The 230,686-nt window shown below is 47.8% G+C and carries 190 protein-coding genes, 1 tRNA gene and 2 pseudogenes (2 of these 193 cut by a window edge); 109 read left to right on the top strand and 84 right to left on the bottom strand.

Going from position 1 to position 230,686, the window contains the following annotated elements:
• Together KJS94_RS11945 and KJS94_RS11940 are read right to left on the bottom strand one after the other, a co-directional pair.
• A protein-coding gene (locus KJS94_RS11945) for a foldase protein PrsA (protein WP_214448894.1) crosses the window boundary here: on the bottom strand, nt 1–304 show its beginning. The gene continues 1,634 nt to the left of window position 1, outside the view; the window shows 304 of its 1,938 coding nt (coding positions 1–304); the start codon lies at nt 302–304; its stop codon lies beyond the left edge, outside the window.
• A 3-nt stretch (nt 305–307) separates the two neighbouring features.
• A complete protein-coding gene (locus KJS94_RS11940; protein WP_214448893.1) occupies nt 308–1,747 on the bottom strand; it encodes a TlpA family protein disulfide reductase in 1,440 nt (479 codons plus the stop codon).
• 132 nt (nt 1,748–1,879) lie between these two features.
• Between KJS94_RS11940 and rlmD the strand changes: the two genes are divergently transcribed.
• The 5 genes from rlmD (at nt 1,880) to cysS (ending at nt 7,646) form a co-directional block, all read left to right on the top strand.
• The gene (gene rlmD / locus KJS94_RS11935; RefSeq protein ID WP_214448892.1) at nt 1,880–3,286 is read left to right on the top strand and encodes a 23S rRNA (uracil(1939)-C(5))-methyltransferase RlmD; all 1,407 of its coding nucleotides are present in this window, start codon (nt 1,880–1,882) and stop codon (nt 3,284–3,286) included.
• A 30-nt stretch (nt 3,287–3,316) separates the two neighbouring features.
• Nucleotides 3,317–3,913 carry a rhomboid family intramembrane serine protease gene (locus KJS94_RS11930; RefSeq protein ID WP_214448891.1) on the top strand — a complete coding sequence of 199 codons (597 nt, stop codon included), beginning with the start codon at nt 3,317–3,319 and terminating at the stop codon, nt 3,911–3,913.
• Nucleotides 3,914–3,936: 23 nt separating this feature from the next.
• Nucleotides 3,937–4,863 carry a rhomboid family intramembrane serine protease gene (locus KJS94_RS11925; protein ID WP_214448890.1) on the top strand — a complete coding sequence of 309 codons (927 nt, stop codon included), beginning with the start codon at nt 3,937–3,939 and terminating at the stop codon, nt 4,861–4,863.
• Between the two features lie 8 nt (nt 4,864–4,871).
• Entirely contained in the window at nt 4,872–6,008 is a 1,137-nt protein-coding gene (locus tag KJS94_RS11920; protein WP_214448889.1) for an endonuclease/exonuclease/phosphatase family protein, read from the top strand.
• Nucleotides 6,009–6,146: 138 nt separating this feature from the next.
• A complete protein-coding gene (gene cysS / locus KJS94_RS11915) occupies nt 6,147–7,646 on the top strand; it encodes a cysteine--tRNA ligase (protein WP_214448888.1) in 1,500 nt (499 codons plus the stop codon).
• 455 nt (nt 7,647–8,101) lie between these two features.
• Here the strand turns inward: cysS and KJS94_RS11910 are convergent, their stop codons facing one another.
• Nucleotides 8,102–9,133, bottom strand: coding sequence for a GntR family transcriptional regulator (locus KJS94_RS11910; protein ID WP_214448887.1), 1,032 nt, complete (start codon nt 9,131–9,133; stop codon nt 8,102–8,104).
• Between the two features lie 179 nt (nt 9,134–9,312).
• Between KJS94_RS11910 and KJS94_RS11905 the strand changes: the two genes are divergently transcribed.
• The 9 genes from KJS94_RS11905 (at nt 9,313) to KJS94_RS11865 (ending at nt 25,186) form a co-directional block, all read left to right on the top strand.
• Nucleotides 9,313–10,734, top strand: a complete 1,422-nt coding sequence (locus KJS94_RS11905; protein ID WP_214448886.1) for an alpha-L-fucosidase — start codon at nt 9,313–9,315, stop codon at nt 10,732–10,734.
• A 101-nt stretch (nt 10,735–10,835) separates the two neighbouring features.
• Entirely contained in the window at nt 10,836–11,897 is a 1,062-nt protein-coding gene (rhaT, locus tag KJS94_RS11900) for an L-rhamnose/proton symporter RhaT (protein WP_214448885.1), read from the top strand.
• Nucleotides 11,898–12,076: 179 nt separating this feature from the next.
• Nucleotides 12,077–12,913 (top strand): phytanoyl-CoA dioxygenase family protein, encoded by an 837-nt coding sequence (locus KJS94_RS11895; protein ID WP_214448884.1) that lies wholly within the window; start codon nt 12,077–12,079, stop codon nt 12,911–12,913.
• Complete coding sequence (locus KJS94_RS11890; protein WP_214448883.1) at nt 12,910–14,340, top strand: arabinose isomerase; 1,431 nt, start codon at nt 12,910–12,912, stop codon at nt 14,338–14,340. The genes KJS94_RS11895 and KJS94_RS11890 overlap by 4 nt, the downstream gene beginning before the upstream one ends.
• 357 nt (nt 14,341–14,697) lie before the next feature.
• A complete protein-coding gene (locus tag KJS94_RS11885; RefSeq protein ID WP_214448882.1) occupies nt 14,698–17,754 on the top strand; it encodes a SusC/RagA family TonB-linked outer membrane protein in 3,057 nt (1,018 codons plus the stop codon).
• Nucleotides 17,755–17,779: 25 nt separating this feature from the next.
• Nucleotides 17,780–19,339, top strand: a complete 1,560-nt coding sequence (locus KJS94_RS11880; protein ID WP_214448881.1) for a RagB/SusD family nutrient uptake outer membrane protein — start codon at nt 17,780–17,782, stop codon at nt 19,337–19,339.
• Between the two features lie 72 nt (nt 19,340–19,411).
• The gene (locus KJS94_RS11875) at nt 19,412–22,645 is read left to right on the top strand and encodes a glycosyl hydrolase (RefSeq protein WP_256449989.1); all 3,234 of its coding nucleotides are present in this window, start codon (nt 19,412–19,414) and stop codon (nt 22,643–22,645) included.
• Nucleotides 22,646–22,658: 13 nt separating this feature from the next.
• Nucleotides 22,659–23,483, top strand: coding sequence for a sugar phosphate isomerase/epimerase family protein (locus KJS94_RS11870; RefSeq protein ID WP_214448879.1), 825 nt, complete (start codon nt 22,659–22,661; stop codon nt 23,481–23,483).
• Nucleotides 23,480–25,186, top strand: coding sequence for a glycoside hydrolase family 71/99 protein (locus tag KJS94_RS11865; protein ID WP_214448878.1), 1,707 nt, complete (start codon nt 23,480–23,482; stop codon nt 25,184–25,186). Before KJS94_RS11870 ends, KJS94_RS11865 begins: the two co-directional genes overlap by 4 nt.
• Before the next feature lie 4 nt (nt 25,187–25,190).
• On the opposite strand, the gene KJS94_RS11860 is transcribed toward KJS94_RS11865, so the two are convergent.
• Nucleotides 25,191–28,211 carry a glycosyl hydrolase gene (locus KJS94_RS11860; RefSeq protein ID WP_214448877.1) on the bottom strand — a complete coding sequence of 1,007 codons (3,021 nt, stop codon included), beginning with the start codon at nt 28,209–28,211 and terminating at the stop codon, nt 25,191–25,193.
• A gap of 457 nt (nt 28,212–28,668) precedes the next feature.
• On the opposite strand from KJS94_RS11860, the gene KJS94_RS11855 reads away from it, so the two are divergent.
• The 8 genes from KJS94_RS11855 to KJS94_RS11820 all read left to right on the top strand — a co-directional run bounded on the left by KJS94_RS11855 (nt 28,669) and on the right by KJS94_RS11820 (nt 39,325).
• On the top strand, nt 28,669–28,839 hold the full coding sequence (locus tag KJS94_RS11855) for a hypothetical protein (protein WP_214448876.1): 171 nt from the start codon (nt 28,669–28,671) through the stop codon (nt 28,837–28,839).
• Entirely contained in the window at nt 28,829–30,943 is a 2,115-nt protein-coding gene (locus KJS94_RS11850) for a bifunctional aldolase/short-chain dehydrogenase (protein WP_214448875.1), read from the top strand. Before KJS94_RS11855 ends, KJS94_RS11850 begins: the two co-directional genes overlap by 11 nt.
• A gap of 21 nt (nt 30,944–30,964) precedes the next feature.
• Complete coding sequence (locus tag KJS94_RS11845; RefSeq protein WP_214448874.1) at nt 30,965–32,239, top strand: sugar isomerase; 1,275 nt, start codon at nt 30,965–30,967, stop codon at nt 32,237–32,239.
• An 18-nt stretch (nt 32,240–32,257) separates the two neighbouring features.
• Nucleotides 32,258–33,664 (top strand): FGGY-family carbohydrate kinase, encoded by a 1,407-nt coding sequence (locus KJS94_RS11840; protein ID WP_214448873.1) that lies wholly within the window; start codon nt 32,258–32,260, stop codon nt 33,662–33,664.
• Nucleotides 33,665–33,760: 96 nt separating this feature from the next.
• On the top strand, nt 33,761–36,520 hold the full coding sequence (locus KJS94_RS11835; RefSeq protein ID WP_214448872.1) for an alpha-L-rhamnosidase: 2,760 nt from the start codon (nt 33,761–33,763) through the stop codon (nt 36,518–36,520).
• An 89-nt stretch (nt 36,521–36,609) separates the two neighbouring features.
• The gene (locus tag KJS94_RS11830) at nt 36,610–37,353 is read left to right on the top strand and encodes a (Fe-S)-binding protein (protein WP_239804151.1); all 744 of its coding nucleotides are present in this window, start codon (nt 36,610–36,612) and stop codon (nt 37,351–37,353) included.
• Nucleotides 37,353–38,723, top strand: coding sequence for a lactate utilization protein B (locus tag KJS94_RS11825; RefSeq protein ID WP_214448871.1), 1,371 nt, complete (start codon nt 37,353–37,355; stop codon nt 38,721–38,723). Before KJS94_RS11830 ends, KJS94_RS11825 begins: the two co-directional genes overlap by 1 nt.
• Nucleotides 38,720–39,325 (top strand): LutC/YkgG family protein, encoded by a 606-nt coding sequence (locus KJS94_RS11820; RefSeq protein ID WP_214448870.1) that lies wholly within the window; start codon nt 38,720–38,722, stop codon nt 39,323–39,325. Before KJS94_RS11825 ends, KJS94_RS11820 begins: the two co-directional genes overlap by 4 nt.
• On the opposite strand, the gene KJS94_RS11815 is transcribed toward KJS94_RS11820, so the two are convergent.
• Nucleotides 39,282–40,073, bottom strand: coding sequence for a M90 family metallopeptidase (locus tag KJS94_RS11815; RefSeq protein WP_214448869.1), 792 nt, complete (start codon nt 40,071–40,073; stop codon nt 39,282–39,284). The genes KJS94_RS11820 and KJS94_RS11815 overlap by 44 nt on opposite strands.
• A gap of 245 nt (nt 40,074–40,318) precedes the next feature.
• On the opposite strand from KJS94_RS11815, the gene KJS94_RS11810 reads away from it, so the two are divergent.
• Nucleotides 40,319–43,762 carry a ThuA domain-containing protein gene (locus KJS94_RS11810; RefSeq protein WP_239804150.1) on the top strand — a complete coding sequence of 1,148 codons (3,444 nt, stop codon included), beginning with the start codon at nt 40,319–40,321 and terminating at the stop codon, nt 43,760–43,762.
• Between the two features lie 24 nt (nt 43,763–43,786).
• A complete protein-coding gene (locus tag KJS94_RS11805; protein WP_214448868.1) occupies nt 43,787–46,153 on the top strand; it encodes a TonB-dependent receptor in 2,367 nt (788 codons plus the stop codon).
• A gap of 59 nt (nt 46,154–46,212) precedes the next feature.
• Here KJS94_RS11805 and KJS94_RS11800 read toward each other — a convergent pair whose 3' ends face one another.
• Nucleotides 46,213–46,917 carry a 3-keto-disaccharide hydrolase gene (locus KJS94_RS11800; protein ID WP_214448867.1) on the bottom strand — a complete coding sequence of 235 codons (705 nt, stop codon included), beginning with the start codon at nt 46,915–46,917 and terminating at the stop codon, nt 46,213–46,215.
• Between the two features lie 176 nt (nt 46,918–47,093).
• Between KJS94_RS11800 and KJS94_RS11795 the strand changes: the two genes are divergently transcribed.
• From KJS94_RS11795 to KJS94_RS11775, 5 genes are all read left to right on the top strand, one after another.
• Nucleotides 47,094–48,044: a fasciclin domain-containing protein gene (locus KJS94_RS11795; protein WP_214448866.1), complete on the top strand. Its 951-nt coding sequence runs from the start codon at nt 47,094–47,096 to the stop codon at nt 48,042–48,044.
• Between the two features lie 62 nt (nt 48,045–48,106).
• Nucleotides 48,107–49,126, top strand: a complete 1,020-nt coding sequence (locus KJS94_RS11790) for a sensor histidine kinase (RefSeq protein WP_214448865.1) — start codon at nt 48,107–48,109, stop codon at nt 49,124–49,126.
• Between the two features lie 8 nt (nt 49,127–49,134).
• Nucleotides 49,135–49,896: a LytR/AlgR family response regulator transcription factor gene (locus KJS94_RS11785; RefSeq protein WP_214448864.1), complete on the top strand. Its 762-nt coding sequence runs from the start codon at nt 49,135–49,137 to the stop codon at nt 49,894–49,896.
• Between the two features lie 10 nt (nt 49,897–49,906).
• Complete coding sequence (locus tag KJS94_RS11780) at nt 49,907–50,611, top strand: hypothetical protein (protein WP_214448863.1); 705 nt, start codon at nt 49,907–49,909, stop codon at nt 50,609–50,611.
• Between the two features lie 52 nt (nt 50,612–50,663).
• Nucleotides 50,664–52,241, top strand: coding sequence for an amidohydrolase family protein (locus KJS94_RS11775; RefSeq protein ID WP_214448862.1), 1,578 nt, complete (start codon nt 50,664–50,666; stop codon nt 52,239–52,241).
• An 18-nt stretch (nt 52,242–52,259) separates the two neighbouring features.
• Here the strand turns inward: KJS94_RS11775 and KJS94_RS11770 are convergent, their stop codons facing one another.
• Together KJS94_RS11770 and mnmC2 are read right to left on the bottom strand one after the other, a co-directional pair.
• On the bottom strand, nt 52,260–53,648 hold the full coding sequence (locus tag KJS94_RS11770) for an alpha-L-fucosidase (protein WP_214448861.1): 1,389 nt from the start codon (nt 53,646–53,648) through the stop codon (nt 52,260–52,262).
• A 28-nt stretch (nt 53,649–53,676) separates the two neighbouring features.
• Nucleotides 53,677–54,369 (bottom strand): tRNA (5-methylaminomethyl-2-thiouridine)(34)-methyltransferase MnmC2, encoded by a 693-nt coding sequence (mnmC2, locus tag KJS94_RS11765; protein ID WP_214448860.1) that lies wholly within the window; start codon nt 54,367–54,369, stop codon nt 53,677–53,679.
• Between the two features lie 99 nt (nt 54,370–54,468).
• Between mnmC2 and KJS94_RS11760 the strand changes: the two genes are divergently transcribed.
• A complete protein-coding gene (locus tag KJS94_RS11760) occupies nt 54,469–55,065 on the top strand; it encodes a DNA-3-methyladenine glycosylase family protein (RefSeq protein ID WP_214448859.1) in 597 nt (198 codons plus the stop codon).
• Between the two features lie 626 nt (nt 55,066–55,691).
• Here the strand turns inward: KJS94_RS11760 and KJS94_RS11755 are convergent.
• On the bottom strand, nt 55,692–57,845 hold the full coding sequence (locus tag KJS94_RS11755; protein ID WP_214448858.1) for a S46 family peptidase: 2,154 nt from the start codon (nt 57,843–57,845) through the stop codon (nt 55,692–55,694).
• Between the two features lie 163 nt (nt 57,846–58,008).
• Here KJS94_RS11755 and KJS94_RS11750 point away from each other — a divergent pair, with 163 nt between their 5' ends.
• Nucleotides 58,009–58,326 carry a heavy metal-binding domain-containing protein gene (locus KJS94_RS11750; protein WP_214448857.1) on the top strand — a complete coding sequence of 106 codons (318 nt, stop codon included), beginning with the start codon at nt 58,009–58,011 and terminating at the stop codon, nt 58,324–58,326.
• Nucleotides 58,327–58,338: 12 nt separating this feature from the next.
• Here the strand turns inward: KJS94_RS11750 and KJS94_RS11745 are convergent, their stop codons facing one another.
• From KJS94_RS11745 to KJS94_RS11730, 4 genes are all read right to left on the bottom strand, one after another.
• Nucleotides 58,339–58,575, bottom strand: a complete 237-nt coding sequence (locus KJS94_RS11745; RefSeq protein ID WP_214448856.1) for a hypothetical protein — start codon at nt 58,573–58,575, stop codon at nt 58,339–58,341.
• A gap of 9 nt (nt 58,576–58,584) precedes the next feature.
• A complete protein-coding gene (locus tag KJS94_RS11740) occupies nt 58,585–60,999 on the bottom strand; it encodes a hypothetical protein (protein ID WP_214448855.1) in 2,415 nt (804 codons plus the stop codon).
• A 65-nt stretch (nt 61,000–61,064) separates the two neighbouring features.
• Nucleotides 61,065–62,060, bottom strand: a complete 996-nt coding sequence (obgE, locus tag KJS94_RS11735; protein ID WP_239804149.1) for a GTPase ObgE — start codon at nt 62,058–62,060, stop codon at nt 61,065–61,067.
• 72 nt (nt 62,061–62,132) lie between these two features.
• The gene (locus KJS94_RS11730) at nt 62,133–62,741 is read right to left on the bottom strand and encodes an acyltransferase (protein ID WP_214448853.1); all 609 of its coding nucleotides are present in this window, start codon (nt 62,739–62,741) and stop codon (nt 62,133–62,135) included.
• A gap of 215 nt (nt 62,742–62,956) precedes the next feature.
• On the opposite strand from KJS94_RS11730, the gene KJS94_RS11725 reads away from it, so the two are divergent.
• From KJS94_RS11725 to KJS94_RS11715, 3 genes are read left to right on the top strand one after another with little or no spacing between them, the layout of a single operon-like run.
• On the top strand, nt 62,957–64,285 hold the full coding sequence (locus KJS94_RS11725) for a TolC family protein (protein WP_239804148.1): 1,329 nt from the start codon (nt 62,957–62,959) through the stop codon (nt 64,283–64,285).
• A gap of 2 nt (nt 64,286–64,287) precedes the next feature.
• Nucleotides 64,288–65,247, top strand: coding sequence for an HlyD family secretion protein (locus KJS94_RS11720; protein ID WP_239804147.1), 960 nt, complete (start codon nt 64,288–64,290; stop codon nt 65,245–65,247).
• Nucleotides 65,248–65,252: 5 nt separating this feature from the next.
• A complete protein-coding gene (locus tag KJS94_RS11715; RefSeq protein ID WP_214448850.1) occupies nt 65,253–66,425 on the top strand; it encodes an ABC transporter permease in 1,173 nt (390 codons plus the stop codon).
• 1 nt (nt 66,426) lies between these two features.
• On the opposite strand, the gene paaI is transcribed toward KJS94_RS11715, so the two are convergent.
• The 10 genes from paaI to KJS94_RS11665 all read right to left on the bottom strand — a co-directional run bounded on the left by paaI (nt 66,427) and on the right by KJS94_RS11665 (nt 72,870).
• Nucleotides 66,427–66,867: a hydroxyphenylacetyl-CoA thioesterase PaaI gene (gene paaI / locus KJS94_RS11710; protein ID WP_214448849.1), complete on the bottom strand. Its 441-nt coding sequence runs from the start codon at nt 66,865–66,867 to the stop codon at nt 66,427–66,429.
• A 2-nt stretch (nt 66,868–66,869) separates the two neighbouring features.
• Nucleotides 66,870–67,643 carry an enoyl-CoA hydratase-related protein gene (locus tag KJS94_RS11705; RefSeq protein WP_214448848.1) on the bottom strand — a complete coding sequence of 258 codons (774 nt, stop codon included), beginning with the start codon at nt 67,641–67,643 and terminating at the stop codon, nt 66,870–66,872.
• A 124-nt stretch (nt 67,644–67,767) separates the two neighbouring features.
• Nucleotides 67,768–68,292, bottom strand: coding sequence for a 1,2-phenylacetyl-CoA epoxidase subunit PaaD (paaD, locus tag KJS94_RS11700; RefSeq protein WP_239804146.1), 525 nt, complete (start codon nt 68,290–68,292; stop codon nt 67,768–67,770).
• On the bottom strand, nt 68,286–69,092 hold the full coding sequence (gene paaC, locus KJS94_RS11695) for a 1,2-phenylacetyl-CoA epoxidase subunit PaaC (protein WP_214448847.1): 807 nt from the start codon (nt 69,090–69,092) through the stop codon (nt 68,286–68,288). Before paaC ends, paaD begins: the two co-directional genes overlap by 7 nt.
• A 78-nt stretch (nt 69,093–69,170) precedes the next feature.
• A complete protein-coding gene (gene paaB / locus KJS94_RS11690) occupies nt 69,171–69,536 on the bottom strand; it encodes a 1,2-phenylacetyl-CoA epoxidase subunit PaaB (protein WP_214448846.1) in 366 nt (121 codons plus the stop codon).
• 119 nt (nt 69,537–69,655) lie between these two features.
• Nucleotides 69,656–69,811, bottom strand: coding sequence for a hypothetical protein (locus tag KJS94_RS11685; protein WP_239804145.1), 156 nt, complete (start codon nt 69,809–69,811; stop codon nt 69,656–69,658).
• Nucleotides 69,795–70,052, bottom strand: a complete 258-nt coding sequence (locus tag KJS94_RS11680) for an ORF6N domain-containing protein (protein ID WP_239804144.1) — start codon at nt 70,050–70,052, stop codon at nt 69,795–69,797. The genes KJS94_RS11685 and KJS94_RS11680 overlap by 17 nt, the downstream gene beginning before the upstream one ends.
• A 39-nt stretch (nt 70,053–70,091) precedes the next feature.
• Nucleotides 70,092–71,036, bottom strand: a complete 945-nt coding sequence (gene paaA / locus KJS94_RS11675; protein ID WP_214448845.1) for a 1,2-phenylacetyl-CoA epoxidase subunit PaaA — start codon at nt 71,034–71,036, stop codon at nt 70,092–70,094.
• Between the two features lie 144 nt (nt 71,037–71,180).
• Nucleotides 71,181–72,263 carry a 1,2-phenylacetyl-CoA epoxidase subunit PaaE gene (gene paaE, locus KJS94_RS11670; RefSeq protein WP_214448844.1) on the bottom strand — a complete coding sequence of 361 codons (1,083 nt, stop codon included), beginning with the start codon at nt 72,261–72,263 and terminating at the stop codon, nt 71,181–71,183.
• Nucleotides 72,264–72,279: 16 nt separating this feature from the next.
• On the bottom strand, nt 72,280–72,870 hold the full coding sequence (locus tag KJS94_RS11665) for a TetR/AcrR family transcriptional regulator (protein ID WP_214448843.1): 591 nt from the start codon (nt 72,868–72,870) through the stop codon (nt 72,280–72,282).
• Nucleotides 72,871–73,009: 139 nt separating this feature from the next.
• Between KJS94_RS11665 and KJS94_RS11660 the strand changes: the two genes are divergently transcribed.
• Nucleotides 73,010–73,939 carry a PfkB family carbohydrate kinase gene (locus tag KJS94_RS11660; RefSeq protein WP_214448842.1) on the top strand — a complete coding sequence of 310 codons (930 nt, stop codon included), beginning with the start codon at nt 73,010–73,012 and terminating at the stop codon, nt 73,937–73,939.
• 50 nt (nt 73,940–73,989) lie between these two features.
• Here the strand turns inward: KJS94_RS11660 and KJS94_RS11655 are convergent, their stop codons facing one another.
• Complete coding sequence (locus tag KJS94_RS11655; protein WP_214448841.1) at nt 73,990–75,693, bottom strand: lamin tail domain-containing protein; 1,704 nt, start codon at nt 75,691–75,693, stop codon at nt 73,990–73,992.
• Between the two features lie 236 nt (nt 75,694–75,929).
• Between KJS94_RS11655 and KJS94_RS11650 the strand changes: the two genes are divergently transcribed.
• Together KJS94_RS11650 and KJS94_RS11645 are read left to right on the top strand one after the other, a co-directional pair.
• Entirely contained in the window at nt 75,930–76,919 is a 990-nt protein-coding gene (locus KJS94_RS11650; protein WP_214448840.1) for an aspartate-semialdehyde dehydrogenase, read from the top strand.
• Nucleotides 76,920–77,051: 132 nt separating this feature from the next.
• A complete protein-coding gene (locus tag KJS94_RS11645) occupies nt 77,052–77,969 on the top strand; it encodes a hypothetical protein (protein WP_214448839.1) in 918 nt (305 codons plus the stop codon).
• 25 nt (nt 77,970–77,994) lie between these two features.
• On the opposite strand, the gene KJS94_RS11640 is transcribed toward KJS94_RS11645, so the two are convergent.
• From KJS94_RS11640 to ligA, 3 genes are all read right to left on the bottom strand, one after another.
• Entirely contained in the window at nt 77,995–78,660 is a 666-nt protein-coding gene (locus KJS94_RS11640) for a DUF2461 domain-containing protein (RefSeq protein WP_214448838.1), read from the bottom strand.
• 76 nt (nt 78,661–78,736) lie between these two features.
• Nucleotides 78,737–79,300: an NUMOD4 domain-containing protein gene (locus KJS94_RS11635; RefSeq protein ID WP_214448837.1), complete on the bottom strand. Its 564-nt coding sequence runs from the start codon at nt 79,298–79,300 to the stop codon at nt 78,737–78,739.
• Between the two features lie 53 nt (nt 79,301–79,353).
• A complete protein-coding gene (gene ligA, locus KJS94_RS11630; protein ID WP_214448836.1) occupies nt 79,354–81,444 on the bottom strand; it encodes an NAD-dependent DNA ligase LigA in 2,091 nt (696 codons plus the stop codon).
• 138 nt (nt 81,445–81,582) lie between these two features.
• On the opposite strand from ligA, the gene KJS94_RS11625 reads away from it, so the two are divergent.
• The 4 genes and pseudogenes from KJS94_RS11625 to KJS94_RS11610 all read left to right on the top strand — a co-directional run.
• Entirely contained in the window at nt 81,583–84,483 is a 2,901-nt protein-coding gene (locus tag KJS94_RS11625) for an alpha-amylase family glycosyl hydrolase (protein WP_214448835.1), read from the top strand.
• A gap of 52 nt (nt 84,484–84,535) precedes the next feature.
• Nucleotides 84,536–85,240, top strand: coding sequence for an NUDIX hydrolase (locus KJS94_RS11620; RefSeq protein WP_214448834.1), 705 nt, complete (start codon nt 84,536–84,538; stop codon nt 85,238–85,240).
• 326 nt (nt 85,241–85,566) lie between these two features.
• Nucleotides 85,567–88,626 carry a SusC/RagA family TonB-linked outer membrane protein gene (locus KJS94_RS11615; RefSeq protein ID WP_214448833.1) on the top strand — a complete coding sequence of 1,020 codons (3,060 nt, stop codon included), beginning with the start codon at nt 85,567–85,569 and terminating at the stop codon, nt 88,624–88,626.
• 18 nt (nt 88,627–88,644) lie between these two features.
• Nucleotides 88,645–89,904: pseudogene (locus KJS94_RS11610) on the top strand (RagB/SusD family nutrient uptake outer membrane protein); the annotation flags it as partial.
• A 57-nt stretch (nt 89,905–89,961) separates the two neighbouring features.
• Here the strand turns inward: KJS94_RS11610 and KJS94_RS18250 are convergent.
• A pseudogene (locus tag KJS94_RS18250) lies at nt 89,962–90,021 on the bottom strand (hypothetical protein); the annotation flags it as partial.
• A 39-nt stretch (nt 90,022–90,060) separates the two neighbouring features.
• On the opposite strand from KJS94_RS18250, the gene KJS94_RS11605 reads away from it, so the two are divergent.
• The 3 genes from KJS94_RS11605 to KJS94_RS11595 are packed head-to-tail and all read left to right on the top strand — an operon-like array spanning nt 90,061 to nt 93,186.
• Nucleotides 90,061–90,570, top strand: a complete 510-nt coding sequence (locus KJS94_RS11605) for a DUF5004 domain-containing protein (protein WP_214448831.1) — start codon at nt 90,061–90,063, stop codon at nt 90,568–90,570.
• A gap of 10 nt (nt 90,571–90,580) precedes the next feature.
• Nucleotides 90,581–91,378 (top strand): hypothetical protein, encoded by a 798-nt coding sequence (locus KJS94_RS11600; protein WP_214448830.1) that lies wholly within the window; start codon nt 90,581–90,583, stop codon nt 91,376–91,378.
• Between the two features lie 11 nt (nt 91,379–91,389).
• Nucleotides 91,390–93,186, top strand: a complete 1,797-nt coding sequence (locus KJS94_RS11595) for a SusE domain-containing protein (protein WP_214448829.1) — start codon at nt 91,390–91,392, stop codon at nt 93,184–93,186.
• A 117-nt stretch (nt 93,187–93,303) separates the two neighbouring features.
• Here KJS94_RS11595 and KJS94_RS11590 read toward each other — a convergent pair whose 3' ends face one another.
• Entirely contained in the window at nt 93,304–93,903 is a 600-nt protein-coding gene (locus KJS94_RS11590; RefSeq protein WP_214448828.1) for a hydrolase, read from the bottom strand.
• A 266-nt stretch (nt 93,904–94,169) separates the two neighbouring features.
• On the opposite strand from KJS94_RS11590, the gene rplM reads away from it, so the two are divergent.
• From rplM to tsf, 4 genes are all read left to right on the top strand, one after another.
• Nucleotides 94,170–94,613, top strand: a complete 444-nt coding sequence (rplM, locus tag KJS94_RS11585) for a 50S ribosomal protein L13 (RefSeq protein WP_214448827.1) — start codon at nt 94,170–94,172, stop codon at nt 94,611–94,613.
• A gap of 42 nt (nt 94,614–94,655) precedes the next feature.
• Entirely contained in the window at nt 94,656–95,045 is a 390-nt protein-coding gene (gene rpsI / locus KJS94_RS11580; RefSeq protein ID WP_214448826.1) for a 30S ribosomal protein S9, read from the top strand.
• A gap of 102 nt (nt 95,046–95,147) precedes the next feature.
• Nucleotides 95,148–96,023 (top strand): 30S ribosomal protein S2, encoded by an 876-nt coding sequence (rpsB, locus tag KJS94_RS11575; protein ID WP_214448825.1) that lies wholly within the window; start codon nt 95,148–95,150, stop codon nt 96,021–96,023.
• Nucleotides 96,024–96,166: 143 nt separating this feature from the next.
• Nucleotides 96,167–97,006, top strand: coding sequence for a translation elongation factor Ts (gene tsf, locus KJS94_RS11570; RefSeq protein ID WP_214448824.1), 840 nt, complete (start codon nt 96,167–96,169; stop codon nt 97,004–97,006).
• Nucleotides 97,007–97,786: 780 nt separating this feature from the next.
• Here tsf and KJS94_RS11565 read toward each other — a convergent pair.
• Complete coding sequence (locus KJS94_RS11565; RefSeq protein WP_214448823.1) at nt 97,787–99,478, bottom strand: hypothetical protein; 1,692 nt, start codon at nt 99,476–99,478, stop codon at nt 97,787–97,789.
• The gene (locus tag KJS94_RS11560; RefSeq protein WP_214448822.1) at nt 99,471–100,274 is read right to left on the bottom strand and encodes an ABC transporter ATP-binding protein; all 804 of its coding nucleotides are present in this window, start codon (nt 100,272–100,274) and stop codon (nt 99,471–99,473) included. The genes KJS94_RS11565 and KJS94_RS11560 overlap by 8 nt, the downstream gene beginning before the upstream one ends.
• A 162-nt stretch (nt 100,275–100,436) precedes the next feature.
• Here KJS94_RS11560 and pyrH point away from each other — a divergent pair, with 162 nt between their 5' ends.
• Entirely contained in the window at nt 100,437–101,159 is a 723-nt protein-coding gene (gene pyrH, locus KJS94_RS11555) for a UMP kinase (RefSeq protein WP_214448821.1), read from the top strand.
• Nucleotides 101,160–101,427: 268 nt separating this feature from the next.
• Here pyrH and KJS94_RS11550 read toward each other — a convergent pair whose 3' ends face one another.
• Entirely contained in the window at nt 101,428–102,648 is a 1,221-nt protein-coding gene (locus KJS94_RS11550) for an IS256 family transposase (protein WP_239804143.1), read from the bottom strand.
• A 738-nt stretch (nt 102,649–103,386) separates the two neighbouring features.
• Between KJS94_RS11550 and KJS94_RS11545 the strand changes: the two genes are divergently transcribed.
• The 3 genes from KJS94_RS11545 to KJS94_RS11535 all read left to right on the top strand — a co-directional run bounded on the left by KJS94_RS11545 (nt 103,387) and on the right by KJS94_RS11535 (nt 106,634).
• Complete coding sequence (locus KJS94_RS11545) at nt 103,387–104,430, top strand: coiled-coil domain-containing protein (protein ID WP_214448612.1); 1,044 nt, start codon at nt 103,387–103,389, stop codon at nt 104,428–104,430.
• Nucleotides 104,431–104,617: 187 nt separating this feature from the next.
• On the top strand, nt 104,618–105,256 hold the full coding sequence (gene pdxH, locus KJS94_RS11540; protein ID WP_214448613.1) for a pyridoxamine 5'-phosphate oxidase: 639 nt from the start codon (nt 104,618–104,620) through the stop codon (nt 105,254–105,256).
• A gap of 79 nt (nt 105,257–105,335) precedes the next feature.
• On the top strand, nt 105,336–106,634 hold the full coding sequence (locus KJS94_RS11535; protein WP_214448614.1) for a hypothetical protein: 1,299 nt from the start codon (nt 105,336–105,338) through the stop codon (nt 106,632–106,634).
• A gap of 351 nt (nt 106,635–106,985) precedes the next feature.
• Here the strand turns inward: KJS94_RS11535 and KJS94_RS11530 are convergent, their stop codons facing one another.
• The 4 genes from KJS94_RS11530 to KJS94_RS11515 form a co-directional block, all read right to left on the bottom strand.
• Entirely contained in the window at nt 106,986–107,105 is a 120-nt protein-coding gene (locus KJS94_RS11530) for a 30S ribosomal protein THX (protein WP_214448615.1), read from the bottom strand.
• Between the two features lie 125 nt (nt 107,106–107,230).
• On the bottom strand, nt 107,231–107,500 hold the full coding sequence (locus KJS94_RS11525) for an HU family DNA-binding protein (RefSeq protein ID WP_039138735.1): 270 nt from the start codon (nt 107,498–107,500) through the stop codon (nt 107,231–107,233).
• Between the two features lie 292 nt (nt 107,501–107,792).
• Complete coding sequence (locus tag KJS94_RS11520; protein WP_214448616.1) at nt 107,793–108,098, bottom strand: DUF4286 family protein; 306 nt, start codon at nt 108,096–108,098, stop codon at nt 107,793–107,795.
• A gap of 6 nt (nt 108,099–108,104) precedes the next feature.
• Nucleotides 108,105–108,884 carry an exodeoxyribonuclease III gene (locus tag KJS94_RS11515; RefSeq protein WP_239804142.1) on the bottom strand — a complete coding sequence of 260 codons (780 nt, stop codon included), beginning with the start codon at nt 108,882–108,884 and terminating at the stop codon, nt 108,105–108,107.
• Between the two features lie 38 nt (nt 108,885–108,922).
• Between KJS94_RS11515 and KJS94_RS11510 the strand changes: the two genes are divergently transcribed.
• The 3 genes from KJS94_RS11510 to KJS94_RS11500 all read left to right on the top strand — a co-directional run bounded on the left by KJS94_RS11510 (nt 108,923) and on the right by KJS94_RS11500 (nt 111,145).
• Nucleotides 108,923–109,654: an LOG family protein gene (locus KJS94_RS11510; RefSeq protein ID WP_214448617.1), complete on the top strand. Its 732-nt coding sequence runs from the start codon at nt 108,923–108,925 to the stop codon at nt 109,652–109,654.
• A gap of 173 nt (nt 109,655–109,827) precedes the next feature.
• A complete protein-coding gene (locus tag KJS94_RS11505) occupies nt 109,828–110,217 on the top strand; it encodes a VOC family protein (protein ID WP_214448618.1) in 390 nt (129 codons plus the stop codon).
• 160 nt (nt 110,218–110,377) lie between these two features.
• Nucleotides 110,378–111,145, top strand: coding sequence for a CPBP family intramembrane glutamic endopeptidase (locus KJS94_RS11500; RefSeq protein WP_214448619.1), 768 nt, complete (start codon nt 110,378–110,380; stop codon nt 111,143–111,145).
• A gap of 24 nt (nt 111,146–111,169) precedes the next feature.
• On the opposite strand, the gene KJS94_RS11495 is transcribed toward KJS94_RS11500, so the two are convergent.
• The 6 genes from KJS94_RS11495 to KJS94_RS11470 form a co-directional block, all read right to left on the bottom strand.
• The gene (locus tag KJS94_RS11495) at nt 111,170–111,499 is read right to left on the bottom strand and encodes a DMT family transporter (RefSeq protein WP_214448620.1); all 330 of its coding nucleotides are present in this window, start codon (nt 111,497–111,499) and stop codon (nt 111,170–111,172) included.
• A gap of 97 nt (nt 111,500–111,596) precedes the next feature.
• On the bottom strand, nt 111,597–114,329 hold the full coding sequence (gene metH / locus KJS94_RS11490; RefSeq protein ID WP_214448621.1) for a methionine synthase: 2,733 nt from the start codon (nt 114,327–114,329) through the stop codon (nt 111,597–111,599).
• A gap of 59 nt (nt 114,330–114,388) precedes the next feature.
• Nucleotides 114,389–114,772 carry a GxxExxY protein gene (locus tag KJS94_RS11485; RefSeq protein WP_214448622.1) on the bottom strand — a complete coding sequence of 128 codons (384 nt, stop codon included), beginning with the start codon at nt 114,770–114,772 and terminating at the stop codon, nt 114,389–114,391.
• A 91-nt stretch (nt 114,773–114,863) separates the two neighbouring features.
• Nucleotides 114,864–115,883 carry a homocysteine S-methyltransferase family protein gene (locus KJS94_RS11480; RefSeq protein ID WP_214448623.1) on the bottom strand — a complete coding sequence of 340 codons (1,020 nt, stop codon included), beginning with the start codon at nt 115,881–115,883 and terminating at the stop codon, nt 114,864–114,866.
• A gap of 223 nt (nt 115,884–116,106) precedes the next feature.
• A complete protein-coding gene (gene recR / locus KJS94_RS11475) occupies nt 116,107–116,724 on the bottom strand; it encodes a recombination mediator RecR (protein ID WP_214448624.1) in 618 nt (205 codons plus the stop codon).
• An 18-nt stretch (nt 116,725–116,742) separates the two neighbouring features.
• Complete coding sequence (locus KJS94_RS11470; RefSeq protein WP_214448625.1) at nt 116,743–118,179, bottom strand: Ig-like domain-containing domain; 1,437 nt, start codon at nt 118,177–118,179, stop codon at nt 116,743–116,745.
• Nucleotides 118,180–118,331: 152 nt separating this feature from the next.
• On the opposite strand from KJS94_RS11470, the gene KJS94_RS11465 reads away from it, so the two are divergent.
• Nucleotides 118,332–118,799, top strand: coding sequence for an SRPBCC family protein (locus KJS94_RS11465; RefSeq protein WP_214448626.1), 468 nt, complete (start codon nt 118,332–118,334; stop codon nt 118,797–118,799).
• Between the two features lie 97 nt (nt 118,800–118,896).
• On the opposite strand, the gene KJS94_RS11460 is transcribed toward KJS94_RS11465, so the two are convergent.
• Together KJS94_RS11460 and KJS94_RS11455 are read right to left on the bottom strand one after the other, a co-directional pair.
• Complete coding sequence (locus KJS94_RS11460) at nt 118,897–119,547, bottom strand: tetratricopeptide repeat protein (RefSeq protein WP_214448627.1); 651 nt, start codon at nt 119,545–119,547, stop codon at nt 118,897–118,899.
• A 43-nt stretch (nt 119,548–119,590) separates the two neighbouring features.
• Nucleotides 119,591–120,058 (bottom strand): VOC family protein, encoded by a 468-nt coding sequence (locus KJS94_RS11455; RefSeq protein ID WP_214448628.1) that lies wholly within the window; start codon nt 120,056–120,058, stop codon nt 119,591–119,593.
• Nucleotides 120,059–120,177: 119 nt separating this feature from the next.
• Here KJS94_RS11455 and KJS94_RS11450 point away from each other — a divergent pair.
• A tRNA-Arg gene (locus tag KJS94_RS11450) sits at nt 120,178–120,249 on the top strand.
• Between the two features lie 889 nt (nt 120,250–121,138).
• On the opposite strand, the gene KJS94_RS11445 is transcribed toward KJS94_RS11450, so the two are convergent.
• Both KJS94_RS11445 and KJS94_RS11440 read right to left on the bottom strand, forming a co-directional pair.
• Nucleotides 121,139–121,882: a LytR/AlgR family response regulator transcription factor gene (locus KJS94_RS11445; protein WP_239804141.1), complete on the bottom strand. Its 744-nt coding sequence runs from the start codon at nt 121,880–121,882 to the stop codon at nt 121,139–121,141.
• Nucleotides 121,872–122,540 (bottom strand): sensor histidine kinase, encoded by a 669-nt coding sequence (locus KJS94_RS11440; protein WP_214448630.1) that lies wholly within the window; start codon nt 122,538–122,540, stop codon nt 121,872–121,874. The genes KJS94_RS11445 and KJS94_RS11440 overlap by 11 nt, the downstream gene beginning before the upstream one ends.
• A gap of 291 nt (nt 122,541–122,831) precedes the next feature.
• Here KJS94_RS11440 and KJS94_RS11435 point away from each other — a divergent pair, with 291 nt between their 5' ends.
• Together KJS94_RS11435 and KJS94_RS11430 are read left to right on the top strand one after the other, a co-directional pair.
• Nucleotides 122,832–123,083: a hypothetical protein gene (locus tag KJS94_RS11435; RefSeq protein ID WP_214448631.1), complete on the top strand. Its 252-nt coding sequence runs from the start codon at nt 122,832–122,834 to the stop codon at nt 123,081–123,083.
• A gap of 221 nt (nt 123,084–123,304) precedes the next feature.
• A complete protein-coding gene (locus KJS94_RS11430) occupies nt 123,305–124,603 on the top strand; it encodes a hypothetical protein (protein WP_214448632.1) in 1,299 nt (432 codons plus the stop codon).
• Between the two features lie 110 nt (nt 124,604–124,713).
• Here KJS94_RS11430 and KJS94_RS11425 read toward each other — a convergent pair whose 3' ends face one another.
• Both KJS94_RS11425 and KJS94_RS11420 read right to left on the bottom strand, forming a co-directional pair.
• Nucleotides 124,714–125,427 (bottom strand): hypothetical protein, encoded by a 714-nt coding sequence (locus KJS94_RS11425; protein WP_214448633.1) that lies wholly within the window; start codon nt 125,425–125,427, stop codon nt 124,714–124,716.
• Between the two features lie 1,264 nt (nt 125,428–126,691).
• On the bottom strand, nt 126,692–127,327 hold the full coding sequence (locus KJS94_RS11420; protein ID WP_214448634.1) for a PKD domain-containing protein: 636 nt from the start codon (nt 127,325–127,327) through the stop codon (nt 126,692–126,694).
• A gap of 944 nt (nt 127,328–128,271) precedes the next feature.
• Between KJS94_RS11420 and KJS94_RS11415 the strand changes: the two genes are divergently transcribed.
• The 10 genes from KJS94_RS11415 (at nt 128,272) to KJS94_RS11375 (ending at nt 137,896) form a co-directional block, all read left to right on the top strand.
• Nucleotides 128,272–129,135 carry an AraC family transcriptional regulator gene (locus KJS94_RS11415; RefSeq protein ID WP_214448635.1) on the top strand — a complete coding sequence of 288 codons (864 nt, stop codon included), beginning with the start codon at nt 128,272–128,274 and terminating at the stop codon, nt 129,133–129,135.
• A 90-nt stretch (nt 129,136–129,225) separates the two neighbouring features.
• Entirely contained in the window at nt 129,226–129,453 is a 228-nt protein-coding gene (locus KJS94_RS18860) for a hypothetical protein (protein ID WP_501993654.1), read from the top strand.
• Nucleotides 129,454–129,582: 129 nt separating this feature from the next.
• On the top strand, nt 129,583–130,491 hold the full coding sequence (locus tag KJS94_RS11410) for an NAD(P)/FAD-dependent oxidoreductase (RefSeq protein ID WP_214448808.1): 909 nt from the start codon (nt 129,583–129,585) through the stop codon (nt 130,489–130,491).
• 91 nt (nt 130,492–130,582) lie between these two features.
• Nucleotides 130,583–131,149 carry a GNAT family N-acetyltransferase gene (locus KJS94_RS11405; protein ID WP_214448636.1) on the top strand — a complete coding sequence of 189 codons (567 nt, stop codon included), beginning with the start codon at nt 130,583–130,585 and terminating at the stop codon, nt 131,147–131,149.
• 20 nt (nt 131,150–131,169) lie between these two features.
• Nucleotides 131,170–132,174 (top strand): alpha/beta hydrolase, encoded by a 1,005-nt coding sequence (locus KJS94_RS11400; RefSeq protein WP_214448637.1) that lies wholly within the window; start codon nt 131,170–131,172, stop codon nt 132,172–132,174.
• A gap of 12 nt (nt 132,175–132,186) precedes the next feature.
• On the top strand, nt 132,187–133,416 hold the full coding sequence (locus tag KJS94_RS11395; RefSeq protein ID WP_214448638.1) for an alpha/beta hydrolase-fold protein: 1,230 nt from the start codon (nt 132,187–132,189) through the stop codon (nt 133,414–133,416).
• A 519-nt stretch (nt 133,417–133,935) separates the two neighbouring features.
• Nucleotides 133,936–134,616: a porin family protein gene (locus KJS94_RS11390; protein WP_214448639.1), complete on the top strand. Its 681-nt coding sequence runs from the start codon at nt 133,936–133,938 to the stop codon at nt 134,614–134,616.
• Between the two features lie 68 nt (nt 134,617–134,684).
• Nucleotides 134,685–135,278 (top strand): short chain dehydrogenase, encoded by a 594-nt coding sequence (locus tag KJS94_RS11385; RefSeq protein ID WP_214448640.1) that lies wholly within the window; start codon nt 134,685–134,687, stop codon nt 135,276–135,278.
• 464 nt (nt 135,279–135,742) lie between these two features.
• A complete protein-coding gene (locus tag KJS94_RS11380) occupies nt 135,743–136,696 on the top strand; it encodes an NAD(P)-dependent alcohol dehydrogenase (protein ID WP_214448641.1) in 954 nt (317 codons plus the stop codon).
• A 378-nt stretch (nt 136,697–137,074) separates the two neighbouring features.
• The gene (locus KJS94_RS11375; protein WP_214448642.1) at nt 137,075–137,896 is read left to right on the top strand and encodes a CPBP family intramembrane glutamic endopeptidase; all 822 of its coding nucleotides are present in this window, start codon (nt 137,075–137,077) and stop codon (nt 137,894–137,896) included.
• 15 nt (nt 137,897–137,911) lie between these two features.
• On the opposite strand, the gene KJS94_RS11370 is transcribed toward KJS94_RS11375, so the two are convergent.
• Nucleotides 137,912–139,129 (bottom strand): dioxygenase family protein, encoded by a 1,218-nt coding sequence (locus tag KJS94_RS11370; RefSeq protein ID WP_214448643.1) that lies wholly within the window; start codon nt 139,127–139,129, stop codon nt 137,912–137,914.
• Nucleotides 139,130–139,541: 412 nt separating this feature from the next.
• On the opposite strand from KJS94_RS11370, the gene KJS94_RS11365 reads away from it, so the two are divergent.
• Both KJS94_RS11365 and KJS94_RS11360 read left to right on the top strand, forming a co-directional pair.
• On the top strand, nt 139,542–140,201 hold the full coding sequence (locus KJS94_RS11365) for a hypothetical protein (RefSeq protein ID WP_214448644.1): 660 nt from the start codon (nt 139,542–139,544) through the stop codon (nt 140,199–140,201).
• A 138-nt stretch (nt 140,202–140,339) separates the two neighbouring features.
• Nucleotides 140,340–140,849, top strand: a complete 510-nt coding sequence (locus tag KJS94_RS11360; protein ID WP_214448645.1) for a hypothetical protein — start codon at nt 140,340–140,342, stop codon at nt 140,847–140,849.
• Here the strand turns inward: KJS94_RS11360 and KJS94_RS11355 are convergent.
• The 3 genes from KJS94_RS11355 to KJS94_RS11345 form a co-directional block, all read right to left on the bottom strand.
• Nucleotides 140,831–141,262 (bottom strand): DUF6326 family protein, encoded by a 432-nt coding sequence (locus tag KJS94_RS11355; protein WP_214448646.1) that lies wholly within the window; start codon nt 141,260–141,262, stop codon nt 140,831–140,833. The two genes, KJS94_RS11360 and KJS94_RS11355, sit on opposite strands and share 19 nt — an antisense overlap.
• 12 nt (nt 141,263–141,274) lie before the next feature.
• Nucleotides 141,275–141,949 carry a DUF4386 domain-containing protein gene (locus KJS94_RS11350; RefSeq protein WP_214448647.1) on the bottom strand — a complete coding sequence of 225 codons (675 nt, stop codon included), beginning with the start codon at nt 141,947–141,949 and terminating at the stop codon, nt 141,275–141,277.
• Between the two features lie 136 nt (nt 141,950–142,085).
• Entirely contained in the window at nt 142,086–142,838 is a 753-nt protein-coding gene (locus KJS94_RS11345; protein ID WP_214448648.1) for an SDR family NAD(P)-dependent oxidoreductase, read from the bottom strand.
• Between the two features lie 291 nt (nt 142,839–143,129).
• On the opposite strand from KJS94_RS11345, the gene KJS94_RS11340 reads away from it, so the two are divergent.
• The 7 genes from KJS94_RS11340 (at nt 143,130) to KJS94_RS11310 (ending at nt 149,940) form a co-directional block, all read left to right on the top strand.
• On the top strand, nt 143,130–144,029 hold the full coding sequence (locus KJS94_RS11340) for a helix-turn-helix domain-containing protein (RefSeq protein WP_214448649.1): 900 nt from the start codon (nt 143,130–143,132) through the stop codon (nt 144,027–144,029).
• A gap of 93 nt (nt 144,030–144,122) precedes the next feature.
• Nucleotides 144,123–145,118, top strand: a complete 996-nt coding sequence (locus KJS94_RS11335) for an aldo/keto reductase (RefSeq protein WP_214448650.1) — start codon at nt 144,123–144,125, stop codon at nt 145,116–145,118.
• A gap of 158 nt (nt 145,119–145,276) precedes the next feature.
• A complete protein-coding gene (locus KJS94_RS11330) occupies nt 145,277–146,341 on the top strand; it encodes an alkane 1-monooxygenase (RefSeq protein ID WP_214448651.1) in 1,065 nt (354 codons plus the stop codon).
• 985 nt (nt 146,342–147,326) lie between these two features.
• Entirely contained in the window at nt 147,327–148,190 is an 864-nt protein-coding gene (locus KJS94_RS11325; protein ID WP_214448652.1) for a methylated-DNA--[protein]-cysteine S-methyltransferase, read from the top strand.
• A 167-nt stretch (nt 148,191–148,357) separates the two neighbouring features.
• Nucleotides 148,358–148,642, top strand: a complete 285-nt coding sequence (locus KJS94_RS11320; protein ID WP_214448653.1) for an Ada metal-binding domain-containing protein — start codon at nt 148,358–148,360, stop codon at nt 148,640–148,642.
• A gap of 119 nt (nt 148,643–148,761) precedes the next feature.
• A complete protein-coding gene (locus KJS94_RS11315; protein ID WP_214448654.1) occupies nt 148,762–149,364 on the top strand; it encodes an alpha-ketoglutarate-dependent dioxygenase AlkB family protein in 603 nt (200 codons plus the stop codon).
• Between the two features lie 258 nt (nt 149,365–149,622).
• Nucleotides 149,623–149,940, top strand: coding sequence for a nuclear transport factor 2 family protein (locus tag KJS94_RS11310; protein ID WP_214448655.1), 318 nt, complete (start codon nt 149,623–149,625; stop codon nt 149,938–149,940).
• A 52-nt stretch (nt 149,941–149,992) separates the two neighbouring features.
• Here the strand turns inward: KJS94_RS11310 and KJS94_RS11305 are convergent, their stop codons facing one another.
• From KJS94_RS11305 to KJS94_RS11285, 5 genes are read right to left on the bottom strand one after another with little or no spacing between them, the layout of a single operon-like run.
• Complete coding sequence (locus KJS94_RS11305; protein ID WP_214448656.1) at nt 149,993–151,054, bottom strand: family 16 glycosylhydrolase; 1,062 nt, start codon at nt 151,052–151,054, stop codon at nt 149,993–149,995.
• 10 nt (nt 151,055–151,064) lie between these two features.
• Complete coding sequence (locus tag KJS94_RS11300) at nt 151,065–151,967, bottom strand: PKD domain-containing protein (protein ID WP_214448657.1); 903 nt, start codon at nt 151,965–151,967, stop codon at nt 151,065–151,067.
• A 10-nt stretch (nt 151,968–151,977) separates the two neighbouring features.
• A complete protein-coding gene (locus tag KJS94_RS11295; protein ID WP_214448658.1) occupies nt 151,978–154,062 on the bottom strand; it encodes a hypothetical protein in 2,085 nt (694 codons plus the stop codon).
• 21 nt (nt 154,063–154,083) lie between these two features.
• A complete protein-coding gene (locus KJS94_RS11290) occupies nt 154,084–155,565 on the bottom strand; it encodes a RagB/SusD family nutrient uptake outer membrane protein (protein WP_214448659.1) in 1,482 nt (493 codons plus the stop codon).
• A gap of 19 nt (nt 155,566–155,584) precedes the next feature.
• On the bottom strand, nt 155,585–158,680 hold the full coding sequence (locus KJS94_RS11285) for a SusC/RagA family TonB-linked outer membrane protein (RefSeq protein ID WP_214448660.1): 3,096 nt from the start codon (nt 158,678–158,680) through the stop codon (nt 155,585–155,587).
• A gap of 181 nt (nt 158,681–158,861) precedes the next feature.
• Between KJS94_RS11285 and KJS94_RS11280 the strand changes: the two genes are divergently transcribed.
• Nucleotides 158,862–161,759: a helix-turn-helix and ligand-binding sensor domain-containing protein gene (locus tag KJS94_RS11280; RefSeq protein WP_214448661.1), complete on the top strand. Its 2,898-nt coding sequence runs from the start codon at nt 158,862–158,864 to the stop codon at nt 161,757–161,759.
• Nucleotides 161,760–161,775: 16 nt separating this feature from the next.
• On the opposite strand, the gene KJS94_RS11275 is transcribed toward KJS94_RS11280, so the two are convergent.
• Complete coding sequence (locus tag KJS94_RS11275; RefSeq protein ID WP_214448662.1) at nt 161,776–162,639, bottom strand: AraC family transcriptional regulator; 864 nt, start codon at nt 162,637–162,639, stop codon at nt 161,776–161,778.
• 145 nt (nt 162,640–162,784) lie between these two features.
• On the opposite strand from KJS94_RS11275, the gene KJS94_RS11270 reads away from it, so the two are divergent.
• From KJS94_RS11270 to KJS94_RS11255, 4 genes are all read left to right on the top strand, one after another.
• Nucleotides 162,785–164,131 carry an alpha-L-fucosidase gene (locus KJS94_RS11270; protein WP_214448663.1) on the top strand — a complete coding sequence of 449 codons (1,347 nt, stop codon included), beginning with the start codon at nt 162,785–162,787 and terminating at the stop codon, nt 164,129–164,131.
• Between the two features lie 74 nt (nt 164,132–164,205).
• Nucleotides 164,206–165,234, top strand: a complete 1,029-nt coding sequence (locus KJS94_RS11265; protein WP_214448664.1) for a glycosylasparaginase — start codon at nt 164,206–164,208, stop codon at nt 165,232–165,234.
• Nucleotides 165,235–165,273: 39 nt separating this feature from the next.
• Nucleotides 165,274–167,445 carry an alpha-galactosidase gene (locus tag KJS94_RS11260; RefSeq protein WP_214448665.1) on the top strand — a complete coding sequence of 724 codons (2,172 nt, stop codon included), beginning with the start codon at nt 165,274–165,276 and terminating at the stop codon, nt 167,443–167,445.
• 52 nt (nt 167,446–167,497) lie between these two features.
• Entirely contained in the window at nt 167,498–168,838 is a 1,341-nt protein-coding gene (locus tag KJS94_RS11255; RefSeq protein ID WP_214448666.1) for an alpha-L-fucosidase, read from the top strand.
• 101 nt (nt 168,839–168,939) lie between these two features.
• Here the strand turns inward: KJS94_RS11255 and KJS94_RS11250 are convergent, their stop codons facing one another.
• Complete coding sequence (locus tag KJS94_RS11250) at nt 168,940–170,208, bottom strand: APC family permease (RefSeq protein ID WP_214448667.1); 1,269 nt, start codon at nt 170,206–170,208, stop codon at nt 168,940–168,942.
• 93 nt (nt 170,209–170,301) lie between these two features.
• Here KJS94_RS11250 and KJS94_RS11245 point away from each other — a divergent pair, with 93 nt between their 5' ends.
• Nucleotides 170,302–170,904, top strand: coding sequence for a pseudouridine synthase (locus KJS94_RS11245; RefSeq protein ID WP_214448668.1), 603 nt, complete (start codon nt 170,302–170,304; stop codon nt 170,902–170,904).
• Nucleotides 170,905–171,150: 246 nt separating this feature from the next.
• Here KJS94_RS11245 and KJS94_RS11240 read toward each other — a convergent pair whose 3' ends face one another.
• A complete protein-coding gene (locus KJS94_RS11240) occupies nt 171,151–172,986 on the bottom strand; it encodes an ABC transporter ATP-binding protein (protein ID WP_214448669.1) in 1,836 nt (611 codons plus the stop codon).
• 307 nt (nt 172,987–173,293) lie between these two features.
• On the opposite strand from KJS94_RS11240, the gene KJS94_RS11235 reads away from it, so the two are divergent.
• The 3 genes from KJS94_RS11235 to KJS94_RS11225 all read left to right on the top strand — a co-directional run bounded on the left by KJS94_RS11235 (nt 173,294) and on the right by KJS94_RS11225 (nt 177,496).
• Nucleotides 173,294–174,001, top strand: coding sequence for a hypothetical protein (locus tag KJS94_RS11235; RefSeq protein WP_214448670.1), 708 nt, complete (start codon nt 173,294–173,296; stop codon nt 173,999–174,001).
• A 319-nt stretch (nt 174,002–174,320) separates the two neighbouring features.
• Nucleotides 174,321–174,848, top strand: coding sequence for a hypothetical protein (locus KJS94_RS11230; RefSeq protein ID WP_214448671.1), 528 nt, complete (start codon nt 174,321–174,323; stop codon nt 174,846–174,848).
• A 926-nt stretch (nt 174,849–175,774) separates the two neighbouring features.
• Nucleotides 175,775–177,496 carry a CocE/NonD family hydrolase gene (locus KJS94_RS11225; RefSeq protein WP_214448672.1) on the top strand — a complete coding sequence of 574 codons (1,722 nt, stop codon included), beginning with the start codon at nt 175,775–175,777 and terminating at the stop codon, nt 177,494–177,496.
• 548 nt (nt 177,497–178,044) lie between these two features.
• Here KJS94_RS11225 and KJS94_RS11220 read toward each other — a convergent pair.
• The 3 genes from KJS94_RS11220 to purU form a co-directional block, all read right to left on the bottom strand.
• Complete coding sequence (locus tag KJS94_RS11220; RefSeq protein ID WP_214448673.1) at nt 178,045–178,725, bottom strand: hemerythrin domain-containing protein; 681 nt, start codon at nt 178,723–178,725, stop codon at nt 178,045–178,047.
• A gap of 25 nt (nt 178,726–178,750) precedes the next feature.
• Nucleotides 178,751–179,518, bottom strand: a complete 768-nt coding sequence (locus tag KJS94_RS11215; RefSeq protein ID WP_214448674.1) for a hypothetical protein — start codon at nt 179,516–179,518, stop codon at nt 178,751–178,753.
• Nucleotides 179,519–179,767: 249 nt separating this feature from the next.
• Nucleotides 179,768–180,607, bottom strand: coding sequence for a formyltetrahydrofolate deformylase (purU, locus tag KJS94_RS11210; RefSeq protein WP_214448675.1), 840 nt, complete (start codon nt 180,605–180,607; stop codon nt 179,768–179,770).
• Nucleotides 180,608–180,700: 93 nt separating this feature from the next.
• Between purU and KJS94_RS11205 the strand changes: the two genes are divergently transcribed.
• The 10 genes from KJS94_RS11205 to KJS94_RS11160 all read left to right on the top strand — a co-directional run bounded on the left by KJS94_RS11205 (nt 180,701) and on the right by KJS94_RS11160 (nt 194,312).
• Nucleotides 180,701–181,534, top strand: a complete 834-nt coding sequence (locus KJS94_RS11205; RefSeq protein WP_214448676.1) for a CvfB family protein — start codon at nt 180,701–180,703, stop codon at nt 181,532–181,534.
• A gap of 123 nt (nt 181,535–181,657) precedes the next feature.
• Nucleotides 181,658–183,811, top strand: a complete 2,154-nt coding sequence (locus KJS94_RS11200; protein ID WP_214448677.1) for an outer membrane protein assembly factor BamB family protein — start codon at nt 181,658–181,660, stop codon at nt 183,809–183,811.
• A gap of 542 nt (nt 183,812–184,353) precedes the next feature.
• Nucleotides 184,354–184,833 (top strand): hypothetical protein, encoded by a 480-nt coding sequence (locus tag KJS94_RS11195; protein ID WP_214448678.1) that lies wholly within the window; start codon nt 184,354–184,356, stop codon nt 184,831–184,833.
• 258 nt (nt 184,834–185,091) lie between these two features.
• Nucleotides 185,092–185,688 carry a hypothetical protein gene (locus tag KJS94_RS11190; protein ID WP_214448679.1) on the top strand — a complete coding sequence of 199 codons (597 nt, stop codon included), beginning with the start codon at nt 185,092–185,094 and terminating at the stop codon, nt 185,686–185,688.
• Nucleotides 185,689–185,997: 309 nt separating this feature from the next.
• A complete protein-coding gene (locus KJS94_RS11185) occupies nt 185,998–186,426 on the top strand; it encodes a hypothetical protein (protein WP_214448680.1) in 429 nt (142 codons plus the stop codon).
• A 183-nt stretch (nt 186,427–186,609) separates the two neighbouring features.
• Nucleotides 186,610–187,209: a hypothetical protein gene (locus tag KJS94_RS11180; protein WP_214448681.1), complete on the top strand. Its 600-nt coding sequence runs from the start codon at nt 186,610–186,612 to the stop codon at nt 187,207–187,209.
• Nucleotides 187,210–188,348: 1,139 nt separating this feature from the next.
• Entirely contained in the window at nt 188,349–189,026 is a 678-nt protein-coding gene (locus tag KJS94_RS11175) for a hypothetical protein (protein ID WP_214448682.1), read from the top strand.
• Between the two features lie 326 nt (nt 189,027–189,352).
• Nucleotides 189,353–190,024, top strand: coding sequence for a DUF2625 domain-containing protein (locus KJS94_RS11170; protein ID WP_214448683.1), 672 nt, complete (start codon nt 189,353–189,355; stop codon nt 190,022–190,024).
• A 367-nt stretch (nt 190,025–190,391) separates the two neighbouring features.
• Entirely contained in the window at nt 190,392–192,833 is a 2,442-nt protein-coding gene (locus KJS94_RS11165; protein ID WP_214448684.1) for an outer membrane beta-barrel protein, read from the top strand.
• A 345-nt stretch (nt 192,834–193,178) separates the two neighbouring features.
• On the top strand, nt 193,179–194,312 hold the full coding sequence (locus tag KJS94_RS11160) for a hypothetical protein (RefSeq protein ID WP_214448685.1): 1,134 nt from the start codon (nt 193,179–193,181) through the stop codon (nt 194,310–194,312).
• Nucleotides 194,313–194,386: 74 nt separating this feature from the next.
• Here KJS94_RS11160 and KJS94_RS11155 read toward each other — a convergent pair whose 3' ends face one another.
• Genes KJS94_RS11155 through KJS94_RS11145 form a run of 3 tightly spaced genes read right to left on the bottom strand, consistent with a single transcriptional unit; the run spans nt 194,387 to nt 197,286 of the window.
• Entirely contained in the window at nt 194,387–195,139 is a 753-nt protein-coding gene (locus KJS94_RS11155; protein WP_214448686.1) for a LytR/AlgR family response regulator transcription factor, read from the bottom strand.
• Complete coding sequence (locus KJS94_RS11150; RefSeq protein ID WP_214448687.1) at nt 195,136–196,209, bottom strand: sensor histidine kinase; 1,074 nt, start codon at nt 196,207–196,209, stop codon at nt 195,136–195,138. Before KJS94_RS11150 ends, KJS94_RS11155 begins: the two co-directional genes overlap by 4 nt.
• Before the next feature lie 3 nt (nt 196,210–196,212).
• The gene (locus tag KJS94_RS11145) at nt 196,213–197,286 is read right to left on the bottom strand and encodes a histidine kinase (protein ID WP_214448688.1); all 1,074 of its coding nucleotides are present in this window, start codon (nt 197,284–197,286) and stop codon (nt 196,213–196,215) included.
• 221 nt (nt 197,287–197,507) lie between these two features.
• Between KJS94_RS11145 and KJS94_RS11140 the strand changes: the two genes are divergently transcribed.
• Both KJS94_RS11140 and KJS94_RS11135 read left to right on the top strand, forming a co-directional pair.
• Nucleotides 197,508–198,026, top strand: coding sequence for a nuclear transport factor 2 family protein (locus KJS94_RS11140; protein ID WP_214448689.1), 519 nt, complete (start codon nt 197,508–197,510; stop codon nt 198,024–198,026).
• Between the two features lie 78 nt (nt 198,027–198,104).
• Nucleotides 198,105–199,034, top strand: coding sequence for an SMI1/KNR4 family protein (locus tag KJS94_RS11135; RefSeq protein WP_214448690.1), 930 nt, complete (start codon nt 198,105–198,107; stop codon nt 199,032–199,034).
• 119 nt (nt 199,035–199,153) lie between these two features.
• On the opposite strand, the gene KJS94_RS11130 is transcribed toward KJS94_RS11135, so the two are convergent.
• The 9 genes from KJS94_RS11130 to KJS94_RS11090 all read right to left on the bottom strand — a co-directional run bounded on the left by KJS94_RS11130 (nt 199,154) and on the right by KJS94_RS11090 (nt 207,363).
• Complete coding sequence (locus KJS94_RS11130) at nt 199,154–199,882, bottom strand: energy transducer TonB (RefSeq protein ID WP_214448691.1); 729 nt, start codon at nt 199,880–199,882, stop codon at nt 199,154–199,156.
• Between the two features lie 638 nt (nt 199,883–200,520).
• On the bottom strand, nt 200,521–201,663 hold the full coding sequence (locus tag KJS94_RS11125) for an FAD-dependent monooxygenase (RefSeq protein WP_214448692.1): 1,143 nt from the start codon (nt 201,661–201,663) through the stop codon (nt 200,521–200,523).
• 96 nt (nt 201,664–201,759) lie between these two features.
• On the bottom strand, nt 201,760–202,323 hold the full coding sequence (locus KJS94_RS11120; protein WP_214448693.1) for a Crp/Fnr family transcriptional regulator: 564 nt from the start codon (nt 202,321–202,323) through the stop codon (nt 201,760–201,762).
• Nucleotides 202,324–203,198: 875 nt separating this feature from the next.
• The gene (locus tag KJS94_RS11115) at nt 203,199–204,119 is read right to left on the bottom strand and encodes an alpha/beta fold hydrolase (RefSeq protein WP_214448694.1); all 921 of its coding nucleotides are present in this window, start codon (nt 204,117–204,119) and stop codon (nt 203,199–203,201) included.
• 104 nt (nt 204,120–204,223) lie between these two features.
• The gene (locus KJS94_RS11110) at nt 204,224–205,072 is read right to left on the bottom strand and encodes a GNAT family N-acetyltransferase (protein WP_214448695.1); all 849 of its coding nucleotides are present in this window, start codon (nt 205,070–205,072) and stop codon (nt 204,224–204,226) included.
• A 23-nt stretch (nt 205,073–205,095) separates the two neighbouring features.
• Complete coding sequence (locus KJS94_RS11105; RefSeq protein WP_214448696.1) at nt 205,096–205,455, bottom strand: YrdB family protein; 360 nt, start codon at nt 205,453–205,455, stop codon at nt 205,096–205,098.
• 129 nt (nt 205,456–205,584) lie between these two features.
• Nucleotides 205,585–206,427 carry a hypothetical protein gene (locus tag KJS94_RS11100; protein ID WP_214448697.1) on the bottom strand — a complete coding sequence of 281 codons (843 nt, stop codon included), beginning with the start codon at nt 206,425–206,427 and terminating at the stop codon, nt 205,585–205,587.
• Nucleotides 206,428–206,684: 257 nt separating this feature from the next.
• Entirely contained in the window at nt 206,685–207,128 is a 444-nt protein-coding gene (locus KJS94_RS11095) for a GNAT family N-acetyltransferase (protein ID WP_239804139.1), read from the bottom strand.
• Between the two features lie 58 nt (nt 207,129–207,186).
• Nucleotides 207,187–207,363, bottom strand: a complete 177-nt coding sequence (locus KJS94_RS11090) for a hypothetical protein (RefSeq protein WP_214448699.1) — start codon at nt 207,361–207,363, stop codon at nt 207,187–207,189.
• Between the two features lie 182 nt (nt 207,364–207,545).
• Here KJS94_RS11090 and KJS94_RS11085 point away from each other — a divergent pair, with 182 nt between their 5' ends.
• A complete protein-coding gene (locus KJS94_RS11085; protein WP_214448700.1) occupies nt 207,546–209,798 on the top strand; it encodes a heavy metal translocating P-type ATPase in 2,253 nt (750 codons plus the stop codon).
• 133 nt (nt 209,799–209,931) lie between these two features.
• The gene (locus tag KJS94_RS11080; protein WP_214448701.1) at nt 209,932–210,495 is read left to right on the top strand and encodes a helix-turn-helix domain-containing protein; all 564 of its coding nucleotides are present in this window, start codon (nt 209,932–209,934) and stop codon (nt 210,493–210,495) included.
• On the opposite strand, the gene KJS94_RS11075 is transcribed toward KJS94_RS11080, so the two are convergent.
• The gene (locus KJS94_RS11075) at nt 210,492–211,286 is read right to left on the bottom strand and encodes an AraC family transcriptional regulator (RefSeq protein WP_214448702.1); all 795 of its coding nucleotides are present in this window, start codon (nt 211,284–211,286) and stop codon (nt 210,492–210,494) included. The two genes, KJS94_RS11080 and KJS94_RS11075, sit on opposite strands and share 4 nt — an antisense overlap.
• An 85-nt stretch (nt 211,287–211,371) precedes the next feature.
• On the opposite strand from KJS94_RS11075, the gene KJS94_RS11070 reads away from it, so the two are divergent.
• The 3 genes from KJS94_RS11070 (at nt 211,372) to KJS94_RS11060 (ending at nt 213,550) form a co-directional block, all read left to right on the top strand.
• Complete coding sequence (locus tag KJS94_RS11070) at nt 211,372–212,232, top strand: MBL fold metallo-hydrolase (protein WP_214448703.1); 861 nt, start codon at nt 211,372–211,374, stop codon at nt 212,230–212,232.
• 35 nt (nt 212,233–212,267) lie between these two features.
• Nucleotides 212,268–213,239 carry a zinc-dependent alcohol dehydrogenase family protein gene (locus tag KJS94_RS11065; protein ID WP_214448704.1) on the top strand — a complete coding sequence of 324 codons (972 nt, stop codon included), beginning with the start codon at nt 212,268–212,270 and terminating at the stop codon, nt 213,237–213,239.
• 86 nt (nt 213,240–213,325) lie between these two features.
• Nucleotides 213,326–213,550, top strand: a complete 225-nt coding sequence (locus tag KJS94_RS11060; RefSeq protein WP_214448705.1) for a heavy-metal-associated domain-containing protein — start codon at nt 213,326–213,328, stop codon at nt 213,548–213,550.
• Between the two features lie 65 nt (nt 213,551–213,615).
• Here KJS94_RS11060 and KJS94_RS11055 read toward each other — a convergent pair whose 3' ends face one another.
• The 8 genes from KJS94_RS11055 to KJS94_RS11020 all read right to left on the bottom strand — a co-directional run bounded on the left by KJS94_RS11055 (nt 213,616) and on the right by KJS94_RS11020 (nt 221,841).
• Nucleotides 213,616–213,801 (bottom strand): hypothetical protein, encoded by a 186-nt coding sequence (locus KJS94_RS11055; RefSeq protein WP_214448819.1) that lies wholly within the window; start codon nt 213,799–213,801, stop codon nt 213,616–213,618.
• 172 nt (nt 213,802–213,973) lie between these two features.
• Nucleotides 213,974–215,764 (bottom strand): AMP-dependent synthetase/ligase, encoded by a 1,791-nt coding sequence (locus KJS94_RS11050; RefSeq protein WP_214448706.1) that lies wholly within the window; start codon nt 215,762–215,764, stop codon nt 213,974–213,976.
• 166 nt (nt 215,765–215,930) lie between these two features.
• The gene (locus KJS94_RS11045) at nt 215,931–216,575 is read right to left on the bottom strand and encodes a YceI family protein (RefSeq protein ID WP_214448707.1); all 645 of its coding nucleotides are present in this window, start codon (nt 216,573–216,575) and stop codon (nt 215,931–215,933) included.
• Nucleotides 216,576–216,685: 110 nt separating this feature from the next.
• Nucleotides 216,686–217,696 carry a tetratricopeptide repeat protein gene (locus tag KJS94_RS11040; protein WP_214448708.1) on the bottom strand — a complete coding sequence of 337 codons (1,011 nt, stop codon included), beginning with the start codon at nt 217,694–217,696 and terminating at the stop codon, nt 216,686–216,688.
• Nucleotides 217,697–217,794: 98 nt separating this feature from the next.
• The gene (locus KJS94_RS11035; RefSeq protein WP_214448709.1) at nt 217,795–219,024 is read right to left on the bottom strand and encodes a DUF1015 domain-containing protein; all 1,230 of its coding nucleotides are present in this window, start codon (nt 219,022–219,024) and stop codon (nt 217,795–217,797) included.
• Between the two features lie 39 nt (nt 219,025–219,063).
• Nucleotides 219,064–220,131, bottom strand: coding sequence for a 3-phosphoserine/phosphohydroxythreonine transaminase (gene serC / locus KJS94_RS11030; RefSeq protein WP_214448710.1), 1,068 nt, complete (start codon nt 220,129–220,131; stop codon nt 219,064–219,066).
• Nucleotides 220,132–220,228: 97 nt separating this feature from the next.
• On the bottom strand, nt 220,229–221,194 hold the full coding sequence (locus KJS94_RS11025; protein WP_214448711.1) for a zinc dependent phospholipase C family protein: 966 nt from the start codon (nt 221,192–221,194) through the stop codon (nt 220,229–220,231).
• On the bottom strand, nt 221,191–221,841 hold the full coding sequence (locus tag KJS94_RS11020; protein ID WP_214448712.1) for a DUF502 domain-containing protein: 651 nt from the start codon (nt 221,839–221,841) through the stop codon (nt 221,191–221,193). Before KJS94_RS11020 ends, KJS94_RS11025 begins: the two co-directional genes overlap by 4 nt.
• 175 nt (nt 221,842–222,016) lie before the next feature.
• Between KJS94_RS11020 and KJS94_RS11015 the strand changes: the two genes are divergently transcribed.
• The 5 genes from KJS94_RS11015 to KJS94_RS10995 form a co-directional block, all read left to right on the top strand.
• Nucleotides 222,017–222,661 carry a TetR/AcrR family transcriptional regulator gene (locus KJS94_RS11015; protein ID WP_214448713.1) on the top strand — a complete coding sequence of 215 codons (645 nt, stop codon included), beginning with the start codon at nt 222,017–222,019 and terminating at the stop codon, nt 222,659–222,661.
• Nucleotides 222,645–224,051 (top strand): TolC family protein, encoded by a 1,407-nt coding sequence (locus tag KJS94_RS11010; protein WP_214448714.1) that lies wholly within the window; start codon nt 222,645–222,647, stop codon nt 224,049–224,051. Before KJS94_RS11015 ends, KJS94_RS11010 begins: the two co-directional genes overlap by 17 nt.
• 35 nt (nt 224,052–224,086) lie before the next feature.
• Nucleotides 224,087–225,244 (top strand): efflux RND transporter periplasmic adaptor subunit, encoded by a 1,158-nt coding sequence (locus KJS94_RS11005; RefSeq protein WP_214448715.1) that lies wholly within the window; start codon nt 224,087–224,089, stop codon nt 225,242–225,244.
• A 119-nt stretch (nt 225,245–225,363) separates the two neighbouring features.
• Nucleotides 225,364–228,984, top strand: a complete 3,621-nt coding sequence (locus tag KJS94_RS11000) for an efflux RND transporter permease subunit (protein WP_214448716.1) — start codon at nt 225,364–225,366, stop codon at nt 228,982–228,984.
• A gap of 131 nt (nt 228,985–229,115) precedes the next feature.
• Nucleotides 229,116–230,686 carry the 5' portion of a transglutaminase-like domain-containing protein gene (locus tag KJS94_RS10995; protein ID WP_214448717.1) on the top strand. The gene runs 310 nt beyond the window's last position, so 1,571 of the gene's 1,881 nt are visible here — the first part of the coding sequence; it begins with the start codon at nt 229,116–229,118; its stop codon lies off the right edge, out of view.

Genomic DNA, 230,686 nt, shown 5'->3' with positions numbered 1-230,686 from the left:
CGTCTATCAGGTAATTGCCACGGACCTGCTCCCTGAATGCTTCCAGTTCTGCTTTCTGGGAAGGCAGGGTGTCAAGTTTCATATCATAGGCCGACCTCACCTTCAGTTTGTACCTGGTATAAAGGTCGAGGTAATTGCGGATGGCCTCATTGGCAGGTGAACTGCTATCGTTATTATTCTTTTTGAATGCACGGAGGAACTCTTCCTTGCTGACCTTGTAAGGGCCATAGGTAAGGAGCGTTTGAGCATTAAGGTTAGTAATGCCCAGCAATACGATCAATAAGGCGAACAGTTTTTTCTCCATAGGTTATTTGGTACCGCTTTTTTGCTGCAGCTTCCGGGTGATCAATTCATCCAGTTGCTGGTAACTGAGTTTCTTGGCAACAATCCTTTTTTGTTCATCCAGCAGGTAGAGGACCGGTGTTTGGTACACATCATACAATTGGCGGTAACTGGGTTTACCTGCCTTGTAATCGGCCTCACGTTGCTGTTCTGTCTGGTAAACGTGTATCCAGTCCTTCAGATTGTTGTCCTTGATATACTTGATCCAGTTAGCCTTCCCGCCTTCCGTCATAACGCCATAAAGCTTAACGCCCTGTTTTTTCCATTTCTGCTGGTAAAGGGAATCCAGGTGGGGTACCATTTCCTTGCAATGGCTGCAGGTAGGGTCCCAGAAGCAGATCACCACCAGCGGGGCGTTCACTTCATACAGCGGTGAAGGCTTTTCGGTGCTGTCAACCATCACCAGGTCCCATGCCGGCTGCCCCAGCTGGTTGGCCATTAAGCTGTAGGCCCGGTCAGTGATGTACTTCATGCTTTTCTCATTGTACCAGTCCACCTCGGGGTGATTATTGATATACTGTTCAAACAGGTGGAGGAATACCGCATCCTGGCCCATGTAGGTGGGGTTGATGTATTGCTGTACAAAATGGTTGAGCAGGTATTTGTAAATGTCCTTGTTGGGCCTGGCTTCCAAAAGCATCCTGTCCACTTCCAACTTGATGGAATCCGGCACCGGTGGCACCAGTTCCCGGTAATAGCGGACCAGCCTGTTCTCAAAGAAGGGCGTCCGAAGTAAACGGTCGTCTGCCAGGCTGATACCATCCCAGTAATGGCCCTTGAAATAGTGATAGGCATAAGTGGAGTCATAAACTCCCCTCGGGTGCTTATTGGCCGGGGGGATCTCAGGCTCCTGCAAAGCATAGAAAAGGGTGGTGAGAAAACTGGAAGGGTTTTGCCTGATCCAGTCGGTGCGGTATTGGTAAATGACCTTGTTCAGTTCCCTGATCCTGGTTTCGATAGCAGCAGAATCGCCCTTGTTCGAAGCCCTGGCCAGGGATTCCTGTAATTGCTGGATGGCCTTTCCACGTTCCTGTACAAAACCGGTATAGGTCTGGAAGTCCTCATTATCCTTTGATCCCTTGAACCTGATCTCATTGAGTTTTGAACTGTCACCTGTCACGGAGAAATGCTGTTGTTTATCGACCAGCATTTCAAAGAGCAGCTCTTTTTTGGGGCTTACCAGGAAATAGATGCCGCCACCCAAAGGCTTCGCACCCTTGAATACCACCGTACCATTGGCATCTGCAACAGCAGAATCGGCCAATGCCTTCAGTTTGCCATAATGATAGCCCAGGTAGAGTTGCTGGCCTTTGTAGGCATTCAGGGAAATGCTGATCTGGTAGCCCTGCTGGCCGTAGCCATTCAGGCTCATGATAAGGAGAAGGATCAAGATTCGGTTCATCATCAAGCTATGGTTGGCTAATATCACGAATAAACGGCAATATTATTGCGGCATCCGCTGCCTTAACAAATTATTGCAAAGGTACATATGGCTTTCCCATTGGCTCATTCCATCCAAAACGGGTACTTTTGCGCCATGCGGAAGAAGAATATTACGCTGGAAAAAATCAAGGTGGAAGACTATGCTGCTGAGGGTAAGGCCCTGAGCAAGGTGGACGGAAAGGTGGTCTTTATTGAAGGAGCCATTCCCGGTGATGTGGTGGATGTCCGGCTGACCAAGAACAAAAAGGACTGGGCGGAAGGGAAGGTATTGAGGGTGCACCAGTTTTCGCCTGACAGGGTAAAGCCTTTTTGCGAGCATTTTGGCACCTGTGGCGGTTGTAAATGGCAAATGCTCCCCTACGAAAAGCAATTGTTCTATAAGGAACAGGAGGTGAAGCAACACCTCAGGCGGATCGGTAAGGTAGAACTTCCCGAGATCGAACCGATACTGGGCTGTACCGATACCCGTTATTACCGGAACAAACTGGAATTCACCTGCAGCAACCGCCGTTACCTGATGGCCGATGAGATCGCAGCCCATGATGAGATACCGCAGGAGAATGCCATCGGTTTCCATGTGCCCCGAATATTCGACAAGGTGATCGATATCAATACCTGTCACCTGATGCATGAGCCGGCCAATATCATTAAGAATACCGTGCGCGAGTATGCGCAGTCCAGGGGACTTTGCTTCTATGATATCAGGGAGCATGTTGGCTTCCTGCGTACCATGGTGATCAGGGTACTTACCACGGGCGAGGTGATGGTGAATGTAGTATTTGGCAGGGAAGACAAGGAGGAAAGGGAAGCCTTGCTGGATCACCTGTTACAGAAAGTACCATCCATCACCACCCTCTTGTACACCATCAATACCAAGCGGAACGACAGCCTTTTCGACCAGGAACCCATAGCTTATCACGGCAAGGGCTATGCGCTGGAGAAGCTGGAGGATTTTGTATTCAAGATCGGCCCCAAGTCCTTCTTCCAGACCAATACCCGGCAGGGGGAAAAGCTGTACCAGGTGACACGAGAATTTGCAGAACTTACCGGGAAGGAGACAGTTTACGACCTTTATTGCGGCACTGGCAGTATCGGCATTTTTGTGAGCAGGCAGGCAAGGAAGATCGTTGGGGTGGAAGTGGTTGCGGAAGCCATTGAGGATGCAAAGGAAAATGCTGCATTGAACGGTATTGAGCATGCCAGCTTTTTCGCAGGCGATGTGATCGATGTATGTGACGATGCATTCTTTGCCACCCATGGCCGCCCGGATGTGATCATCACCGATCCGCCCAGGGCCGGGATGCATGAGAAGCTGGTCAATAAGATCCTGGAAATGGAAGCCCCAACCGTAGTATATGTGAGCTGTAACCCGGCTACCCAGGCCCGCGACCTGAACCTTTTGGATGCCAAATACAAGGTGACCAGGGTCAGGCCGGTGGATATGTTCCCCCATACCCACCATATCGAGAATGTTGTACAGTTAAAATTGAGAAACAGCTAAACCATTTGGTCTGGCATTTATTGTAAGGATATGAGACAATTACCCCCGGTTGTAAAGAATATTTTGATCGCCAACATAGTGGTCTTCATTGCCCAGTTCCTGTTTGAAAAGCAGGGCCTGCCACTGGAGCTGTGGTTTGCCCTCTGGCCCGTTCAGTCAGGGAACTTCAAAGTCTGGCAGCTGGTCACCCATATGTTCATGCATGGCGGCATATTCCATATTTTTTTCAACATGTTCGCGTTGTACATGTTTGGTGCCATGCTGGAACAGTTGTGGGGTTCGAAACGATTCTTTAACTTTTACATGATCTGTGGGATAGTAGCCGGCCTCGCCCAGCTGTTCATAGACCCGGATTTTGACCTGGCCGTGGGTGCATCGGGAGCCATAATGGGGCTGCTGGCAGCATTTGCCTACCTTTTCCCCAACACCCCGCTTTATATCATGTTCATTCCGGTTCCCGTGAAAGCCAAGTATGCCATTCCCGGATTGATGGCGCTTGACCTTTTTGGCGGGATCTCCCGGACCCCCGGGGACAATATTGCCCACTGGGCACACCTGGGAGGGGCGGCAGCCGGGTTTATCCTGGTATTGATCTGGAACAAAACCAATCGAAATACGTTTTATTAATGCAGTAAAAGGACTGAGCCCTTATGAATGTGCAAGAAGAAAAGAGCAGGAACAGGATCACCCTGGGATCGGACGGTAATGCCCTGGTGAACCTGGTGGTGGTAAATGCGGTAGCGTTTGTGCTGCTCAAGTTCATTTATGTGATCTACCTGCTGAGCGACCTGAATATTGATGCCTATTATTCCCATGTCTTCAACTGGTCCATATTGCCGGCCAACCTGGAGAAGCTGGCTTACCGGCCATGGACCATCGTGACCTATATGTTCTCGCATGAGAGTGTGATGCATGTGATCGGGAACCTGTTATGGCTTTGGCTATTTGGTTATATTCTGCAGGACCTTACCGGCAACAGGAAACTGGTGCCCGTATATGTAATGGGAGGCCTGGTAGGCGGGGTTGTATTCATCCTGGCGCATTACATCCTGCCCAAGCTGCAGCCTGACATTCCCATTGCCAGCCTGGTGGGCGCCAATACCGCAGTAATGGCAGTGGCCATTGCCACCACAACAGTTGCCCCTGATTACCGCATCTTCCCTATGATCAACGGGGGGATACCCTTATGGATCCTGACAGCGGCCTATGTGATCATTGATTTCGCCAGTATTTCAGTGGGCAATGTCGGCAGTTACCTGGCCCACCTGGCCGGTGCTGGTATGGGCTTCCTCTTCATTTACCAATACAGGCGGGGCAGGGATATGGGTGCCTGGCTGAACGCCTTCTTCGATTGGGTAGAAAATCTCTTCAACCCGGATAAGCCTTCCGGTAAGATGAGGGCCCGTGAACAGCATTATTACAAAGTAGGCAAGGAAGGTCCTTTCAGGAAAATCCCCCATGTTACCCAGCAGCGTATCGACCAAATCCTCGATAAGATCAATACAGAAGGGTACCATATGCTTTCCGAGGAAGAAAAAGATATCCTGCGCAGGGCGGCTAACGAAGATGATTTGTAAATTCGGTTATGGCAAAGCTGATTAGAAGCCTGACCAAACGGACCTTTATTATCATCACCATCCTTTTCGTGGCATTGTTCCTGCTGGCAAGTGCTTCCTGGTACATCGACCCGAACGAGTACTGGTATATTGCGATCCTGGGTGTAGGCTTTGCCTTCCTGCTACTGGCCGTCCTGATCCTTCTTATTTTCTGGCTGGCCTTCCGCTCAAAATGGTTCTTCCTGCCTTTCCTGGCCTTACTGGCTTGCTGGTTCCCGATCAGGGCATTTTTCGCCACCAACCTGTTTAGCAGTTCTAATAGTAAGAAGGCAGAAGGCACCATCCGCGTGATGCAATGGAATGTGGCCCGCTTCGATGAAATGAGCAGCCGTCCACGTACCGGTGCTACCAAACGCAAGGCCATGCTGGAGTATATCGGCAAGCAGTCGCCCGATATCATCTGCATGCAGGAGTTCTTTAATTCCAGCGACAAGAAACTCTTTGATTCCAATATTGGCTACCTGCGCGACACCTTGAAATATCCTTATTCTTATTATGCCATGGACCACCGCCGGCGCGATGGAAAGTACGAGCATGGGGTGGCCATCTTTTCAAGGTATCCCATAGTGGATAGTTTCCGCCTTCGTTATGGCGGGCCCAGTAACCTGAAGGCCAATGAGAGCATGATCTATGCCGACATCAACATCAATGGGAAGGTGGTCAGGGTGTTCACGACACATTTGCAATCACTCCTGTTCACTACTGCAGAATACCGGATGCTGGAGGAGATCAAGCAGGGCGACGACAGCGCTATTGAAAAGTCGAAGAATATCTTCCGGAAATTCCAGACCGCTTATGAGCAAAGAAAGAAGCAGGCGGATATGATCAGGGAGCATCTTGACCAAAGCCCTTACCCCGAGATCATTTGCGGTGATTTCAATGATGTGCCCAACTCCTATGTGTACCACAAGGTGAGGGGCGACAGGAAGGATGCCTTTACCGCGCAGGGCTTTGGTATCGGCCGAACCTTCTCCTTTATTTCGCCTACCCTCAGGATCGATTATATCCTCACTGATAAGGATTTCAGGGTCAACCAATGCCTCAATCCCCATCCCCGGCTGTCGGATCACTTCCCGGTGATCGCCGACCTGGAATTGCCGGAATAACCTGTGGGGAATGGTGGGATTGCCCGTTCAGCCCCTCTTTCCGCCTTGCCGGCACAATCTTTTAGGCCTAAGGCCGTTATCCTATATTTTTGCAGGCATCTGGTTTAGCCGGATGATCGGACCATTTAATTAGCAGGTATGTCAAAATTGAAACTATACAACTCCTATAACCGACAGAAGGAAGAATTTGAGTCATTGGTACCGGGACATGTGGGCATGTATGTTTGCGGACCCACCGTAAGCGGCGAAAGCCATCTCGGGCATGCCCGTCCTTTCATCACTTTTGATGTAGTGTATCGTTACCTCATGCACCTTGGCTACAAGGTGAGGTATGTACGCAATATCACCGATGCGGGGCATTTTGAGGAAGAGGGTAGGGAAGCGGAGGATAAGATCTCTTCGAAGGCCAAGATCGAAAAGCTGGAACCCATGGAGCTGGTGCAGAAATACACCAACCTTTTCCATTGGGCCATGAAGCAGTTCAATAACCTGGAACCCAGTATTGAGCCTACTGCCACCGGGCATATTGTTGAGCAGATCGAAATGATCAAGACCATCATCAGTGAAGGCTATGCCTATGAGAAGAACGGTTCCGTTTATTTCGATGTCAAGAAGTTTGCGGATAACTATCCCTATGGCAAACTGAGTGGAAGGATCATGGATGAGTTGCTGGAAACCACAAGGGAACTCGAAGGCCAGGATGAGAAAAAGAACAAACAGGATTTTGCACTATGGAAGGCTGCCCCACCTGAGCATATCATGCGCTGGAACAGCCCATGGGGAGAAGGTTTCCCCGGCTGGCACATTGAATGTTCTGCCATGGCCACCAAGTACCTGGGCAAACAGTTCGATATCCATGGGGGCGGTATGGACCTTATGTTCCCGCACCATGAAAGCGAGATCGCGCAAAGTACTATTTGCAACCACCATGTACCGGCAAGGTACTGGGTGCATAACAATATGATCACCATCAACGGTAAGAAGATGGGTAAGAGCTATAACAATGTGATCAAGCTGACAGAACTGTTCAGCGGTTCGCATCCCCTGCTGGACCAGGCTTACCATCCGATGACCGTTCGATTCTTCATCCTCCAGACGCATTACCGCAGCACGCTTGATTTCGGTAATGAGGCCTTACAGGCTGCACAGAAAGGCATGAGGCGTTTGTGGGATGCCTATAAACTCCTCGGCAGCCTGGCCATTGGTGCCCCTTCGGCTGCTGATACCAACCTGGATGAGAAGGTGAATAAACTGGTGGATGAGTTCAACGAGTTCATGAATGATGACCTCAATACCGCAAAGGTCCTGGCGAATATGTTTGAACTGGTACCGGTGATCAACAGCATCAAGGATAAGCATATTGCTGCCAATGCCCTTTCTAATGGAACGGTTGACAAGATGCGGAAAGCCTTCAAGGCCTACCTCGAAGATATCTTTGGATTGCAGGATGAACAGGCTTCCGCCGGCGGAGACAATACCAAGCTGGACGGCGTATTGCAGTTACTGATCGATATTCGCAAGGAGGCAAAGAGCCGTAAGGATTTTGCTACCAGCGACAAGATCAGGAACCAGCTGCAGGAATTGGGTATCCTGCTGAAAGATGAGAAGGATGGAGGGGTGAGTGTGAGTTTTGCCTGATGAATGGTACCTTATTGGCAGGGGAAAGGATTGAGGAAACTGAGATGTCGATTATTCTTTCCTGACGCCTGTAAATCAACAGCGAAATGAGACAATACATGAATGTAGGTGTTTACTCATTTCGCTGTTTTATTTTTATGATTTTTGTAATGATGCCCGATTGATATCCATATGGGATGCAAAAGCGCTAATCAATTTTATGATGCTGACCCAAAGATCTGAAGCAGTCATTTTGTTTGGTATGATCCCAGGCGGATAATTGTGTATAATTAGTCACCAAGCTTTCGGCTTTACATATTCTTCCCACTTGTCATTACCTTGAAATTCACGATTGGGGGCGGTTTCAGTAAGAAGCAAATGGAATGGGGTAATATTACCTGGCTATGCCATTTTTTATCAAGTGAATACCATCCATTACAGTAACAATTTCCTGATCCTTTATAAGTGAAGATTGTTCAGAGTGACGGGCGTAGCATCAGCGTAAATGGAACTTCCACCTTTTTCAATTCGTTATTGAGTATCATTTTCGCAGTGGACACTCCCATCTCCACAAAATTGGTAGAGATGGTAGTTATCCCGTCCAGTATAAAGCGTTTTAAGGGGGTTTCATTATAGGAAATGATCCCTACATTTTTGCCTGGCTTCAGCCTGGTATTCTGGATCTTTTCCAATAGCACCACCAGGTCTTCTTCCATCAGGTTGATAAATACTTCCCCGTCTTTAATGGGCTCATCCTCGATCTTGTGTACTACTTTGTAGTTAAAGGCATATTCATGACAAAAGTTATAGAAGCCTTTTAGAATTTCCTCCGGGAAGTAAGTATAGGATGGGAAAATGATCTTGATGGTCTGGTATTTACCTAATTGTGGAAGTGCCTGGAATAATGCGTTGTAGATATCCTTTTCAAAGTTCTCATATACTGCGCCATATTCATTTTGGATACCGGGGATTATTTTGTCCAATAAGATAAGTTTCCCATCCTTAATGGCATTGATCTCTTCATAGGCTTTTTCACCGCCTTCCAAAAAGTGGGGTATGATGATATAATGGGTGTATTCGTCTTTTCGGTTGTGAAGAATTTTCTTGAATAACCCGAAATCATTATTGTAGATATAGAAATCTATTGCAGCCTTTTCCCCAAGCGTTGATACCAGGGAATCATAAATAATTTTCTTATGTGCGCTCAGTTTATTGAACAGTAAAAAGATCTTATAGGTTTGGAAGAAATCCGTTTTGGCAATGAAATAACCTTTACCAGGTACCGATCCGATGATCCCCAGGTTTTTTAAATGTCGATATGCCTTTTCTGCCGTATCCCTTGAAATATCCAATTCATAGCTGAGGTCATTAATAGAAGGAAGAACATAATCCTTGGTGATATTGCCCTGTTCAATTCCCTTCAGAATGGAATTGGTCAGCTGAAGGTATTTTGGGGTAACAGAGTCTTCATCAATGCGGATATGCCTATAGATATTATCAGATGCCATAACAGTATTATGGTTAAATTTAGGTATTTCAGGGTATTCCCTAAGTTAATATATTCCTGATTTTCAGGGTTTCTCTACAACCAATGGTCAGGATAGTACAGGATAGCTTATACGCGCTATACTATATATTTAGCGTAATGAAAGCATGTTTATTTCAGTATAAAAACTTTGGAACGATCATGAGGGTTACTTTCTTTTTGTTCGTTTCATTCTCAATGGTTCTAACTGCCCTTTCACAGCCGTATAAACCTGAGTGGAATTCCCTGGATAGCCGTAATATACCTGCATGGTTCAGCAATGCCAAGTTTGGGATATTCATTCATTGGGGTGTATATTCCGTACCGGCCTACCGGCCAATTGAAAAGGGGCTTTACGCCTCTTATGCCGAATGGTATTATGCCAAGGTCTATGCCAATGAAAAGAATGGTGGTAAGGAATTTCATGAGAAGAATTATGGGAAGGATTTTGAGTATCGCCAATTTGCCCCCTTGTTCCGGGCTGAGCTTTGGGATCCGCAACAATGGGCCAGACTGTTTAAATCATCAGGTGCCAAATATGTTGTTTTAACATCCAAGCATCATGATGGGTATTGTTTATGGCCAACCAAAAGCCCCTATAAGAAGAATTGGAACGCCATGGCGGTAGGCCCGAAAAGGGATATTGTAGGTGAATTAACAGAAGCAGTCAGGAAGGAAGGTATGAAGATGGGCTTATACTATTCCATTATTGAGTGGGAAAGTTCGAAGACCCATCGGTCAGAGACTGGATATTATGTGCCCTTAAACCTTGTGGAGAAGTACCAGATACCCAGGGAAGATTATGTTGATAAACATTTGATTCCACAATTGAAGGAGTTGGTGGTTAATTATACTCCCTCCCTCATTTTCTCTGATGGGGGCGAATGGGATGAGTCCGAGGAATACCTGAAAACAAAAGAGTTTCTCGCCTGGTTGTACAACGAATCACCGGTAAAAAATGAAGTGGTTGTGAATGACAGGTTTGCAAAGGGAATGCCCGGAAAGCATGGCGATTATTTTTCCAGTGAATACAAGGATGCCTCTATTGATTTTAACCATCCCTGGGAAGAAAGTCGGGGTATCGGGGCATCGTATGGCTTGAACAGGGCAGAGAACATTGAGCACTACAGTACTTCAAAACAGTTGATCACCGAACTGGTGGATATTGTCAGCAGGGGCGGAAACCTGCTGTTGAATGTTGGGCCAGCCGCAGATGGAACCCTGCCTGTAATTATGCAGGAAAGGCTACTGGAGATCGGAAATTGGTTGAAAGTAAATGGCGAGTCCATATATGATACCCGGAAAACCGATTTGTTTGGTTCAACGAATAATCCTGTTCCAGTATATTTTACGGGGAAAGGCAGTTCAGTTTATGCCATCTTTACGGAGTGGCCTGAGCAGGAATTAAAATTTTCCCTTAAGCCTGGTGTAAAGGTTAAGTCGCTTTCTTTTGTGGGGACTGCATCACCTGTGACTTGGAAGGTCCAGGGGAATGAACTGTTGATTAAGCTTCCGTCCCTCACCATCAACCATTTGCCTTGCAGGGATGCCTGGGCTTTGAGGATTGAAGTCTCTATAGAGTAGGCATTGCTGTTAGGTTCATCATCTTCAGGATGGAACAGGATAGCTTGTACCGTCAATAAGGTAAATTTACCAGTAACACGATTGTGCATTAATTCAAGTTTATGCAAGCCATACTAGGAGTATTGTTTCATTTTATCGGGGGTTTTGCGTCCGGAAGTTTTTACGTTCCTTTCAAGAAGGTGAGGAATTGGTCCTGGGAAAGTTATTGGATCGTTGGTGGTTTATTTTCCTGGTTGATCGTTCCTCCACTGGCTGCGGCCTTTACATTACCCGGATTTAGTTCCATCATCAGTTCAACACCATCGGATACCCTGGGTTGGACTTTCATGTTTGGGATTTTGTGGGGAATAGGAGGATTGACCTATGGACTGGGTGTCCGATACCTGGGTATGTCCCTTGGAAACTCCGTTGTACTGGGATTCTGTTCTGTATTTGGAGCCCTGGTTCCTTCCGTATATTATCATTTTTTCCCTGCACCCGGAAAAACCACATTTGGGGAACTGCTCACCACTACCTGGGGTCAGATCATTTTATTAGGGGTGCTGCTCTGCCTGCTCGGTATTTACCTGTGTGGAAAGGCAGGAATGATCAAGGAAAAGGAAATCACCGCAAATGGTGATGGACCAAAGTCCGACGAATTTAACCTTACCAAAGGACTTGTTGTTGCAACCGTTTCCGGTGTCCTCAGCGCTTGTTTCAATTTCGGTATTGAGGCCGGTAAACCCATGGCTGATGCCGCTGTTGCAGCAGGAAAGAATCCGCTTTTTCAGAACAATGTCACTTATGTGGTATTGCTATGGGGAGGGCTGACCACAAATTTGCTGTGGTGTCTTTTCCTGAATACCAAGAATAAAAGCTTTGGTGATTATGTAAATGGAAAGAGCCCATTAGGTAGGAACTATTTCTTTTCCGCATTGGCCGGTACGGTCTGGTTCCTGCAATTCTTTTTCTATGGAATGGGGGAAAGTAAACTGGGAAATGGCGCCAGTTCATGGATCCTCCATATGGCATTTATCATCCTGATCGCCAACCTTTGGGGGATCTGGTTGAAGGAATGGGAAGGGGTTAGTAAGAAAGCAAGATGGACAGTTATAGCCGGTATATCTTCTATTATCCTCTCAGTATTGGTGGTAGGATATGGCTCCTCTTTAAAGCCAGATTAACTGGGTAGAAAATCAATAACAGCATTTTGATAGTGGCGAATGGTCAATCCAATCAGTTGGGTTGACCTTTTTTCTATGGTACTTCAACCCTTACAACATCCTATACTGAGGCATTTCATAACCGATAGTACAGGACAGTTCACTGGGGTAATTGTAAGAAATTCATTCAAACGATTGCTATGAATACTTCATTGTCAAATGAACAAATACAATCCTACCGTAAAAACGGATTCCTGGTGGTAGAAGATTTTCTTAATCCGGAAGAGCTGGAGACCTGGAGGAATGCTGTAATGGAAGCGGTAGCCGAAAGGAACGGAATAAAGATCCCCGGAAAAAATATACAGACAGGAAAGGAGGATGGCATAAATGAAGATGCCGAATATTTTGGGAATGTATTTGACCAGTTGGTCAATCTATGGCAAACGAATGATAAGGTCAGGCAATTGATGCTCGATGAAAGGATCGGTAAGATGGCCGCCCAACTCGCCCAGGTTGATGGGATCAGGATCTGGCATGACCAGGCATTGATTAAAAAACCCTGGGCAAATCCAACTGCGTGGCATCTGGATACACCCTACTGGAGTTTTGATCACAGGGAAGCCCTTAGTATCTGGATAGCATTAGATGATGCTACATTGGAGAATGGTTGCCTGTTCTTTATTCCAGGGTCGCATACGCGAACAGATTTCAAGGATCCCGGCATCACAAAGAACATGAACGCGGTATTCCTTCAATACCCTGAATTTTTGAAGAGCCCTTCAGTGGCGGCCCCCATGAAAGCAGGGAGTTGTTCCTTCCATAATGGTTTGTGTATCCATGGCGCCCATGCCAATATGACTCCTGGTTATAGAAGGGCTATGACCTGTGCTTTCATGCCGGACAAGAGCAGGTTCAATGGCAAGCCAAATATCCTGAGTGATGAATACTTGTCCGGCTTACATATTGGCGACCTGCTGGATAATGATGCACAGAACCCCTTGATCTATCAAAAGAGTACAGTGAAATCATCCTTATGAAGCAAACAGCAATAAAAGTCGGTTTATTTGGTATTGGTCTCGACGCTTACTGGCCTCAGTTTGATGGTCTTGAAGAGCGTTTGAAAGGTTACATGTCTGTAGTAGAGAAAAGATTATTGTCATTTGGTGCCGATGTGGTGAATGTTGGGCTTGTTGATAATGTAGACAAGGCTTTTGAGGCGGGCAGTATTTTCAGGAAGCAGGATGTCGACCTGATTTTCCTCTATGTTACCACCTATGCATTATCGTCAACCGTATTGCCAGTTGTCAGGCGTGCCGGTGTTCCGGTAGTTGTGATGAATATCACCCCTGAGCGGGCCATAGATTATAAAAGCTTCAACAGTTTGGGTGACAGGCGAAAAATGACTGGGGAATGGTTGGCACATTGTTCCTCCTGCCCTGTTCCGGAAATTGCCAATGTGTTTTCAAGGAGCAGGATCCCATTTTTCCAGGTGACAGGCCTTTTGGCAGAAGATGATATGGTTTGGGCAGAAGTGAAAGAATGGATAGAAGCTGGTAGGGTGGCTGCGGTCATGCGCAATAACCGGATGGGCTTGATGGGTAATTATTATTGTGGGATGTTGGATATTTATACGAACCTGACTTTGCAGTGCGCTGTATTCGGCGGACATATGGAGATAGTGGAGGTTGATGAATTGAGCAGCATCAGGAAGGAAGTTACCCCAGATGAATTGGAGAAGGAGGTGAACAGGTTCCATGAGATTTTTGATGTTCAGCCAGATTGTTCCAAAGAGGAACTGTATAGGGCTGCAAGGACATCCGTGGCTTTGCATAAGCTGGTGGATAAGTATAAGCTGGGATCAATGGCCTATTATCATAAAGGGGAAGGAAATATTGATAATGAAGATACCATGAGCTCTGTGATCCTTGGTAACTCCATCCTTACAGGTAGTGGCGTTCCGGTTGCGGGAGAATACGAGGTAAAGAATGCCCAGGCCATGAAGATCATGGATTCCTTTGGTGTTGGGGGTTCATTTACCGAATACTATGCAGTTGATTACACCGATGATGTGGTACTGATGGGGCATGATGGTCCCGGTCATATTGCCATTGCCCAGGGCAAAACAAAAGTCCGGCCACTGCAGGTTTATCATGGAAAAGTAGGAAAGGGACTATCAGTAGAGATGTCTGTTCAACACGGTCCTGTTACCTTGCTTTCTGTTGTTGAGACGGCTGAAGGAAAGATCATATTCTTAGTAGCAGAAGGCGAATCTGTTCCTGGCCCCATTCTTGAAATCGGCAACACCAATAGTCGCTACAGGTTTTCAATTGGAGCAAGAAAGTTTATGGAGGAATGGAATGCCAGGGGGCCTGCACATCATTGTGCAATTGGAACAGGGCACATTTCAAGTAAGATCAGGAAATTGGGGAGTTTATTGGGGATCGATACCATACAGGTGTGTTAGTGTAGATCATCATTTCTCATGTGTGTTTATTTTGCTTAAATAGCCGCCTTTATGGCGGCTATTTTATTTTCTATGATGCAGCAATTGTGTTGACTCTTGATAGGATTCAATATGTAGTTAAATGAAGTAAGGTTCAATTGTAAATTGACCATGTTAGCAGGTTGCAATCAGGTAAGTGCAGGACAGTCATGAATGATTTCATATATAATTTGGTTATGAATGAAAGAATTTTCATTCTCTCTAATTGAATTATATAACCAAGACAAATTGCTCGTCATGAAAAAAAGACTATCAAATGGTCTGCAAACGAGGAAGGTAATATGGTTGTCCATATTGGCTTTAATCTTTTCTCTCGAAATGTTTGCACAAGACCTGATTCCAGTTAACGGGAAAGTAGTTTCGAAGGACAACATCCCGCTCTCTGGTGTTTCCGTTAATGTTAAGAATACCAAGACAGGTACTACAACAGATGCTGATGGGGCATTCAAGTTGATGGTAAAGAAAGGACAGACAATCGTTGTCTCTTATGTTGGCTATGAATCAAGGGAATACCTCGTGGATGGTAATACTGCTGATTTAGGAATTCAATTGTCGCCAAGGACGGGAACGATGTCGGATGTGGTAGTAGTAGGTTACGGAACCCAGAGCAGGAAATCTCTTTCTGGATCTGTAGCTAAAGTTGAGGCGGGTGAATTCAAGAATACGATCGTGAACACTGTTGACCAGGCTTTACAGGGCAGGGCTGCTGGTGTTCAATCCATTGAATCATCAGGGGAGCCTGGCGCCGATGCCGTTATACGTATACGTGGTAACAACTCCCTTAACGGGAATAATGAGCCGCTATATGTTATTGATGGATTTATCATTCCGCCTTATACCGAAGCTTCTTCAGGCGGCAGGAATGGGGCATTCCGTCAAAACCCCTTAATGACCATCAACCCGAATGATATCGCCAGTATCGAGGTGTTGAAGGATGCCTCTGCAACCGCCATCTATGGCTCAAGGGGAGCCAATGGTGTTGTGTTGATCACTACAAAATCAGGTAGGAGGGGCGATGCCAGGATCGAGTTTGTCAATAAAACATCATTTGGTTCCCTGGCGTCACCACCAACAATGATGAATGCCCGGCAATACGCTACAGTTCGGAATGAATATGCTGCAATTACAGGCAATCTGCCTGCCTATGATCTGGATACGCTTAATACTTCTACCAATTGGTTTGATGAGATTACGCGTAATTCTTTCCGTGAGGAAGTTGCCTTGAATGTATCAGGCGGTACAAATAAAAGTGCCTATTATGTTTCCGGTAGTTACCTCCAGGATGACGGTGTGCTGATCGCATCTGGTTTTAAAAGGGGTAACGTAAGGGTAAATTTAAATTCAGAAGTCAATAAATGGTATACGTTGAGGCTGCAGGCGGGTGTTACCAGGATGGTCAATGATAGGGCGATGACCACAACATTGGGCTTCCCCCAGGTTGCAGGTCCAGTACTAGATGCCTTGCGTGCGCTGCCAACCCTTCCCAAAAGTCAGTCGGGTACTTACAATGGTTCAGGAGGATTTCCTGGTGGGGCATTCCTTAACCCATACATTGACCTGACAGAAAAGGTGGATAAGACCAGGACCGATAATATCCTTTTTAATTTGGAGAATATTTTCACCATTACCAATGGCCTTCGTTTGACTATTGCGGGCGGATCCAGCTTTGATAATTCAAAACGCGATATCTTCTTCAATTCTAGAACCAATAATGGTATTTTCTCCAACGGTGAAGGAAGTGTGAATACAGCTTCAACAACCGGGTACAACCTTACTGGATATTTTACCTATGATAATTTATTCAGTGGCAAGCACCGTTTCAATGCAGTCCTTGGTGGTGAGTATACTGGTACTGTATTGGAGCTTGTTACCACTAGGGCTTCTGATTTTGGTATACAGACACTGGAGAACTACAATCTGGGGATCGGCAGGAGCCAGGGTGTCGGTACATATAGGGAAGACAGGACGATCATGTCTGGCTTTACAAGGATCAATTATGGATTTGATGACAGGTATAACCTGAATGTTTCCCTTAGGGCGGACGGGGCTTCTCCCTTTGCCGCTAACAAGAAATGGGGCTTTTTCCCTGCCGTTGGTGCATCCTGGAACGTTTCCAATGAATCCTTTATGCAGGGAGTGAATTTTGTAGATAATTTAAAGTTAAGAGCGTCATACGGTATTACCGGTAGCCAGGCCATATCCCCTTACCAATCGCTTTCCCGTTATAACACTGCATTTTTCCAGTATGGATCAGGCAATGGATATTCCACCATATTGCGACCAACCTCATTGGGAAATGCTGACCTTACCTGGGAAGAGACGAAGCAATTCAATATAGGTGTTGATTTCTCCGTAGTTAAGAACAGGATTTCTGCCAGCTTCGATTATTACCAAAAGCTCACGAATGGATTATTACAATCACGTTCAATTCCATCCCAGTCAGGTTTCAGGTCAGTACTGGGTAATGACGGGGAGATGTTGAACAAAGGAATTGAGTTGAGTTTGAAAGGAGTGATCATTGAGAAGAAGGACATGTACCTAGGTACCACATTTATCCTGTCAAGGAATTACAATGAGATCAAATCTTTCGGATTGAATAATGCTGACAGGTTCTTTACACTTGGAGGAAATGGCTTGGCGGGTGTATCGCATATCCTTCGTCCAGGTGAAAGAGTCGGGAATTTCTATGGTTATATGGTGGAAAGATTGGTTCAACCATCTGATTTTAACATCGGTGTTCCCAACTATCCTTTCCCTGGTGGAGCGGCATCACAAGTGCCCGGTTCATGGAAATATGTTGACCTGAATAAGGATGGTATCATTAATTCCGCAGACCGGACTGTCCTAGGTAACGGCGTTCCTGATTTTACATTCGGTTGGACAACAGATTTTACTTATAAGCGTTGGGGTATCAACATGTTCTTCAATGGAGCGGTCGGCTACGATATCTTGAATGTTACCGGTTTTTACCTTAATTCAGGATTCATTAATTACCAGGGCATCTATTTCAACCAGACAGAAGAATGGTACAACAAAAGGTGGACAACCAATAACCAGCATAATGATGTGCGCTATCCATCATTACATACAGCCACTAATGGATTACCCGTTGGTGATGTTACATCGGCCCTGGTTGAAAAGGGTGATTTCATCCGCCTGAAGTCCCTGACCATCAATTATACCTTCCCATCGGTAAAAGGATTCAAGGACCTGAGGTTGTTTGCAACCGGGACAAACTTGCTGACCATTACTAAGTATTCTGGTTTCGATCCTGAAGTGAGTTCGTATGGTCAATCGTTGGCCCAGCCGGGTATTGACTTTGGTGCTTACCCCAGGAATATCAGTGTGACTTTTGGTGTAAGCTGTGCATTTTAATTGTATCAATAATCAATTTCATGATATGAAAAAGATATTAAATGTTATTCTTTGTGGGTTGACAGTTTTTGCTATGTCATCCTGTAATAAAGAACTCGAGGAAACACCCTATTCTTTCATTTCCCCGGAGAATGTATTTAGCAATGAAGACGGGTTAAAGCGCGCTACATTGGGGGCCTATGCCAATTTCTCTGAGTACCCCTGGTACAATACCCTCATGACTTTCTATTATTCAGAATGCGGTTATAGGTATTCCTCATTTGGTCAGCGGGGAACAGGTTTTGCAGCAGGCTATAATAATTTCAATATTAACAATAATGACTTCTTGTTTGGAACACAGTGGTCTGAGTACTTCAAAGGTATAGCAAGGGCTAACCTGGTCATTGATAATGCTTCAAGGGCTGTAAGTGATCAGGCAGTAGCCAACAGGTATATTGCTGAGGCAAGGTTATTAAGGGCATTTGCCTATTTTACCCTTACCAGGTGGTATGGCGACCTTCCGATCCTGGACAAATCTGTTACTTCACTCGGCCAGGAAGATTTGATATTTGGTGAAAGAAAGCCAGTAGAAGAAGTATACAAGCTTATTGAATCCGACCTGAAATTTGCGGAATCAAACCTCCCCGACCAGTGGGATTCCCCATCAGATAAGGGACGCTTCAATGCAGGTGTGGCGAAGGCGCTATTGGGTAAAGTTTACCTGACCATGGCAGGTAAACCCCTTAGCAAGCCGGAGAACTTTGAGAAAGCGGTTGCCAAATTGAAGGAAGTTGTTGGTACAGCTAATGAGCAGAAGTACGGGTTTCAATTGTTGGATGATTTTACCAGTGTGTTTTCTCTTGCCAATGAAAGAAATCCTGAACTGCTGATCTCTTTTGGCCAGATTGCTGCCCCGGTTAATAACCTTGAGGCCAGTATCTTCCCGTTTTTCCTGGGACCCGATGGTTTCCCTGGCCCAGCCCAGACTGCTTTTGGCTTTACCCAATCATTTTATGACCTTTTCGAGGAGAAGGATGTAAGAAGGGATTTTACTGCAGTGTACAGGTATAAGCACTATGCTACCGGTGATAGTATTGTATATGATCCCACTATTCCGGGCTATTGGAACAAGACCCAGAACCGGATTGAATCAGTTCCCCGTTCAGGTATCGCTTTTGGAAAGTTTGGAAGGGAGCCCTACAACCAGCTGCCCTGGGCATATGGTGCTGATGTTATCCATATGAGGTTCTCCGATGCCTTGCTTTGCCTGGCTGAGGCATTGAATGAGACTGGTCAAAGTGGTGAAGCCTTACAACATCTGAACAGGGTTCGCACTCGTGCCGGTGCCACAATACTCAATATTACCGACCAGGTGCAATTGAGGGCCGCTATCAGGAAGGAAAGATTGTTGGAGTTGGCGGGTGAGTTCACCACTATTCCTGATATCAGGAGGTGGGGTACCCTTCAGGAAGAGATCGCTGCCATGTCACCCAACCAGATCGAGAATAAGGACCTTAGTCCCTATAGCCCTAAACTGGAATTGTATCCGATTCCCCAGCGGGAAATTGATGCCAACCCTAACATGAGGCAGAACCCTGGTTATTGATTTCTTCAGCAATTAAACAAAACGTGCCCGCAGCAATGCGGGCATATTTCTTTCCTGAATACTGTAATCGCGATGAATAATATCCTTTCGTTACATATTTTACTACTGTGTATTTGTTTATTCCCTGTCTGTAGCTGTTTAGGGCAGAAGTCCGTCAATACAGAAAGAATTTACCAGCAATTTAAAGCGGTACCGGAAGAGGCCAGGTTAAGTGTTTATTGGTATTGGTTGAATGATAATATTGATCCGGAGGAGGTCAGGAAAGATATTGAGTCAATGGCACAAGCAGGGATCGGTCGGGCTTTCATTGGAAATATCGGCCTTAGTGAGGATGAAGTGCGTTCTAACGGGAATGCCCCCCTGTTTAGTGAAAAATGGTGGAAAGTTGTCAGGTCTGCTTTCCATGCAGCCAGGAAGAACAATGTTGAATTGGGGCTATTCAATTCACCAGGCTGGAGTCAGTCGGGTGGTCCTTGGATCAGCCCCGGTGAAAGTATGCGTTATGTTGCCAATGTCAACAGGGTTGTTGAAGGAGGAGTAAGAAGGACTATCAACCTTAGCCATCCTTATGCTTATTTTGAAGATATAGCTTTACTGGCGATACCCTTAAAACGGAGTTCAACCCCTATACCAAACATTGCTTCATCAGGAAGGGACCGCAATAGCCAGTTCGGCGTTCTGTTGGATAATGATACCAGTAGTTTTTTCCAGTTCGCAGATAGTTTATCGGTATTGGATTTTAGTTGGGATGAAAGAACTACCATCAGGAGCCTGAGATTGGTACCCCATTATAGTAAGTTCAGATGTGAAGTAAGGGTAAAACTATTGCAGGGAAATGAATGGGCAACCATTCGCTCCTTCAAGGTAGACCACAACAATAAGATGTTGGCGGTAGGGTTCATTCCCAATGCCCCAGTTACGATTGAAATTCCTGAAGTAGCTGTTCATAAACTAAAAGTTGAGGTCTTAGCCATTTCCGGACAGCCCTCTTTTTCCGAATTGTATCTATCCGCGGAACCAGTCGTGGAACAGTATATGGAGAAACAACTTGCCCGTATGTTCCCGGAACCCCTTCCTTTATGGAACGAGTACCAATGGCCTAAACAAAATGAACAGGGTACTGAATTTTACATACCGGAAAATCGGGTCATCAACATCAGCCATTTACTGAAGGATGATGGAAGCTTGGAATGGGATGTTCCCCAAGGCAGCTGGAAGATCATTCGTTATGGGATGACCACTACTGGGGTGACCAATAGTCCTGCAACACCTGAGGGTCGGGGACTGGAATTGGATAAGATCAACAGCGCATATACAGTCCATCATTTTGATGCATTTGTGGGAAGGATACTGGATAGTATACCAGTTGAGGATAGGGTGGCATTGAAATGGGTGGTTGCGGATAGTTATGAAACGGGCTCACAGAACTGGACCAGTGGCATGGCTGAAGATTTCAGGCGTCTCTATGGATATGAACCCTTTCCATGGTTGCCGGTTTTATCCGGTCATATCATTGGGTCAGCAGACCAGTCCAATCGGTTCCTATGGGATCTCAGGCGATTGATTGCTGATAGGGTGGCTTACGAATATGTTGGTGGCCTGAGAAAGGTATGCCACCAGCACGGTTTGAAACTATGGCTGGAGAATTATGGCCATTGGGGCTTTCCTGCCGAATTCCTTCAGTATGGTGGGCAGGCTGATGAAGTTGGCGGCGAATTCTGGAATGAAGGTGACCTGGGCAGTATTGAGTGCAGGGCTGCGGCATCTGCAGCGCATATTTACGGGAAGACCAGGGTAGCAGCTGAATCCTTCACCTCGGCATTTCAACCATTCGCCCGTTATCCCGGCATGTTGAAGAAGCGGGCAGACTGGTCCTTTACAGAAGGGATCAACCATACTCTATTGCATGTATACATCACCCAACCAGACAGTATCCAAAAGCCTGGGATGAATGCATGGTTTGGAACGGAGTTCAGCCGTAACAACACCTGGTTCAGGGACGGAAAGGTGTTTTTCGATTACCTCCGGAGATGCAATTACCTTTTACAACAAGGCCTTCCGGTAATTGATGCTGCGTATTATATCGGCGAGGATGTGCCAAAAATGACAGGCATACGAGAGCCTTCCCTTCCACATGGACATCAATTTGATTACATCAATGCTGAAGTAATTCTCAATAGGTTGACAGTAAAGGATGGTCGAATAGTATTACCAGATGGAATGAGTTATAGTGTATTGGTGCTTCCGCCTTCCTCAAGCATGCGTCCTGAGGTACTTGAAAAATTAATTCAACTGGTAAAAGATGGGGCTACTATTGTAGGTACCCCTCCAATGCTTTCCCCGAGCCTTGAAGGCTATCCTGCTGCCGATGGACAATTGGATAAATTGAAGTTCTCACTATGGGGCGGTTCCAAGGTTAATGGAATGATGGTGAAGAAGGTAGGCAAGGGGGAGGTTCATTCCAACCTCAGTCTTGAACAGGTGTTTATGAGAAAAGGTCTCAGGCCTGACATCATCTACGATTCAACCCTTCCCATTCTTTATTATCACAGGCGGGTGGGTGATATGGAGATCTACTTCCTGGCCAACCAGGAGAACAAGCCGGTAGTGTTCAATCCGGTTTTCCGGGTTAGGAACAAGAGACCGGAATGGTGGGATGCGACAAGCGGGACAAAGCGCAGCCTGCCTGACTTCATGGAAGATATCAATGGAATAAAAGTTCCGCTTAAACTGGCCCCCTATCAAAGTTGCTTTATTGTATTTACCGACAGAAAGACAGAAAGCAAACTGGCATCGGTCAATTTCCCTTCTTTGGATGTAGAGATGAATCTGACCGGGCCGTGGAGCGTTAGGTTCTCTCCTTTTTTACCGGGTAAGGACCGCGAGCTTGAACTTCCTGGTTTGTCCAGCTGGCATGAACTAGGGGATTCCAGCCTGCATAATTTTTCCGGTTCAGCTGTCTATTCAAAACAGTTCACCTTACAAAAGCAGGCAGACAAAAGCTATACCCTGGATATCGGCAGTGCGGCTATTATGGCTACAATAGAGGTCAATGGAAAACCAGCAGGTGCACTTTGGACCTCACCATGGCAATTGGATATCACTGGAAAATTGCAAAACGGGAACAATGAGATCAGGGTGAAGGTGGTGAATACCTGGGTCAACAGTTTGATCGGTGATGCAAAACGACCTATTCCGCAGCGCAGGACTGCTGCTAACTACAACCCTTATTCGGCTGCTGATCCTTATCAGCCATCCGGTCTTTTGGGACCGGTCAGGATCTTGTCAACGTTAGGGAATAATTAATTAACCGGCTAAAATGAAATGCTTTTATTTATGCCCTTATTGGGGTTCTGAAAACCTTTCCCTGGAAGCCTTCCTGGAAAAAGTGAAGGCTTCAGGATTTGATGGTATTGAAACATGGTTACCGGTCAGCAGGCAGGAGCAGCAAAGGCTAAAGACCTTATTGCAGCAGTATGAGCTGTTGATTGTTTGTCATCAATACCAGGCTGCTGGCAACACCCTTCCACAATGGCTGGATTCCTTTCAATACCAACTTGAATGTTGTGCCGAAATGGAACCCTTATTGATCAATTCGCATACTGGAAAGGATTACCTGATGCTCCAGGAACAATTACAGTTTATTGACAGGGCAGCCGTTTTTTCCGAGGCCAATGATATAACAGTGGCTCATGAAACCCACCGGGGGAACCTGTGCTACAGTCCTTATAATTATGCTGACCTACTTCGGGCAAGGAATGGATTTCCCATCACGGCTGATTTTTCGCATTGGACATGTGTTACCGAGAGCATGCTGAAGATGCAACACCCAATATTGGAAACAGCCATCAGGAATGCCGTTCATATCCATGCAAGGGTCGGCCATGAAGAAGGTCCGCAGGTTCCTGATCCGCGTGTCCCGACCTGGCGCCCCTATCTTGAAAGGTTTGTGGAATGGTGGACAATGATCTATGATCATAGAAGAAGAAGCGGGTCTCCCTTCCTGACCATTACCACGGAATTTGGTCCTCCACCCTATATGTGGACCAGTATCGTTGATGGACAACCGCTGGCTTCCCAATGGGAGTTGAACCAGTTTATGAAGGACTATTTAAACCATCACTTTAAAACCAGGACTGTATGAAGTTGAAGAATTCATTATTGATGCTGGCTTGTTATTGGGGCTTTTCGGCGGCTGCGCAAAAGGCCATTAGTCCTTCAGCCCACACAGGGATGGATGGAGTGAGAAGAAAGTTATTGATGCCCGGCGAAGTAAAGGATTGGCAACCTGAAAAATTTGTTGGCATATTCTATTGGACATGGCATACAGCCCATGCCCATCATCCACCCTATGTTCCTTCAGTGCTGTTGAAAGACCACCCTGAAGCCATCTGGGATTATAAACATAAAGTTTGGCCCACAACCAACAGCCCTTTTTTCTGGGGTGAACCTTTGTTCGGGTTTTACCGGGATACGGATGAATGGGTGCTCCGTAAGCATGCTGAACTGCTAGCGGAAGCAGCCGTGGATGTTATCATCTTTGATTGTACCAACGGAAACTTCACCTGGAAGGAATCGTATACCCGACTTTGCGAAGTATATAGCCAGATGCGCAGCGAGGGAAATGTGACACCCCGGATTGCCTTCATGCTTCCTTTCGGGAATACTGTTGGCGGTAGGGAAATACTGCAGGAGTTGTTCACGGACTTGTACAGGCCGGGGAAATACCAGGACCTGTGGTTCAGGTGGAAGGGGAAACCGCTTATCATGGGAATGCCTGAATTTACCAACGGTAATAAAGACATGCTTGAGTTTTTCACCTTTCGACCGGGACAGCCTGTTTATAACAAGGGTCCTGAAAGGAAGGATCATTGGGGTTGGTTGGAGATCTTTCCGCAACATGGATTTCGAAAGGGCCCGGACAATAGGTTTGAGCAGGTAACCGTAGGAGTGGCGCAGAATTGGTCTGAAGAGAAGGGACTGACTGCCATGAATGCCGCGGGGGCTTTCGGCCGTAGCTATACCCATACAAAAGGACATGCCAAGGATTCCGGTGCCGTATTGTTTGGATTGAACTTCCAGGAACAATGGGACAGGGCTCTGGAACTAGATCCGGAGTTTGTGTTTATTACAGGATGGAATGAATGGATTGCCGGTCGTTTTGAGGAATGGCAGGGACAGACCAATGCCTTCCCGGATCAGTTCAACCAGGAGTTCAGCAGGGATATAGAACCAATGAAGGGAGGGCATGGCGATAACTATTATTACCAAATGGTGAATAATATCAGGAAGTTTAAAGGCATGAAGCAGGACCAGGCAAAAGCTGGTAAAAAAGAATATACTGCCTATAGCAATAACAACATGGTCCGTCATGCTGAGGGCTGGAAGGATAAAATTTACATAGATAGCACTGGCAGGAATGATATCATACGGTTACAGATAGCCGAAAAGAATGCTGTGATCAATTTTTCTGCTAGTACCCGACTACCACTAACCAGGCCAGATAGCAACTGGATGATGGTTTTTATCGATGCAGATAATGATTCCCGGACGGGTTGGAATGGCTATGACCTCCTGGTCGCAGATTACAGTCGTACAGGCAATGTCATGCTGCATCGTTTCAAGCAGCATGCATGGGAGCCTGTACAACTGATTCCTGCAAACATTCAATCGGGTAAGGTAACAGTAAGTGTTCCAAGGTCTTTTTTCCCTTCATCACCTGTTCTTGAATTTTCATTCAAATGGATGGACAATATGCAGGACCTATTGAACATCTGGGATTTCTATTTGCATGGTGACGCTGCGCCAATAGGAAGGTTCAACTACCATTACCGTGCAAACAGGTAAATTGTTAGTCAACTGTTTTTATGGTTACCGGTCCATATAATCCTGATGGGATAAGCGGATCGGTCTTTTTATAGTATTTCCAGACTGCGAACGTATAACGCCTGGACGGACGTGGCTTACTTACCAATATCCATTGCGGCCATTGTGCATCCTTTACGCCATCATCAGTCAACTGTTCATCGCCAATTAACCTGTTTGGCCAGGTGTTCACTACTTCGATCAATAACTCATTGCCGCTCTCTTTGATGTGGTTGGTAATATCCAGGGTGTAGGGTTTGGTCCACAAGATGCCCAGGTCCTTACCATTCAGGGTTACCCTGGCCAAATGCTGGAAATCACCAAGGTCGAGGATCAGCTTTTTCCCTTTACCTGCAGCTGGATCAGCCATATCAAAGGTTTTGGAATAGAAAGCTGTGCCGGAGTAATACTTAATACCGGGATCAGGATGGAGACTCCAATCAGTAAGGTCGGGGAAGGTAACCTTGCCAGGTCCACCCCATTTGGGATCGAAACTTACAGTCCAGTCACCCTGTAAGGTCTGGATGATGGAAGCGGACCTGAAATTTTGTCCCTTATTGCCTGCAGCCTGTTGCGTCTTGTTGAAGACGATAAAATAACTCTCGTAAGGTTCTAATGATAAGGGTATGGAAGTCCCCCCGTTGACACGGGTGAAGCTATTCAGCGGATGCGATTGGGCAGTTACAGGATGCCAGATTTCCGGCGTTCCTTCTGTTGCCGAGAAAAGCACATCAGTCTTAATGGACTGGTTGGTGGTGTTGGAAACAAAATACAGGTCCCATTCCGGTGCCTTACGATAGATATAACGCAAGGGAGCTCCTGTCGCAAAAGATTCCTTTTGTTGGAGTGAACGTAACAGTTCCGCTGTTGCGTTGTAGGAAGGATAAAGGCTTGAGTCTGCCGCTTTACCATAATCCCCACCCCAGAATAGTTTTCCTTTACCATAGGATGCGCTTGTCCGATTGGCTGAAACAGCATGTGGTCCCCATATCTTGTTGACGAGGTTCTTCAGGATTTTCTCCTGGCTTTTCCAGTCACTGAGGCCCGGTACTGTAGCAGGAGGTTTGCCCATCACAATCGCGCCGTCACGCACCAGTTCTTCCACTTTCTTCAACAGGGTAACCGACATATATCCGGCATCCGGAAGTACCAGTATACTGTAACTGTTGCCACCGGGGAATACGATCCTGCCGTCCTTTACAGTTGCACCGTAGAGTTGGCTGGGGGCACAACCATCGAAATTGAATCCTTTCCTGTCGGGCATTATGGCCGTTCCCTGCAAAGCGGAGAAGGGTGGTGTAAATACATGTGGCGCACCTTCCGGAGTGAGGTAAAGGATATCCGCCACCGGAATTCCTTGTTGCAGGAGGTATTGAGAACGGGCTATATATTCATGGTAGGGCCTGGAAAGATGCCACCAGGTCTGGTTCCTGTCCCAGTGCACACCATGGGGGCCAAAAGACATGGCCGGTTTAAGGCTGTCGTCCAGGTGTTGATGCTGGAAGGTATGGTAGAAGAACCTGTTGATACCAGCCGCAAATGCCCAGTCACCCTGGTTTTTGATTGATCCCGGATGATCTTTCCAGCCATCCAGGTAAGAGGTGAATGCCTCTGCCTGGACTGTTGCAATACCATTAACATGGCCGATGGAAGTCGCTTCAATCACACTAAAGGAGCTGTTGAATGGCCATTCCCTGTTCCAGAATTCACCCATGGGAATATCGCCAACCTTTCCCAGTTCCAGGTCAGCAGTTGGATTCATATCATAGAATTCTACGGAGAAATCGAGCTTATTCCTTTTGCCCCATCGCTTAAGATGCTGGGCATGATTTTCAATGACCAATTCCTGTGCTGTTAGCCTGAGGTCCCAGAGAAACCTTTCGCTGTTATCAAAATTATCTACCACCCACCCTGCATAAACAGGGAAATAGGGAAGGGGATCATATCCCCTTCTCTTTTGGAATTCCTGCCTGAAGCTTTCTGACCAGTTCTGCGCGCCCATCTCCCAACTATCCATATGGATACGCTTAAGGCCGCCGGCTTTGTTGGGATTGATCGGCCCGATGGCATTGATCAGTTTGCCGACAAAGTTTGCCATATGGTCATTCAGTGCTGTAGTATCGAACTTACTGCTTTCCAAACCTAATCCCGGATCCGGGGCAGGTCGGGTGATGGCCCCATTATTCCTGGAACCCAATCGCATGATGAGCCAATTTCCCGCTGGTGCAGTCCACTCCAGCGTACCATCGGGTTGCATGTTAGCAGTAATGTCTACTATCTTTCTTTTATCGACTACGGCTCCTGCCGGCCAATTGATATCACCGGATATTCTCGGAAGGTGGGCTTTTACCCCAACCATGGAAGTATAGGGAGACCGGTAGTACAATGCCAGACTATCGATCTCAGGAATTCTTTTCTCCACCTGGGGTAAAGGGAATGCCAATACTTTAACGTCTTTATAATATTCCTTCCATTGTTTCTTCACTTCAGTTGAAAGGTTTTCTTCACCAAAATAGGGTCGCTTGGGTTCGGGAACGGATAGCTTTTCCCTGATCTTTTTCCCCCCTGTCACTTTCTTCTCGCTTGAAACCAGGTGAAGCATGGATTCTTCTGCCTTAACCCATGGTCCGCCACTTCCGGTCCAGCCCGGACCCACACCAAGGGTAACATCTATGCCTAACCGCTCACATTCACGGATGGCATAAGTGAAATTTCCGATCCATGATTCGCTCATGAAATTGATCTTTCCCTTCGGGACACCAAGGTTTACTTCAAGGAAAATGACATGGTTGATGCCAAAAGCTTTCATTGACTCGAGGTCTTTGGTCATGCCCTCCCTGTTCATATTGCCATCAAGAAAATACCAGTACACACCTGGTTTGGCTTCTTCCGGCGGACTTGCAAATCCCTGCTTCAGGGTGTTAATAGATGGGGTATGGAATTGTGAAAATGAATCATGTGCAAAGAATATTGACATGAATAACAGGATGCCAAGAAAAGTCTTCATAAAATGATTTTGAGATCAGTCCAAAAGGTAGCCCCCAATTTTTCGATGGCTATCCTGCCCTATCCTGAAACAGGAAAGAAGCCGGTCTTTGTGACCTGAAGGTAATGGATATGACACTTCCCCAATTTGTATGGATTATATGGCTTCCAAGGAAACGGATTTCATTAGGATGTTATTGGGTAGATACGCTTTATATGAAGCTGGTAAGATGGATGACCGGTGCTATTATCTATATAGATAGGTACTTATAATAAGGAGTTGCTGAATCATTTTTGATTCAGCGGGATCCATATCCGGTATGAACTGCAGTAGTTGGCATAGGCGAATACAAACGACTTCAATAGTCAGGTAGCAAGATCATTGCCGAGATAAGGGTATCTGGTGGTTAACCAAATGTTTATGTGTCACCACCCAACAGTTCAGGACAGTTCCAGGCAGTTAGTAATATACTTTTATAATGAGTGGCAGAATTATTAAATTCAGTATTGAAGCGATTATCCAGGAGTATTTCATTAAGTGGCCATTGAAAGAAGTTGTACAGGTATTCCATGAAATCTTTTTCATTAACCGCTCCATCAAAGGATTGCAAATGATCGATATAAAACAAATCATGTTCTATGTTAGGTAAAACGGAACAATTCAATCATGTAAGTTATTTGTGGGATGAACAAAAGGCTGCAGGGATGGCTGGTGATGAGGTTGCCCTTCTTGTATATAGATCCAATCTATTGGGTGCTGACCTTCGTTTAACGAATTATGGTGGTGGTAATACTTCCTGTAAAGTAATGGCAAAAGATCCCCTGACTGGTAAGGAAACTGAAGTGATGTGGGTAAAGGGATCTGGTGGTGACCTCGGGACAATGAAAAGAAACGGATTGGCTGCCTTATATGTAGATCGCCTGCGCAACCTGGAACGGATATATAGGGGAATCGATCACGAAGATGAAATGGTTGAGTTGTTCAATCATTGCATTTTCGACCTTCAGTCCAAGGCGCCATCCATTGATACCCCCCTTCATGGTTTCCTTCCATTCAAACATATTGATCACCTGCATCCCGATGCCGCTATTGCTATTGCTGCCGCAAAGGATGGAAGGAAAATTACGGAGGAGTTGTTCGAAGGAAAGATTGGTTGGGTTGATTGGCAAAGGCCAGGGTTTGACCTTGGCCTGAAGTTGAGGGAGTGCCTGGAGGACAATCCGGGTATCAGGGGTATCATGCTAGGGTCCCATGGCTTGTTTACCTGGGGTGATACCGCCTATGAGTGTTACATCAATACGTTGGAGGTCATTGAAAAGTGTTCGGTTTATATAGCAAGCAGCAGTCAAACCGCAGTGTTCGGCGGAACCAGGATCGCACCTGTTCAAAAGGAAGCCCGATTGAAGCAGGCAGCGAACCTGGCTCCCCTATTGCGGGGATTATGTTCTTCCCGAACAAATATGGTAGGACATTTTACGGATGACCAGAGGGTGCTGGATTTTATCAATTCCAATGACCTGACGCGCCTTGCGCCCATGGGAACCAGTTGTCCAGACCATTTCCTCCGAACCAAGATATCGCCCCTTGTACTCGATCTAAACCCTTCTGAAGACCTGTCAGATAAGGAAAGTATCAAGTCCCGCCTGATCCCCCAGTTTGAACAATACAGGCAAATGTACAGGGACTATTATGCGCAATGCAAACATCCCAATAGTCCAGCTATCCGGGATGAGAACCCGGTAGTTATCCTTTATCCCGGAATCGGGATGTTCACTTTTGCCAAGGATAAGCAGACAGCCCGGGTGGCTTCCGAGTTCTACATTAATGCCATCAATGTGATGAGGGGTGCTGAAGCTATTTCTTCCTACACTTCCTTACCCAGGCAAGAGGCCTTCAATATTGAATACTGGCTTTTGGAAGAAGCCAAATTGCAGAGGATGCCCAAACCCAAGGCATTGAGTGGAAAGATTGCCCTGATCACCGGCAGTGCGGGTGGGATAGGAAAAGCCATTGCAAAGAAGCTGGCTGACGAAGGAGCCTGTGTCGTTATTAACGACAATGATCAAGAAAGGCTTAAAGGTGCCAATAATGAGTTTTTATCGCTATATGGAAAGGATGTATTTATAGCTGCCCATCTGGATGTGACAGATGTTTCAAGTATTGAGAGGACTATTGATGCCACTTGCCTTGCATTTGGCGGGTTAGATATCATTGTAAATTCTGCTGGTTTGTCCATCTCTAAACCATTGGAAGAACATACTATAAAGGATTGGGACCTCATGTATGATGTTTTGGTAAAGGGACAGTTCCTGGTAACCCAATACGGCGTAGAAGTTATGCGCAAGCAAAGCAGGGGAGGGGATATCCTGAATATTGTCAGTAAGAATGCCCTGGTCAGCGGACCCAATAATGCAGCTTATGGTTCTGCAAAAGCCGCTCAATTGCACCTGAGTCGTTTAAATGCCGCTGAGTTAGGTAAGGATAAGATCAGGGTCAATGTAGTCAATCCAGATGCCGTTATTTCGGATAGTAAGATATGGAGCGGCGCCTGGGCAGAAGGAAGGGCAAAGGCCTATGGAATAAGTGTAGAAGAATTGCCCGCCTATTATGCAAAAAGAACATTGCTGAATGAGATCATCAATCCGGATGATATCGCCAACGCCTGTTACGTTTTTGTCAGCGGGATGCTCAATAAGTCAACAGGAAATGTTTTGAATGTTGACGGAGGGGTAGCGATGGCTTTCGTAAGGTAAAAATGATACTTGCTATATACTATGAGGATAGAACAATCAACCATTCAAGACCATAATCACTCCTTACTGCAAGGGCATAAGGATCGGTTTGAATATGTAGCGGCCGATATAAATAAGCTGGAGGCCATTATTGGAAAGCTCATGGAATTCCAGGTAGCCATCCCAAGCTGGGCCTTAGGTACCGGTGGCACAAGGTTTGGACGATTCTCCGGTGGTGGTGAACCTGGCAGCCTTTCCGAGAAGATAGAGGATGTGGGATTATTACATGCCTTGAATCGCAGTAGCGGAGCTATTTCCCTGCATATTCCATGGGATATACCCGATGATATTCTTGCCATAAAATCCCTGGCTGCCGAACATGGATTGCGATTTGATGCCGTGAACTCCAACACTTTCCAGGATCAACCCGGCCAATCGCTTAGTTATAAGTTCGGCTCCCTGCAGCATGTAGATAAGGCTGTCAGGAAGCAGGCTATAGACCATAATATAGAAGTGATCAGGCATGGAGTGAACCTTGGTTCACAATCCCTGACTGTATGGCTGGCAGATGGATCTTGTTTCCCTGGCCAGTTGAATTTCCGTAAGGCATTCCAGAATACCCTGGAGAGCTTACAGGAAATATACCAGGCATTACCTTCCAATTGGAAAATGTTTGTTGAGTACAAGGCCTTTGAACCCAATTTTTATTCCACTACGGTTGGGGATTGGGGCCAGTCCTATCTCTTTGCCTCCAAATTGGGGGAAAAGGCCTACACACTGGTTGACCTGGGTCATCACCTGCCGAATGCCAATATTGAGCAGATCGTTTCCCTCCTGCTCATGGAAGGGAAGTTAGGTGGATTCCATTTCAACGATAGCAAGTATGGTGACGATGACCTCACAGTGGGAAGTATTAAACCATATCAATTGTTCTTAATTTTCAAGGAACTGGTTGAAGGAATGGATGCCCGTGGCATGAATCACGCTACTGACCTTGGCTGGATGATCGATGCCAGCCATAATGTGAAAGATCCGCTGGAAGACCTGTTGCAGTCTGTAGAGGCCATTCAGTTAGCTTATGCGCAGGCATTACTGCTGGATCAGGAGCAGCTGGCTGAGGCCCAGGGCTCCAATGATGTTGTTTGGGCACAAGAGTTATTGCAAGGGGCATTCAGGACGGATGTAAGAAGTTTAGTTGCTGAGGCCCGCCTCAGGGCTGGAGGGGCAATTGCACCTTTGAAACTATACCGTGACCTAAAAGTAAGGTCAACACTTATCCATGAGAGGGGAACAGGAAGAACTGCCACAGGATTATAAACATCTTCAACAAACGATATGCGCAGGTTGCCGGTAATAGCTGTATTTGATATCGGGAAGACCAATAAAAAGTTATTGCTTTTTGACGACCATTACAACCTGGTTGATGAATCTTCTGTGAAGTTCCCGGAAATAGCTGATGAAAATGATTTTCCCTGTGACAACCTGGACCAGATCAGGCAAATGGTCTTCCATTGGCTGAGGGGCCTTGTACGGCACAATGAATGGGAGCTGAAGGCCGTTAACTTCTCCACATATGGGGCTAGCCTGGTTTACATTGATAAGGACGGTATTCCATTAACCCCTTTGTATAATTACCTTAAACCTTTTCCGGCCTATCTTAGGAAGAAATTCTACGATCAGTATGGCGATGAATCATCGTTTTCGCTGGCCACTGCATCGCCCGTATTGGGAAGCCTGAATGCTGGATTACAGCTTTATCGACTGAAGCATGAGCAACCAGCATTGCTTGCCTCAACCATGTATGCCCTGCATCTTCCCCAATATTTCAGTTATCTGCTGACCCACCAGGCTTTTAGCGAAGTAACAAGTATCGGCTGTCATACCGGTATGTGGGATTTTACAGGGAATACTTATCATAGATGGTTAAGGGATGAGTCCCTTATGGAGAAATTAGCACCTATTGCTCCTTCAAGCCATACTATCCTTTCCTCATTTGCCGGTGAGTTTTTTGAAGTTGGAATTGGCCTTCATGATAGCTCTGCTGCCCTTATTCCTTACCTGGTAAGTTTCCGGGAACCCTTTGCGTTGGTCTCAACCGGCACCTGGTGTATTACCCTGAATCCCTATAATACTGCACCCCTCACTGATGACGAGTTGAAATCAGACTGCTTATCTTATATCAGTTACCAGGGAACACCCGTTAAGGCATCCCGATTGTTTAGCGGGAATGAACATGATGTCCAAGTTAAAAGGATTGCTGCCCATTTTATGCAGGACCCTGAGAAGTACCGATCATTGATCTATGACCACCGGGTCATGCATGCCCTGAGGGAGAAAGCTGACCTATTAAGGCCTGTCAGCTATCATGAGGGTGTGTTGAAGGAGTCCCTGTTCAAAAACAGGGAACTGGACAACTTTGATTCTGACGAGGAAGCCTATTACCAGTTGGTTCAGGATCTCGTACAAATACAGGTGGTGGCTACTAAACTGGTCACCGATGGAACTCCGGTGAGAAGGATTTTTGTGGATGGAGGGTTCAGCAAGAACCAGGTCTATATGAATATGCTTTCCAATGCTATGCCTGATATGGAATTGTATGCTGCTTCCATGCCACAGGCTACTGCATTGGGTGCAGCATTGGCCATTCATTCTTCCTGGAATACCCATCCCCTCCCTAATGATATGATCGAGTTAAAGTATTTCGCCCCGTCTGATAATCCTATCGATCAGTTCCATACATAACAACATTATTGTAGAAATTAAGAAAAGGTGCACCCATTGATGCAAGAATCTGAATTGACGATAAATGAACACTATCAAACGCAACAATAAATAATCATGGTAAAGGCTGCTGTTAAGAAGTACAGGATTTTGGCTCTATTGTTAATCGCGCTGCTATTGGTCAAGGCAGTTGGCATAGCCCAGCCACGGATCAATACTGCCTGGTGCGAAGGAAAGGTATCACCCGTTGGTGTAGCTGCTGACCGTCCTAAATTTAGTTGGGAAATATCCTCCCCGGTTTTCAATACAAGTCAAACGGCCTATGAGATAAGGGTCTCAAAAGATCCTTCCAGACTGGTGGCTGGCAAGAAGCTGGTCTGGAGTAGTGGAAAGGTAGAAAGCCAGCAATCCGTTCATGTTCCCTATGGAGGTCCTGCCCTTCAATCGGGAGAAACTTACTTCTGGCAGGTCAGGATCTGGGATAATCATGGTAAGCGTTCTTCCTGGAGCCCAGTTGCATCCTGGCAGATGGCCTTGCTCAGGAATGAAGATTGGAAGGCCAAATGGATAGAAGCCGGATTTGAAGAGGATACGGTGAACCGGCCGGTTCAGTATTTCCGGAAGGACTTTGCCATAAACAGGAAAATTATATCTGCTGTTCTCTTTATAACTGCCCACGGAATGTATGAGGCATTTGTCAATGGAAAGCGTGTTGGCAATGATTATTTTACTCCGGGTTGGACAAGCTATGCCCATCGGCTGCAGTACCAACAGTATGATGTCACTAAGTTTTTGCAGAATGGGGTGAACGCGATTGGCGCATCGGTGGCCAATGGATGGTATCGGGGCTATCTTGCCTGGGAGAACAATAAGAATGTGTTTGGTAACAAGCTGGGCTTACTGGCGCAAATCCAGGTGAACTATGCCGATGGAACCAGGGAATGGATCGCAACGGATGAAAGCTGGTCCTCTGGTACCGGAGCGATCAGGTATTCGGAGCTTTATCATGGGGAAACCATAGATGCCAACCAGGAACAGGCGGGATGGAACCAACCGGGTTTTCAAGGTCGCGACTGGGTAAAGGCAAGGTTAGGTAGTCATACACTTACTAATCTTGTCCCTACCTTCAATGAAGCGATACGACAACAAGAGGTTATCAAGCCCATCAAATTGATCCAAACCCCCAAAGGTGAAGTGGTCCTGGATTTCGGGCAAAACCTTGTAGGTTGGGTGCGGATAAAGGCAAATGGCCGTAAGGGTGATACGATCAAGGTCTACCATGCCGAGGTGCTTGACAGGAATGGTAATTTTTACACGACCAACCTGAGGCTTGCGAAGGCAAGAATGCAATATGTACTACAAGGCAAGGAAGAAGAGCTACTCCAACCGCATTTTACATTTTTTGGTTTCAGGTATATAAAACTCGAAGGTATTCGAGAGGCTATTGATACTTCAGATTTTGAAGCTATTGTATTGCATTCCGATATGGCCAAAACAGGAGAATTCCAATCAGGTCTGCCGCTTATTAACCAGCTTCAACACAATATCCAATGGGGGCAGAAGGGGAATTTCCTTGATGTGCCAACCGATTGCCCCCAAAGGGATGAACGTCTGGGCTGGACAGGGGATGCGCAGGTTTTCTTTCGGACAGCAGCCTTTAACAGGAATGTGTATTCGTTCTTTGCCAAGTGGATGGATGATCTGGCAGCAGACCAATTGAAAGATGGCAGTATTCCTTATGTAGTGCCCAACGCTTTGGGTACTGGCTTTGCCGGTTCAGCCGGCTGGGGTGATGCCGCTACTATAATTCCCTGGAATTTATACCAGGTTTATGGCGACAAACAATTGCTGCAAAAGCAATATCCCATGATGAAGAAATGGGTGGAGTTCATTCGATCGAAGAGTAAGGATGACCTATGGAATTCCGGGTTTCATTTTGGGGATTGGTTGTTTTACCGTCCTGATGATGACAATGACGGAAGGGCGGCATTAACCGACAAGTACCTTATTGCGCAATGTTTTTATGCCCATTCCACCCAGTTGCTGATCAATGCGGCAAATGTACTTGGTCTCAGTGAAGATGCGAGGCAGTACAGTGCTTTGCTGGAGAAGGTTAAGGCAGCTTTCAATAAAGAATATGTGACGGCTTCAGGAAGGCTTGTATCCTCTTCACAGACTGCCTATGTACTGGCCCTTGAGTTTGACATGCTTCCGGAACATTTAAGGATGCAGGCCGCTGACAGGTTGGAAGAGAATATTAAAAGTTACAGTACACATATTACCACCGGCTTTTTAGGAACACCCTATATCTGTAAGGTGCTTACCCGCTTTGGGAAAACGGACCTGGCCTATCAGTTACTGCTAAGGGAAAAATATCCTTCATGGCTTTATCCGGTTACCCAAGGTGCCACGACGATCTGGGAGAGATGGGATGGACAGAAACCGGATGGTAGTTTCCAGACAGAAAGCATGAATTCATTCAATCATTATGCCTATGGGGCAATTGGCGATTGGATGTATCGATTCTCCACGGGCATTGATACCGACCCCAATGCACCGGGGTATAAGCGGGCTATAATTGCTCCCTTCCCGGATAAGCGCCTTAAGAAAGCCAATGCCTCATTACATACTTTTTATGGGAGGATAGTGAGTAGCTGGGAGATGGATGAGAAAGGGTTCAAATGGATAGTTGAGGTTCCCTGTAATTCATCAGCAAAATTGATCATGCCTTTTGGTAAAGCAGGTAATATAATGATCAATGGGGTTAGCCTGGCTGGTTTTCCCGGTAAGCTAAGCCTGGAGGAAGTAAGTGGAAAGCCTTGTGTAGAGCTGGGATCAGGCAGCTATACCATTACCGTTTCATCTGCTGAAATGTAATTCAGGTGTATCAGTTCCTGAGCCACCATGGCTTCTGGTTCCGCTCCAACTGTCAGGGAGTCCTATTAAATGCGCCAAATTTTTTGCGAATGCCTAGTATGAAAGTTGGATTGTTTGTTCCCTGTTATATTGATCAGTTCTATCCGCAGGTCGCCATTGCAACTTTGCAGCTGTTACAAAAGTTGGGCTGCGATGTAGTTGTTCCGCTGGAACAGACTTGTTGTGGTCAGCCTTTGGCAAATAGTGGTTTCAGTAAACTGACAAAAGGGTGTGAGAAGAATTTCGTTGCCAATTTTGCCGGTGTGGACTATGTTGTTGCGCCATCCGGAAGTTGTGTGTTACACATCAAGGAGCATTTACCAGACGGGAAATCTCCCTCATTAAGTACTCATATCAGGTCAACTATCTATGAGTTGACAGAATTCCTGACCGATGTCCTTAAAGTAGAGAAGCTTGAAGCGTATTTCCCTTATAAGGTCGGGTTCCACAATAGCTGCCATGGCCAGCGGGGACTGGGCTTGAGCTCCATGACCGAGTTGAATATGCCTGGATTTTCCAAGCCGGCCATGTTGCTGGGCATGGTTGATGGTATCCAGGTACAGTTGCCTGAACGACAGGATGAGTGTTGTGGATTTGGTGGCACTTTCTGCGTCTTTGAAGAAGCTGTAAGTGTAAAGATGGGCAAGGACCGGATCAGGGAGCATCAGTCCAATGAGGTGGATGTAATTACCGGATGTGATGTCAGTTGTCTGATGCATTTGGAAGGATTGCTTAAAAGACAGGGGAGTAAGATCAGGGTGATGCATATTGCTGAGATTTTGAATTGCCAATAATGAAAAAGAAACATGCTGAGTTAGCCGAGGTTTTCAATGCTGATGAGTCAATGACTGATTGGCATGACGAAACACTCTGGTGGATAAGACAGAAACGCGACCGATCTGCCCACAACATTCCTGAATGGGAGCAGCTCAGGCAATGGGCATCTGATATCAAAGCGCATACCTTGTCCAATCTTGATTATTACCTGGAAGAATTTGAACGGAATGCCATAGCGAATGGTATCAAGGTTCATTGGGCCAGGGATGCCGCGGAGCATAATGCGATCATTGCTGGAATTATTCGGGAGAACGGTGTTTCCCGGGTGGTCAAGAGTAAGAGTATGCTCACGGAAGAATGCCATTTGAATGATCACCTGAAGGATCTCGGGATTGAGGTGGTTGATACGGACCTTGGGGAGAGGATTGTCCAACTCAGGGACGAACCGCCCAGCCATATCGTTTTACCCGCCATCCACCTGAAGAAGGAGGAGGTAAGCAAAACCTTTCACCAAAAACTGGGTACGGAGTTGGGTAACCATGACCCGGTTTACCTTACATCTGCGGCCAGGGACCATTTGCGTGAGCGATTCATTGAAGCAGAATTGGCCATAACAGGAGTCAATTTTGCCGTGGCTAATACGGGTGAGTTTGTGGTATGTACCAATGAAGGTAATGCTGATATGGGCGCACATCTGGCGAAAGTTCATATCGCTGCTATGGGTATTGAAAAGCTTATCCCTTCGCAGAAACACCTCGGGGTGTTTACCAGATTGTTGGCTAGGAGTGCAACCGGGCAGCCCATAACAGCCTATACAAGCCATTTCCGGACACCTGCCCGGGGAAGGGCAATACATATCGTGTTGGTTGATAACGGAAGGTCAAGGTTATTGGGCCAGGAAGATTTCCGGAATTCCCTGAAATGCATCCGTTGTGGGGCATGCTTTAACACCTGCCCGGTTTACCGGCGGAGTGGGGGACATAGTTACCATACCGCCATTGCAGGACCAATTGGTTCCATTCTCAGTCCAAATCTTGACCTGAAGGCAAATGCCGACCTTCCTTTTGCATCGACCTTATGCGGGTCCTGTAGCAATGTCTGTCCAGTAAAGATCAATATCCACGAACAACTGTGGAAATGGCGGCAGGTGATTGCTGATAAGAAACAATTTGGTCTTTTTAAAAGACTTTCGATGCGCGTGACGGCCACTGTCCTTTCTAGCCCGTTTGTGTATAGGATAACAGGAAGAATGGCAAGATGGGTGTTGCGAAATTGGCCGGCAATGATCAACCGGAAATCCATCAACCCATGGTACAAGCAAAGGGAAATGCCTGAAGCGCCAAAGGAAAGCTTCAGGGAATGGTATGTAAAAAATGGTCAGTTATGAAAGCCAGGTCAATTATACTGGACAAGGTGCGCAACAGTAAGCCTTCCTTCATTCCGCTTGATGATATCAAGTATAGCAGCATGGTTTGCCGGACGGACAGGAATAATTGGTGGAGCCAGTTTCGGGCTTTGGCTGAAACAGTAGGCGCCAGTGTTATCCGGTTGGATTCCCAGCATGATTTCCAGCAGTTCATCGATGAATACTGTGAAGGCCAGGCCATCGTTAATCTCTATCATCATCCTGATGCGCCAACATTAATGCCGCTGGATAATACTGACTTAGCCCTCATTCAATCTGCTGTAATGCCTGCTGCTTTTGCCGTAGCAGAAAATGGTGCCCTTTGGCTTAGCGAAAAGCAGATGGGGATCCGGGTGCTGCCATTTATATGTGAGCAACTGGTATTGGTGGTGAACGAAAGAGAGATTGTTGCCAATATGCATGAAGCCTATGAAAGGATCACAGGAGATCTTGAAGGATTTGGCGTTTTTATTGCCGGTCCTTCAAAGACGGCGGATATTGAACAATCCCTTGTCATTGGCGCCCATGGACCGAAATCCCTTACTGTGGTGATTTTGGGGAATGGCGGGTCGGATCCTGCCTGAAGATCATCTCCATCATGTCAAAGAGTTTGGGATGCTTGGTCCTGAGCAGGTCGGGTCGTTCGAAAAAGTATTCAGCGGCCACGGCAAAGAATTCCGCCTTATTGGTGGCTCCATAGGGATCGATATCTGAACGGTCGGCCAGGATATCATTGATCTTCCTGTGTACCAGGTCCAGCCATGGGATGCTGTATTGTTTGGCAAGTAATGCTTCCGGTATTCCGTCAACCGCACCGTCCGCTTTATCCAGCAGGTGCACAAACTCATGGATGGCCGTATTGTGCTTGTCGGTCTTGTTACTAAAACCTTCCCGCAGGGCTGGTTTGCTCAACAGCATCTTCCCGTTGAGGTAACCACTTCCCACCATTCCCATGAATTGCCTGTCCCTGCCTTCGGCCTGGAAGGATTCATTGAAGTGGTCATCGTAAATGATCACATCGGTAAGGTTGCGGTATTCCCAGTCAGGAAAGCCGAAAATAGGGATCACGGCACTGGCTGCCACCAACACCCTGTCGGTAGTATCGATCTCGGTTCCCACCCCTTCTATACGGGTATGGCGGAGGAAACTGATGACAGATGCCCTGAAGCGTTCCTGTTCAGCTGTGCTAAGGGAACGGTAATAGGTCACCTCCCCTTCGAGGATGCCTTCCAGGTTTTCCGGGATGGGCGTATCCCTTTGTTGCTGTTCCTTCTGGCTGCGCCAGTGGAAGACAGCAATAATGACCACTGCAAAGAATACCAATCCAAACATATCCCAATATACTGTTTCTGCGGGATGCCGGGTATTCCCAATAAGATTGTATCAGTAATGCGTAAATATTGAGCACCCTGAATCCTGCCAATCGGTAATTTCAAACGGCGATTGCCTGAACGAATGGGTGGTTTCATTGTGTCAGATTGACTATATGAAATGGAAAGGTTATATTTGGCAATCTGCCTGGGCGCAGCCAGCCCATGTTCGAGTCAGCATAACCAGACTTCAAAAATAGAAACGCAATGTTCAGATCCTTAGCAGCCATCGCCTTGATTATTATGGCCGGCGCCCTGACGCTTAGCATGCCATCCTGTTCCAGTCGCCCTGGAAAGCCCAGGCTCCTGGTCTTCAGCAAAACTGCAGGTTTCCATCACCAATCCATTGATGATGGTATTGTGGCCATCAACAAGCTCGGTAAAGAGAACGGCTTTGAGGTGGATACCACTACCAATAGTGAGTATTTCACGGATGATAGCCTGAAGAATTATTCGGCTGTGATCTTCCTCAGCACCACGGGTGATGTGCTGAACAACTACCAGGAAGCGGCATTTGAACGATACATCCAGGCTGGCGGGGGCTATGTGGGCATCCATGCCGCCGCGGATACCGAATATGAATGGGGCTGGTATGGCAGGCTGGCGGGAGCTTATTTCCTTGACCATCCCGGCATCAACGATACCTTCCCGAATGTGCAACAGGGAACCCTGCATGTGGTTGACCGCGAGCATATTTCTACCAAACATCTCCAGGAAACCTGGACCAGGACCGATGAGTTCTACAGCTTCAAGAAGATCTCCAAGGACCTGAAGGTATTGGTGACCGTGGATGAGAAGACCTATAATGGCGGTAAGAACGGTGACAACCATCCCATTTCCTGGTACCATGAATATGATGGTGGTCGTGCCTTCTATACCAACCTGGGCCATACCAAGGAAACCTTTACCGAAGAGCCATTTGTAAAACATCTGCTGGGAGGTATCCGGTATGCCATCGGCAAGAACAAGAAGCTGGATTATTCCAAGGCCCGTACGCTGAATGTGCCGGTGGAAGAGCGATTTACCAAGACCATGCTGGTAACAGGTGAGTTTTTTGAACCCACTGAAATGACCGTTTTGCCCAACCTCGATATCCTGGTAGCGCAGCGCAGGGGTGAGATCCTGTTGAAGAAGCAGGGCGATTCTACTGTTAAGCTGGCCAAAATGCTGAATGTCTATTGGAAGACCAATACCCACGGGGTGAATGCTGAGGAAGGGGTATTGGGCATCAAGGCCGATCCCAACTTTGAGCAAAACAGGTTTGTTTTCGTTTACTATAGCCCGATAGATACTTCTGTCAACAGGCTTTCCCGCTTTAAGCTGGTGAAGGATAGCCTGGTGGAGGAAAAGACCATCCTGGAATTGTATTCGCAGCGCGAGATCTGTTGCCATACCGGTGGATCCATTGCCTTTGACAAGGACGGATTGCTCTACCTCTCTACCGGTGATAATTCAACGCCCTTCGATGAACCCAAACAGCCCTATGTGAACCATGGTTTTGCACCATTGGATGACCGTCCGGGCCATGAGCAGTATGATGCCCGCCGTACTTCCGGTAATGCCAATGACCTGCGGGGGAAGATCCTCAGGATCAGGGTGAAGGATGATGGCAGCTACGAGATCCCTGAAGGTAACCTCTATCCCAGGGGCACAGCAGGAACAAGGCCCGAGATCTACGTGCAGGGTAACCGTAATCCTTACCGCATTTCCATTGACCAGAAGACGGGCTACCTCTATTGGGGTGAAGTAGGTCCCGATGCCGGCAATGACAGTATTGGATCAAGGGGCCCCCGCGGTTATGATGAAGTGAACCAGGCAAGAAAGGCAGGCTTCTTTGGTTGGCCATTGTTTGTCGGTAATAATTATCCCTATAACAGTTATGACTATGCGACAGGAAAATCCGGTCCTGCATTCGATCCGGCCAGGCCGATCAATGATTCCAGGAACAATACCGGTATAAAGGAACTACCACCTGCGCAACCCGCATTTATCTGGTATCCCTATGGTGCATCCCCTGATTTCCCGCAGGTGGGAACAGGCGGACGCAATGCCATGGCCGGTCCAGTGTACTATACCGATATGTTCCCCAAGGAAACAAGGATGCCTGATTATTTCAATGGCAAGCTCATCATCTATGACTGGATCAGGGGTTGGGTGAAGCTGGTGACCATGCAGGAGAATGGCGATTTTGACAAGATGGAACCCTTCATGCCCAATACCAAATTCAATTCATTGATCGATATGGAAGTCGGACCCGATGGCCGGTTGTACCTGCTGGAATACGGCAGCGGTTGGTTCAGTAAGAACCCCGATGCGGGCCTGTCCAGGATCGATTACAATGCCGGTAACCTTTCACCCAAGGTCGGTGATATCAAGGTAGAGAAGCTTTCCGGCGCCCTTCCCTTCAAGGTAAAGGCAACAGTGGAAGCCAGGGACCCCGAGCGTGGTAAGCTGACCTATATCTGGGACCTGGGTAATGGCGAGAAGAAGGAAACGACAGCGCCTGTATTGGAGTATACATATAATAAGATCGGGGATTATGCGATCAATGTGGAAGTGGTAGACGACCAGATAGCTGCAGTGAAGAGCAAGCCCGTTGATGTGTATGCAGGAAATGATGCACCGGAGGTGAGTATCCAGATCAAGGGTAACCAGAGCTTCTATTTCCCCGGCAAGACCGTTTCCTATGAAGTGAAGGTGAATGATAAGAATGATCCCACCGCAGCCACTGACCTGTCAGGCCTGCATGTGTCAGCCGATTACCTCGAAAGCCCCGACAAGGCAGGAGCCAATATGGGTCACCTCCAAATGTCGGAGATCACGGTTGGCAAGAGCCTGGTACAATCGCTCGATTGTAAGGCCTGTCATAAGGAGAATGAGAAATCCATCGGTCCTTCCTATTTCGATGTTTCCAAACGCTATAAGGGTCGAGCAGATGCGGTGACCTACCTGGTGAACAAGATCAGGAAAGGGGGTTCTGGTGTTTGGGGTGAAACGGCGATGTCGGCCCACCCCGACCTGAAGGAATCTGATGCCCGCCAGATCGTAGCCTGGATCCAGTCGCTTGCGGCCGATGCCAACAAGCAGGCCTCACTGCCGGCAAGTGGAACAGTAAAGTCAACCCTCGAGAAGAAACCTACTGACAATGGGGTATTGATCCTCTCTGCCAGTTATACCGATAAGGGCGGAAACAATATCAAGCCATTGACCGGCGGAACATCTGTTACCCTGAAGAGTGCGAAGATCGCCCTGGGTGCAGTTACTACCATGAAGGAATACTCGAAGTTCAACTACAACGGAATGGACCTCATGATCGTGCCCAAGGCGGAAGGCTATTTCAGTATTGATGGCATTGACCTGACCAGTGTGAATGCAGCGATGATGATCATTGCCTATCGTGAACCACCAGCCAAACCATTTGTTTTTGAAATGCGATTGGACTCACCCACCGGTACCAAAGTGGGAGAAGCTACCTTGAACAGTGGTTTGCCGCCTGCAGGTAAGACAGGATTTGGAGGCACGGCCATCAACTTCATGATCAGTCCGGTGACAGATGGTAAATTGCACAACTTATATATCGTGAGCAAGGCGCTGGATCCCAATGAACCGGCAATAGTGGCTATCCAGGGCTTGCAATTGATAGCTAAATGAATGGAATAAAAACAAGGAATAAACATGAGAATCGGGTTAAGGTTATTTTTTATTGGTTTGATGCTGGCGTTGGGTTCGATGGTCATTGGCCAGCAAAGTGATGTGATCCGTGGAGTGGTAAAAGATAAGGACGGGAAAGGCGTAGCGAACGTAATCGTCCACCTGTTGAACAGTAACCGTTGGGTAGTAACGGACGCGAATGGCAGTTTCAGTTTTTCGGGTATAGCTGCGGGTGAGTACACCCTTGAGTTGACCAGGATTGGGTATGCAGCACAGACCCATATCCTTGCTGCAGGCCAGGCGGGTGATGTTTCCATAGTGCTGAATGACCAGTCGGTGCAACTGGACGGGGTGGTGGTGACCGCCCAGAAAAGGGAGGAAGTATTAAACCGTACACCAGGAAGCATCACGGCCCTGAACGGGAAGGAGGTACAGGCATATAGATTATGGAATACAAAGGAGCTCACGGCAATCGTTCCCAACTTTTATGCCAATAACTCGGGTGATGAACGCAATGTGGTGTCGATCCGTGGCATTACAACCACCTCCTATGACCCGGCCGTTGCAGTATATGTGGATGGGGTGAACCAGTTCAGCCTGGATACCTATATTCCCCAGCTTGCGGATATTGATCGCATTGAAGTCTTGCGCGGTCCACAGGGAACCCTGTATGGAAGGAACGCCATGGGTGGCGTTATTAACATCATCACGAAGCAACCGGGTAATACCACCAATGGCTTTGCCGAAGTGAGTGTGGGCAATTACAATATGCAGCGTTATGCAGCAGGTATCCGCACGCCATTGGTCAAGGACAAGCTGTTCTTTGGTGCTTCTGCAGTGTACCAGACAAGGGATGGGTATTACACCAATGATTTCAATGGCCGTTCCTTTGATGACCAGTCTGCCCTGACCGGGAATTATTATTTGCGTTTCCTGCCAAGCGATCGTTGGGCCTTTACCCTTAATGTGAAGCACCAGAATAACCGCAACAATGGCGCATTCCCCATGGTGTTTGGAACGGAAGAGGCATTTGGCAATCCCTATAAGCTCAACCAGAATGCGATCGGCAAGATGGTGGACAATACCCTGAATGCTTCACTGGATATCCGATATGATGGCAAGGGATTCCTGTTCAACTCCCAGACCGCATACCAATCCAACCACCGTTATTATGAATCCCCGATCGATGGTGATTTCTCCCCATTGGATGCGGTAGAAGTGATCAATGATTTTGGCTCCGACTGGAACAAAGTGAAAGTGTTCACGCAGGAGTTCAGGTTCAGTTCACCCACCGGTAAGTCCTCCCGGATGAAATGGGTAGCTGGTTCCTATTTCTTCCATCAGCAAAACCCGGTGAAGCAGGCCACCCATTTTGGGGAGGATGCTGAAATGCTGGGTGCACCCATGACTAATTTTTCTACCATCAATACTTCAACAGGCAAGAATACAGGTGTATCACTATTTGGCCAGTTGGAGTATGCCCTGACAGCCAGGTTATCATTGACCGGAGGCATGCGCTACGATTACGAATCAAGGAAGCTGCAGGTTTTGGGTGAGTTCCAGCCGGATGGTGGGGATGCTTTTGTTACCCAGCCCGATACGGCTGCAACGGCTAACTTCAGTGCCTTGTCACCGAAGCTCGGCCTTGCCTTCAAGCTGAATGATCATAGTAACCTCTTCCTGAATTACAGCAGGGGCTTCCGTACGGGCGGATTAACCCAATTGTCTTCCGACCCGTCACAGCCGCCTTTGTACCCTTATGACCCGGAGTATAGCAATAACATAGAGTTGGGATGGAAGAACCTCTTCCGCAATGAAAGGGTTCGCCTTAACCTGACAGCCTTCTATACCACCGTGAACAATGCCCAGGTACCTACACTGGTATTGCCGGATGCTATTACGGTGACCAGGAATACCGGTGAACTGGAGAGCAAGGGATTTGAAGCGGAACTGGCAGCCAAGCCGATCAGGAACCTTGATGTGCAGTATAGCTTCGGTTATACGGATGCATCCTATCGTTCATTAAAAGTTTCACAGGGTGGGGATGAGGTTGACCTTGGAGGAAAGAAACAACTCTTCACACCTGATGTCACTTCCATGCTGATGACGCAGTACAGCCTTCCGCTGGTAAAGGAAAAGCAGGTATCATTGGTAGGTAGGGTTGAATGGTTCTACCTGGGCCAGCAGTATTTCGACCTTGGCAATTCCATTCGCCAGGATCCTTACCAATTGCTGAATGCCAGGTTGGGTGTGAGTTCCAGGAAGATCGATTGCTTCTTCTGGGTAAGGAACCTCACTGGCAGGGAGTATATCGCTTACGCGTATGATTTTGGGGCCGTCCACCTGGGCAATCCCAAGACCATTGGGGTTACGGCTACAACAAGGTTTTAATAAAACTGCGTATACAATTGAGAATGCATTCGCAAGCCAACAGCTTGCGAATGCATTTTTTAATTTTTGGTCAGGTTGACTTTCCGGAAAGCAACAGGTGCACCTTCAGCCTGGATGGCGATCTGTCCCTTTGTTGCCGTGGCATTGAATCCTTCATTGACCAGGATGCCATTCACCCAAACCTTGACGGAGTCTTCCATGCAGCGGATGGTCATGGTATTCCATTCGCCCAGCGGCTTTTCTGATCCATCGGTAAGGTTGATGATCCTTCTTTCCTTGCCTTCTATAGTTCCCCATTTATCCTTAGGTCCCCTTCTTTTTTCCATATCCGGAACACTGATGTCTTCACCGATGCACCAGAAATCACCGGCATTCTCATGCATCATTTGCACTTCAACTGATTTGGGGAACATCTTATACAGGAACCTTGGTGTGGAGGCATGCACCAAAACTCCGCAGTTACCCGGCTTGCCAATGAAACGGTATTCAATATCGAGGGTGTAGTTACTGAAGACTTCGTTGGTGATGAGGTGGCCCCTTGGTTCGCCATTGCTGATCAGTTCCCCGTCCTTAACAAAAAATGGAATTTGGAGATTGGCCACTGTATCCATAGCCGGGACATCTGCATGCCATCCGCTAAGGTCCTTGCCATTGAAAAGGGCTGACGGTTTCCCGCCTGTTTTGGAAGGAGTGCTGCAACTGAACAGAAGTATACCAAAGGCCAGGGGTAGTGCTGCGAAGGCTTTTCTGCTCTGGGTATTCATGGGTGTTTATTTTTTATTAAAGTTAGCGCTCCATCCTTAAACAATATTATTCCTCGTCTTCAGCATTATGCTACTCTCTGGCGCTGGTTGACAATTCACTCCCGTGATCCTGCAGTTCACTCCCGTTCCCATATCCATGTGCAGGATCTGTTGTTGTTATTACCAAAATGCATCTCATGAAAAAGATATTCTTCAAAAGCCGTCTTCTCCTCGCTATGCTGGCACTATCTGCCACTATGTTCACCGCTTGTGATGATGATAATGACAACCCGGAACCAGACCCAGGTAATCTTTCCATTGCTGAGGTAGTGGACAGGGATACCAGTTTCTCCATCCTGAATGCGGCCATTGCCCGTGCGGGATTGGCTACAGCACTGGATGCCCCCGGCAATATCACTGTATTTGCGCCTGATAACAGTGCCTTCAGGGCCGCAGGTATTACTGCCAGTGTGATCAACGGCCTTCCACCTGCAGATGTGGCCGGTATCTTATTGTACCATGCAGTAGGGGCTGCCGTTCCTTCCGGTTCTGTTCCTGCGTCTGATAGCGTTAGGACCCTGGGTGGACAATTGCTTTTCGCTTCCAAGAATGCGAATGGTGTATTCGTTAATGGTATTGGCGTGAAAACAGCAGATGTGAGCGCCCGCAACGGTATCATCCATGTGATCAATGGGGTGCTGATGCCACCAACAAAAACGATCGCTCAGATCGCCATCGATAACCCTAATTTCTCCATCCTGGTTGCAGCTGTAGTGAGGGCAGGATTGGCTGATGAACTGTCCGCAGCCGGTAAGTATACCGTGTTTGCGCCCACCAATGCAGCTTTCAATGCCGCCGGCTTTAACAGTCCTGCTGACATCAATGCCGCTGATAGCCTGACTGTAGCCAATATTGTTCGCCAGCACGTTATTGCCACTAACGTATACGCCAGTGACCTGAGCAATGGCGCAACTGCTCCTACCATTCGCACAGGTACATCACTGACCGTAGGAACCAACCCTCCGGGAGTGAAAGTAACGGGCAGTGCCAGTCCCCAAAGCAATGTGGTGACCACCACACCCGGTGCTACCTTCAACATTACCGCTACCAATGGTGTTATCCATGTTGTCGACAGGGTGATCCTTTGATAGTGTATCCCAACCGTTCCTTCAATGAACCATTGAAGGAACGGTTCTATTAACCCCATACTATGTTTGCGTACCGGTACCGATACTTGTTCATGCTTTTACTTGGAGCGTATTCTTTTCTCAATACGCTCTTTGCAGAAGTGTATGACCGGTACCAGATCAATACTTCATGGTATGTGGCATTGCTGGCCATGCTTTTGATCACCATTGCCGTATGGGAATCCAACAGGCTGGTGGAAAGATGGCTGGCCTCCAGGAAGGATATCCTGCATCCATGGAAATGGTTGGGCCTGCTCTTTGTGACCGGTGCCATTCTCAGTGTACTGCTGTCTTACCTCATCATTACACTGTTGGGGAGGTTTTCCCCGGCACTCCATTCGGACGGCCTGAATGTTGCCCGTAAACTCGGCATCATGTATGGCACCAGGATCAATCTTTTTCTCCATACCCTCAATGCCATCTCCTTTTTCTCCGAGGCCTATCGCCAGAAGGACCGTGAAGCAGAAAAATTGAAGCGTGATACCGTGCAGGCCCAACTGCAGGCTATAAGGAACCAGGTGAACCCGCATTTCCTCTTCAATAACCTGAATGTGCTATCCAGCCTGGTGATCAAGGACAATCCGGAAGCAAATGCCTTCATAGAATCTTTTTCCAGGGTTTACCGCCATATCCTGAAAACCCAGGAGAAAGAACTGGTTGACCTGCAATCAGAACTGGATTATATCCAGTCTTATATCTTCCTGCTACTCAAGCGGTTTCCCGAAAGTTTATCCGTTTCCCTCCATGTGCCCGAGGCCTACCTCAAGGCCGGTATAGTACCCAGTGCCCTCCAGATGCTGATCGAGAATGCCATCAAGCATAACATATTGTCGAAGCAAAATCCCCTTCAAATTGATATTGCAGTGAACGGAATGGACAGTTTGGTTGTTAGCAATAACCTTCAGGTGAAAAAACAGGTGGAAGAATCTACCCAGGTTGGACTCCGGAATATAGCCAGGCGCTATGAATTGGTGACCGGCAAGTCCATCAAAGTGGTTAGGGATGATTCCATCTTTAGTGTGCACCTGCCATTGATAACCTAACTGATCCTATGCGTACATTGATTGTTGAGGATGAGCAACTGGCAACAGAGCGAATCAAACTGTTATTGCAGGAAGTTTGTCCTGAAGCCCAGATCGTTGCTTGTACAGACTCCATTGAGGAAACAGCACAATGGCTCCGCAACCAGGCTCCTCCAGACCTGATCTTATTGGATATCCATCTTGCAGATGGCAATGCTTTCGAGCTTTTTGGAAAGGTGGATATTTCCAGTCCGGTCATCTTTACCACTGCCTATGACCAGTATGCCATCCAGGCATTCAAGGTCCTGAGTATCGATTACCTGCTCAAACCTGTAGAGAAGGACGCCTTGTATGCTGCGATCCGGAAACTACAATTGTTGAAACAATCTGCACAACAGGTTACCGATTACTCCCCCTTGCTGGAATTCTTCCAGAGAAGTAAGAAACCTTACAAAAGCCGCTTCCTGGGTAAGATCGGGAATAAGAGCTTCTTCATAGATATCAGTGATGTCGCCTATTTCATGGCAGACAACAAGATCGTTTACTTATTTACGCATGATGGTTTACGTTATATCATTGACCATACACTCGAACATCTTGAAACTGTCCTGGATCCCGGCCAGTTCTTCCGGGCCAACCGCAGCACTATTGTGCATGTGAGTGCGATCGAACAGGTAAAGCCTTATATCAACAGCAGGCTGAAGCTGACCATCAAATCAGGTACTGGTAAGGATGAGTTGATCGTAAGCAGGGAAAGGGTAACAGATTTCAGGTCATGGGCAGACAGTTAAAGTAATGGGTATGCGATTAAGTTTCATTGTGGTATTCTTATTTGTTGCTTTGGGATTGGCTGCGCAATCCAGGACGGAGGATGTGGTATATCTCCAGAACGGGAGCAGTATGCGTGGTAAGGTCATTGCAGATGATGGGAAAGGGATAACCATACAGACCAAGGATGGCAGTGTATTCGTATTGAGGAAGGATGAAGTGGTAAGGGTAGCAACAGAACCTGCTTTTGGTTCTTACCAGTATAAGGAAAAGGGGTTCAGCCATTTTACGGAACTAGGGCCTCTGGTGGCAGGTAAGACCACCATTGATGGCGTAACCACTGCGGCTTTTTCCTTCCAGACGGTGAATGGGTATAAACTGAACCAGTATGCATTTACCGGGCTCGGTGTTGGGGTAGATCTTTACGCTACCCAGACCATCATCCCGGTGTTCGGTAGTTTCAGGGGTGATATCCGCAAAGATGGATCAGTCATTCCCTTCTATTTCCTGGACGCGGGATATGGCTTCAATATTACCCAGAACTCTTCTGCCGGTGAAGATTTTAAGGGTGGCCTGATGTATGCAGCAGGATTGGGCATGAAGATCCCCTTCAACAGGACGGCAGGTTTCCTGCTCAGTATGGGCTACCGCTACCAACGTTCTGAATACCTTCAAAACAGCACTACTAAAACGGTTACCTATAGCCGACTCGCTATCCGCGCCGGCTTCTTTCTGTGAGCATAATGCACTTGTTGGGGCAAATGCTTAAATTAGGAGAGAAGCTTCTATTATGCGCGCGATTATTCTATCCTGTTTGCTTTTCCTGGTTATTAATGTGATGGCACAGATCACTCCTGCACCAGACCGCAAGGATGGTGAAGGACCCTGGCCCCAGCTGATCATCCGGGGTGCTATCCTGATCAATGGAACAGGGGCCCCTCCCATTGGTCCCGTCGATATTGTCATTGAACGAAATAGGATCGTGCAGGTAGCAACAGTAGGCTACCCGGGCGTGCCGATTGACAAGGCAAGGCGACCGGTCTTAATAAAGGGGGGCAAGGAGATCGATGCCGAAGGCATGTATGTACTTCCCGGTTTTATTGATATGCATGGCCATATTGGCGGCAAGGATCAGGGAACTCCTGCAGAATATGTCTTCAAATTGTGGATGGCGCATGGTATCACCACCATCAGGGACCCGAGTTGCGGAAACGGGTTGGATTGGGTCCTGCAACACAAGCAGAAGAGTTTGGCCAATACCATTACGGCGCCCAGGATCTTTGCCTATACTGCATTTGGCCAGGGAGCAAAGCAGCCCATCACCACAGCCGAACAGGCTATTGAGTGGGTGAGGGATAATGCCCAGAAAGGAGCTGATGGGATCAAATTCTTTGGTGCTGCACCGGCAGTTATTGATGCGGCCATCAGGGAGAACAAGGAACTGGGATTGCGCAGTTGTTTCCACCATGCACAGATGGATGTTGCCCGTTGGAATGTATTGCATTCTGCCAGGGCAGGACTAACCAGTATGGAGCATTGGTATGGCTTGCCGGAAGCCCTATTCACGGATCGCACCATACAGGATTATCCGCTCGATTATAATTATGGCAATGAGCAACACCGTTTTGAGAATGCCGGTAAACTTTGGAAACAGGCTGCAGCCCCCTATTCCGACCATTGGAACAAGGTGATGAACGAACTCCTTTCCCTTGATTTCACGCTAGACCCAACCTTCAATATCTATGAGGCCAGTCGCGACCTGCATCGGGCAAGAAGGGCTGAGTGGCATGAATGGTATACCCTTCCCTCCTTATGGAAATTCTACAGTCCCAGCAGGATCTCGCATGGATCCTATTGGCATAACTGGGGAACAGAACAGGAAGTGGCCTGGCGGGAGAATTACAGGCTCTGGATGAGCTTTGTGAATGAATACAAGAACAGGGGAGGGCGTGTCACCACCGGTTCTGATAATGGATTCATTTACCAGTTGTATGGTTTCGGTTATATAAGGGAGTTAGAATTATTGCGGGAGGCCGGCTTCCATCCATTGGAGGTGATCCGCAGCGCAACCTTGTATGGTGCGGAGGCGCTTGGGGTCGATAAGGAACTGGGTTCAGTGGAAGTAGGAAAGTTGGCCGACCTGGTGATCATTGATGCCAACCCGCTGGAGAACCTGCAATACCTTTACGGAACAGGAGCTATTGTGCTTGACAAGGACAATAAGGTGATGCGGAAAGGAGGGGTGAAGTATACCATCAAGGACGGCCTGGTATATGATGCAAAAGCCCTGCTGGCAGATGTAAGGAAGATGGTGGAACAGGAAAAAAAACGGACCGGGTTTGTGATCACCCAGCCCGGTATGGAATAAATGTTTTCGGATCGTCGATCAGAACGCCATGGGTTGCTTCAATACTACATTACCCTTGGCATCGAGGATATCGAGTGTAAAGCTCCTGACCACCAGGCCCAGGACAGGTATAATGGTCTTTCTGCCAATGGTTGTTCCCTCAATGGTATGGGTCTGGCCATTGTCCAGGTGGAGTGTCAGGCGAAATGCCCCGACTTTCTGTCCCCATTCAATCCATTCCCGTAATTGGATGAATTGGATAGTGGCCGGCTTGTCAAGGGTAACGGTCAATCCATTTCCTCCCCCTGCTGGTACATGGTAGATCCCTTTCTTCCTGGCAGTCTTCGAATAGGTTTTACCGTTAGTAGGCCAGCTGTACTTCGTGAGGTCAGTGGCAAGGATGTCATTGGCAAAGGTTTTTTCCCTGAGCTGCCTGAAACCCATCAGTGCTGCGGAGTCATTGGGATGGATCAGTCCCCTGCGGTCGGGCGGAACGTTCAGCAAAAGATTAGCGCCACGGCCAACGGATTGCAGGTAAATGGTAAACAACTTTTCCGGGTTCTTTACTTTGTCATCTTCTTCAGGATGGTAGAACCAACCCGGCCTGATGCTCACATCCACTTCTGCAGGTATCCAGTGCTTACCGAACTTGTTGCCCTGGTTGAGGGTGTCTGTGACAGGTGCGCCATGTCCCCTCTTGAAGCCTGCGGTATCCAATAAGTTCCAGTTGGTCTTTCCGGCAAAGCCCTGTTCGTTGCCCACCCAGCGGATATCGGGACCGATATCACTGAAGATGACCGTATTGGGGGAAATTCCCCTGATGGTCGACTCAAAGCGGGCAAAATCATATTCCTGTTTCTTACCGTTGGGGCCTTCCCCATTCGCGCCATCCCACCAGAGTTCCCAGATAGGGCCATACTTGCTGAATATTTCTTTCATGGTGTTGATGTAAACTTCATTGTATTCAGGGGTGCCATAGGCGGGGTGGTTGCGGTCCCACGGTGATATATATACGCCAAATTTCAATCCTTCTTCGCGGCAGGCAGTTGATAGTTCCTGCAATACATCACCCTGGCCGTTCTTCCATTTGCTTTCCCTGACGGTGTGCTGGGAATATTGACTTGGCCAGAGGCAGAAACCGTCATGATGCTTGGCAGTGATGATCAGTCCCTTTGCCCCGGCCGCCTTTGCGATCCTTGCCCATTGCCTGCAATCAAGTGCACTGGGCTGGAAACTGTCAGCCGGTTCATCACCATCACCCCATTCCTTGTCAGTAAAGGTATTGGGGCCAAAATGAAGGAAGAGGTAGAACTCCTGTTCATGCCAGGCCAGTTGCTGGGAGGTAGGGGTTGGACCTACCTTCTCAAGCGCCTGGCCATAGCCTGCAATGCAAAGGGAGGAGAAGAGTACAAGGAATAGATGTCTCATGCAAGGGGATTGTATCCTGAAAATACTACTAATCCACAGATTTACGGGCGCGCAGCATTTCCCGCTTGCCGGGTGGACCGGGGATCTTCTCCACCTTGAATCCTGCTGCCAGTAATGCCCTTCTTACATCCCCTTTGGAACAGTAGGTAACCAGTATGCCCCCCGCTAAGAGATGGTTGAACAGGTTGGTGAAAACCCCAGGAGTCCATAATTCGGGTTGGGCATTGGGGGCGAAGGCATCGAAATAAATAAGGTGGAATTTTTTTTCAGATTGGAAAGATAGAAGGGAGCTTGATGACTTGAACAAGGTAAACCCTTGTGTGATTCCAACCGGCTCATCCCATGCACAGCTGTGCATGGTAGCAAAGGGGCCTTCCAGGGTGCTGTCATTCAAAAGGGCAGCATAATTCAGGGATCCCGCCATAGTAGCCGATAGCGGATACCTCTCCAGGCTTTCATAGTATACCTTCCGGCCTTTGCTATGCTGGAGGGTAAGCAATGCATTGAGTCCTGTGCCAAATCCCATTTCCAGGATATTGATGCATTCGGGTTCAGCTTCACCTTTCACCTTGTACCCTTCCAACAGGGCTTCCCATCCCGCCTGGATGAATACATGCATGGATTCCTGTATGGCGCCATGCCTGGAATGATAGGTGACGTTCATGTCAGGAATGGCAATGGTATGTGATCCATCGGAAGTAACCTGGAGCTTTCTTTCCATCCTGCAAATTTGGGGAAAAGCTGGCAAAGGGTTTGTACCAATACTGCAGTAGTGGGATAAGCGGTGATGGGTTTTACCTGCTATCCGTTAATTTTAATCATGTCATACCTGGATCATCTTTCAAAGGATAAGAAACTGGCCAAGGCCCTCCACAATGGCCCCTTCAAATTAAAGCAACAAATGAAGGTTTACCTGCATTTGTGTGGGTCTATCATGAGCCAGCAATTGTCCACCAAAGTAGCGGATGTCATTTGGAAACGTTTCCTCGCGTTATTTCCCGATGGTGAACCGACACCGGAAGCCATACTGGCAGTGCCGGCTGAAACCCTGCGCGGTATCGGTCTTTCCAACGCCAAGGTTTCCTATGTGCAGAATGTGGCGCGCTTTGCTATTGAACACGGCATGGAATGGAAGCAGCTGAAGAAGATGAGCAATGAGGAAGTCATCGGTCACCTCACGCAGATCAAGGGGGTGGGCCGTTGGACGACGGAGATGTTGCTGATGTTTGCCCTCGGGCGTGAGGATGTTTTTGCGATCGATGACCTTGGTATCCAGAATGCCATGAAGCAATTGTACAAACTGGATGATTCCGATAAGAAAGCTTTCAGGGAGAAACTCCTGAAGATCTCTGCGAAATGGTCGCCCTACCGGACCTATGCCTGCATGCATTTGTGGCGATGGAAAGACGGGGAATGAGACCCCGATGAGGTACAGAATTAAAGAATTGAACCTTCTGGGGGCCGAATACTAATCATGTAAAGGTGAATTACAAAAGCCCGCATTCGCGGGCTTTTGTATTAAGTTTCATGATGGAAGAAAAATGAAAGGTTCATATTCATCGGGGTCCCTTTTAAGAGCTACGGTGTACCCACATTTATTTTAACCCCAGCGGGGTCTCCCGAAGGGGACCCCGATGTATAAAAGGCGAAATATTAATGCATCCAACAGTTAAGCTAATCTTTCAACTACCCGTTGGTCATAAGACACAACGGGGGCGACGGAGGCTATTACATATTATCACCACATAGGCCTTCTCTTCGAGAGTCCCCGATTGATCTCCATCCCACATTCATCAGGGTCCCCTGCGGGAGACCCTGATGAGGTGAAATGAAAGGTTCATATTCATCGGTGTCCCTTTTAAGAGACCCTGATGGGGTAGTATTTTGCAGCTTCAACTAATATCCACTGGTTGGCGCAAAAATCACATTTTCACACCTCGTCCGCCGAAGCCTTAGCGTAGGCAGGTCTCCTATTCACACCGTGCCCTCGTAGCGCAGCGGAGAGGGTGTCCACATCTCCACATCCCTCCCCTGGTTAGCGTACTACCTCACCAGCTTCAACTCCCTGATCAGGTTGCTGGCACCACCTAGCTTATCTATGCACCACAGTACGTAGCGAACATCAACACAGATGGTACGGTTGAGGTCCTTGTCGAAGGCGATCTTATGGCTGAGGGCTTCGTAATTGCCATCGAAGGCAAGGCCAATCAGGTTGCCATTGGCATCCAATACCGGGGAACCAGAGTTGCCACCGGTGATATCGTTGGTGGTGATAAAGGATACCACCAGGTCATTCCGCTGCTTGTCGATGTATTGGCCATAATCCTTTTTGGCGGCAAGTTCCAGCAAGCCTTTTGGCAGGTCGAACTCATAATCACCCGGCTTGTATTTCTCCAGCACACCCTTCATGGTACATACATAATCGTATTTAACTGCATCGCGGGGCTGGTAGCTTTTTACATTACCATAACTCACGCGCATGGTAAAGGTGGCATCCGGATACATTTTCTTTCCCGGATTCATCTGCATGATCCCTTTCAGGTAGAGGCGGGCCAGCTCATTGTTCTGGGTATTGAACTGCTGGAAGAAGGGCATATACTTGCTGTTCCAGTTCTTCAGGAAAGCAGAGGCATAAGCAAAGGCAGGATCTTCCTGGATAGTGGCGGGATTCTTTTTAAAGGCTTCCCATTTGGCATCATTGAAGATGGCTGTGCCTTTGAAAACGTCGGTTGCCCATTTACGGTAGGTGGCATCATCCTTCAGGTCGCCATAATTTCCCTTCAGGTTCTCATAGAAGCCAATGGGATGCTGGTTCTTGTCGATATCATTATAGAACATCTGGGCTGTTGTAGCCAGGATGCGGACATCACTCTCCTTGTTCTCTGCTTCCAGGAATGCCTTTCTCCTTTCTTCTGCATCATCCAATGCCTTCTTCAAGTCTTCTGCCTTGGTATTGGGTGTTGCGGCCAGCCTTTCAATATTCATGAGGGAGGCGGCGAATGCGGCCAACGGTGAACCCATTACGCCCTCATTGATGTACATCCTGTGTTTGGCGTAGGGGCGCCATGATGCATAGGCTTTTTCCCAGTCGCTGAAGATGTCCTTGTATTCAGGTTTGTCCTGCGCCCATTTGATGAAGGCGGCTTCTTCCTTTGCCTTCTGGTCGGCAACTTTGTACTTCAGTAATTGCTTGCTCTCGCCATCGAAGAATTTCCAGTAGTTGGCAATACCTGCGAAGTCCGATGCCAGTTTCAGTTTCACTGCCGGATCCTTCTTCATTTCTTCCAGCATATACTTCAGGCGGATATCGCGCAACCCAACCAGTGAAGGGTTCTCAATATCGGTCTTGAGCTTCACACCATAGGAGGTCTCATAACGGTTGGTAGAACCGGGATAACCGAAGATCATGGCGTAATCCCCATCCTTCACCCCCTTGATGGATACCGGCAGGAAATGTTTGGGCTTCAGGGGAAGGTTGGTGGTTGAATAGTTAGCGGGATTGCCATCTTTGTCAGCATAGACCCTGAATACGGAGAAATCCCCCGTATGCCTTGGCCATTCCCAGTTATCGGTGTCGCCGCCGTATTTGCCGATGCTTTCGGGTGGGGTGCCCACCAACCTTACATCATTGTAGCGTTGGTAAACAAAGACAAGAAACTGGTTGCTTTTGAAGAGTGGACTGATCCGGGCTTCTATGCTTTTGGCCGGATCGGAGAATCGTGCATTGATGGAAGCTATGACTTCTGATTGCTTTTTGGCACGTTCAGCACCTTTCAGGTTGCCCAGCTCGGCCTCTACTTCCTTAGTCACATCCTCGATCTTCAGCAGGAACTGCACACTCAATCCATGCGAGGGAATCTCTTCCTGGAAGCTCTTGGCATAGAACCCATCCTTGAGGTAGTTGTGTTCCACCGAGCTGGCAGATGCGATGGCATCATAACCACAGTGGTGGTTGGTAAAGATCAGGCCGGAACCGCTTACGATCTCACCGGTACAGCCACGGCCAAAGATCACGATCGCGTCCTTGATGCTGGCCTTGTTCATACTGTAGAGTTGATCGGCACTAAGCTTCAAGCCACGTTTCACCATGTCGGCATAGACCTGTTTGCCCAGCAATAAAGGCAGCCACATGCCTTCGTCGGCATAGCTGCGCAGCAGGGTAAAAGACAAAACAATCGCTGCGAGTATTCTTTTCATTCGAATGGAATTTTGGATAGGCAAACCTACAAGAAAATTCAACATCCAATGGGCGTTGCGGCTGTCCGTTGGTGGCTTGCCAGCCCCTGATTTGGGCAGCCTTGTTTTTCAGTATGCAACGATTCCTTATTTTCCCTCATCTGTTATCCAAACCATTTGAACCATGATACTGACTACTACCAACACCATTGAAGGCCGCCCCGTTCAGCAATACCTGGGGGTGGTGACTGCTGAGACCATTATCGGTGCTAACGTGATCAAGGATATTTTCGCCGGCCTGCGTGACTTTTTTGGTGGCCGCTCCGGCACTTATGAAAGGGTACTCCAGGAGGCCAGGGAAACCGCCCTGCGCGAGCTCATGTCCAAGGCCAATTCGGTGGGCGCTAATGCAGTGGTGGGGGTTGATTTTGATTTCGAGACCATCGGTGCGAACGGAAGTATGCTGATGGTGATCGTGAGTGGAACCGCTGTTAGGGTATAATCTCTAGGCATTTTACATTTTGACAGTGCCGGGACCATTGTCCTGGCTTAGCTCCCGGGATCCTGTGATCAATTGGTCATGGTGGTCCCGGGTTTCTTTTTGTCCGTTCGTTTGATCAGCCGGGACTACACAGGATTCCCCTTCGCAACAGGGCAAGGCATTGGTGCCGCATACCGGGCATTGGTAATGGCTATGAACGAAGACCAGGGTAACTGCGTGGCCACAGAAATAACAAAGCTGGGGTGTCATGGTATAAAATTAAGGCAGCGGATGGGTAATGGAGCGCAACAAGCGGTTCAATTTCGGCTGCACATTAAGTCGCTTATCCATTCTTTTCAGGGTGGTATCGGATATGAACCAATTCATGGTATAGGGTTCCTTTGCCGGCTGGTCTCCCGGTTCGGTGATATCCCTGTACAAATGGATGGGGTAATACCTGGCCTTGCTGACCCCGGCTGAATCGGGCCGCTTGTTCAGGTCCCGCGTATAGGTTTCCATCCTCCGGTCATTGACCGTTGTCTGCATATCATAGGCGCCAAGGATGGTCAGCAATGGCGACAAAAGATCATTCTTGAATGAGCCGATGCGGGATGGGTTGATATTTCCTTGCGGACTGTTGGTGATGTGCAGGACGATGATCTCCAGTTTGCGCATCCTTTCCTTCAGGATCTTATCACTGGTGGTATCGCTCACCAGGGTCATGGCCCGGATCATTTCCTGCATGAAGCCAGCCCCCGAATTATCAAAATAGCCGCCATCTACATAATATTCAGGCCTTAGTTTTCCTGTAGTATCGGGTTGCTGCCTGTTACGCAGTTCCAGCCTTCCCGCGGGGCTGATGAAGGGGAACCTGGCGCCCAGGATTGCAGCTGTACTTAACCGTAAGGAACGGTCACCGGGCATCCATTGCAAAAGGTCTTCCCTTCGGTTATACAAGCCGGTATCCAGCCTGATGGTTGCAATCACGGCGGGATTGCCATCCTGTACCCGGGTGGTATTGATACAAAGGATGGGGTAGGGGTGGTATTTACCCGACTGGCTGATGCATTGGTCAATGTAGAGATTTTCCGGTAGCAGTGATCCCCCGCTTTTTGCATTTGCTGATTCGAAAGCCTTTTCCAGTGCATAGGCCCTGTCCTTGTTGTTGACCATCCACATGAGGGGAGGTATATAGTTGAAGAAGTCATTGCCCAGCATCCTCGCCAATGTAAAGGTGAGGAAGTCCTGGCGCAGATAGCTTTTGGCCTCTTCCTCAAATTTCGGTTGTTGGTTGCCGTTATTTTTCAGGACCTGGGCATAGAAGGTAGCCAGCCCAACGCCACCGCCCGATGTACCAGACATCGCAAATACATGCCGGGAGAAAGGGTCCCCGGTGGCGATCCTTGAACTGTCTTCCAGTCGCCCCAAAACGGATGCCACCCAATACGCTGCCCTGGATGCACCGCCATTGGCCAATACCATGTACACAGGGTAGCGTTGCACACTGTCGATCTCGGGTCGGTTACTGACAAATCGCCTGAAGTATTCTGCAATGGATTGCCGTTTCAGCAGCACATCCTTATCTACATTCCTCCCGGCCAGGCTCACCGTTCGAACCCTGTGTAACTCCCTGGTGGGAAGGAATGCAGCCAGCAGGAAGACGATAAGGTGCAGGTTGATCCTGAATTTCACCGATAAGACGGTAAGGATATTTCCAAACCCCAGCAGTACGGAAAAGGCAAGGATGATGAAGGGGACAGGCCCGATGGCTGTGCTGGTCGGGTAGTGTACGATAGCAGCAATATAGATGATGAGTCCGGTGAGGCTGATCAGGTTGAACCAGAAGAAATAATTGAATTCCTCCCTTGGAAAATGGAGGAAGCGCATCGTTTCTGATCTGAGCCGGCCAATGCCCTTTAAGGTGGCTGGTCGCTCATCCACTGTTGTTTCCTCGGGTGGGCGCTGCAGCCTTTTCCTTCTCAGGTTGATGTATAGCATGTAGAACAACAGGAAAAGGGAAAGCAGCAAGGCTACCATCCTATAGTCGGTAAAGAGTTTCCTGTACACCAGGAAAGGAATGAGCAACAGAATGGTTATACCCGTGATCCATTGCACGACCTTGAGTCGTTTGGCGAGGGTTTCATTTTCAATGATCCTGATAAAATAGCGGTCCACCAGCCAGCAGGCGAGAATACCTGCAATGATGGCAACAAAAGGGTTCTGGTAGATTAAGGATTGGGGATAGGCCAGGTTGGCATAGACCGTGATCATGGTGACCAGGCAGCCATAGCCGATCAGTCGTGGCATTCGGTGCCTGAACCTCAGTTCCATGGCAAATTTTTCCTCGTATTGCTGGTCGGTCAGTTTGGGATTGACATGATGGAGGTAACGCTTATGCTCATAGGTTTTTGTATAGGAAATGATGCGCGAGGAATACCAGCTTACATATAACCAGAAACTGATGGCAATGATAAAGGTGTACTTATTGAGAAGTGCCGGGCCAAATGCACCACCGGTTTCCGTGAAGGTCACCAGGATATCCCTTCCCTGGCCAAGCTGGGTAAAAGAGATAATGGCCAGCCCAAGGAAGATCACTCCGGGAAAGTAAAGCCAGGTTGACCTGAACAGGTTGGAGAGGAAACGGATGGGTTTGTTCTTCAACCAAATGATTGACCTGGCCAGTTTGGGATGCATGCGGAAGACGATTGGTATTCCCCAATTTACAAACTTGTCTGCCTATTACAAATGGATCAGCTTTGTTACTGGTTCAATACCTTCCAGAGCAGGTCCTTCAATTCCGTCAAACCCTGTTGGGTAACCGAGGATATGAAAACATGTGGAATGTCTGCCGGCAATTCCTTGGCAATGGCTGCTTTCAGTTCATCATCCAGCATATCGCTTTTGCTGATGGCGATCACGAAATCCTTTTGCAGCATCTCCGGGTTGTATTCCTTCAATTCATTGAGAAGGATATTGAATTCCTTCCGGTGGTCGGCACTATCGGCCGGGATCAGGAAAAGAAGGATGGCATTGCGTTCAATATGGCGAAGGAAGCGATGGCCAAGTCCCTTGCCTTCTGCCGCACCTTCAATGATACCGGGAAGGTCAGCAATGCAAAAGGAACGGCCATTGCGGTATTCTACCATCCCCAATTGCGGAGACAGGGTGGTGAAGGCGTAATCAGCAATTTTGGGTTTGGCTGCGGTGATGGTGCTCAGCAATGTAGATTTCCCTGCATTGGGAAAGCCTACCAGCCCAACATCGGCCAGCACTTTCAATTCCAGGATCTTCCAGCCTTCCTCTCCCGGCTCACCCGGCTGTGAATGCTCCGGAGCCTGGTTGGTAGGGGTGGCAAAGCGGGCATTTCCCAATCCCCCGCGTCCGCCGCGCATAAGGATCAGCTCCTGGCCATCTTCCAGGATCTCGGCTTCCAGTTCACCGGTCTCTTCATCACGCGCAATGGTTCCGAGCGGAACGTCGATGTAAACATCTTTCCCATTCCTTCCGGTACAGTTGTTCCCGCTTCCACTCTCCCCGTTCTCGGCAAGGATATTCTTGAAATACCGCAAATGCAGTAAGGTCCAAAGGTTCTTATTTCCCCTCAGGATAATATGGGCGCCACGGCCGCCATCACCCCCGTCCGGACCGGCTTTCGCGTTGAATTTGGTACGAAGGAAATGCTTGCTGCCTGCGCCACCATGGCCACTGCGGCAGAATACCCTGATCTGATCGACAAAATTGCTTTTTTCTGACACTTGCGTTACTGATTGTCTGCGAAGGTACAGCATTGCCAAGGATTAGGGAAGTTTGCCTCCCTATAGGGTGCTTCAGGACTGTCCCTTTTCCTTTTTGATCTGTTGCCAGGTGGTGTACAGGAGTTCCTGTTGGGGCCTGTTGGCCGGTAATGCAGTAAGGGGTTCACAGGGTTGCCAGTATTGCTGCATCTCAGCAGGCAGGGCCTGGTAAAGGGCCGTTCCACTCGTCTTCCAGGCGATCATATCATCCGACACTTCCTTGATGATCTTTGCCGGGTTGCCCGCCAGTAAACTGCGAGCCGGTACCCTGGTCCCTTCCTTTACAAAGCTCATGGCGCCCACAATACACTCATCCCCTAATTCAACATTGTCCATTAATACGCTATTCATCCCAACCAGGCAATTGCGCCCGATCTGTGCACCATGGACCACCGCACCATGACCAATATGCGCACCTTCCTTCAGGAGAACTGTAATGCCCGGGAACATATGGATGGTGCAGTTCTCCTGCACATTGCACCCGTCTTCCAGTACAATACCGCCCCAGTCGCCGCGAAGGGCTGCGCCCGGACCGATATAACAGTTCCGGCCAATGACCACATTGCCCGTAACCGTGGCTTGCGGATGCACAAATGAACTGGGATGGACAACCGGTATGAATCCCTTGAATGAATAGAACATACTGCAAACTACAAACAAGTAGGTACTTACAAAGGTATAAATTCAGCTATACCTGCCGTATTTGTAAGTATCGCAGGTAAACTGAATTGGAAATTCTTTGTTATTTTCAATGGATCAATCTACCGGTTAGGGCATTCTGTAAACCAGTCAATGCAGAGCTTATGAGAAAATGCCCGCTTCCGCTCCAGACCGGATGCTTATTCCTGGCAATTTTTTTGTTACCACTTGTTGGTGTAACCCAGTCGGATCCTGACCTGGTGATGCTCATCAACAGGACCTGGGAAAAGAGTTACGTACTTTCCAACCAGCAACTGGAGCGGGAACTGACAAAGGAAGATGCGGCGCTGTTAAAGAAGAAATTTATTCCCACCCTATCTGTATCTGGAGGTTATGGCTATGAATTATCACGATTCAAGGTTGACCTTGACCCGACCACTATCCCCATCATCAATATTCCCCTATTCAGTGACGCTGCCAGCATCCCGACAAGGGGTAATGTATTGAACGGCGGTATCAACAGCCAGTTTGTACTTTTCAGCGGCGGTCAAATCCCCGCTGCCATAAAGGCCCTTGAAGCCAAGGAGAAAGCCCAGGCCATCATGGAGGATAAGACCAGGCTCGACCTTGCTGACGAGGTCATTAAGGCATATGAACAATTGCTGTTGTTACAACAGGTAGAAATAGTGCTGGAAGAAACGGCAAAAAGGCTGGATGCGGAGAAGATCTTGGTAGATCGGTCCATAAGTGCCGGATTAACTACACCCTATGACCGGAAGAAAATAGAAGCTGCCATGCTTGGGCTGGCTGCAAAACGCGAAGAAACTGCCGGCAAGCGGAATTTGCTGGTCAAACTCCTGCATACCTATAGTGGAATTGGCGTGGATACCATCAGCAAGTTCAGGGGTGCATTAATGCCTTTATTGGTCGATACTATAACCAATACTGTTGTGAACCGCCCGGAGGTAAAGGCGTTGGAGGCGTCCACAATAGCCCTGCAATTGAAGCAGAAAGCATTAAAGAAGGAGTTCGTGCCGAAAGTTGCCGGATTGGTAAGCCTTCAATATTTCAACCTGTTTGACATGAAGTTCAAAAGCCCACTTACAGACCGCGACCTGAAGTTGAATACTTTCCAGGCTGCTCCCCTCTTGTTCATGGGCGTTGGCTTCAAGTGGGAAGTTTTCAATAGTGGTAAAACCAGGAGTGAGATCAGGCAGGCTCAACTGGAGATCAAAAAGAACGCCAATACAAGAAGTGAAGCACTGGAGAAACTGGATCTGCTTTGGCAACAATCCAAACTGGAATACCAGGTAGCCAACCACAATATACTGATCAAGGAAAAGCAGGAAGAGATCAACAAGGATGCCCTTGACATAGCCACCAGGAGTTATCGGGAAGGCTTAATGGGGATCACAGAAAGACTGGCTGCTGAAATGGAATACCAGCAAGCTGTCCTGGATAAATGGCTGGCCATCCAGGCACAACGCAGGGCCGCGGTCCAATTGCTCAAATCAAACGGCACATTAAACCCTAAAATTTTTCAATGAAAATGGAAAAACTACTTGTATGGGTAGCCTGTATGGTGTTGGCAGGTTCCTGTAAAGAGAAGGCACAGCGATCCGGAGTTTTGGAAGGAAGGATCAAAAGGGAGACCATTAGTGTTACCACCAAAATACCCGGAAAGGTTAAGGAGATCTATGTGGTGGAAGGCCAGGAAGTAGGCAGGGATAGTGTGTTGATAGAATTGGACATACCTGAGATAGCACCCAAGCGGCAGCAGGCCAAAGGTGCTGTCACTGCTGCGAAAGCGCAATATGAAATGGCCGTTAAAGGCGCAACTGATAACCAGATCAAACAACTGGAGGCAAAGCAACGCGGATTGGTTGAGCAATATGAGTTCGCCAGGAAAAGCATTGACCGGCTGAATCAATTGTTGAAGGATTCAATGATCGCCCCTCAAAGGTATGATGAGGCCTATGCCAGGTTCCAGGGTGCGAAAGCGCAGTTGGACGCGGTTAATGCCGAATTGGAAGATGCACGCAGGGGAGCCAGGAAGGAAATGAAGGAAGCCGCAAAAGGGCAGGAGCAACGTGCCCTTGGGGCTTTGGAAGAAGTGGAGGTGGCTTCAGGGGAAAGGCTGCTTCGTGCTCCGGACGCTATGACAGTGGAAACGATCACATTAAGGAAGGGGGAACTTGCTACTCCCGGCTATGTGATCGTTAATGGTTATCTCAGCGGCTCCACCTTTTTTCGGTTCACCATTCCCGAGAGTAAGATCGCTGCATACAAACAGGGTCAGCAGGTTTCGTTATCCATACCCTACAATAACCAGCGGATAACAGGCAAGATCATTGCCATCAGGCAATTGGCCAGGTATGCAGATATCACCAGTGCTTATCCGGACTACGAGATGAGCGAGGCGATCTATGAACTCAAGGTGCGTCCCGATGACCAGTCGCTGGCTGCTACCTTATTGGTAAATGCAACTGCAATCCTGGAAACCAAATAATCCTTATGCGAAACTTTTTCTGGCTAATTGGGCGTGAATTTGGGTTGTTCTGGAATAACAGTGTGATGAGGGTGCTGTTCATCGGTGCTCCCATCTTGTATGGATTGTTATTTGGTGCTGTTTACCGGAAAGGTAAACTCACTGACCTTCCCATAGTGGTGGTTGACGAGGATCGTTCACCGATGAGCGCATCCCTGATCGATATGCTGGAAGACAATGAAACCCTAACTGTGGCATTGGTAAAGGCTGATAAAACTGCGCTGCATGATGCCATGATTGGATTAAAGGCCAGTACCGTGGTCATGATCCCTGAGCATTTTGAAGCTGATGTCCTGCAACAACGATACCCTGAGGTAGTGGTAGATATCAATACGGGAAATATTGTGATCGCTAATTACGCTTCCAAGGCCATACAGGTGGTTCTGGGGACATTCAGTGCAGGTGTTGAAATTGCGGGCTTGCAGAAAAGGGGATTGGCACCCGAGGTTGCCATGACCCATTATGAGCCTTTCAAGGTGAACTATATCAGGTATTTCAACAAGGCAGCCAACTATATGTACTTTCTGTGGCCGGGTATGTTGGCAACCATATTGCAGCAGGTGTTATTGCTGGTTTTCGCCCTGAGCTTTGCCCAGGAAATGGAAACAGGAACTTTTCAGAGCGTGCTTGTACCAAGGTCAGGCTCACCTTTCGTTGCACTACTGGTGAAGTTGCTACCGTATTGGTTGATGGCGGCCGTGATCTGGTTATTCTATGGATGGTTGCATCGATTTTTCCAGGTACCATTAAGCTTTGACATTGGGAAGGTTACCCTCCTGGGTTTCCTCATGGTGGTAGCGGTCTCCTTCCTTGGCATACTCGTCAGTGTGCTCATACCCAGCCAGCTCAAGGCAACCGAATTATTGATGGTGGTGGCTACGCCGAGTTTTGTATTGAGCGGTTTCACCTGGCCATTGAGCCAGATGCCCGAATGGCTGCAGTGGGTTGCTGCAGTGATCCCATTGACCCATTTCCTGGAAGCTTACCGGGTCATGGCGGTAGAGAATGGTTCATGGTCCGCAGTAAAGCCACAGGTCAATGCCTTGCTGATCCAGTTGCTGATATATGGTGGACTGGCATTCCTGGTACTATGGTGGAAATTTTCAAGGGCAAGGAAAGCTAAACACCAAAAGGCATGAATTAACCTGGGAGATCCACCAGGTTTTTCCCTGTACGGAAACAAGTCCCCTTGAACAGCGCCACCTGTTCGTCCTTCTGATTGGTGACAGTGATCAAATAGACACCAGTACTTCTGCCATTATGCACTTCCTTTGCTTCTGCTATCAGGGTATCGCCGGTATTCACTGCCCTTGTGAAGGTGATGGTGACATCAAGGGCCACGGATAAATTATTGCGGTTGTTGCACGCGAAGGCAAAAGCACTGTCCGCCAATGAAAAGGCTACGCCACCATGGGCAATGCCAAAACCATTCACCATTTCCTTCCTTACGGTCATCTGTATGCGACTATAACCTTCCTTTACTTCCAGCACTTTAATGCCCAGCCAGTTGCTGAAGGCGTCATGTTGCATCATATGGTCAACGACCTTGCGATGCAGGTTACTACCGGGTGCGTCGTTCATGTTTATTTTCCTTTGAATTGAGGTGCCCTTTTTTCCAGGAATGCCTGTACGCCTTCCTTGAAGTCATCGGTTTCTGCAGCACGTTGCTGGAGTTTGTCTTCATTGGCCAGTTGCTCCAATAAAGCGTGGGTAAAAGACCATTGTAATGCCTTCTTGGTATAGGCCAATCCAACTGTTGGCATCTGTGCCAACGTTTCCACTATTTTCCTGGCTTCCACCTCAAAGACCTCATCCTCAAAATATTTGTAGATCATTCCAAGGCGTTCCGCTTCCACGGAATCTACTTTATCGCCCAGCATCATAAGGGCACTGGCTTTCTGGTGGCCGATCAACCTGGGTAAATAGAAGGTGCCGCCGCTATCCGGTATCAGGCCAATTTTGGAGAAAGCCTGGATGAAGGATGCAGACCTTTTCGCCACCACAATATCACAGCCAAGTGCAATATTGGCACCGGCTCCTGCAGCCACACCATTTACCGCAGCCACTACGGGTTTCCTTAGGTCACGGATGGCCATCACGATCGGGTTATAATGTTCGGACAGGATCCTTGCCATTCCCGGTCCATTGGGGTCTACCACTTCTGCCAGGTCCTGGCCTGCACAAAAACCTTTGCCTGCACCGGTCAGGTAAACCGCACGTACTGATTCCGATTCACATTCTTTCAAGGCCGCCTGCATTTCAAAAGCCATCTCCCTGTTGAAGGAGTTCAGTTTGTCCGGCCTGTTTAGGGTGATATTACCAATTGAATTTTCTATGGAGAATAGGATAGAAGACATATGGATTGAATTGTTGTTTTAAAGATCGTTATTCCTGTTAAATGATGGAATTGAATTTGTTGGGGATTCCCTCCTGGCCAGTTGTTAGGAGCATGCGGTCACCTTTTACTACTGGTGTACTGCATCAATGGCATTTGAAATAATCGAAGGGTTCCTGGCAGTCGTCACATTTATACAATGCCTTACAGGCGGTGGAACCGAATTCGCTTACCCTGTGGGTATGCCATGACTGGCAATGCGGACATTGAACGGCTTCCTCGCGTTCAAAATATCCTGTAGTGCATGCCTGCTGTTTTGGATTGGGTGGGGCAATGCCGTAGGCTTTTAGTTTTTCCTTGCCGGCCTCCGACATCCATTCGGTTGTCCATGCGGGTGAGAGCACCGTAATAATGTCAACATTCCGGAATCCATGTTGCAGCAGGGTGAAACGGATATTCATGCTGATGGCATCCATGGCCGGGCATCCGGTGTAGGTTGGGGTAATGGTGATGATGGCCTTATCTCCCTCAACCTGCACTTTTCGGATAATGCCCAGGTCCACTAGGGTCAATACCGGCACCTCAGGATCCGGGACCGTCTCCAGTAGTTCCCAAAGCTTTTGCTCGGCTTCATTGATATGGGTAGGGATAGCGTTCATCCTGATCACCATTCACTATTTGGATAAGTCCTTTGCATGAATTGCATTTCAGCCAGCAGGAAGCCCAGGTGTTCTGTATGCACCCCAATCTTGCCACCAGTCTGCATCCATTTGGAAACTGGAATTTCGAGGGTCGCTTCAGTAAGGGTTGAACTTACCCTTTCCATCCAATTGGTTTTGAGGGTTGATGGATCCGGACAACTTCCTGTTGCGGCCAGTTCTTTTTCATACAAAGCCGGCTGGAACATCTCATCGCTGAATTTCCATAAGGCATCCAATGCATTGACCATGCGGCGGTGGCTTTCTTCCGTTCCATCACCTAGCCTGATCACCCATTCACCACTCCAGCGTACATGGTAGGTAACTTCTTTGAGTGCCTTTTCTGCAATTGCGCTAAGGTTACTGTCCTTGCTTTTTTGGAGCGCATTGTATAACTCGAACTGGTAAGCACTGAAAAGGAATTGCCGGAGGATGGTCTTTGCCCAATCCCCATTATCCTGTTCTACCAGCAGTAAGTTGTAGAATTCATTGGCATCCCGGAGAAAGGCGAGGTCATCTTCATCAACAGCTCCTTTCACCATCTGGAAAGCGGGTGAGCCAATGGTGGAGGAAAGCCCTTCCTTGTGCTGTTCATAGATGCCGGCAGCATATTGGTAAAGGTTCCTGGATTGCCCGATGAGGTCAAGGGCAATATTGGAGATGGCAATATCCTGTTCCAGTACCGGACCATGCCCGGTCCATTCACTGTTCCGGTGCCCCAGGATCAGTGCGTTATCAGCAAGGTGAAGGACGTATTGAAAGAGCGCGGTCATGGATAGTAGCGTTGTTGAAGTGGAAGAAGTAAAATAATCATTTCTAAACTTGTCAGGCCATACAAAGGCAACCTGTCCTTACATATGACTTAGTTCATCAGGCAGGTCATAAAAGGTCGGGTGGCGATAGATCTTGTCGTTGGCCGGATCATACAGGCTATCTGCTTCATCCGGGTTGGAAGCGTGGATGTATTTGCTTTCCACCACCCAGATACTCACGCCTTCCTGGCGCCTGGTATACACATCACGTGCATTCTCAATGGCCATTGCTGCGTCAGCTGCATGAAGGCTGCCGACATGTTTATGGTCCAATCCCTGTTTGCTCCGGATGAATATTTCCCATAATGGCCATTCGTTGGCATGCTGTGACTGTTCGCCCTGGCCGCCTGCCTGTTCACGGTCACCGTAATCGCCGTAACATATCTTCTTCAGCAAATTGTTCATCACTTATTGGGTTTAAACCCTATGCGGGTCCTGTTGGAAAATTTTTCCTGCTTTACTTTTTCGTTGATCAACAGGTCGAGTGCCTTAAAGACCTCTTCGAAATTCCTGTTGTATTTTATTTAGAGTTCCCTGAGTTTTTGCTGCAGGTCTTCTACATGCATCTGGTAGCTCCTGAGCATCACAAAGGTCCGGATGATGAGGATATTGGTTTCAATGGCCCTTTCGCTGCCCAGCACACTGCTCAGCATAGCCACCCCCCTATTCGGTAAAAGCATAGGGAAGGTATTTGCGGTGTTGGCCCCGTCCATTTAAGGTCACAAATTGTGACCTTAAAGACTGGTACTCTTCTGCATTGCATTGAAACATAAAATCAGGCGGAAACCTTGCGCTATTGCGTTTAACCGCCTGGTTCAGCACCTTCGTCGGTACCTGGTAGAGGGCCGCAAGGTCATGGTCCAACATCACTTTCTGTCCCCTCAGCTCAAAGATCTTTTCCTGGATAACACTGATCTGCATAGCCTGGTATTTGCCCCCAAGCTAGCTGTAATACCTTCCTCAGGCAACGGCCTTTTCACCCTTTCTGGCGCGCTTGGCAGCAAAGGCCATCGCTGCCTCCCTTACCCATGCGCCATCTTCGTGGGCCTTGATCCTGGCGGCTATCCTCTCCTTATTGCAGGGGCCATTGCCACTGATCACGTTCCAGAATTCTTCCCAGTTGATCGCGCCGAAATCATAATGCCCCTTTTCCTCGTTCCATTTAAGGTCCGGGTCAGGGAGGGTCATGCCCAGGATCTTGACCTGCTCTGCGCAGACATCCACGAACTTCTGCCTGAGCTCATCATTGGAGAAGCGCTTGATCCTCCACTTCATGCTTTGGGCAGTATGCGGTGAGGCATCATCGGCAGGTCCAAACATCATGACACTGGGCCACCACCAGCGGTTGATGGCATCCTGGCACATCCTGCGCTGGGCTTCCGTTCCCTTGCTGAGCGTGAGCAGGATCTCGAAACCCTGGCGTTGGTGGAAACTTTCTTCCTTGCAGATCCTGACCATTGCCCTGGCATAGGGTCCATAGGAGGTCCTGCAGAGCGGCACCTGGTTCATGATGGCAGCACCATCCACCAGCCAGCCGATCGCACCGATATCTGCCCAATTAATGGTGGGATAATTGAAGATAGAAGAGTACTTGGCCTTACCGGTCAACAATTGCTCGGTCATCTGGTCGCGGGTAATGCCAAGGGTTTCGGCTGCACTGTAGAGGTAGAGCCCATGACCAGCCTCATCCTGCACTTTGGCGATCAGTGTGGCCTTGCGGCGAAGGGATGGGGCGCGGGTGATCCAGTTGCCTTCCGGCAACATACCAACAATCTCACTGTGTGCATGCTGGGAGATCTGGCGGATCAACGTCTGGCGGTATTTCTCCGGCATCCAGTCCCGCGGTTCGATCCTGATCTCGCGGTCAATCTTGTCCTGGAATATCTTGTCCAATTCTTGCTCCATAACTGGCAATTCTATGGTTACAAATGTAAGGAATCTGGCACTATTAGCTAACGAGTGTTAGCTTTTTGGCCGGGTTTTACATAAAATGCTTCATCGGTCCCCTGCCTTGGAACATGGAGACGCTAAGGCAGAAGGCTTTCTCTTTTATTTGGAATCGAAATCCACTACCACCGAGCCCGACCTGGGATGGGACTGGCAGGTGAGGATATAGCCGGCTGCTACCTCATCGGGTTCCAGGGCATAGTTCACTTCCATTTCCACTTCCCCGCTCACCAGCTTGGCCCTGCAGGTGCAACAAACCCCTCCCTTACAGGCATAGGGCAGGTCGGCACCTTCCTGCAAGGCAGCATCCAGGATGCTCCTGCTATTAAAGGGTAGATCGAAATCGAAACTGATGCCATCCAGCTTTACAGACACCCTGGCAACAGGGCCGGTATCCTTGGCATCGGCTTTTTCCATTTCCCTGGTCCGTTGGGCCTGGCCGGGACTGGTAAACAGTTCGAAGTGGATCTTTTCGGCCGGCACTCCCTTTGACACCAGGAAGTCGCGGGTAGAAAAGATCATGGCCTCGGGGCCACAAAGGAAATAATGGTGGACAGATGGCCAGTTTATGACCTGGCTGCCCAGCTGTTCGCATTTGTCAGCATCGATCCGGCCATGGTTGATGGCGGCATCTGTGCGCTCCCTGCTCAGCACATGGATGATCCTGAAGCGATTGATGTATTTGTTCTTGATGGCTTCCAGGGTTTCCCTGAAAATGATGGCATTGCGGTTCTTATTGCCATACACCAGGGTGAAACTGCTATTTGGCTCTGTAGCCAATACCGTCTTGATGATGGAAAGAATAGGTGTGATCCCGCTTCCTGCGGCAAAGGCCACATAATGGTGGTGATGGCTGGGATTGAGTTCAGTATAGAACTTCCCGGTAGGCGGCAATACATCGAGTTGCTGGCCTTTTTGGAGTTGCTTATTGGCGAAGGTGGAGAACTTACCGCCTTCTACCTGTTTCACGGCCACCCGCAGTTCGCCTTCAAGGGGGGAGCTGCAAACGGAATAGGAGCGACGGATCTCTTCCCCGTCGATAGTGGCTTTGATGGTAATATTCTGGCCTTCGCGGAAACGGAAGGTCTCTTTCAGTTCTTCCGGAATATCAAAGGCAATGGATACGCATTCGTTGGTTTCCCTGCGGATATCACTGATGGTCAGTGGATGGAAATGGATGGACATAGCAATCGTTCTCTTGTTAAGCTTTCAACCCTTCAACCATGATCAGGACCATGTTTTCTTCGAGCTGGCGCGGACTGATCTTTTCCTTGCTGCGGTGCCAGCTTTCAATACCATTCACGGCGTGTAACATGATGAGCACAGCGGTCGGGGCATCTATGGGTTTGATCTCCTTGCTGGCGATACCGGCCTCGATGATGGATGCCAGTCGTTTGCGGTAGGCCCTGCGCTGGGTATGGAAATTGGAGAGATAGGGGTCTGACAGGTGGCGCCATTCACGGTCTGCCACGATCACCATCTCATAGTTGTTGAACATCTGCTGGATGTGGAACCGAAGGATGGCTTCCACTTTCTGGATGGCGTTCAGTCCACTGTTCTCGATCTCATCACAGGCGGTATTGAAATCATTGGCCACCTTGAAACAGATCTCCTGGAGTAATTCTTCCTTGGACTGGATATGGTTATACAGGCTGGCGGCTTCTACGCCAACGGCTTCTGCAAGGTCGCGCATGGAGGCTGCCTTGAAACCCTTTTCCCTGAACAGGTGGGTAGCGGCCTCAACGATCACCTCCTTTTTGGTTCCGTTTTGTTTGCTTTTGATCTTGGCCATAGCTCCCAAATATACAAACGAACAAGTGTTAGTGGAGCGCAAACCCCATGTTTTGCGGTATTTTTTCAAAAGATGGCCTAATTTCGCGCCGGTTTGGCCGGTTTTTGGCCCGACCCAAACAAAACCTTCAATTTATATTATGTCTTTGATCGTAGTGGGTACCATGGCCTTCGATGCCATCGAAACACCTTTCGGAAAGAGCGGCCAGATCGTTGGCGGTTCAGCAACTTATGTAGCATGGAGCGCCTCCAATTTTGTGCAGCCGGTCAACCAGATCTCCGTGATCGGTTACGACTTCCCGAAGGATGAACTGGATGCCATGCAGGCCAGGGGGATCAACCTCGATGGGGTACAGGTGAAACAGGACCAGAAGTCCTTCTTCTGGGCCGGCCGTTACCACATGGACATGAACAGTCGTGATACACTCGATACACAGTTGAATGTGCTGGCCGATTTTGACCCTGTGGTTCCCGATAGCTTCCAGGGCTCTGAGTTCCTGATGCTGGGTAACCTGATGCCCAAACTGCAATTGAGCGTGATCAGGCAATTGAAGCAGCGCCCCAGGCTCATTGTGATGGACACCATGAACTTCTGGATGGATACTGCCATGGAAGACCTGGAAGCAGTTTTGAAAGAAGTGGATGTGCTGATGGTGAACGATAGTGAGGCCAGGCAGCTCAGCGGACAATATTCCCTGGTGAAGGCGGCTAAAGAGATCCGTAAGATGGGTCCCAAATTCCTGGTGATTAAGAAGGGTGAACATGGTGCCTTGCTTTTCCACGAAGACCAGATCTTCTTCGCTCCTGCCTTACCGCTGGAAGATGTTTTCGACCCAACCGGTGCCGGTGATACCTTCGCCGGTGGCTTCATTGGCCATATTGCCGCCACTCGTGATATTTCTTTCGAGAACATGAAAACTGCCATCATCAAGGGATCTGCACTCGCATCTTTCTGTGTAGAGAAATTTGGCAATACCCGCATGAAAGAGATCAATGCAGCCGATATCGACGCCCGTATGCGCCAGTTTGTTGACCTTGTGAATTTTGACATTACCCTCGCTGCCGAATAATCTTTTCGGAACATCAATATTTAAGCCCCGTCCGTTACTGCGGATGGGGCTTAATTTTTCCTGCGCACCAGGCTCACCGGAAGTTTGGCCTTCTTCCTCTTGCCATTGGGGTGGTAATAGTCTGCCACCAGGATGTAGATGCCTGTCCCAAGTTCCCTGTTGCCTTCCCCAAGTCCTTCCCAATGGAATTGGCCCTTTCGCCCGCACAGCGCATTGGCCACCAGCTTCCTCACTTCTGCACCGGAACTATTGTAAATGGTGATGTTCAATACATATCCCGCTTCGGGAAAAGCATATAGAATGACCAGGCGGTCATCCACTCCATCCCTGTCGGGGGAGAAAAGGTCTTTCTCCAACTGTACGACAGCTGACCCTTCTTCGTTTAGGTATTGCTGTGAGTTACGGTAGCCGGGTGTTCCCCAACCGGAAGATGCGGAAGCTGAATGCCAGTTCCTGCTGTCATCCGGCGGTCCATTGGGGTCGAGCCGCTCCAGGGCTATGCCTTTGGGATCCCTTACCAGCTTATGGTGCCAATCCGCCGTATAAGGTATTTCCTCCAGTATGTTCCCCTTCCTGTGTAGTACTACCAGCCTTCCTTCTTCCGCAGCCAGTGAAGGTAAAGGGGATGATTCCAATACTGTTCCCAGTCCACCCGTGATATACTGTTGTTCCAGCCAACCGGCATCGTTTGTGCATACCAGGTAGTGACCGGGATAGATATTCCTGGCTTCCCTGCTGACAGGTCTTGGACTGGTGATCATTCCTCCAGCATTCCTTGTGGCCAACCTTAGGTCTGACAAGGAAACGGCGACCACCCCTGCATTATAGAGTTCAATATAATCCGAGCCCCCGGCAGGTTCAGCTGTCATGAGTTCATTGATGATGACCTGTGGTGTGCTGTCCAATGTTGCCAGACCTGTAACAGTATTGGCCGCTGCCATGGTATTATCGGCAAGGTCTGCAAGTCCGATGACTGCTAGCTGATACAACCTGTCCTGCAGCAATGGCTGTGCAAGCTTTAGCCTGACTGAATTGTAGAATGGGGGAAGCAATTCATGCTGAAGGATTGGCAGGGGAGGGTCCAGTACAATATTTCGGTTATTGGTCACATTGATGTCAGCAATTGGCTCATCCATTACCAGTATCACATGCAAACTATCCGGGGCAAAGCTGTACAGCAGTAGGGGAGGGGTTTCGTCCGCTGCTGGTGCTGCAATGCTATTCGGCTGGCCCGGGCTACCCCCGCTTGCCGACCGGCTGGCCGCCCAGTTACGGGGCGAGGAAATGGGATGCAGCAGGTTGATCATTTCATAGCTCCAGCCTCCCCCTGAGGGATTGCCTGTTCCCAGCCATTTTCGCTGGTAGCCTATGGCGTGCACTATTTTCTCTTCCCAGTCCAGCAGATAGATCGTGTCCGATTCATTGTTCAGGACGGGCCATCGTGAAGGACTGGCCACCAGTTCCGCAGCGGGGAAACTGTCGCGGTAAACAGCAGGGCAGACCAGCAGGTAGGCATGTGCGCCAATGACCAGGGAGTCGGGGAGAAGGCCCCTGGTCCGGCCATTGCTGATGGACCAACCTGACAGGTCAATTGCGCTGTCCGTCCTGTTCACCAGCTCAATGTATTCGCAGGACGGCAATTGTTGTGCAGGTTCAGGGTCGGCCATCAATTCATTGATCACCACGCTGAAACGCTGTGCCGGAGCCGAAAAGGCCAGCATTATCCCAACCACCACCATACCCATTCGCTTCATGGAATCGAAATTAACCCGATAGGCCAGACAGTTGGCCGGCCAAATATTTTTTGGGTGAAAAAACCCGAGGCCTTAATTTCGTTCTCCATGATGATTAAAAAACATATGAAACGCACAACAAAACATTTCTCCAAAAGGGAAGGTGTGTAGCCGTTTATATGTTTCAACCATAAAAAAGACTCAGGCCTTCCCACAGTGGAAGGCTTTTTTTTAACCAAAAGCAAGCAATCGAAACAATGAAAGTCGCAGTAGTGGGTGCCACCGGCCTTGTAGGCACCAAAATGTTACAAGTTTTGGCCGAACGCAATTTCCCCGTAACCGAACTGGTTCCCGTAGCCTCTGAAAGATCTGTTGGCAAGGAAGTTGAATTCAAGGGCAAGTCTTACAAGGTAGTGAGCATGACCGATGCCATTGCTGCGAAACCGGCTGTAGCACTGTTTTCAGCGGGTGGCTCTACTTCACTGGAGTGGGCGCCCAAGTTTGCTGAAGCAGGCATCACCGTGATCGATAACTCTTCTGCCTGGCGCATGGACCCTACCAAGCCGCTGGTCGTACCAGAGATCAATGCAGATATCCTGACTGCCAATGACAAGATCATTGCCAATCCCAACTGCTCTACCATCCAGATGGTGGTGGCCATCGATCCGCTGCACAAGAAGTATGGCATCAAAAGGATCGTGGTATCAACCTACCAGAGTGTTACCGGTACTGGTGTAAAGGCCGTTAACCAGCTGATGAACGAACGCAATGGTGTGGAAGGCGAGATGGCCTACAAATACCCCATCGACCTCAATGTCATTCCCCAGATCGATGTTTTCCTGGATAATGGGTATACCAAGGAAGAAATGAAGATGGTGAATGAGACCAAGAAGATCATGCGTGATGATTCCATTCGTGTTACTTCCACCACGGTGCGTATCCCTGTTATGGGCGGCCACAGTGAAAGCGTGAACCTGGAGTTCGAACGCGATTTTGACCTTAATGAAGTAAGGGCGATCCTAGCCGCAGCACCAGGTGTAGTGGTAGTAGATGATCCGGCCAATGCACAATACCCCATGCCCAAGGATGCGCATGAACGCGACGAAGTATTTGTGGGCAGGATCAGGCGCGATGAATCACAACCCAATGCCCTGAACCTCTGGATCGTTTCAGATAACCTGCGCAAGGGTGCTGCAACCAATGCCGTGCAAATCGCGGAATACCTGCAACAGAAAGGTTTGCTCTAAACGATATAGCCAAAGGTTCACTGGCTGGTGGCATTTGTTATGAAGCAATTGACAGTCCTGGATCCGGACATATGCAATAAAAATTAACTATCTTAAAGGGGAGGCTTCGGCCTCCTTTTTTAATGGGCAGGTATGAGATGCTATGTATTGTTGATTTTCCTTAGTGTAATAATGGTTTCTGGTGGCCAGGCGCAGTCGGTATTGAACGATAAACCCTTTTATGATACGCTGAGGGCCCATCGACTAAAAGGTAGGCTGGGAGCGGCTTTCAATCTCAACTATGATGGGAACAGGAAGGTCTTCCTGCTTGGCGATGCATTGGGTTCCTACGCTACCCGCAGGCACCTTTTTGAAGCGGTGGTGAATATGTATTACAACGGTGATAAGTCCGATGAGAGCAACCGTTTCAATTTTTTTGCAAGGGCTGCACTATTCCGGCATGCCATGGTCGCTGATACATTGAAAGGAGAATCCGACCTCTTCCCCGAATTGTTCCTTAATATATTGTATGATGAGGGAAGGGGGTTGAACTATCGTTTCAATGAGGGAGTAAACCTGACATTCAACCTTTACAAGATCAGCTGGACAAGGCTAAAGATAGGAACCGGCATCTTCTACGAACAGGAAAGCTGGCGGGTCTTCGATCGTGAATTCCTGCCTGCACTGGATACCCTTGATCCGGAAGAGATCAAGTTCCTGCAGGAGGTATTGGGAATTGACAAGAAAGGTAATATTAACCGCACCAACTGGCGATGGAACAATTATATCCAGATGATGTTCCGGGTGGGCGAGAAGGTCAACATCACCACCATCGGCGCCTTGCAAATCCCTTTCAGGCCTCCATCGGAAGGCCTTATTGATATCCCGGAATTTCCTGCGACCGATAAACGTTTCCCAAGACTGACCGGCGATATTTCCATTACCTATTCTGCCACGAAAAAATTAAAATTCACTACCCGGTTTTATATCCAGCATGATCAGGGGCAGATCTCCCCCTTTGCAAAGGAGAATGTGTACAGTTTTACCCAGGGCCTGAACTTTAATTTTTAAGTGACAAAAAGAACTGTGGAGTGGACTAATCAAAACTACTGTTGATGAATTGCAGCAATGGCTGAATGGTAGCCATTGCTTCAGTGATCAGTTTTACAGCTGTCCCATCGGTGAGGGAGCGGTCACTGAGTTTCCTTTCGGCAATGAAACTCTTCAGCATCAGGAATGCTGCTGCAGGGGAATCCTTCTCAAAGCCCTGTGGGACGCGGGTAAGCTTGACTTCCGGTTCATTCCACAGTTCCCCGAAGACCGATTTGAATTGTTTAGAACCGATAATGGCTTGGAAATTGTCAAAATTGTAGTCGATCTCCTGGCGGACCTTTTTGAGTTCAGCAGGCATGGGCATGTACAGTCCGCCGCCTACAAAACTCTTGCCCGGCTCAATATGCAGGTAGTATCCGGCCTTCATTGATTTACGGCCTTCCGCATTGATGCTGATACCAAAATTGGTTTTGTAGGGTGATTTGTTCTTCGAGAAACGGATATCGCGGTTGATGCGGAAGAAACATTCCTTCGCTGTCAAGCCCGCAATGGAGGGATCCTTTTTACCGTGGATGTCGATCACCTGCTGCACCAGGGCTTCAGCGTCCTTGCGTGCGGCTTCATAGCGTTTTCTGTATTGGTCGAACCAATCCTTGTGGTTATTGGCGGTAAGGTCCTTCAGGAATTTCAATGTAGATGATTGCAGCATGGTGCAAATTTCAGGAAAGACAATAAAAAATGGAACCAGGTTGCTGCCTGGTTCCAAAAAAGATAAAGGGAAGCCGTTATTTTACTTTCGCCCAGTTCTCACCACTCTTGATCCGGTACATGGTCATTTCACTCACCCCATACTTTTCAGCAAGTTGCTTGATGGTGAGGTTGCGTGATTTGCTGTTCAATACTTTCTTGATCGACTTGACCTGGGAAGCACTCAGTTTCAGACCAACTGAACGATTGGCCTGTACTTTCTTGTAAGCGATCTTGGCCGGACTGGCTTGCTGGTGTTCAATCATCTCATCAAGTGTAGCCCACTTGAGGTTCTTGACTGAATTATCCGTTTTGTTGTGATTCACATGGATCACATAACGGTGCTTTGGCGAAGGTTTCTTTAGGAACAATCTCGCAATCTCCCTGTGGATATACAATGTACCATTGTTACCCGGACGATGCAGGTTAAGTGTCTTATAACCTGTGGTGAGTGAACCGTTCAATAATTTCCCGTCTTCATTCACGTTTTCCGTGTAACTGGCAATACGTCCGCCTGAGGACAATGCATATTGTTTGCGAAGGTGTTTCCATCCCGGAAACTGCAGCGGCTTCCAAACTTCGCCCGGTAATGATTTGATCATCGCTCCCTTTTTTTTAAAGTTACAAAAAGATATGCGATAAAACTATTATGCGTTTAACCGTTACCCACTAAGTCCAAAAATTCTTCTTCGGTAATGATATGGATGCTGGGGATCTTCTTCGCTTTTTCCAGTTTGGAGCCTGCGTCTTCACCTACCACAAGATAATTTAGCTTGCTGCTGACCCCGCTCAGGATCTTGCCACCCTGGGCTTCCGCCATGGCTTCCGCCTCACTGCGCTTCAATCGGTTAAGGGTGCCCGTGAATAGGAAGGTCTGTCCGGCCAGGTTGCCGGAAGCGATACTGCTTTTTTTCTCGCTCTTCATGGTCAGGCCCAGCTCTTCCAGGTCCTTCAGCAGGTCGAGGTTGCCCTTATTGTGGAAGAAATGGTAAATACTATTGGCCACCTTCACGCCTACATCTTCCATTTGCTGCAGTTCTTCCAGGCTCATACCGGCGAAGTCGTAGATATTCTCCACCGACTGTGCCAGGGTCTTGGCCGTGGTTTCCCCCACATACCGGATACCGAGGGCAAAGATCAATCGGTGCAAAGGCTGGCCCTTTGACTTTTCAATGGCCTCCTGCAGCTTGGTGATCGACTTCTCACCAAAACCTTCCAGTCCCCTGATCATATCGAAGGGAAGGCGGTAGATGGAGGGAATATCAGTTAGAAAGCCCAGTTCATAGAACTTCCTCACATTGGCTTCCCCGAAGCCATTGATGTCCATGGCATCCTTGCTCACAAAATGGATGATCCGCTCCACTACCTGTGCCGGACACTCAATATTTACACAGCGCCAAACGGCTTCCCCTTCTTCCTTGTACAGCTGGGTATGGCATACAGGGCATTTATGGGGGAACTGTATCGGGTGTTCATGACCGTTACGGGCTTCGGCTATTGATTTCACGATGTAAGGGATCACATCACCTGCCCGCTCCACCAATACCTGGTCACCGATCATCAGGTCCTTTTCCCTGATGACATCCTCATTGAAGAGGGAAACCGAGGATACGGTAACCCCGCCAATGGGTACAGGATCTATCTTGGCCACCGGTGTGATGGACCCTGTCCTGCCCACCTGGAATTCAACAGCCCTCAACTTGCTGGTAGCCTGCCTGGCCTTGAACTTGAAGGCGATGGCCCAGCGGGGGTGGTGGGTGGTCATGCCCAGCTTTTCCTGCAGGGCTATATCATTCACCTTGATCACCATGCCATCTATCTCGTAAGGCAGGTCATCGCGTTCGGCCTCGAACCGCAGGCAGTAGTCAATCACTCCTTCGATTCCCCTGAAGATCTTCTTCTCTTTTTCGGGGCTGCGGAAACCCAGGTCCCAAAGCATTTTCAGGGTTCCTGCATGGGTGTCCAGCGCATGATGCGGTTTACCTGAATCTGTATGGTAGCTGACGTGGTAAAGAAAGGCTTCCAGGTTACGCCTCCTCACTTCTTCCGGGTCCTTGATGCGCAGGGAACCGGAGGCCGCGTTCCGTGGATTGGCCAGTGGCGGAAGGTTTTGCTCGGCCAGTTTTTCGTTGAAGGCCTTGAAATGCTTCTTACTCAACAACACTTCACCCCTGATCTCAATTTGTTGGATGCCATAGTCCGAAAACCTTGCTGATAGCGGAACGGAACGGATCTGTCGGATATTGGTGGTGATATCATCCCCCTGCACACCATCGCCCCTGGTAGCGCCCCTTGCCAGCAGGTCGTCGTCATAGATCAGTGAAATACTGGCCCCATCGAACTTGGGCTCTACGCAGTACTCAACCTCCTTGATACCGGCACCTTCCCTCACCCTCCGGTCCCAATCAATGAGGTCTTCCGCGTTATAACTGTTGTCCAGCGACAACATCGGCACCAGGTGGTCTACAGTAGGGAAGGAGGGATTAAGTCCCCTGGCCACCCTTTGGGTCGGGCTATCTGGGGTAATGCGTCCCGGGGAATCTTTTTCCAGCCTTTCAAGGGCCTTATAGAGCTGGTCGTATTCATAGTCCGCAATCATCGGTTCATCCAGCACATAATACCGGTATTCATGGAAGCGGAGTACATCCCTCAGGCCTTCGATCTCCTTCTCCGGGATAGTGGGTAATTCCTTCAGTAATGTATGGGTAAGTTGTTGTAAATGATGCGTTTCGTTAGCGTTATACATAAGTCTGTATTGGCCTGTAAAGTTAGCTGCAATGGGCATTGGATGAACAGCGGGGCAGGGCAGGGCATTAAAATCCTCAACAAAACTTGTCCAGTTGGCATTAATGTGTATTTTTAACACATTATTGGATTGTTTGTCATGAGAAAACTCGGCCTACTGCTTTTTGCCTGCCTGCTTTTCCTGCTTGGCCAGGCGCAATTGATCACTGTTTCCCCGGCTTTCCCAACGGAGAGTGATGAGATCACCATTGTATTTGATGCATCAAAAGGTAATAAGGGCCTCTTCAACTTTGGGGGCGATGTGTATATCCACACTGGTGTGATTACCGACCGGAGCACTGGTCCCGGTGACTGGAAATATGTGAAGCAGAACTGGAATACCAATAATCCCAATGACCGTTTGCGTTCCCTGGGCAACAATAAATACGAATACAAGATCAGTGGCGTACGCGCCTACTATGGCGTTCCTGCAGGTGAGGCCATTCGTAAGATCGCTTTTGTTTTCAGGAGTTATAATCCGGGAGGTGCAGCACTCGAGGGAAAATGCTCAGACCTGAGTGTTGACCAGGGCAATATGTACTGGACCATTTACCCTGCCGGTGCCAATGCTATTCGCTTTACTTCTCCGGAATCAGAGCCCCGGTTCAATCCCTATGTGCTTCCGATCACAGCATCGGTAGGTTCCAATATTGCCTTATCAGCCGTTAGCAGCAAATCTGCTGCCCTTGCCCTGAAGCTGAATGGGACTGAGCTACAAGCCAGTGCCAATGCTACCAGCATCCAGGCCAATGCAGCCATTGCTGCACCAGGAGAGCAGGTTTTTGTTGCCAATGCCAACGATGGCAGCACGATTGCCGGTGATACTTTCAAGATATTCATAGCCCCTTCCAACACAGTATTACCCCTTCCGGCTGGCGTGAAGGAGGGTATCAATTATGAACAAGGAGATACGTCTGCCATCCTTGTTTTGTATGCACCAAACAAGGATAGGGTGAACCTTCTCGGCGACTTCAATGACTGGAGGGAATCAGCTTCTTTCCAGATGAACAAGACCCCTGATGGAAAGCATTACTGGTTCAGGCTTACAGGACTTGCGCCAGGGGTGGAATATGGTTTCCAATACCTGGTGAATGGTGACCTGCGCATTGGCGATCCTTACACCGAGAAAGTGTTGGATCCCTTCAACGACCAGTTCATCCCGGCTTCAACTTATCCCAACCTCAAGCCTTACCCGGCAGGCAAGACCACGGGGATCGTGAGTGTATTGCAAACCAGGCAGGAAGCCTATAACTGGCAGGTGAACAGTTTCCAGCGTCCCGATAAGCGGAGCCTGATCATTTACGAAGTGTTACTGCGTGATTTTATTGAGAAACATGATTGGAAGACCATGAAGGATTCCATCGGCTATTTCAAATCCCTTGGGGTGAATGCCATTCATGTGATGCCCTTCAATGAGTTTGAAGGCAACCTGAGCTGGGGCTATAATCCTTCCTACTATTTCGCACCCGACAAATACTATGGCAACAAGAACAGCCTGAAGGCATTCGTGGATGAGTGCCATAAGAACGGCATTGCCGTGATCATGGATATGGTGCTGAACCATTCCTTTGGCCAGAGCCCGATGGTGCAATTGTATTGGGATAAGAACCTGAACAGGCCAACTGCTGAAAGCCCCTGGTACAACCCCATTGCCAAGCATGCCTTTAATGTGGGGTATGACATGAACCATGAAAGTGCCGACACCAAACGCTTCTTCAGCAGGGTGGTGGAGTTCTGGCTGCAGGAATACAAGCTTGACGGATTCCGCTTCGACCTTTCGAAAGGCTTTACCCAAAACAATACCTGCGATATCAACGGGAACAATTGTAATGTGGACAACTGGAGCGCCTACGATGCCAGCAGGGTAAGGATCTGGAAAGCCTATTATGATACCTTGCAATTGAAGTCAAATGGATCCTATGTGATCCTTGAACACCTTGGTGTGAACCAGGAGGAAAAGGAACTGTCAGATTATGGTATGATGCTGTGGGGCAACATGAATTACAATTTCACCGAAGCAGCAAAAGGCGCGGTAGGCAATTCCAATTTCCAGTGGGCTTTGCATACCCTTCGTGGCTGGAACCAACCCCACCTGATCAGTTACATGGAAAGCCATGATGAAGAACGCTCCATGGTGAAGTGTGAAAACGAAGGTTTGTCGGCTGCTGGGTATAATATCCGCGATGAGGCCACAGCATTGAAAAGGAATGAAATGGCCGCAGCCTTCCTGCTGGGCATGCCCGGACCCAAATTGATCTGGCAGTTTGGTGAGTTGGGATACGACTATTCCATTAATTATTGTTCAAACGGAACGGTCAACAATGACTGTCGTACAGATGCCAAGCCGATCCGTTGGGATTATTATACCCAACCCAACAGGATCAGGGTGCGTGAGGTGTATAAGACCATGCTGGGTTTGAGGAACCATCCCTTTTACAAGGCTTTGTTTATGTCGGACAGGGTAACGCCAGACCTTTCAGGTGCAGTGAAGATCCTGAAGTTGAGTACAGATACATCGAACCTGCTGATCATCGGGAATTTTGGACTGGGCTCCACCTCTGCGGCGGTTACCTTCCAGCATTCCGGTACCTGGTTTGAACTGCTGACAGGGAATACCATCTCTGCAACCGGCGCACAGCAAACCATTGGCTTGAATGCCGGTGAGTACCGCGTTTATGTGGACAGGAACATGAATACCTCACCTCCCACACCGGTGATCGATCTGAACAATACCACAGATATCCAGCTGCAGGTGATACCCAACCCGCTGGTGGCCAACTCCCAATTGAAGTTTGCGATCCCGGAAAGCGGGCAGGTGGTAATGCGTTTGTTTGACATGAGTGGAAGGCTGCTGGAGGAAAGGGGGCTTGGATTCAGGGCGAAGGGCATACACAATGCCAGCCTGGGTGCAGCTACCATCAGCCGCCTGAAGCAGGGTACTTACCTGCTCCAGTTACAGGTGAATGGCCATAGAAAAGTACTGAAACTGTTGGTGCCATAAGAAGACAATCTGTTATTTTTGGCGCCTTCGAAACCCTTATAACGATCGCTGCATGAAAAACATCTCCAGGTTCAGCCATTTTGGAGAGCTGAGCGACAAGGACTATTTCCGCATAGCCCTGTCCGTTGACTGTGTTATCCTCGGCTTTGAGGATAATGAGTTGAAGGTCCTTGTGATCAAGTGTAATATCAAGGAGTTCAAGGGCAAATGGTCCTTGTTGGGTGACCTTGTGAAACCCAATGAAGACATTGACAGTGCATCCTACAGGATATTGAAGGAAAGGACAGGACTGGATGATGTTTACCTGGAGCAGGTTCACACATTTGGAAAGGTGGACCGTCACCCGGCAGGAAGGGTAATTACTACTGCCTATTTTTCGCTGGTGAATATCAAGGACTATCAATTGAAATTGTCTGATAACGAACTGCACTGGCACCCGGTAAAGGACATCACCGAGATGGCATTCGACCACAAGGGGATCCTGGATACCTGCCTGGAACGGCTGAGGGAAAAAGTGCTGGACCATCCTGTGGTATTCAACCTGCTGCCCAAGAAGTTTTCCCTGCGCGAATTACAAAGCCTTTATGAAGCGATATTGAACACCAAACTCGACAGGAGGAATTTCAGGAAGAAGTTCTTCATGATGGACTGGCTGGTGGACCTGGATGAACTGGAGCAGGATGTTCCCCACCGTCCGGGTAAATTGTACAAGTTCAATGCCGCCAAGTTTGGGAAGAAGGCCAAGAAAGTAAGTTGATCGTTCAGCAGGGAATTTGCAGCAATTAACCCTTTCAAGCTGTCTTATTACATACCAGTTGGACAAGGAAATTACCCGCCCGGAGATTTTGCAGGAAGGACCAGAGGATATTGTTTAAGTTCTTACCCGCCCCCATTAATCGGGGTTAAACCCAATACAGTAGGGCAATTCAGAAAAAAATTTAATTAGTAAAAAAGTTCAGGATTATTTAACAAATAAGAAAATAATATCTATAATTGCGTACTTTTTACACATTGCTAATGTGTATTTAGTACGCATAATCGGGAAATCACTAAGATTTTTATATAACGCAACAATTATTGATTATGTCCCTGAAACGTCTACTGCTTACGATTGCCTTGCCGTTGTTACTATTGACAATGCAGCAGGGCGTTTTTGCACAGGTCAGAACCATCTCGGGAAAGGTTACTGACAAGGACGGTACCCCACTCTCAGGAGTGTCGGTGATCGTTAAGGGCACTCGAGCCGGGGTGTCTACTACTGCGGATGGCAGCTTCTCCATCCAGGTTCCGGATAACAATGCAGTGTTGGTTTTCTCTTCTGTTGGTTTCACCAGGCAGGAGATGAAGGTGGGTGAAAAAAACACCATTACCCTAACCATGCAGAATGACCAATCCCAGATGGGGGAGGTAGTGGTGATTGGTTACGGTACACAGCGCAAGCGCGAAGTGACCGGCTCCATTGCCAAGGTTAGTTCCGACAAGATCAACTCCATTCCTGCCCCCAGTTTTGAAGCTGCCCTCCAGGGCCGTGCCGCTGGTGTTCAGGTAGTACAGGGTAGTGGTCTGGCCGGTTCCGGTTCGGTTGTACGTGTACGTGGTATCAACTCCATCAGTGCCGGTGGTGACCCGCTCTATGTAGTGGATGGTATTCCCATTACCCAGGATCCTTTCCTGCGTGGTAACAGTGGTGCCATGAACCAGAACCCACTTGCATCCATCAACCCTTCAGATATCGAGTCGGTAGAAGTGCTGAAGGATGCAGCAGCTGCCGGTATCTATGGTAGCCGCGGTGCCAACGGTGTGATCCTGGTCACGACCAAGCGTGGTAAATCTGGCAAGCCCAGTTTCAACTACAACAACCGTATCGGTATCTCTACCTATGCCAACCGTCCCAAGTTCGCGAACAACGAAGAGTGGCTGGCCCTTCGCCAGGAAGCTTGGCAGAATGATGGCAACTCTGGTCTTGCCCCGCTCCCTGCCGGTATTACCTGGGACAAGGCTGCGCAAACCAATACTGACTGGTGGGACCTGCTGACCCGCGATGGTTTCATCAATGAGCATAACCTCAGCATGAATACCGGTGGCAAGAAGATGAAGGCCTATGTTGGTGCTACCTATAGCGATAACCAAAGCTATATCATGGGTAACTCCTTTACCCGTTATGGTCTGCGCGTAAACCTCGATTATAAGTTCAGCGATAAGTTCAAGGCCGCCCTTACCAGTGGCTGGAACCGTGGTGTGAACAAGCGTGTACCTGCAGCATGGTCTGGTGGCCTGGGTGATGCCATGAGTACTGCCTTGCCGATCTATCCTGTTTACAAGGAAGATGGCAGCTACTGGCTGGATGGTGCTAACCCTTATGCACGCATGGTGGAGAACACCTGGATCAACCGTGATGACCGCCTGCTGGGTGGATTGGTGCTGGAGTACACACCGATCAAGAACCTTACCATCAAAGCCAATGGTAACATTGACTATATGATCGGTATGGAAGACAGGTTTGAATCTGCCAAGATCCGCAACAGTACCAGTGGACTGGGTTTTGCCAGAAGGAGCCCGATCTGGACAACCAACCTGAATGCCAACCTGACCGCTAATTATCGTTGGGACATGAATACGGACAACAGCTTCAACTTCCTCGTAGGTACTGAAGTGCAGGAGTCTTATTCTAAATCCTACAATACCGATTTCGGCCGTGAACTGAATGAGCCTTATTATAAGAACAAGAGTGTATGGCAGGATACCAGGGATAGTTTCGCCAAGAACAACCTGATGGACACTACCGAGTTCAATGCCTTCACCTTTAACTCCTTCTTCGGTCGTATCAACTATAGCTACAAGAACAAGCTGTTCCTGCAGTTCACTGCACGTATCGATGGTTCTTCCCGTTTCGGTTCCAACAACAAGTACGGTTTCTTCCCCTCAGCAGCTATTGGCTATACCCTGACAGAAGACGAGTATTTCAAGAACATCGATTGGCTGAACTTCCTGAAAGTAAGGGCCAGTGCGGGTATCATGGGTAACTCCAATATCCCGGCAGGTCGTTACTACACTGCTTATAATGGTGGTAGCCCCTATGTTGGTGGCCAGACCTATTACCTCGACCGCATCGGTAACCCTGACCTGCGTTGGGAGAAGATCTTCAACTTCGATGCAGGCATCGAGTTTGCCGTGCTTAATAACCGTGTAACCGGTGAACTTTCCTACTATAACCGTTCTACCACAGATGTATTGCTGGATGCGGGTCTGTCGCCTTCCACCGGCTTCAATAATGGCTGGAGGAACCTCGATAATTCACTGATCGTGAACGAGGGTGTGGAACTGACCCTGAATGCCAAGATCATCAAGAACAAGGATTTCGAATGGAGTGTGGGTGGTAATATTTCCAAGAACTACAATGAAGTAAAGGACCTGGGTAACCTGAGTGCCGATGCGATCAGTGGTGGTACCAACGATACCCGTATCGCAGTAGGATACCCTGTAGGTACCAACTACCTGGTACGATTCCATGGTGTGGATGAGAATGACGGATTGCCTATCTGGGTTGACATCAACGGAAAGTTGACCAAGACCTTCAGCCTGAACAACCGTGTTCCTGTAGGTTCTGTGATTCCTGACTATGTAGGTGGTTTCAATACTTTCTTCGCATATAAGGGATTTGAATTGTCCGGCTTGTTCACTTACACCATCGGAGGTAACATCTATGATGGTAGTGCCAAGCGCCAACTCGGTATTGTAACTGACTGGAATATCCGTACAGATATCGCTGATAGATGGCGCAACCCGGGTGATGTGGCTACCTTCCCCCGCCTGACCATGCGTCCAGATACCTATTATGGTTTGTCCAGCGAATGGCAGTACAACTCAACCCTGTTCCTGTATGATGCGTCATTCCTGCGTATGAGGGAGCTGACCCTGGCTTACAACCTGCCTGCAACATTGCTTTCCAGGATCAAGATCAATCGTGCACGTTTCTTCGTCACCGGTATGAACCTCCTGACCTGGTCAAAGTATCCCGGTGGAGATCCTGAGATCGCCCGTGACTTTGAGAATCCGCAGGACCGTAACCTGAGCCCCAACGTAACTTACCTGACTCCTCCCCAGCAGAAGTCAGTAACATTCGGATTGAACATTACTTTCTAACAACAAAAAAGATTTGCAATGAAATTGCGTTCATATAGAATTGGTGCTGCACTGCTGCTGGCCACTGCCATCGCTGGTGTATCATGTTCAAAGTATCTCGATCGCCCACCACAGGGCCAGATCCTGGAAGAAGAAGCACTGAAGGATGAAGCCGGACTGCAGCGTGTAGTGAATGGTGCTTACATTACCCTTGGAAGTGAAACCTTCTACGGCGGAAGGACCGTAGTCATCAGCGAACTGTTGAGTGATGAACTGGACGGAACCCTGCTCACCGAAGACTTTGGTGAGATCTATGGCCGTCGTACTTCCATCTTCGGTGCATATAAGAATGACTTTTATTCCAACAGTTACCGTATCGTGGCCAACATGAACAAGGTGCTGGCCAACCTCGATAAGGCTAGTGCAGCCAAGGATCAGATCGAAGGGGAAGCCAAGTTCATCCGTGCCATGGTGCATTTCGAACTGGTTCGCCTCTATGCCCAACCCTATGGCTTTACTCCGGACAATAGTCATCTTGGCGTACCCGTGCGCATTAGCTCAGATGTTAATATCGCTAACCGTGCGAGTGTACAGGAAGTGTACAACCAGATCATTGCCGACCTGAACGATGCGGCTGCAAAGCTTTCATCAGGAGCCACTACTGTTGCCTCTAAGGATGCTGCAAACGCCCTGCTGGCCAAGGTTTATTTCCAGATGAACAAATTTGCTGAAGCGTACGCTGCGGCCAATGATGCCTTAAGCGGAGCCAAGCCTTACCAGTTCGTAAAGTCTGATACAGCATTTACCACCCGTTTCTCCGTTGGCAAGAACAAGGAAGCGATCCTCCTGATCTCTGCACAGCAAAACAATCCCCAGGGTAGTCTTGGAAATGGTCTGCGCGACCAGTTCAGGAGTGACACCCGCAGGCCAACCCTGTTCGTTAATAACGAAACGTTCAACAAGGTGGCCAATACCGGTGATAAGCGTGCGATATTTGTAAGCAATACACTTCAGGCAGGGATCAATGTGATCACTAAGTATAACAGTGATGTCTTTGAATTGCCGGTACTGCATGTGACCGAACTGAAGCTCATCAGGGCTGAAGCCGGTGCTGCTGCAGGCGGTGCTGCCCTTGCAACAGCCATCCAGGATGTGAATGATATCCTGGAAAGGGCATATGGCAATACCAGCCGCAACCTTCCCACCAATGCTGCGGCTGCAGATGTGATCCGTGTAGCACGCGAGCAGCGTTTCATTGAAATGGTGGGTGAAGGCAACCGTATCCAGGAGATCAAACGCATCGGTGCATTGACCGGCCAGAATGTTGATGGTCGCGGTGCCCGTTGGAACTGTCCTGGTCTGGCCATCCAGTTCCCGCAAGGTGAAATGGCCTCTAACACAGAATTCGTAAGGAATCCTGAAGGAGGTTGTAACTAATCTTAAAAAGACATTGATATGAAAAAGTTAAGCTTAATTATATGCGCAGGCCTGCTGTTGAACATGGCAGCCTGTAAGCCGGAGAAATTCGGCCCGATCATCGATGAAGAGAGCTTTTTGGGAAATATCCCCGCCCTTACCGGTGACTGGGTATTGGTGAGTGCCAAGCAGACCGACGAGGAAGCTGGGATCAAAAACTCCCCTTACATCAGCAAGGACATCACTTCTGATTTTCCTTACTCTGAGTTCAAGTTAAAACTGAACAGTGCGTCCAATGCACCTACTGATTTCACAACCACTCCCGGAAATTCCCCGAAGATCATTCCCTTCGCTTCCGGCAAATGGGAGGTGGATAATATTGCTGCACCCAGTCAGGTTCATTTCATCCAGGGTACCGATACCCTGAAGGCCAAGTTCGGATCCTATCCCAGCGCGTTCAGCCCCAGTTTTAAGTTGAAGGTCGACAGGGTGAACGCCGAGTCAGGCAAAGTAACCATGACCTACGAATATGTGTTCACCAAACAGTAAAAGCATTACAATGAAAACCTTGAAATATTTAGTTGTATTCATGGCTGCCTTGTTCAGCGTTTCGCTGGCAAAGGCCCAGAACCCGAAGTTCACTCCTTCGGTGTTTACCCCTGTTGACCAGGTAACCATTGAAGTAGATGTTACCGGTGAAGGCGTGGCAGGTGAAGCAGAATGTTTTATCTGGATCTTCAGTAACCCTGATGCCAGGGATAATGATCCGGCCAAGCCAAAGAAGGATGGTATTGTGAATGGCTCCTGGGGTAATTCAAGTGTTGCCGCCAAGATGACCAATGCCGGCCCCAATAAATGGCGCTTCACTTTTGTGGGTACAGAGATCTTCGGCCTGACACCCGCCCAGTTGGGAACCTTTGGTTTCCTGGTGAAGACAAGGGATGGATCCAAACAGTCCAAGGACTATAAGACATTTAAGTTCGATGCCCTGGTGTTCACCCCAACCATGATGAGGGTGTTCCCTGCAAAAGTTGGTAAGGATGATGCCATCCAGCTCAACTTCGACCAGACCCTGGCCACTGAAGTAAATGACCAGCGCCTGGCTCCCGAAACAGTGGAGGTGACCCTTTACAATGCAGCAGGAGCTGCCATTGGCACCAAGTCCTTTAACCTGAAGGCACTGGGCAACCAGAAGTGGGCTGCCTCTTTCATCCCCACTTATTCATTCACCGTTCCTGCCGGAACCCAGTTGTCCAAATTCACTTACTCCTTCAAGGGAAAGGTGAAGGATGCTACAGGTGGTGATGTGCCTCACCAGACAGGAGCTATTGAAGTACCATTTACCCAATTCAAGTAAACATCATGGTTATGAGAAAAATATTGCTGGCCTTATTAAGTACCGCCCTGATCATTACTTCTTGTAAGAAGTATGATTTTGATAAAGATGGCTCAGGTGAAGGTCTGGATGCCTTCTCCCTGTTGACGCCTGCCAGTGGTGCCAAACTGGCTTTGAATTCAGCTACCCCGAATGAGAAAGTGACCATCACCTGGTCAGCTGCCCGTCCGGGTCTGAATACTGCACCTACCTATACCTGGATCGCTGCACTGCGTACAGGTTCTATTGAACAGCCCATTTTGTCCATCCCTTCAGATAATGAGGGTAAGGATACCAAGCTGACCCTTACCTACAAGCAGATCGATGATGCCCTGAAATCAAAGGGAGTTGCCGATGCGGCCACCGCTGACCTGCAATGGACAGTTATTGCCAACAACGGTGATGTGGAAGTGAGGGCCAACGAAGTGAACTTTATCGATATCACCAGGTTTGGTGATGGTGTTTCACCATTCGCTATTTATGGCCCGGTAAGTTCCAATTCTACTATCGAGATCAATCCTTTCAGCACTACCGACTCAGTGAAGTTTGTATGGCAGACATCCAATTCTTCCAGTACTTCCAAGCCGGTTACCTATACCATCGAGTTCATCAAGCCTGATGGAAGTTTCAGTGCACCCGTACTGGCATCTGCTTCCAATAAGAACGGAATCGATACCGTTCGTACCTGGTCCTATGCTGATTTCAATGAAGCTCTGATCGGTGCCGGTTTCACTGACCTTGGTTCACCGGTTGCCCTCAAGTGGAGGGTAGTGGCCAAGTCTGGCACTTACTCACTGCCATCCCTATACGTAAATGATGTGGTATACCTGCGTGAGTTGAAGTTCTACCTGGTGGGTGGTTCAAGCCCTGCCGGATGGGAGCCTGCGCGCTCTGTCCGCTTCATCCAGGATACCCGTGATGCCAATTACTTCTATGCCTATTCCTACCTCTCTGTGGATGGCTTTGGATTCAAGATCCTGAACCAGCAGGAGTGGCCCGGTGGTCCGCTGAATGCCAAGGATTGGGGTATGAAGAAAGGTTCACCCGGCGACCTCGCTGAGCAGGATGAGGACAACCTCTCAGTTCCTTCAAGCGGTTACTACCGTGTGATGATCAATATGAAGGACCTGAAGTACTGGATCGAGCCTGCGTACGGCCAAATGGCAACAGTAGGTTCTGCTACCCCTGCCAGCTGGAATCCCGGTGCAGCTTTCCCTTCACAGGCCCTCGGTACCAGCGTGATCAACAGGTTTGTTGGAATCGTTGATTTCGTTGGCGGTGGTGAGTTCAAGCTCATCGATTTCAACAACTGGCCTGATGGCAGTCTCCGTGGACCCCATGATTTCGGCCTGAAGTCTGGAACCACGAATGTGCTGGTGGAGCAGGGTGAGAACAATATACCTGGTCCTGCAACAGCCGGTAAGTACCGCCTGGCAGTAAATGCTACTGATCCCAAGAACATTACGTATACCCTTGAGCCTTTCGTTCAGGTGATGAAGATCGTTGGCGATGGCCTTGCTGATTTTCCCCAGTGGAATCCCGGCGGTTCGCCCAATATGACCTACCTGGGCGATGGCCGTTGGACCCTTTCCATCAAGCTGAAGGCAGGCAAGGACTTCAAGTTCCTGGCCGGCAACGATTGGGGTGCGTTTGACTACGAAGACAATGGTGGTGGAACCATCAAGTGGGAAGGTGGCAACAACTTCAAAGTGCCTGGCAATGCCGGTGATGCTGATAAGATCTATACTGTTACACTCGATGAATACAGGGGAACCGTAACCCTACAGTAAGCTAAGCAGTCAGTGTTTTTAGTCTTAAGAGGCTGTCTCAAAAGAGGCAGCCTCTTTATTTAAATGCCGGCTTACTTATGGTTGGCGTAAAAGTCACATCTCCACATCTCCACATCCTCACATCCTCCCCTGGTTGGCGATAATAAACCCAATTATCTCCTCCTGGCTGGCGTCGATCCTGCTGATGGCATCATCAATTTCTTCGCGGCTGACCTGGGCGGCGAAGGAGGGGGTCTTCAGCTTTTTCTGTACGCTCTTCACGTCCATACCCTCGTAGCGGGTGGGACGGATCAGGGCGGCTGCATGGATGAATCCCGACAGTTCATCGAAAACATAGATCATCTTTTCCATGGTGGTTTCTGGTTCCACCCCAAAATGCCGGGGTCCGTGGCAGGCGATGGTCCGGATAATGGCCGGGTCGATATTCCTGCGTTCCAGTTCCTCGATGATCATGCGGCAGTGGTCGTTGGGATATTTTTCCCAATCGGCATCGTGCAGGACCCCTGCCAGCCACCATTTATGGGCTTCTACAGCCGAAAGGCCTTCCCGCTGCAGGGCCCATTGCTTCATAACTTCCCCTACCTGCTTCATGTGGAGCCGCAGGCGTTCATTGGGTACCCAATCCTCCAGGAGCTGGAGGGCTTCCGCTTCCGAAAGTACATTTCCCGTATTGGCCGGGTCGCCGAAACTTGTTCTTCCCAGGGCTAAACTTGCCATTGTAATAGTTTTAAGTGATCAAAGCCTTAACCCGCCTGCATCAGCCGATCTGAGGGCCCCGCAATGGGCTGTGGTGGCTGCTTTGGGCAGGCAAAATAAAAACTTTGTAAAAATTTTTATTGAAAATCAATTAGTTGCATAAGTGGCTGTAAAAATATGCCCTCATTTTCTTGGAAGGAAGGCATCCCTCTACCTAACTTTGCGCTCCGTTTTATTTCATAACCCATGTTACCGGGATGGCGGTAACATTTTTAAAAGTAATTCAAATGAGCAAATTACATTTCACCACAAAGCATGCGAATGCGGCTACCGTTCAGCGCAACTGGTATGTTGTAGACGGTACCAATCAAACCGTTGGTCGTATGTGTGCCAAAATCGCGGCCATTCTGCGTGGTAAGAACAAAGCGTATTTCACTCCGCATGTTGATTGTGGGGATTTCGTTATCGTGATCAATGCCGATAAGGTGAAGCTGACCGGTAACAAGATGGAGCAGAAGATCTATGACACTTTCTCTGGCTATCCTGGTGGCCGTAAGGAAGAACTGGCTAAGGACCTCCTGAAGCGTCGTCCTGAAGTGGTGATCGAGCGTGCTGTTAAAGGTATGCTGCCGAAGAACCGCCTGGGTCGTAAGATGTATAAGAAGCTGTTCGTTTATGCCGGTGCCGAGCATCCGCATACCGCCCAGCAGCCTAAGGCACTGTCCTTCTAATCCCGGTTAAACACAAATCACAAACATTCAAATTCCACATAAATGGAAAAGCAAAAAAATGGTTTAGGTCGTCGTAAGGAAGCTGTGACCCGCGTGTTCATCAGCAAGGGCGATGGCAAGATCACTGTAAACGATAAAGACTACAAAGTATATTTTCCGCTGGTTTACCTGCAGAACCAGGTAGAAGCTCCCCTGAAGGCAATTGAGGCTATCGACAAGTTCGATATCGTGATCAATGCTGCCGGTGGTGGTGTTAAAGGCCAGGCTGAAGCTGCCAAGCTGGGTATTGCACGTGCCCTGCTGGAAGTTAACCCTGAATACCGTCCGGTACTGAAAGCTGCCGGTTTCCTGCGTCGTGATCCCCGTGTGGTTGAACGTAAGAAGCCAGGCCGTAAGAAAGCCCGTCGTAGCTACCAGTTCAGCAAGCGTTAATATTTCAGTTTGTGGTTTGAGGTTTGGGGTGACAGGATTACCCAAACTTCAAACCTCAGACCTCAAACAATTTTTAGAACATCTCTTCAATCAAATTATACAATGGAAAATAACACTTCATTACAGCAACAACTGCTCGAAGCCGGTGTACATTTCGGTCACCTCAAGAAGAAGTGGAACCCCAAGATGTTGCCTTACATCTTCGCTGAGAAGAAAGGTATTCACATCATTGACCTGAACAAGACTACTGAAAGCCTGCAGGAAGCTGCGGCTGCCCTGAAGGCTATTGCCCGCAGCGGTAAGAAAGTAATGTTCGTAGGTACCAAGAAGCAGGCTAAGGAAATTGCTACCCAGTGTGCCCAGCGCGTTAACATGCCCTATGTTACCGAGCGTTGGTTGGGTGGTATGCTTACCAACTTCAACACTGTTCGTAAGAGCGTTAAGAAGATGCAGAGCATCGAGAAAATGCTGAACGACGGTACTTTCGATAACATCACCAAGAAGGAGCGCCTGACCCTGACCCGTGATAAGGAGAAGATGGAAAAGGTTCTGGGTGGTATCGCCCAGCTGGGTCGTGTACCTGCTGCCCTGTTCCTGATCGACATCGGTCATGAGCACATCGCCCTGGCTGAAGCCAAGCGTCTGGGTATCACAACCTTCGGTATGGTAGATACCAACTGCGATCCTAACAAGGTTGATTTCCCGATCCCTGCAAACGATGACGCTACCAAGAGTATCGCTATCATCGTAGAATATATCACTGCCGCTATCGCTGAAGGTCTGGCTGAGCGTCAGGCTGCTAAGGAAGAAGAAGTAGAAGAGAACAGCGATGAGAACGAAAAGCGCGCAGCACGCCTTGAAGCTGAAGCCCAGGCTGAAGCCGCTCGTGGTGGTCGTGGCCGCGGAACTGCCGGTGGTCCCGGTGGTGCCCCCAAGCGTCGCGTACCCAACAGCCCCAAGCGTACCAGCGCCCGCTAATCCTGTGCACCAGGACAGTGGTGAGATGACGCCTACTTAACTGTAACATAACAGGGCGAAAGCCAGCCTTTCGCCTTCTTTTTTCAGTTTTGCAGCGTTGATCAACTTAATCTGAAATATTCAAAAGTCAAATTGAAAATACTATGTCAACTGTAACTATTACAGCCGCTGATATCAACAAACTGCGCCAGGCTACCGGTGCCGGTATGATGGATTGCCGTAAGGCCCTGACCGAGACCAACGGTGATTTCGAAGCTGCTATCGACTGGTTGCGTAAGAAAGGTGCTAAGGTTGCTGCCCTGCGTAGCGATCGTGAAGCGAAAGAAGGTGTTGTTCTGGCTAAGACCACTGCCGATAACAAGACCGGTATCGCTATCTGTGTTAGCTGTGAGACTGACTTCGTGAGCAAGAATGCTGACTTCGTAGCTTTCGCCCAAAGCATCATGGATGCCGCTATCGCCAACAACGTTACTTCTGTTGAAGAACTGAATAACGTTGCGATCAACGGTGCCAAGATCGCTGACCTGGTGAACGATAAGCTTGCCTCTATCGGTGAGAAGATCGGTATCTCCAAGTTCGAGCGCATCGATGCTGATTATGTTGCCTCTTATATCCACGGTGCAAACCGCATGGGTGTTCTGGTTGGCCTGAACAAGGAAGCTGCTGAAGCTGGTAAGGATGTTGCCATGCAGATCGCTGCCATGAACCCTGTTGCCGTTGACGCTGACAACGTTCCTGCTGAGATCGTAGCCCGTGAAAAGGCGATCATCACTGAGACCGTTGCCGCTGATCCCAAGATGGCTGGTAAGCCTGCAGAGATGATCGAGAAGATCGCTGCCGGTAAACTGAACGCCTTCTTCAAGGAGCAAACCCTGTTGGCCCAGGCCTTCGTTAAGGATGGTGGCCTGAGTGTTGCTGATTACCTGAAGAGCGTTAGCGCTGACCTGAAGGTAACAGGCTTCAAGCGTGTTGCCCTCGGATAATTGCACTTATACGATTGAATGAATAGGACTGCCGGTAGAGATACCGGCAGTTTTGTTTTACGCCAACCAGAGAGGGTAAACGCTAACCAGGGGAGATGTGGAAATGTGGAAATGTGGACATGTGGATATGTGATCCTTACGCCAACCAGTAGAAAGGGGCATACGCCAACCAGAGGAGATGGGTACACGCCAACCAGGGGGAGATGTGGACACCCCCTCCGCTGCGCTACGAGGGCATGTGTGGAGATGTGGAAATGTGATTTTTACGCCAACCAGCAGAAAGGGGCATACGCCAACCAGAGGAGATGGGTACACGCCAACTAGGGGGAGATGTGGACACCCCCTCCGCTGCGCTACGAGGGCATGTGTGGAGATGTTGAAATGTGATTTTTACACCAACCAGTAGAAAGGGGCATACGCCAACCAGTGTTTGATGCGAAGAACTGCCTTTGATAAAGCTTTGATAAATTAGGAATCTCCTTCACTATTGCTTCTGAAGTTGAGGACTTGCCTTGGCTGCGGCTTTGGCAGTCGAGTTTTGGAGTGGTGAATGGTCCCTATGAATAGTAGAAAGGCAAAATGGATTCCCATGCATCCAGCCCCGTCAGGGGCTGCTAAGTTGTAGCAAAAAGTGTTTATAATGACAAAAGAAAAAGAGACCCGTCAGGGTCTCCAAAAATGTGCGCCAGCCTAATTATGGTTGGTGTATAGTCACATATCCACATTTTCACATTTCCACATTTCCACATGTTCCGCAGGTGCGAAGCACCTGCGGAACTCCTACGCTTCCACCAACTCCTCCCATCCTGTTTTGCCCAGCTGGTCCAGCAAAAGCCAAAGTCCGGCGACGGATAAAGCGGTCATTACTATTACCGCGCCTAAATAGGGGAATATGAAAAAATGCATGATGGCGATCAATCCTGACAAAGCCAGCAATGCCATGGCACGCAGGAAGTTCCCTGATTTATCGTTCATGGTTGAAGGAAGGGAAGCGGGTATTGCCCTTTTCGATAACAAGGTCACCAACGCACAGATCACGAGCTGGTTCGATAAGCCCAGCAGCATATTGGGCAGGATGCTTGGTCCCAGCCAAATTAACGATATGAGGATCAGGGTACCTGCGATGGGCAGGTAGAACTTGCAGGCCATGCTTTTAAAGGTACCCAGTATCAGACCTCCCGGTTGGTGACAAGGTACGACCCTGAAGATCCAGGATGCCTGGTGCTTCTCACTGTAGCTGACCTGGCTAACAGCATTGATCAGGATGAATGCGCTGAAATAGATGGTGGTGAGCATACCGATCCTGGTGTCCCTGTCGTCGATCGATCCCGGGTTGAAATCGATGAACCTGGAAAGGGATAAGATCAGCCAGACAATTACATAACCAATAGTGGGATAAACCTTGAGTGCAAATTCCCTTGACCTGCTGCTCCATTTCCAGGCGAAGAGGAATGCCATTTTCTCTTCTGGTGACTTGGTAAAAAGCCTGGCCAGCCGCTCAGCGTAGCTTTTAGGTTGATCAGCCTCGTTCCTGGTTCCTTTGTAACCTTCACTGCTGCCCGGACTGATCAGCGTCAGTTTCTTGTTAAAGGAAGGTGCAAAATAGCGTATCACCAACCAGGTTGTGACCAAGGGGATCACAATGCTTGCGATCAATCCATAAATGCTGTTGGCTGGTTCTGCGAAACCACTGAGGTATGTCCAGCCCGATGCAAACCAATAGGGAGGTAATAACCAGGCGAACCAATAGTCGGTGATGGTAAAGGTCTGGATTTCTTCAAATTGGGCGATCCTCGGGAAGGCCTGGTATCCTGCGTACAAGACGATGGCCATGAATACCTGGAACCAGGCAATGATGGATCGGAATCTCTCAGGAGTGGTGAGTTTAAGCACCAGCAGGTAGGCTGCGTTGATGAGGAAGATGGTGAATACCACAGCCAGGATGGCGAGTGCCAGGAAGGCCAGCATTGGCCTAAGGCCCCAATCTGTGTACAATAGAATGCTGATGGGAATGCACATTGGGATCACCACTTTCCCCAGGTGCACCAGGATATGCAGCAATTTCGCCATCACCACGGTTCGGTCATTTACTGGCTTGGGGAGGATGATGAAATTGTCCCGTACATCGATCAGGACTGCAGTAAAATCACTGATCAGCATGGATGCCAGCAGGAAGATGAATGCGGTAAAGAAGGCATTCATTTTGGTAACCTCGTCTGCACCCAGGACAAAAACGGAAAGGTAAAGCACTCCCATTACCAGGGAGATCAACATGGTGCCAATGCTGGCATATTTGATACTGCTATTCTTCTTCCTGCCTTGTGTTTGTTGTAAGCTGTTGGGACGCCTGTCGTCCATGATGAGCTTGTATTGCAGGATGGTTCTTAGCTGTTCGGTGTTGATGCCAAGCTTTCTGTAGAGGCCGGCAGGCAGGAGCACGATGGCAAGAAAGAACCGGGCGATGCTATTCATGGGTACTACCTGTTTGAAGGGGTTGTGATCCGAATGCCTGTACCAGTTCATTGGCGGCCTGGTGGAGGCTATCGCTGGCCGTGAGTTTCGCGAACATATTCTCCAGGCTCTGGCGTCCCATCTGCTCTTGCAGGGCATCGAAACTGCCGTCTGCAATGATCTGTCCCTGGTTGATGAGTACGATCCTGTCGCTCACCTTCTCCACCACATCCATCATATGGCTGCAGTAAAAGATGGTCTTGCCTTCCGAAGCCAGTTTGGAGATCAGTTCCTTGACGATGATCACACTATTGGCATCCAATCCGCTCAGGGGTTCATCGAGAAAAATGATATCAGGGTTATGCAGGATACCCGAGGTCAGCAATACTTTCTGTTTCATCCCCTTGCTGAAAGTATCCATCCTTTGGTGCAGGTGGTCACCCAGGCCGAAGGCAGTGAGCATGCGGGTGATCCTTTCCTTCGCCAGTGCTTCAGGCAGCTGGTAAAGTCCAGCCATGAAGCGGAGGAATTCCATGGGCGTGAGGACATCATACAATTCTGCGGACTCGGGCACATAGCCAATGACCTTCTTGATGGCCACCGGGTCTTTTTGCATATCGATACCCTTTACGGTGACCTTTCCTTCATAGTCCTGTAAGAGTCCGCAAAGGATCTTCACAGTAGTACTCTTGCCAGCACCATTTGGACCGATATAACCGATCACCTGGCCGGGAAATACCTCGAGGTTGATGCCCTTCAGCACCTGTTGCGTACCATAGTTTTTAAAAAGGTCCTGGATCCTGATGATTGCTTCCATTGATTAGTTTCACTGTTTTAGTGTCAAACTATGGGATAAGGTAGTAGGTTATAAAGACCCCGGCGACATTTGCCGGTTAGGATGCACAAGATACTTCAAGGGGTTCAGCAAAAAATCTTTTCTTTGCAGCACGATCACTAAAAGGGCAATAAAACAGAAATCATGGAGCCAAAGTACAAGCGAATTCTTTTAAAACTTTCCGGTGAAGCATTAATGGGGAAGAGTGATGATGGATATGAGCCGCTGAGCCCGGCCACCATTGCGCAATATGCGAAGGAGATCAAGGCAGTGGCGGAAGCCGGTGTGGAAGTAGCCCTGGTGATCGGCGGCGGAAATATTTACCGCGGTATGAACGAGGCTGAAACCGGTATCGAAAGGGCCCATGGTGATTATATGGGCATGCTGGCCACTGTTATCAACGGGATGGCCCTGCAGGCCGGACTGGAAAAGGAAGGTGTTTTTACCCGCCTTCAAAGCGCTATTAAGATGGAACAGATCGCTGAACCCTATATACGCCGCCGTGCGATGCGTCACCTCGAGAAGCACCGTGTGGTGATCTTCGGGGCAGGAACGGGTAACCCCTATTTCACGACAGATACTGCGGGGTCCCTGCGTGCCATCGAGATCAAGGCCGACGTGATCCTGAAAGGAACCAGGGTAGATGGTATTTACACCGCTGATCCTGAAAAGGATCCTGCTGCTACAAAATATGAGACCATCTCTTTCCGCGATTGTATCAATAAAAACCTCAAGGTGATGGATATGACCGCCTTCACCCTCTGTATGGAAAATAACCTCCCCATTATCGTGTTCGACATGAACAAACCCGGCAACCTGATGAAGGTGGTGATGGGCGAGAATGTGGGAACGTTGGTGAGAGGATAGGAGTCCGCAGGCGCGAAGCACCTGTGGAACATGTGGAAATGTGGACATGTGAAAATGTGGACATGTGATTCTTACGCCAACCATTATAAGGCTGGCGCGCATATAGGAGACCCTGACGGGTCTCTTTTTATTTGGGAGTGTAAAATTAAACTGTGTCAAATTTTTATTTCAAGGATCTGGATCAAAACTCTATGCTGATCAATAATTATTCTGGCACTGTTGATCAATGATCTAAAGTTGCAATAATTATTGATCAGTATAGAGGATTTTATATCATCAATTTCAACCGGTCACCAAAAATGATGGACAGTTGGGATACGGTAAGTGCCCAGTTTGGCAGGGGTTTTGACCATTTCTTCTGGATGTTCATGGTTGCCAGATAGATCAATTTCAATAGTGCCATATCAGAGGTAAATGCCCCTTTTGTTTTGGTTACCTTTCGGATTTGCCGGTGGAAGCCCTCTATGGCATTGGTGGTATATACTAGTTTTCGGATGGCCGGGGAATACTTAAAGTATGTCGTTAACTTACTCCAGTTGCGGTGCCAGGAGTCAATGACAATCGGATACTTTTTACCCCATTTAGCTTCTAATTCCTGTAATTGCCGTTCAGCTTCATCCAGGCTTACCGCCTGGTACACTGGCTTAAGATCAGCCAAAAAGGGCCTTTGGTCTTTATTGGCAATATACTTTAGCGAGTTACGGATCTGATGCACCACGCAGGTTTGCACTTCAGTCTTGGGGTATATGCTGGCTATGGCTTCGGCAAACCCCTTAAGGTTATCAATACAGGCAATCAGGATGTCGGCAACCCCGCGCTGTTGCAGATTGCTGAGCACTCCTAGCCAAAAGTTGGCCCCTTCGCTCTCGGCTATGTACATCCCGAGTAAGTCTTTTCGGCCATCTGGAGCTATTCCCAGGATATTATAAACACAGCGAGTGACGATTTTGCCTTCCTCCTTGACCTTGTAATACATGGCATCCAAAAAAACAATGCAGTAGGTCGGCTCCAAGACCCGGTTCTGCCATTCTTTTACCAGTGGGATAATCTTATCGGTGATTGCAGACAATGTAGCCGCAGATATGTCAGTATCATACATGTCCTTGATATGTGATGCAATATCCCGAAAACTCATTCCATGGCCATAAAGCCCCAGTATCTTATGTTCCAGGCTCTCCGCTAAAATGGTCTCCCGCTTTTTGACTAATTGTGGTTCAAAGGATGCATCCCGATCGCGAGGAGTTTCTATATCCAGTGTCCCTTCTGCTGTCTTAAGCCGTTTACTGTTCTTCCCATTCTTGCGATTGCCATTATCACGTTGCTCATCGTCAAGATGCTCCTCTAGCTCAGCTTCAAGGGCTGCCTCAATGAACTGTTTTAGCATGGGGGCAAAGGCTCCGTCTTTACCGAAAAGCGACTTGCCAGAGCGCAATTGCTCTAAGGCCTTCTTCTGAAGGCTGTCATAATCAGGGTGTTGTTTGTCTAGCATAAAAACTGTGTTAAAGGTCATTAATAATTTTAACCTTTGACACAGTTCATTTTACAGCCTCTTTTATTTTGCCATTACTGCCATTTTTTGGTACAACTTAGCAGCCCCTGACTGGGCTGGATGCATGGGAATCCATTTCGCCTTTCTACTATTCATAGGGACCATTCACCACTCCAAAACTCGACTGCCAAAGCCGCAGCCAAGGCAAGTCCTCAACTTCAGAAGCAATAGTGAAGGAGATTCCTAATTTATCAAAGCTTTATCAAAGGCAGTTCTTCGCATCAAACACTGGTTGGCGTAAAAATCACATTTCCACATCTCCACATATGCCCTCGTAGCGCAGCGGAGGGGGTGTCCACATCTCCCCCTGGTTGGCGTGTATCCATCTCCTCTGGTTGGCGTATGCCCCTTTCTACTGGTTGGCGTAAGGATCACATGTCCACATGTCCACATTTCCACATCTCCCCCTGGTTAGCGTATCTCCTCTCCTCTGGTTGGCCTAAAGTCACATATCCACATTTTCACATGTCCACATGTCCACATCTTCTTCCCTAGTAGGAAAAATACTATCCCTTACTAGTAAATGTACGTGAAACCCGCGCCAGGCTTGCATATATTAATAATACTGTTTACATTGCAGATAGAAAAACCACCTGACATGGGTGGTTTTTTATTCACCAACCCGTAACCCAAAGATCCCCTGGAAGCCAATAGCAGGATACAAAAAATCCGACCATTATGACGATGTTAACCTTCTTATTGGCCATGCAGATTACCGTGGGGATCGCAGAGATAATTGTCTCCTTGCTGGGCGCAATAGCGTTAGGTTTCGCCATCCACTTATTCCTCACTTCCCGCCGCAATACAGAACTGCAAATGCAGCAGCCTTATGATCCTGCATTGATCCACGAGGCGGATGAATGGAAGCTCAAATATTTCAACGATACGGAAGAACTGGAGAAGCAACTCAAGAAACTGGAGCATGAATTGAAACTGTCGAGGGAGAATGAACAGTTCCTTAACCTTGAACTGGATTCTGTTCGTGCAGAACGGGAAGAGTTGCTGGAGAGCCAGGCAGAACTGGTTTCCCCTTCACAGAAAGCTGCCGATTATTTGCAACAACTCCAGGATGCTCAGGAAAACCTTTTACAGCACAACCAAAAAGTGCAGTTCCTCCTCAGCCAGATCGAGCAACTGAAGCAGATGGAAGTGAAGCACCAGGAACTGGTGCAGGCTAATGATCTTTTGAACAAGCAGCTATCCGAACTGCGTTCAACATTGGTAGAGAAGGAGAATGAGATCAAGACCCTCCGCCAGCAGAACAGGCTTGGGGAAGAAATGCAAAGCAGGCTGGAGAAAGTATACGCCGACTATAACGGTATGCTGGATAAAATGCAGAAGCTGGAAGCCCATGTGGCCAATAGCCAGCGCGAAGGTGCCAACTATGCCGGCTTGCAGGATTCCTATTTCAAGGTGACCAAGGAGTTCGATGAACTGAAGATCAAATACCTCTCCCTGCTGGAAGAGAACCAGCGTTCTACCCGCACCCTTGCCGATGTGGAAGACAAGCTGCGCGAAGCAAATTTCCAGCGCATGCAATTACAGAAGAAAGTGGCTTACCTGGAAGAACTGAACCACGACCTGCAACAGGTTGCCGAACACCATAATAAACTCTCCAGCCAGATGCGCCGCATCACCGAGATCGAGCAACTACTGGCAAGGGCAACCGAGTTCAATAACCCTGCTAAAAGGGATGAGGATATTGAGCCAAGGGGGTATTAATGCAAGGTTTTTTTTGGCCACGAAGACAGGAAGGCACGAAGTACATACGAAGGTCTGATCATTCCATCTGTTATAATTTACCAGTCCCGGTAGTATCCTTGCGATTCAATCTCCAGTAATTAGTTAACAAAAATCATGTTTTGCTTGGGCGCCTGCCTTTAATTTTGGGTCTAAATTGATTCTTACCATGAGCATCGCCGCTATACGCAAGGACTACATGCGCCATACCCTGACCGAATCTGATGTTGCTGCTGACCCGATTTCCCAGTTCAATACCTGGTGGCTGGAAGCAATGAAAAGTGAGATCGATGAGGTGAATGCCATGACCCTCGCTACGGCTTCTGCGGATGGATTGCCTTCTGCACGGATTGTTTTGTTAAAAGGATATGATGAGAGTGGTTTTGTATTCTTCACCAACTATCATAGTTTTAAGGGCCGTCAGTTGGAAGAAAATCCGCGTGCCTGCCTGGTCTTCTTCTGGAAAGAATTGGAGCGCCAGGTACGCATCACAGGCCTTATCGAAAAGGTAAGTGAAGAAGAGAGTGATACTTATTTTGCCAGTCGACCTGTTACCAGCCAGATCGGCGCTTTGGCTTCCCCACAGAGCCAGGTGCTGGCGAGCAGGGAACAGTTAGAGCAGACGGAAAAAGAACTGGCCCATGCTTTTGCCGGCAAGCAGGTACCTCGTCCTGCGCATTGGGGTGGTTATCGGGTAAAGCCCATCACCGTTGAGTTCTGGCAGGGCAGGCCCAGCAGGCTGCACGACAGGATCCATTACACGCTCGAAGAAACCGGTAGCTGGAGGATCGAAAGATTGGCCCCATAGTACTTGACCATTTAATAATAATCCTGCCCTTTGGACCTGGTTAATTGCTCTGCAGTATGTCAACCCAAAAAATACTGTTATGAGACAATTATTGTATTGCCTTTTCCTGGTCCTTACTTTCCCCATTGCCCAGTTGTGTTACGGCCAAATCCCAACTGATCCTTATGAGGAGGAGGATACCCTCAAGATCGTAAGGTCCCATGTTCCGGGGTCTGGTTTTCGCCTGATCAATAAGCCGGATGGCGTGCTGACCTTTTCGGCATATGCATCAACCAGGTACCTGAACCAAACGGGACTGGATGATAACTATACGGATGCATTTGGGCGCACCAAGAATATTGACAAAAGGAATGACCTGCAGTTTCAGAAGGTCATGCTCTATTTCAAGGGCTGGCTGTTTGACCCGAAATTCAGGTACCTGCTGTATGTCTGGACATCCAATACCAGCCAGGGACAGGGTGCGCAGGTGGTGCTGGGTGGTAATTTCCAATACCAGTTCAACAAGCATCTTGATGTTGGTGTCGGCATTGGTGGTTTGCCCACCAACCGTTCCATGTATGGACAATTCCCGGGTTGGCTTCGGATGGATGCCAGGAACATGACGGAAGAATTTTTCCGCGGTTCATTTACTACTGGTATCTGGGTCCAGGGTGAGATCTTCAAGAATATGTATTACCGCACCATGTTGGGCAATAACCTCAGCCAGTTGGGTATTGATGCCGGACAGTTGGATGGAGGCTTTGATACCTGGAGTTCAGGCTTATGGCATACCACCAATAATTATGGCAGGATGGGGCCCTATGGGGATTTTGAACGCCATAATAGCCTGGCAACACTTTTGGGCGCCTCTTATTCGAGGAGTAATGAAACAAGGCAATCGCAGCCTGATTCTGAGGCCCCGGAGAACTCACAGATCAGGTTATCTGATGGCACGGGCTTGTTTGCCATCAATGCATTCGATACCGATGCCAGTGTCCTGTCGGCAAAATATGAAATGGTCAATATTACAGGAGGCCTGAAATGGAAAGGATTTTCTTTTGATGCTGATTATTTCCTGAGGTGGGTTTCCAAATTGGAAACCACAGGGCCCATTCCGGTTGACCAGTTGTTTGACCACGGGTTGAGTCTGCAGGGTTCCTCCATGCTGTTGGACAAAACCCTGCAGGCCTACCTGACAGGCGCTTTCATTTTTGGTGAGTATGGTGATCCAACAGAATTCAATTTGGGATTGAACTGGTTCCCTTTCAAGAACAAGTCATTCAGGGTAAATGCAGAATACATCAGGGCATATAGGTCACCGGTGGGTTATGCAAGTTTTCCCACACAGGTGGGGGCGAATGGGAATGTATTTATGATCAACTTGGAGTTGTTCTATTGATTGGATGATGGCGTAACAGGGTTATTCCTAGTTTTACTATGCTGGCAGCATATCGCTAATGTATCAGCAATTACCCTTGAGTTATAGAAGTGCCATTTAGTATCCCATCTTATGGTTGCCCCGGCTTGCCGATCCTCGGGGCGGGCAGATCCATTCTCTATCCGGACCTGGTAAGTTAAGCTGAGGTTGGATTGGTCAGCGCATAAAAAAAATGTGAAAACGTGTCGATCACATTTTCACATTCCAGAAGTTTTGACTGGTGTGGGTCCTTTGAGCAATTCCTTGCTGTTGTAGGGTTTGATCCTTTGCCTATAGAATTAAGGGCAATGGACCTCCACATGCCTGCCAGCCTTATGCTTGTTGCTTCTTCGCAGCAGCCTTTTTGGCCTGAGAAGGACGAGCTACGCGGCTCTTACCGTAAGAACCTTTGAAGATCTTACCTTTCTTGGTTTTCTTATCACCTCTACCCATAGTAATGATTTTTGAAAAATTCTTTAAAGTGCAAAAATGCGAAAAATCGGGCAATTACAGGCATTACAGGGCATAAAAAACCCTGTCTGGTAAAAGACAGGGTTTCAATGCTGTAGGCGCAGTGATTATAATTTGGAAGACAGTTCCTTACCTGCCTTGAAACGAGCAACTTTCTTAGCCTTAATCTTGATCACAGCACCAGTCTGGGGGTTGCGACCGTTACGAGCAGCTCTCTTGGATACAGAGAAAGTACCGAAACCCACCAGGGTTACTTTTCCACCACCTTTCAGGGTCTTGGTAACTGCTTCGATGAAAGAATCCAGAGCTTCATTAGCCTGGGTCTTGGTAATGCCTGCGTCATCGGCAATTTTGGCAATTAATTCAGCTTTGTTCATAGTGTGAAATTTAAAATTTTAAGCAGAACAAATATAGACGCTTTTTAATTCCAACAAATTTTTTTTTGAATTTTTTAAAGCCCCTGCCTGACTCGCTGGAATCCGCACCAAATCAGGGTTATAGCGGAAAAATACGATATGTTTTTTCGGCCTGATTTTGTGCTTGTCCGCTGAAACCCGCCATGGACAAGGGTTTTCTGATTTTTTCGCTGGAATTCAATGCTGGTGCGACTTCCAACATAATGTAGCGATTTTTTTTATTGCAAAGGGAAAGCTTTTTTGTTTTCCACATTTAGTGCACAACTTCCATTACAGAGCGGAAGGCAATGAACTTATCCCCCCATTTGTCAAAGCTTTTCTGGCGGAGCTTGTCGGCATGAATGGTAATATACCGGTTGTAATCCGATTTGGTTTCGGCATGGTACTGGGCTGCATAGGTGGGACCATCACTATCATCCACTTCTATCAGCCTTAAGAGCCTGGAAGAACTGAAACAACCGGTGCCTACCACTTCCGGCATATGTTCTTCTACCATCCACTTTAACCAGGCTTCCTGGATGCTCCAGTCGATCTTGAGGGTAACATTATAGATGTACATCGCTGTTTAGTATTTGAGCTTTAAATAAACGGGACAATGGTCGCTATGCTTTATATCTGGATAGATCTCGGCATCTACCAGCTGTTTTTTCAACTCCTCGGTGGTATTGATGTAATCGATGCGCCAGCCCTTGTTGTTCAACCTCACTGAGGGGAAACGTTGGCTCCACCAACTATAGCGATGGGGTTCGGGATGGAATTTCCTGAAAGTGTCCACCCAGCCATGTTCAAAGAACTTGTCCATCCATTTCCTTTCATCGGGCAGGAAACCACTGGAATTCTTATTGCCCTTCGGGTCATGGATATCGATCTCCCTGTGGGCAATATTATAGTCGCCGCAAACGATCAGTTTTTTCCTTGTCTTGCGCAGGTCCTGCACGTAACCGAAGAACTCCTCCAGCCATTGGTATTTGTACTCCTGGCGCTCATCGCCACTCGTGCCTGAGGGAAAGTAGGCATTGATGAGCGTGATATCATTAAAATCCGCCCTGATCACCCGGCCTTCGGCATCGCTCTGCATGAAGCCATTGCCATATTCCACGTTATCGGGTTTGATCTTTGAGAAAATGGCCACACCACTATAGCCTTTCTTTTCTGCTGAATACCAGAAATCATGGAAGCCCAGCTCAGCAAATAGTTTGTGGTTCACATTGTCGCGATGGGCCTTTGTTTCCTGTACACAGACCACCTCCGCGGGATCTGTTTTCAGCCAGTCGATAAACCCTTTGTTCATGGCGGCCCTGATACCATTGACATTATAGGAGATAATGCGCATAACCCGTTTCATTTGAGTAAATTGTTTCCGGAAGCACCAAAATTATTGAAATGAAACCATCGCAGCGGATTATTCCTGCCAAACAGCATGTTTACCTGGAGGGACCTAAGGATCGGAGTTATGAATTCCTGTTCGCATTCAGGGTTTTCCGGCAGTTCATCAAGGGATTCAGGACCCTTCACTTCGTTGGACCCTGTATAACCGTATTCGGATCGGCAAGGTTTTCAGAAGACCATCCCTATTATACCATGGCAAGGGAATGCGGCAAACGTATTGCAGGATTGGGATTCGCTACCATGACGGGCGGAGGGCCCGGTATCATGGAGGCTGCCAACCGAGGCGCAAAAGAAGCCGGCGGGAAGTCAGTAGGCTGTAATATTGAATTGCCTTTCGAACAAAAGCCCAACCCTTACCTGGATATCACCATCACCTTCGAACACTTCTTTGTGCGCAAGGTGTTGCTGGTGAAATATTCCTATGCCTTTATCATCATGCCGGGCGGGGTGGGTACCATGGATGAGTTTTTTGAAACCCTGACCCTCATGCAAACCAAGACAATGACCCAATTCCCGATCGTGTTGTTGGGGAAGGCCTATTACCAGCCCATGATGGATTACCTGCATGTCATGAAGGAGAATAAGACCATCGGCGAAGCCGATCTTGACCTGGTATTGCTAACTGATTCCCTGGACGAGGCATTCGAACACATCCACAAGTATATACGTTCCAATTACCAGGTAAAACCGCGCAAGCGCCTCTGGTGGTTCATGGAGAAAAAGTGATGGTGTTAATGATGCAGCAGCTTGTATTAAATATGTTTTAGTTCATACAACGTTATTGGGATATTCCATACTCATGGTTAGCAATATCGGTACATTAGTTAGGGTGAAGGATTAGGGACGACATTGATCAACCTGGTCGTAAAAGAATAGTTAATGACTAAATAAACCATACAATGAAAATTGAACACATTGCGCTGTGGACAAACCGTTTGGAAGAGATGCGGGCTTTCTATATGCGCTATTTCGGAGCTAGTTCCAATGAACAATACCATAATCCCGCCAAGCAATTCCGTTCCTATTTCCTTTCCTTTGAAACGGGGGCAAGGCTGGAGATCATGCAAATGGAAGGGGTGCCGGATAGCCTCAACAATATCTATGACCAGTTCACCGGCCTGATCCATTTCGCCATGGCTACTGGATCGAAGGAGAATGTTGATACCCTTACCGCACTACTCAGTGCTGATGGTTATGAGGTGATCGATGGCCCCAGGTGGACAGGTGATGGTTACTACGAAAGCGTAGTACTTGATCCCGATAAGAATAGGGTGGAGATCACGATCTAAAGGGTAGGTGCCCTATAATTTTTCCCGGCCGGTATTGCACCGGCCGTTTGCTTTTTGTGAGCTTACCCGATGATCACCCCTGCCGGCGGGTAGGTTAAATATTAAAGAATAGTATGGTATATTTTTTTTGAATGCCATAAATTGGGGCCAAATCATTTCCTTGAGCGAAGAAGTAGTTAAAGAAGATACCTGTACCCATTGTGGTAGTACCCTGGTCAATGATGCCCCCATCTGTTACCAGTGTGGCAAACCTACTGTGCCACCCGAAGAATGGGAAGGCGCCTATGAGCGCTATCGCCTATTGGTGGGAAGTTTCTATGGACTGAACTTCCTGATCTGTTTGGTATTCAATTTTGTAAAAGGGGTAGGGGATAATATTGTCGGATTGATTGCGGTGGACAGCCTATTGCTGGGACTGGCCTTATTCTATGCCTGGCAGATGCGGACTGAACTGGCGCCACTCATCCTTAAATGGAACAGGTTTTCCTGGTGGAAGGTGATCGTACTGGTTATCGTTGCGGTATCATCGGCCGTCATCGTGAATTATGGGGTGAAATGGATCAACCGCAGCATCTTCGATCGGGAATTGTATTACTATTCATCTTTCCAGGACCTGATGTTCCCCAAGACCATCATGTTGCTATTGATCGCGATCATTCCTGCTTTCTCCGAAGAGCTTGCTTACCGGGGTGTCATCCAGGCCGGGCTGCTGAAGATCACGCATACGCGGCTGGGGGTGGTATTCACTGCCTTGCTCTTCGCCATTATCCATATGAGCCTGATCTCCTTCTTCTGGCTGCTACCATTCGCCTTGTTCCTGGGTTGGTTAAGACAGCGTACACAAACCCTTTGGTATGGCATATTGGTGCATTTCTGCTTCAATGCCACTGCCTGTATCCTCGAGTTCAGGGAACTGGGTTTGCTCTGAGTGGGACACCATTGCCTGACTTGATCAATTGGCAGAAACAAATTTTAAGCCCACAATGGATCCAATGAGTGTGGTCAGGAAGAAGAGTCGCCAGAAATCGGCCGGCTCTTTGAAGAAGAGGATACCCACTAGAACGGTTCCCACTGCCCCAACGCCTGTCCAGACGGCATAAGCAGTACCGATGGGAAGGGTTTGGGTGGCCCTGTACAAAAGGTACATACTGATCGACAGGCATACAAAGAAACCTATCCACCAAAGAGTGGCCGTTGTGCCGGAGCTTTCCTTTGCCTTGCCGAGGCAGGTAGCAAATCCCACTTCAAAGAGGCCTGCAATGATCAGGATGATCCAATTCATGGTTGTGATATTGATGGGTAAATAAAACCCCGCGATATAGGGTAGTGCATGAAGACCTTATACCACGGGGATCCCTGACAAGTAAAGTTAACTGCCTTTATTCATTTTCCAGGATTGGCCGCAACCACCTGCCCATTTCTTCCTTCGTATAACCCTTTCTGTTAGTGTAATCCTCCAGCTGGTCCTCTTTGATCTTGCCTACACCAAAATACTGGCTGTCCGGATGCGCAAAATACCATCCGCATACCGAAGCAGCTGGGTACATTGCCAGGGATTCAGTCAGCTTGATGCCGGTTGCCGCTTCCCCTCCCAGCAGGTTGAAGAGCTTGTATTTTTCGGTATGGTCGGGACATGCAGGATAGCCTGGTGCCGGCCTGATGCCAACATACTTTTCCTTGATCAGCTCTTCGTGAGAGAGTTGTTCACTTGCTGCATATCCCCAGAATTCCTTCCTCACCCTTTCATGCAGGTATTCGGCAAGGGCTTCCACCAGCCTGTCTGCCAGGGCCTGCAACATGATCTTGTTATAATCATCATGCTTTGCCTCATAAGCCTTGATATGAGGCTCTATCCCCTGGATGGTTACCGAGAAGGCCCCGAGGTAATCCTTTTTACCGGATTGGGCAGGCGCAATGAAATCAGCCAGGGAGAAATTGGGCTGGCCAGCGGCTTTCTTGAGCTGCTGGCGCAGGAATTCCAGTTGATGCGTTTCAGTGATCGGCAGTACTACATCGTTATTGTCATCAACTGCCGATGCGGGAACGGATAGGGTAACCGTGTCCTTACCATTGCTGTTGGCAGGCCAGAACCCGATCACGCCTTTTGCTGTCAGCCATTTTTCTTCTATGATCATTTTCAGCAAGTCATTGGCATCAGCAAATAATTTGCGTGCTTCCTTACCTATCACCTCATCATCCAGTAATTGCGGATAGCGGCCACCCATTTCCCAGGCTATGAAGAAAGGCGCCCAGTCGATATAGGGAGCGATGGTTGCCAGGTCAACGTCTTCAAAAACCTTTGTGCCCAGGAATTTTGGCTGGGCCGGTTCAAAACTTTTCCAGTCGATAGCTACCCGGTTTTGGGCTGCTTCCGCGTAGGGGATATATTGCTTGACCGCGCGCTTGCTGTTGAAGTCTTCCCTCAACCTGTCGTACTCATTGCGCGTATCATTCAGTAATTTTTGTCGCTGGTCCTGATTGAGCAATGTGCCGGCAACGGTAACACTCCTGGAGGCATCCAGTACATGCAATACACCATGGTCGTATTGCGGAGCGATCTTCACGGCTGTGTGCATGCGCGACGTGGTGGCACCACCGATCATCAATGGCTGGGTCATGCCCCTGCGCTTCATTTCATGTGCCACATGTACCATCTCATCCAGGGAAGGAGTGATGAGGCCGCTAAGGCCTATGATGTCTACATTCTCTTTCTGCGCCGTATCCAGGATCTTATCGGCAGGGACCATCACTCCCAGGTCGATGATCTCATAGCCGTTACAGCCCAATACCACGCCAACAATGTTCTTACCAATATCGTGTACATCACCCTTAACAGTTGCCAGCAGCACTTTCGCCACATTGCCCTGCTGGGCCTGGGGGTTATTCCTTTTTTCTTCCTCAATATAAGGGGTCAGCCAGGCCACGCTCTTCTTCATCACCCTGGCACTTTTCACTACCTGCGGCAGGAACATCTTGCCCGCGCCAAACAGGTCACCCACTACGTTCATGCCATCCATCAGCGGTCCTTCGATCACATCCAGCGGACGTGGGTATTTTAACCTGGCTTCTTCGGTATCCTGGTCAATATAATCTGTGATGCCATTAACGAGCGCATGCTTCAGCCTTTCTTCCACAGCGGCCTGACGCCAGCTTTCGTCCTTCACTTCCGCCTTTCCTTTGGCCTTAACGGTCTCGGCAAAGGTGATCAGTTTTTCGGTGGCCTCGTTGTTGTCATTGTTACGGTTCAGGATCACGTCTTCACAGAGCTGCCTGAGTTCGGGTTCGATCTCATCATAGACCACCAGCTGTCCAGCATTCACGATGCCCATATCCATGCCGGCCTTGATGGCATGGAAGAGGAATACACTGTGCATGGCTTCGCGCACATGGTCATTACCGCGGAAGGAGAAGGAGAGGTTACTCACACCACCGCTCACTTTGGTGAGGGGCATACGTTGCTTGATGATGCGGGTGGCCTCAATGAAATCTACCGCGTAATTGTTATGTTCTTCCAAACCTGTTGCTACTGCAAAGATGTTGGGGTCGAAGATGATGTCCTGTGGATCGAAGCCCACCTGTTTGGTCAGGATATTGTAAGCGCGGGAACAGATATCCACCCGGCGCTGCAAGGTATCGGCCTGGCCTTTCTCATCGAAGGCCATCACCACTACAGCTGCACCAAAGCGTTTGCAGATATTGGCCTGCTCAATGAATTTGGCTTCGCCTTCTTTCATCGAAATGGAGTTCACGATGCATTTTCCCTGTACGCATTTGAGTCCCGCTTCAATGATCTCGAACTTGGAGGAGTCGATCATGATGGGGATGCGGGCGATGTCCGGCTCGCTTTGCAGGAGGTTGAGGTAGGTGGTCATGGCTTTCACGCCATCGAGCAGGGCGTCGTCCATGTTCACATCGAGGACCTGCGCGCCGTTCTCTACCTGCTGGCGGGCAACGGAGAGGGCTTCCTCGTATTTGTTCTCCTTGATGAGCCGCGCGAATTTCTTTGAACCGGTTACATTGGTACGTTCACCGATGTTGACAAAATTGGTCTCCGGCCGCACTACCAGCGGCTCCAGACCGGCTAATCGCAAATATGGTTTGATGCTTGTCATGTTCTGTTTTTTGGGCCACAAAGGCACTAAGACACTAAGTGGCACGAAGGTGGTTGAGGTTAGATTACTCTTCTCTTGATACCGTTCCTGATCATGGGTACATTGAAATTGATCAGGAAGCCAAGGTCAATTCCTGTTAATTTTAAGTAACTCAATAATTGTGCTTCCCATACAGGATGAAAATTGTCCTGTGCTTTTAATTCTACTATGATGCAATCGTCAATCAAAAGATCCAGCCTTAATGCTTCTTCGAATCGTAAACCATCATATACTACCGGAACTTTTACCTGTGTATAATGATTAATATTTCTTTTTGTCAGTTCGTGGCAGAAGCATTTTTCATACACACTTTCCAATAACCCGGGACCCAGGTCAACATGGATCCTATAAGCAATGTCAACTACCTGTTTTGCCAACCACTCTTTGTGCTCACTCTGATTCATACGCCGCTTTTTCTGGTGCACTATAAAATTAGTCCATTCCCTTAGCTCTTTGTGTTCCTTCGAGCCTTCGAGTCTTCGTGGCCAGGCATAATCACCCAATTAGGGTGTTTTCAACCTCGGGTAAGGGTCGGGGTTGGAAGTTCCTCACATGCTCCGCTATATGCCTGATATGATCAGGCGTTGTACCGCAGCAACCACCCACAATATTCACAAACCCTTCCTGCGCCCACTCTTCAATGAAATGCGCCGTTTCATGTGGCTGCTCATCGTATTCTCCCATGGCGTTCGGCAGGCCGGCATTCGGGTAGGCCGATGTATAGCAAGCCGCTATCTGACTCAGCTCCTCAATATGGCTCCTCATCTGCGCAGCGCCCAGGGCACAGTTCAGGCCAATGCTCAACGGACGGGCATGCATAACCGAAACATAGAAGGCCTCCAGTGTCTGCCCGCTCAGTGTCCTGCCTGATGCATCCGTGATAGTGCCACTGATCATGATGGGCAGTTCCGGTTTGCCAGCATCCTGGAAATACTGCTTGATGGCATAGATCGCCGCTTTTGCATTCAGGGTATCGAAGATGGTCTCGATGAGCAGGAGGTCAACGCCGCCTTCCACCAATGCTTTCACCTGCTCGTAATAGGCTGCAGCCGCTTCATCAAAAAGAAGGCCGCGATAACCGGGATTGTTCACATCGGGGGAAAGGCTCAAGGTCTTGTTCATGGGACCGATGGCGCCGGCAACAAATCGGGGCTTATCCGGCGTCTTTGCAGTGTAATCGTCTGCAGCCCTTCTCGCGATTTGTGCAGCGGCCACATTCATTTCATAGCTCAGGTCCTCCATCTGGTAATCGGCCATGCTCACGCGTTGCGAACTGAAGGTATTGGTCTCAATGATATCGGCACCGGCTTCAAGGTATTCGCGATGGATGCCTTCAATGATGGCAGGCTGGGTTATGTTCAACAGGTCAGAATTACCTTTTACATCCACCGGCCAGTCCTTGAAACGTTCCCCGCGGTAATCGGCTTCGGTCAGGCGATGGCGTTGGATCATGGTACCCATGGCCCCGTCAATCACCAGTATTCTCTTGTTCAATTCAGAACGGATATCTTTCATACTTCTTCTTTTAAAGGAACAGCAAAAGGCATGGCTGTTCCTGGCTCAGTAAAACCGGGCTTTAGAGGGAGGGCATCAAAACGAGTGGAAACAACAATGGAAGGTATTGCCGTTTATTAGTTCCGTTGTGACTCCCTGATCAAGACCGGGACCGCAGGCCGAACAATAAACAAATCCACCTGCTATTGGCAAATATAGGAAGAAATAAACAATGCAGCAGGGACTAGCCTTTCACGAGCTTGTCCACGGGAAGGCGGTGTTGCAGGCTTCTCGCCAGGGTCATTTCATCGGCATATTCCAGTTCACCGCCAAAGGCGATGCCACGGGCAATGGTGGTAAAACGTACCGAAGTGTCCTGCAGCTTTTTCTGGATGAAATAAATGGTGGTATCACCCTGGATGGTGGGGTTAAGGGCAAAGATCACTTCTTCCACGCCGCCGGCCCTGACCCTTTGCAGCAGTGACTCGATATTGAGTTGGTCGGGACCTACACCATCGAGGGGGGAGATGATGCCGCCCAATACATGGTAGGTGCCATTGTATTGCTGGGTACTTTCAATGGCGATGACATCGCGGATGCTTTCCACCACGCAGATCAGTTCCTGCTTGCGCATGGGGCTATTGCAGATGGAGCAGATGAGGGCATCGGAGATATTGCCGCAACGCTGGCAAAAACGCACTTCATCGCGCATGCGGATAACTGCTTCGCCAAAAGCCTTGACCTTTTCCGGTTCCTGTTTGAGCAAATGCAATACCAGCCTGAGGGCGGTCTTCTTCCCGATCCCGGGTAGCTTGCTAAACTCATTCACGGCCTGTTCCAATAATGCGGAGGGAAGCTGCATGTTGCAAAGTTAGGGTAGCTACAGGCTAATATCAATTTCATTATCCCAATTGCCTTTAATCGTCAGCTTCTTGGGTATCGCTTTCACCCTTTCTGGTTGGCGCTTGGTGCCGAAGAAATCTCCCGGGTCCCATTTGCCGTTCTGGTTGTCATCGAACAATATACGCAGTTCAAATTCTGCCGGCTTGAAACGCTTGATGAACAATTCCTTTCCCCTGATGGCATAGCTATAGACTACTTTGTCGTTCTGTACCATTTGCAGCACAGGGTTCCGGGAAGTATCCACATTGGCAAAACGGAAGCGTACACTGCCATAGTCCGATTCTTTCATGGTACGGAAGGCCAGGGTATCAGATCTCAGGATCGATTTGCCGGTACTGTCGGTGGCCAATCCCTTTTCCAGCACCAGTTTGAATGCCTGGTCAATGGGCCAGTCATAGCGAAGGGTAAAGTTGGTATTGGTGCTATCCCTTTCGAGACGGTAATTCGTAATCACTTTCCCCTGGTCGTCGGTGAAATGCAGTTTGGTGGAATCGAATTCCTTCAGGGGGGCGGCAAAGCTGATGCCCAGGGGTTGCAGGATATCCTGTTGTCCGCCGGCCATCAGGGTGGTGGTGTATTTCAGCCTTTTGTCCTGTTCCTGCTCCTTGTCCTTGGCGGGCTGTTTGGGGGCAGGCTTGGCCTTCTTCTTCTCCTTTTCTTTTTCCGGTTCCAGGTAGGCCAGCATGGATAGGGGGGGCGACTTGCCATCGATCACCACCGGTTGGTTGGCGAAGGCGAAAAGCTGGGAAGGGCTCAGGTAGCGGCGACTGGCACTTTCGTCTTTCAATGCATAGATGGCATAGGTGCCGGGTGCCAGGTTCTGGAAAAGGAAGTTGCCTTTGTTGTCCACCCTGGTGTAATAGCGGGGCTTTTCTTTCACAACAGCTGAATCGGTAAGGTCCTGGTAGAGCATCACGATAAGGGTGCTGTCTACCTTCCCGGTTTCTGCCAGCATCACATTACCTGCCAGCTTCATGGAGTCGATGGTGGAGCCGGTAGAGAAAATGTATCGGAACCCCTTGAGGGCATTGTTTTCATTGATATCGCGGATGGCCTCGCCGAAATCGATCACATAGGTGGTATTGGGTTGCAGGGTGTCCTTGATCTTCACGGTCAGGGTCTTGAGCCTGGACTCCACGATGGGCATCACTTTGGGGGTGGGGGAGACCAGCAGGTTTTCCTGGACCTTGTCGAGGGCAATGTATTCGTCAAATTCGATGGTGAGGCGGTTGCCACTGAAGTTGAGGGTGCTGTCGAGCGGGTTGATGGCCACGATCTTTGGGGGAATGGAATCCCTTGGTCCCCCGGTAGGAGGGATGATATTGGCGCAGCCACTTAGGATATTGGTCAGCAATAGGAAAAGTACCGAAACAACAAGAAAGTAGGAAAGAACCGGGGCTTTGGGCCTCATCATGGAATACCTGTTTTGAAGCTGCAAACTTAGCCGCTTTATCCGGCTTTTGGCCCTCCTGTTGTCTAATTAAATCATAATTGGTAGGAAGGGCTATTGAACAGCCCTGAACATTTTGGACTTATGGTGGTTGTAGAATCACATTTTGACCCAATATGGCAGTTCATTCACTCAAGACCGTACAAAAGATCCCTGTTACCCTGGAGAAAGCCTGGGATTTCTTTTCCAGCCCGGCCAACCTGGCGGCGATCACCCCTTCGCATATGGGGTTCAATATCATTTCGAAGCATCATGGTCCCCGTATGTACCAGGGACAGATCATTGAATACAAGGTGAGCCCGGTATTGGGTATCCCTATGTATTGGATGACGGAGATCACGCATGTGGAGGAAGGGAAGTTCTTCGTGGATGAACAGCGTTTCGGGCCTTATTCCCTCTGGCACCACCAGCATCATTTCCGGGAGATCGATGGCGGGGTGGAGATGACGGATATTGTGCATTACAAGATCCCGCTGGGCTTCCTGGGCGACCTGGCCAATAGCCTCTTCGTGCGCCGCCAGCTGGATGGGATATTTGATTACCGGTTTAAAAAAGTGGAAGAGCTCTTCGGGAAGATGGGGTAGTGTGGGAGGCCACAAAGACAAGAAGGCTCGAAGTAACACAAAGACGTCTTGGTGAAATCTTTGTGCCTTCGAGCCTTGGTGGCAAAAAAATACGCTCTTAACCCGGGATACGGGCAATATACTTCTCCACCTGCTTGATCTGGTCTACGATCTGCGGGGTGGTGGGTTTCAGTGCCTTGGCCTTGCGGAACATATCCTTGGCGGCACGGAATTCGCGCTTGGTCATCATGATGCTGCAGAGCTGCAGGTAAGCAGCCGCCTCATTCTCCTTATCAGGCAGACCCTTGCTCAGGGCCGCACGGATATACTTTTCCGCGCCTTTGATATCGCTGCGCTGCATGGCCAGCATGCCCATTTGCAGCAGGCTCGCGCCTTCGGCTTCCTTCATGGGCATACCCAGGTCGAGGCCCTTCTTCATCATCTTCTCGGCACCATCGAAATCCTGCTTCATCATGGCAATATTCCCTTTCAGGGTATAGAATACCGAACGGATGGGTTTATAGAGCAGGTTGGGGTATTTGATGGAGTTCAGGATCTTTTCCGCACCGTCCATATCACCGGCTTCCATATACTCCTGGATCAGTCGCATGGGACCGAAGAAGAAATGCCCGAAGATCAGTACGGCGCCGATCAGGTAGGGCAGGAAGGCAGGCCAGAAACCGCCATATATATTGGTGACAATGGCAATGGCCAGAAAGGCGATGCCCAGTAACAGTCTGTAACGGATAACAAAATTGTACAACTTCATAGCTCAAAAATGGACCGCAAAGATAGGAATTTGGGGCATGGGCTCACTGGTTAAAATCATCATTCACTTCTACCCAATAGCCATCGGGGTCCCGGATATAGATCTGCCGGATGCCATCCACGCGCCGGGTAACAGTATTGGCCTTGCCCGGCCAGTCCTCGTAATGGATTTTCCTGGCTTCCAGGGTCTTGATCATGGCGTCCAGCCTGGATGAAGAAAAGCAGAGGTGGCTGTTCTTGCCGGGAACAGGCTCCTGGCTGCGCCCTGCGATCAGGTGGAGGTGGGCATAATCTCCGATGGCCAGCCATACATGCTTGCCATCATGGAAGGGTTCCGGAATGGTATCGAGCCCCAGGACGCCGGTATAGAAATCGGCACTGGCCTTGAGGTCTTTCACATACAGGGCAATATGGTTGATGCGGATGCCGGCCCCGGCCTTTTGCTGGGCCTGGCCAGAGAGGGGTGAAAGAAAGAATAGTACCAGTGCGAAACATATGCTTAATAATCTCATATGGCGGTCAATTTCCTTCAATCTACACTTTTCTTGGCAGAGCTTGCGGTGAATAGGATAATCCCTTAAATTTGCGGCTCGCTGGTGGAAATCAGCCACCGGTGTTGGACAATAGTCCTGGCCTCGTAGTTCAATGGATAGAATAGAAGTTTCCTAAACTTTAGATACAGGTTCGATTCCTGTCGAGGCTACTCTTCGAAATAGAAATTAATGATTCAAAACCCTTTCAGGTGTAATAACCCGGGAGGGTTTTGAAGTTTTAACCCAGGTGCGATTGCATCAGGTTGTATGCACACTTTAGTTTGAAATCACACTTCGTTTATTCACTCCGTGACAAGAGAATATAAGAAAATTCAAGCCCGGTGAAAGATCCGGAGGTTTCATTATCCCCAGACAAAAGCGGCTCGTCACAAATATCAAATTGGGATGTTCCGTTCACAAAACTGTAGATTGCTATTAATATTGTACTTAGAAGTATTACCACTGAATTTTGCTTTTGACATTATAACCGGTGTTAGGGAAATGCCCTAGGAAGTCGTGGGAACAAATGACTCACCGTCATGAGTTATATTTTGACTTCGCCCCATAAGTGGCAGGCAAATGTATAAGGAGGCAATTCTAACAAAACGTTTATACATACACTATGGGATTGCAAGATTTATTTGTAAAATATTTTGTGCGTCAAAAGTAGCTGCAAGCATGCCTGATTTAGTTTTCCATAACACACCGGCGTCGTGCCTTGCTACTTTCAATGACTTGCGCTTCCTATATCCATTCGGTGCCGGATTTCTTTCGCTAAATTCGAAATTGGCTGCACACCCTGTACCTACATAGATGCATCCGGCACACGTAGTTCCAAGATGCGTGCTTGATCGATTTCAATTATTGTTCTTCCTGTATAGATCTGTATTCACCAACCAGTACGCATCTATACACTTTATTCAAATGAACAGTATCGAAATAAAGATTGTCACTACAATCATTTATTGGTAAGTAATGCTTTTTTTTCTTCCCGCTTGCTATTAAATATACCTGTTTTGAAAAATCTTTCTTAGCATGGATGGGTAATTATTTTAAGCTTCATTCGCCAAGCCATTTCTTAAATGCAGCAGCGCGTAACCTGCTTACTATGATTTCTTCATAGGATTCAGGTTGAACTTTTACTTTAAGTTTTCCGCTTGGCCAGGTACTTATTTTTTCAATACTGTTATAATTCAGGATAAACTGTCGGTTAGCCCTGAAAAAGCTAGTACAATCGAGTTCTGCTTCAATTTCGTCAAGCCTTTTGTCAATCAGGAGGGTTTCATTGCTGAAGGTCTTGATGTATTGCAGGCGATCTCTGGTAAAGAAATAGGCAATCATATCGGCAGATACCGAACTTAGGCGCGAGCCATTTTTCGTCAAAAACCTTTTCTTGCTTCGCTCAAAACTTTCTATAGCCATAAATAACTTGGATGAACTGATTTGGTTCGTCCCCGGATGAAGCTTGCTGTACTTTTCAAGTGCTGCACTGAGTTCTCCGCTATCCACCGGTTTGAGGAGATAATCCAAACTATTGAGTTTGAAGGCCCTGAGCGCATACTCCTGGTAGGCGGTTGTAAAAATAATTGGACTCTCTACATTGATCTTTTTAAATATTTCAAAGCTCTGTCCATCGCCTAGTTCAATATCCAGGAAAATGAGCTGGGGAGCTGGCTGCTCACTGAGATACTGGATACTGGCTTCTATACTATCCAATACGGCTAGTACACGGATACCAGGGTTCAGTTCCTTCAACATGCTTTCCAGATGCTGGGCCGCGATGATTTCGTCTTCAATGATCAATACACTCATACTTGCTTGATTTCATCAGCGGGATAATCACTGAGAAGATCCCTTCTTTTTCTTCAATCTTTAGTTTGCCGGCGTTGAGCAGGATGAGTTTCTTTCCTAAATGCGCCAGCCCCATACCCGTAGGTGCAGGATTATTTTTTCTTTGAAGGTTGTTGCGTACGATAATGCATTGATCTTCCTTATTTATGGTTACTTTTATATACAGCGGCCTTGCTCTGGTAATGACATTATGCTTTACCGCGTTTTCGATTAATAATTGGAGGCTGAGGGGGAGCACCTGGTACTGGTCGAGCGATTCTTCTTCAAGTTCGATGTCCAGGTAGAGCCCATGGGGGTACCTGTTTTTCAATAAGAAAAAATAGTTCTTTGTAAACCTGAGCTCATCTGCCAGGCCAATCACGGTTTGGTTGGTGGCATCAAGTAAATATCGATATACATGAGCAAGTCCCTCGGTGAAGCGGACCGCCCTGGATTGATCCATTTCGATCAGTCCGACCAGGGTATTCAGGGAATTGAATAGAAAGTGAGGCTGGATCTGCACTTTCAGTGAATCCACCTGCATCTGTAAATTGAGTTTCTTCAGTTCCTTTGCTTCCATCAGCGCGATATGCCATTTCTCTACAAAAAATAGGCTTTCATACAGTGTCACTTGTACCAGTATAAAAAGAAGATTGATCCCGATTATGGAAAAGCAGAAACTGATATTTTTTACAGGGAGTTCCCATATCAGCCAGTTTTCGAGATATATCCGGGTCATGCTCATAATAACAGCATAAGGAACCAGTATCGATAGGGTGATCCATTTTCTTCGGCTGTTGTTTTCTGATCCTCTCCAATGTTTTCTTACCCACAATACTACCCATCTTGTAGGCTCCCAGATGGTAAGGATAAAAAAAATGGTCGCAGCCACCATTTGCATCAGCAGTAATCCACCACTTTTATGAGGATAGAAAAACATAAATGCATTGAAGAAAATAAAATAGATGATGGCAAAAGATATTTGTCCATACATCCTGATTTTCCTGTCGCTGATCAGCATGATGCGCTTTTTGTAAAAGTACTGGCCATTGATTCAGGTTCCTGTTATAATCTCATCACTTCAGGCACTAAATCCATCATTTCAAACATGAATTCTACAAGCAAGGCTGTTTTTGCGTTTCCGATGGATGTTCCTTCCTTCAAAAGTCTGTAGTCCCAATCCATTTCATTGATGCATTTCGGTGGGATGCCAATGCATTTCAGGATACTGTTGTGTCATCCGGGCTTTATGACTTATGACACATTAATTAGGGGGCTAATTTAGCGTCCTGTTCCAGTGCCTGCGCAATCATCATAAACAGGATTTCCTTACTTCCTGCTTCCCGTCCGATCACTCCATGAATCATCTTTTCATCTTCATAAAACTGAAACAATATGAAACAAAGACACTTTTTTTGTTGCCTGACCATTGGTCTATTAATGATGGCTTGTAGCAAACAGTCCAATGAAATGATCCGCCAGGGCGAAGGGAGGATCAAGACGGAAAAAGGAATGGCAATGGGGTTGGCCAACCACGCAACTATCGGTCCTGCCGGTGGAGTACTTAGCAGTACCGATGGGCAACTTACGGTAACAGTGCCGCAGGGAGCGATAGCTGCAAATACTGATTTTGTGGTTCAGCCAATTACCAATACGCTCTACGAAGGCAAAGAAAATCGGCTGGCCTATCGCCTCTTACCGGAAGGTGTCAGTTTTGATAAGCCGGTAACCCTGACCTTTGCATATAATGAGGATGATTTGAATACGGTCAGTGAAGATCTGTTAACGGTTGCCTGGCAACAGCAGGATGGCTCCTGGAAAGTGGAACCCACGCGTTTAAATAAACTATCAAAGACCCTTACAGTTGAAACCACCCATTTCAGTGACTGGACCAAAACGGGTGGTCTGGAATTGAAGGTGGAAAAAGAATTGCTGAAACCGGGCGAGAAGTCCAGGCTTTCGATAGTTAGCGCAGGAGATGATGATTTGTTGGCCTACCTGGGGGTTAGCTTGGAGGATGATGCCCGACTGACGGCTCTTGGTAACTGGAAGATCGTTGAGGGAAGGGGTTCGATCCAGGAAAACAAATCCGGATCAAAGAGTTTTGCTTATACTGCATTGTATACTGCACCCTCCACCGTCCCAGCTCCGATGAATGTTACGATCACAGTAGCAGCAGAAGGCTTTAATGCTATTAAAGATCCCTCCGCGCCGGGTGGCGTTCGGAATACAGGGAAGATGATTCTCTTCGGCAGGTTAATTGTCAGCGAAAACTACATGACGGGAACCCTCGACGGTGTGCCTTTTGGTTTTCTGGGCGATAAAGTCTCCGCCATTGGAATGGGTGGTGCTATCGTGGTGAGGGGTAGTGATGGGAGTGATGAGATGACACTAACCGTTAATGCAACCAGTGCGGGCTCTTTCCCTTGCGGACAAATTATCCTGCCAGGAAAAGCAGGCATCATCATTGGCTCGCTTACCGGATCCGGACCAAATTATGGCCATTCTTATTTTAAGTGCGATCAAACCGGGGAAGTAGAATATTCTCCGGCCAATCTCCAGATCACCAAATGGCCTGAAGTAGGTGGCACTGCTGAAGGTAGTTTTTCGGGTCCTATATATTTGAATGATGGCCTCTGCGGCCCCCGTCAAAAAGCATTGACAGTTAAATTTATGGTTACCAGGTCAAATTAGCCTCTTAACCTCCCGTAATGGGCCTATGAAAGAGACCGGCCGGCGTTTAAAAGTATAACGCAGGTCCGGTCTTTTGTTATATAGCAGGATACCCAGGACCTCAATTAATGTTATTTGTTGGGCAAGTCCTGTATGTGTTTCAGATCTGCATTGGTCAACCCTTTTCCATCTGTAAGGTTCCACAGCGCATCCTGGATAAACTCCTGGTTCAGGTTCCAGTCCGGATCAGTTGGTGGGAATTTGCTGTACAATATTTCTTTCGTTGATAGCTTGCTAATAAAATCATTGATCAGGGATGAACTGGTAACCGGACCGAATGTATAGATCGCACTTTCTGTGGAGGGCTTGTCTTGTGCATTCAGACAGGAGAGCATCAGTGTAACATTACATTTCGGTGCGTTACCCCCAGGTTGGCGGGGTGGAAGGACTACAACGATTCTTTCCATTAGGAGTCCGTTTTGAAATCCATCCGTGATAGCAGTGATAACTAGTCCAGGTGGGAATTCAATTGTTGCTGGTGCGCCGATGGAATCATTTTGCAAGATCATCTTCACCTTCACATTAGTTCCCTGTCCGTCATACACACAATCAGAAGCAGTCGGACCATCATCCTGGCCAGTAATGTTACCTATCAGCGATACCCCAGGCGGCAAAGTGAATAGAGGACCTTCCGGTGGACGGGGATCATTGCCCATGCCAGGTATTTGTCCAGGTTTTTCCTCAGTACTTGTCGAGGAATCCTGATCCTCTTTTTGGCAGCTGCTGTAGCTAAAAACTGTAAGTAAAAGCAATACAGGAGCAAGGCGTGATAAAACTTTTTGCATCTTTAATTTTTTAGAATGATGAATACAATACCTCGATCCAGGGAACCTTTCGATTCATGCTACCAATGATTCCCGGGTATATAGTTGCCATAAAATTATTCCGATGTAATTGACAAAGGATTTAGCTGAGGTTGTGATGCCAGAGTTACACGCAGAAATGATTTCATACTCTACTCAACTGTCAGTCTGCAGATTCGAAATTATCTTGATGTGAGAGATTGTGTCGAATGATGATTAGATATTTGCCTGGTAATTGACTTGTTTTAATCCTATTTGATTCTTTTGGCTGTGGTATGTCGGCTAAACATTCCAGAGCAATTTCTTCTTTTCGGTCATCACCCAAAATCAAAGGTTTAATCTGTTCCAGATAAAACTGATGATGATGCTATCGGTACCTGAAGTTGCTAGGAGTTTTAGAATTAATACCTGGCTAACTATAGTTACCAGTACATGAAATAAAAAGGAATGATTACACCTATGGGAAATAATCCTATTAAATTAATGGTGTGCAATAAGGTCAAAATGGGATGCTTTTAGTAGGTATTGTATGCACTACCTATTTTGTAAACATGGCGAAGAATAGTACTGTGATAGGGACACCACCCTGTTACTTTACGGGAATTCCGATCAATACCCGCGTTTATTTATTAGCCAGTTTGGTTACTCGTATATTTTCAGCATTCCGGTCCAATATAAAAAATCGGTTCATGCTGCACTGGTGAAGTGCATTGGTTTATAAATCCAGATCGGTATCGCTGTTGGATTTACGTTAATCCTTCGCAATACCGATCTGTCCAGTGGTCTTCTGTCCGTCAATGTATCAATGATGGTCAACATTAATAAAACTATCGAACTATTCCTTTATAACGATTACAAAAAGATAATTGTCCTGATTGAAGTGTTGAATACCATTGCGCATATCATTTACAGGTAATGCTTTGATTGTTGTATTTTATACTATTCCCTGGTAAGTAGATGCGGAATCCTTGCTTTTGACGTATAAATCAGGTATGTCCAATTTGGTAATAAATGAAAAGGGTTGTTGTTTCATGTTCAAAAGGTTTATTGGTGGACTTCGTTATCGGACATTGATTAAGTTCAATACTTCCTTTTATTGATATCGTGCCGCCAATAGGGGAAAAGGAATTAGTCATGTGAATTAATCCTTAACTGATTTTCAGTAAATGATCCTGATATCTGGTGAGTCAGAAATGTCCGTTCCATAATAGCTTATATAGAGACTGCCTTTGTTGTACATGCCCGCTCAGTTGACGCGAGTTTCAACAAAGAAATCATAGTTGGTTGTTGTTGGGTTGGGGCTGTAAAATGGCACATCTATCCAGGCGTCGCTATTATCCCTCTTGATAAGTACTTTGAAAACCTTGTCTAATGACACTATGTCGAAAAAGCCCTTTATTTCAATTGAATTGTACCAGGGGAATATCCAGGTCTGGTTGGCAAATTGCAATTCCTGTGGTTTAGCGGATAATGAGTTTACCACCACGGTAGCGGTGTCTTTCCCGTATAATCCCAGATAGTCATAAACTGAAAACTCAAATTGGTAAATCCCTGCTACCAGGTTGGTCAGTTGGGTACTCATCTCATTTTGACTGGCGAGTTGATAGCTATCGGGTCCTGCTATTTTTTTCCACTTAAATGTTTTTTTTGTTGGCACCCATTCTGAATAGCTTCCACTAAGAAAGGTCTCATTATTAGGTAATATGACATAAAGAAGGCCACCGGCACCCACTTTCGAGTCGGAATTACCGGTAACTGGTGGAACTGGGTCCGGGGCACTGATGGGATCAGGATTTTTGGGAGGTGTAATGGGGTCTTTTTCACAACCAACGAAACAGGTTGCTAAAACAACGATTAACAAGCTTGAAAAATACTTTTTCATAGTCTTAAGGTTTATATGATGAAATGAAGGATAAACTATTTTATTCAGTTCAAACTGGTCATCAAGTAAATAACGTAAAAACCCCTTGGGTGGGCATCTTATAAAAGGATACCCTTCAGGGAGTTGTATGTTCTTTCCTGTTAAGCTATATTGAGGTGTGTAAAGAGAACAGGGCTTTTATAATCAGGCTTGACGGTATTGGGAATTAAGCCTTTGATTACTGGGATATTGGAATGTAGGATAATAATGGGCTTTGGGGCCGGTTGATTCCAAAATAATTTGATGCTAAAAGTCATCTTCAATAGGTTGGAAAGCGGGAATTATGTCTACGTATAAAGGTCCTGTTTCATTGTGCTGGTAAAGTCCTTTCATAAATCACTAATGCAGCCGAAAATTCAATGGTATTGGTCAAAATGCCACTAGTAAATTAAACTTTTCTCCCGCTATTCCAAATGTACTCTTGGGTGACCCGCAACTGTTAGAATTACATTGGCCAATAGGTTTTTCTCACTTTTCAAATCCCGTAATCCCTCAGTTGCCAATGTGTTAATCAGGATAAATTCGATCAGTCCTCTATGGGGAAATTGCAAGAAGAGTAAAACCTGTTTTAGTAAATCCTATGAGACTAATTTCCAGGTGATCAGCTCTTTACAGGTACTTGAATGGGTATATTTCCCGTTAATGGTGAAGGTGGGAGCATGGTTTATAGGTTCAATCAGGTTTGGAAAATCAGGTTGTAAAGCTCCCTTTTGTAAGGTCACATACATTATGATTGCTTTGTCTGGTAAGGCTCTTGTAAGATGGTAATGCCTTATTTGTTTTAGTTGGATGTAGAAAAATGCCTTGGTTTCCCTTGAATACCGCTTCTCCAAATTTTCAGTATTGGCAAGGGTGATGACCGGCTACCTATCGGTGTTTGGGTCTAATCATTACCTTTACAAGGAATGAAATCAATTCCGGTCAGGCATATTGCCCATACCTCAATAGATCAGGGAACTACTGGTCTGTTTAGCATTCGCAACCTGAGGGATGTGTTAAATGGGAAGGATTTAGTTCATGAACTTCATAGGCATGACTTCTTTTTCGTATTGATGGTGGAGGAGGGAAATGGTTCTCATGAGATCGATTTTGTACCACATAAGGTCCACGACAGGACAATATTCTTACTTCGTCCTGGTCAGGTCCATAAACTTGAGTTGACAGCAGAAAGCACAGGTTTCTTAATGGAATTCGACCCTTTCTTTATTCTTTCAGGATGTTCCCTTTCCGATCAGCGATGGAAGAAAGTGATTGGTAAAAACTTTTGTGAAATAGAAGTTGCAAGGTTCAATAGCTTGCAAACAATTCTTTCCAAAATCTTCAACGAATTCACAAATCGGCAGGATGGTTATCTTGAGGTTATTAAAGCCAGCTTAAGTATTTTTTTCATCGAGTTTTTGAGGCAAAGTTCCAACCCTAATGGAATGCCGGCAACGTCAAATAGCTATACCCGGGAAAGATTTGAGGAGTTGGTCCGCTTATTGGAGACAAACATTGGGACCATGAAGAATGTTTCCCAGTATGCCGATATGTTGAATCTTTCTTCATACCAGTTAAATGCCATTACAAAGGCTTCAGTTGGAAAAACGGTATCTGACCTTATAAATGAACAAATCCTGCTGGAGGCAAAAAGATATTTACTGGCTACTCCCAGCCAGGTAAAGGAAATTGCCGATCATCTGGGATATGAGGATGTTTCCTATTTTATTCGTTTCTTCAAGAAGCACACCGGGCAGTCTCCTGAAGCATTTCGTAAAAATTTCAAATAAGTCCTATTTAACTGCATAACCATCCTACTCTACCCCTTTGGTCCGTTCTACCTTTGTTTTCGATCATCTGTTTGAATCAATAATGATATTATGAAAGCAAAAGCAAGAATACTGATGTCCCTCAAAATCTGGATGGTTATATATCCTTCCATAACATTGTTTTATTCCCTATTTGGCCAACAGCTGTCAGCGCTGCCCTTATACCAGCGAACTTTTATTTTGACTGTTTCTTTGGTACCCTGGATGATGTTCATAGGTGTTCCATTGATCGATTTCCTGGGTCGACGCTTCAAAGACGCTGTCACAATGAAAAAGTAGATGGTAAAGCATGATGGGTCTGGAACTTGGCCAATGGTACAGAGACGCGATTTTCTCAAACAGGCAGGAATTATTCTCGGTGGTGTATCCGTTCCTGTTTCAATGATAGACAAGCTAACAAAGGAAATGATGAAAAAGGAAAATGTTTTTGACGTTACTATTTTAGGAGGCAGTTATGCCGGCCTTGCAGCAGGTATGGCTTTGGGAAGGGCATTAAGGAAGGTGTTAATTATTGACGCTGGCAATCCATGTAACAGGCAAACACCCTATTCACACAATTTCCTGACAAATGATGGAAAAACGCCCAAAGAAATAGCAGAACTTGCCCGACAAGAGGTTAAGAAGTACGATAGTGTAAGCTTTATTGATGGCTTTGCAACTGCCGGTAAAATGAACAGTAATGGTATTGTAATCCAAATCCTAAGCGGTGAAACCTTCCTTTCACGGAAATTGGTCATCGCAACAGGTATCAAGGACCTGATGCCGGATATTCCTGGATTTGCTGAGTGCTGGGGAAAAAGCGTGCTTCATTGCCCCTATTGTCATGGGTACGAGGTGCGGCATCAAAAAACAGGCATTTTCGCCAACGGCGATACAGCATTTGAACTAGCCACGTTGATTTCAAACTGGACAAATGACCTTACGCTTTATACAAATGGTAAATCAACCATTACAGCACAACAACTGCTAAAGTTACAAGAGCATAAGATCAATATTGTAGAGGCTGAGATAGAAAGGCTGGAAAACAAGGCTGGCTATATAAGTAATATTGTGTTCAGTAATGGGACCAGTGCGCAGGCAAAAGCTATATATACAAGGCTTCCATTTGTACAGCATTCCTCTATTCCACAAGCTTTAGGTTGCGAGCTTACACCGGAAGGGTACCTTAAGATTGACTCTGCCCATAGAACGACAGTCCATGGCATTTATGCCTGTGGTGATAATGCCACCCGGATGCGAACAGTTGCTAACGCAGTAGCAATGGGAACAACAACAGGTTTGATGGTAAACAAGGACTTGATTGAAGAGGATTTTTGAATTCAGGTTCATGCCTATTAAACCTCCACTTTAGGAATGATTAATCTAGTAGTGCTATCAGGTCATTTGTCGTTGAATTAAACAGATAACAATGGATCAATTAACAATAGAAACGGATCGTCTGAAGATCAGAAATCTTGTTATTCCAGATTTAATTGATTTCCATTCTTATCGTTCAGATCCTGAAGTAACGAAATACCAGGGCTTCGACGTTTTCACCTTAGAGGAGGCAAAAGCATTCATTCTCGAAAATGCTGAAAAGAAATTTGGAGTAGCTGGTCAATGGGTGCAGTATGGAATAGAGCTAAAAAGCACAGGGAAATTGATCGGTGATTGTGCAATCAAGCTTAATATAAATGACATCCGAATTGGTGAAATCGGTATTACGATTTCACCAAGGGAGCAAAATAGGGGATATGCAAAGGAATCCTTAACTTCTATTCTTGACTTTCTATTTAATATAGAAGGATTTAATAGGGTTACCGAGATAGTGGATGCTGGGAATATAGCTTCCATTGAGTTGCTAAAAAGCGTGGGCTTCAGGGAGGAAGGACTTTTTATCGAGAGCATTTATTTTAAAGGGAAGTGGTGCAGTGAATTTCAATATGCTATGCTGAAATCAGAATGGGTATTATTAAGAGAGGATCATCTAAAATGAAAACCTTAAAACAAATAGCGATGAAACAGAAGCCATTATTATTAACTATTGCAATGCTGCTCTTTGCTGTTGGAACTTATAGCCAAGCTTGCGGTACCAGGGTATTAGATCCTCAAATAGCCTATTTCCTTAAAATAGTTGGCTACAAGGACCAGACATTAGAGCAGTTGAGAAGTACGCCCATAGAGCAATTAAAGTATCCACAATTTCCATTAATACCCTACCCTAAGGAAGATGTGCAAAGGCTCAAGATTACCAGTGATAGCATTTCAGTATTGGTGTTTAATCCGCTTCACAAAGAAAATCTGCCGGTAATTATTCATTATCATGGAGGCGGCTTCATTTCTCCCCTGGTACAGGGCCTGGAGTATTCTTTATGGCAGGATGCAAAAACCTATGGGGCGATTGTCTTTGCAGTTGATTATAGGGTAGCACCAGAACATAGGTTTCCTGCAGCTGTAGATGATAGTTATAAGGCTTTTAAATGGATTTCTCAAAATGCACAACTGTTTGGAGGCGATACAAGCCAGTTGATACTGATGGGTAATAGTGCCGGGGCTAACCTCGTTGCAGTGATAACCCAAAGGGCAAAGAAAGAAAATACCAGTAGTCCCATCAAACTCCAGGTATTAAATGGATTGCCTGCTGATCTGCGTCCTGAAAACATGGAGAAATCTGTATCATATCAACAGAATGCCCTGGGCTACTTCCAAACAAAAGCAATGTGCTATTTCGCAGTTGAAAATTATGCCCCGGATCAGTTCAATGATCCTGAAGTGTCTCCGATCCTTGGCAAAGATTTTAAAGGGTTGCCACCAGCTGTAATAATCAATGCAGAATTCGATCCCCTTAGGGAAGATGGTGTATTATATGCCGAGAAACTAAGAAATGCAGGTGTTAAGGTTTGGGAGAAATGTTTTGCGGGGCAGATACATTGCCTGATAGGTTTAATGCCTGGTGCGGAGCCGCTGAAGGAGTTTGAAAGGATTGTAAAATCCTCTATGAATGAATGTTTAGGAAAATGATAGTAAGTTGGTATGAAAATTATTTTTTGTATCCTGTTTGTACTTCCGGGAATTTGTTTTTCTCAGACTTCGTCTGAAAATGACACCCGGATAGGTGCAGGAAGGAAAGAGTTTATCCATTCTACCATACTAAAAGAGGATAGGGAATTGTGGATTTATGTACCGGCATCCTTTACAAAAAGTAGTCCCAACAAATATCCGGTCCTGTATCTCCTTGACGGTCCTTCCTTTTTCTATTCTATGACCGGAATGGTGCAGTATTTAAGTAGTATTGGCCAAATACCCGAAATTATTGTGGTAGGAATAGCCAACACCAACCGGATAAGGGATCTTACCCCCACGCACTCTATTCGCTGGTCGGATGGTGAACAGGATACTGCCGTCTTAGGTTGCTCTGGCGGTGGTGAAAAATTTATCGCCTTTATTGAACATGAACTTATTCCCTATGTGGATAATGTTTATGCAACCACCCCTTATCGGATGCTTGTCGGGCATTCATTAGGCGGGTTAACGGTTCTTAACTCAATGATCAACCACCCATCCCTATTTACCAGCTATGTTGCCATAGACCCAAGTGTATGGTGGGACAACCATGCATTAATGAAATATGCTTCACGCCAACTGTTGGGAAACGACTATAGCAATAAAAGTCTTTTTTATGCCTCAGCGAATACCATGAGCAAAGGAATAGATACTTCACGGGTATCAAAAGATACAGCTTATGGAAACATACATGTAAGAAACAACGTGCAATTCCATCGGATACTTCAAAAAATCCCACCGGCAGGGCTGCAATGGAGCTGGAAGTTCTATGGTGAGGATAATCATGCCTCTGTCCCCCTAATTGCGGGTTATGATGCATTGCGCTTTCTGTTTAAAGGATACAAGTTGGATAAGGACCTTAATGATACTTCAATAACAGTTGACTACATCATAGCTCATTATCAACACTTGTCAACTTTGATGCATTATACGGTATTGCCTTCTGAAAGCATCGTCAATTCACTCGGCTATAATTTTCTGCACAAGAAAAACTTTGAAAAGGCTTTCCAGTTTTTTTATTTGAACCTGGAAAATTATCCTACAAGTGCCAATGCGTTCGATAGTATGGGGGATTATTACCTTCAAAGAAATGAAAGGATAAAGGCAATTGAAAATTTCAGGAAAGCACTTCAATTAAAAGAATTGCCTGAGACCAGAAAGAAATTAAAGGAGCTGGAAAGTGTTAATAGGAAAGGCTAAAGTGTCACTATCTTAATATGGGTACATGATTTTATTATCAAAGGAGTTATGTGGATAGTGGAGTCTATTTAGATTCATTAAGTTTGTTTGGATTCATCCGGTTTTCTGCAGAGTCAAGTTGGAACGATTGACATTCATTAGCAATATTGATAGCCCGGGAAATAGCTCAACCTCTTACGGATTAATTTTTATCCATTAGGAAATACCAAATGCATTTAACTCAATCTCTGCCATGCTTAAAATAGGAATTTAGTAATGCAATAGATGGTTGATCGGAGCCCATCTTCTATAACCTTCTACTTCTCATAAGTGCCAATCAATTTGAAAATCGTCCTACCTCCCTGGCGTTCCTGGATAGTAGCTTTGTCCTATCAATTTTAAGAGCTGCCGTTTAATACAGGGTTAGCCATTTAACACTCAATCCCAAAAGGGTACTTTAAATATCGCCTGCAAGTTGGGCAGGTAAACTATTGCCCATTGGAAGAGGAAGTACAACATAAAGTTTAAAAATAAATAACCATGCAAACAATTATCAAATCACTAAAAGTATTAGCAGTATTGATGTTATTAACCTCTCTTTCATCCAGATCCTATTCACAAACAAGCAGGTTTAGTTTCGTAATTAATTCACCGACAACATACTTCAATTATGGAAAGGCGAATACCGGACTTAGATCCTATAAGAAAAGCTATCATGGCTTGCAGGCAGGTATTTCTTACCAGGCCGGCATTACACCAATCTTTTCATTGGTTCCGGAATTATATTTCGCTATGAAAGGTGGGACCATAAAAGGTAATAGTCCATTGACGAAAGCAAAAACAACATTGAGGATAAACAGTTTGGAGATGCCTTTGTTGGCTCGATTGCATCTTAACAAGCTATATATTAATGCAGGTCCTTATGTTGGTTACAATGTTGGTGGCCGCCTCAAAGTAGATGCTTCAAATACGTCAAGTGCATCAACCACTAAACTGTCATTTGGCAGTTCCGATGCGGATTTTAAACGGTGGGATGTTGGATTTCAGGTAGGAGCCGGTTACAACTTCAGCCTTAATCAATCTACTGTCACACTGGATGCCCGATACGGGTATGGCATGGTTAACATTTCTCCCGATGTTGAACGATACAACAGGATGTTCAAAATTAGTGCTCAGGTTTCACTATTTGGGAAAAAGATCCCTAAACAGAAGCAAGGATAATACAGTGGAGTATAAAGCAAATCTATAAAATCAATTTATTCAAAGTATTTATTAATTAAATCATAGAAATGAAAATTGTAATTGTTGGTGCATCAGGCACTATGGGCACTTATTTAACCAAATCATTTGAGAAGGAGCATGAGGTAATCAAGGCCGATCGAAATGGGATTGATGTTAAGGTAGATATCACATCACCTGAGGCAATCGAAAGTATGTATAAAAGTATAGGAGATTTTGATGCACTTATTTGTACGGCAGGACCAACTTTTGTTGGCCCATGGAAGAGCTTAAATGATAAAACCTTTCGTAATGGAGTAGAGGGTAAAATGATGGGGCAGATCAACCTTGTATTGATTGGGCAGCATTATATCAAACCGGGTGGTTCTTTTACCCTTATCACTGGGGGTTTGACCCATGAACCGCAGAGGAACTTTGCTAATGCATCAGCAGCAAATGCGGCAGTGGAGGGTTTTGTTCGCGCCGCGGCTATCGAATTGGGTAATGGTATTCGTATCAATGCGGTCAGCCCAACGGTTATTGAAAATTCCCCTCAATACTTTCCTTTCTTTCCTGGGGAAATTCCAGTGACCATGAAGGCACTCGAATATGGATTCAGGAAAAGTGTGTTTGGCGCAAACACCGGACAGATTATAAAACCTTAGGTAACCTATGTAAAACCCCTAATAATAGGGTCGTTATCCCGGGATGGTAGCGACCCTTATCTTTTAACTCAAGGAAGCAAGTAATATGTATTGGTGGGCAGTTCAGTTTTATTGCTATAATGAATTATTAAGTAGTAAATACCTGGGGCAATTAGAATATTATTTACTTCAGAACAATAGATATCTGGCTCATTGATGACTTTTAGGTTTCCCCGCTTCTAAAAGTGCTTAGCTTTTGTAATGTTTCCTGGTATTAATCCTGGTTACCCGTCATCAGTCTGTAATAGTATATTGATCTGTTAACTTAAGCCATCTGTGAAGGTTCATATTCGCCCGGGTCTGAAATAAGCATTTTCCAGAAAGTCTGGATTTTCTGTTCATATTGGTTTTGATACCCACCTGTATTCAGTGGAAATAGGATGATCAATATTGCAGATTCCCATAATTAAAGAATAAATTCATATATGAAAGCATTTATAAGGAATAACTATGGGGGACCTGAGGTTCTTCAGTTGCAAGAAGTTGATAAACCCATTGTTAAGGATGGATGCATATTGGTTAGGGTCCTTGCCAATTCTGCTAATCCCGCAGATTGGCATATCCTTCGTGGTAAACCTTTTTTTGCGCGATTTACATTTGGGCTGTTCAAGCCAAAAGAAAAAATTGCAGGCTGTGATTTTGCAGGTATAGTAGATCAGGTTGGTAACAACGTAACCCATTTTAAAGTAGGCCAACCGGTATTCGGTGAGTCGTTGATGGGAGGTGCTTTTGCGGAATATGTTTGTATTCCGGAGGATTTTTGTGCCATCATTCCAGAGGGAGTTGGCTTTCCTGAAATGGCTGGTTTACCAACTGCTGGGCTTACCGCCTGGCAAGCCCTGACCACCCATGGTAAAATCAAAAAGGGAGAAACCGTATTGATAAACGGTTCTTCGGGGGGTGTCGGTCATTTTGCTGTTCAGCTTGCAAAGGCACTTGGTGCCCAAGTTACTGCCATTTGTTCCAGTCGAAATATTGATTTTGTTAGATCACTTGGTGCTGATCATGTAGTTGCTTACGATATTGATAATATTCATCTGCATAGTGTAAAGTATGACCTGGTCCTGGATGTCAATGGCAATCTTTCATATGCGGATTTCCGGCGCATGGGTAAGCGGGGTGTGATGGTAGGATTCACCACCATGCGGCATATGATTTCTGTTTTGTTTAAGCGTGCATTTGGTAAGTTCCCCTTGGTATCATTTACTGCAAATGCCAATTCAAGGGATTTAAAGGAGCTTGCGCTATTGATGCAGGATGGTCGAATAAGGACCTGTATCGATAAATATTTTAATTACAAGGAAATACCGGCTGCAATTGGGTATATTGAGGACATGAGGACTCGAGGCAAAGTGGTAATGCTATGGAATGAGCTTTAGAACGATGGGATATTTTTCTCAATAATAGCATGTTGTTCTAGTTTCCAGGGTTTAAGAGCTACTGAATTTTATTTCCGGATATGATTGATTGTCTCTTTAATTTATTTCAATTATGGCTTGCTAACTGGGTGGGATTATGGTAGCAATCATTTGTACTATAATATAGATTATTGTTTTGGACAGGCAGGTAGAGATATTTATTAGTCCAGACAGTTTCACCATTAATTCGAATTGAATTGCGCAAACTTGGTCTGCTATTTCTCCAAGCCATTTAAAATAGATTCCAATTTTTTCTATTTGATTATCCTTGAAGGATGGGCAAGGATGAGTATGAAAAGGTAATGGGGTGGTTATTCGTCAATAAATTATTGTCTTGTTATGCATAATTCAGGGAAGTACAGGATGTTTTTCAGGAATCTGGGATGGATTGCCATATTTTTTCTTGTGCTGGCGGCTTTTACTTTTCCAGTGATTTTTATTTCACAATATAATAAATGGCAGGTCCACCCTTTCATTCAGGCACTTATTGTAGTTGCAGTTACTCTTGTCTGCCAGCTTTTGAGAAAGCAGCCGTTTTCGGAAGTGATTGGTACAATAGATCAGGCGTGGTTTAAGGATGTTTTGGTTGGTTTATTTTATGGGGCAATACTAATGTTGTTGCCAGCACTGTACCTCTTTCTTTTTGGATATGTTAGTTGGGAACTGGTAAATGTGCAGCCGGATGATATTTTATCTGCTACTGTGATGTTTACAATCCTGGCCATTGCTGAAGAATTCCTCTTCAGGGGTTTTGTGTTTCAAAGGCTAATGGCAATGATCGGAATTTGGGGTGCACAAATACTAATGGGTGGATATTTTTTACTCATTCACATGAATAATCCGGGAATGACAGGAAATGTAAAGCTATTAGCGTCTGTTAATATTTTTCTTGCTTCAATCATGTTTGGGCTAGCTTATATAAAAACAAAAAAGCTTGCGATGCCAATTGCAATACATTTTATGGCTAACTGGACACAAGGTGTATTATTGGGTTTTGGGGTTAGTGGTAATACAGGTGTTAAATTATTGAATCCTGTTTTCGGTAATACACCAGTATTCCTTACCGGTGGCAATTTTGGTTTGGAAGCGAGCTTGCCGGGATTAATAGCTGTTATTTTAATTACTATTGTGCTGTTTCGCTGGAAGCCCAGAAACATGTAGAGACAATCAATGGCATCATTCATGTGTGGGTTCCGGGAGGTCAAAATAGTTTCCCCTTGTTTTATCCAGTACTGCCGAAAGCATCCTGAAGTTTTCTTCAGATGGTGGCAGGTTGATGAACTTGTCAACAATAGTGCGGTGTTTATAGACGATCATCGTGCTTTGGGCTTCGGGATTTATCTTGTTCAGGTTGGCTTCTGATTCGGTATCAGCATAGGAGGGCACAAAGGTCAGGGCTGTTCTTTGTAGGCCCAATTCCTTGCCCAGCGCAGTCAATTCTTTCTCCCTGGTTGCCTTGTTGTATTGCTGGCTATTGCCATAGACAAAATATGCTTTCAGGTAGCTTTCCCTTTTCCTGCTTTCCTGCTCCAGGAAAGCCAGCCATTGTTTGATGACATCCCAGTTCGGGTTATTCCCTACAAAATAGACGATGCCATGGTACCTGCCGTATTTGCAAACGGGGCAGGTCCTGGTTCCCTTGTCTGGTCCATAGGCATGGTAGGGCATGAAGGAGGGTTGGTCCTCGCCAATGTTCAGTCCCGATTGCATTGCAGCATCCGCTTTCCTCGGGTAATGGGGAATATTCAAGCCCAGTATGATATTGTGCTCGGCAATTTGCACTTTTTCATTGAGCACGACCCTGAGTATTTCTGTTCCCGCGCGGTCCTGCTTGCCATATTTTTTCTTGTGCTTCAGATAGAGGGGATCATCATCAAAATAGAGATCGGCAAAATATTCCTGTTCGATATCCGGTTCTTTAATGGAAAGATGGATATGCTGGGGAATATCCTCACCGGGATAGGCAGCCGGCCTGGAGGTCCTGATGGTATATTGGCCACTGGCATCTGTTTTAATCCATCCCCTAAGGTGTCCATGCGCCTTCGCTTTTTCAGGGGTAATGGCATTAGGTGAATACAGTCCCTTTTCATCCGTATGCCAGTAATAAATGATCACGCCTGCCGCAGGTGTTTTACCATCCAACTGAAACACCTTGCCGGTAAGGATAAGTTTCTGGTTGCCTTCCTCCCAGCCCGGACTGTTGTCTTCTGCATCTATCTTGTCGGGCATGGCTACATACATCAGTTCGCAACCTTCACATTCACCGCCAACCGGCTTATGGTTTGGGGAAGATGAAGTAGTCGGGGGCTTTGTTCCATTGGTTTGACCATTGCAGGAGCTGAATAGGAGGGAGCCCAATAGGGGCAATAATACCCAGGATAGGTTTCGCTTCATAGCAGCTGGTTAGTTTGAATAAAGTTTAATGAACAAAAGTTACGGCTATTTGCCACAGGACATTGTTAAGAAACTGCGAAGAAGATTGGCAGGGGCTTGACCTTCAGACACCTTCTATTATGATGATCTATTGGGCAGGTTCAAGAATCAAGAATGCAGGAATAAGCCTGCTAATGTCTTTTGTTCACAGTTGATAATAGCTTCTCCCCCATTTGTTGGCTGAATGATTGTTAGGAATTGCTAAACCCTGGTAGGTGCAGCCTTGTGATTCTGGCTGGCCACATGGATCATCGACAGCAAATGGAAACCTTTGAACAGGCAATTTGGTGGGTTCACAGAAATTTGGATGATTTTATTCCATGGGACTGGTAGATTTGGTCGTCCTGGATTTTTTACTGTCTAAACGAGTCTCATGAAACAATTCATTTTGCCCATTATCACCTTCCTCCTCCCTGTTGTAACGTATGCACAGGAACAATTGGATCTTGCCGGGTTATGGAAGCAGGGTCGGCTATCTGTTGTGAACAGGGATGCACAGCTGGCCACAGATGGGGGAAGGCCTTACCTGAAACTGTCTGAAGCAAAAGGGGAAGGACTGGTATGGTTACCGGTAGAGGATTTTGAGAATGGGAAGATCGTCATTGACATGAGGGGTAAGGATGTTTTGCAAAGAAGTTTTATTGGTATCGCTTTTCATGGGGTGAATGATTCTACTTACGAAGGGGTGTATTGCAGGCCCTTCAATTTTTTCGCGACGGATTCTATCCGGAGGATCCATGCCATCCAGTATATTTCCCATCCTGAATTTACCTGGAAGCGTTTAAGGGAGGAGAGGAATGCGCAGTTTGAGCAGGAGATCATTAACCCTCCTGATCCCAATGGATGGTTTACCATGACCCTGGTGATCGAGGGGGATACTGTCCGCGCTTTCATCAATGATGCCAGGACTCCATCCCTGGTAGTCAGGAGGCTGGGTGCCAACAAGGTTGGACGATTGGGACTTTTCATGGGGGATAGCAGCGGCGGGGACTTCAGGTCGATGGTTGTACTGAAGGGAAAGGACAGCCAATAAACGCACCGGTATGTTTTGCAGGGTAGTATACGGCTTGGTTATACATAACGCCCTGGCTACAACCCCTGATTGAAGAATGGGTTGGGGATGACCTGCAACGAATGGTCGGGGGATTTTGTCAAATGACAAAACACTGCCATGAGAAAGCTGCTACTATTGCTAACGCTACTCGTTTCCATCAGCTCCTGTGATAAGAAGAAGCAGGAAGCCCCCGCTGGTTGTAATGTAAGCTCCATTGAAGAGGGCAACAAAGGCCGCGTCAGTATTACCCAGGGCGTTTATGGAACCATTTGGTTCACTGAAGGCAATTGTATGCCAGGGGTGGGCGGAACCCCCGATTGCCGCACTTGTCCGGTATCACGCGAGCTAAGGATCTATGAGTACACGGTGATGAATGATGTGGAACTGTCCACCAAAGGGGGTGGTTTCTTTTCACGATTCAATACCAGGCTTGTCGCCACTACCCGATCCGATGCCAATGGGTTCTTCCAGCTGACCTTAGCTCCCGGTACCTATACCATGGCAGTGGTAGAAGATGGCCTGCTGTATGCGAACCGGTTTGACAGGGGTACCGGTATCTTCCCCATTTCCGTTGGCACAGGTGTGAGCCAGGAAGATTTCCCCATCACTTACAAGGCGGTATTTTGAGTTTGTCTCGGCCAATGCCAGGCCTGCCAGGCAATCACCAGCGTAATGATGGACTCAAGGGCAGCAAGGAATACATAGAAGGTCCTCCATTCGGAAATAGATGATAGGCCTACCAATGCGGTGAATAAGGAAAAGAAGATCGCGAGGCCTATGTTCAACCATTTGCAGAAGGCAGGTTTCAGCATGAGGTTAAGGAATATCATTAGTGCAGGTGTAGCGAGCAGGAAGCTAGCGATGAATAATTTCATGGGGCTATCGAGCATATTGTTCCCGTTGATCAGGCTCTCTGTTTTGCCCGGGACATACAATTCAAAATAGTCGCCATAGATATAGCAGAACATGACAGTTGTCCAGAGGCCGGCTAGCTTGAGCCGGATATTTACCTTGAAATCTTCCAGTTCCTGTTTTTTCATGTGATAGTCTTATTAAGTTTTAGCAGATTCTCTTGCGCCTACAAGTAATAACCAAAGGCAGGTGCCGATTTCCCCTATGGCGGGTAGTAGGCCAAAATAGCTGGAAATGCCTATAGTTCTGTAATCCCTGATCAGGGTATTCCCAAAGAAATTGACCATATAACCCAGGCAGCCCAGCATGAGCAGTATCCCCAGGAATTTTGGCAAGATCCCTGAACGGTAAACCAGGTAGCCAAAAGGCAGGAGCCATAGTCCCCAAAATACCGTCACGATGTGAATGCCATCATTATAATGGTTCAAATAATTCATGGTTTCCTGGTAAAGGGAGGACAATGGTTGTCCGGGTGCTTGCTTTGATGGATTGAGCAGGTCGAGGACGGCATATTTGTGTTGCAGGTTGAGGAAAGAAATAGGGACACTGATTAGTGCCAATACCACCATGATCCTTGCATACCATTCGTTGACTGGTCTTAGCAGCCGGTACAGCAGGAGGGGAAGAATGGTAAAGGCGATATAGCAGATCACTCCAACTGCTATGCTCAAACGTAACAATCCCTCATTGGCCTGGATATTGGAGAAGGTCTTTTCCGGGTTGTCCCATATGAAGAGTTGCCCGGGAACATAGGCCAGGCTGAACATTCCTGTAATAACGATTACGAGGTACACTACTCCAGCCCATCTGGACATTTGCTTATTACTAGTCACGGTATAAACAGTTAGGTAACTGAATATACAATTGACCAGATGATTTGCCGACCGGATAATGGACCAGCGGCAGAATCCTTCATTTTTAGGGTGATAATGTATGATATTGGCATAAAGCTTACTGTGCCGTATAACCGCCATCAACCGTATAATAGGAACCCGTTACAAAGGAAGACCTGGGTGAGGCCAGCCATAAGGCCAGTTCTGCTACTTCCCCGGGTTGGCCCAGCCTGCCAAGGGAATGTTTGGTCTCAAGGAACTTTAGTGTGGCTTCATCGAGGTTGTTCTCCAGTAAGGGGGTCATGATGAAGCCTGGCCCGATCGAATTTGCCCTGATGTTTTGTGTGCCATATTCCAACGCCGCATTCTTGGTCAGTCCCACTACACCATGCTTGGCAGCCACATAGGCGGGCGCATTGGCAAAGCCTACACTGCCCAGGATGGAGGAGATATTGATGATGCTGCCATAGCCCGATTCCAGCATAGCAGGGATCTGGTAACGCATGCCATAGAAGACCCCATTGAGGTTGACCGCGATGACCTTTTCCCAGCCATCGATGGGGTATTCACCGGTGGGGGCGCTGGGACCAGCTATGCCTGCATTGTTCACTGCAATATGCAGTGCCCCGTATTGCTTTACAGCGGCTGATACCAGTGCTTCATTATCCTTTGCACTGGAGGTGTCAGCTTTAACGAAGATGGCCTCGCCTCCTTTTGACCGGATGGCCGTTACCGTTTCATTGCCCCCTTTTTCATTGATATCCGAAACCACAACGTTGGCTCCTTCTTCTGCAAAAAGAACGGCAATGGAATGACCGATACCGGAACCTGCGCCGGTTACGATGGCTACTTTGTTGGCAAGATCTTTCATGGTTGATGGTTGATAAGGTGAACCAATAAATGGGTGGAGAAAGGGAGGGGCTATTTTCCTTAAAATACCCCTTCTATAAATGTACTAAATAGTAGGTATTTGGTTGTGGTCGCTCAAGGGTGATTATTAATTCCGATAGCATGGGCGATTGATTGTTACTGGCTGGCAGTATGGGTATTCCTTGGTGGTTTGAATATTGTAAGAAATGATTGGATTTCTGTTAGACTGGGCCAATGGTTGCCGGTATTCTTGTGACAGTTTTCCTTATTTGAAAAGTGTAACTTTAGGAACATGAACAAGGTGGAATCCATTGAGGATTTTTACAAGCGTAAGTTTAACTGGTTGCCGGATAATATCCGCAATGAGATCGGTCATTTCAATGTATTCCCGCTTGATCCCTATGTTGGGGAAAATGCCCAGCCGGTACCCTATAAGCGCAGGGATTTCTACAAGGTGATGCTGGTGGTTGGTCCTGCCAGGGTTCATTATGCCGATAAAGTGGTAGAGGTTAAGAAGCAGGCGCTCAGTTTTTCCAATCCAAAAATCCCTTATAAGTGGGAGTATACCGAGAAGATAAGGAGCGGTTTTTTCTGCATTTTCAACCAGCACTTCTTCAGCCATTTCGGGAATCTTAACCAGTATGAGGTTTTCCAGCCCGGGGGTAACCATGTGTATGAATTGACTGATGAACAGGTAGAGAAGGTCAGGCAGGTATTTGCCCGGATGCAGGAAGAGATCGCTTCCGAGTATGCCCACAAATATGACATGCTGCGCAACCTTGTTTTTGAACTACTGCATTTTGCCCTGAAGATGGAGCCTGTTTCTTCCCTGGGTAAACAACGCATCAATGCCTCCCAGCGTATCGCCACGCTGTTCCTCGAATTGCTGGAACGCCAGTTCCCTATTGAAGATGCGCACCCAGTTGTTGCGCTGCGGTCGGCCACTGAATTTGCCCAACAGCTGAATGTGCACGTGAACCACCTGAACCGCGCGGTTAAGGAAGTAACGGATAAAACCACCACCCAGGTGATCGCAGAGCGCCTGCTGCAGGAAGCCAAGATACTACTGAAACACAGCACCTGGAATGTGAGCGAGATCGCCTATTCCCTGGGATTTAGTGAGGTCACCCATTTCAATAATTTCTTCAAGAAGCATATGGGTACCAGTCCCCTCAAATTCAGGAATGCTTGATTTTCGTAGGTCTTGATTTGATTCAGGCAACACCGTCCTTACAACTACTCTGTAGCTTTGGCTATTGATAACACAAGCTAAAAATTTACGATTATGCAACAAAGGGAATTGGGAAAAAGCGGGTTAAAGGTTTCCGCCATGGGATTGGGTTGTATGGGCATGAGCTTTGGTTATGGCCCGCCAGCTGACAGGCAGGAGATGATCCGCCTGATCCGCAAGGCGGTTGAATATGGGGTGAATTTTTTTGATACGGCAGAAGTATATGGCCCCTTTATAAATGAGGAATTGGTTGGCGTGGCGCTCGCACCCTTCCGTGATGAGGTGGTGATCGCCACCAAGTTTGGGTTCAAGCCTTCCCCAACTGATACGACGCGTTGGTCTGAGGTGGATAGCCGGCCCGAACATATCCGGGAAGTGGCGGAGGCCTCCTTGAAGCGCCTGGGGGTGGAGGTCATCGATCTTTTCTACCAGCACCGTGTAGACCCTTCAGTGCCCATTGAAGAGGTCGCCGGTACTGTGAAGGACCTGATCACGGAAGGAAAGGTTAAATACTTCGGATTGTCGGAAGCCGGTGCGGCCACCATCAGGAGGGCGCATGCTGTTCAACCAGTGGCAGCCCTGCAAAGTGAATATTCCCTCTGGACCAGGACACCGGAACAGGAGATCATCCCCACACTGGAAGAACTGGGTATTGGTTTTGTTCCTTTCAGTCCTTTAGGTAAAGGATTTCTCACCGGTGCCATTACTTCCCAGACCAGTTTTGATCCAACAGATTTCCGGAATATCCTGCCGCGATTCACGAAAGAAGCCATGGAGGCCAACCAGCAACTCGTGGACCTATTGTCGGTTATTGGTGCACGTAAGCAGGCAACGCCCGCGCAGGTTGCCCTGGCATGGTTGTTAACACGGAAGCCATGGATCGTTCCCATTCCGGGAACCACTAAACTACATCGACTGGAAGAAAACCTGGGAGCGCTGAAGGTCGAATTAAGTGAAGCGGATCTATTGGAGATAGAAGAGGCTTCTGCAAAGATCCGGATTCTTGGTGCAAGGTACCCTGAACATATTGAAAGGATGACGGGTAGGTAGAAGCAATAGTTCATGAATATGCGGGTGTACCGATGTTTTGGTATGCCTGCTTAATTTTTTCATCCGATTTTTCTGTCATTCTTCTTACTGGCCTGTTCAACCATCCTTGCTGTAGCCGGCGATTATGCTTAAATTGGGATAAGCTAATCTTGTTTGCCATGCATTGGAAGGGATCGAAATACCTTTTTGTTTACCTGACGCCGGTCATTGTTGCTTTCTCACTGGGAAGCCAGGGATGGTGGACCTTCACCGCTGTCGCGGTATTGTTTGGACTTCTTCCGCTAATGGAACTGTTTACCGTGGGTTCTACCCATAACCTTACTGAGTTGGAGGAGGAAATGGCTAAGAAGGACAGTTTCTACGATTGGTTATTGTATGGCCTGGTACCAGCCCAATATGCCTTACTGGTATATTTTCTCTACCGCGTTACCTATACACCATTGACCACACTCGAGCAGGTTGGCCTGACCCTTTCTTTCGGTATGTCCTGTGGAATCCTTGGAATAAATGCTGCGCATGAGTTGGGACATCGGGTTACCTGGCACGAACAATGGATGAGCAAGGCCCTGCTGTTGACCTCCCTCTATATGCATTTCTTCATCGAACACAACAAGGGACACCATAAGCATGTATCCACCGATGAAGACCCGGCATCTGCGCGTTATGGGGAATCAGTGTATGCTTTTTATTTCCGCTCCATTTATGGAAGTTGGTTATCAGCATGGAGACTGGAAGCAAAGCGCCTGGGGAAGTTCAACAGGCCGGCATTCTCCTGGCCGAATGAAATGCTGCGTTTCCAGGTGATCCAATTGTTGTTTGTTGGGGCTATTGGATTGGCATTTGGTTCGAAGACCATGTTGCTTTTCATAGCAGCAGCGACAATCGGGTTCTTATTGCTGGAGTCGGTGAATTATATCGAACATTATGGATTGCAACGCAGGAAGGTCAATGGGAAATATGAACGGGTTCTACCCATTCACTCCTGGAATTCCAACCATCCACTGGGCAGGTTGGTATTGCTGGAGTTGTCGCGGCATAGCGACCACCATTACCTGGCCAGCAGGAAGTACCAGATCCTCCGTCACTTCGATGAAAGCCCACAAATGCCTACGGGCTACCCGGGTATGATCCTTTTGGCGCTGGTGCCACCGCTCTGGTTCGCAGTTATGCACCGTCAGATCGACCAGTTCAGGAAAGGGGGAGAAGGGTTGGTGTCGGGCTAGGCTTTGGGTGGAATTGCGGATAGCAGGTTTAGTAAAAGCGAATTAATGCTATAGCCGTATTGGGGTCTACAAGCTGCCCCCCACGTTGTATTGGACATCAGGGTCCTCTGCGAGAGACCCTGCTGAGGAAAAAATATGTGGACATGTGAAAATGTGAACATGTGGATATGTGGATCTTGCTCCAACCACTAGGGAGGTATCCCATAAACTTTAACAACAACTTCCCACCCCATCAGGGTCTCCCGCAGGGGACCCTGATGAATAGTAGGGTGAAAACTCACTGGGGACTATTGAAGAGTACCACTATGGGGTGAAAAGATTTAAAGCCCCTCCCGTTGCCCTCGTTGTTTCTTATGACCAACGGGTAGTTGAAAGCTGAGATTAGCTGTTGGATGCGTTAATATTTCACCTCAGCAGGGTCTCCCGCAGGGGACCCTGATGAATAGTAGGGTGAAAATTCACTGGGGATTCTTGAAGATTACCACTATGGGGTGAAAAGATTTAACGCCCCTCCCGTTGCCCCCGTTGTGTCTTATGACCAACGGGTAGTTGAAAGCTGAGATTAGCAGTTGGATGCGTTAATATTTCACCTCAGCAGGGTCTCCCGCAGGGGACCCTGATGAATAGTAGGGTGAAAACTCAATGGGGACTATTGAAGAGTACCACTATAGGGTGAAAAGATTTAACACTCCCCGTCGCCCCCGTTGTGTCTTATGACCAACGGGTAGTTGGAAGATGAGCTTACCTATCGGATGTATAAACTATTTTGCCTTTTATACATCGGGGTCCCCTTCGGGAGACCCCGCTGGGGGTAAATTAATCTAAAGATGTGGGTACACAGTAGCCCCTTCGAGAGTCCCTGCAAAGGTTGACTACCCCTTCCTTGGCGATAGTTCCATTTAAACGCATAGTTTCCCAACTCCGCAAGATTCGGGTTCAGGATCCCACCCCACCTTCCTAGCTTTGGGGTACAATTCAGGAATGTATGAACCAGCAGCAACAGCTCAATTTCGACCGGATCGCCAAAGCGATAGAATACCTCCGGGACAATTTCAGGGAGCAACCTGACCTTGACCTGGTGGCGGAGAAAGTGCACCTCAGTCCCTTCCATTTCCAGCGGATGTTCACGGACTGGGCAGGCGTGAGCCCGAAGAAATTCCTGCAATACCTCAACCTGGAATATGCCAAGACCATCCTGACGAAGGAGGGCGCTACCCTTTTCGATGCCGCTGCTGAAGCGGGATTATCCGGTACCAGTCGTTTGCACGACCTGTTCGTGAAGATCGAAGGCATGACACCGGGTGAATTCAAGAATGGTGGCGAGAAGCTCTCCATAAACTACAGTTTTGCGGAAACACCATTCGGTAAGGTACTCGTCGCTTCTACAGAAAAAGGGATCTGCCATATGGCCTTTGTAGAGGACGAGGCTGCCGGTTTTGAATTACTGCAGCAACAATTCCCGAAAGCAGGCTACCACCAGGTAGTGGACATGATCCAACAAAATGCGCTCTATATTTTCAACCAGGACTGGTCGAGGTTGCAGGAGATCAAGTTACACCTCAAGGGCTCACCCTTTCAGTTGAAAGTATGGGAAACCCTTCTGAAGATTCCCATGGGTAAACTGGCCACCTATGGACAGGTAGCCAGGGAGATCAGCCAGCCCAATGCCAGCAGGGCTGTCGGTACTGCCATCGGTTCCAACCCGGTTGCCTTCCTGATCCCCTGTCACCGCGTGATCCAGGCCACGGGTGCCATTGGCGGCTATATGTGGGGACCAACCCGGAAGGCTGCCATCATTGCGTGGGAAGGAGCGAGGGGATCCGCCTACGCTGAAGCTTCGATGGACTAAGGCCTGCCTGCGCTAAGGCTTCGGCAGACAAAGGCAGGTGATGAGGAGATGTGGAGATGAGAAGATGTGAAAATGTAGACACCCCCTCTGCTGCGCTAGTTAGGCACGATTGAAAATGTGCTCCATTCGATATGGTATACTCCAATCCATGAAAGATAGGATGCGCAATGAATAAGTTTTTTTATCATCACCAAATCAGTTCTTCCCAATTATTCCGCTTGCTAAGGAATGGTGAGGTGAAACTTGCCGGGAACAGGAAGCTGAAGATCTATGGTCGGTTGGATTGCAGCAGTGGCAAGCGCATGAAGGCCAACAACCGGGTTTTCTTTTCATCTGCTGATGAGGCATTGGCAATGGGGTACAGGCCCTGCGGGCATTGCATGAAAGAGGCGTATGAAAAGTGGAAGAAAGAGTATGGGCCACGAAGGCACAAAGACACTAAGTTTCACTAAGGCGTCTTTGTGTTCCTTCGAGTCTTCGAGTCTTCGTGGCCCCATTCCAGCAAGAGACCTTACTCAGGTTAGATTAAAATTGGTTCGACAACATCACAACAATTTAATTTTCTGCACACATGGAACTGTTTACCTCCGAAGAAATCATTCAACTACTCCCGGCAGATGGGGATGTGCGTTATTACGGAAGGGTCATGGACCTTCCCACTGCCGATCACTATTATGATCAACTGATGAAGAAAGTTGAATGGCGACATGATGAAGCCATCATCTTTGGAAAACATATCATCACCAAAAGAAAGGTGGCCTGGTATGGGGATAACGAATATGGGTACACCTATTCCAAGATCACAAGACAGGCATTGTTGTGGAACAAAGAATTATTGGAGCTGAAAAAGATCGTGGAGGAAAGGTCCGGCACCCGCTTCAATTCCTGTCTCCTGAACCTTTACCATAACGGGGAAGAAGGTATGGCCTGGCATAGTGATGATGAGATTGACCTCGTAAAGAATGGGACCATTGCCTCCCTGAGCCTGGGTGCAGAGCGTAGGTTCTCCTTACGGCACCGGCAGGCGAAGGAAACCCTATCCGTCAACCTGCAGCACGGCAGCCTGCTCGTCATGGCCGGCACTACCCAAACCCATTGGCTGCACAGTATCCCCAAAATGGCAAGGGTGAAAACGCCAAGGATCAACCTGACGTTCAGGCAGATGATTAAATAGGTGGATGTGGAGATGAGATCAACCTTCGCTGAAGCTTCGGCGGACTTCGCCTGCCGAAGCTTCAGCGCAGGCAGGCGAGGACGTGCCTGCGCCAAGGCTACGGCAGTCAAGGTATTATTCCTAAATTGGCAGTTCAATTTTTTCAGCCATTAAACCATTGCCATGTTGAAGTATTGCTGTTCTCTAATATTATCCCTTGTTATTGGGAGTAATCTGTCAGCCCAGTCCGTAACCACGAAAAATGAAGAAGCCATAAAATTGGCGGATACGCAACTCAATGCCTATAATGCCCGCGATATCGAGGGTTTCTTAAAACCCTACAGTGATTCGGTGAAAGTTTACATGTTCCCTGACAAGCTGATGTATAAAGGAAAAGACATCATGAGGAAGGAATATGATGATATGTTCAAATCCACGCCTGACCTCCATTGTACACTGGTGAACCGGATCACCATCGGCAATAAGGTGATTGACCGGGAATCTGTCTTCTTTAAGAAAGGCGTTCCTCCTTTGGATGCTGTGGCCATTTATACCATTGAAGGCGGAAGCATCACTGAAGTGGTGTTCATGCAATAAAAAATGCCGTTGATGGTTTAGCATCAACGGCATTTGTATTATAGCAGGAAACTTAGTTTTTATATACCCTGATATAATCGATCTCCATGGATGAGCTGGAGAAAGCAGGATCAACAGAACCTCCGAAAGTTCCACCCATGGCCACGTTCAGGATAATGAAGAAATCGTGGTTGAAGGGAACGCTGCCTGAATTCACAAAACTGTGGATCAGTTGGTTGTCCACATAGATCTTGATATGGCTGGCTGTCCAGTCCACTGAATAAACGTGGAATTCGCTGGAAGCATTGCTGATCATCCTGAAGCTGCCATCGGCATTGCCACCTGAGCGTCCGGGATAATGCAGGGTACCATAGATCTTATTGGGTTCGCTGCCCTTGTGTTCCATGATATCGATCTCACCGCAGTTCGGCCAACCTACGGCATTGATATTGGCTCCCAACATCCAGATCGCTGGCCAGGTGCCTACTCCCTGGGGCAGTTTGGCCCTGGCTTCCACCCTTCCGTACTTGAATTCAAACTTACCCTTGGTGATCATCCTGGAGGAAGTGTAAGCGCTGCCACTGAAGTTTTCCTTCTTAGCGGTGATCCTCAACACGCCGTTGCTCACCACGGCATTATCCTGGCGGTTGGTATAATACTGGAGTTCGTTATTGCCCCAACCATTGGATCCGGTACCGATCTCGAATACCCATTTGTTGGGATCGGGACTGCCATTGGTCTCGAATTCATCGGACCATACCAGTCCGGTGCCGCCTCCGCTGGTGGCCACATTGACCATGATCTGTGTGGATCGGGCAATGGTCTTGCCGCTGGAATTGCTGGCCGTAACCGTAACAACAAAATTGTTATTACCCGGTTTGGTATAGGTATGGCTGGCGGTACCGGTGGTATTGTTGGCAGAATTGCCATCACCAAATTCAAACTTGTAACTATCTGCATTGAGGGCCGTTGCGGTAAAAGCTACCGCACCGGTGCCGTCATTTTTGTTGTCAACCTGTATGACCAGGTTAGTGGGGGAACCGTCGTTGATGACTTCTTCTGCCCCTGCCTTCTTACAGCTCACCAATACCAGCAGGCTGCTGATGGCTGCGATCGTTGTGATAATGTATCTCATGGTGTTCGTTTTATTTTACTTTAAGTTTTTGGTACCAGGCATTCCCATCCACCCCAATATTCCTCAGGTGCATGGTGGTTTCGGTAATGGACAGGATCTCGTAGGTGTTATTGCCGGTGGCAAAGTTGATGATGCCATCTCCCGGTACGGTGAACTGGATACCGGTTGACTGGGCTGATGATGAGCCCGAGGAGGCATTGCCGAACCCGAGTGCCTTTGATCCGCTGGTGTTGATATCATAACAGGCTTCCGGGCCGCTGAATCCGTAATAGCCTACCGACGCTGCCTGTACGAAACTGCTGCCTTTATTGTCCAGGACCATGGTCACATTATTGTTGGCATCCTTGGTAAAGGTGATCTCATCGTCATACAAACAACCTGCGTAGTCCTTTTCATTAGGCGCAGCCTGGTACCAGATGGGTTCAAAGCTGGAAACCGGGCCTACACCGATATGGCCGGTTGCCATTTTATCGGTCACCCATGTCTTGGAGGAGCCATTGGTCAGGGCCTGCAGGATTGCTGTAGGTATTTCAAAGGCTACGAATACTTTCACTTTCTTGCTGATGGTTGACATTACTCCTCCCGTTCCAACTGCATTTACCGTGATGGTATATTCCTTCGTTCCGGGTGTCTTGTATTTGTAGCTTACTTTCCCTGAAGGTACCATCTGCACCGTTCCGTCACCAAAATCTATCCGGTAGTTGATGGCATTATTGGAAGTAGCCGTTATGGCAACATTGCCGCTGCCATTGCCGTCAGGGCTATTGGTATTGGCGCCTTCCACCACGGTGTTCAGGGCCAATTCGGTGGGTGCTTTTATTTCACCGAAACTGTATTCGGTCTTTTCGCAACTGGTGAGTCCTGTTGCCAGGATCATTGCGAATAATGGGATGGTTATGATTATTCTTTTCATTGCTTCAATTTTAGTTGAGGGTGATATCATCGAAATAGTAGGTGAAATTGGCTGATCCGTCACCTACCGTACCGAGGTCGAAAATGAGTACGATCTTCTGGTAGCTGTTTGCAATGTTGATCGCGCTAAAGTCGAAGCTCAGTTCTTCCCATTCGCCTGATTTGGTAGTGGCTACTTCTTTTTCAAAACTGATGCCCCCGTCGTTCTGGTTCTCCACTTTCAGGAGCAGCTTAGCGCCTACCCTTGGGGAGAGCACCTTGACCTTGAAGGTTTTCCCGGCTGAGAAATTAATAGGCGCATCCAGGGAGATAAAGGCCCCGCCCCATGGCTGTCCGCCTCCCTTCACCATCTTCCCAACCTTGCTGCTGGTATTGATACCGGAAGCATTCGGGTTGTCCACCACGCTGGCATTACCGCCATCGAAATTGAGGAAGTTGTAGTTCAGTGTGCTTGACTGGAAATTCAATGGTAATCCCAGTGTATTTGGGTTAGTTGGCTCTTCCGCCATCTTTACGTCATCCCAGTAGAACACTTTACCGTTGCCGGTATTGCCAAAGTCGAAGAAGATAGATGCCTTGTCATAATTGCTGGCGGCATTGAATGCCGGTGTCCCCGCACTATGGTTTAGGAAATTGAAGACCAGGGTTTCCCATTGGTTGGCCTTTGTGGTCACCACATCTGTCTCTACAGATACGGCGCCGTTGGTATGGTCTTCTATCTTCAACTTGATAGTTAGGCCTGCTGCCGGTGAATATACCCGCACACTCATTTTGGATGCTGATGCCGTAACAGGGATCTTGCTGGCAAAGCCGATAGGTGTGCCAATGGTAGTGCCAGCCCAGGTTTGCGCACCATTGGGTTTGGTGGTCACCTTCACCTTATTGCTGCTGTTGGCCGGATCTGTACCATCCACGGTTTCGTTGCCGCCAAAATCAGTGACGGCATAGTTGATACCGGGGGTGTCAAAGTTAACCGGAAGGTTGATCTGAGAAAGACCCGGAAGGGTATTGGTCAGGCGGATATCATCGAAATAGAAGGTGAAATTCGCTGAACCATCACCGGGAGTTCCCAGTTCAAAGATGAGGACAATATTCTGGTAGCTGTTCGAAGTATTGATATCCCTGAAATCGAAGCCCAGTTCTTCCCATTCATTGTCCTTGGTGGTTTGCACTTCTTTCTCGAAGCTGATCGAACCGTTCGTGGCGTTCTCCACTTTCAGCAATACCTTGGCACCCACCCTTGGTGAATACACTTTCATGCGGAAGATCTTATTGGTGGAGAAGTCAATGGGTCCGCCAAGACTGATCAGGCTTCCTCCCCAGGGCTGGCCGGGACTCTTCACCATTTTACCTACCCTTGCAGAGGCGTTGAGGCCACCGGGATGCGGGTTGTTGATAACGGTGGTATTACCGCCATCAAAATTGATGAAGGGATAGGGCTGGGTGGCAATCTCGAAGTCGATCGGCAGCAATACCGGATTGAGGATCGTGATCTCTTTGGTCAGCTCTTTTGTGGCGGCTCCACCGCTGAGTGCGATCACCCTGATGGTATAAGTACCTGTTTTCTTGTAAATATGGCTGATGGTTTCCCCTTCCTGGAAGGACTGCGGTACTTCATCTTCCTCATCACCGAAGTATACCTTGAATAGGGTTTCGTAGTCGGCCTTTGCGCTCAGGTTCACCTGGAAGACATTGGCCGGATCGATCACTGCGTTGATCTCAAAGTTTTCCGGTTCTTTGAAAGAAACGGTAAGGGGCTGTTTGGCTTCCGTGGTAGCACCATTGATACCGATGCCGAGGATCCTTACTTCGTAGTTTCCTTCCTCATAACGGTGACGGGTACTCTGTCCTGGTTGCAACTTGACAGGCTCTGCAGTTCCATCGCCATAATACAGCAGGAAATAGGAAATACCTTCGCCATTCGGGGTAATGGTCACCAGTCCCGTATTGTCCTGCGTGATATCGAATAGGGCAGAAAGTTTGCCCGGTGTTGCGGCCCTGTCAACGAATGAGGTGTCCTCAAACTTGTCCTTCTGGCATCCTGCGAGTACACCCAGGAAGAGCAGCAGTGCGATAAATATTTTATTCGTGTTCATGATAATAGTTTTGGGATGACATTAATAACCGGGATTCTGGGTGAGACCGGAAATATCCACTTCCTGCTGGGGAATTGGGAATACCTCGTTCTTGCCTTTCTGGAATCCGGTGATCTTTTCTGCGGCCTTTCCTGTCCTTACCAGGTCGAAGAAGCGGTCGCCTTCCATAGCGAGTTCCAATCTTCTTTCTTCCCAGATCGCCTCTTTCAATGCAGCACCGGAAAGGTTGATATCATGATTGTTATCCCTGAAGGCACGCTGCCTTACCCTGTTCAGGCAAGCCCTTGCCTTGGCATCATCCGGGCTCGCTTTCCTGTTATTGGCTTCCGCCGCAATCAGCAATACTTCTGCATAACGGAGGGTGCGGAAATTGTTCAGGTAATTCAGTTCAACCTGTCCGGATGTCTGGCCCTTGCGCGGTTGGTACTTATGGTTATACAAACCGGTATTCTTGTAAGGCGCAACCTGGTAGGTGATATTGAAACCGGGGTTGGCATTCTTATAAGCTTCGATGTCGAGGATGGTGACAGCCTTGCGCTGGTCGCCCGCTTCAAAGGCATTGGCCAGTTGTTGGGTAGGCAGGTTGATGCTCCAGCCTTGTCCATATGGACTTGAACCGGTCAGGTTCCTGATACCACAATGCTGTACCGCGAAATTGCCCTGGCCCCTTCCCGGATTGGACCAGTCGTAGAAAGGAGCGCTATTGGAATACTGGATCTCAAAAACTGACTCTGGTCCGTTCTCGCCGCTCTCCAGGAAGATGGAATTGTAATCATCTACCAGGGTGAAGGGCCAGCTCAACACATCTTCCAGAACAGTGGCTGCCTCGTCAAACTTATTCTCATACAGGAGCACTTTAGCCAGCAGGCCTTTGGCTGCATAGCGGGTGATCCTACCTTTCTGGTTATTGGTGGGAGGCAACACGGCTATCGCATTGTTCAGGTCGGTTTCGATCTGCTTATACACTTCTGCCTTGGGTGTCCTTTGGAGCTGCCTTGAATCTGATGCAGACAAGCGCCTGTCGACAAAGAGGGGTACATCACCGAAGAGGCGGACCAATTCGAAATAGTAGTAGGCCCTCAGGAAATACACTTCCCCATACAAGGCATCCTTGCCATTGAAGTCCAGCTTGGCTTTGTTCTCGTGCAGGTAGTTGGCGCGGTTGATGCCTTCATAGCAGGCCTTCCAGGCTTCCGTTAGATAGCTGTTGATCGGCGTGATCTGGTAATCATCGATCTGCTGCAGGCCGAGTACATCTGTGGCATTCTCGCCTCCTGATACGGAATTGTCGGATGCGATATCACCGATCATGGTATTGCCCCAAAGCCATTGCAGTGGCGAGTAGGTACCAACGACCATTTTCTGGTAATCATCTACAGTAGTGAAATAGTTCTCTGCAGTGATCTGGTAATCTTCCTGTGGATTGTAGTCCACAAACTTGGAGCAGGCCATGGTTGTTGACAGGGCCAGGCTCACACATATTATCTTGAAATGATTGCTCATGATTTGGAATTTGGTAAGGTTAGAATTTCAGGTCGATGCCCATGGACCATATCCTTGCTTGCGGGAATACACCGCGATCGATACCGGTATCGAAGATTCCGCCGGAGATCTCCGGATCGAAGCCGGAATATTTGGTGAAAGTGTAAGCGTTCTTCACCTGTGCGTATACACGCAGCCTGGTGATGCGCAACTTCCTCAGGGTTTCAGCAGGAATGGTATAACCCAACTGCAGGTCCTTGATCTTGATAAAGGAGCCATCTTCCACATAGCGGTCTGATGCCCTGGTGTTGTTATTGGCATCAATGAAGCTATAGCGTGGGGTCTTTGCATCGTTGGTGCTGCCTTCGCCTGTCCACCTGCCCAGTACGCTGCGGAATTTATTGGTCATGGCCAGGTTACGCTCGAATGCACGATACACGTCATTACCATAGGAGGCATAAACGAAACTGGAGAAATCAAATCCTTTATACTCAAGATTCAATCCCCATCCCATGGTGAAATCAGGGAAGGGATCACCGATCTGGGTACGGTCATTGCCATCGATCACGCCATCCTGGTTGATATCCACGTAACGGATATCACCGGGCTGTGCGCCGGGCTGGCTGGCTGCCTTGGCGATATCGGCTTCATTCTGGAAGAGGCCATCGGTTTTCCAGCCAAAGAAATAACCGGGTGTAAAGCCTTTCTCAAAGCGGGTAACGCTCTGGAAGGGGATTCCATAACCACCACCGGTGATCAGTCCGTTATTGGTTTCAGTCACCAGGTTCTTTGCGGTAGTGAAGGTAACATAGGTGTTCAACTTGAAGTTCTTACCTAACTGGTCTGTATAACCGAGGTTAAGGTCGAAGCCACTGGTCTCGGTGGTACCGATATTGGCAGTAGGCAGTGCAGCCGTTCCCAGGTAAAGGGAGAGGGTAGGGGTGAACAGCAAACCGCTGATATCCTTCCTGAAGTAATCGGCACTGAGTGAGAATTTATTCTTGAAGAAGCGCAGGTCGAAACCGGCATTGATTTGTACCTGCTTTTCCCAACCCAGGTTATCATTCCTGAAAGAAGCGATGGTGGCACCAATGGAGGTTGGCTCATTGCCAAAGGTATAACCGGAGTTCTGGCCCAGGCCATAGCTGTAAATAGCTGTGGAGATGCGCTGGAATTGCGGGCTTACATTCTCATTACCGGTAGCACCATAACTGGCCCTTACCTTCAGGAAATCGATGAAGTCGGACTGGAAGAAGTCTTCGCTGGATACTACCCAGCCCAATGAACCGGCATAGAAGTTCGCGAACTTGTTATTGGGACCGAAAGCATAGGAGCCATCACGGCGGACGGTCAAAGAGGCCAGGTACCTGTCCTTGTAGTCATAGTTCACCCTTCCGAAATAGGAGAGGTTGCGCCTTTCATACTGGAAAGAACCCACATCCAGTCCGGATGCCGGTGCAGTACCGGTGGCAGAGGAGATGTCGGCATAATCCCAGGAGTTGAAGGGCACATCCTGGCGGGAACCGTTAAGGGAACTTCCTGTATTCTTGGCCACTGAAAAGCCCAGCACGGTCTCAAAATGATGGTCTTCGGCTACACTGAACTGGTAGTTGGCGAAGTTTTCCCACGCAAAGTTGAAATAGTTGGTGCTGTATTCGGCCACATTGTTATGGGCGCCGGCCTTGGGGGTGCCGTCTGCATTCAAGGTGGAATTGATATGGGCAGATCCGTAATACACCAGTGGATTGAAGCTCTTTCCGGTCACATTCGTATAGGTATAACCGAACCTTGAATACAGCTTCAGGTTCTTGATCACCTCGTATTGGAGTTCCAGCTTACCATAGAGTTTATTGGTATTGGACTCGTTATAAGTGTTCTCCAGTTGGGTGAGGGGATTCACGATCTCCGACAGGATATAGGGGCTGGTGCTGTACCTACCGTAGGTGCCGGGGAACTGGTTATAGATGGGTGCGGTAGGGTCGAAGTTGAGGGCATTGGAGATGACGCCATTGATCGCGTTATCTGGAATGCCTGCCCCTTTGATGTTCACATAGCTGGTGTTGACCAGGAACTTCAGTTTGGAGCTGAGGTCGAAGGAGAGGTTGGCCGTTCCGGTGATACGGTCGAAATAGGACTTCTCTTTTCCTCCTACAATACCTCCCTGGCTAAGGAAGGCGCCTGAAAGGAAATAGGTCATTTTCTCACTGCCTCCCCTGGCGGTAAGGGCATGGGACTGGATGGGTGCGGTCTTGAAGATCTGGTCCTGCCAGTTGGTGCCTACCCCGAATCCGGAGATATCAGGGAATATCAACCCACCCCCGGAGTTTACACTTCCTTCATTGGCCATAGCGGCATATTCGGTAGCGTTCAGCACACCCACGGTCTGCTGTACTTCCTGGATACCGTAGTTGCCGCCATAGCTGAACTCGGTTTTCTGGTTGCGGCGGCCTCCCTTGGTCGTGATCACGATCACACCGTTACCGCCCTTTACGCCATAGATGGCAGTGGCGGCGGCATCCTTCAGGATATTGATCGATTCTATATCCGCGGCATTGATGGAGTTGAGGTCATCGAGGGTCTGGATGGCACCGTCCACGATCACGACCGGATCGGTACCGGTATAGGAGGGGATACCCCTGATCAGGACGGTTGGCTTAGCGCCTGGCGTACCGGGTGATACCACGGTCACACCAGATGCACGGCCCTGGATGGCATCTTCTGCCCTCACCGGCCTGTACTTCTCCACTTCCGTTCCCTTGATGGTAGCAATGGCACCGGAAACCTTGGTGATCTTTTGGGTTCCATAACCTACCACCACCACTTCATCCAGCTTACCCTGTGAAGGGCTGAGGCTGATGGCAAGGGTGGATCCGGTGATCCGTACTTCCTGGCTCTGGAAATTAAGGGAACTGATTTCTAATAGGGTGGCTGTTTGGGGAACCTCCAGGCTGAATTCGCCGTTCTCGGTGCTGGTCGTTCCCAGCGAGGTCCCTTTTACGGTGACCGATGCATTGGCAATCGGACTTCCTTTGTCATCCGTCACTTTTCCTGTGACCTTCCTGCCCTGTCCCCAGGCTACTGTCAGGAGCAGCAACAGCAGGTTGGGTAGCAGGACCCTTTGCAAGATCTTTTTCATACGCAAGTGTGTTTTGATTAAAATTCCCAATTGTGTTGGAGCCCACTAAACTAGTTTAGTGTCTTGCGGATGCCTAGCAAATTCCTACATCACGACTACATCAAATTTTATCAAGTATTTGATTATCAATAATTATTGACTACATCAACACTACATCATAGTCATTTCCTATATTTATGGGATGAAAAAATGGGGATTGCTTGCCATTCTTTTTCTATTGGCTGTCGGGGTATTGGGACAGAATACCATCGGCTTGCCCAGGATCGTTAATTTCAGCAAGACCGAGTTTCATGGAGGGGCCCAGACCTGGGATATCCGGCAGGATGCCAGGGGCCAGATGTATTTCGCCAACAATGAAGGCCTGATCACTTTCGACGGGGCCTATTGGAAACTCTACCCCCTTCCCAATAAAACCATCATGCGTTCCCTTGCCCTCGATAGCATGGGCAGGATATATAGTGGTGGCCAGGGTGAAATGGGCTACTTCAGGGCCGATGGCCGTGGGGTATTGAAGTACACCACCCTTATTGACCTTCTTCCAGCCAACCAGCGGAGCTTTGCCGATATCTGGGATATTGAGGTCCTGAATGGGGCCGTTTATTTCAGGGCGACCGACAGGATCTTCCAGCTAAAGGAGAACAGCATCCAGGTCTTTCCCGCCAAGTCAGAATGGGTCTTCATGAAAGCCATCGGGTCCAGGGTCTATGCCCAGGACAAGCAGCAGGGCCTTTATTATTTTAATGGTTCCCAATGGATACCGCTCAGGAATAACCAGCTGCTGGGAGGGGAACTGGTGGCCGGGCTCTTGCAGGTGAATCCCCAGGGTTTCTTCCTGGCTTCCCTTAAAGGCAATTTTTTCCGGGTGACCGGTGACTCGCTGAGCAGGCATATGGTGGGAAAGCCATCCATCCTGAAAGGTGATGTGTACATAGCCGAACCCCTGAACGAACAGGAATTCGTACTGGGGACTACTTCATCCGGTTGTGTGATCATGGACCTCAATGGCCATACCATCCAGCAACTGTCGCGGCGCGAAGGATTGCAAAACAATAATGTACTGGCCGTATTCCGGGACAGGGAACAGAACCTCTGGACAGGCCTCAATAATGGCATCAGTTATATAGCTTATAATGCGGCCATCAAGTATATCAGCCCGGTTGCCGAGAACGAATTGGCGGGTTTTTCTGCCCGGGTGCTGAACAACCAGCTCTATGTGGCAACCTCGGATGGCGCCTATATGGTGCGCCTTGACCCCTCTGCCAATAAGGACCTGAGTTTTTCAAAGGGCGAGTTCATCATGATCGCTAATAGTGCCGGCCAGGCATGGAGACTGGACGAAGTGAACCAACAGGTATTGATGGGCCATAATTCCGGCACCTTCATAATCCGCGATGGCAGGGCCGTTCCCATTGCACCGGAACCCGCCTGGTTGTTTGTGCCGCTTGACCCGGTAGTGCCTTCACCACGTGTATTGGTGGGCAACTATACCGGATTGAAAATGTTGGGTTATGGTAAATCCGGTTTTACCGACCTCGGAAACCTGAAAGGCATTTATGAATCCCTGCGTTTCCTCGCCATCGATAATGACCAGCAGATATGGGCATCACATCCTTACAGGGGCATCTACCAGCTCAGGCTTTCCGCAGATGGACGATCCTATGAGGCAAAGTTGTACAATGAGAAAAATGGTCTGCCTTCAACCCTTGGCAACCATGTGTTCAAGGTGAAGAACAGGATGATCTTTGCCACGGAAAAGGGACCCTATGAGTTTGACCGGAAATCGGGAAGGTTTATCCCTTCACCGGTCCTTTCCCCCATCCTGCAAGAAACCCCCTTGCGCTACCTGAATGAGGATGCCGATGGCAATATCTGGTTCTGCAGCGGCAAGCAGTTGGGGGTGGTAAGTTTTGGGAAAGGAAAGGATAGCAGTTCCATAACCTATTTCCCGGAACTGACCGGCCAGATCCTCTCCGGCTTTGAATCGGTGTATCCATTCGATGCCCGCAATATCTTTATTGCCTCTGAAAAGGGGATCATCCTGCTCAATTTCGAAAAGTACAAAGGCAACCGGCAACCCCTGGGTGTATTAGTGGGACAGGTGAAGGCCTTCGGTAAGGCAGATTCGGTTGTATATGGAGGGTATGATGCATTCTTACAAGGTGACCCGGTTAGGGAGGAAGGGGGCAATCTTTTCGAAATGCCCTACCGTTTCAACTCCTTCCATTTTGAATACAGTTGCCCGGCATACGGGATGCAGAATACCATCGAATACAGTTACTTTCTGGAAGGCTATGATGCTGACTGGGGCAACTGGTCTGGCCGGACTGAACGGGATTATACCAACCTCCCGGAAGGGTCCTATGTGTTCAAGGTCAAGGCCAGGACCAACCTGGGGCAGGAATCTGAAGTGGCCAGTTATCCTTTTAAGGTATTGCCTCCCTGGTACAGGACCATATGGGCCTATATCGTTTATGCATTGCTGTTGTACCTGCTCTTTTACCTGGTGAACAGATGGCAGAAACGAAACTTGTACCTGCAAAGGCTGCAGTTCGAGGAGCGCCAGAGGCAGATCAATACCCTTCACCAACTGGAAATGGAGAAGAATGAGAAGGAGATCATCAAACTCCAGAAGGAAAAGCTGGAGAATGAGGTAAAGTACAAGAACAAGGAATTGGCGGATACTACCATGCACCTCGTGGAAAGGAGTGATGCCATCGCCAAGGTGAAGGATGAATTACAGCGGCTTTACAAGGCAAGTGGGAATAACAATGATATTAAAAGGGCCATCCAGCTATTGGGTGATATTGAACGGAATAATTCAGACTGGGAGCGCTTTGCAGCATCCTTCGATGAGATCAACAACGATTTCCTGAAGAAGCTGAAATCGAAGTATCCCATGTTGACCAATACCGACCTTAAGTTGTGCGCTTACCTTCAACTCAACCTTTCTTCCAAGGAAATTGCACAGTTGATGAATATTTCCTTGCGCGGGGTGGAGATCAGCAGGTACAGGTTAAGGAAGAAGCTGGACATTCCAACAGAACAAAACCTGGCCGACTTCCTAAAGAATATGGTGTAATGATTGGCCGGGTGGGCTATTCTGCATCACGTTTGTACTCTTTGGGTGTTTTCCCGGTGATCTTCTTGAACAGTTTATTGAAATTGGAGAGCGTCTTATACCCACATTCATAGGCGATCTCAGATATGCTCCTATCTGATTTCAGCAGCATTGAACAGGCATTGGAAACCCTTACCTCATTCAGGTATTCCACAAAATGCTTATTGGTCCTTTTCTTGAACAAGCGGCAAAAGGATTGAGGAGTAAGATTGGCAATGGCCGCGATATCCGTCAGGGTGATGTCCTCCCTGAAATTGGCTTTTACATATTTAAAGACTTCCGATAACCGATCGGTCTGCGCGTGGCTAACGCTGGCAGAATAAGCTTCAGGATTGATCGCCTGGACATCCTTGCTTTCGGCCAGCAGGTTGAGGATCTCCAGCAATCCCAGCAATTGGTCAAAGTCCTTTTTATCCACCAGTTTTTCCAGCTTTTTGGCGATAATAGATTGGGTCTTGCCGCTGATGCGCAGTCCCCTTTCCGCTTGCTGGAATAGGGCATTGATCTTCCTGGTCTCGTTCAGTTCAAAGAACAGGGGGCCAAATATTTCCTTATTAAAATAGACCACGATAGCGCGCGCTTTCAGGTTGCTGAGTCCCTGGTAATAGGTCTCATCATTCAGCCAGACATGCGGGATGTTGGATCCGAGGAAGACCATATCCCTTGCTTCAAAGGGCTCTACTACATTGCCGATGATCCGTTTTCCAAAACTCTCCTGCACATAAACCAGTTCCAGTTCCGGATGGAAATGGAAAGGCGACTGGAAGAAAGGCTCTTCCCGCCTGAATGCTGTCACGTAACTATTGATCCGTGGCGTGATCTCGGTTTGCTCTATTTTCACGGCATTTTCTTAGTGATAAATAATGCTTATTACCGGGTAATAATCAGGTAATATTATAGGAAGGTTTGAAATAGTTTGCTATAGTGTGCCACTGCCGCTGCAGGAGGCCTTCTATATTTTTCTTCATGTAAAATACGATTTGTCCATGAAAAGATTGCTTGTTGGACTGGCCCTGGCCGCGGTCCTGCATACTCAAACGATTGCGCAAGATTATACCCCGAACCCGGAGAACCTTACGGCAAGGAAGAATTTCCAGGACATGAAATTCGGTATGTTCATCCACTGGGGCGCTTCCAGTTTATTGGGTCATGGGGAATGGGTGATGAACAACCGAAATATCGGCGTGAAGGAATATAGTCGGTTGATCAATATCTTCAATCCCCAGTCCTTTGATGCCAACAAATGGGTGGCAACCGCCAAGGCAGCAGGCATGAAATACATCACTTTCATTACCCGTCACCACGATGGTTTCAGTAACTGGGATACGAAACAATCTGACTGGAAGATCACCAGTACCCCCTATGGCAAGGACGTGCTCAAGCAATTATCAGAAGCCTGCCAGCGTGAAGGCATCCAACTCTTCCTTTACTATTCGCTGCTCGATTGGTACCGCAGTGATTACCAGTATGAAACGGGAAGGACAGGTAAAGGGACAGGCCGCACGGAGAAGAGCAATTGGGAAAGCTATATCCGTTTCATGAAGGCGCAACTTACCGAACTGCTGACCAATTATGGTCCAATTGCAGGAGTGTGGTTTGATGGCCATTGGGACCAGCTCGATAATGACCACGATAAGAAGGCCGGTTCTAAAGTAGACTGGCAGTATGATGAGATCTATAAGCTGATCCACAGCCTGCAGCCCGCTTGCCTGATCTCCAATAACCACCACCTCACGCCCATACCCGGAGAGGATTTCCAGGCCTTTGAAAAGGACCTCCCTGGAGGCAATACCACAGGCTTCGGTGGGGCGGCGGTTTCGCAACTCCCGCTGGAGACCTGCGAGACCATGAACGATTCATGGGGCTTCAATATCACGGACAAGAATTACAAATCCACGAAGCGATTGATCCAGTATATGGTAACTGCCGCCAGCATGAATGCGAATTTCCTGCTCAATGTTGGTCCCATGCCCGATGGCACCATCCAGCCTGAGTTTACCGACACGTTACGGTTGATGGGTAACTGGATGCAGAGGAATGGCGCTTCCATCTATGGTACCCGCGGTGGTGTAATGAAGGAGCAGCAATGGGGTGTGGTGACAGCAAAAGGGATGACCTGGTATGCGCATATCCTTCGCCAACCCGCTACAGAAGGCTATATCTTCCTGCCGGGTGTGAAGGACAAACTGGTATCCGCACAATTGTTGAATACCGCCGGCAAGCTTCGTTTCAAGCAGGTGCCAGAAGGGATCTTCATCTATACGGATGGGCTGGTGTACGATGAAGTAGATACGATACTTGAACTGCAATTCAAGCCCGCTGATAAGAAATAATCCCTTGGGACATTTTGGGCAAGGCCTGATTTTGACTGGAGGAATCTCAGTAGCTTGTGAAAAATTTTTCGGAAATGTCGCAAAGAAGAAAATTCCTGCAAACATCACTTGCCGGTGCGCTGGCAGTATTATGGCAACGCAAATCACTGGCTGCTGTAGTGAAGGAGAAGCAGCAGGGTACCAAGGATCCGGTGGTAATCTCTACCTGGGATTTCGGTAAGGCCGCCAATGCCGAGGCCTGGAAGATCCTGGTTGCCGGTGGTGACGTGATCGATGCACTGGAGAAAGGTGCTCATGTTCCGGAGGCCGATCCCAATAACCAGACCGTTGGCTATGGCGGCTTCCCCGACCGCGACGGAAAGGTTACCCTTGATGCCTGCATCATGGACGGGGCTTTGAACTGCGGTTCCGTTGCCGCCCTCGAACATATCATGCACCCCATTTCCGTGGCCAAACTGGTGATGCAGAAAACGCCGCACGTAATGCTGGTAGGCGAAGGTGCCCTGCAGTTCGCATTGGCCAATGGCTTCAAGAAACAGAACCTGCTCACACCTGCATCAGAGAAGGCCTGGAAGGAATGGCTGAAGACCTCTAAGTATGAACCGGTGATCAATATTGAGAACAAGGCATGGCAGGGCGATAAGAAGAAATTACCCGGTGGTCCCTATAACCATGATACCATAGGCCTGCTGGGCATCGACAGTACCGGTAAGATGGGCGGGGCCTGTACTACGAGTGGGGCAGCCTGGAAAATGCGTGGTCGCGTAGGTGATTCGCCCATCATTGGCGCAGGTCTGTATGTAGATGGTGAAGTGGGTGCTGCTACTTCCTCCGGATTGGGCGAAGAAGTGATCCGTACCTGTGGATCCCATACTGTAGTAGAGCTGATGCGCCAGGGATTCGATCCTGAAGCGGCCTGCAGGAAGGCAGTTGAGCGTATTGTGAACCGTGATCCCGAGCGTGCAAAGAAATTGCAGGTGGGCTTCCTGGCACTGGACAAGGCCGGCAACTATGGCGCCTTTGCCATCCATAAAGGCTTCACCTATTCTGTAAAGAACGGCAGGGAAGAGAAAGTGCTGGAGGCAAAAAGCTATTTCAGTTGATCGTCATTACCGGATGAACCGGAACTAACTATAACCATCATGCGTAATCGGTTAGTGATCCTGGCAGCTATGCTGTCTATAACTATGTTTAGGCCTCTGCTGGCGCAGCAAGAGGCCTATCCTTTTGTTGGGGTGGACTGGCTCGTAAGACCAGTGCCTGTGAAAGCACGGGTGATCGATGCAGGTAAGGATATTATCCTGTACAATGGATTGGTCAAACGCGTCTTCCGGATTTCGCCTAACCTTGCCTGTTATGATTATACCAATCTGGCCAATGGCCAGCAACTGGTCAGGGCGGTCCAGCCTGAGGCCAGGGTCATACTCGAAGGCAAGGCCTATAATGTGGGCGGCCTCCATGGCCAACAGGAGAAGGCCTACCTGCAGCCTTCCTGGCTGGATACCCTGAAGAAAGGGGAGGAGGATTTTTACTTTTCCGACTATACCATCCAGCCGCTCAAACCGGTCCTGAACTGGAAGCGAACGGCATGGGCGCTGGAGGCAGGCGCGACAGGCGGACAGGAACTCATCCTGAATTTCGTTTCGCCCCTGAAGGAACTGGAGAATGTTGAAGTGCAGGTGCACTACGCCATTTATGATGGCCTGCCCCTGATTGTGAAATGGGTGACCATCGATAATATTGGCCAGGACCCTATCAGGATCGACAGGGTGGTGAATGAAGTGCTGGCATTGGTGGAGGAAGAGAGTGCCGTGGTGGGAAGTCCAGATGTGATGAAGAAGCAGCATGGCATATATGTGGAGACGAATTATGCCTTCAACAATGCCATGCGCTATGATATCAGCGACCAGACCACCCATTGGAAAACGGACAGCAGTTATACTTCACAGGTCAATTACAATTACCAGACACCGTGCTTGCTGGAAGTGTACCCGGAGAAAGCGCAGGGTATCCTCTTGCAACCCGGCGAAAGCTTTCGTTCCGTCAGGACCCATGAACTGCTGATGGACAGCTATGACCGGGAGCGCAGGGGAATGATGATCCGTAAAATGTACCGGGCCATTGCGCCCTGGACCAACCAGAATCCCATCTTCATGCACCTTGTGAGCAAGACGGATGAGGAAGTGCGACAGGCCATTGACCAATGTGTGGCGACCGGTTATGAAGCCGTGATCCTGAGCTTTGGCAGCCACCTGAACATGGAAGACAGTTCAGCTTCCAATATCGCCAGGTGGAAGGCGCTTGCCGATTATGCACATGCGAAGAAAATATTGCTCGGGGGGTATTCCCTTTTCAGCAGCAGGCGGATCAGTGATGAGGATGATGTGGTGGATCCTGCCACAGGCAAACCGGGCGGCGCCTTCTTTGGTCATGCCCCCTGTTTCGGTAGTAAGTGGGGATTGGCCTACCGCGATAAGATCAAGTATTTCTTTGCCAGGACTGGTTTTGATATCTGGGAGAATGATGGTCCCTATCCGGGTGATGTTTGTGGCTCCACTACGCATCCGGGCCATCATGGACTGGAGGATTCTCAATGGCGGCAGATGGAGATCCAGAAGGAACTTTATCGTTGGCTGAATGAGCGAGGCGTGTACATCAATGCACCGGATTGGTATTTCCTTGACGGCACCCATAAGATCGCACTGGGTTACCGTGAAGTGAATTTCTCCCTATCGAGGGAACAACAGAAGGTCCTGAACCGCCAGAACATTTATGATGGCACCTTCGAGAAAACACCTTCCATGGGCTGGGGCTTTGTTCCCCTCACGCGTTACCAGGGCGGTGGACCCGAAGCCATCCTGGAACCACTCAGTGAGCACCTGAAGGATTATGAGCAACTGATGATGCAATACTATGGCGCAGGCATCCAGGCCTGTTACCGCGGACCCAGATTGTATGATACCGAGGCCACGCGTAAGCTGGTTGCCAATACCATCAGCTGGTACAAGCGCTACAGGGATATCCTGAATTCGGATATCATCCATCTGCGGCGCGCCGATGGAAGGGATTGGGATGGCTGGATGCATGTAAACCCGGCATTGAAGCAAAAGGGACTGGTGATGTTGTTCAACCCAACGGCTACAGCCATCACGCGCACCATCACACTGCCACTGTATTATACGGGGATATCCGTAAAGGCGATGATCCGCGAGAAGGATGGCCAGCCCATGCCCCATATCCTTGACCGCAACAACGATGTGAAACTGACCATTACCCTGCCACCTGATACCTACACCTGGTTGGTGATCGAGTAAGAACGGGAGCAACTGATCTTTAATGTTTTAATTCCTCTAATCTCATTTCATCATGAATACAACTGCTTTCAAACGCTTGTCCTGCCTATTGCTCCTGGTCGTTGCCGGAAGGGTTACTGCCCAATCCAGGGTCAGCGCAGATGCCATCCGCGATAAGATGCAATGGTTTGCCGATGCCAAGCTGGGCATATTCATCCATGCCGGTATTTATGCCGTGAATGGGGTGGATGAATCCTGGAGTTTCTATAACAAGAAGATCAGTTATGCGGATTATATGAAGCAGCTGAAGGGCTTCAACCTCCAGCGCTATGATCCGGCACAGTGGGCCGACCTGATACAGGAATCAGGGGCACGCTATGCGGTGATCATCACCAAGCACCATGACGGGGTAGCCATGTATGATACCCGCATGAATGAACTCAGCAGTGTTAAGGCAACCCCTGCCCGCAAGGACATGGTGAAGCCCTTGTTTGATGAATTAAGGAAGCGCCAGGTAAAATGCGGTGCTTATTATTCCCTGATCGATTGGAGCTATCCTGACTATCCGGGATTCCTGAAGGATAGTTTTCGATACAAGGTAGAGCAGGACTATGAGCGTTGGAACAGGTTCCGCAATTTCTTCCAGGGGCAGATCAGGGAGATCGCTACCCAATACCAACCCGATCTCTGGTGGTTCGATGGCGATTGGGAACATAGCGCAGAACGCTGGGAATCGGAGAAGGTAAGGCAGATCATATTGTCCCGTAACCCAAACGCCATCATCAATGGCCGCTTGCAGGGCTATGGGGATTATGAGACGCCGGAACAGAACTTCCCGGTGTCCAGGCCTAAGTACAATTGGTGGGAGTTGTGCATGACCATCAACAATAACTGGGGATACCAGCCGACTGATACCAATTGGAAAACGCCTTATGAGATCATCACCATTTTTGTGGATGCGGTGGCCAATGGCGGGAACCTCTTATTGGATATTGGGCCTATGGCCGATGGTACTATTCCTGATGAGCAGGTCAAGGTATTGAAAGAACTGGGTGCCTGGAACAAACGCAATGGCGAGGCTATCTTTAATACCATTGCGGGTATTCCACAGGGACATTTCTATGGGCCTACGACGCTATCAAAGGACTCCACCACGTTGTATTTGTTCCTTCATGGGAAAACAGATGGACCGGTCATGATCAAGGGACTGGATAACAGGATCACGGATATAACGGTGCTGGGTAGTGGAAAAAAGCTTGACCATAAGGTCGTAGGGAAGATCTCCTGGAGCCATGTTCCGGGCCTGGTATACATTGATGTTCCCGCGGCGGCATTGGACCAGTATGTAACGGTCCTGCGGGTGAAACTGGATAAGCCTGTTAAACTCTACCGCGGACAGGGTGGGTTTAATTGACGGTAAAAGGCCACCAAGGCACCAAGACACTAAGGATTCACAAAGGTCATAATGCCTTCGTGTGTACTTCGTGCCTTCGCTTCTTCGTGGCAAAAAACGAATCACCTTCTCTTAAAAAAATAAACCACCACGCCAATCGCGAGGATACCCAATCCAGCCAGGCTTTCCACCGGCCTGTTGATGAGGGTGAACACCAATACCCAAAGGTTGAAAAGCAGAAAGATGATCTGCAGCCAGGGTTTGAAAGGTGTGATATAAGTGGATTGCTCTTTACGGTTAATGAATAAGCTGGTTGCTACCGTAAGCGAGGACATGAGTTGCAATACGAAACCGGCATAGAGGATGATCTTCTCAAAAGTTCCCGTTACCATCAATACAATACTGATGGCCACATGCGCCCATACAGCCGCCACCGGGATACCATGCCCGTTGGTTTTTGCCAGTGCCTTCCAGAGGGCATGTTCCTTTGCCATGGCCCAGGTAACCCTTGGTCCCACCCATAAATAGGAACTGATAGTGGCCAGTAACTGGATGGCAATGAAAATGCTCACCCATTTCGCGCCGGATTCGCCCAGCAGGTTCTGGTAGGAAACGAAGGTAACTTCTTCCTTGCCTGCCAGGTCGGCCACACTGCCATTGCGCAACAATGCTACCTGGAACAAAACATAGAGCACGGAAACAAACAGTGTACTGCCGATCAGGATCTTGGGCAGGTTCTTCACCGGGTTTTCAATTTCTTCCGAAACATAGGCCGCGGAATTCCATCCTGTATAGGCAAAGGCCACATAGACCATGGATACTGCAAAGCCGGGGGTGAGGATCTCCTGCTTCCAGCTTTCCGTGAAGCTGATCGCGTTCTCCCCATCGTAATCCAGGAGTAGTCCAAGCCCAATGAGGACGGCGATAAAAGCGATCTTGATGATGGTGGAAGCATTCTGGAACCGGCTGCTATGGGTAAGGGTAAAACTATGTACCAGCCCGATGCCAATGATGGCGGCTATGGCCAGCCATGAACTGTTCTGTAACCCGAAGGGTGAAAGGTATTTGATGAAAGCGATGGCTGCCAGGCTTACCGGAGCTGAAAAGCCCACGATGAGACCGGCCCAGGCAGAGAGAAAGCCCAACAAGGGATGGAATACCCTGGAGAGGAAGATATAATCCCCGCCCGATTGGGGAAAGCGGGTTCCCAGTTCAGCATAGGCAAAGGCGCCGATCAATGACAGGATACCACCCAGGATCCAGAGGAGCAGGATGCTCCAGCTGTTCTGAACGGCATTCAGCTGGAAGCCCACGCTGGTGAAAACGCCTGTGCCAATCATATTGGCGACCACTATGGAAGATGCGGTAAAGGGGGAGATCTTCTTTTTCAAGCCCACTATTTTGTTGGAACAGGCGGCAAGATAGGCATTTGTTGTTTTTCATGCTGCTGTAGGCAGACTGGTTTATTTTTGCGGCTTCTATCCATGACGGATCCTGCATTACGATATTTCATTATCCATAAGCCATACAATATGGTCTCACAGTTCGTGAGCCCCCACCAGGTGCGCTTATTGGGCGAGCTGGGATTCGATTTCCCGGAGGGGACCCATGCGGTAGGCCGGCTGGATAACCATTCCGAGGGCTTGCTGATCCTGACCACCGACAAGCGGGTGACCCGCTTATTGTTTGAAGGGCCGGTCAGGCACGAACGGACCTACCTGGTCCTGGTGAAGAAGAAGGTTGGACCTGCTGCCTTGCAACAATTGCAGGAAGGTCCCATGCTCCGGTTCAGCGGGGAGGAATATTACCATGCCAAACCGGTATCGGCAGCTATTGTGGAGCCGCCTGCTTACCTGCTGGATTCCTGGTATGAATTAAACCCGCATTGCGAGTATACCTGGTTATCTATCACCCTCACCGAAGGCAAGTACCACCAGGTACGCAAGATGGTAGCGGCTATTGGTCACCGTTGTGTCCGGCTCATCCGTACTTCTATTGAGGAACTTAGCCTGGATGGTATGGAACCCGGTGCGGTTAGGGAGGTGGAAGGGGAGGAGTTTTTCAGGAAGTTGAAGATTTTACCTTAAGGAGTCGTTTGGAGTAACGCAAAGTTCGCAAAGTGCCCGCAGAGAGCGCAAAGCACCTTCGCGTTCTTTGCGTATCCTTTGCGAACTTTGCGTTATTATTCATTATTTCACCCCAGCAGGGTCTCCTAAAAGGGACCCTGATGAATGGTACGATTAGGTTCATCGGGGTCCTCTTCGACCGCGCCCGCTGAAGTTATACGCTAGGCTATTCCCTCCTTCGCTGCGCTACGGCGGGCAATGGCGTTATTATTCATTATCAACCAACGTATACAACTCTGCATACAACCCACCCCGCTTGATCAATTCCCCATGCTTCCCTTCTTCCACGATCCGTCCTTCATTAACCACAATGATCTTATCACAGTTCGTAATGGTATTCAAGCGATGCGAGATGATGATCACCGTCCTTCTCTTCATCAGGTTCTCCAAAGCCTCCATGATCACTTTCTCTGATTCCGCGTCAAGGGCGGCGGTTGGTTCATCCAGGATCAGTATCGGAGCATTGCGCACCAGGGCCCTTGCAATACCAATGCGGTGACGCTCGCCCCCAGACAGTGTGTATCCTTTCTCACCCACCATGGTCTGGTAACCGTCAGGAAGCTTCATGATGAAATCATGCGCCAGCCCCAGCCTTGCCGCTTCCATGATCTCCTGTTGCGTGGCATCCGGCCTTCCATAAGCGATATTGTCGTAGATGGTACCATAGAACAGCAGCGTATCCTGCAACACGAAACCGATCTGGCTGCGCAGGCCTTTTAGCGTATAATTTTTTACGTTAGTTCCATCAATGCTGATGCTTCCTTGCTGGGGGTCATAGAATCGCGGGATCAATGCGGCCAGGGTGGATTTGCCCCCGCCGGTAGGTCCACAGATGCCGATCCGTTGTCCGGGAGCAATACTAAGGTTGATATCCTTCAATACGGGCTGGCCTTCCCGATAGGAAAACCTGATGGCTTCCATTTTGATCTCCCCCCTGAAGCCTGCCGGTGTTGTAGCCCCTTCTTTCTCAGGTATCACCTGGTCGGCATCGAGGATATCCTTGATCCTTTCCATGGCCACCGTGGCCTGCGCAATGGTACCGGTCATCTTGGCCAGGTCCTTTACAGGGGAGAAGAATTTATTGAGGTAGGAGAGGAAGACCGTGAGTGAACCAATGGTCATGGCATCCTTTAACACCAACCCTGCCCCGCGCCAGAGCACGAATGCCGTACAACAGGAGATGGTGAGGGTAACGATTGGCGAGATCATTGACTTGATCCTTCTGGCCTTCAAGGCAGCATCAACGGTTTCCATGCTGATCTTCTGCAGGCGTTCTTCTTCCAGGTCCTGCCGGCCATAGGCATTGACCGTACGGATGGATTCTAACCCATTCTGGATGATGCTCACCATCTCGCTCTGGTCGCGCCTTACCTGGTGGGTAGCCTTTTTCACCGCCTTGCGGAAACGTACTACAAAGAGCAGCAGGAAGGGCGCTACGCCAATGGTAATAAGGCTAAAGTCCCAGTTGAGGTAGAACATCAACCCCAGCATGCCCACGATGGTCAAGCCATCTATGATAATGGTCAGTACGGTGGATGCTGCAAAATCCTGGATGGTATTCACATCTGTTGTGATCGTGCTCAGGAGCTTACCGACCCGGTGGGTATCGTAATAGGAGAGGGAGAGTTGTTGCAGGTGGTGGTAGATCTTGCGCCGGAGATCATTGGCCATGTACTGGGCCAGGCTTTCGGTAAAATAACTGTCGAAGTAACTGGCAACCCCGTCAATGGCCGTGATGATGATCATGGTGATGGCGGCAAAGGCCGCGATGCCCAGGGCGCTTTCGCCAACAGGATCCTTGATCCAGTCCAGCCATTCCGGCAATGGCCGGTTACCGATCACGTTATCGATGATCACTTTAAGTGGCCAGGGCGAAGCAAGTCCCATGGCTGTTTCCAGCAGCATGCAGAGGAGGATCACCAGCAACCATTTCCAGTAGGGGCGCAACAGGCCTAAGACCAAAGGGAACAGGGTCTGGTAGGAATGCCTGATACCTGCCGGCTTATCGGGTTGAACCTCTACAAGGGAGAAAGCCTTTGACATGGACAATCTGTTTTAAGGATGGCCTGGGTTCCTTGTTATCCCAAATCTGCCAAATATTTGTGGGGTTTCCAAGATTATTATCTGCTGCTGTCTTTTGGAAAACTATTCCCTCGATGGGGTATTTTTCCTTGGATTTTGATCCAGTATTGATCGGTTGGTACCGGGAGTAATTGTTTCCTAATGTTTGTTGTCGCATTCCATCGGTAACGCCCCTGTACATCTGGTGGAGCAGTAAAGCCGCTGATTGATGCGGTTTTTTCCTATTGCGATCAATTGATAGATTTGGGCTATATGAAAATTTGATCCCATGGCATTTAGTTGGAATCGTGATAAACAATTATCGCTTATTACATATTTGGTGCTGGTTGCCCTCACCATCATTGGCCTGTTCTATGGCAGGTCCATCACCGGACAGCATGAGTTCCTGCGGGTTTGGGACTGGTCCAATATATTATTGATGCTGGTCGGTATCCCTTTCATTCTTTTCCAGCCCGAAGCGGGTTTTCCGGAGTTATGGGCACCAAAGGTTTCCAACCGGCAGCGGATCATCCAGCCTGTTTTGATCGGTGTTATCTTCGGGCTGTTGGATCTATTGGTAGTGAAAGTGATGATGCATCCCGAGCCTTATACCAGCCTGCCACCCTTTCTTCAGCCCTTCCCCTATTCAATTTTCCTCTATGTATCCGGCGCTTTTGAGATAGAAGTATTTTATCGCCTCATCCCCCTTACCCTGGTCATGTGGCTGGCCAGCAGGTATAAGAATGGCCGGCATTGGGAGACCATCTTTTGGGTGATGGCCTGCCTTACTGCCTTGTGTGAACCCCTCGAGCAGTTCCCTTCGGGATCAGTCGCCTTTATCCTCTATGCCTTCCTGAGTGGCTTCCTAATGAACTTCCTGCAAGCCTTGTATTTCCGTAAGGCCGGTTTCCTCGCATCCCTATTCCTGCGACTGGGTCATTACCTGGTCTGGCATATCCTGCTGGGTATTTATGTGGAGCAGTTTGAATTACCATGAGTTTTAGCTGTGCTGCTATTGAAGGTGAAGTGATGGTAACCTGCGCCGCAGTTGGTGTGATCCCCAAGAACTCCTAAATTAATTCCTTCATTTTTACCCTTTACATTTTTTGAACGCAAAGGACGCCCTCAACAATGCTATTGGGGCAGGTGTGGACCGCAATGTTCGAAAGGATGACTCTATTTCTTCCCCTTTTCATTGCTGCCTTCTTTCGCATCAAACCCTCCTAAAATATTAAAATAATATAACATATAAAAGAGCAATAATCTTCCATGATGGGTTATTTTGGTCGCCCTATTAATCATTTAAACCTGGTACTATGGCGTTCGAAAACCGATTTTCCGAAGAGGAACAAGTATTGCTAAGCAGCCTCCCAACACTGGTGGGCTCTGTCATGTCCTTTGCCGCCGGCAGCGGACTGGGCACCATCAAGGAGATGTTCTCCAGTGCAAAATCCTATATGGCAGGTGCCGCCGATTTTTCCGGTAATGAGATCATCACGGGAATCCTTCCCAATATGAATGACCGTGATGGGGCCATGCAGGAAGCCCGCGACCTCAAGGCCAAGATCCAATCGCACTTTAAGGGCTATGAAGCGAAATCAAAGGAAGAATTAAGGCAGCATGTATTGGACGACTGCCGAAAGGTGAATGAGATCCTTTCCCAGAAAGCCAATTTACAGGAAGCAGAAGAGTATAAGAAGTGGACCCTGAATATTGCTGAGAATGTTGCCAAGGCAGCATCAGAAGGCGGTTTCCTTGGCTTTGGCGGTACCCAGGTGAGTGAAGGCGAAATCAACTTGTTCGATGAAATTGCAACCGCCCTTAACGTGAGCAGGAAATTGTAATGGCCATTATTGTTAGAAAATGTTTGCCCCTTCGGGAGACCCCGATGTGGTTAAAATAGAACCTGAATATTATCCTCCATCAGGGTCTCCCGTGTACCCACCTCTTCACCTCAGCAGGGTCTCCCGCAGGGGACCCTGATGAATGGTAGGATGGAGATCCATCGGGGACTCTTATCCCCCAGCAGCGTCTCCCGAAGGGGACCCTGATGAGTAGAAGGATAGATGTACATCGGGGACTCTTGAAGACTACCAGAAAGGGGTGAAACGATTCACTTCCCGTCGCCCCCGTTGTGTCTTATGACCAACGGGTAGTTGGAAGATGAGATTAGCTGTTGGATGCATAAATATTTCGCCTTTTGTACAGCGGGCTCCCCTTCGGGAGATTCCGATGAGGTTAACTAAATCATCCTTTTCCCCCAGCAGGGTCTCCCGAAGGGACCCTGATGAGTAGAAGGATAGATGTACATCGGGGACTCTTGAAGACTACCAGAAAGGGGTGAAACGATTCACTTCCCGTCGCCCCCGTTGTGTCTTATGACCAACGGGTAGTTGGAAGATGAGATTAGCTGTTGGATGCATAAATATTTCGCCTTTTGTACAGCGGGCTCCCCTTCGGGAGATTCCGATGAGGTTAACTAAATCATCCTTTTCCCCCAGCAGGGTCTCCCGAAGGGGACCCTGATGAATAATGTGATAGGGTTCATCCAGGGCCTTTACCTAAGACCCCATTGAGGTAACAAAATTCCCTGCAGGCGAGCATTTCCGTAAGGCCGGTTTCCTGGCTTCCCTTTTACTGCGACTGGATCATTACCTGGTCTGGTATATCCTGTCGTGTATTTATGTGGAGCTGTTTGAATTGCGGTACGGTTAAACTGTGCCGGCCTTGGTGGTATCACCAACTAATCCTAATGTTACAGTCAAGCGTAATGGAAAACACTAAGGAAATGGGCAGCCAAACAATTCCCAAAATCATGAAGCAACTTTTTTTCTCCCTATTTTTTCTGGTTACAGTATCAGCAACATTATTTGCCCAACAATCCCCAGCGTCCGACAGTGCATATTTAATTCAAGACAGTGTATTCATTCCAACACGCAGTGGCATTGGAATTTCTGCAACAATTGTTCGCAAGAAGACAAACATCAGCCCATTACCTGCCATCCTGTTTTATACCACTTACCATCAAGGGACAGGGGATAATATTTTTGGAAAGCGTTCAGCCGACCGGGATTTTGTTGGCATTGTGGCTTACGCCCGAGGAATCAGGACTGATTTAGGAAACTATTTTCCTTTTGAGCATGAAGGAACGGATATTTATGACATCATTGACTGGATAAGCAAACAAGGATGGTGTGATGGTAGTGTTGGCATGTTTGGCGGAAGTTACACAGGATATGCTCAATGGGCCGCTGTGAAAAACATTCATCCTGCTTTAAAGACCATTGTTCCCCAGGTGGCTGTAATGCCCGGGTATGACTTCCCAATGGAAAACAATGTTCCGCTATCCCATATGTTAGGTTGGAGTAATGATATCTACAAGAATAAACCACTGCCGAGGGAATTGGTCTTTGATTATTTCAACAATGGAACGGCCTACAACAAAATGGATAGCCTGGCGGGAAAGACAAACCCGATTTTTCAAAAATGGTTAAATCATCCCGCTTATGACAATTATTGGCAATCTATGGTTCCAACTCCTGTTGAATTTGAAAGAATCAATATTCCTGTTTTGACAACAACAGGTTATTATGATGGTTCCCAGATTGGTGCTATCCGGTATTTTAAACAACATTATCAATACAATAGCAATGCGAATCATTATTTGGTAATTGGTCCATACGACCATTGGGGCGGCCAACGCAAACCGGCAAAGAACCTGATGGGGTATGAAATTGACAGTGTAGCTAATGTCAATATGATGGAGCTGGCCTACCAATGGCTTGAGTATGTTTTAAAGGGGAAGTCAAAACCACAGCTGCTCCAAGACAAAGTAAACTACCAGGTAATGGGAACTAATCAATGGAAACATTCATCGTCCTTTGAAAGTATTAATAATGATACACTGAGATTCTTCCTGGATAAGAAATCATTGTCATTTTCAAAGCCAAAGAAAGATGGTTTTGAAAGTCAAACGGTCGATTTCAGGGACAGGGAAAACCAAAATGCTTATTACACGCCTGAGATTATTTTTGATTCCCTTGACCAAAGCAATGGATTGGTTTTTACAACAGCGCCATTTGAGTACGAATTTTCGATCAATGGCTCATTCACCGGTAACCTGTTTGCCAGCATCAACAAAAAAGACATGGATGTATCGTTGGCATTGTATGAACTCCTGCCAGATGGTAAATATTTTTTCATGACCCGCTATGTTGGCCGGGCAAGCTATGCCAAAGACAATGCTAAACGGCAGTTGCTAAAGCCCAACAAAAGAGAAAGTATTCCCTTTGATAACACCCGGTTTGTAAGCAAGAAGATCAACAAGGGAAGCCGCTTGGTGATCTTGCTGAATATCAATAAGCATCCGTTTGAGATCATCAATTATGGTTCGGGGAAACCCGTTTCGGATGAAACCATTAAGGATGCAGGTGAGCCATTGCAGATTAAGTGGTATAATGATAGTTTTATCAATATCCCCATTTGGAAGTAGCCAAATAGGTAGGGTTTTGTTTGTGATAGCTGTAAATTTTTATAACGCAAAGTGTGCGGTCCTCTGCTAACTTTTATTCCCCAGCAGGGTCTCCCGAAGGGGACCCTGATGAATGGGAAGTGGTGAGTTCATCGGGGTCCTCTGCGAGAGACCCCGCTGAGGTAACATAGTTGCCCTTTATTCCCCCAGCAGGGTCTCCCGAAGGGGACCCTGATGAATAGAAGGAGGTGAGTTCATCGGGGTCCTCTGCGAGAGACCCCGCTGAGGTAACATAGTTGCCTTTATTCCCCATCAGGGTCTCCCGAAGGAGACCCTGATGAATGGAAAGTGGTGAGTCCATCGGGGTCCTCTGCGAGAGACCCCGCTGAGGTAACAGGAGTGCAAAGAGATAGTTACCCTTTGCGAACTTCGCGGTCCTCTGCGCACTTTGCGTTACTGTCTTCTTATCTCTATTTCAGAACCAGGAAATCCCGATCAGCAATAAAATAAAAACAATCCCCGACTAGATAGCCGGGGATCTTGATGAAAGAGACATATGAAGAAATCGCTTATGCATATACGCTGGTATCTGCCAGGGACTGCCTGATGGCATGGCTCCTTTCTTTCGGCAGCTCTGCTTCCATGGTGGCCACCAGTCCGTCGAACACAAATTGTGGAGCAGAAGCGCCCACCATCTTCAGCCATTGACTGATCTCATTATTACTCAGCCCGCGCATCATCCACTTGTTGTAACGCGCATGGAAATCGTGCGGCAGGTAAGCCAGGATCTGCTGGGTGATACCGCCAAGGTCCTCATCGCTGAAATGCTTCCACAGCAATTCATTGAGTTCCTTTTCCTCCTTCGCCATATGGTTCAGGTTGAAGACCATGAACTCGGTAAAGGCAATGGTCAGGTCAAGGCCCAGTTGCTGTTTGGAAACAGGCAGTTCACGGGAATGGAAGTTCTGGATCTTTGAGACCAGCTTCTCCCCGAGGATATGATCCTCTTCGTGCTCTGCTTCAAACAACTCAGCTGCCTGTGGCTCGAACTGTTCAATGGTGCCCAGGATGAAATGATCTTCTGTTGCGGCATGTTTTTCAAACAGCTCTGCCACTTCTGTTACCTGTGCCAGTGTTTGCGCAGTTTGTTCAGCATTGCTAAAATCGGTTTGCTGCAACTGGATGGATGTTTCATACAGCATGGCACGCAAGGCCTTGTGGATCTGGTAGAAGATATTGTAACGGCTCATTTGATAAGGTTTTAAAATTCGAGTATTAAGAAGCTTGCTTCAATACGAAGTTTTCCAAGGTAATATGAACGCTGCCATTTTCCTTACGGATCTTCATCTTGGTAGGATAGTATCCGGTAGCCTTGAACTTGGCAGGAAGCGGGAAGCTGCGCTCGAAGCTGGGGTTCTGGTCAATAAAGGCCTTGGTGATCATCGGCTCATAGAAGGTTACTTTACCATCATAGGAACCATACAGGAAGGTCTGGGTGAAGTCCTCTCCCTTCATTTCGGGACTGTTCAGGTCTACCCAATGCACACCCATCTGGGGAACACCGCCTGGGATAGCGATATAGGAATCAGGGGTATAACCGGCTTCGGGATGGTTATCAAACTTTGCAGCAGCCTGCTCATATACCGGGATGGCCTGGCGCTCGGCTTCGCTCTGCAGGTAGAAATGGAAATCGAAGTGGGGCAGGTCATACACACCTTCTGGTTCATGACCTTCGGGATTCCAGTCAAGCAACACATGGGTGAACAGGGTAGAAGGACCATTCTGCGCGAACTTCAGGGAAAGGCTATTGGAATGGTTATGGCCTTCGCCCTCAGCTGGCAGGCTGTTGTAGGCTGCTGCATCGATGGTGAGTCCGAGTTTCTCTGGATTGCCTTGTTTGTCGGTCTGGATCCAGGCGTAGGATTTACCATTGTGGAAGGCCTGCTCGGGACCTTTGTAAAGGTTGGCGGTCTTGTCTTTGTCTTTCTCGCACGCGGTCAGCACAGTTGCCGCTACTACTGCGGCCAGGAGGATCTTTTTCATGTTGATAGGTTTAATTGTTTCGGGGAACAAATCTCTCACCTATCGGCCTGCAAGACCAGTGTTTTGTGTCTGAATTGATTGAAATGGGCTATGAACTGCATCGATGTGAAGGAAGTTATCATGAAGAGGGGGCAAAAAGGCCAAAGGCCACAGGCCACAAAGGCTCGAAGGCACTAAGTACACACTAAGACGATAATTATTAACGCCTTCGTGCCTCTTCGTGCCTTCGAGCCTTCGTGGCAAAAAACCTTACGCAAATACTATCGTCTTATTCCCCGACACAAACACCCGGTCCTCCAAGACCATTTTCAGTGCTTCCGCCAATACCGCTTTTTCCACTTCATGTCCCGCTTCCACCATATCCCTCAACCCATCATCATGCTTCACAGGGATGATCTGCTGGGTGATGATCGGCCCCTCATCCAGGTCGTTGTTCACGATATGCGCCGTGGCCCCGATCAGCTTCACCCCGCGTTCAAACGCTTTCTTATACGGGTTCGCCCCAATAAAAGCTGGAAGGAAGGAGTGATGGATATTGATGATCCGCTCATTATAGGCCTGCACAAATTCCGGTGATAGGATCCGCATGAACTTGGCCAGCACCAGGTAATCGGGTTGGTAAGCCTGCAGCTGTTCCAGAATCGCCTGCTCAAAGGCTTCCTTACTGCTACCCTCATGCGAAATATGGTGGAAGGGGATGGCGAACTTCGAACAGAAATCTCCCAGCAGGTCGTAGTTTCCGATCACCGCCTGGATATTCGCATGCAGTTCGTTGAAATGATGCCTTACCAGCAGGTCGCTCAGGCAATGGTGCTCTTTGGTCACCAGGATCACAATATTCTTCTTCCGCCTCGGGATGATGCTGATGATGGAATCCTCCGGCAACACGGCCTGCAAGCCCTGCTGCAGCCTGGTCTCATTCAGTTCCCCGGCTATTTCCAGTCGCGCGAAGAAGGTGCCGGTCTCGTCTTCCACATATTCCTTCATCACCATAATGTTATGGTCGTGCTGGTAGAGTACGCCCGTAATGCCAGCGATCAACCCTTTCCTGTCGCGGCATTTGATCCTGATCACATGATGCTTTTCCATAGGGTAAATATAGCCATTGGGTGGTTTTTTGTGCCGAATGCCCTATCCTTTGTACTTTTCCACCGCAATCATTGCAGACCCAAATAGAATACCATGGTAAAAGTTGGCGAATACAATACGCTCAAGGTGATGCGCGCAGTCGCTTTCGGTCTCTACCTCGATGACGGTGGCGAAGGCATCCTGCTGCCCAAACGTTTTGTCCCGCAGGATGCGAAGGTGGGCGATGAGTTGAGGGTATTCGTGTACCATGATTCCGAGGACCGGCTGATCGCCACTACCCAACAACCGAAAGGTGTAGTGGGGGATATCGTTTCCCTGCGTGCCGTGACCGTTACCAAACAAGGTGCCTTCCTCGACTGGGGATTGATGAAGGATATCTTCGTGCCCAAGTCGAAGCAGCTGATGGGCATGCGCGAGGGTGCGAACTATATCGTGAAGATCTATATCGATGAACAGACCGGCAGGGTGGCGGCTACGGAAAAGATCGAGCCCTTCCTAAGCAATGATGAGCTCACGGTGAAAGAGCATGATGCGGTGGACCTGCTGGTGTACCGCCGGACCGATATCGGTTATGTGGTGATCATCAACAACCGCCATACGGGTGTGCTGCACTTCAATGATATTTACCGCAACCTCTCGGTGGGGGATAAGGTGAAGGGATTCATCAAGGCCATCCGCGAGGAGAACAAGATCGATGTGGCCCTGGGCGAGAAGGGCTACCAGCGCGTGGAAGGCGAATCGGAGAAGATCCTGCGCCTGCTGCGCGAGAATGATGGCTACCTGCCTTACCATGATAAATCCGATCCGGAGGAGATCTATGACTTCTTCGGCATGAGCAAGAAGACCTTCAAAATGACCGTGGGAAAATTGTATAAGGAACGCAAGATCGAATTGACCCAAACGGGGATCAAGTTGATGGAAGAATAGGTTTTTTGCCTCAAAGGCTAAAAGAAACGAAGTGGCACGAAGGCGTTAGAACCTTAGTGAAGCCTTAGTACCTTCGCGCCTTCGTGGCCAATTCAGTATATTAGTATCAAAAGCCCCCTTTCGATGCGGTATACCCTCCTGGCCTTGCTGGCGGCCTATTGTCTTTCCTGCACCACCCAACCCGATCCCAACTGGTCCGTGTACGGCGGTTCCAAGGCCAATACCCGTTATTCCCCACTCACCCAGATTGACACTACCAACGTCACCAAACTGCAACCCGCCTGGACCTACCATACCGGCGATGCTGATAGCACCACGCAGATCCAGGTGAACCCCCTCATCATCGATGGCATCCTCTACGGTGTATCGCCCAAGCTCAAGCTCTTTGCCCTGGAAGCTGCGAGCGGCAAGGAGATCTGGCGCTTCGATCCCGCTACCGATACGCTTATCGAAGCGAAGGGGGCCTGGTATTTCAGCATGAACGTCTGCAGGGGACTGGCCATCTACCAGGGAGGGACAAACGATAATCGATTATTCTATGGCGCGGGCTCCCGCCTCTTCTGTATAGATGCTAAGACCGGCAAGCCCATCCGCGATTTCGGGGACGGCGGCTATATTGACCTGCACAATGACCTTGGCCCAAGGGCGAAGGACCTTTACGTGGCAGCTACTTCTCCCGGTATCGTGTACAAGGACATGATCATTGTGGGCACGCGGGTTGCAGAAGAGCCGGCCTCGGCCCCGGGACATATCCGCGCTTATGATGTGCATACGGGTAAGTTGCGCTGGATCTTCCATACCATCTCCCAGCCCGGGGAATACGGTTTCGAATCCTGGGATGATCCCAAGGCCTGGGAACATATCGGCGGTGCCAATGCCTGGTCCGGTTTCAGCCTGGACGAGGAAAGGGGCATCGTGTTTGCCGGCACGGGTTCGGCGGCATATGATTTTTATGGCGGCAAGCGACTCGGCAATAACCTCTTTGCGAATTGTGTGCTGGCCTTAGATGCCAATACCGGCAAGCGCCGCTGGCATTACCAGGTGGTGCACCATGATGTGTGGGACCGCGACCTGCCTACACCGCCGGCGCTGGTGACGGTGAAGAAGGATGGAAAGGCGATCGATGCGGTAGCGCAGCCTACTAAGCATGGGTTCATCTTCCTGCTCGACCGCGAGACAGGGCAGCCCATCTATCCCATCAATGAAGTAGCCGTTCCGAAAGAGAGCCTGCTGAAGGGTGAGCGTTTATCACCCACGCAGCCCGTCCCAACCTTTCCGGAGCCATTTGTACGACAGCAATTGACGGAGAAGGATCTCAATACCCTGGTGCCGGATTCTTCTTACCAGGAGATCAGGAAGCAATTATCGGGTTATTTGTCGGGCAATATGTTCCATCCGCCTTCCCCGCAGGGCACGGTGATCTTCCCCGGCTTTGATGGCGGGGCGGAGTGGGGTGGACCGGCCTATGATCCGCAGTCGGGCTGGCTTTATGTGAATGCCAATGAGATGCCCTGGGTGCTGACCATGATCGAGAAAAGCTGGGAAGACGTGATAGGGGTGGAGAGCATTGGCCAGGCCGGGAAGCGCCTCTATGCCTCCAACTGCCTGAGCTGCCATGGACCAAAGATGGAAGGTGGCGGCAACTATCCATCACTGTTAGCAGCGAGACTAAAATATGATACCAATACCCTGGTGCAGCTGATCCATACGGGCAGGCGCATGATGCCGGCCTTCAGCCAGTTGAAGCAGGAAGAGAAGCAGGCGATCGCAGCCTATGTGCTGGACCTGAAAAAGAAGCAACAGGAAGCATACAAGGGACCCCGCCAGGCATTGGATCCCTACTATGATGTGCCTTACCGCGCGACCGGTTATATCAAGTTCCTGACAAAGGAGGGGTATCCTGCGGTGGCACCGCCCTGGGGAACGCTCAATGCCATCGATCTGAATACGGGCAAGATCGCCTGGAAGCAGCCGCTGGGTGAGTACCCGGAGTTGAAGGCGAAGGGCATCCCGGCAACGGGCACGGAGAACTATGGCGGTCCGGTCGTAACAGCCGGTGGACTGGTCTTCATAGCGGCTGCAAAGGACAGCAAGATCCGCGCCTTCCATAAGCAAAGCGGCAAGCTGCTCTGGGAAGCCGACCTGCCCGCGCCAGGCTTCGCCACCCCCTCCATCTACGAGGCCGGCGGCAAGCAATACCTCGTCATCGCCTGCGGCGGCGGCAAACTCAAAACCCCCTCCGGCGACAGCTATGTAGCCTTCGCCCTCGGAGAGTGATCGAAAGATTGAAATAGGAAAATATTCTACCCCCCCCAGCAGGGTCTCCCGAAGGGGACCCTGATGAATAGCAGGAATGAAACTCATCGGATGCTTCTGATAGAATGCCCGATGAACAATGTCTTCCGAACCCCATCAGGGTCTCCCGCAGGAGACCCTGATGAATAGTAAGAGTAAAATTCATCGTATGCCAAAATTGAGTACCCGATGAACACTACCATTTACCCTACCTTTCTATTTCCCCACCCCACTTGCAAACCCATCAATCCCTTTATATATTGTTGACCAAATTCTGCCACTTGGTCCATGTGACTGAGGAGGCGAAGCTATGGGTAGAACCGGGCACATAGCATTTAGTAGAAATGGGAACAAATAAGGTAATATTTGGATAGGATATACCAGTTCTATTGAATACCAGGAGGTTCGAAAATTTTTTTAGAGTATTGATGATATCAATTATTAACGCGTTAGCGGCGATTATAATGCGACACTTCCTAAACGTCATATCAGCGACAATTTTGACAATCTGTTCTCACAATTTTTTGTTTGCGCAGGTTGACACATCAATTGTATTAGAAACAAAGTTTTATGCAAAGCAGCTTGACTCTCTTGACAAACTTCCACATCCGCAAAACTTCGGCTTTATGACTTCTATAGCAGACGGCATAATCAAGAGAGACGATATCGTAGTTGGCGGCTTTGGAGTTTATACACTGTCAAACATAAAAGGCGACACAGCTTTAAGAATAGAATATCATGACAACCTTGACATTAACATATACAAGACCTACTATTTCAGAAACAACAAACTAATTTTTGCGACAGTAGAATTGCAAGACGGAAGAGAAAACATGAAAAGTATTTATCACAAGGAAGAAATATATGCCGAAAGCAAAATTATTTGGACGATAACACAAAAAGAAAAAAAAGCGAACAGATATATTGACAAAACAAACTTTTCACTTTATGACGACGGCTTGAAGTTTTTGGCTGACTTCATGAAACAAAATAACCGCCGCTAGCAAGTGCATTTGCAATAGCATGGCTAGACATTGGAACTTTCGGTTGTCAATCATTTTTCAGCATTAATTTCGGCATACATTACACTGTTGGTCATTAGTTACTATCTTCAATTTCAGTTTTTCAATTTAACATTTGATCCGGCAGACGGGTTTTTAATGCCATGCCATCGCAAATACGTCAACGTTGGGGGGGCATATAAACTTGACACTCCCTAAAATGCAAAGTTGGACAAATTTGCATCTCTGTTAAAATAGTGTATGAGACTTTCACTTATTGCTTTACTATTTTTATTCTATTCAACTTCTTTTGGACAAATAAAGCAATATCAAAACCTCCTTGATACTGCTTTAAACGGACACGGTTGTTTATTTGTTCATTCAAAACCGATAAAAATCAATAGTCTTGAACTAAAAGAGATGTGGTGGTATTTCGAAAATATAAAAGAACGATCAAATCAAATTCTTGACACAGTTATGTTTTCGCAAATTATCCATAATTCCAAATTTGCGGATATCACCCTTTGGACTGATAAAGAATTGCCGGATGTTTTGCTTGTCAATGAGAGAAGCGAAAGCGTTTCAAAGAAGTATGCTTTAAAGAAACTTGAGTTGGCAGACAATAAGCAAATAAAGTATTATGCTAAACTAATTAACAAATTCAATTCAACAGAAACTAATGACAGAGACTTGTATTACTTTTCAAGACCAGTGTTTGATAATTCAAAAACATTTGCAATAATTCAATGGGATAATGGACATAGCTACCTTGGTGGGGGCGGTGGAATTATTCTTTATCAATTGCAAAGTGACAATACTTGGAAGGAATTTGGGATAATTAATAGTTGGAGATATTAACAGGGATTGCTGCTTTGGTAGGGTGACCCAAAACAATTTATCAAGAGCTTGCTATTCGGTAGCAGTTTAGGCGTGACAAACCACGCTATGTATCAGTTCTTATCTTCAACAGTAAAATAAATCCGGGCAACGATTTGGTGATGGACTTTCAATTGGTGCCGCCAAAGCAGCTAGCCTTTTTCACGTTAGCTTTTTTGCTAAATACAGCCAACAAGCTCTATGGCAATATTTTTAATAGCTTCTTCATGCTTCTTTGTTGTGTTGTATATTTTGATCCTTCGGGTGACAGGAACTAACAAAAAGAACATAATGAATGTAGTAGACAAAGCTACATCCGCAGGGAACAAATTGTTTCTTTACTTCAGAGATGTTCGGATAGAGTATTTGGTTTCTAACGGGAACAAACATTATCCCTCAATTACCAACACGGCTGAGATATTCATTTTTGAAGACTTTATCCTTGTAATCCGGAAACAAAATTTACTTATGGTGACTTACCTTAAACCAGTTGTTATCTCGGGTAAAAATTGGATCCATAAGTTAGGATCTGCTGTTGAAAGTTTAACCCCGGTAAAGTTTATTTACTGGGATCAAAGAAGGAAGGAAGTTCAAATTCAACTTATAGGCTTGCAATACAATCACATTACGTCAACACTGACTTTAAAACAGTTGACGGATGAACAGATCAATGAAATAAAAGCATTTGAAAAACGGATTGAACTATCCAAATTTAGTTAAATGAGCCGATAATACTGGTTTTGTACGATTGTGGCTTCAAGTGATTAATCCAATCATTTGAATTAATAGGTCGCTGATATTATCATTTATGTTAGTGGTAGACTATTTACTCTATTGCATTAATGACTCGGAACCTAGTATGCCATTTCGCAATCTAAATCCTTCACCAAAAAATAAGACAATATGATTATTTACGGAACTAGAAGCACAGAACTTGCAAAGGAGGTATTAACTGACAAATGCCAAAATTGTGGGACTCAGAACTGCATTGACATGCACGTATTTCAGAAATATGCCCACATTTTTTGGATACCATTTTTCCCAATGGGTAAGATAGGACTCAGCCAATGCGACCATTGTAAGCAAGTTTTGAAGGTAAAAGAAATGCCAGCATCTTTGAAGGCTTCTTATGACAATTTAAAAGCTCAAACCAAGGCACCAATTTGGATGTTTTCTGGTTTGGCTGTAGTGGCAGTTCTAATTATGACCAGTGTTGTAAGTGACAAAAAGAAAGACGAAAGGAATGCCAAGCTTATTTTGTCACCCCAGGTTGGTGACATTTTTGAAGTTAAGACAAGGAATAATAATTACACCCTTTATAGAGTGGACCAGGTGAAGGGTGATTCTGTGTTTATTCAAGCAAGTACCTATGAAGTAAACAGATTAAAAGGCTTGAAAGATGTGCGATTGAAAGAGTATTCGAGCGATGTATATGGATTTTCAAAGATTGAATTAAAGGAAATGTTTAGTAAAGGAGAAATTCTTGATATCAATAGAAATTAGTGACATACTGCAAAAGTCATGTATAAAAGTTGCGTATAGGAGTTAAAAACCGAGCTTTTTAGAAATGCTATGTTCCTTACCGGAAGTTAAGCAAGTGATAGTACGTTACAAGAACAGGGCAAACAGAAATCTGGCACCAACATCATATTGACAATTATTGGGCAGACATTAAGTATTTGAAATTTGTAATTCCATTGGACATTTGTGCAGTTGATGGGTTGATCTTTTAAAATGAATTACCGTCACCAATAAGTAAACTGGTATATTCCATTTCAATGAACAAGCTTTTAGGATATAGTTTAATAAGTGTTGGCCTTCTGGGCTTCTTTTTCTTCTTGAACTACAAAGGGACGGCTATTCCGGGTAAAGAACTTTGGTTTGTATTGAGTATTTTCATCCTGATTGTAGGGGGGGTATTTCTTTGCTAAAACCAAACTTCAAGGGCTTAGTATTCATCGGAACGACAGCAGCAGTGACCGATTGGCAGAGATTGAACGACTTAAACGTACAGGTGACAGGATTAAAGTTACATTGGACAATTCCGAAGTAAAGAGTAGAAGCTTCCAAGAGGAAGTCATAAGCGATGATCTTCCTTCCCGTATTGAAATGCTTGATGCTCTCTATGAAAGTAATCGTAATTACAAATCGGATGAAATTCAGCAGACTTACATTGTTCTATTTAGGCAATACGGAGGTAAGACCTACAAATTCGTTAGCCAGGCAACGTCACAGAATCCGGAAGCTGTAAAAATGTACATTGATAAACGGAAAGGAATTGACTTGTACATAGATCCTAATAACCCTAAATGCTATTATTTTGACCTTCCTTTCCTGTGACACATAAAAGAAGGTGACAGTGGTTTGGTGTCAGTGTAAATTGGTAATTAGATCTTTGGCAGTTTGCATCTAGACGAAGCATTTCCAGCAAGAGGTTCAACAGGCAGTATTGGTTCTCAATTTCAACGACAATAATTATAATAAACCTGATATAGGCTGGTAATCAAATAGTAGCCTATCGAACGGGAAGTAAATGGATTTTGGCTGCTATTAGGATGAGATATCCTTCTACCATAGTATCATTTACTCTATTTTGGATTAGTTCTGAGTAGTTTTTGTATTTAAGTAATACCTACAACCTTATGAGATCTTCGTTGATTAGTATTCCGTTTCTTTTCGGTTTATTTTATACTGAAGCTTACGGGCAAAGTTTCCAGCCAAACTCTTGTGACAGCGCAAAGCTTACAATAGAAGAATATAAAAAGTGCATAACGGATTCTGTCTGGAGCACTGATATAAATATCAAAGTAAACTATATCACTGGTTTAAAGACAGAATTGCTGCCAAAGTATCGCACCATCAGGAAGGACCTGATTCTTACCGCTGAACTCCAGAATGCTTTACGGTCGCTTAGGGTAATCTATGACTCGGTATTGGATCGCAAAATTTCGACCTGTCTGGTTGATATGGATAAAAATCAGAAATATGTACAGCCGAAGGCTTATGTATCCTCGCTGCTTTCCTTTCAAACCTTTAAGTTTTATCCAGATGTCTATGCCATGCTGCTTAATGATATCCATTTGCAATTGAATCCAAAGACTCCCAATGCTGAAATGATGAAATATTCAATGCTAGTAGATGGTATTTATGATTCTATTCCATCAGCTCTTAAACTGCGCTTGGAACATATTACCAATTCCTTTGCTACTGAGAATGACGCATTGCTAAACGAAGGATTTTCTCCCCTATTTCAGGGATCCCAAAGCCAATCCGAGTTAAAGAAGTACCGGATTATTTATTTCCTTTTGTGGATGGAGTAATTGAACCATATTTTCTGTGGAGAATTTTTCATTTCTTATCAGTCTGCTGATAGGTAAGTGATTCCCATTGAAATTATATTGATAATGGTTATTAAGAAAAGCGATTGCTTTCTGTAAATCATTCTATTATCATAGAATATTATTGTAAAAGGTTAATAGGTGCCATTTAAGCTTAAATCTGCCAAAGTTTCAATGGCATTATTTTTTATTAATGAGTGTAGGGTAGCAAAGAATTGATAGTTTCATTCCTTATGCGAAAATTGATCAAATTTATCCTTCTATTCATATTGTATCTAATCTCCTTTAATGCTTTTTCACAAGGAAAAATGCGATCACTAGATCTCCTGATCGATACCCTTGAACCCGCTTGGCCGATTGTGAATCAATGGATCGATTCGGCCAGTAATTACATTGAAGTGCTTCCTGCCAATCCTGCTAACGCCCGAACCGCATTATTTAATGCCCAGGTAACCACCAGGTCCCCAATGGGGACAATCGTCTTTAGGACGGGTGGCATCTTGATCGATAGCGGCTGGATCAGGATACTAGGGTCGGGGCATCCGAAACTCCCAAGATGCCTGCCGGATTGGAACCGGGGTAAGGCTTTCAAGGAGTACGGTGAGCCGCCTCCATTTTTATTGATCGCCGATGATGCTATTGGTGGCTTTTTTCTATTGAATGGTGGAGGTTTAGGCAATGATCCTGGGAAGATCTATTATTTTTCGCCTGATAACCTGAACTATGAGCCACTGGACCTGACCTATACCGAGTTTTTGGATTTTTGCTTTAATGGGAACCTGGATGAGTTCTATAGGGGGCTCCGATGGCCCCAATGGAAGGAAGACCTTCGCCTGTTAAATGGTGACAGTGTCTTTAGTTTCTATCCCTTTTTGTGGACCAAAGAGGGTAAGGATATCACCAAATCGGTCCGTAAGGTGGTGCCGGTTGAAGAACAGTTTCAATTCAACCTGGATATGCGAAAACAATTGGGGCATTAAACGGATTGTTTACATGATTTTATTGTTGCTGGTTTATTCACCCGCAGGGTGCCTTACTTGATAAGTTTAACTTATCCATTAAGTATAGGATGAGTATACGATGAGTATAGGATGAGCGAAGGATGAGTATAGGTTTGGGGCAAAAAATACTACAAAGCTGTATTTATTACCACAGTTAATGACCCTTTTTGACCTGAGCATGGAATGCCCTGATTACTGTATAACATTCCATTCTTGCGTAGTTTAAGGATTTTCTACTTGATAGCTTTAGGGTATTCGTCTATACTTTTCCGTCATTCAACAGGACTGCTTTGCCCTGAATATGATAATCCCTTCTTTTTGCACCCTTAATCTTAAGTGCAAAACAATGAAGGGATTTTTTTTGCTGTTTCAGTTGCTGGTCTTTTGTGTTGCCGATCAGGTATCGGCGCAGCAAAACAGGAGTGTTTCCGGCATGGTCACGGATTCTGCCGGCAATGCGATCAGTGCCGCCACGGTAGTTGTCACCAGGGAAAAGGATAATGGTGTGCTTGTTTCAACCGTATCCGGCTCCGATGGCTCCTTTATGGTTAACCTGTCGTCCGCACCTGGCCAATTCCTCATCCGGATTTCCGCTGTTGGCCATAGCCCGCTTACGGTTGGGCCCTATTCCCTTAAGGATGGTCAATTGTCAATATCCCTTGGTAGGCTCACCCTTAGGCAGTCAAGTGATGTTTTGCAAGCAGTGGCCGTGACTGCCAAAAAGCCCCTGGTTGAGTATAAAATGGGGATGACGGTGGTAAACGTGGAGGCTGGTATCAGCGCAGCCGGCTCTACTGTCCTGGAGCTTTTGGAAAAGTCCCCAGGGGTTATTGTCGACAAGGACGGCAACATCAATTTGAATGGTAAATCTGGTGTCCAGGTTTTGATCGATGGTAAACCTACCTACTTAAGTAATGCGGATCTTCATGCCATGCTTAAATCCATGCAAGGGGATGAGGTAAGGTCCATTGAGCTGGTATCCTCCCCTTCTGCAAAGTATGATGCAGCTGGTAACGGTGGGGTGATCAATATCCGGACAAAACGAATGAAGGGATATGGTGCGAATGGTATGGTCACCCTGGGCGGCGGAATGGGTCAATACAGCAAGGCTAATGCCGGATGGCAGTTGAATTACCGGACCAGGGCCTTGAACATTTTTGGAAGCTACAACCTTCAGCACAATGAATCTTTCAAGGAGCTCGATATCTCCCGTAAGGCTGAGTCCAATGGAACGATAACCGATTTTAGGCAAGCCAATTTTGAAAAGAACAATAACCTTAACCATTCGCTAAGGGCAGGGGTCGATTGGTCCATTGGTAAGAACGCTGTTGTTGGCTTCCTGTTCAATGGAACGCTCAACAGGGAAGATCAATGTGTAAACGGAACTACCCAAATGGGAACCTCTGTAATAGTAGATTCCCTGCTGGCTTCAAGTACGGGAAGCAGGTCAAATTTGTCCAACTATACCTACAACGTCAACTACAAGCAGCAGTTTGATTCCGGCCTGCACGAGATCAATGTTGATGTGGATTGGGGAAGGTTTACCAGTGATGAGGATGTTAATTACAACAATACCTTTTCATTTCCGGATGGTTCCCTGTGGAAGCCTGCCCAATTGCTAAGGAGTGCCAACAATACAGGCATTGAGATCAGGTCGGCCAGGATGGATTATACCTTTCATCCCAAATGGATGAAACTCGATGCCGGTTTCAAGGTTTCCAATGTGCTGTCTGATAATACCATGATTTTCGAAAAGAAGGCTGGGGAAGAATGGCAGAATGATCCGCTTCGTACCAATTCCTTCAACTACGATGAAACGGTCTGGGCCGGTTACCTGAATGGCTCCTATAATCTCAGGAAATGGCAATACCAATGGGGAATCAGGGTCGAGAAAACCAACTCTGAAGGGATATCACCTACTACCAACAAAACGGTGAACCGTAGTTATGTGGATTATTTCCCTTTCCTTCAGCTATCTTATGCCATCAACAAGGAATATCGATTGGGATTCTCCTATTCCAAACGCATCCAAAGACCAAACTATCAATCGCTGAATCCGTTTATCTACTTCCTTGACCAATATGGTTACCGGGTAGGTAATCCATTCCTGGATCCCCAACGCATGCATCAATTTGAAATGACCCTGGTAGTGAAAGGAAAGTATATCCTGCAGGGCGCGGCCAGCTTTACGGAGGATATGATCTCTGAAGTACTCCTGCCGGATACCAGTGCCAAGGCCATTTATTCCACTTATGCCAACCTGAATAAACAGCAGATCTTCCGGATAAGTGCAAGCGCGCCCATTACTGTTGGAAAATGGCTAAGGAGCAATATCAATGCCAATGCCATTTACCTGGAAACAAGATCCGAAAACCTGAATGGCAAGGACCTCAATGCCGGAAGGTTTTTCCTACTGGTCAATAATAGCAATAGTTTTCACCTGGCAAAAGGGCTTACAGCAGAACTCAATAATAAGTTCACGGGTAAGCTTGTCTACAGTACGGTCATGATAGCCCCAATTTATTCAATGGATATCGGGCTTTCCAAAACCATCCTGAAGGATAAGGGTACGCTCAAGTTTGCAATTGCGGATGTTTTCAATACCATCAGGCAGGACGTCAACAGTGTTTACCCGGGCTTTGATTACAGACTGGTCCAGAAACTGGAGACCAGGGTATTCAGGATAAACTTTGCTTACAGGTTCGGAAATACTAATGTTAAGGCTTCGCGAAATAGAAATACCGGCATGGATACAGAACAAGGCCGGTTAAAGAAGGATCTGCAGTAGCTGGGTAGTTTATGGCAGATTTGGACAAAGGAAGGCCCTCCGCAAGGAGGGCTTTTTGTTGGCGGCTACTTTAAATTTTCCGGATGGGGTACAAACCCCTTCTTCCTCGCATTCATGGTCCGGTATCCGTCATTTGCAGGTCCCTTTTCGGCATTGACAAGCATAATTTTTCTTTCCAATGCGCTGTTCCCGAGATTTGAAAAGGGGCTTTCAATAGGTGCTTCAAAGCTAACCACGTGTATGGACATGGGTTGGAAGGATGGTTGGTTCGCCTGCTCTTTCGACATACGCAGGCAAGCCCTATAACAGCATATTCATTTTGGGTACCCATTCAAACATTGCCATATGATGCATCAAGGAATTCGCTTTGGAAGAAAAGTAATTGTTGCAGGTGTTCTTTCCCTGCTATTGCAGGTATTGTCATTGCACTTTGCAAAAGCACAATCCGGTATTCCACAGGAAGGGGGATCCCCTTCCGGCTTTTACACGGTAGCAGGCCAGGTGCTTGACCTGTTTAAAAACAGGGACATCGTGGCTATTGATGAGGGCCATCATCAGAGTAAAGTCTTTCATGAGTTCCTGCAGGTGCTGATCGCTCACCGGGATTTTCCCAGGCGCGTTAATGATGTGGTGGTGGAGTTCGGGAATGCCAGGTACCAGCCTGTCATGGACGACTATCTTGCCGGTAAGTTGGTGCCCGATACCTTACTTGCTGCCTGCTGGCGCGAGACCACACAGGTCCTGGTATGGGATAACCCTGTTTATGCGGGATTCTTCAAAAGCATAAGGGACTTGAATAAAGGACTTCCTGCAAATAGGCGTATTCGCGTATTGTTGGGCGATCCTCCGATCGATTGGACAAAAGTACATACAACCCAGGACTGGGTCAGCAGTTCCCCCAGGGATAGGTTCCCTTATGACCTGATCGTGAACCATGTGCTACAAAGGAAAAGGAAAGCCCTTGTCATTTATGGCGGCTTTCACCTTTACCGGAAGGATATCATGTATAACTTCCAGGCTGTTGATTCCAGTAAAGAGAAGTTAGGAGTATTGTTGGCACGTCGGATTCCTGTGAACTATGCCGTTGTTTGGACAAGGATCAATGAAAAGGATTCCCTGGTGAATAAAGTATTCAATGGGGCCCAGCCACAATGCATGCTGACCCGCACCCCTGCCATTGATACCATTCCTTTTTCCCGGCTGCTGGATTTCCAGGTTCCCCGATTCTATGAGAAGGACGGTAAGCGGTTGCCATTGGAATCCGGCAAATACGTGGAAGCGCCGGTTGGTCAGGTCGTAGATGCCTTACTTTGGTTAGCACCATTGGATAGGTTGACCCAAACTGATACGCCCAGTCCCGAGTGGTTCGGTGGAAGAGCCTATACACTGGAACTGGTTCGCCGATGCAAGATCCTTCATCACCCTGATTTGCCCAGGTTCCTTGAATTGATGCAGGTCGATGCAGCAGGGGAACAGTAGGGCCAGTTAGGACGGAATCATTGAAAAGCTTGCTTCAACGGACAATCCACCTATGGATGATCGGCGATCACTTGTTATTTCCCCAGCCATTCTTTGAATGGGGTTATCCTGTCAAGACTCACCAGGACCTCTTCATTGTGTGCCGGAATGAGTTCGAGCTTTATCCTTCCTTTGGGTAAAACGAGTATAGTAGCGATGGATTGATGGGATATAATCATCTTCCTGTTGATGCGGAAGAAAAGGCCAGGATCGAGTTGGGTACATAGCCGGTCTAAACTGTATTCCACCGGGTATTGCTGATGGTTGTTCATGACCAGGAATGTGGTATAATCCCGATAGTAAAAATAACTGACCTGGTGTTGTTCAATTGTCTTCAGCCTCGACCCGGCATTGACCATGAAGCGATCCCTATATCGTTTGGATTCCCTTTCCGCCAACCTATCTGCAATTTTCCTGAGATCGATTATAGGCTTGCTGGTCCTCTTGAATTTATTCAAGGCGGCGATTAACTCATCCTCATCTATAGGCTTCAATAAGTAGTCAATGCTATTGACCTTGAAGGCATGCATCATATAGGAATGGTAAGCAGTTGTAAAGATCACAGGTATATCGATAGATATTGATTGGAAGATGGTAAAGCAGTTATCATCCTCCAGTTCAACATCCATGAACAAGAGGTCCGGTGCCGGTTGGGTTGATAAGAATTGAATCGCTTTTTTTGCCGAAGGGATGACCGCCACGATATTGATCTGATGATCATATGCGGTTAACATATGCCCAAGTTTTTGGGCGCTTAACTTTTCATCTTCTATGATCAGAACATTCATATCCCTGTTTTTAATAAAGGAATTGATACTTCAAACATCCTGGCGTCCTGGTAAATGGATACCTCCTCCTTAGTGAAAAGCTGATACCTGTTGATTATGTTGTTAAGACCAATGCCAGCCGATGCAGTTTCCGTTTCTCTTTTATCAAGATTGTTGATCACCAGTAGACGGTTCCCGTTGGTTTTGATTTCGATGACCAGGGGGCAAGCTGCAGACATCCTGTTGTGCTTGACAGCGTTCTCTACCAGTATCTGTAATGTAAGGGGAGGGATCTGCCATTCCTCCCAATTGACGGTTGCTGCTATGGATAGTTTTACTTTTTTATCAAATCGTATTTGTAGCAGGAAGAAATATTTCCTCAGGAAGCTGAGCTCCGTACTGAGGGAAACCAGTTGCTTATCCTGCATCCCAAGAATGTATTGGAAGGTTTGCTTCAGGTGGTCAATGAATGATAAGGATTTTGGTTTGTCCACCCCTACCAGTGTACTAAGCACATTGAAACTGTTGAACAGGAAGTGCGGGTTTATTTGGTTTTGAAGAGCTTGAAGCTTTACATTATGATAGGCTAACTCCCATTCCTGTAACTTCCTTTCATGGTCTGCAGATGATGCGTAAGCATTCATGGCTGATTGGATGAAGTACAGGGTCAACATGCCGGATAGATTATAAGTGAGGAATATCCGCAACCCAATATTAGCTGTTGATGTAGTTGGATGGGTGCCGGGAGCATTGATTGACAAATGAAATACGCCCCACAGGAGGATCAGTGTTAATGCCGTGCTTAATAGAATCTCTGCCAGGATTACAAACCAGTCAGGTAAGGAAAGGGGCAACAGTTTCCTGGTATGCCTGATGGTCATATAGATTATTACCGATTCAATGGCCAGTAATGTAGCGGTAATAGCGGAGTTTAGAAGGGCATGGATTATTATGGCCAGTATGCCTGCCTGAGCGTATACATCATTCAGGATGGAAATAGCTATGGTTACCGTAATACTCATGACCAGGATAGTCGCGATATAGGTCTTCAGGAGGCTATGCCTTTCATATATTGGATGGTCAATATTCATAGGTCAGGTATGGATTACAATTTGTTTGGGAAGATGCTCATCCTGTGGATCGATAAGGCTTATATCCTGGTTTTGGTTCTTGTAGATTGTAATCAGTTCCTGCATTTGGGCATTACTCATAGTGGATGCCTGGTAGCCTTTTGTTGATTTATACGCAATAGTGATTTGGTTGGCCTTGTTGCTTACCCGGATATACAGTGGTTCTTTAGTTGAGTAATGGCAGGAGTCAAGGATATAGTCCATCAGGATCTTACCGGTATGGGTAATTAGCGTCGAATTCCCATACTTGTTGACTTGTATGGATAGTTTGATGGCCTGGTGATGTTGAACATTGACAAGGTGAAGGTAATTTTCCATGAATTGGATTTCGTTGGCTAAAGGAACACGGTGCTTGGATCTTTGATCAAGGAAGTAGCGATAGGTTTTTGAAAGCCGGGTAATGAATTTGTCCGCATTTTGGGCTTCAGTATTGATAATGTTTTTTAAAGCGTCGAGGCAACTGTATAGGAAGTTTGGATTCAGATCACTCTTTACTGTTTCAAACTGTGCTGAAGTGTAATGGGTTTGCAGCAAGGATAGTTCCATCCTTTGCTTCCTGAGGTTAGCAAGGATCGATTCAAATGTCTTGATCCATTGGCTAAGGATGGCGTAAAGCATTACAAGAACCTGGTTCCTTCCGCTTCCGCTACGAAATTGCTCATGGAGGGCCTCCCCGACAGGCAGGTGGTTAATGGTGATCCTGAAGATCCATAAGGATAGGAAACTATAAATGATGGTTATTGTGGTTTCCAATACCATTAGGTAACCAGGACTCAAACTGCTTCTGCTTCCTTTGACTACTTTTTCAATGATAAATGGATTTGTTTTGATCAAAAAGAACAACTGGAGCATAGTCAGGACAATTTCTGCTCCGGAATTAAGGCTCATGACCGATTGATCAATACCACCATGGTTGGTATAGGTTAAGGCCATGGCAAACAGGATGGCCAGGCTTATGCATAGAAAGTATGGTGCAGATTGGCGAGTTTTGTTCGCTTGCCGGCATTCCTTCCTGGCTATGTTGAACTGCTTGCCCATTTACGCAAAACTATCGGGTCGTTGATCCTTCCCAGGGCAAACTTTGCTGAATGCCTGTTTTTATAAGATGAGTCTTGGTTTTTCTTTTGTGGTACTAGATTCCTAAATCTTAATGAAGGTCAATAGCTTATTTCCCTTGTGCAATCTTGCCTTAAGAATTGCTGCATCAATAGGCCTGTTGAATTTTTTATGGGTCCCCTGAATTGACTATATTGAGACTTATGAGATATTTATTGATTCTTCTTTGTATGTATTCGGCCTTCGGTTGCCAGGAAACAAATGATCCTTCCACCTCCTTTGATAAGGATATAGAGAAAGCGCTGATTGCCGCTACTCTGGACTCTTTCAATGTGGCTGCGGCACGCGCCGATTATGACCGGTATTTTGGTTTCTATACCGATAATGCCACCTTCAACGGAACGGATGCTACGGAGAACTGGGATAAGGCGGCTTTCATGGCATGGTCCAAACCCATTTTCGATAAGGGAAAGGCCTGGAGTTTTACGGCCATTAAGCGCAATATCTATTTCGGGAAGCATCCCGATATGGCCTGGTTTGATGAATTGTTGTCTACCCAGATGAAGATCTGCAGGGGATCAGGGGTGATGGTGAAGGTGGGAAATGAGTGGAAGGTGCAGCAATATGTGTTGTCCATCACGGCACCGAACACGATACTGGATTCCATCATTCCGATGAAAGCGCCAATCGAGGATTCGCTGGTGAAGGCTTGGGGGAAGTGATGTGTGGCTTGGGGCCACGAAGCCTCGAAGCCACGAAGTAACACGAAGGCGTTAAGGCCATATTTATTGTAATTGCTTATGGATATCGTAACCAAGTTTCAGCACCTGCTTTCCCTGCAGGGAATTCAGCCGGAGGAGTTCCAGTCTGTTTTGCATGACCCGATCACGGAGATGGAGGTCAGGGCCATTGAAGCGCTGTTGGGAGAACCACTGCCTGAAGCAGTGAAACAGCTCTATGCTTTTGCTAATGGGGAGAAGGATAATGGTCCGGGACTTTTCTTACAGGATAGGTTCTGTACTTCCGCTGAAATTATCCAGGAACTGGAAATAAGTCGTTCCATGATCAAGCCCGAAAATCCTTTTGTGGCTGATGCTGCCCGTTCGGAGGACTTGGCCAGGCAGATCGCTGATGCCTGGTTCAAACTGGCTCCTAAACCGGGTTTCCTGGGCTTGGGCAAGCGCTGGTATAAGTTCGCCGTTACCTGTGGTGTAAATAGTTGGGGTGGACCTTATCTCTATAGATCCGAAAAGACGGCCGACAACCAACGGGAGATCCTGAATGTTGATTCCAAAAAAGGCGAGCCCATCCTCGATCTGGTTGGTGCGCTTCATGCCCTGGAAAGGGAAACCTATAACTGGGACGAGTTGCATTTTGTAGTCTATGCCGATGGCTCTTTTGAACTGCAGCGCTCCTTTTATGATTTCGACAAGGATATCCCTTTTAGCTCCACACCGGCCAATGCCATCCGCATGAAATATTTTCACCACAAATGGTTGCCGCTGTTTTCCGATGGAGGGGGCAGTTATATTGGGATAGACCTTGACCCTGATAAGGAAGGGGTCAAGGGACAGGTCATCAATTTCGGCAGGGATGAGGAGGACATGGTGGTCTATGCCAATAGCCTGGATGGCTTGTTGGATAAGGTGATAGCCGAACTGCAGCGACCCGGTAGCAAGCTCAGGGAGGGGAGCATGCACCCCCATGAAGCGTTGAAGGAGCTTCGTTAATGGCTAATCCCCTGTTGGGTAGCGAGAGAGTGACATGTTTTTTGGGCCACGAAGGCGCGAAGACACGAAGGGGCACGAAGGCGGTGGGGTTTATTTATACAATTATTCCCAATAAATTTTTACTGCAGTTTAAATACAACTGGTAACTGGTAGGTAACGATCTTCGGTTGTCCATCCTGTTGACCCGGTATCCATTGGGGCATTTTGTTTACGACCCTCAGGGCTTCGGCGCTGAGCTCGGGATCGACGCCTTTGTAGATCCGGGGATTTTTGATATTGCCTTCTTTGTCCACTTCGAACCTTACCAGTATCCTTTCTTCTATGCCTGCCCTTCTTGCGTTGTTGGGGTACTTTAATTCCCGGCCCAGGAAAGCTGCCAACGCGCTGTTGCCGCCGGGGAAGGAGGGGAGGGTTTCATGGGGGAAGTAGGCGATCTCCTTTCCTGTACTGTCGTAGCAGGTACCGGTGATCATCTTTCCGTTTTTGTAGGACTCGCTCCGGCGGACCTTACCGTTTTTATAGTAAACTATGAAGTTGCCTTCCACTTGGTTATGGCGGATGTCCTGCTCCATATAGATCTGGCCACCCGGATAATATTGGAGGTACTTTCCGCCGAGGATATTGCTGTCCAGGTTCTCATAAAAGAACTTCCGTTCCAACTCGCCGTTCTGGATATAGTAGAATACCTCTGCTTCTTTGGGATTGGAGGCGGAGCGTTTGGTTACCTTTTTCCAGTGATAGGGTTTAGGGGGAATTACTTTTTCGCCATTTATATCCAGGTAGGTGGTGTCCTGGGCATGGGCAGTTTGCAAAAAGAGGGTAAGCAGCAGGATGGTTAGTAATCGCATGGTTAGTTGGTTAATGAATTACCTAAAATAGGGATTCTTTGTATTCGTTGCGATGGGAAGGACGAGATAACGCAAAGGGCCAGAGACGGTGCAAAGAGAGCAAAGGATGGTTTGGTTTACCTCAGCAGGGTCTCCCGAAGGGGACCCTGATGCTAAGCAATGGCGAGTGCTTGTATCGTAATTCATCGGGGTCCCCTTCGGGAGACCCCGCTGGGGTGAGAGAATTCTATAGAATAGAATAGAATAGAATAGCATGGTTAATAGCCTTCGTTATTGAGCTGTTGGTGATAACACACAACAGCGGCGCAGAAATTAATCACATCGATTCAATCAATGGCGCAGAATGATTAATTGTCGTTAACCTCAGCAGGGTCTCCCGAAGGGGACCCTGATGCTAAGCAATGGCGAGTGCTTGTATCGTAATTCAGCGGGGTCCCCTTCGGGAGACCCCGCTGGGGTTATAAGAATAGGACTACTCCCCAATGGTTTGCGCAAAAGTCACATCTTCACACTTCGCCTGCCGAAGCTTTAGCGTAGGCAGGTCTTCGTCCACCGAAGCTTCAGCCTAGTCAGGTCTTCGTCCGCCGAAGCTTTAGCGAAGGTAGGTCTTCGTCCGCCGTAGCTTCAGCGCAGGCGGATCAAACTTTAAACTCATACACCTTCTCCAGCTGCCTCCTGTACATCCCATCCGGCATCATCCTGAAAACCATATCCCGGCAGCCGGCCAACAATTTATTCTCCACCTGTGCCATGGCACCGATGCTGCGTGATTGTTTCACTACCCATTGGGTGCGTTCCTTGCGTTGCTTTTCAAACTGGTTGAAGGCATGGGCAACGTTGTTGTGTTGCTTCAGGCATTCCCCTAACACGACCGCGTCTTCAATGGCCATACAGGCACCCTGGCCCATATTGGGGGTAGTGGCATGCGCTGCATCGCCCATCAGCAGGATATGGCCGAAGGCATATTGCTCCAGCGGAGCAAGATCATACAGGTCATCCCAAATGATACCATTGGCCGGGGTGGAGGATAGCACTTCGCGGATTGGTGCATGGTAGTCCTGGTAATGTTCCATCAGCTGTTCAATAGTATAATGCTGGTAGGTAAAGTTCATCGGCTCGCTGTTCTTGGTGGCAAACCAATAGATCTGGTGGTTATTGAGCGGCACGATGCCGAAACGTCCATTGCTTCCCCAGGTCTCGGATGTTTCATTCACTTGTAAACGACTATTATCGGCAATTCCCCTCCAACAGGTATAGCCGGCATAACGCAGGTGGCTGTCGGGTACCAGCTTCGACCGGATGGGTGAATGGATGCCTTCCGCTACTATCAGGTAAGTTGTTTCCAATTGGCTGCCATCTTCAAACTGAAGCCTGTATCCTCCATCCGTTGCTTGCAGGTCAACCGTACGCTTGCCGGTCAGCACCCTGTCTTTGGGCAGGAAAGAGAAAAGCACTTCGTGAAGGTCGGCGCGATGGATATTGAAATTGCTGATGCCATAACGGGAGGTATGTGGATCGGTATTCACCCGTTTGATCACTTTCCCTTTTTCGTCATAGATGGTGAAGGCGTTCATTATCCTTCCCCTTTCCTTCACCTGTTCGGCAATGCCCAGGTGGCGCAGGGCCTGCATGGCGTTGGCTGCAAGGGTGAGACCGGCCCCGATAGGTTTGAATGCGGGAGCCGCTTCCACCACCAACGGGTCTAACCCGATCCGCCTTAACGCGATAGCCGCACATAGACCAGCTATCCCGCCTCCGACAATAGTATAGGTTTCCGTCATAGATCCATTTTGTGGGTGCAAATTTCAGGTCGGATCGGCAATTGACTTTTTACATAAGTTAAAAACACAATTAACATTTGTAAAATGGTCCTGCTTTTATTGCTGTCCGCTGCGGATACGGCTCAGGCTAACCTGTGTGATGCCCAGGTAGCTGGCAAGGTGTTTCAGGGGGATACGGTTGGAGATACCGGGATATTTTTTCTCCAGCTCACGGTAACGCTCAGCCGCAGGCAGGAAGCGGATATCCTCGATCCTTCGCTGGCATTCCAGGAAGGCGAATACAGCGATCTTCCTTCCCAGTTGGGCAATGTCGAGGTGTTGCTGGCAAAGCCTTTCGAATGCATCGTACACAATGGATTGCACAATGGAGTCTTCCGTGATCTCCATGGCCTTATGGGAGGGCTTCCTGGTAAAAAGGCTTTCCACCCCTCCAAGGAATTGTCCTTCTATGGCGATATAGTCGGTGATATCCTGTCCATCGCGCAGGTAGTACACCCTGCCCGATCCTTTTACGATATAATGGAGGTGCAGGTCGACCTGGCCGAAATGCAGTAGCGGATATCCCTTTGGTAATTCCTGTTCCTGCACCAGTTCTCCGAGCAATTGGTTTGACTGCGGGCAAAGGGAGTGAATTTGGTTCAAGGTGTCCAGGATGTGCATGTGGACGGGTTTGATAAGGTTCTTTGTTAGTGCTAATGATGTGTAAAGGTAGCATTTGAAAGGGAATCACTAGGTTCATCGGGGTCCCCTTCGGGAGACCCCGATGGGGTAGAATGGGAGTGCTTGTATGGTAATTCATCGGGGGCCTCTTCGGGTGCTACCGTGTACCTACATCTTTTTACTTACTTAACACCACTGCGTGGTCTGCCGAATGTGTAAACGAGTTGGTGATGCTACCCAGCCCCAGCGGAGCTGCTTATTTGTAGCAACGCAGTGGTGATGTAATCCAGCCCCGTAGGGCGCTGATTATTTGTATCGGCAGCAGCGTGATTGAATACAAATAAAGAGCGCCCTACGGGGCTCGGGGTGCCTAACCAAAATCCTCCGACATGCTACAATTAAGGATATCCTCCGGGTCTCAAAACGCCAACCATTATTCAGTGCAATAGGCTACTATTGCTAGATTGCTTCTCATTCAAAACAGGGAAATGGTATCGAAAGATGGGAGTGTATCTTAGCTCCTGAAAGGGGCCCTGATGAATAATAGTATTGAAGTTCATCGGGGTCCCCTTCGGGAAACCCCGATGGGGGTATAAATAGTTGTGGGTACACGGTAGCCCCTTCGGTAGCCCCGGATGGGGTGATAAAAGAGTATGGGATACCACCCTAATGGTTAGCGCAAGATCCACATGTCCACATTTTCACATGTCCACATTTTCACATTTCCACATCCCTTCCCCACCATAACATAACAGCCATCCTCCTTCCGGGGATGGCTGCGAGCCTTAACCTACACACAGTGTCCATTAACCAATCTTAGATAAGGTGGATAAGGTTGTTGGGAAATGTTGGATAGAGGTTTAAATGGTCAATGTTCAATCCATTGGGTATTGTTTCCGGAATGCCATTACCTGGTAGAAGAACCATTTGGGATCTTCCTGGTAGGAAGCATGGCCTCCCTGGTAAACGGAGATCTTTTTCCTTGGAAACAGGAATCGGGTGTATTGTTCCGGGCCAATGGCATAGTCCCTGGATCCGGTTATCACCAATACGGGGCATTCTATCCTGGGGGTAATGACTGTCAGGTCTTCCCAGTATTCAGGGTAGCCCCACACCTTATTGGAAAATTCACGGTTGGGGTTGCCTATGATAGCGGTTACCGAATCATTGATGTCCTTTTCACGCTGGCTCCTGAACATCAGCTTGTACCAGATGCCTTCTTCATGCAGTTTATTGTGAACGGCTGATAATTGCTCCATCATGGGAAGGGTATCCGGGATGGAAAAACTTCTTTTTTCCTGTTGAAGGAGCATCTTACCATTGCTGATATGGCTGTTGATGGATGCTTTCAGGTCGAGGGTGCCATGCAGCAGGATAAGCGCACTGATGGATTTCGGGTATTGGTATGCGTAAGGTGTTACGATCAGGCCGGCAAAGGAGTGACCCATTACGGTCCATTGCCGGATATTCAGTGCCTGCCTTAGTTCTTCCATGTCCTTCAGCACCCTGCCGGTTGAATAATCGCCATTACTTGCTGAACCGGATCTTCCCGATCCCCGCTGGTCGAAATAGATCATGCGGTAGTGCTGTTCCATCAGGCGTGATGCATCTACTGCTTCAAAATAATTGCTGGTAGAACCGGGGCCACCATGTACGAATAAACAGGGTGCTCCCTTGCCAGCGATCCTCACATACAGGCTAACGCTGTCGGAGGTGAGAAAACTGAAACTACTGTCCTGGCCTTGGCTAAAGCCGGCGATTAGTATGGTGGTCAGGAACAGGATGATTTGCTTCATTGTTGCGGTTTGATGAAGCAAAGTGACGAAATCCTTCCTGCCACGACAATTCATTCCCGACGAATGACACATTTCGGGGGATGATCAGGGACCTGGCCTGATGGTCATCCTTGCATTACCATTTCAAACTGTTGCAGGGCAACGGGCCACCCAATTGCATGGAAGAAAGCATTAAGGCTTTCAGTTCCGGCGTCTACATTGAGGACCAGCATCTGGTCGGCATTTATGGCATCAAAAGCAAACTGCAATAATCGGGTGGCGACCTTTTGCCGCCTGAATGCGGGTGCTACTGCAAGTTGAAGCAGGCGGGCAGTGGGCCGGTTGAGCGCGATATAACCTATGGTTTCAGTTCCGGCCATGGCAACTGCTACAAATGCTTCATCGCCAAGGGCATCAACCGATTCGTTGGCTCCCGACCAACAGGGTACCATCTCCCTCCAGTTATCCCATGCTGCCCAGTTGGCCTGCTTAATTTGTTGGATGGTAATGGTTGTCTGGGATACCGCCTCTTCAGGCCTTCCTCCTTTGTACAGGTTGAATTCCCGGCTAACTGAAAACCCAATATTCTCATACACCTTTCTTGCCCTGTCGTTTCCCTTGATGAACTCCAGCACGAAATGCCTTATCCCTGCTGCTTCTCCTCGTTCTTTTAGGAAGGCATACATTTTCCCGGTCAGCTTCTGCCCGCGGTATTCCGGTATAACTCCCGTGCCACCATTGTAGAGTACACCCCTTCCATCGACCACCCGGTAACCGTTCAGGATAAAGCCCACCAATTGGCCTTTATGGATTACGCCGGCAGACCATTCCGGCAGTATGTTTTCCTGGCGGAACTTAGTGGTGAGTTTTGCCTCATCAACATGGATGGGAACGAGGTAATCGGCAAATGCTGCATTGAAACAACCGGCGATCTCAGCGAGGGTAGAATTTTCTAGTGTCTGGATGGTAAACATGGTTGTAGAATAGTGTGAACATGTTATTGCCTGATGATCCAGGCAATACGGTCGTAGGAAACGATATAGTGCAAAAGGGTAATGAACAGGAAGTATTTGGCGGGCGTTATGGCGCCTGATCTCCATAGTAGCAGGATGGCCAGCCCAAAGAACACTGTTTCCAACAGCAACCTGCTCCAGCCAGGAATAGCCACCATGGCATTACCCGGATCATTGGGAACCCTGAAGATCCCCCAGGCCGCCGCTGCTACCAGGGGTAGCCCAATGGCCAACAGGTATTTGGAAATGCCTTCCTGGGTTACCCAGGCCCATCTGCCCATGCTATAAAGGGCAAACAATTCCAGCAGGAAGCGTAGGGTTAGATTGATCGGGTGGTTGTTCATGATGGTTAAAAAATCGTTGACAGTAATTTTAATAGAGAAGTTGCATAAAATTAAAGTATTCAAAAATGGCGCGGTAATCAATACCGCGCCCCAGGGTAGGATTCATGCTAACCTTATCAATGAAAATATTTAGCGTTTATAGATGGGTGTTCTTTTTAACAGGTACTGCAATGTATTCTTATATGCTGTGGGCGTAGTGAGGATCGATTTCCTGGACTGGTTAAAGAGGTTGTCGCCTTTATAATTGTACACAGCCAGGTTGACCATGGTGTTGACGTTTTGGGTAGTGGTGGAGAAACCATTCTGTTGGGTCTCTTCCTTCACCCCGATCTTGGAAGGTCCTTTCGGGCCAATGCTGGTTTCCTCCTTCTTGTTGGAATGGCTATTGGTATTGATATCGCCGTTTACCTGGTTAACGGTACCGACCACCAGGTATTCCACCTGTAACAAAGCTGCCAGTTCAGCAGTGGTATACTTCATGATGTTCTTGCCATTGATATCGTTTTTGAGGAGGAGGGCATTGGTTTCGGTGGGGTCCTGCACTTTGAGCTCCCTGGTGTTTTGGTTCAGGTAGGCAAATGCCTGTTGCTGCAAAACCAGTTGCATGCCTTCTTCACTGGTAGTGGCCGATGCAGCGATGTATTGCATGGGAAGGATGGCTACGCGGTTCTCCATTTTTTCCCTGATGGGTATGGGGATACTTCTTTTCTCATTCAGGTATTCTGTCCTGCCACTGCCAAATTCGATCCTGTTCAACTGGGCCTTCCTGATGGTATAGGACAGGGTTTCACCGGCATAGGTGAACTGGATGGCATCCCCATCCACACTGGTCACCTTCCCTTCCTTTACCTCACCTGTAATCAGGTAGAGTTTATCCGTTTTGGTGTTCCCGTTTTGGGCAGACACATATCCACAGATAAACATCGAGATAAGGATAATTACATTGTACTTCATCGTTTTCATTCCTTTCATAGTATAGTTGTTTTTTCCTAAGCTCCTACATCCATTCCCCGGTTGCTATTCCGGGTGTTTTTCTTTTGCGCTGGTACAGATTTGTATGCAATCATTTTATTCAGTAATGACCCAATAAGGAAATGACTGCAATGGACATTACATCATAGCCAACTTGTTGGAATACCGATGCAAAGGGAAAGAATAAAGTATTAGGCAGGAATCAATAACAGATGAATGACGGAATCCGGCTGACGAGTGCCGGCTTTACCTACTGATCAGGATAATGCTAGCTTGTAGAATATACTATCCACTTTCATTTTTGGAAAACTGGGGGGAAGGCTTTTTTCCGGGACCTGGATGAATCCATTCTTCTCATAAAAGCGATGGGCTGCAAGTAATTTGGGGTTGGTTCCCAGGTAAATGAATTGTTTACCATTTTGTTCTGACCATTGGATAGCCTTTTCCAGCAGCAATTTGGCGAGTCCGATTGATTTCCCCCTATGTGCTTCATGTACAAACATTTTCCTCAGTGCCATACACTCCTTATCAATATCAAGAAGGCCAATAGACCCGACGACTTCATTATTGAATAAGGCCAGCCAAAAATTGCCTTTTTCCTGCTGGTAATATTTTTTAATATCTAATAGGTCGGGCTGGTCTTCCCTGGTGATCGGCACATTGAATTCCTGCTGCTGGATATGCAGGATAAGTGATATCAAGGATTCTTTATATTTTTCCTCGTAATCAACTATCGAAACAGGGCTAATCATGATTGATTCAGTTTAGTTCCAAAAATGCACCAATTGGTCCATATTGTACAGGTGTAAATGTTTTAGCAGGCCTTGGTGCATGTAGTTTCAGTGGTAATGACTTTGGCTGTATGTAAATTGAAAAATCTGCGAATACAAGGCTACTGCCAATTGCCAGCCCAACAAAGATGAGTTTTGCCTGCATGCTTTCCATTTTTAGGAGACAAAATTCCATGAACGGTGTTCACCAGGAAAATTGGATTGATAAAAGCCTGTTTTCAATGGACGAATGACCGGCTTCCTTTCGCAATCCTGTAACAATCAACCATCATTGTATAACGCTTTGGGTCCCATAGTAACGGAACTTTGTGGTATCAATTTAGCGTTATGGAAAATCAAGCTACGATCATAAATGGAAAGACGACCAAGGCTTCTATCCCGGTTACAGGCATGAGTTGTGCTGCCTGTGCGGTGAGTGTGGAATCCATGGTTGCCTCCCTGGATGGGGTGAAACAGGCCGCCGTAAATTTTGCGGGCCAGCAACTGAATGTTGAATATGATCCTTCACTGGTCGATATGACCCAGATGCAACAGGTGGTGCAATCCATCGGTTACGACCTGATCATCGATACAGAGAATGCCACCGAAAAGCAGGAGAATATCCAGCAGGAGCACTACCAAAGCCTGAGGAAAAGGACCCTTTGGGCCGCTATCCTGACCTTCCCCGTATTTATCATCGGGATGTTCTTCATGGATATGCCTTATGGCAATTATATCATGTGGGCGCTGAGCACGCCGGTATTATTTGTTTTTGGCCAGAACTTCTTTGTGAACGCCTGGAAGCAGGCCCGTCACCGCAAGGCCAATATGGATACGCTGGTGGCACTGAGTACAGGTATCGCCTATATCTTCAGCGTATTCAATACCCTCTTCCCCGATTTCTGGCATGAAAGGGGTATCCACGCCCACGTATATTTTGAAGCTGCAGCGGTAGTGATCGTTTTCATCATGCTGGGTAAACTGCTTGAAGAAAAGGCCAAGTCCAATACTTCCTCTGCGATCAAGAAACTGATCGGTTTGCAACCCAAGACGGTGCTGGTCATCGTTGATGGTAAGGAACAGGAGATCCCTGTTGCACAGGTGAAGGTTGGTGACCTGATCCTGGTGAGAAGCGGGGAGAAGATCCCGGTGGATGGCAAGATCCAGGGCGGCGAAAGTTATATCGATGAATCCATGTTATCGGGTGAACCTGTTCCGGTATTCAAAACTGCAGGTTCCGCAGTCTTTGCAGGTACCATTAACCAGAAAGGCAGTTTCCGTTTCGTAGCGGAAAAAGTCGGTGGTGCCACCATGCTGGCCGGTATCATCAGGATGGTGCAGGAAGCCCAGGGCTCCAAGGCGCCGGTGCAGAAGCTGGTCGATAAGATCGCAGGGATCTTTGTTCCCATCGTTATCGGGATCGCTTTACTGGCTTTTGCAGCCTGGATGATCCTTGGTGGTGATAATGCCCTCACCCATGGATTGCTGGCCCTTGTTACCGTATTAGTTATCGCTTGTCCATGTGCGTTAGGTCTGGCTACGCCTACTGCCATCATGGTGGGTGTAGGTAAGGGAGCGGAGAACGGTATCCTGATCAAGGATGCCGAAAGCCTGGAACTGGGACATAAAGTAAATGCGATCATTTTGGATAAGACCGGTACCATCACGGAAGGCAAACCTGAAGTGGTTAACATTGGCTGGGCTTCCCATACCATTTCCTACCAGAAGGAACTGCTGGGCGTATTGCTGGGTTTGGAATTGCAATCTGAACACCCCTTGGCGGAAGCCGTGGTACGCTACCTGCGTGAACAAGGCGTTGCTGCTGCCGGGGTAGGAAAGTTTGAAAGCATTACAGGTAAAGGGGTAAGTGCCTCTGTAAATGGAAATCAGTATTGGGTGGGTAGCGGCAAGTTCGCTGAAGAGAATAAGGCTGAGATCGAACCTGCCCTCGCTGCCCTCGCTGCAAAAGGAAAGTCCGCCGCCCAAACCGTGATCTATTTTGGCCAGGACCGCAAAGTACTCGCTATCGTGGGTATCGCCGACCAGGTGAAAGCTAGTTCTGCCCAGGCGGTTCAAGCTATGGAAGCAATGGGAATTGAAGTATATATGTTCACCGGTGACAATGAACAGACCGCTGCCGCTGTTGCCGGGCAGGTTGGAATAAAGCATTATAAGGCAGAAGCACTGCCTGCAGATAAGGCCGCATTCGTTAAAGAATTGCAGCAACAGGGAAAGGTAGTAGCGATGGTTGGGGATGGTATCAATGATTCCCATGCCCTGGCGCAGGCCGATGTCAGCATCGCCATGGGTAAAGGCTCTGATATTGCTATTGATGTGGCCAAGATGACCCTGATGTCATCTGACCTGATCCAGATCCCTAAAGCGCTGATGCTTTCCAGGAAAACAGTGAAGGCTATCCGCCAGAACCTTTTCTGGGCCTTCATCTACAATATCATCGGCATACCCATCGCGGCCGGTATCCTTTACCCGGTAAATGGGTTCCTGCTGAATCCTATGATCGCCGGTGCTGCCATGGCACTGAGTTCAGTAAGTGTGGTGAGCAATAGTCTTCGTTTACGGTTTAGCAAGTTGATAGGTTAATGTGAGGTGTAGTTGGTAGGGAAGGGGTTGGTTACAACCCCTTTTCCTTTGTTTTTCCCGCAGGGGATGGATTGGGACCCCTGGCCCGGGCTTATCGTTGTATTGAATTGGTTAACTTTGAAATATATCCGATATGAAGTTCTACATCAAAAATATGGTATGCAACCGCTGCAAATGGGCGGTAAAAGCCGAGCTGGAGAAATTAGGCCACCAGGTGCTGATGGTCAATCTTGGTGAAGTGGAGTTGAAGGATGCTCCCACGGCTGAACAACTGGACGAGATCAACAGGGCCTTGCATGAGCTTGGTTTCGAATGGATCAATGATAAATCATCGCAGCTGATCGAAAGCATTAAGGCCATCATGATCAGCCTTGTTGAAGAACCCGAAGAGCTGGAACGGTATAACCTTTCTGATATCCTTGCCAACCGCCTGCATAAGGATTATTCCTCCCTTAGCAAGCTGTTCTCTGAAGTGGAAGGCGTGACCATTGAGCAATATTTTATTTTGCTGAAGGTGGAGAAGGTCAAGGAGTTGCTGGTATATGATGAGAAGAGCCTGACGCAGATCGCCTTCGACCTGGGTTATAGTAGCGTGGCCCACCTGAGTAACCAGTTCAAGAAGGTTACCGGACTTACACCCAGTCATTTCAAACAATTAAGGGAGAAGCCCAGGAAGACCCTGGATAATATCCACTAGTTTGCCTGGCGGTACATCCTTCCCGGGGCATTACCCATGACCTCCCTGAAGCTCCTTGTGAAACTCGGGATGCTTTCATAGCCCACAGCATAGGCTGCTTCACTTACTCCCATCCCGGCGATGGAGAGCAGTTCTGCTGCCTTCACCATACGCATTAGTTGAAGGTATTGGGTGTAGGACATCCCTAACTCCTTCAGGAATAAACGATGCATGGTCCTTTCACTAAGGCCAAATTGCCTGGCTAATTCGCCCGCTTTCATTTTCCCATCCAGCTTTGATTCTATTTGCCGGATAATGTTTTGAAGGACCTCATTTCCCGGTACAGGTACATGCAATTGGATCCTTGCTGCTGAATGGTCTGCCAGCAGGTATTTGATCGATTGAAGGAAACTGCTTTCCTGTTCATTGGCCTCTCCCAGCATGGGCCATTTTTCCGTGAACAGTATCATTTCCCGCAACATATTGCTTACAGGGAATACACTGATCTCCTTATAGAAGGGGTCTTGCAGCATGCTTTGGTCGAGGTATAAGGTATGGAAAAGGAGGTCCTGTGACTCTGTGACCACCTTGTGCCGGATGCCTTGCGGTATCCATGCGGCATGCCAGGAGGGGACATAATAAATCTTTTCTCCTACATAAAGCCTCATGATCCCATATTCGGCATAGATCAATTGTCCGCGGTTATGGGTATGCCAATCGGTCCTGGACCAGCCCAGTCGCTGGTGGTAGGAACAATCCTTTTTATCGATGATCGAGGTGAAGGCTTCGCATTCAATATAACGGTATTCCATCTGTCCGATTGGGATAAGTATTTGTCAGGCCGGGATAAACCTGTCACAAGGTACAACGATAACTTTGTGGGGCAAATGAATAGAAATGTTTAGCAGAAGGACATTTTTACTAAATATGGCACTGCTGGCCGGTGGTCTGTTGAACGCGGGCCGCTTGGGTGCCTTCTATAAAAAGAAACGCGGTATGAAAGTCAGGTTACTCAGGAATGCCACTCTGGTGGTGGAGGTGGCGGGAAAGAAGATATTGGTGGATCCCATGTTAGGGAAGAAGGATTCCATGAAGCCCATTGAAATGGCTAGTAATGCCATCCGGATCCCAATGGTTGAACTGCCCCTTACTGAACAGGAATTACGAGGGTTGGTACAATCCATTGATGCCGTAATGCTTACCCATATGCATCGCGACCATTGGGATGAAGCGGCAAGGAATCTCCTGCCAAAGGACATCCTCTTGTTCTGTCAACCCGAAGATGCCGGCAAACTAAGGGAACAGGGATTCACAAACCTCCAGCCTGTAGCTGACCATGTGGAGTGGCAACGAATCGCCATTCACCGAACTGGTGGGCAGCATGGAACGGGGGAGATAGGGAAGATGATGGCACCTGTTTCAGGTTTTGTTTTGGATGATGGCCAAAGGAAGCTTTACATAGCGGGTGATACCATCTGGTGTGAAGAAGTTGCGGATGTGCTGGATACATACCGGCCTGATTGGGTGGTGGTGAACAGTGGTGCCGCCCAGTTCCTGCAAGGCGACCCCATCACCATGACGGCCGCTGATGTGATCACTACAGCTAAACATAGTCCTGCTGCAAAGCTGTTTGCGGTGCACATGGAAACCATCAACCATTGTTACCTGACGCGTGCCGGGTTAAAGCAGGCGGTCAGTGCTGCGGGTCTTGATGCAAGGGTCAATGTGCCGGCTGATGGGGAATGGTTCATTGGCTGATTTTACACCTAAAAATTGAATGAGGGTATTGGTTTATGAAGGCGATCTATTTTGAAAGGACAGGAAAGGCTGAGGCTGTTTTAGGGTATACCCAAGCCTGGCCTGAACCTGTTTGTGGTGATGACGGTGTTGTGGTGAAAGTGATGGCAAGGGTGGTGAACCCGGCTGATCATTTATTCATCAATGGGAACTATCGTGTTAAACCGGCATTGCCTGCTGTAGCGGGACTGGAAGGGGCTGGCTTGATCCTGGAAAAAGGTAAGGGGGTAACCGGTGTTGAAGTAGGGGATAGGGTTGCGTTCAGGCATCCCGGAACATGGGCCGAAAAGATTACTGTGCCTTCCGCTAAGCTGATAAAGGTCAAGGCTGCATTAAGTTGGGTGGATGCGGCACAGCTGGCCCTGAATCCATTAACGGCTTATGCCTTGGTGACGGAAGCAAATATTGGCAAGGAAGGATACCTGTTGATGAATGCAGCAGATTCCGCCCTGGGTAAACTGGTCATTCAATTGGCCCGGATGCGTAATATCAGGGTGATCGCGCTGGTGAGATCGAATACACAGGGCGATGCACTAAAGGCTTTAGGGGCTAATGTGGTATTGGTTGCCGGTGAAGAGGGACTTAATGATCGGATCATGGATTGTACCAATGGAAAAGGGGTAAATGCCTATCTCGATGCGGTAGGCGGATCAATTGTAAATGAATTGATACCTGTTATGGCAGTCCATTCCAAACTGATCGTCTATGGCTTGCTCGCGGGTGATTCCCTATGCCTTACAAGTCGCGATATCATTTTCAAGAACCTGTCCATTGCTGGATTTGGAATTGATAAATGGATGCTTGACCAGGGAACTGAAAAACTGGACGCAGTATATGAATGGTTACAGGATAGGATCATTGAAGGGGAACTGGTCATTCCGGAGTCAAGGGTTATCAGCCTTGAGGATTATGTACCACAGCTCAGGGAAGGAAACTTGCTTCACGGCTATAAGTCTGTATTGATGTGAGGGCCCAAAAGTTGAAACTATTGCCCATAGCTGTGTAATACCCAAGAAGGGCATATGGGTAGCTTTGTATCCTAAAACTTACGATCATGACACATATGTATGCCATTAGCGGAATTTCCGATGCTGCCAGCATTGATCAAGTAAAGAAGGCCCTTGAAGGGGTTCAGGGAGTAACTGCGGTTTTGGTGCAAGTGGAATTACCCCAGGCTAAAGTCACTATGAGCAGTCATATCCAAACAAGCGTATTGGCAGCGGCAGTTAAGCAAGCAGGTAACTATGACCTGTCCGATTGGCTTCCCCATCGTCATTAAGGATTATTGGAAAGGACTTTCAGTTGATGGATAAGAAAAGAGCGCCACTCAGGCGCTCAGTTATATCAGCTTTTTTTCTTTTGTCCGGGAGCATAGGGTTTTGCCGATTTGGAGCCATAATATTTTTTGGCCTGTCCGGGCGGCATCCGGTGATGGTGATGGTGGTTGCGAACCACTACGGTTTTATGGGTGCAGGACGCCATGATGGCTGAAACTACTACACTCAGTAACAGGAGTTTTCGGATCGTCATAGGGTATATTTTGAAAGTGTTAACTATAAGAACGTTGATCGCTTCCGCGTAGTATCCAGATTCGTTCCAGTTATCCGGATCCCGTAGATAATACTCAAGAATTTTGCCAATCTACCATAGTTGGCTTCCCTAAGGGGGGATGAAAAAAGCCCCTCCAGAGAGGGGCTGTAGCTTAGGCATAGATCCTTTCGATCGCATCCTTGTATTTTTCCATGATCACCTTTCGCTTCAAACTGAGCTTAGGTGTCATTTCGCCGGTATCAATGGTCCAGTCGGCAGGCAGCAATTCAAATTTCTTGATCTGCTCAACATGGTTGAAATACTTGTTGAAACTTTCCACCAGGTCCCTGTACATCGCCAGGACCTTGGGATTGTTGATCATTTCCTCATTGGATCCATGTGGTACATTATTATGTTTGCACCAATCGATCAGGTTGCCAAATGAAGGAACGATCAGCGCCCCTACGAATTTTCGCTCTGAGCCGATCACCATTACCTGTTCTACAAAAAGGGATTCCTTGAGTTTGTTCTCGATAGGAAGCGGTGCTACGTATTTACCGCCACTGGTCTTGAACAATTCTTTTTTACGGTCGGTGATCTTCAGGAATTTATTGCCGACCAAAGTACCGATATCCCCGGTCAGGAACCATCCATCTTTGATCACTTCGGCAGTAAGGTCGGGACGTTTGTAATAGCCCATCATAATATTGGGGCCCTTGCAAAGGATCTCACCGTCTTCTGCGATCTTCACTTCTACATTTTTAATCATGGGGCCAACTGTACCAAACATCCGGCCTTGCTCACTGTAACGGTTAACCGCAATAACCGGTGATGTTTCGGTCAGGCCATATCCTTCCATAATAGGGATCTGTGCAGCAGTGAATATCCTGATCAGTTTAACCTGGCAGGCGGCGCCACCGGTGATGATCGCTTTTACATTCCCACCCAATCCTTCCTTCCATTTGCTGAAGATGAGTTTGCGGGCAATGGCCAGTTTCAAGCGATAGGCCATGCCAAGGTCCTTATTGATCTCGAATTGTTCTGCAAGGTCATGGGCCCAGAAGAAGAGTTTGCGTTTGATGCCGGAGAGTTCCATTCCCTTCAACATGATCTTTTCATACACTTTCTCGAGGAGTCGCGGAACGGTGGTGAACAGCGTGGGTTTTACCTCCTTCAGGTTTTCCCCAATGGTATCCAGGCTTTCAGCATAATATATGGAGGTGCCGGAGAAGAGGTAAATATAGGTCACCATCCTCTCGAAGATATGGTTGAGTGGAAGGAAGCTCAATGCGCGCTGGCCTTCCACACCAATTTCAAGGAATACGGATTCTATGCTGTCCAGTACATTGCTTAGGATGTTCTCATGCGACAGCATCACACCTTTGGGCGTACCCGTGGTACCTGAAGTATAAATGATGGTGGCCAGGTCTTTGTAACCGATCCTGGCAGATGCTTCGGCAATTTTTGCTTTGGATTCCGCTGTTACCGGGAGGCAGGCTTCTTTCCAGTACCGGGCATTGGTAACATGTTCGAAGGTGAAGATATGTTGCAGGGAAGGCACATTGTGCTTGATGCTGAAAACCTTATGGTAGAGGTCTTCATCGTTGACAAACACCACTTTCACCTGGGCATCGTTCAGGACGAATTCCAGTTCCTTCACATTGATGGTTGGATAAATGGGTGTCAGTACTGCCCCGATCTGTTGTACGGCCAGGTCCAGCATGACCCATTCCGGCCTGTTCTTGCAGAGTATGGCTACTTTATCCCTTCCCTCGGGGGTCATATCGCCGCCGCTGATGCCCAGTTCCAGCAATCCGGTACTGAGTTGGTTCACCAGGTCCGTCACTTCCTGGGTACTGAAGCCCCTCCATTGCCCGTTTTCCTTGGATGCCAGCATGTCGGGTAACGGACGTTTGGCCAGGTTAATGGCAAGGCAATCGAATAGTCTTTTCGGTTGGTCCATAAGCAATCGATGAGTGTTGTTCTTACTATACGCTCAAAAATAAAGGTAGCAAAGCAAATTCGGGAAAATTGGGCGATTCTGGTACAAACTTCCAGCTATAAAAAAGAAAACCGGCAGGGGATCCTGCCGGTCTATCCAACTTGACATCAAAATAAAAAAGGCATCCTTAAGATTTATTGGCGCTGATATTGAGCTTGATATTTACTTCCGGACGGATGAACTTGTCGCCCAGGCTCTTGTCGTTACCATAGTGCAGGCCCCACTGGGTGCGGTCGATATTGAAATTGGCTTCTGCCTTTACTGCATTTTCAGCAATGGTCAGTTTAGCAGGGAAGCTAACATTCTTGGTGCTGTCCTTCAGGGTCAGGTTACCACTGATCTTGTGGGTGGCCAGGCTATCATTGCTGATGGGCTCCACTGAAGTGATCTCGAATTTGGCAGTTGGGAATTTGGCTACGTCAAAGAAGTCGGGACTCTTCAGGTGGCCTTCCAGTTTTTCCTTACCGGTCTCAGTGGTCAGGTCCAGGTCGGTCAGGGTGTTCACGTCAATAGTGAAGTTGCCGGCGGTAATGGTACCGTTTTCAACGCTGAAAATTCCGTTGGCAATTTTCATGATACCGTTATGTTGTCCGATAGGCTTGGTGCCCAGCCATTCTACCACACTGTTGGTAGTGTCAATTGCGAAAGAGGCTCCGGTCGCAGCAGCTGCTTCCTGCTTTTCGGCAGTGGCTGCCTGGTCGGCATTGGGGGCGTCGGTACAGGCAACTGCTGCAACTGCCAATACCATCATGGCGATACTTAATTTCTTCATTGTCTTTTTCTCGTTTTGTAAGGCAAAGATAGGGAGATATTCTATAATAATGTTTAAACATTGATTAAGGAATTCTTAAAATCACCGCAATGCTGAAGAAATCAAGAAACCTACTTGGATTGGTAGTATTGGCCGGCCGGGACCTTGAAAACCCTTCCTTTCTGGTAGTCGAGGAACTGGTTATAGGCCGCAGCATGGTTACTGGTCCATTGCTGGAAGGCCTGGAGGTTCTGGGCGGGTCCGAATAGCCATTGGTTATAAGCATCGAACATACCTTCCTTCAGGAGCTGGCGTTGGTAGTCGAACAACCTGAAGGGCAGGGCGACCGGTTCTTTTTCGAACCATGACAGGATAAACCGGGTACGCAGCATGGTAAGGGTTTCGGTGGTGACCCCTGTGTTCACGCTGGAAGCGTGTTTGTCGAGGGTTGCTGCCACGGCAGTAGCAAATGGGTTTTTCGGGTCCGGTGCCTGCAGCTTGTCTTGCGAGAAATACTTCTTGTAACTATTGAGCAGCAGTTCCCTGATCTCGGCAGTGCGCTTGCTGTAACTCTCGAGGTTCACGAAGATCTCGCCATAAATGAGTGCCCAGACCTTATCGGTGCTGAGGTAGTAATGTTTGGCGGCATTGTAATAGTTGCCTGAATAATTGGGATCGATCTCAATTCCCCTTTCCCAATATTGTACCGCGGTGGGGAAATCCTTTTTTGCCCAAAGCACTTCTCCCAATTCACTATAGAAAACACCGCTGTTAGGGAATTTTTTCAGGGCTTCCTTGTACAAGCGTTCTGCATCCTTCTTCTCATCCAGGGCTTCATAACACATGCCCAATTGCTGGAAGCTGCGGATATCAGCATTGCCCTGTTCTACCACCTTCTTGCCCAGCTCAATGGCCTTGGGCAGGTTCCGCATCAGGTAATGGCTGAACACCAGGTCATTCTGTAGTTCAATATTCCCCGGATCTTGTTCCAGCGCCTTGTTCAATACCAATATGGCATTGCTGTAATCACCCTGCTGCATGAAGTTCCGGGCATTGGCTTGTTGGGTCTTGATATCCTGCTGGGCAGCTGCGAACTGGTAACTGCCATTGATCAAAAATAAAAGGATGAGGAGTCGCTTCATGAAATAAAGATAATGGAATTTGCTGCCTGAGCTAGGTAAGGTCGGTCTGGCATCTGCTAAAAAAAGAAGGATGCACCACCGGTACATCCTTCACCATTTTATTCGTAGATCAGGTGGGTGAGCAAACCGTCCCTGAGCTTAGGCTCGAACCAGGTACTTTTCGGGGGCATCACATTGCCACTGTCAGCAATATCGAAGAGCTGCTGGATGCTTACGGGATGCAGGCTGAAGGCGGCCTTCATTTCGCCACTATTCACCCTTTTCTCCAGTTCACCCAGTCCACGGATCCCGCCCACAAAATCGATGCGCTTATCGGTCCGCGGATCCTTAATGCCCAGCAATTTGTCCAGGACATTGTTCTGCAGGATGGTTACATCCAGTACACCGATCGGGTCTTCGGTATAAGTGCCTTCCTTCGCAGTGAGCTTGTACCATTCCCCGCCCAGGTAAAGCCCGAATTCATGCAAACGGGTGGGGGAGAAGGCTGCACTCATCCTTTCCACTTCGAAGTCGTTGTACAACGCACGAAGGAAGTCCGCTTCGCCCATGCCATTGAGGTCCTTAACCAGCCTGTTGTAGTCCATGATATGCAACTGCCCGGCAGGGAACAGGGTAGTAAGGAAATAATTGGCATGGTCGTGATATCCTGCTTCCAGCGACTTTCTCACCTTGGCGGCAGATGCGGCACGGTGGTGGCCATCTGCGATATAGGTGTAGGGTACTTTCTCGCTAAACAATGCACTGATGCGTGCTATGGTATTGTCATCATCCACTGTCCAGATACGGTGGTGGATGCCATCTGCTGCTTCAAAATCGTATAAGGGTGTACGTTGTTTCCAATCCTCGATCAACTGGTTGATCTCGTCAACATCACGGTAGGCCAGGAATACATTACCGGTCTGCGCGCCGGAGGTACGGATATGGTTGATGCGGTCCTGCTCCTTTTCGGGGCGGGTAAACTCATGTTTCTTGATGATATCGTTCTCATAGTCATCAACGGAAGAAGCGGCTACCAAACCGGTCTGGTGGCGGCCACCCATCACCAGTTCATAGATATAATAACAGGGCTTTGCTTCACGCAACAGGGTGCCGTTCCCGATCAGTTCCTTCAGGTTGCTCTTGGCCTTCTCATATACCTCAGCAGTATGGATATCGGCAATGCCGGGAAGGTCGATCTCTGATTTGGTCACCCTCAGGAAACTGTGCGGGTTGCCTTTTGCCTGCTCTGCAGCTTCGGCCGAGTTCAATACATCGTATGGTGGTGCCGCTACCGCAGCAGCCAGTGCCGGCTCGGGGCGTAATGCAGCGAATGGAGAAATTTTTGCCATTGTCTTTATGATTGGTTAGTTGGTTAGGTGGATAAGGTATTATCCTTTCTTGTTTGCGAAATCTTTCATCAGGTCGGTGAGTACAACCACGCTTTCGTAAGGCAGTGCATTGTACAGGCTCACCCTAAAGCCCCCTACAGAGCGGTGTCCTTTTACGCCATACATGCCATTGGCTTTGCAGGTTGCCAGGAATTCCTTTTCCAGTTCTGCATCGTCCATTACGAATACCGCATTCATCAGGCTCCTGTCTTCCTTTGCCACCGTGGGTTTGAAGATGGGCAGGCTGTCGAGTGTATCATACAGTAAGGAGGCTTTCTTTTTGTTGATGGCTTCAATAGCGCTTACCCCTCCCTGTTGCTTCAGCCAGCGCAGGGTGAGCATACATACATACACGGCAAATACGGGTGGTGTATTCAGCATGGAGCCGTTCTTGATGTGTTCGCGGTAATCCATCATGCTGGGCATGGTCCTGTTGGTTTTGCCAAGGATGGATGGGTCTACGATCACCAGGTTCACCCCAGCGGCACCAATGTTTTTTTGCGCGCCGGCATAGATCAGGGCGAAACGGTTGAAATCCATCGCACGGCTAAGGATATCCGAACTCATGTCAGCCACCAGTGGTACATTCGTTTCAGGGATGGCGTGCATTTCTGTTCCCTCCACGGTGTTATTGGTGGTGTAGTGGAAATAGGCGACCGATGCAGGTATGGTGTAATCCTTGGGTATATAGGTATAGCCCTTCTCCTTGGAACTGCCTACCACGTTTACCTTGCCGAAGAGCTTTGCTTCCTTGATGGCCTTGGAGCCCCAAACCCCGCAATCGAGATAGGCGGCTGTCTGGCTTTCGTCCAGCAGGTTCATGGGTACCTGGAAGAACTGGGTGGAAGCACCCCCATGCAGGAAAAGCACTTCCTTGTTGGCGTCGAGCTGCATCAGTTCCTTCACGAGCGACTGTGCTTCATCCATAACCGCCTGGAAGGCATCGGTACGGTGGCCGATCTCCAGGATGGAAAGTCCCATATTGTTGAAGTTAAGGATGGCCTCGCTGGCCTGCTGGAACACTTCCCTGGGTAGGATGGAAGGTCCGGCATTGAAATTATGGATCACGTTGCTTGCTTTTGGTGAGTACGCAATTTCCGTAAAAACCACGAGAAATCCGGGGTGGAAGGTTCGAATGGGGATATCTGGAAAACTTCGGTGCCCCTTAATCCTCACATATCCGTCCATTGGTATGGGCATTTTTCCATTGTAAATCAAGGGAGTCAAGTACCCCATCCATTTCGGTTCCCAATCCATTGGCAAGGCCGGTCAGCCTGGGCTGGCCGGCATTTACCCATGCCGTGTACCAGAAGGAGGCCACGGTATGGATGGCTTCACGCATCCTCCTCTCCACCATCCCGTTGAGTGCTTTGTTGTAGCTGGCGCTGAACAGGGTGGAATACTGCCGCAACAGTTGCTGGTTGCGCCACTCATAGGCAAACTTCTGGTCTGCCGGGGTCCGGGCGGTCAACCGCGCCTCTATACCCAGGACGGAATCGACTGCCTGCGCGCTTTCCAGCACGATCCTCCAGACCCTATCCGCCGGCTTGCGGATATAGCCGGCCTTGTCCATCAGGAAATCCCATTCCTTTTCGGCATACAATTCGGGTAACCTGCTTTCCCAGAAGCCATGGATCCCGTGCTGGTTGGTCTTTTGGCCATTATGGTTGGAGGAAGTATGCAGGGGTACATGGGCATCGCCGATATAATGGCCCAGGTCCGCCGAAAGTTTCAATATGGCCCTGGCATTCTTTTGCTGGAAGGCCTCTGTGAGCGACCGCTGGACCTCGAGGATGCGCCAGGGTACTATGCCATGCGCATAGAGGGAATCAATGCTGTATTTCTCCACGGCATCCTGCCATCTCCTGGGCAGTTCCGGGTAAGGATAGCTGCCATAATGGTCCATGTCAATATAATGCCGGGGTGCTTCCACTTTTACGATGTAGCGCCGCTTGTCCGCATCCGTAGCATGCTCCCGCAGGTAGCCCACCATAGGCAGGTAGAGGGCCAGCATTTCGGGCGGAAGCAGGTACACTGCATATTCATTGATCACCCGGTGGGCATAGAAGCCCCAGCAATAAAGAGGTTGCTGCCAGCAAAGGCAGGACAGTATTAATAGTAGTTGTCTCATCCATGGCCGTGGTCCTTTTCCTCTTCGGGTTCGGCCACTCCGCCTGAGATCACATATTTCATGGCGTCTGCGGCACTCACCTTTTCAAGGATCCTGACCTTGCTGCGTGGTACAATGTACATCTGTCCGGCGAATGAGTAGGAGTAGGGGATATAAACAGTGATATGGTCCTGGAAGCCGAATTCGGAAGCATCCTCGTCCGTAATGAACCCTATCTGGAATACATCGGGCTGGAAGATGCTGACAGCGACCGGCTTATTGAACTTGCGCTTGTTGCCGGCAAAGGCTTCAAAGAAATCCTTTACCGATGAATAGATGAATTTCACGCCCGGCGCGCGTTCCAGCCAGCTGTCGAAAAGGCTGAAGATGCGGCTGGTGATGAAGTTGGAGCTGAGGTAGCCCACCACTATCAGGGCGGCGATGATCACGATGAAGCCCAGCCCGTAATTGCGGGTCATGATCTTGCCACTCGGGTCCTCTACCTGGAAAATGGGGACCAGGTTATCGATGGAGGTGATGAACCAATAGATCAGGTAACCGGTGATGACCACCGGGGCAGTAACCAGCAGGCCCTGTAAAAAATACTGGAAAACCTTTTTCCAGCGCCAGCCATCTTTCTGCAACGGTGTAATTTCCTTGTTTGTCATTGCAACGCAAACCTACAAAAAGCCTGCGCACCATCACTAGATAATTTCACGGTTTTGCAGGGGGTGTTCTCACGGTAATTGGGGATTGGGATATGAAATAATTGTTATGTGCGGTTAAAAAAACGGATGGAAACTTTAGTTACGATAAAAGTTTCCTTAGTTTTGCCCTCCCATTATGACAGAACTAGACCAAAGATTACGCATTCGTGACAAGGCAAGGGACCTGTTCATGCAGTACGGGATCAGGACCGTGAGCATGGATGATATTGCCAACGCCATGGGCATGAGCAAGAAGACCCTTTACCAGTGGTTTGCTGATAAAGAGGAACTGGTATTTGAAGTAATGAAAGGGCAGATCGAATGGTCGGAGTCGGCCTGTGACAGTTTCAGGTCGGTTTCTGCCAATGCCATTGAAGAGCTGTTCAGGACCATGGAGATGGTGGAGGAGATGTTCGCCAATATGAATCCTTCTGTACTGATCGATATGCAGAAGTACCATCCCAAGGCCTTCGGGTTATTTACCCGCCATAAGTATAGCTACATCTACAATGTGATCAGGGAAAACCTTATATGGGGGATAAAGGAAGAGCTTTACCGTGCGGATATAGATGTTGATATCATTACGAACTACCGTCTTGCCTGTATGCTCCTGCCCTTCGACCCCAGCTTCATGGGTAAACAAAAATTATCCATGGCTGCCATTGAACAACAGATCACCGAACACTACCTGTTCGGTATTGCCACTTTGAAAGGCCACAAACTCATTTTGAAATACAAGGAAAAACGACATAAATCATCACTACATGGAAAAACAAAGTAGGTGGATCTTAATCTTATCCGCGATCTTATCCTTTGTCCAGGCCCAAGCCCAGGAAAAGCAGGTGCATGCTTTTACTGCGAGACAGTGTATTGAATATGCGAAGCAGAACAACTTCGAGGTAAAGAAGGTATTGGAAGATATCAGGATACAGGAACAGGTGAACCGTGAAATAACGGCCAGTGCGCTGCCGCAGATCAATGGTAACGCCAACATGAATTATTTCCCGAGGGTAGCCGTGCAGAGCTTCCCCAACTTCATTGCCGCCGCCACATATGGTGTACTGGAGGCCGAAGGGGTGAGGGATGGTAATGGTAACCCTATCAAGTCGCCAAACGATTTCGGTTTTGTGCAGGCTGCCTTCGGTACCAAGTGGAACTCTACTATAGGGGTATCCCTCCAGCAGATCTTGTTTGATGGGCAGGTATTCGTAGGCCTGCAGGCAAGGGATGCGGCACTGGCCTTTGCCAGGAAGAATGCTGAACTGACCGAACAGGATATTGCCGTGAACATCAGTAAGATCTATTACCAGCTGCTGATTGCCGGAAAGCAGGTAGAACTGTATCATGACAATATCGTGCGCTTTGAGAAGCTGTACCACGATACCCGCGAGATCTATAAGAATGGTTTCGGTGAAAAGCTGGATGTAGACCGTGTGAGCGTAACCCTCACCAACCTCCGGACCGATTCCATCAAACTCAAGACCCAATTGAACAATGGTTTCCTTGGACTGAAGTTGCTGATGGGGATGCCGCTTACCGACAGCTTGATACTGACCGAAGAGCTTACCGAAGAACTGGTAAAAAAGGATATCCTGGAAGGAGCCTATGATTATAAGGACAGGAGGGAATACCAGTTGCTGGAGATCGGCAAGGAACTGAACCAGTACAATGTCAAGCGGTACAAAATGACCTACCTGCCTACTGTAACCCTCTCAGGGGCGCTGAATACCGCAACTTTCCGTAACCAGTTCGACTTCTTTAACCCGGGTGGACAATGGTTTGCCAACAGCAATATAGGCCTTTCCATATCTGTTCCCATCTTCGATGGCTTCCGCAGGAGTTCCCAGATCCAGCAGGCGAAGTCCGAGCTGAAGAAGACCGAGTACAATATGGAATTGCTCAAGCGCAGTATTGATAATGATGTGGCCAATGCGAGCAATAGGATGCGCGATGCGATCCTGGCAGTGGATGCCCAGCGGGAGAATATGAAACTGGCTGAGGCTGTTTATGAACAAACCAAGAAGAAATACGAGCAGGGACTTGGTTCCAATACAGAGATCAATACTGCCCAAACCGACTTGCGGACAGCCCAGACAAACTTGTTTGCTGCATTGTATGATGCGGCAGTGGCCAAGATCGATTACCTGAAGGCGATCGGTAAACTCTATTAATCATTCAACATTATCCGAAAAGAAAATAGCATTATATGCAAGCGATCATGAAACAAACTACATTATGGGCCTTTGTACTGCTGCTCGCCGCCTGCGGTTCCAATCAACAGGATACCAATACTGTCCTGCAAAAGAAGAAGCAAGAATTGGCGAAGCTGAAAGCCGACCAAACCAAACTTACTGAGACCATTGCCAACCTGGAGAAGGAGATCATTGCAATTGATCCAAAATCAAGGGAGGAGAAGCCAAAACTGGTCACCACCACAGCATTATCAGCAGCACCTTTCACCCACTATATTGAGCTGCAGGGAAAGGTTGATGCAGAGAATATTTCCTATGTGACCCCTCGTGGTATGGGTGGACAGGTTAAAGCGATCTATGTAAAAAAGGGAGATGTTGTTGCAAAGGGTAAGCTGCTGCTGAAAATCGATGATGCCGTTATCCGCCAGCAACTGGCTACTGCCAGGACCCAGCTGGAATACGCGAAGAACCTCTATAACAGGCAGAAGAACCTTTGGGACCAGAATATCGGTACCGAAGTACAGCTGATCACTGCCAAGAATAATGTTGACCAGGCAGAACGCCAGATCGACATCCTGAATGAGCAGTTGGCCATGACCAATGTGTATGCTGAGCAGGGTGGCATTGCAGATGAAGTGAACATCAGGGTGGGTGAAACCTTCACAGGCTCACCGATGGCAGGCATACGTATCGTTAACACCAGCAGCCTGAAAGTATTGGCACAGGTTCCGGAGAACTACCTCGACAGGGTTAAGGTGGGAAGCAAACTGATGGTAAACCTGCCTGATATCAATAGAACGGTAGCATCCAAGGTAAGTGTTTCCGGTAAGCTGATCGATCCCAATAGCCGTTCTTTCTATATCGAAGCCAAATTGCCTTATGATAAGGAATTCAGGCCTAACCAGATCGCCAATGTGCGGATCGAGGACTATACCGTTCCAAGCGCCATTACCATTCCCGTGAACACTTTGCAGAACGATGAGAAAGGTAAGTATGTGCTGGTGGCAGTAAAGGAGAATGGAAAGCTGTTGGCCAGGAAGAGAATAGTGACGGTAGGTGAGTTGTATGGCGACAAGCTGGAGATCCATAGTGGCCTGCAGGCCGGTGACCAACTGATCACGGATGGGTTTCAGGGCTTGTATGATGGCCAGTTGATCAGTGAAGGTAAATAGTGTATTTGAGCCAGGGGAATATAACTGTTTGGCATATGCGCATAATAAACGGTTTCTTGATCCTGCGCGTAGGTCTTACACCCCTCCCACATTTCCAAAATCAATAATCCCAATACTATATGGGTGCTTTAGAAAATTTTACCGGTAAGTTTAAACATTTCAAACCTACCACCTGGAGTATCAAGAACAAGACCTCCATCTACCTGCTTATGATCTTCGTGAGCCTGGCCGGGGTGTTCCAGTTCGTGACACTCCCCAAGGAACAATTCCCGGATATTGTTATCCCTACGATATATGTCCAAACGATATATGTTGGTAATTCTCCCAAGGATATAGAGAACCTGGTGAGCCGTCCCATCGAGAAGCAGATCAAGGGGATCACCGGCGCGAAGATCAAGAAGACCACCAGTACTTCCCAACAGGATTTCAGCGCCATCATGGTTGAATTTGATACGGATGTAAAGACCGATGTGGCATTGCAGAAAGTAAAGGATGCGGTGGACAAGGCCAAGAAGGACCTGCCAACCGACCTTACCCAGGAGCCTACCGTATTGGAAGTAAGCTTCTCTGAGCAGCCGATCATGTACGTGAACGTGAGTGGTGATTACGACCTGGTGCGTTTGAAGAAATATGCTGATGACCTGAAGGACAGGCTGGAAGAATTGCCGCAGATCAACAGGGTTGACCTCGTTGGTGCCCCTGAGCGAGAGTTCCAGATCAATGTGGACAATGCACGGATGCAGGCTTCCAATATCACTTTTGACGATATTGCCAACGCCGTGGCGAGGGAAAACCTGGATATCTCGGGCGGCTTGCTCGAAGTAGGCAACATGAAGCGTAACCTGCAGATGAAGGGGCAGTTCAAAACGGCCTTCGACCTGGAGAAAGTGATCGTGCGAAATACGAGCGGAGCGCCTATCTACCTTAAGGATATTGCTGTGATCAAGGATACCGTGAAAGAGAAGGAAAGCTATGCCCGTCTCAATGGCAAGAACGTCATTACCCTGAATATCATCAAGCGTGCGGGTGAAAACCTGATCGAGACCTCTGATGATGTGAAGCGGATAACAGAAGACATGCGGGCCACCGTTTTCCCCAAGGACCTTAGCGTAGTGATCACGGGTGACCAGAGCAAGGCGACAAGGGTTTCCTTTAATGACCTCGTGAACTCTATCGTGATCGGCTTCCTTCTGGTACTGATCATCCTGATGTTCTTCATGGGGGTGGTGAATGCCTTCTTCGTGGCCCTTTCCGTGCCGCTGAGTATGTTCGTGGCCTTCCTCTTCCTGCCTGCCGCTGACCTGATCATCGGCAGCCATGTAACCCTGAACTTTATTGTGCTCTTTGCCCTCCTCTTCGGCCTGGGTATCATTGTGGATGATGCTATTGTGGTGATCGAGAATACCCACCGAATTTTCGTGGAAGGCCGCGGCAAGATAAATTCTGAAACATCAGCCATGATGGCCGCTGGTGAGGTCTTCATCCCCGTATTGGCGGGTACCCTCACCACCCTTGCGCCATTCTTTCCGCTCTTGTTCTGGCCCGGTATCATTGGTAAGTTCATGGTTTACCTGCCGGCGATGCTGATCTTCACCCTTGCGGCTTCACTGGTGGTGGCCTTCATCATGAACCCCGTATTTGCGGTGGATTTCATGAACCATGAAGAGCATGAGGAAGCCAAGTCGGCCATCTTCAGGAAGAAAGGATTCTGGATTGCCGTGGCATTTGGCGTGATCTTCCTCTTATTGGGAACATTCGCCGGGCCATCTGTTCCGGGTGCCACCAATATGTATTACTTCTGGGGTAACCTGTTACTGGTATTTGTTGGCATGATGGTGCTGAACCGTTTTGTGCTGAGTGACCTGATCAAGGGTTTCCAGGAAAAGGCCCTCCCCAAGTTGATGAACGATTATGAGAAACTCCTGCGTTGGGCGCTGAAGGGTTGGAGACCTGTTTACCTCCTGGTGGCAACATTTGGTTTGCTGGTATTCTCCCTGGTATTCTTCATGGCCCGCAAAGTGCCGGTGGTGTTCTTCCCGCAGGGGGATCCTAACTATGTATATGTTTACCTTAAACTGCCGGTTGGTACTGCAGTAGAGTATACCGATTCGGTGACCACTGTACTGGAAAAGCGGGTGTATAAGGTTTTGGGTATGGAGAACGGCAAGGAGAACCCGATCGTGGAATCGGTGATCTCTAACGTTGCCCTTGGTGCCAGTGATCCCATGAGTGGCGACAGGAGCACCCGTCCGGAACTGGGTCGCGTACAAGTTTCCTTCGTGGAGTTTGAAAAGCGCCACGGGGTTTCAACCCGTCCGTACCTTGATTCTATCAGGGCAGCCCTGAAAGGCATACCGGGAGCTGAATTGAGCGTTGACCAGGAGCAGGGCGGACCCCCAACCGAACCCCCGGTTAATATCGAGATCGCCAGTGAGGATTTCGATGACCTTACAAAGACTTCAGTGGCTTTGAAAAATTACCTGGATTCCTTGCAGGTTCCCGGGGTGGAGGAACTGAAGATGGATGTGGACCTGAGCAACCCTGAAATTTCGCTTACTATTGACCGTGAGCGTGCACTGAGGGAAGGTGTTTCTTCCGCGCAGATCGGGATGCAGATCCGTACCGCCCTCTTCGGTAGGGAAGTCTCCAAGATCAAGGATGGTGAGGATGAGTATAAGATCCAGTTGCGTAATGATGAGCTCCAAAGGAAGAACCTGGTTGACCTGCTGAATATGAATATCGTGTTCCGTGATTTCGCCAGTGGTGGCGCCATCAAACGCATCCCGATCAGTTCATTGGTGAGAGTGGATTATACCAGTACACTGGGTAGCGTGAAAAGGAAGAACAACAAGCGCGTGATCACCCTCCGTTCCAATGTATTGACAGGGTTCACCCCAACTGAAGTAAACCAACAGATCAAGGGCTACATTGATGATTTCCAGAAGAAGCCTGATGGAGTGATCATCAGGCAAACCGGTGAAGGGGAGCAGCAGGCTGAAACCGGAGCCTTCCTGGGTAAAGCATTGCTGATCGCCCTGATGTTGATCCTGTTCATCCTGGTACTGCAGTTCAACTCTGTAAGTAAGCCGGTGATCATCCTCACCGAGATCATATTCAGTGTGATCGGTGTACTGCTTGGCTTTGCCATTACCGGAATGGAAGTGAGTATCGTAATGACCGGTATCGGTATTGTAGGACTTGCCGGTATTGTGGTGAAGAATGGTATCCTGGTGATCGAGTTTGCTGATGAACTAAGGTCAAGGGGTATGAAAACAAGGGAAGCTGTGATCCAGGCAGGTAAGACCCGTATCATCCCTGTACTGTTAACGGCATTGGCAGCCATCCTGGCGTTGATCCCGCTGGCCATCGGTTTCAACATCAACTTCATTACCCTCTTTGCAGAATGGAACCCTCATATCTTCTTCGGTGGCGATAACGCGGTATTCTGGAAGCCATTGTCATGGACCATCATCTTTGGTCTGGCCTTTGCCTTCTTCATGACCCTGGTGATCGTACCAGCCATGTACCTGATCGCGGAACGTTTACGCAGGCCTATGCGCAGGCAGTTTGGTGGTAAATGGATCAGTATGTTGGGAATCCCGCCACTGACCCTGTTATTCCTGGTATTGATCTTCTGGACCATGTTCAAACAGAAGATAGCAGTGCGCAGGAGGGAACGTAAGCTTGCGGCCAACGCTTCAACACCAGGTTATGCTGCTATGACAGGCAGCTGGTATTAATAGAAATGAATATGCGTTACTCAGGAGTTGAGTAACCGAAATTAAAAAAGCGGAATGCCATCTTTCGGGATGGCATTTTGCTTTGATACCAATTTTTTTCTTTCTATTTTGGCCGCATCACTTTCTAACCAATGAAAAATTTCAGCTTAAACCTTATCAAGCCAATATTGCTTGTATGCCTACTCTATTGGTCATCTTCTATCATTGCCAACGACAGCAAGAATATTTCCATCAGCCGGCAAACTGATAATTACGATTTCGAATTAGCGAATGGTAAAGTAGTAGTCAGGAACAAAACTTCAACGTCATATAGATGTAATGCCTACAGGACCGAAATACCCATTGTTGAATTTTATAGTGACCAAAACAAGATTGAGGATGTAAGGATTTTTGTCAATGGTGATCGTTCATGGACAATTGAGCCTTCATATGATTATTATAGTATTGATAATGTCTTCTATTCAGATGCCAGGATATGTCACTTTACCCTTCCGCTTCAAAAGCAGGGAACAGAGAGCAAAGTGGATTTTAATAAAGTGATCCTTGATCCCAGGTATTTTACCTCAATCCAATTCCCGGAGCCTTATGATATTGTTGAGAAGCAGGTAAGGGTGAGCATCCCCCGTTGGATGAAGGCTGAATTAAAAGAACTCAACTTTAACGGTTATTCCATTACAAGGAAAACTGAGTATGACAGCCAAAACGATGCTGATATCATAACTTATACCATCCGGAACATGGAAGGCTATGAAAAGGAATCCATGAGCCCTGGCTTCTCCCATTTGTTTCCCCATCTGTTGGTGCTCTGCAAGCAGGCCAATACGACTACCGGTCAGGAAACCTATTTCAACACGCTGCAAGACCAGTACAATTGGTATCGATCCCTGGTGAAGCAGGTGGATAGCGATAAAGCGATACTCAAGAATAAAGGGGCAGAGATCACCAATGGATTGACAAAAGAAGAAGATAAGATCCGCGCTATCTATAACTGGGTACAGGAAAATATCCGATACATAGCATTTGAGGATGGGATCGCGGGTTTTAAACCGGATAAGGCCAATGAAGTGCTGCGCAAAAAGTATGGCGATTGTAAAGGTATGGCTAACCTTACCAAGGAGTTGCTTGCCGCTACTGGCTTTGATGCCAGGCTTTGCTGGATCGGAACCAATCATATTGCCTACGATTATTCCACCCCCAACCTGGCAGTTGATAACCACATGATCTGTGCGGTTAAGCATAACGGCAAGTTTGTTTTCCTTGATGCCACAGAAACCTATATTGGCCTGGAACAATATGCAGAGCGTATCCAGGGGAGGCAGGTACTGATCGAGAACGGTGACCAGTATATCCTGGAACGCATTCCGGTGATGACCTATGCCCAGAACACGGAATGGGAAAAGAGGATATTGAAGATCGAAGGGGAAGACATTGCCGGGGCTGTTGAACAAACATGGAATGGGGAAAGCAAGGAATACCTGTTGAGTTCAGCACATTCGATCAAGAAGGAAAAACTGGAAGAAGCCTTTGTGTCCTTCCTCTCTGAAGGCAAACATAAATTCAAGATCACTTCATTCAGCCTGCCTGATATCCAGAATTCCCAAAAGCAGCTCACCATTAAATACCAGATCTGGCAACCAGGGGCTGCTCAAAAGTTTGGGGATGAATACTATATTGATATTGATAGTAAGAAAGAGTTGTCAGA

It is taken from the genome of Flavihumibacter rivuli (assembly GCF_018595685.2).
In the GTDB taxonomy this organism is placed as follows: Bacteria; Bacteroidota; Bacteroidia; order Chitinophagales; family Chitinophagaceae; genus Flavihumibacter; species Flavihumibacter rivuli.
The sequence above is the reverse complement of the archived record's forward strand: the minus strand, read 5'-3'. Positions and strand labels throughout refer to the sequence as shown.

Excerpts from the sequence above, each read along its gene's own strand:
- KJS94_RS11940 (WP_214448893.1), bottom strand. The coding sequence starts at position 1,747 with ATGATGAACCGAATCTTGATCCTTCTCCTTATCATGAGCCTGAATGGC.
- rlmD (WP_214448892.1), top strand. The coding sequence starts at position 1,880 with ATGCGGAAGAAGAATATTACGCTGGAAAAAATCAAGGTGGAAGACTAT.
- KJS94_RS11930 (WP_214448891.1), top strand. The coding sequence starts at position 3,317 with ATGAGACAATTACCCCCGGTTGTAAAGAATATTTTGATCGCCAACATA.
- KJS94_RS11925 (WP_214448890.1), top strand. The coding sequence starts at position 3,937 with ATGAATGTGCAAGAAGAAAAGAGCAGGAACAGGATCACCCTGGGATCG.
- KJS94_RS11920 (WP_214448889.1), top strand. The coding sequence starts at position 4,872 with ATGGCAAAGCTGATTAGAAGCCTGACCAAACGGACCTTTATTATCATC.
- cysS (WP_214448888.1), top strand. The coding sequence starts at position 6,147 with ATGTCAAAATTGAAACTATACAACTCCTATAACCGACAGAAGGAAGAA.
- KJS94_RS11910 (WP_214448887.1), bottom strand. The coding sequence starts at position 9,133 with ATGGCATCTGATAATATCTATAGGCATATCCGCATTGATGAAGACTCT.
- KJS94_RS11905 (WP_214448886.1), top strand. The coding sequence starts at position 9,313 with ATGAGGGTTACTTTCTTTTTGTTCGTTTCATTCTCAATGGTTCTAACT.
- rhaT (WP_214448885.1), top strand. The coding sequence starts at position 10,836 with ATGCAAGCCATACTAGGAGTATTGTTTCATTTTATCGGGGGTTTTGCG.
- KJS94_RS11895 (WP_214448884.1), top strand. The coding sequence starts at position 12,077 with ATGAATACTTCATTGTCAAATGAACAAATACAATCCTACCGTAAAAAC.
- KJS94_RS11890 (WP_214448883.1), top strand. The coding sequence starts at position 12,910 with ATGAAGCAAACAGCAATAAAAGTCGGTTTATTTGGTATTGGTCTCGAC.
- KJS94_RS11885 (WP_214448882.1), top strand. The coding sequence starts at position 14,698 with ATGTTTGCACAAGACCTGATTCCAGTTAACGGGAAAGTAGTTTCGAAG.
- KJS94_RS11880 (WP_214448881.1), top strand. The coding sequence starts at position 17,780 with ATGAAAAAGATATTAAATGTTATTCTTTGTGGGTTGACAGTTTTTGCT.
- KJS94_RS11875 (WP_256449989.1), top strand. The coding sequence starts at position 19,412 with ATGAATAATATCCTTTCGTTACATATTTTACTACTGTGTATTTGTTTA.
- KJS94_RS11870 (WP_214448879.1), top strand. The coding sequence starts at position 22,659 with ATGAAATGCTTTTATTTATGCCCTTATTGGGGTTCTGAAAACCTTTCC.
- KJS94_RS11865 (WP_214448878.1), top strand. The coding sequence starts at position 23,480 with ATGAAGTTGAAGAATTCATTATTGATGCTGGCTTGTTATTGGGGCTTT.
- KJS94_RS11860 (WP_214448877.1), bottom strand. The coding sequence starts at position 28,211 with ATGAAGACTTTTCTTGGCATCCTGTTATTCATGTCAATATTCTTTGCA.
- KJS94_RS11855 (WP_214448876.1), top strand. The coding sequence starts at position 28,669 with ATGAGTGGCAGAATTATTAAATTCAGTATTGAAGCGATTATCCAGGAG.
- KJS94_RS11850 (WP_214448875.1), top strand. The coding sequence starts at position 28,829 with ATGTTAGGTAAAACGGAACAATTCAATCATGTAAGTTATTTGTGGGAT.
- KJS94_RS11845 (WP_214448874.1), top strand. The coding sequence starts at position 30,965 with ATGAGGATAGAACAATCAACCATTCAAGACCATAATCACTCCTTACTG.
- KJS94_RS11840 (WP_214448873.1), top strand. The coding sequence starts at position 32,258 with ATGCGCAGGTTGCCGGTAATAGCTGTATTTGATATCGGGAAGACCAAT.
- KJS94_RS11835 (WP_214448872.1), top strand. The coding sequence starts at position 33,761 with ATGGTAAAGGCTGCTGTTAAGAAGTACAGGATTTTGGCTCTATTGTTA.
- KJS94_RS11830 (WP_239804151.1), top strand. The coding sequence starts at position 36,610 with ATGCCTAGTATGAAAGTTGGATTGTTTGTTCCCTGTTATATTGATCAG.
- KJS94_RS11825 (WP_214448871.1), top strand. The coding sequence starts at position 37,353 with ATGAAAAAGAAACATGCTGAGTTAGCCGAGGTTTTCAATGCTGATGAG.
- KJS94_RS11820 (WP_214448870.1), top strand. The coding sequence starts at position 38,720 with ATGAAAGCCAGGTCAATTATACTGGACAAGGTGCGCAACAGTAAGCCT.
- KJS94_RS11815 (WP_214448869.1), bottom strand. The coding sequence starts at position 40,073 with ATGTTTGGATTGGTATTCTTTGCAGTGGTCATTATTGCTGTCTTCCAC.
- KJS94_RS11810 (WP_239804150.1), top strand. The coding sequence starts at position 40,319 with ATGTTCAGATCCTTAGCAGCCATCGCCTTGATTATTATGGCCGGCGCC.
- KJS94_RS11805 (WP_214448868.1), top strand. The coding sequence starts at position 43,787 with ATGAGAATCGGGTTAAGGTTATTTTTTATTGGTTTGATGCTGGCGTTG.
- KJS94_RS11800 (WP_214448867.1), bottom strand. The coding sequence starts at position 46,917 with ATGAATACCCAGAGCAGAAAAGCCTTCGCAGCACTACCCCTGGCCTTT.
- KJS94_RS11795 (WP_214448866.1), top strand. The coding sequence starts at position 47,094 with ATGAAAAAGATATTCTTCAAAAGCCGTCTTCTCCTCGCTATGCTGGCA.
- KJS94_RS11790 (WP_214448865.1), top strand. The coding sequence starts at position 48,107 with ATGTTTGCGTACCGGTACCGATACTTGTTCATGCTTTTACTTGGAGCG.
- KJS94_RS11785 (WP_214448864.1), top strand. The coding sequence starts at position 49,135 with ATGCGTACATTGATTGTTGAGGATGAGCAACTGGCAACAGAGCGAATC.
- KJS94_RS11780 (WP_214448863.1), top strand. The coding sequence starts at position 49,907 with ATGCGATTAAGTTTCATTGTGGTATTCTTATTTGTTGCTTTGGGATTG.
- KJS94_RS11775 (WP_214448862.1), top strand. The coding sequence starts at position 50,664 with ATGCGCGCGATTATTCTATCCTGTTTGCTTTTCCTGGTTATTAATGTG.
- KJS94_RS11770 (WP_214448861.1), bottom strand. The coding sequence starts at position 53,648 with ATGAGACATCTATTCCTTGTACTCTTCTCCTCCCTTTGCATTGCAGGC.
- mnmC2 (WP_214448860.1), bottom strand. The coding sequence starts at position 54,369 with ATGGAAAGAAAGCTCCAGGTTACTTCCGATGGATCACATACCATTGCC.
- KJS94_RS11760 (WP_214448859.1), top strand. The coding sequence starts at position 54,469 with ATGTCATACCTGGATCATCTTTCAAAGGATAAGAAACTGGCCAAGGCC.
- KJS94_RS11755 (WP_214448858.1), bottom strand. The coding sequence starts at position 57,845 with ATGAAAAGAATACTCGCAGCGATTGTTTTGTCTTTTACCCTGCTGCGC.
- KJS94_RS11750 (WP_214448857.1), top strand. The coding sequence starts at position 58,009 with ATGATACTGACTACTACCAACACCATTGAAGGCCGCCCCGTTCAGCAA.
- KJS94_RS11745 (WP_214448856.1), bottom strand. The coding sequence starts at position 58,575 with ATGACACCCCAGCTTTGTTATTTCTGTGGCCACGCAGTTACCCTGGTC.
- KJS94_RS11740 (WP_214448855.1), bottom strand. The coding sequence starts at position 60,999 with ATGCATCCCAAACTGGCCAGGTCAATCATTTGGTTGAAGAACAAACCC.
- KJS94_RS11730 (WP_214448853.1), bottom strand. The coding sequence starts at position 62,741 with ATGTTCTATTCATTCAAGGGATTCATACCGGTTGTCCATCCCAGTTCA.
- KJS94_RS11720 (WP_239804147.1), top strand. The coding sequence starts at position 64,288 with ATGGAAAAACTACTTGTATGGGTAGCCTGTATGGTGTTGGCAGGTTCC.
- KJS94_RS11715 (WP_214448850.1), top strand. The coding sequence starts at position 65,253 with ATGCGAAACTTTTTCTGGCTAATTGGGCGTGAATTTGGGTTGTTCTGG.
- paaI (WP_214448849.1), bottom strand. The coding sequence starts at position 66,867 with ATGAACGACGCACCCGGTAGTAACCTGCATCGCAAGGTCGTTGACCAT.
- KJS94_RS11705 (WP_214448848.1), bottom strand. The coding sequence starts at position 67,643 with ATGTCTTCTATCCTATTCTCCATAGAAAATTCAATTGGTAATATCACC.
- paaD (WP_239804146.1), bottom strand. The coding sequence starts at position 68,292 with ATGGTGATCAGGATGAACGCTATCCCTACCCATATCAATGAAGCCGAG.
- paaC (WP_214448847.1), bottom strand. The coding sequence starts at position 69,092 with ATGACCGCGCTCTTTCAATACGTCCTTCACCTTGCTGATAACGCACTG.
- paaB (WP_214448846.1), bottom strand. The coding sequence starts at position 69,536 with ATGAACAATTTGCTGAAGAAGATATGTTACGGCGATTACGGTGACCGT.
- KJS94_RS11685 (WP_239804145.1), bottom strand. The coding sequence starts at position 69,811 with ATGCTTTTACCGAATAGGGGGGTGGCTATGCTGAGCAGTGTGCTGGGC.
- KJS94_RS11680 (WP_239804144.1), bottom strand. The coding sequence starts at position 70,052 with ATGCAGATCAGTGTTATCCAGGAAAAGATCTTTGAGCTGAGGGGACAG.
- paaA (WP_214448845.1), bottom strand. The coding sequence starts at position 71,036 with ATGGAGCAAGAATTGGACAAGATATTCCAGGACAAGATTGACCGCGAG.
- paaE (WP_214448844.1), bottom strand. The coding sequence starts at position 72,263 with ATGTCCATCCATTTCCATCCACTGACCATCAGTGATATCCGCAGGGAA.
- KJS94_RS11665 (WP_214448843.1), bottom strand. The coding sequence starts at position 72,870 with ATGGCCAAGATCAAAAGCAAACAAAACGGAACCAAAAAGGAGGTGATC.
- KJS94_RS11660 (WP_214448842.1), top strand. The coding sequence starts at position 73,010 with ATGTCTTTGATCGTAGTGGGTACCATGGCCTTCGATGCCATCGAAACA.
- KJS94_RS11655 (WP_214448841.1), bottom strand. The coding sequence starts at position 75,693 with ATGAAGCGAATGGGTATGGTGGTGGTTGGGATAATGCTGGCCTTTTCG.
- KJS94_RS11650 (WP_214448840.1), top strand. The coding sequence starts at position 75,930 with ATGAAAGTCGCAGTAGTGGGTGCCACCGGCCTTGTAGGCACCAAAATG.
- KJS94_RS11645 (WP_214448839.1), top strand. The coding sequence starts at position 77,052 with ATGAGATGCTATGTATTGTTGATTTTCCTTAGTGTAATAATGGTTTCT.
- KJS94_RS11640 (WP_214448838.1), bottom strand. The coding sequence starts at position 78,660 with ATGCTGCAATCATCTACATTGAAATTCCTGAAGGACCTTACCGCCAAT.
- KJS94_RS11635 (WP_214448837.1), bottom strand. The coding sequence starts at position 79,300 with ATGATCAAATCATTACCGGGCGAAGTTTGGAAGCCGCTGCAGTTTCCG.
- ligA (WP_214448836.1), bottom strand. The coding sequence starts at position 81,444 with ATGTATAACGCTAACGAAACGCATCATTTACAACAACTTACCCATACA.
- KJS94_RS11625 (WP_214448835.1), top strand. The coding sequence starts at position 81,583 with ATGAGAAAACTCGGCCTACTGCTTTTTGCCTGCCTGCTTTTCCTGCTT.
- KJS94_RS11620 (WP_214448834.1), top strand. The coding sequence starts at position 84,536 with ATGAAAAACATCTCCAGGTTCAGCCATTTTGGAGAGCTGAGCGACAAG.
- KJS94_RS11615 (WP_214448833.1), top strand. The coding sequence starts at position 85,567 with ATGTCCCTGAAACGTCTACTGCTTACGATTGCCTTGCCGTTGTTACTA.
- KJS94_RS11605 (WP_214448831.1), top strand. The coding sequence starts at position 90,061 with ATGAAAAAGTTAAGCTTAATTATATGCGCAGGCCTGCTGTTGAACATG.
- KJS94_RS11600 (WP_214448830.1), top strand. The coding sequence starts at position 90,581 with ATGAAAACCTTGAAATATTTAGTTGTATTCATGGCTGCCTTGTTCAGC.
- KJS94_RS11595 (WP_214448829.1), top strand. The coding sequence starts at position 91,390 with ATGAGAAAAATATTGCTGGCCTTATTAAGTACCGCCCTGATCATTACT.
- KJS94_RS11590 (WP_214448828.1), bottom strand. The coding sequence starts at position 93,903 with ATGGCAAGTTTAGCCCTGGGAAGAACAAGTTTCGGCGACCCGGCCAAT.
- rplM (WP_214448827.1), top strand. The coding sequence starts at position 94,170 with ATGAGCAAATTACATTTCACCACAAAGCATGCGAATGCGGCTACCGTT.
- rpsI (WP_214448826.1), top strand. The coding sequence starts at position 94,656 with ATGGAAAAGCAAAAAAATGGTTTAGGTCGTCGTAAGGAAGCTGTGACC.
- rpsB (WP_214448825.1), top strand. The coding sequence starts at position 95,148 with ATGGAAAATAACACTTCATTACAGCAACAACTGCTCGAAGCCGGTGTA.
- tsf (WP_214448824.1), top strand. The coding sequence starts at position 96,167 with ATGTCAACTGTAACTATTACAGCCGCTGATATCAACAAACTGCGCCAG.
- KJS94_RS11565 (WP_214448823.1), bottom strand. The coding sequence starts at position 99,478 with ATGAATAGCATCGCCCGGTTCTTTCTTGCCATCGTGCTCCTGCCTGCC.
- KJS94_RS11560 (WP_214448822.1), bottom strand. The coding sequence starts at position 100,274 with ATGGAAGCAATCATCAGGATCCAGGACCTTTTTAAAAACTATGGTACG.
- pyrH (WP_214448821.1), top strand. The coding sequence starts at position 100,437 with ATGGAGCCAAAGTACAAGCGAATTCTTTTAAAACTTTCCGGTGAAGCA.
- KJS94_RS11550 (WP_239804143.1), bottom strand. The coding sequence starts at position 102,648 with ATGCTAGACAAACAACACCCTGATTATGACAGCCTTCAGAAGAAGGCC.
- KJS94_RS11545 (WP_214448612.1), top strand. The coding sequence starts at position 103,387 with ATGACGATGTTAACCTTCTTATTGGCCATGCAGATTACCGTGGGGATC.
- pdxH (WP_214448613.1), top strand. The coding sequence starts at position 104,618 with ATGAGCATCGCCGCTATACGCAAGGACTACATGCGCCATACCCTGACC.
- KJS94_RS11535 (WP_214448614.1), top strand. The coding sequence starts at position 105,336 with ATGAGACAATTATTGTATTGCCTTTTCCTGGTCCTTACTTTCCCCATT.
- KJS94_RS11530 (WP_214448615.1), bottom strand. The coding sequence starts at position 107,105 with ATGGGTAGAGGTGATAAGAAAACCAAGAAAGGTAAGATCTTCAAAGGT.
- KJS94_RS11525 (WP_039138735.1), bottom strand. The coding sequence starts at position 107,500 with ATGAACAAAGCTGAATTAATTGCCAAAATTGCCGATGACGCAGGCATT.
- KJS94_RS11520 (WP_214448616.1), bottom strand. The coding sequence starts at position 108,098 with ATGTACATCTATAATGTTACCCTCAAGATCGACTGGAGCATCCAGGAA.
- KJS94_RS11515 (WP_239804142.1), bottom strand. The coding sequence starts at position 108,884 with ATGAAACGGGTTATGCGCATTATCTCCTATAATGTCAATGGTATCAGG.
- KJS94_RS11510 (WP_214448617.1), top strand. The coding sequence starts at position 108,923 with ATGAAACCATCGCAGCGGATTATTCCTGCCAAACAGCATGTTTACCTG.
- KJS94_RS11505 (WP_214448618.1), top strand. The coding sequence starts at position 109,828 with ATGAAAATTGAACACATTGCGCTGTGGACAAACCGTTTGGAAGAGATG.
- KJS94_RS11495 (WP_214448620.1), bottom strand. The coding sequence starts at position 111,499 with ATGAATTGGATCATCCTGATCATTGCAGGCCTCTTTGAAGTGGGATTT.
- metH (WP_214448621.1), bottom strand. The coding sequence starts at position 114,329 with ATGACAAGCATCAAACCATATTTGCGATTAGCCGGTCTGGAGCCGCTG.
- KJS94_RS11485 (WP_214448622.1), bottom strand. The coding sequence starts at position 114,772 with ATGAATCAGAGTGAGCACAAAGAGTGGTTGGCAAAACAGGTAGTTGAC.
- KJS94_RS11480 (WP_214448623.1), bottom strand. The coding sequence starts at position 115,883 with ATGAAAGATATCCGTTCTGAATTGAACAAGAGAATACTGGTGATTGAC.
- recR (WP_214448624.1), bottom strand. The coding sequence starts at position 116,724 with ATGCAGCTTCCCTCCGCATTATTGGAACAGGCCGTGAATGAGTTTAGC.
- KJS94_RS11470 (WP_214448625.1), bottom strand. The coding sequence starts at position 118,179 with ATGATGAGGCCCAAAGCCCCGGTTCTTTCCTACTTTCTTGTTGTTTCG.
- KJS94_RS11465 (WP_214448626.1), top strand. The coding sequence starts at position 118,332 with ATGGCAGTTCATTCACTCAAGACCGTACAAAAGATCCCTGTTACCCTG.
- KJS94_RS11460 (WP_214448627.1), bottom strand. The coding sequence starts at position 119,547 with ATGAAGTTGTACAATTTTGTTATCCGTTACAGACTGTTACTGGGCATC.
- KJS94_RS11455 (WP_214448628.1), bottom strand. The coding sequence starts at position 120,058 with ATGAGATTATTAAGCATATGTTTCGCACTGGTACTATTCTTTCTTTCA.
- KJS94_RS11435 (WP_214448631.1), top strand. The coding sequence starts at position 122,832 with ATGAGGATAGAAAAACATAAATGCATTGAAGAAAATAAAATAGATGAT.
- KJS94_RS11430 (WP_214448632.1), top strand. The coding sequence starts at position 123,305 with ATGAAACAAAGACACTTTTTTTGTTGCCTGACCATTGGTCTATTAATG.
- KJS94_RS11425 (WP_214448633.1), bottom strand. The coding sequence starts at position 125,427 with ATGCAAAAAGTTTTATCACGCCTTGCTCCTGTATTGCTTTTACTTACA.
- KJS94_RS11420 (WP_214448634.1), bottom strand. The coding sequence starts at position 127,327 with ATGAAAAAGTATTTTTCAAGCTTGTTAATCGTTGTTTTAGCAACCTGT.
- KJS94_RS11415 (WP_214448635.1), top strand. The coding sequence starts at position 128,272 with ATGAAATCAATTCCGGTCAGGCATATTGCCCATACCTCAATAGATCAG.
- KJS94_RS18860 (WP_501993654.1), top strand. The coding sequence starts at position 129,226 with ATGAAAGCAAAAGCAAGAATACTGATGTCCCTCAAAATCTGGATGGTT.
- KJS94_RS11410 (WP_214448808.1), top strand. The coding sequence starts at position 129,583 with ATGAAAAAGGAAAATGTTTTTGACGTTACTATTTTAGGAGGCAGTTAT.
- KJS94_RS11405 (WP_214448636.1), top strand. The coding sequence starts at position 130,583 with ATGGATCAATTAACAATAGAAACGGATCGTCTGAAGATCAGAAATCTT.
- KJS94_RS11400 (WP_214448637.1), top strand. The coding sequence starts at position 131,170 with ATGAAACAGAAGCCATTATTATTAACTATTGCAATGCTGCTCTTTGCT.
- KJS94_RS11395 (WP_214448638.1), top strand. The coding sequence starts at position 132,187 with ATGAAAATTATTTTTTGTATCCTGTTTGTACTTCCGGGAATTTGTTTT.
- KJS94_RS11390 (WP_214448639.1), top strand. The coding sequence starts at position 133,936 with ATGCAAACAATTATCAAATCACTAAAAGTATTAGCAGTATTGATGTTA.
- KJS94_RS11385 (WP_214448640.1), top strand. The coding sequence starts at position 134,685 with ATGAAAATTGTAATTGTTGGTGCATCAGGCACTATGGGCACTTATTTA.
- KJS94_RS11380 (WP_214448641.1), top strand. The coding sequence starts at position 135,743 with ATGAAAGCATTTATAAGGAATAACTATGGGGGACCTGAGGTTCTTCAG.
- KJS94_RS11375 (WP_214448642.1), top strand. The coding sequence starts at position 137,075 with ATGCATAATTCAGGGAAGTACAGGATGTTTTTCAGGAATCTGGGATGG.
- KJS94_RS11370 (WP_214448643.1), bottom strand. The coding sequence starts at position 139,129 with ATGAAGCGAAACCTATCCTGGGTATTATTGCCCCTATTGGGCTCCCTC.
- KJS94_RS11365 (WP_214448644.1), top strand. The coding sequence starts at position 139,542 with ATGAAACAATTCATTTTGCCCATTATCACCTTCCTCCTCCCTGTTGTA.
- KJS94_RS11360 (WP_214448645.1), top strand. The coding sequence starts at position 140,340 with ATGAGAAAGCTGCTACTATTGCTAACGCTACTCGTTTCCATCAGCTCC.
- KJS94_RS11355 (WP_214448646.1), bottom strand. The coding sequence starts at position 141,262 with ATGAAAAAACAGGAACTGGAAGATTTCAAGGTAAATATCCGGCTCAAG.
- KJS94_RS11350 (WP_214448647.1), bottom strand. The coding sequence starts at position 141,949 with ATGTCCAGATGGGCTGGAGTAGTGTACCTCGTAATCGTTATTACAGGA.
- KJS94_RS11345 (WP_214448648.1), bottom strand. The coding sequence starts at position 142,838 with ATGAAAGATCTTGCCAACAAAGTAGCCATCGTAACCGGCGCAGGTTCC.
- KJS94_RS11340 (WP_214448649.1), top strand. The coding sequence starts at position 143,130 with ATGAACAAGGTGGAATCCATTGAGGATTTTTACAAGCGTAAGTTTAAC.
- KJS94_RS11335 (WP_214448650.1), top strand. The coding sequence starts at position 144,123 with ATGCAACAAAGGGAATTGGGAAAAAGCGGGTTAAAGGTTTCCGCCATG.
- KJS94_RS11330 (WP_214448651.1), top strand. The coding sequence starts at position 145,277 with ATGCATTGGAAGGGATCGAAATACCTTTTTGTTTACCTGACGCCGGTC.
- KJS94_RS11325 (WP_214448652.1), top strand. The coding sequence starts at position 147,327 with ATGAACCAGCAGCAACAGCTCAATTTCGACCGGATCGCCAAAGCGATA.
- KJS94_RS11320 (WP_214448653.1), top strand. The coding sequence starts at position 148,358 with ATGAATAAGTTTTTTTATCATCACCAAATCAGTTCTTCCCAATTATTC.
- KJS94_RS11315 (WP_214448654.1), top strand. The coding sequence starts at position 148,762 with ATGGAACTGTTTACCTCCGAAGAAATCATTCAACTACTCCCGGCAGAT.
- KJS94_RS11305 (WP_214448656.1), bottom strand. The coding sequence starts at position 151,054 with ATGAGATACATTATCACAACGATCGCAGCCATCAGCAGCCTGCTGGTA.
- KJS94_RS11300 (WP_214448657.1), bottom strand. The coding sequence starts at position 151,967 with ATGAAAAGAATAATCATAACCATCCCATTATTCGCAATGATCCTGGCA.
- KJS94_RS11295 (WP_214448658.1), bottom strand. The coding sequence starts at position 154,062 with ATGAACACGAATAAAATATTTATCGCACTGCTGCTCTTCCTGGGTGTA.
- KJS94_RS11290 (WP_214448659.1), bottom strand. The coding sequence starts at position 155,565 with ATGAGCAATCATTTCAAGATAATATGTGTGAGCCTGGCCCTGTCAACA.
- KJS94_RS11285 (WP_214448660.1), bottom strand. The coding sequence starts at position 158,680 with ATGAAAAAGATCTTGCAAAGGGTCCTGCTACCCAACCTGCTGTTGCTG.
- KJS94_RS11280 (WP_214448661.1), top strand. The coding sequence starts at position 158,862 with ATGAAAAAATGGGGATTGCTTGCCATTCTTTTTCTATTGGCTGTCGGG.
- KJS94_RS11270 (WP_214448663.1), top strand. The coding sequence starts at position 162,785 with ATGAAAAGATTGCTTGTTGGACTGGCCCTGGCCGCGGTCCTGCATACT.
- KJS94_RS11265 (WP_214448664.1), top strand. The coding sequence starts at position 164,206 with ATGTCGCAAAGAAGAAAATTCCTGCAAACATCACTTGCCGGTGCGCTG.
- KJS94_RS11260 (WP_214448665.1), top strand. The coding sequence starts at position 165,274 with ATGCGTAATCGGTTAGTGATCCTGGCAGCTATGCTGTCTATAACTATG.
- KJS94_RS11255 (WP_214448666.1), top strand. The coding sequence starts at position 167,498 with ATGAATACAACTGCTTTCAAACGCTTGTCCTGCCTATTGCTCCTGGTC.
- KJS94_RS11245 (WP_214448668.1), top strand. The coding sequence starts at position 170,302 with ATGACGGATCCTGCATTACGATATTTCATTATCCATAAGCCATACAAT.
- KJS94_RS11240 (WP_214448669.1), bottom strand. The coding sequence starts at position 172,986 with ATGTCAAAGGCTTTCTCCCTTGTAGAGGTTCAACCCGATAAGCCGGCA.
- KJS94_RS11235 (WP_214448670.1), top strand. The coding sequence starts at position 173,294 with ATGGCATTTAGTTGGAATCGTGATAAACAATTATCGCTTATTACATAT.
- KJS94_RS11230 (WP_214448671.1), top strand. The coding sequence starts at position 174,321 with ATGGCGTTCGAAAACCGATTTTCCGAAGAGGAACAAGTATTGCTAAGC.
- KJS94_RS11225 (WP_214448672.1), top strand. The coding sequence starts at position 175,775 with ATGGAAAACACTAAGGAAATGGGCAGCCAAACAATTCCCAAAATCATG.
- KJS94_RS11220 (WP_214448673.1), bottom strand. The coding sequence starts at position 178,725 with ATGAGCCGTTACAATATCTTCTACCAGATCCACAAGGCCTTGCGTGCC.
- KJS94_RS11215 (WP_214448674.1), bottom strand. The coding sequence starts at position 179,518 with ATGAAAAAGATCCTCCTGGCCGCAGTAGTAGCGGCAACTGTGCTGACC.
- purU (WP_214448675.1), bottom strand. The coding sequence starts at position 180,607 with ATGGAAAAGCATCATGTGATCAGGATCAAATGCCGCGACAGGAAAGGG.
- KJS94_RS11205 (WP_214448676.1), top strand. The coding sequence starts at position 180,701 with ATGGTAAAAGTTGGCGAATACAATACGCTCAAGGTGATGCGCGCAGTC.
- KJS94_RS11200 (WP_214448677.1), top strand. The coding sequence starts at position 181,658 with ATGCGGTATACCCTCCTGGCCTTGCTGGCGGCCTATTGTCTTTCCTGC.
- KJS94_RS11190 (WP_214448679.1), top strand. The coding sequence starts at position 185,092 with ATGAGACTTTCACTTATTGCTTTACTATTTTTATTCTATTCAACTTCT.
- KJS94_RS11185 (WP_214448680.1), top strand. The coding sequence starts at position 185,998 with ATGAATGTAGTAGACAAAGCTACATCCGCAGGGAACAAATTGTTTCTT.
- KJS94_RS11180 (WP_214448681.1), top strand. The coding sequence starts at position 186,610 with ATGATTATTTACGGAACTAGAAGCACAGAACTTGCAAAGGAGGTATTA.
- KJS94_RS11175 (WP_214448682.1), top strand. The coding sequence starts at position 188,349 with ATGAGATCTTCGTTGATTAGTATTCCGTTTCTTTTCGGTTTATTTTAT.
- KJS94_RS11170 (WP_214448683.1), top strand. The coding sequence starts at position 189,353 with ATGCGATCACTAGATCTCCTGATCGATACCCTTGAACCCGCTTGGCCG.
- KJS94_RS11165 (WP_214448684.1), top strand. The coding sequence starts at position 190,392 with ATGAAGGGATTTTTTTTGCTGTTTCAGTTGCTGGTCTTTTGTGTTGCC.
- KJS94_RS11160 (WP_214448685.1), top strand. The coding sequence starts at position 193,179 with ATGATGCATCAAGGAATTCGCTTTGGAAGAAAAGTAATTGTTGCAGGT.
- KJS94_RS11155 (WP_214448686.1), bottom strand. The coding sequence starts at position 195,139 with ATGAATGTTCTGATCATAGAAGATGAAAAGTTAAGCGCCCAAAAACTT.
- KJS94_RS11150 (WP_214448687.1), bottom strand. The coding sequence starts at position 196,209 with ATGAATATTGACCATCCAATATATGAAAGGCATAGCCTCCTGAAGACC.
- KJS94_RS11145 (WP_214448688.1), bottom strand. The coding sequence starts at position 197,286 with ATGGGCAAGCAGTTCAACATAGCCAGGAAGGAATGCCGGCAAGCGAAC.
- KJS94_RS11140 (WP_214448689.1), top strand. The coding sequence starts at position 197,508 with ATGAGATATTTATTGATTCTTCTTTGTATGTATTCGGCCTTCGGTTGC.
- KJS94_RS11135 (WP_214448690.1), top strand. The coding sequence starts at position 198,105 with ATGGATATCGTAACCAAGTTTCAGCACCTGCTTTCCCTGCAGGGAATT.
- KJS94_RS11130 (WP_214448691.1), bottom strand. The coding sequence starts at position 199,882 with ATGCGATTACTAACCATCCTGCTGCTTACCCTCTTTTTGCAAACTGCC.
- KJS94_RS11125 (WP_214448692.1), bottom strand. The coding sequence starts at position 201,663 with ATGACGGAAACCTATACTATTGTCGGAGGCGGGATAGCTGGTCTATGT.
- KJS94_RS11120 (WP_214448693.1), bottom strand. The coding sequence starts at position 202,323 with ATGCACATCCTGGACACCTTGAACCAAATTCACTCCCTTTGCCCGCAG.
- KJS94_RS11115 (WP_214448694.1), bottom strand. The coding sequence starts at position 204,119 with ATGAAGCAAATCATCCTGTTCCTGACCACCATACTAATCGCCGGCTTT.
- KJS94_RS11110 (WP_214448695.1), bottom strand. The coding sequence starts at position 205,072 with ATGTTTACCATCCAGACACTAGAAAATTCTACCCTCGCTGAGATCGCC.
- KJS94_RS11105 (WP_214448696.1), bottom strand. The coding sequence starts at position 205,455 with ATGAACAACCACCCGATCAATCTAACCCTACGCTTCCTGCTGGAATTG.
- KJS94_RS11100 (WP_214448697.1), bottom strand. The coding sequence starts at position 206,427 with ATGAAAGGAATGAAAACGATGAAGTACAATGTAATTATCCTTATCTCG.
- KJS94_RS11090 (WP_214448699.1), bottom strand. The coding sequence starts at position 207,363 with ATGCAGGCAAAACTCATCTTTGTTGGGCTGGCAATTGGCAGTAGCCTT.
- KJS94_RS11085 (WP_214448700.1), top strand. The coding sequence starts at position 207,546 with ATGGAAAATCAAGCTACGATCATAAATGGAAAGACGACCAAGGCTTCT.
- KJS94_RS11080 (WP_214448701.1), top strand. The coding sequence starts at position 209,932 with ATGAAGTTCTACATCAAAAATATGGTATGCAACCGCTGCAAATGGGCG.
- KJS94_RS11075 (WP_214448702.1), bottom strand. The coding sequence starts at position 211,286 with ATGGAATACCGTTATATTGAATGCGAAGCCTTCACCTCGATCATCGAT.
- KJS94_RS11070 (WP_214448703.1), top strand. The coding sequence starts at position 211,372 with ATGTTTAGCAGAAGGACATTTTTACTAAATATGGCACTGCTGGCCGGT.
- KJS94_RS11065 (WP_214448704.1), top strand. The coding sequence starts at position 212,268 with ATGAAGGCGATCTATTTTGAAAGGACAGGAAAGGCTGAGGCTGTTTTA.
- KJS94_RS11060 (WP_214448705.1), top strand. The coding sequence starts at position 213,326 with ATGACACATATGTATGCCATTAGCGGAATTTCCGATGCTGCCAGCATT.
- KJS94_RS11055 (WP_214448819.1), bottom strand. The coding sequence starts at position 213,801 with ATGACGATCCGAAAACTCCTGTTACTGAGTGTAGTAGTTTCAGCCATC.
- KJS94_RS11050 (WP_214448706.1), bottom strand. The coding sequence starts at position 215,764 with ATGGACCAACCGAAAAGACTATTCGATTGCCTTGCCATTAACCTGGCC.
- KJS94_RS11045 (WP_214448707.1), bottom strand. The coding sequence starts at position 216,575 with ATGAAGAAATTAAGTATCGCCATGATGGTATTGGCAGTTGCAGCAGTT.
- KJS94_RS11040 (WP_214448708.1), bottom strand. The coding sequence starts at position 217,696 with ATGAAGCGACTCCTCATCCTTTTATTTTTGATCAATGGCAGTTACCAG.
- KJS94_RS11035 (WP_214448709.1), bottom strand. The coding sequence starts at position 219,024 with ATGGCAAAAATTTCTCCATTCGCTGCATTACGCCCCGAGCCGGCACTG.
- KJS94_RS11025 (WP_214448711.1), bottom strand. The coding sequence starts at position 221,194 with ATGAGACAACTACTATTAATACTGTCCTGCCTTTGCTGGCAGCAACCT.
- KJS94_RS11020 (WP_214448712.1), bottom strand. The coding sequence starts at position 221,841 with ATGACAAACAAGGAAATTACACCGTTGCAGAAAGATGGCTGGCGCTGG.
- KJS94_RS11015 (WP_214448713.1), top strand. The coding sequence starts at position 222,017 with ATGACAGAACTAGACCAAAGATTACGCATTCGTGACAAGGCAAGGGAC.
- KJS94_RS11010 (WP_214448714.1), top strand. The coding sequence starts at position 222,645 with ATGGAAAAACAAAGTAGGTGGATCTTAATCTTATCCGCGATCTTATCC.
- KJS94_RS11005 (WP_214448715.1), top strand. The coding sequence starts at position 224,087 with ATGCAAGCGATCATGAAACAAACTACATTATGGGCCTTTGTACTGCTG.
- KJS94_RS11000 (WP_214448716.1), top strand. The coding sequence starts at position 225,364 with ATGGGTGCTTTAGAAAATTTTACCGGTAAGTTTAAACATTTCAAACCT.